Raw genomic sequence first — 178,865 nt, 5'->3', positions numbered from 1 at the left:
AAAATTTACGAGACTTATCAAAGGGCTCCGAGGAAACTCGGGGCCCTTTTTGCATTGGAACAAGAAGCAAATGCCAAGGCGGTTTTTATTGCCGACATTTCCGGGATGAAAGCCTCGCCAGCGGCGCGACGAGACGCAGCACCCACTGGCGCTCGGCGCCGATGTTCCAGCTGGTGATGGCGCCGTTTCCAGCGACAGCATCGCATCCTCCGAAGACACGACAATCGCAGCCATTTGTTGGGCGGCACGTTCCTCCGCTACATTGCTGCCTGACGTGTTTTTGGCGTCCGACATGGCCTCGGTCCGGGACAGATGACGCTCAGGCAACGTAAACGCACGGTTTCGGTGATGCTTCAGCAGAGCCAGGCCGCAAAATGCCACGCGGTTGGGGAGCCGGCGGGCGGGCTGCACCAAAGCGCGGCCGCCCGTTGGGTGGGCGGCCGGCGCAAAGCTGACTAGTCAGCTAATCGTTCAGCGTCGCGTCATCTTGCGAACCCGCCGGTCTCGTTGCCAGCCAGAAGAGCAGGGTCGCAAGGCTGAGCGCTGCGCCCATCAGGCAGACGCCGTGCCATCCCGCATAGGCGTAAGTGATGGTGGAGAAGGACGACCCGATCGCGCTCCCGAGCGAATAGAAGAACATGTAGGCGGCGGTCAGCCGGTTCTGCGCTTCTGGTCGAACGCGATAGATCAGCGCCTGGTTGGTCACGTGCACGGCCTGGAGCCCGAAGTCGAGCACGAGGACGCCGGCGACGAGCCACAGAAGCGAATGGTCCAGCAGCGAGATCGGCAACCATGCGGCGAGCATAAGCGCCAGAGATATCCCCGTCGTTCTCTGGCCAAATCCGAGATCGGCCCAGTGTCCGGCTCGTGACGCCGCCAGCGCCCCGGCGACGCCGGCCAGCCCAAAGAGGCCGACCTGCGTATGCGACAGGGAAAAGGGTGGCACGCTCAGCGGCAGGACGAGCGGGGTGAGCAGCGTCGTCACGTTGGCGAAGATCAGCATGGCGATGACGCCGCGGGTACGCAGAACTGGCTCTTGCCTGATCAGCAAGAAGGTGGAGGAGACGAGGCGGAAATAGGTGAGCTTGCTTGCCTTTCGCTGTTGATCCGGCAGCAGCTTGTAAAGCAACAGCGCGATCAGGAGCGTAAGCGCAGCCGACACCAGATAGACCGAGCGCCAGCCGGCCAAGTCCGTCAGAAGCCCGGCAACGGCGCGGGCGGAGAGAATGCCTATGACGATGCCGCTGGTGACAAACCCCACGACGCGGCCCCGTTCCGCCGGGCGAGCCAGGCTGGCCGCATAGGCGACCAGCGCCTGTGTGAGGACTGCCAGCATGCCGACCGCCGCGATTGAAGCCATCAGCATTTCCGCGTTGGCTGAAAGGGCGACGAAGCCAAGGGCCGCAACTGACAACAGCGACTGGACGATGATGATCCTGCGGCGATCGAAAAGGTCGCCGAGAGGAACAAGCAGGATCAGGCCGAGCGCGTAGCCAAACTGGGTCGCGCCGACGATCAGGCCGGCGCGTGTTTCCGATAGGTCGAGATCGGCGGCCATGACGTCGAGCAGGGGATGGGCGAAGTAGGCGTTGGCGACTGCAAGGCCAGCCGCGAAGGCAAAGAGCGTCATCATCGGGCGCGTCAGCGGCGAGGCCGGGTGGGCGCCGTCGACCGGGCACGCGGCATCGTTTGCAGCGCCTGCCGGCGCCGCAGCAATTCTACCATCCATTGGACTTGCTCCTTAGTTTGGTTTAATAATGAAACCAAATAACGGATACCATTTTGGTTTCATAATGCAACTAAAATTCCGTGAGGCGCGTGAGGAGAATAGGCATGGTGGCCCGCAGACGACTGAAGGGAGATTATTGCCCCAGTGCGCGATCACTGGATGCCATCGGGGACTGGTGGTCGCTGCTGATCGTGCGCGACGCGTTCGATGACATCCGCCGCTTCAGCGATTTCCAGAAGAGCCTTGGCATTGCCAAGAACATTCTGACGGATCGCCTTAGAGCGCTCGTCGAGCGCGGCATTTTCGAAACGGTTCCGGTCGGGGAGGCAAAGGCGCGGGTCGAGTACCAGTTGACGCCGATGGGGCGAGACCTGTTTCCGGTGATGGTCGCCTTGCGACAGTTCGGCGAAAGACATTTGTTCCAGCCCGGCGAGGAGCATTCATTGCTGGTTGAGAAGGAAACGGGCCTGCCGGTGAAGCTCGATATCCGCACGCAGGATGGCAGGCCGATCGATGCTGCAGGGACGGTGCTGGTCAAAGTTCCCGAGGAGTGACTTGCCTTCCGCCTGACCTGCACGGCGCAAGGCCGGAACCGCTCTAACTTTAGACGAATATTCAGTTTTCTCTGGTACTCTGCGTCGAGTCTTTCCGCAGCTCGGGAAATTGGCGATGGGCGTTGTGACGCTAGACCAGGTAGAAGGCCAGATCGCGCGCGGCTTTCGCTATCTGCGTTTTTCGCCGGACATCGAAGAACTCTTCTGCAGGGATTATGCGGCGGAGCGTGTGCGACTTGCCGCCATCTGGGGCGTGATCGGCATCTTCATTACGACCTCGTCTATTTCGGCGATCACACCATGTTGCCGGATGTCTTCACCGCGCTGTTCACCGTTCGCTTCCTGGTGTTCACGCCCTTCGTCATCGCCTGTATCCTGGCGGTCCGCCGTTGGCCGTACGCCCGCCTCTATGACGTTCTGGCGGTGGCGATCGCGGTGCTCGGCGTAACCCTGCCGATGGCGGTGGCCACGCAAAGCACCAGTCCCTACCTCTTCGTCTACCAGAACGGCAATTCCGCTGCCTTCCTGTTCTTCGTCATCGCGCTCAGGCCCCGGTTCCTTGCCGTCCTTGCGGGGCTTGCGCTGATGTGCGCGTCGCATTTCACCACGACGCATCTGAGCGTTGCCTTCGACGACCTATTCCGGCATCATCACTTTCTATCTGACGCTGTCGATTTTCCTGGCGGTCAGCGCCTATTTTCTGGAGCAGAAGGACCGGCAGAATTTTCTCAATCAGCTGAGGGGCAGCCTCCTTTGCCAGCAGCTCGAATGCAACGCCGAGCGGGATGAGTTGACGGGTCTATTGAACCGCCGCTCGCTGGTGCGGATCGGCGGCATGCTGTGGAACGGTGCGCCCGGGCCGTCCGCGATTTCGGCGATCCTGCTCGATATCGATCACTTCAAGCGGTTCAACGACGTTCACGGCCATATTGAAGGCGATGCCTGTATCCGCGCTGTCTCGCAGTGCATCCGTGCCACGGTCGACGATGCCGCCTTCGTCTTCCGTTTCGGCGGGGAGGAGATCCTGGTGCACCGAACGGGAGAAAGTTCGAGTCGATGTGGATGGACGTCCTAAAACACACGAGCCTACGCTAGGATTATTTGCGGCTCAGGCACTGCGCCCGGCTTCGCCGATAAGGCCGGAGCGCGATGCATCCTGAAATCTCGCTACACTTCAACCGCGCTGAATTGTGTTTGGAGATTTCCATCTAACTCCCACGCCGAAATACTTGTCGGTGACCGGATCACCCCATCCCATGAAATCGACACCAGCGCGCTCGTAGAAGCTCAGAAGCGTTTGGTGCGACTCCTCCCAGTCCTTGCCGGATTCCAGGCTTTTTACGGTGGCCCGGCTGAGACCGGCTAGCGCCGCGATCTCATCCTGCCGCTTGTTCAACAAAGCTCTAGCAGCCCGGAAAGAAACCCGTGCGTCTTCGGCGTGAAAGCTGGCTTTCACTGCGTTGCTGATTTCGGGGGAGCTGGGAGGTATCCACCTAGCTCCAGCACGGGTGATCTCATTTCCGATGGATGCCTCGCCAAGCAGCTCGATTCCCTCAGAAACGTAAAAATCAACCAATTCGAGGTTCGTATTGATGCGCGCGTCCGACGTTTCGACAATTGTCAGGTATCGATGTGGCACGGCAGCGCGCTCCGCAGCTTCGCGCTGCGAGAGGTTCATCAGCGCGCGAGCGACCCGCAGAGCATCTACGGTGATTCGGTTTCTCGAACTTTGTTTGGTATGTCCCCATCCGCCCTTGCCGAGTGCCTCCGGCGTCTCTCCGATGATTTGCAGAACATTGATCTATGTGCCGATGCACAATCGCCATCGGTTGCCATCAACACGTGGGCGTTGGCCCAACGCACGGTCCCGTGTTTGATCGGACGGCCCATCGGACATCCCAGCGTCGTCGACGGCAGAGCTGCCAGCTCCAGCGAATTCTTTTATTTGGACCCTGATCGCGGCATCGCGCGAACTATGTCGCGTTGGTATCGGTTGGGCACGCGGGTCGACCCCGAATACTGGAGAGATCGCATTTCCAGCAATCTGTGGCGGTTGTGCTTTACTCCGCTCAGCACGGATCACTCTGAGCCTTTTGGAACCTTGAAATTCTAGGAGCGAGCAATGCCTTCAACACGTTCGGCCAAACGTACACGCGTGCCTTGGAAGCTGGAGACGCATGTCCGCAACTCAATCGTCACGTTGCCTGTTTTCATGGCGTCCTGCTCGGTCGCGGCGTCACTCCGGGCCAGGAACAGACCGCATTCGAACTTCATCGTGACCCTTCGAGCCAGAGACGATTTCTATCACCCGGTCTATGCCGAAGCGGCCGAGGCCTTTGCTGCCGGCATCTGGAAGCCCCGGGAGTTTACCTCCTATGCCTATGAGTGGAAGGACCGGTCATTTCGCGATGAGATGGAAGCTCATAAAAACAAAAGAGCGATCTTCATCGCCCCGCCGGACTACAATCTCGACGACGACAAGGGGCTGTTTTCCGACGCAGTCCTGGACTTGGAGCCGCGGACGAGGCGGCATGCAGAGACCGCGCTTCGACGTGCCGGTCTGCCGCTATCAGACCGGGACGTCGACCTACTTTTGTCGGAGCCCTGGCCGCGATTGGTCAAGGCTTTTCAGGATCGCCGTCATCCCATGCTTGCCCTGGAGAGATTGCGAACTCATTCGCGCGTGCCGGCGAAACCCGCGCGCGAGGTCGCAAAACCGTTGGGACCGACACTTGCCGACATGCACGGATACGGACCTGCGCTGGAATGGGGAACCAATCTTGCGAAAGACCTCGCCGACTACAAGGCAGGTGTTCTCCCATGGAGCGATGTCGACAATGGGGTCTTGCTTTCCGGACCTCCAGGTGTTGGAAAGACGATGTTTGTAAGCGCGCTCGCCAATTCCTGCCAGGTGCCGATCATTTACGGTTCGGTTTCTGAATGGCAGGAAGCAGGCGCGCTCGACAGTCACTTGAAAGCTATGCGGGCTTCCTTTGCCGAGGCGAAGGAGAAAGCGCCGTCAATATTGTTCGTCGACGAGGTCGATACGTTCGGCGATCGGACAGAGACAGATCGAAACCGCGGCTATTTGCGAGCCGCGATGGCGGGGTTCCTGCAGCTTCTGGACGGTTTCGAACGTCGCGAGGGCGTCGTAGTGATTGGAGCCTGCAATTATCCCGACCAACTCGATCTCGCGATCCGGCGGCCAGGCCGACTGGATCGGCAACTCGAAATTGCGTTTCCTGATACGAAGTCACGGCTATCGATCCTGGCATTCCACAGCGGCCTCGATCTGGATCAGTCCCAGGCCGAGAAGTTCGGCATGGCGACCGATGGCCTGTCGGGTGCCGACGTCGAGCAACTCGTCCGGGATGCCAAGCGGCTGGCGCGGCGGCGTCGGGAAGTCCTTTCGGGGGACCACATCGTAGAGCAATTGCCGACGGCAACGGAGCTGCCGGAAGAGTTTCTACGCTCGCTTGCCGTTCACGAGGCAGGTCACGCTGTCGTGGCATTCGACATCGGCTACGGGCGCGTGAGCGAGGTCAGGATTTCGCGCTACAGGATCGACGGGAAACGCAGTGGACTGGGCTACGTCCATACGATCAAACCGGCGCTCGGCCAATGACAAGTACCGACTGACAAATCAATAGGGCTTCTAATTGATCGAATTGCAAACTCCACGAATCCGCAGTTGGGTCGAAGCCTATGAGGCACGCCTTGTTGATCTCCAGAGGGAGAAGGCCGCGCTTGTTGAGAAGATCGAAAACTCCGAGAAGACGATGCCGGATTTCGACAAAACCTTACGAACCGCCATAGCGTTTCTCGCAAGCCCTTGGAAACTATGGGAAACAGGGAAGCTCGAAGATCAACGAGCCGTGCGAAAGCTGGTTTTCTCCGAGCATCTTCAATATGCCCCGGAACTAGGCTTTCGAACCGCCGAAACCACGTTGCCGTTCAAGGTGTTAGCAGACATAGCGGCGCAGAATGTTCAAGTGGTGCGGGCGGCCGGACGTGAACCGCTGCAGGCTTTGGCGATGGCCGAGCGGATACGGACTGCCATCGAGGGGCTGCGGATCACGCATCGGGGTCTTGCTGACGGTTGCGTGACCGCCAGCCTCGGGGCCGCGTCGGCGGTCGCCGCCGAGACCCGCTCGAGCGGCTGCTGCAGAAGGCGGACGACGCGCTTTATGAAGCCAAGCGCATGGGCAGAAACGCCGTTGTGCTGGCCAAGGACTTGGGACCTGACGTGCAGGTCGCCTAGCCGGGAGCGGAGCCAAGCCGGGTAGAACGCCGCCCTCCGGCCGCCAAAATCGGTCGTGGACCTTCCGCTCGTCTTCCCTCAACTCGGAACGGCGATGACGCGCTCGGCCGAGGGGTGGGGGAAGACATCCATCTGCACCCCGTAGATGCGTTCGAGCGTCGTCTTTTCCATGATCCTCTCCGGCCGGCCGCTGGCGATGAGACGGCCGGAATGGAGCGCAACGATCTGGTCGCAGAAACGGCTGGCCATGTTGATGTCATGCAGCACGAGAATGACGGTCAATTCGCTGGCACGTGACAGGGTTCGAACGAGCGAAAGCACCTCGATCTGGTGCGCAACGTCGAGCGCGGCCGTGGGCTCGTCGAGAAGCAGGCATGCCGCATTCTGCGCCAGCAGCATGGCGAGCCAGGCGCGCTGGCGTTCGCCGCCGGAAAGCGTGTCCACCAGCCGATCGGCAAGCGGCAGCATATGTGTACGATCCAAAGCGCGCTCAACGCTCTCCCGGTCGTCGCGCCCGAACCGGCCGAGCGCGCCATGCCAGGGGTAGCGCCCCATGGCCGCCAGTTCCCGGACGGTCATGGCCGGAGCCGAGGGGATTTGCTGCGGCAGATAGGCGAGCCGTCGGGCAAAGTCACGGCTGGCCCAGGCCTCGAGAGGCTTGCCGTCGAAAGCAATCGTGCCGGATGACGGCGCCTGCTGCCGGGCCGGCATCTTCAGGAGGGTCGACTTGCCTGAGCCGTTGTGGCTGACGAGCGCCAGCATCTCGCCCCTGGCGATCTCCAGGGTCGTCGGTTGCACGAGCACGCGGCCGCCGACGGAAAAACTGGCGTCACGCAGCGCAAAGAGAGGTCTGGCGTCTGTCATCGGGGTTCCTGCAATGTCTGCCGACGGGTCGTGATCGGGCCGCGTTTCGATTTGATCGGGTAAGCTGTTCGCAGCCGGCTTCATTGCGTGCGACCCCGCCAGATGAGCCAGAGGAAGATCGGCCCGCCGAAGAGCGCGAAGATCAGACCCGGCGCCATCGGCCACGGCCAGGCAAGGTTGCGTCCGATCCAGTCCGCGCCAACCAGGAAGGCAGCGCCGGTGAGGGCGCAGGCGAGCACCAGATCGCGTTCGCGCCGAAACCCGGCCTGGGCGCCGAGGTGGGGGGACCATGAGGCCGACAAAGCTGACCGGGCCGACGATCATCGTTGCGGCGGCAGCAGCAATGGCGGCAACGAAGAACAAGGTGGCTCGAGCTGCACGACCCGGTATCCCGATCGCCGTGACGGTCGTATCGCCAAGCGGCAGTGCGGCGAGCCAACGGCCAAGAATGAGCGCCGCCGCAGTCGCGGCGAGATCAAAGCCAGCTTGTCGTCACGGCTTTTCATCGGATTGAAGTCGCCCCCGCCATCCCCGCACCGTTGGCCGGCGCGGGGAATGGGATAGCGGGCCGCAGAGCCAAGTGCAATAGTGGAGTTTAAATCTCATGTTATTGACTTGCCGCTAGTCAGGGATTGCGGCGCGCGGCTATCTGACGTAAATGTTGCCCGTCGCGAAAAGCGACCGCTTCCCTTGATCCGCTCAGTGGCGGAGTAAACAGGTGGACGAATTGGCGTCCAGGCGGTCGAGTACATGCCATCCCCGCCTATTTCGGCGCGGATCGGCCAGCGTCTCCCAGAAACCAGATATCTGACATTTCGTCAGCCCCCTGCTCGCGAGCCATTGGCGCCTGGCGGTGCCGCACGCTCGCGTCTACCGGAGCGTGCCATGACCACACCCTTTACCATGAACAGACCACTTATCGTCATTTTTGCTGCCATTATCCTCGATGCCGTCGGCATCGGGCTGATCTTTCCCATTCTGCCGTCGCTGCTAAAGGAGGTCACGCAGACGGAAGATATCGCGCCGCTCATCGGCACGATGACTGCCCTTTATGCCGTAATGCAGTTCCTGTTTGCACCGGTGCTCGGTGCGCTCAGCGACCGCCTCGGCCGACGGCCCGTCCTGCTGCTCTCTCTCGGCGGAGCCGCCGCCAACTACCTGTTTCTGGTCTTTGCCTCCAATCTCTGGATGCTTCTTGTGGGGCGCGCAATCGCCGGCCTGACGAGCGCCAATCTGGCTGTCGCGACCGCCTATATCACCGATATCTCGCCCGAGCATAAGCGTGCCCGCCGCTTCGGCCTGTTCAACGCCATGTTCGGCATCGGCTTCATCGTCGGCCCGGTCCTCGGGGGCATCCTCGGCGACCATGGCTTGCGGTTGCCCTTCATTGCCGCTGCGGTCCTGAACGCCTGCAATCTGTTGCTGGCGCTCTTCGTCCTGCCGGAATCACGCGTTCCCGGCCGGGAGAAGATCGACCTGGCGGCGCTCAATCCGCTTCGCCCGCTCAGTTGGGCTTTCTCCTCCAAGGGCTTGATGCCGATCGTCGTTCTGTTCATCACCTTCAGCGCAACCGGCGAGGCCTACAGCACCTGCTGGGCGCTGTGGGGTGGCGACGCCTTTCACTGGAACGGGTTCTGGATCGGTCTTTCTCTCGGCGCCTTTGGCGTTTGTCAGGCCCTCGCCCAGGCTTTCCTTCCGGGCCCGGCGGTGAAATGGCTCGGCGAACGCACGACGATCCTCATCGGCGTCGCCGGCGCGTGCATCGGATTGGTCGTCATGGCATTCGCCACCGAGGGCTGGATGATCTTCGCCATCATGCCGGTTTTCGTTCTTGGCGGCATCGGCGTGCCGGCCTTGCAGTCGCTCGCGACCCGGCAGGTCGATGAGACCCGGCAAGGCCAGTTTCAGGGCGTGCTGGCCTCGGCCGTGAGCCTGGCATCGATCGTCAGCCCGCTCGCATTCTCGAGCTTTTACTTCGTCGTCAGGCAGGAATGGCCAGGGGCTATCTGGCTGTCGGTCGTCGCCGTCTATCTGGTGGCCGTGCCGCTCGTTCTCGGCCTGCGATTTGAGCGATCTGTCGCGGACTAGGGCATGTCGCGCAAAAGTGCGCAGCGGTTTTGCGACAACGACATGCACCAAACCGATAACTTAAAGCGCACGGAGCGAATCCGAAGGAGCGCGACGCGCTTTAGGGCAGCATCAGGCCGCTGGTCGCGCGCTACCGGCGGCCGCCTGCAGCCAACCCGAAAGGTCCTGCTTCAAAAGCGCGCCTAGCCTTTCGGTTTCCGGCGCGTAGAACTCGACCAGCCGGTTGCGCAGGTCCGTCGGCAGCGGCACATAGTCGAGTTCGCGGGCGACCATCGAGCGCAGGCCCTTCACGATGGCATTGCCACGGAAGGGGGCTGCGATCGGCTTTAACGGCTGAAGAAGTCGGCGAAGCTTCGGCGGCACGACGGGCACGGTCTTGTCCTTGACCTTGTTGAACACCGGATGCAGCGGCGAGGGCAGTTGCAGGAAGTCTCTGACCGCATCGAGATGGGCCTGCGGGCTCTGGCGCATGTGCTCATAGAGCAGAACCTGCAGGTTCTCGGCCGGATACAGGTCGAGATAGGCTTCCAGCTGGCGGCAGTAGAGCCCGCCGACCAGGAAACGGCCACCTTTCGCCTGGCGCGGATCGAGATAGCTGGTGATGTCGGTGCCGACTTCTCCACGGCGATAGAGCATGCAGTAGTCGGAATAGGCGCGGTCGACCGGATTTCGAAGCTGCGCGATCAGCCGCGCGTGCGGCAGCGCTTTCTTGATGCGGGCAGCCGCTTCCGGTGCGTCGAGGTAGGAATTGGATTTCTCGCCGACGATGGCCTGTTCGGACTTCGGTGCGAACTGCTCCAGATACCAGCCGTCGCCCTTTTCGAAGTTGCGGCTGAAGAAGTGAAGTTCGGGATCCGGCATATAGACGGAAGGGTTCTGCTGCAGCGATTGCTGCAGCCATGTGGTCGCGCTCTTGGCGGCGCCGATGATCAGGAAATCGATATCCGAGAGCTGCATGTCGTTCTCTTTCTTTCCGCTGTCGGGGAGCGCATCCGTCAGTGCGCGGGATGAACCGAAATGTCGGCCGGTGGCTTTCCGAGAATTCGCTGATAAATGCTGACGATGCCGTCGACATGGGGTTTGATGCCATAGGCGGCGAGCGTCGAGACGCGTGCCTGTTCGCTGATGCGCTGCCATTCGCCGCGATCCTTAAGCAGGCGCTCCATCGGGGCGACGAAAGCCTGCGGGTTTTCCGGCTCGACGAGAAACCCGGTAACGTTGTTTTCGATCGCCTCCGGGTTCCCGCCGTGATTGGTCGCGATGACCGGGGTGCCGTACATCATGGCCTCGATGAGGGTTCTTCCGAACGGCTCGCTCATGGCCGGCACGAGCAGGATGTCAACTCCGCACATAAAGGGCGCGACGGGATGGCGGAATCCCATGAGGTGGATCTTGTCGGCAATCCCGAGCGCGCGTGCGCGCTCTGCGGTCTCGATGTCGAGCCGTGGTCCCGCCTGCTCCGGCGTGCCGAAAAGCAGGCCGGCAATCGGGAAGTCCGGATTGCTGCGGTGGAACGCGTGAACCGCCTCGACGAAGCGAAGGGGGCGCTTGCGTTCGTTGAGAAGCCCGAAGTAGCCGACGAACCGCGTGTCTTCCGGCAAACCGAGTTCGTGGACCAGCGCCAGCCTGCATTGCTCCCGATCGGGGATCTGGTCCGGATGCCTGAACGGGCTGTGCAGCACCGAGATACGGCCTTCAAGCGGCAGCAACGGCTTTGCCGGCTGGGCAAACCGGGAGACGGTGACCACGTGCTTGGCGAGAAGGGGCGCAAGCATGTTGACGGCCCGGGCACGGGGGTCGCCGCGGTGGTGCCACAGGAGCTTTGCGCCGGCCAGGTAGGTTGGAAGCGCCCAGGTCGTGTGGATCGCGCCATCGTTGGTGTGCACGATGTCGATGTGGTGCCGTCTCAGGAGCTTGATGATCTTCACCATCGAGATCGGATACCGTAGCGCCGAGAAGGATCGCTTTGCGAGGGGGCGATCCCGTTGCGGTGAAAGGACGTCAATGTCCTCGATCGTGACGTACTCGATCTTGTTCTCGTCCAAATATCTGGAGAGCGCCTTGCGCGGATGATGCACGAAGACGATGGGGTTTATCCGGCTCCGGTCGAACGACGATATGAGGTTGAGCGCCGATATGTGGCTCCCCCCGATGTCATCTCCCGAAAATGGAAATCCGACGGTAATTGCTTTTTGAGACACGAAACGAGGTCCCGAAAGTAAACTAAATATGGAAAAACTATAGCATCGTCTCAATGCTACTTCGAGAGCCCAAAAGCGAGAGTTGTATACCTATTTTGGGTGATATAAATAAATCGAATTGACGAACTATAACAAAAGTGGAAAGCTTCGCTCCGAATTGCGCGAAAAATATTCTTTTGATTGATGAATAGGGCGGATTGAAATGCCCTGCACGAGCGTTTTCAAGCTTCTGGAGCGGGGCCTCGCCAAAAGGCTTTGGGAGTAAATTATGCCAATTGAGACTTCCATGCTGCGCACATGGCCATGTGCGCCGCGGCCGGGCGGCCGTTCTGGTCTTCGGCTTGTCCAGCAAGACGCATGGCGCGCGAGGACTTTCCTGTATGGCGCGCGAACGCTCGCCCTGCTTTCCGCTTTCTGGGGCATCGCGGCTTCTGCTGGCGAGCCGCAGATGGTTGCCTTTCCGGGTGCCGAAGGGCACGGCAAGATGGCACAGGGCGGCCGCGGCGGCCGTATCATCCAGGTGACGAGCCTCGACGACGCCGGCCCCGGCACGCTGCGCGAATGCATAAATGCGACCGGGCCGCGAAACTGCGTGTTCCGTGTTTCCGGGGTCATCCGGCTCAAGTCCTCACTCACGATCGGCGAAGACAATCACTCGGTCTCGATCCTCGGGCAGACAGCGCCGGGCGGCGGCATTTTGCTGACAATCGACCAGACGAACGAAGAATTGCGGCACACGCCTCTCGTTGCCAAGCAGACGCACGACGTGATCGTCCGGCATCTGCGCATTCGGCCGCGTTTGCCGAACTCCGTCGAGAACGTGCATGCGGCGGTGATAGAAAACAGCCAGCGCGTCTATTTCGATCATACGTCCATGTCCTGGGCGACCGACGAGAATGTCAGCACCTATGCGAATACGACGGACATCACCATCGCGAACTCGATCTTTGCCGAGGGGCTGAACAAGCACAGCAAATGCACCTTGCTCGGTGCCGATCCCAGAGTTCCGCAGAACATCACCTTCTGGCGAAATGCCTGTATTTCCAACAATGACAGGAACCCGGACAACAACCACTACGGAAAATCCTGCATCGAGATCATAAACAACGTGTTCTTCAATGCGCGTTCCGAATGGGGCGAGGTGTTCTCGCAGTATCCGGGCGGGACGCCGATTTCCTATGTCGGCAACTACTTCAAGGCCGGGCCGAGCACGGTCGAGAAAACCTACGCCATCAAGTGGCAGAATGTCGAAAGCGCCGGCAAGCCGCAGATCTACGAGAGCGGCAACGAGGTGTGGGCGCCGCCGTCCAAGTCGCTTCAGATGCTGTCGCCGGGAACAGACCAGTTCGTCGTGTCCCGCCCGCCTTGCCCGTTGGCGGTCGACACGCTTCTGGCGGCCGGAGAAGCCTACGATCACGTTCGCAGCCAGTCCGGCGCGTTTCCCCGCGACGAGCTCGACAACCGCTGGATCAGCGACATGGGGGCACAAGGTAAGGGCGGAACCGGGCGAATGGTGGTCGCACCGGGTGAGATCCCGGCGATCGAAGAGGCGCGTGCCTATGTCGACGAGGACGGCGATGGCATGGCCGACAGCGTGGAGGAAAAGTTCGGCGGCGTCGTCGGTGTGAATGATGCCTGGGAGCCCGCCTCGGCGGGCGGAGGCACGCGTTTCGATCAGTTCATGGAATGGTTGTCGCAGGAGCGGGTTGCCGGTCGCTATCCGAACTAGAGGCGGCCGCTGGCTCCGTTTCTGCGATGATCTGCAATTGTCGGAAGTGCGCGATAATGTCTGCCGCAACCATGGAGGTCAAACCGTTCCGTGGTTCGGCGGCAAGCAACTATTGCTCTTCCGGATGTGGTATAATATAGTTTTCTAAATTTGAATGTTATTTCTACGTCAGTATTTTGTCCGGCAGTGTTGCCTACCGCTGCGAGGAGTCTGTGCGTGTATGCCTTTAGTTCTTTGAGACCAGGTATTTCTATCCCAGGTATTTCTATCAAATATATATGTTAGGGCTCTCATGCTGACCATCGATCGCAAAGTAGAAGCGCCTCCTGGGCGGGGCCAAATGCCTGCGGTTCAGTATCGGGAGGCGCGCGTTGCGCCGCGCGGATATGGCATCCGCGACCTGCTCGAGCTTTTCCGACGGTATAAGGTGACCTTCCTCTCGCTGCTGGGATTGGCGTTGCTTGCGACACTGCTCACGGCAGCGTTGCTGCCGCGCTCCTACACGGCGGTGTCCGCCATCGTCTTCGACCGCAATGACGTTCGCCCCTACGAGGCGCAGGTCGAGTTGCGCAAGCTCGAGCGCGACCGCTCGGTCATGGAAACGGAGCTGGACATGATCCGCTCGCGCGTCTTCGTCGGCGTCGTCGTCGATGCGCTCAATCTCGTCAACGATCCCGATTTCAACACCTATCTGCCCAAGACCCGCAGCGAGCACGAGACGTTCCTGCAGTCGTTCCTCGCCGATATCTACGAATTCGTTTTCGGCGCGCCGGACCAGGGCGTCCAGAAGGAACGGCTCATCTCGGAAAACGTGCAGCGCAACCGGGCCATGTCGACATTGCTGAACTCCTATGTCGTTACCCGTACCGGGGAAAGCCTGGCACTGACGATCCGCGTGGTGCAGCCTAACCCCTTGAAGGCGGCCACGATCGCCGACGCTATCGCGGAGCAATATCTTTCCTGGACTGCGCAGAAGACCGAAGAGGCGACGAGCAATACCGTTGCCTATCTGCGCGGCGAGATGGCCAACAGTGCCACCAGGATCGCCGGCATGGAGCGGGATATCGCCGCCTTTGCCCGCGACAGCGACCTGACCTTCGATCCGCAAGACGATGTTCTGAGAGCCCGCATGCTGCAGCTCAACGAGCAATATGTGGCCTTGCGCGTCGAGGAGGCGGGCGCGGTTGCGAAATACAACGAAGCCAAGCAGCTGGTGTCGGCCGATGGCAAGGAGCTTGCCGGCGGCTCCCTGACCTCGACGCAGCTTGACCAGTTGCGGGGTGAAGAGGCGCGGCTCGAGCGCACGCGAGCGCAGCTCGGCGCCAAGTTCGGCAAGAACCATCCGCTGGTCCTCGATGCCACGAACGAACTGGAGTCCGTGCGCAGCATGATCGGAACCGAGGCGCAACGCCTCGTCGGGGAACTGGCCAACAACGCCAAGGTCGCAACGGTGCGCGCCGAAAAATTCCAGGCCGAACTGAGCGCGCTGCAGAACAAGGTCCAGGGGCGGAACCTCGCCGAGATCCGCCGGCGCGAACTTGCCCGCGACCTCCAGTCGGAACAGGCGGTTTACGATCAGATCGTGCAGCGGCTCGGCGCGCTCAATCCCGAAAGGGGCGAGTACAAGCCGACGGCACGAATTGCCTCCTATGCGGAAGTGCCGACGAAGCCGACATTCCCGAACAACACGCTGGTAATCGTTGCCGGCAGCATCGGGGCCGTCCTGCTCGCGGTCGTCGGGGTCATCATCTCCGACGCGCTCGAAAGCAGGCTGTACCTGCCGCGCGATGCCGAACACCTGCTCAATCGCCCGAACCTCGCCAGTGTTCCCGACATGCGCAAGCGCCTGCGGAGCTCGTCGGCCTTCTACCACTACATGATGAACAATCCGGAGTCGGCGGCCGCCACCGCCATGCGCACGCTGTGCATGGCCTGGCTCACGATCGACCACGAGGCGGGCGGCAAGGTGGTGATGTTGTGCTCGCCGGCGCTAGGCGACGGCAAGACCACGGTCGCGCTCGGCATGGCCACGATGGCGAAGATCGACGGGCTGCGCCCCATCGTCATCGATCTCGACATGTCGGCGCAAAGCGCGCCGAACATTGCCGGTGCCAACACCAAGGAGACCGCGATCACGGCGCCGCTCGAAGGCAAGGTGGATATCAAGAGCCGGATCGCGGCGTCCCCTGCCTATCCCTATCTCGAATTCATCTCGGTGCGGCCGGGCCTGATGAACCTCGATGTCCTTTGCGCCGAACTGCGCGACAGCTACGATCTCATCATCGTTGACGCGCCGGCGGTCGAAGAGAACGAGGGTGTGATCTGGCTGGCGTCGCACGTGGATTCCGTCATTCTGGTCTGCCGCTCGGGCGGCACGACGGATCGCCAGCTCGCCAATGTTCAGCAACGGCTGTCGCTGAACCATGCGGTTATTCTCGGCAGCGTCATGAATTACTGTGACCGGTCGGAGTAGGCACCGCCGTCCCGACGAGCGGCAGCCGGAAGAGGCGCTCGCATCAGGCGGGCGCCTGTAACTGGAGCATGTCGCGCAAAAGTGCGCAGCGGTTTTGCGACGACGACATGCGACAAATCAATCACTTAAAGCGCACGGAGCGAATCTGAAAGGTCGCGACGCGCTTTTGGGTCCGCTAGCTGCCCTTCGTCAAATCCCAAGATCGTTGATGTCAACAGCTTCTTCAGACGCAGGCCGCTCGAAGCGCGATCGGCCGCCGCGCTGGAACAGCCTCCCGTGTCTGTGGTCGGCTCTATCGTTTGCGCGGGTACGATCGCCGCAGCCGCTTTGGTATAACGTGCAATCCCGAAGCCGGCGCGAAATCACCGAAAGCGGGCCATACGCCAGCAGCCGACGTCGATCGGGCCGAAGCCGCGGCGGAGAGCGAGGGGCGGTTGCCGGGTTCAGCGTTTGCTGTCCAGTTTGCGGTGATAGGCGAACGCCATCTGCACGAACCAGACGCCGGACATCACGATATGAGCAACGTTCGCACCCACCGCGCCGACACGCGGGATGAGAACGATTGCCGTGAAGAAGAAGAGAAGGCCGCCGAGGAGCGCGCTCTGCAGCAGGATCTTTTCGTGCCCCATGGCGAGCAATGCCGAATAAAGGGTCCTGCCGCAGAGAAAGAGGATGACGGCGACGAATTGGACCATGACGAGCGGCGCTGCCGCTTCGAAGCCCTGGCCTGCCGTTACGCGCAGCACCCATTCGATCGTCAGATGCGCGCCAATGAGGGCGCAGATGCCGAAGCCGAACAGCAGCCATCCGGTCTGGCTGACGGTCTTTCTGAATTCGGCGATCCCCTCGGTCGCCCATACGCGCGAAAGATCCGGGTAGAGCACCGCCTGGACCTGCTCGCCGGCCTGCTGTGCGATCTTGGCCACCCGCTTGGCGATATGGTAGAGGCCGGCCGACCCCGGGTCGGCGAGATAACCGACGAGAAGCGTGTCGAATTCGAAGGCGCAGGCTTGAATGATGAGCGCCATGTTGGTCGACAGCGAGAAACTCCAGAAGCCGGGGAAACGGGTCTGGATATCGCCGAGCGGCGCCCACATCACGCCACTCAGTCCCTGCTTGCGCAACTCCCGGAAGGCCCAGGCGGTTCTGTTCAGGCTGCTGCAGATTTGGGAAGCCATCCACAGCAGCATGAACTCGAACAGTCCCCAGCCGAGATAGACGCCGGCCAGACACAGGAGCGCTCTGAGGATGCTGGCGGCGACCTGGCCATAGGCGACAATCTTGAAGCGGCCATACAAGCGCATCACGGCGGTCGGCATTCCGGTCACCTGGAAGGGCAGAACCGCGCAGTAGATCAGCACGAAACGGCTCATTTCTTCGGAGATGCCGAAAAGCGGTCCGGCAAACAGGACGATCAGCACCGCCAGACCCCATCCCGCAAGTGCGGTGGCAAGATCGATCAGCAGTCCGAACTTGAACAATGCCTTGAGGTCGTCGGTCTCCCCGGCCTGCAGCGCTTTCGCCCCATATTTGATGAGCGGCTGCCAGGAGCGGAAGCTCACGAAGCGCTCTATGCCGCGCGTATAGGCGAAGGACAGGGCGAGGAGGCCATAGTCGGCGGGACCGAGTGCACGCGCCGTCAATGCGAAGCCGGCCAGCCCGATGAAGGCGCTCGCGAAGTTGCCGGTCAGAAGGTGCGTTATGTTCTTGAGCCGTCCGTGGAGGTCCGCTTCGGCTTGCCAGGCTAAACGATACTTTCTTGTCTTTTTTAGTAGTGATTCCAATAATGTCACAAAATTACATCCTGCTTCGAGGTTGCAATCACGCCTGTTTCATGGAAGAATGCTAATATGTTTTTAGTGTTCTCGCCGTGCGAGGAATGTTTGTTTCCCTGTTTCTAGGGAAATTTAATTACTTATCCATATGCAATTAAAGATTGTGCATTGGAACCTCTTTTTGAAGCATATCATAGTAACTGAAAGAAATTACATAGGCCTCGTAAAATAAATTCATCCATTGTTGGAGTTTAAATTCCGCTTCTTTTGGTGCGGTTGGACCATCGTGAAGCTCGAATTTTATTCGTTAGAGGGAAGCATGAAGTTTCCGGCTCAAACAATCTATCGCATCCTCGCCCATATCGCTTTTGTCGCGACCGCGACGTTGTCGCTGACGGCTCCCCTCCATGCTGCCGGCGCGTCGAACGCCGCCACGCCCGGCGCCGCCACAACGGGTGCTGCGACAACGAGCGTGCCGACACCGACACAGGTGGCGCCGGCGGCTTACCGGATTTCGGTCGGAGACGTGTTGTCCTTCGACATTCTGGATGATGTCGACCTGCCGGTCTCCCTGACGATCGGCACCGATGGGGCGGCGGCCTTTCCTCTGATCGGCGCGTTCAAGGTCGAAGGACAAACCATTCCCGAAGCGGTCGACGCCCTGCGCAGCGAATTTCTGTCCCGCCAGTTGCTGACCGCCCCGAAGCTGTCGCTCTCGATCGTAACGGTCCGCCCTGTGCTGATCCTCGGCGAAGTGAGGACGCCTGGTTCCTTCGCCTATTATCCGGGATTGACGGTCGAGCAGGCGGTCGGTCTGGCGGGCGGACCGCAGACGGCGATGAGCAATCCGGCCGACCGCATCATTGCCCGGGCGAAGCTGCGCGGCACGATCGAGGAAACGGATGTCGAGATCGTACGGGAGGCGGTGTACGCCGCCCGCCTTAATGCGCAGTTGCGCGGATCCGATAAGGTCGACCTCAAGGATGTTCCGGAAAGCGTCAAGAAGTATGTCGATGAAGCTTCGGTCGGTCCCGTCGTTGCCATTGAGGAGAAGATCCTGAAGACGGACCTGCTGTCGACAAAGAACCAACTGGAGATCCTCAAGCAGAGCATCATGCAGACGGAGGCCAGCCTAATGATCCTCGACAAGCTCAAGGCGCAGCAGCAGGAGGTGGTCGGGCTCAACGAACAGATTGAGGCGAGGACGCTCGCGCTCAGGAAAAGGGAGCTGAATACGGAATCCGAGCTTTCACGGGTGAAGATGGCAACCTCGGGCGAAAGATCGCGATTGTGGGAACTCGTTTCCGAGATCGGGCGCTCCAAGCGCGAGTTTGCCAGCCTCAAGCTGCAGCTCGAAACCTTGACGGCAAACCGCGAGAAGGAGATCCTGACCTTGCTCCAGGAGCGCGAGGCCACGCTCAAAAAGCTCGAAACGCAGCGCCGGACGACCGAGGAGCAGATGCTCCTGATGGCTGCCGCCGACAACGATGCGAGCAAGCAGCAACAGGTCTCGTTTCTCTACAAGATCGACCGGGAGACCGGTCGCGGCGAGGCCAAGACCCGACAGAGCATCGAGGCCACGAAAGTTACCGCGGTGCTGCCTGGGGATGTCATCTTCGTATCGATCGCCGGCCTGTAACGTCGGGATAGTAGGGGGGCTTCGGCCGTGCATAGATGGAGAGTTGCGTGAGGGGTCCGTTCGCATATGGACCGATGCCGGCGTTGAACGGCAAAGATGACCGTCCTTGCGGGGCAGAGGTGTTGAAATCGTCGGCGACCGGCGCGTTGATGAGGGCCGCAGGATGAGCCTTATGGAAACGCTTGGACGAACGCTTGTTATCGCGCCACATCCCGACGACGAAGTTCTGGGCGCCGGCGGCACGATGGCACGGCTGGCCGCGCAAGGAAACGACGTCTTCGTGGCTGTTGTCACGGAAGGAAAACCGCCGGCCTATGATCGCGCGACGGTGACGGCCGTTCAGGCCGAAGCGCATGAAGCGCATCGCATACTCGGCGTCAAGGAAACACGCTGGCTCGGCTTTCCCGCTGCGGCGCTCTCCGAAACTTCCCATGCGGCGCTCAACGCCGCCCTGTTCGAACTGGTGCGTTCCATTGCGCCGCAAACCCTGCTCATCCCCTTCGTCGGCGACATGCATGTCGATCATCAGCTGATCTTCCTGTCGTCGCTGGTCGCCGCAAGGCCGCACCAACCCGGTTATCCCAAGGTGATCCTGGCCTATGAGACGCTCTCGGAGACCAACTGGAACGCCCCCTATGTGACGCCGGGCTTCGCACCGAACGTGTTTGTCGACATCACCGACCATATCGATCGAAAGCTTGCGGCGATGAAGGCGTTCAAATCCCAGGTTCGGGCTGCACCCCATGAGCGCAGCCTTGAGACCTTGAACGCGCTCGCCACCTTGCGCGGCGCAACCGTGCTCAAATCGGCCGCCGAGGCCTTCGTGATGGTGCGGCAGGTCATCTGATATTTCCGGAGTTTTCAGTCGAGCGAGGGAGCAAGCTGTGGCGACGTGGCCGGTATATGACGAGGAGCAGATTGCGGATGTCGCGGCGGTCTTGAGGTCGGGAAAGGTGAATGCCTGGACCGGGCCGCACGTCGCGGCCTTCGAAGAAGCCTATGCCCGTGCGCTCGGGCGCAAGCACGCCATCGCGCTTGCCAACGGGACGCTGGCGCTGGAGTTGGCGCTTTTCGCGCTCGGTCTGGAAGCCGGCGACGAGGTGATCGTCACGCCGCGCAGTTTCGTCGCCTCGGCGTCCTGCGTTTCTTTTTGCGGCGGCATTCCCGTCTTCGCCGATGTCGACGAGAACAGCCAGAACATCAGCGCCGCAACGATCGCACCGAAGATTACCAGCCGGACAAAAGGCATTATCGCCGTGCACCTTGCCGGCTTTCCCTGTGACATGCCGGATATCATGGCCCTCGCCAAACAGGCAGGGCTGTGGGTGATCGAGGATTGCGCACAGGCCCACGGTGCGGAGATCGATGGCCGGCCGGTCGGAAGTTTCGGCGATATTGCCGCATTCTCCTTCTGCCAGGACAAGATCATCACGACCGGTGGCGAGGGCGGCCTGATCGCTCTTGACGACGAGGCGCTATGGAAGACGGCCTGGAGCCGAAAGGACCACGGTAAATCCTATGATGCGGCATTCCTGAGGGAGCATCCGCCAGGTTTCCGCTGGCTGCATGAAACGATCGGCACGAACTGGCGCATGACATCACCTTCGGCCGTTCTCGGGTCGAGGCAACTGGAACGCCTTCCGGCATGGCACGCGACAAGGACCCGCAATGCTGCGATCCTCGATGACGTGGCCCGTGAGCTTGCGGCGTTGCGCGTGCCGAACCTGCCGAAGGGCTATCGGCACGCCTATTATCGTTACTATGTGTTCGTTCGGCCGGAAGCATTGAAGCCCGGATACGACCGGGACTCGATCGTTGCCGCCATGAATGCAGCGGGCGTACCGTGCTTTACCGGGAGTTGCTCCGAGGTCTACCTCGAAAAGTGCTTCGCCGACCTTGGTCTTTCTCCGACCGAGCGGCTTCCCGTCGCGCGCCGGCTGGGTGAAACCAGTATCGCGCTGCTCGTCGATCCGGCGCAGAGCGAAGAGGCGATGAACAGGGCTGCCCGCCATCTGCATACGATCGTCACCGAGGCGTCTCTTCCCGGCCTCGGGCAGCGCGCGCCGGTGCTTGAAATGGAAGCGCGGGTATAGAGCCGCTCTTTCGGAGACGATTATGCAGCGTGGCGCGATTGCCCGACGCGCTGCGACCGATGCATGGAGTTGGAGATGAAGCGGTGCTTTGACATCGTCTTTGCGTTGCTTGCAGGCATCGTGAGCCTGCCGATCATGCTGATGGTCGGCATTGCCGTCGCCATCTGGCTTGGGCGGCCGGTGCTGTTTTACCAGACCCGGGCAGGGCTCGACCGGCGCCCATTCCGCATGATGAAATTTCGATCGATGTCGGATGCGCGAGACGCCGAAGGGCGCCTTCTCGGCGATGCCGAACGGACGGGGCGGTTCGGGCTTCTGCTCCGCCGGACGCGCCTGGACGAGTTGCCCGAGTTCTGGAACATCCTGATCGGCGACATGAGCCTGATCGGCCCGCGGCCGATCCTTCCGGAGACGATCGAAGCGCTCGGCGAACGCGGTATCCGGCGCTGCAGCGTGCGGCCCGGCCTTACCGGCTGGGCTCAGATCAGCGGCAACGCCATTCTGTCGAACGACGACAAGCTCGATCTCGATCTCTGGTACATTGCCAACCGGTCAGCCTGGCTCGATCTCAAGATCATCGCCGAAACCGTTCTGGTGATGCTTCTCGGCGACCGCATCAGCGAGCGGCGGCTCAGCGCCGCACGCCAGGGCGTGCCCGAGCCATAGGCGCCTGTGGCCGCAGATCCGGTTGGGCAACTGGTTCGGGCTGGGCAACGCTATCCGGTGCCGCTTTCGCTGAACGCGCGAGGGCGACGTAGGCGCAGGCGAGGGCCACGGGCAGCACGAACGGGAAGGGCCAGAACCGGCTATAGGCATGCGGGACGGCATTGGCGACCAGCAGCAGCATAGAGACGCTTGCAACGATGCAGCCCGTAAACGGCCGACCGCCAGGAACCCGCGCCACCACCAGCGCCGGGCCGAAGGCGGAGAGCAGCATCACCAGAAGGCCGATTGCCGAAATCAGGCCGCCCTCCGTCCATAGGAGCAGATAGAGGTTGTGAACCGGCTGGTGAATGGCACTTGCGAGCCGGTACTGGTCCGCGCCGACGCCGAGCAGCAATGTGCTATCGGTCATGTTCATCGCTTCATAGATCAATTCAACCCGATGGTCGAATGTGCCGGCCTGGCCGATGTCGCCGCTTTCGAGCGCCCCGAGCACCCGTTTCTGGAATGCGGTCGGCAGATAGTCGCGGGCGGAGGTGCCGACGGCGAGGATCAAGCCGGCAATCAGGGCGACGTGGACGACCAGCCGCTTCCAGTTGACGCCGATGACGGTGAATACGGTCATGCCAAAGACCAGGGCGATGAGACCGGTATTGGAACCGGTCAGCAGGATCCCGTAGATTAGGATCAGCAAGGCGAAAGTGGCGAAGACGCGGTTGATGCGCTTGGTCGTGATCAGCAGAAGCAGGATAGGGACCGCGAGCGCGATCACTGCCGCGCACTCGTTTTCACGTTCCATCAAGCCGCTGAAGCGTCCGTTGCCGCTGACGAAGTTCGTGTTCGTGCGGCCGTCTATATGGATGAGGTAGATGCCCTGGAAGCACAGGACGAGGATAGAGAACACATAGGTCTTTGCGAGCAGGACGAGCTGGTCAAGCGTCCGGCCGCTGAACAACAGCACCACGAAGAGATAGGCGTAGAGATATTGCGTGACGATGACGACGCCGCGCATGGGGTCCGGACCCGCGATGCTGCTCGCGAGCAGACCAAAGACCAACATCGTCAGCCCCAGCCACCACAATCCGCTGCTGAGGCGCCCGAAGAGCTGAAAATCGATGTTGCGGTTGAGCAGTGCGAAGCAGAAGCAGAGCAGGGCGAGGACGTCGGCGACGGTGAAGTTCGTGTCGCCGTAGCGAAAATAGTTCATCGAGCAGAAGAATACGGCACCAAGCAGCAGCAGGAATTCGATCTTCCTGGTGAGCACGATGCCCGGCGTATCGCGGCGCGCGGCTTTCCAACTGGGGCCCAGTCCGGCCGAAAGGGTATGGTTGAACATGTTCATGGCATGCGGTCACCTTCACCCGACATTGCAGCGCCGCGCGCCTGGTCAGACACGCAACGGTCGCTGTAGCACTTTGAATCCTGCCTACCTCGTCCTCGGGCACTCTACCCGTTTTCCCTTCAATCCGCTTCCTTTTCGCGACCCTCCGGTCCGCAATCCCGCCCCCAACCGATGAAGCCGGGATTGGCGAAATCGCAGTCGTTTGCCTGGCGGCGTTTTCCGTAGCGGAACGGCTGCCCGTCAAGCGTGGTCACGCGGCCGCCGGCCGCACGCAACACGGCATCGCCGGCGGCCGTATCCCACTCCATCGTGCGCCCGAAGCGCGGATAGACATCGGCGAGCCCCTCGGCAAGCAGGCAGAACTTGAGCGACGAACCAATCGACGTGCAGTCGCGGATCGCGTTCTTCTCCAGAAAATCCGCCGTTTCCGCATCGCTGTGCGAACGGCTGGCCACTGCCGTCAGGCTCGCAGGTCGCGTCCGGCAGCGTATTTCCGTCGTTTCGATCACGGCAAAGTCGGCGGCCACCTGAAACTTCGTGGCCCGCCCCCCTTCGGCAACATAGCCCACCTGCCGGGCGGGCGCGAAGACGACGCCGGCCACCGGCACGCCGTCGCTGATCAGCGCGATATTGACGGTGAAATCGCTGCGCCGGTTGATGAATTCCTTGGTGCCGTCGAGTGGATCGACAAGAAAGAAGCGCTGGCCTTCGATTTCCGGCACGGCGCCTGCCGCGACCGCTTCCTCGGCCACCACCGGAATATCGGGGAAGGTTCGCGCCAGAATGGCAAGGATGATCTCTTCGGCGCAGCGATCGGCTTCGGTGACCGGCGAACAATCGGCCTTTTCATCGACCGCGATGTCACGCGCATAGACGTCGAGAATAGCCTTGCCGGCTTCTATCGCTGCTGCCGTGAGCGTATCGATCATCGTCTCTCTCCGTAGTGCCGCTGACGGCATCGTCCTTGCCCGCCGAGGTGGCGTCATTGATTGTCCAGGTAAGCCTCGATCTCGCTCGCAAGCGTCGTGACTTCGCGGCCGACGGTATGGAGGTGGATTTCCGGCGTCTCCGGACGCTCGTAGGGTGAGCTGATGCCGGTGAAATTGCTGATCTCGCCGGCGAGCGCCTTCTTGTAGAGGCCCTTGGGATCGCGGCGCGCGCATTCCTCGATCGGCGTATCAACGAAGATCTCGATGAACTCGCCGGGACCGAACAGCTCGCGGGCCATGCGGCGCTCCGAGCGGAAGGGCGAGATGAACGACACCAGCACGATCAGACCCGCCTCGGTCATGAGTTTCGCGACTTCGGCCACGCGTCTGATGTTCTCGACGCGGTCTTCTTCGGTGAAGCCGAGATCCCGATTGAGGCCGTGACGGACATTGTCCCCGTCAAGCAGGAACGTGTGCTTGCCCTGGGCGTGCAACATTTTCTCGACGGTGTTGGCGATCGTCGATTTTCCCGACCCGGAGAAACCCGTGAACCACAGCACGCGCGGCGTCTGATGATTGAGCGCGGAACGAGCCTTCTTGTTGATGTCGAGCGCCTGCCAATGCACGTTGAGCGCGCGACGCAGCGGAAAGTCGATCATGCCGGCGCCGACCGTGGCGTTGGTAAAGCGGTCGATCAGCACGAAGTTGCCGGTGGTTCGGTTGTCCTTGTAGCTGTCGAAGACGATTGGCGCCTGGGTGGAAAGATTGCAGACGCCGATCTCGTTCATGCGCAGCGATTTTGCCGCTTCCTCGGCAAAGGTGTTCACGTCGATCTGGTGTTTAAGGCTGGTAATGGTCGCGCTGACGCTGTCGACCTCCGTGCGCAGGATGTAGCTGCGACCGGGAAGCATCGCATCCGGGTGAAGCCAGATCACGTGGGCCATGAACTGATCGGCGACATGCGGTCGGTCTTCCGGCGGCACGAGCATGTTGCCGCGCGAGATGTCAAGTTCGTCCTCCAGCACGAGCGTGACAGACTGGCCCTCGACCGCGCGCGCAAGCTTGCCGTCGTAGGTGACGATTTCCTTGATCCGGGAGAGTTGGCCGGATTTTGCCACCGCGACCGGATCGCCGACTGCGATACTGCCGGATGCCACCTGACCGGCAAAGCCGCGGAAGTCGAGATTTGGGCGAAGGACAAGCTGGACCGGGAACCGGAATTCCGCTTCGGCCGCCTCTTCCTCGATCGGCACCGTCTCGAGATGCTCCAGCAATGTTGGACCGCCATACCAGGGCATGTTCGGCGAACGGCTCGTCATGTTGTCGCCAAAGCGCGCCGAGATCGGAATCGGCGTGATCGTCGAGAAACCGACGTTCTCGGCGAATGCCCGGTAGTCGGCCACGATCGTGTCGAACACGCGGCGGTCAAAACCGACGAGGTCGATCTTGTTGACGGCGAGAACGACATGGCGCACCCCGAGGAGGGACGCGATGAAGGAATGGCGCCGCGTCTGCCGAAGGATGCCCTTGCGGCTGTCGACAAGTACGACCGCGAGGGCGGCCGTGGACGCCGCGGTGACCATGTTGCGGGTGTATTCCTCGTGACCTGGCGCATCGGCCACGATGAACTTGCGCCGCGACGTGGCGAAGAAGCGATAGGCGACGTCGATGGTGATGCCCTGTTCTCTTTCGGCTTCCAGGCCGTCGATAAGGAGCGCAAAATCGATGTCGCCGTGGTTGGTGCTGTTCCGTTTGGTCTCGCGCTTCAGTGCCGCGAGTTGGTCGTCGAACAGCAGCTTGCTGTCGTAGAGCAGGCGGCCGATCAGCGTTGACTTGCCGTCGTCGACCGAGCCACAGGTCATGAAGCGCAGAAGCGACTTCTTCTCCTGTTTGGCCAGATATTCGAGCACGCTGCCCGACGTTGCGGGGATGCTGGCGGTCATCAGAAGTACCCCTCCCGCTTCTTCTTCTCCATCGATGCCGTCTCGTCCGCGTCGATCAACCGGCCGTGCCTTTCCGACGTGCGGGCAGTCAGCATTTCACGGACGATGTCCTGGAGTGTCGTGGCGTTGGATTCGATCGCGGCTGTGAGCGGGTAGCAGCCAAGCGTGCGAAACCGCACCAGACGCTGCTCGACCTTCTCGTCCGCATGGAGCGGCATGCGCTCGTCATCCACCATGATCAGCATGCCGTCCCGTTCAACGACCGGGCGCCGTGCGGCGAAGTAGAGCGGTACGATCGGGATGTTTTCCTTGAGGATGTATTGCCAGATGTCGAGTTCGGTCCAGTTGGACAGGGGAAAGACTCGAATGGATTCGGACGGGCCGACACGCGTGTTGTAGCTCTTCCAGAGCTCGGGCCGCTGGTTCTTCGGATCCCAGGCATGCTGGCCGTTGCGGAAGGAGAAGATGCGCTCCTTTGCCCGGCTCTTTTCCTCGTCCCGCCGGGCCCCCCCGAAAGCCGCATCGAAGCCGTATTTGTCGAGCGCCTGGCGCAGGGCGACCGTCTTCATGACATGCGTATGCACGTTGGAGCCATGGGTGAAGGGATTGATCTTCTGTTCGAGGCCGTCGCGGTTGATATGAACGAGGAGATCGATGCCGAGCTCGGCCGCAGTGCGGTCGCGAAACTCGATCATTTCGCGGAATTTCCAAGTGGTGTCGACGTGAAGGAACGGGAAAGGCGGCTTGCCGGGATAAAATGCCTTCATCGCCAGATGCAGCATGACGGAGGAATCCTTGCCCACCGAATAGAGCATGACCGGCTTCGCGAAGGTCGCGGCGACCTCCCTGAATATGTGGATCGCCTCGGCTTCCAGGCGCTGCAAATGAGTTAAGGACATCGGTGCGAATACTCCAAAACTGCAAAATAAATAAACTAATATCTCGAAATTGTATCTTCGTTTCAGTGGATAAACATGGTTTATGGAACTTTTATCCTAAATAATACTTATTGATCTAGGCGCTATTTCTTGCTTCTGTACTTGGCGCTTCTGCCTCGCGAAAAACCCAAAGGCGCGACGCCAGATAATTCCAGACGAACACGATCGGGACGCTGATCACCTTGGCGACCGGTGCCGGGATCAGCAAAGAAAGGCCCGCGACGATCGCGGTCGATATCAGCAGCCCCGTCAGAGTGGCGGCGATGAACTTCAGCGCCTGCACATGGCTGCGGGCGGCCCGGAAGGTCCAGGCGCGATTGAGCATGTAGCTGACCGCGATGCCGCAGGAATAGGAAACGAGGTTGGACGGCGTTGGCGGAGCCCCCGCGAAATAGAACGTGTTGAACAACGCCATGTCGAGCAGGGTCGTCACGGCGCCGACGGCCGCGAACCGGGCAAGCGTTTCGCCGGCACGCTGCCGGGAGCTAGCGTCTTTTGTTGTCGGCAGCGACATCGCCGCGCCTCCAATCCGGCATCGCCGGCGTCGGTCGCCGGTGTTCGTCGTTGTTGATTGAAGCTTCGATGATCGGGGCCGGACGGTGCTTCGACTGCATGAAGATGCGGCCCACATACTCGCCCATGATACCGAGGAAGATCGCGTTCAAGGTAATGGAGAGCAAAAGCAGCATTGTGGTCGTCGCGAAGCCGGCGGGCCAGTCCTGCCCGAACAGAAGCTTGCCGACGAGGTAGCCGAACAGAAGCAGCAGCGTCGCAGTGCCCATCACCAGGCTCGCCATCGAGGCGAGCCGCAGGGGTGTCAGCGAATGGTTGAGAATGCCATCGACGGCAAGCGATAGCATCGCCTTGAACGGGAACTTGCTTTCGCCGGCTACACGGGCCTGGCGGTCATATTCGAAGCCGACCTGGGAAAACCCCATGGCGCTGATGAGGCCACGCAGATAGGGAGACGTGTCGTCAACCTTGCGCAGTTCGTCGAGGATGCACCGGTCGACGAGCCTGAATTCGCCGGCGTTGAGCGGCAGATCGTCCTCGCTGAGTGCATTGATGCACCAGTAGAAGGCCCGGCGGATATGGGTTGTCAGCCATCCGTCGGTGAGCGTCCGGCGAATGCCGTAGACCACCTGGTGCCCCTTTAGCCAGAGATCGATCATGCCGGGTATGAGGTGCGGCGGATCCTGCAGGTCGCAGTCGATCTGCACCGAGCAATCGCCGGTCGCCGCCTTGTAGGCGACCAGCAGGGAGCGCTGGTAACCGATGTTGCGGCTGAAGCGGATTACCCGGACGCTCGGGTCCTCTCGGGCAATCTCCGTCAGAATGCCGAAGGTTCCGTCGGTGGAGTGGTTGTCGGTGAAGATGATTTCGCGGTCGTACTCGGGCAAGCTGCGGAACATGTCGACGATCGCCTCGTGGGCGCGCCGGACATTGGCCTCCTCGTTATAGGCCGGTACCAGGATCGAGATTTTGGGTCTTTTCTTCATCTCCAACCACCCTCAAACGGTCTTGCGCGTGGCGTGGCCGTCGGTCGAGGCCGGCGGCACGACGGCCCGGTGCCATGCGATGGTGCGGGCCAGCCCCTCCACCAGCGGCACGCGCGCGCTCCAGCCAAAAAGATCCTTGGCGCGCGCAGGCGCTGCTCGGAAATCCCGGATGCCCCCTGTCGAGGTTGTTGAACCGTAGTCGATGAGGGCGGGGTCGGCACCGGTCTGTTCGACAATGAGCCTTGCAACCTCCCGCATCGTCGGCGCGATGCCCGCTGCAACATTGACGAGCCGGGTGCTGACCGGTGCATCGGCAATCCGCAGCAACGCTTCGATGACATCGTCGACATAGAGCAGGTCGCGTCGGTCGGTGGGGTGGTGGACGACGCAGTGCTGACCGGCAAGGCATCGCTCGATGAGCATCGGAATCATGAACTCCGTCGATTGCATCGGCCCAAAGACGAGCGCCAGCCGCGCTGTGATCACCGGAAAGGGCAGACGCGCATGCAGGCCACCGATGAAATGGGTTGCTGCGGCAAGCTCCGCGCCGTAGGCGTTGACCGGTGCCTCTCGACTGTCCTCCTCGTAGGGCGCGGGCGCAGCGCCGTATTCAGCAAGCGAACCGGTCCTGACGATCTTTCTCGGGGGATGCCGGAGGCCACTCGCTGCGCCAAGCAGGCCGAGCAACGCGTCGAGATGCTCGCGGATCCCGGCTTTTGCGTCGCTGAGTTCGGCCTCCTCGCGCCGTCTTGGTCGGGCGGCGAGATGAAAGATGATCTCTGGCGACGTGTCCGAGAGGCAGTGCTTGATGGCCTCCTCCGACTGGAGGTCGAAGTTGTGCCGGACGAACGAGCCATCGACGGCATCGAGTCGGCTGTCATCGGTGTCGGGCCGCACGACGACATGGACGTCATGGCCGGCATCGACGCAGGCACGCGTCATGTGTGAGCCAATGAAGCCAGCCGCGCCGGTAATCAATACTCTCGACATAGGCCTTTTCCTGTTGCGCGGACCGTGAGCACAGCCTTGCCCCGGCGGTCAATTGACCATGGTCGGATAGGGCAGCGGCACGAGAAAGCGGCCGCCGCGCGCGGCGAAATCGTTTTGTTGGGTTCGTATCTCGTCGAAGAAGTTCCAGGCCAGCACGAGCAGCACGCCGGGCGCATCCTCCGTCAAGACGTCCGGTGAGCGGATCGGAATCTTCATACCCGGCGAGTAGAGCCCCTGCTTGAGGGCGTTGCGATCGACGAGATAGTCAAGCCTGTCCGGTCCAATGTGGAAAAAGTTGAGCAGCGTGTTGCCCTTGGCCGGTGCGCCGTAGCCGGCGACGGTGATGCCATCCTTCTTCAGTTGATCGAGCATGGCGATCAGATCGACACCAATTTTGCGCACCCGTTCGGCAAAGTCGATATAGGTTTGCGCATCGAGCATTCCGGTGTCGAGTTCCTCAGCAAGCATCTCGCTGACCGTCGCAGGCGCGGAAGTAGCCGCGGCAGCGCGTTTGAGGAAAACGCGCATCGACCCGCCGTGAATGCCCAAGCGATGGACGTCGACGACCTTGAAGTCGAAATAGGCGCCGAGCTTAACCAGCGACAGCAGGCTGAACTCGGACACGTGTTCATGATAAATTGTGTCGAACTCATTGTTTTCCAGGAGCTTTTTCGCCCACGGGACTTCGATGACGAAGACGCCGTCATCCGCCAGCCAGTCCTTGACGCCGGCCATGAAGTCGTGGAGGTCTCCGATGTGGTTGAATGTGTTCGTCGTGACGATCGTTTTTGCCGGGCCGTATTCTTGCACCAGCCGTGCCGAGCCTTGGTGGGTGAAGTAGCCGACGTCCACGCTCACCCCGCGGGAACGGGCGATCTCCGCCAGGTTTGCCGCAGGGTCGACACCGAGCGTCTTCGCGCCGATCTTGTTGCAGGCCGAGAGCAGGAGACCGTCGTTGCAGCCGATGTCGACGATGAGGCCATTGCCGGCCGCTTTCTTGAGGACGCCGGCCAATCCCGCGAAATGGTCGTGCATCGATGCGGCGCTCGATGGCACGTAGAGATAGTGTTCAAAGAAGCCGTCGGGAACCTGATCGGAGACTTGAATAAGGCCGCAAGTCAGGCAGGCCTGCGAGTCCAACGGAAACATGGGTTGATTTTTCGGGACATCTTCTGGGCGCACGAAGCTGTTGGCCGGCGGATGATCGCCCATGCAGAGAAACGTGAGTGGCTCGGCTGCAAGACAAGCGCGGCATCTCGTAAGGCGTGTCATCTTCAGGCTCCAAATGTCTCGTCCAAGATCACTCAAATAAACGAGGCCGGTTGGTGTTCCCGGCGCTTTTTGGCGCCGGTGGTTGCGAACCGCTGGGCAAAGTCGCGGAACGACTGGTGGATATGGTCCAGGTGCGCCTGTGTCAGGCCGTGGTGGCAGGCGAGCAGGATACCGCCGCGCATCACGTCGTCCGCAACCGGATAGCCGCGTGGCTCGACCTTGCTATGAACGCCGTTCATCGCGGGCTGGCGCAGGATGTTTCCGGTAAACACCGGACGGGTCTGGATATCGCGCTGTTCCAGGAAGATCTGCATCTCCCGCCGGGTGAACGGCGCATCGGCGCGCACGGTCATCGGGAAGGCCAGCCACCCCGTTCGCGAAAGGGGCAATTGCTCCGGCAGCACGAACCAGTCCTCGTAGGTCTCGAAGAAGGCGCGCTGCCTGGCGAAGTTGCGCTCGCGCGCGTCGATGTTCTGCTGCAGCCGATCCAGTTGCACGAGCCCAAACGCCGCGCCCATTTCGGACGGTTCGATGTTGAAGCCCAGCACTTCGAACACGAACTTGGCGTCATAGTCGAAGCCGTCGAGGTCGATGTTGAACCGGTTCTCGATGGTCTCGGATTCGACAAAGAGCGAGGATGTGCGGCCCCAGGAGCGATAGAGCATCGCCTTGCGCGCCAGTTCGTCGTCGTTGACGCAGACCATGCCGCCGTTGCCCGCCGCGGTGATGACATGCGAGCCGTAGAAGCTGGTCGTGCTGATATCGGAACGCGCGCCGGTGCTGGTGTCCTTGATCGTCGCGCCCAGCGTGTCGGCGCTGTCTTCGATAACCAGCAGCTTGTGCGCGTCGGCGATGGCGCGAATGCGATCCCAATCGGGCAGATTGCCGATCAGAGACGGGATCATCACCGCCTTCGTCTTCCTGGTAATCATCCGCGCGATCGCATCGACGTCGATATTGTAGGTGCCTTCGACGACGTCGACGAAAGCCGGGACAAGACCAGCGCGCACGATCGGAGCGACGGTCGTCGCAAAGGTCAATGCGGGCGTGATGACCTCGGATCCCTTCGGAAGGTCGGCGATTTCGATGGCAAGATGGTTCGCGGACGAACCGGAGTTCACCATGATGCCATGCCGCTTCGCAAAGAGCGTTGCGACACGTTCCTGCATCGTCCTGACGGCCTTGCCCATCTGTGTCGATGAGCGCAGGACCGCCACAACGGCGTCGATCTCTTCCTGACCGTAAACGGACTGTCCGTAATTAACTCGCATCTTTCCAATCTCCGATGTCGCGCAATGGCAATGGTCTTGCTTCGTGTTCGACTTCCTGTTTCCAGGCGGTGGCGTATTGCTCGATTTGATGCTCCGAGAACAACCGGATGTTTCTCGGATCCTCCCGGTACTTCCGGTACCAGGCGACGGTCATGGCCACGGTGTCGCGCAGGCGCAGCACCGGCTTCCAGCCGAGTTCCGTGCGCGCCTTGGTGCTGTCGAGGCGCAGGATGGTGGATTCCACCGGCGCGTTCGCCTGCGGCTCGACGATGTATCTCGGCGGTGCGTCGCCCCATTGGCCGACGACCATGTCTGCGAGCGTTCCGACATTGACGGTCGCTTCCTGGTCGGGGCCGAAATTCCAGCCGCCGGCAAAGCGCGTTCTGCCGTGAACGAGGTGCGCCGCCAGCATCATGTAGCCGCGAAGCGGCTCGAAGACGTGCTGCCAAGGTCGGATGCTCGATGGGTTGCGCAGCCGTGCGGGGCTGCCGCCTTCCACTGACCGGACGAGGTCGGGCACGAGCCTGTCCGCGCCCCAGTCGCCGCCGCCGATGACGTTGCCGGCGCGCACGCTGACGAGTTGCGGCCCGTTGGGATCGTTGAAGAACGAGGATCGATAGGCCGCGGCGACGAGTTCGGCGCAGCCTTTCGACGAACTGTAGGGGTCGCGTCCGCCCATCGGGTCGTTTTCCCGATAGCCCCAGACCCATTCGCGGTTTTCGTAGCACTTGTCGCTGGTGACGACGATGACGCCCTTCAGGGACTTCATGCACCTGGCCGCGTCGAGCACGATGGCGGTGCCGACGACATTGGTCGCGTAGGTGTCGACCGGGCTCTCGAACGAGGCGCGCACCACCGCTTGGGCAGCCATGTGAATGACGAGATCGAATTCCTGTCCGTCGATCACCCGCGCTACGTCGGCGGCGGACCGGATGTCGCCCTCATGGCCGTTGACGAGTTCGCCGAGACCGGTCGCCGCGAAGAAGGACGGGCTGGACGCTGGCAGCGAAAGGCCGACCACCGAAGCACCCAGCCGTCTCAGCCAGAGCGAGAGCCAGCCTCCTTTGAAACCGGTGTGTCCCGTGACCAGTATTTTCCGACCACGGAACGCTTCGGCAAGGTCGGCCTCGCTGGTGATCAAAGCCATGTCCTACATCCGTACGTGATGGGTGGACGGTGCGGCTGTCGCGGCGGCCAGGTGATCGCGTTCAAAGTGCAGCCATGGCGGATCGTCGCTTTCGCACAGGCCGTTCAGGTAGTCGCGATCGCGGATCGTATCCATCGGATGCCAGAAGCCGTGATGCTTGTAGGCGAACAGTTGGCCGTCTCTCGCAAGGTTGGTCAGCGGCGACATCTCAAGCGGTTCGGAAAGGCTCGGGATGTAGTCGAGGACGCCGGGTTCAAAGACGAAGAAGCCGCCGTTGATCCAGGTTTCCTTCTTTTGCACCTTCTCGGTGAACTCGACGACCTGATCGCCCTCGATCTCGAGGTTGCCGAAGCGGGCCGGCGGCTGCACGGCGGTGACCGTCGCAAGACGGCCGTGCGAGCGGTGGAAGGCCAGCAGCGCCTCGATGTCGATGTTGCCGACACCGTCGGAATAGGTGACCATGAAGGGCTCGTTGTCGAGCCATTCGCGCAGTCGCAGCAGCCGGCCCCCGGTCATCGTCGACAGGCCGGTGTCCACCACCGAGACGTTCCAATCGAGCGGATGGTTGGGATGCAGCACCATCGAGCCGCTTCCGAGTGCGACGGTAAAGTCCGCCGTCGACAGGTGGAAGTTATGGAAGAAGCTCTTGATCGACATGCATTTGTAGCCGCCGGCGACGACGAAGTCGCGGTGTCCCCAGTGGCTGTAGATGTCCATGACGTGAAGAATGATGGGCTTGCCACCAATCTCGACCATCGGCTTGGGTATACGCGTGGTTTCCTCGGCCAGGCGCGAGCCAAGGCCTCCCGCAAAGAGAACGACTTTCATAGCGGTCTCCAAGAAGATATGTTTGGGATACTGTTGACGTCTCAGGTTTTATTCATGAGCAATCGCGATCCAATGCGCGACTTGGGCGTTTTCAATAACTGATAAAAATGCACGTCAATAAAAGCAGGCGGTTACCTGCGCGCTACGGAATATGTCTGGATAAGTCCCAGGGTTTCCGTTATGTTAATTAACTAATATACAAGAAATACCTTATATTCTGCTTGGCCGCAAGCCTTTTTACGTGTCAGGTTTATCCCCGCACGCTTGTCGGGATTATCCCGCTGGGCCATGCGCCGCTGCGTATTACGATCCTTTTGTGATCCATTTGAAGCCGTGTGCGACCGCATCGTTCCCCGTCGCCTGAGCGTATTTTTACTTCGTCTATTTTTGTTCGGAGTTTTCATATGGCCTATCCAGCAAGTGTTTCGTCGGAAAGACACGACTCCGTTCAAGGGAAATCATCCGGGATACTCTACCAGATTGCGGCTACCTTGTTCTCTCTGTTCTTTTTATATTTCTTGTTTCTGAGGATTATGAACTTTGATATGCGGCGAGACGAGCAATTGTATGTCCCGCCGATCAGGTTGCTGAACGACCAGGCGCTCTATGGCGATTTCTTCTACAATCATCCGCCAGCCTCTGCCTGGTACTTCTACGGCATCGGCAAGCTGACAGGATCGAGCGACCTGCTTCTGAGCGGCCGCCTCGGTGTTTTCCTGGCCTGGATCCTTTTCGCCGTCGCGGTTGGCGGCGTGGTGTATGCGCTGACGCGTTCGGGTTGGGCAACCCTCTGTGTCGCCATCCTGTCGCTGCTAAACGAGTTGTTCCTGACCCAGACAGGTGTCGGCGCTACCAACAATTTCCTGCCGTGGCCGTTCGCCTTCCTCGGTCTCAGCCTTTTCCTTCTCGCCTTGCGCAACGAACGGCGCCGTTCGTTGCTGGTGGCGCTGGCCGGATTTCTGCTGGCGATTGCCGTGTGCTTCAAGCTGAGCGCGGTCGCCTTCATCCCGGCCGTGGCCGTTGCCGCATTCCTCTTGCCGCGATCGCTTGCGCTGAAGGATCGCATCGCTCAGGTCGCGGGGCCGCTTTTGGTCGGCGGCCTTGTCGGTGGCGCGCCGATCCTTTTCTACCTCGTCAGGGATCCGCAGCTCTTCCTTGCTCACGTGGTGCGCTACCATACCGGTCCGCACCCGCAATATTGGCGGCTGATGAGTGGCGACGGGGAGGGCGGCGCGATGTCGCTCGCCCAGAAGGTGGCGCTTGCGCAGGAAATATGGCTCGCGCCGGCCGTTGCCGTAGCGCTCGCGGCCCTGCTTGCGGCCGCGCTCACCCTGCTTGCCCGCCGCGCCGACGATACGGAAGCCGCGCCCCGGATGCGAATGGGCGAGCTGCTGGTTGTTGCAGGCGTATTGCTCTGCAGTTTCGCCTTGAGCTTCGTGCCGACGCCCGGGTTCCCGCAATATTTTGCGCCGCCGCTCGTCTGCCTTCCGCTGGCTTTCGGCCTGTTGCTCGAGGCGCTCGGACCGCGCACGCTTCCCTTGGTGCGGCCGATCCTTCTGTCGGCGACGCTTGTGGTGCTTGCGATCAACGCGCCGCGTCTTGGTCAATATCTGGGCAAAGCGGCCCATCCGCAACAATGGACGACGATGCGCGTGCATGAGGAGGGCGTGGCGATCGCGGAAAGAATGCAGGCTGCCGGCGTCAGCGGCAAGGTGGCGACACTTGCGCCCATCTATCCGCTGGAGGGCGGTCTCGATGTCTATGCCGAACTGGCGACGGGACCATTTGCCTACCGTACCGCCGACATGACCAACCCCGAACTGGCGAAGTACTACAAGATGACATCGCCATCGACGATCGAGGCGCTGTTCGAGAAAGACCCGCCGGCGGCATTCCTGCTTGGCTTCGAAGAGGAGCTGGAAAAGCCGATGCGCGCTTTTGCGGAAAGCCATGGCTACGTGCAGTCCGCGTCACTCGGCTTCCGGGACAGGTACGGGGTCCCCATCCTTTACCTGAAGCCGGCGACGCCTTCCGGATCCTGACTACTGCATGGTTCCTTTGATCGTAGCCGATTAACGGACCAAAACATGCAGAAAATCAGAAGTCTACAGCGACCTCTGCCCGTCTGATAAGACGCCCGGCGCTGGAGGTCGATGCGGCCGGCTTTCCGCGTGACGGCCCGGTCGCATCAGGTCGATAGGCGCGCTGCCGGATAAAGGGCCTCGGCCTGCTCAGGCGTCGCGATGACGTCGTCCCATTGCTGGAGCACGGACTGGATTGCGTAGCGCGCGGCGACGGCGCGCGCGCCCGCGGCGCCGATCTGCTGCTGGAGCGTTGTATCGCTTGCCAGGCGTCCGATCGCGTCTGCGAGCTGGCGGACGTCTTCCTTCGGCACGAGCATGCCGACCGCGGGCGTATCGATGATTTCCGAGGGGCCCCAGGGACAATCGAATGCGATACTGGCCAGGCCCGCAGACATCGCCTCCAGCAGCACGTTCGGAAAGCCCTCGAAGCGGGAGCTGAGGACGAAGATATCGCCGGCATTGACCCATTCGACCGGTGACTTCGTCGTGCCGGGAAGGCGAACGCGGTCTGCAAGGCCGAGGCGCCGAACCTGTTCCTCGAGGGCTCGGCGCTCAGGACCTTCGCCGAAAATGGTCAGCGTCATGTTCGGGGTGTGCCGAGCAGTATCCGCAAAGGCGTCGATCAGAAGATCGAAGCCTTTCTGCCTGTCCAGGCGGCCCACGGCAAGCACGCGGGTGCCTGCGCCGGTCGCCCCGTCGCGGACGTGCTGGAGCGTGATCGGATTGGGAATGATCACGGCCCTGGCTTTCAGGGCTGGCGGCAACGAACTGGCGGCCTCCGCCGTCTGCATGACCAGCCGTTCCGCGAGGCGCGCCGCCAGCGGGCGGGCCAGCCGCCACAGCGGGCTCATGTCTTGCGTGTTGAAGTTGTTTCGCTCGGAAAGCACAAGCCGCAGGCCGAGACCGCGGCTGGCAAGGACGACCATGATGTTGACCTTCGTCAGAAAGGAGATGACGAGGTCCGGCGACAGGGCACGCAGCCGGCCGCGCAATCGGGCGATACGCGCGGCAGTCCGGAAAACAGGGACTGACGAACCACCGCCGAGCGCTTCCACGCGGACGGACCTGCCGTAGGCAAAGTAGCTTTCCGGGGTTTCCGCATTGAGCGCGAGGACGTGAACGTCGTCACCGCGGGCCGAGCGATGGCGCGCGAGGATGTTGACGACCTTTTCTGCGCCGCCGGCACCAAGCCCGGAAAGCACAAAGATAATTCGCAATGGCGGCTCCTGTCTCAATTGGGGCAGGCGGATATCCCGCCTGCGCTCGACCAGACCACGGCCTAGACGGCGCTCATCCAGCCGTGGGTCAGGGCGAAATGCACGATCTGCGCCCGCGTGTGGAGCTGCAGCTTCTCCGTCGCGCGGGCCTTGTAGGTTTCGATCGACTTGACGCTGACATTGGCGCGCGCGCCGATTTCCTTGTTGGAATATCCAAGCGCGACGAGACGCAGGACGTCCTGCTCCCGGCGCGTCAGTCCCGGCACGCCGGCCATCTTCAACGCGCGCGATCCGGCGCTCGGCGCCGCGCGCGTCAGTTCCTGGGCGGTCGGCGGATCGAGGTACAGCCCGCCGAGCGTGACGGAGCGAACCGCGAGCAGCAGGTGCTCGGGCGCGGAGCACTTCTGGATGAACCCTTTGACGCCGATCTGCAGCGCTTGCTGCGCATAGGATCTTTCAGGGTAAACCGTCATCACCACCACATAGGCCGAAAGCTGCTGCTTGATGATCTGCTCAGCGAGCGAAAGGCCGCTCATATCGGGAAGGGCGATATCGACGACCGAGACGTCCGGCCCGGTTTCCTTGATCAGCGCCAGCGCGTCCGCACCTGTTCCGGCGGAGCCGACGCAGACGATATCGTTTGTCGTCTCGATCGTCGTGCGGGCACCGACGATGACGAGTGGATGATCGTCGATGATGACTGTGCGTATTGGCGCCGTCATGATGCCCGCCTGTCTGCCGGTACCAAGCCCGCCGGCGTCCGTGTAGATCGAGCCCCCTTGTTGTCGTTCATGTGTCGGTCCCCCTCCGAATTCTCTTGTCGCAGCTTGAGCCGTGCGATGGCCTGCTAGAAGTTCCTCAAGAAATTGGAATATCGCCTTTCGATATTGTGCAGCGTGTACTCGCTTTCGATACGATCCCGGGCGAGGTGCGCGTAGCGGGCATACTCCTCCGGCGAAAGGTCGAGCACCTTACGCATGGCGTCAGCAAAGGCCTCGGGATCGCGGGCCGGCACGACGATCCCGGCATTGCCGGCGACCTCCGCCGCATCGCCCACATCGGTTGCCACCACCATCTTTGCATAGCTCATCGCCTCGGCAACGACGTTCGGGAAACCCTCGGTCCTGGAGGACAGGGCGAGAATGTCGATGCTGCGGTAGAAATCCTCCATGTCGGCGACTTCGCCCCTCAGGTCGATGGCTTCGCATGGCAATCCGGCATCGGCAATCAGCCGGACGACTTCCGGATTGTCCCAGGCCAAACCCCGGCCGGCGGCGAGAAAGCGGGTGTCGGGATGCGTGCGCAGCACCGAGGCGGCGGCGCGAAAGAAGGTGGCGTGATCCTTCTGGGGATGGAAGCGCGCGACGATGCCGATCCGTCTGGGCGGCGCCTGGTGGCCGCCGGCAACAGCCGGAATTTCGAAGCCGTTCGGGATGACGACCGAGTTCTGGTTGCGATAGCCATAGGCGCGGTGCATTTCGCGGGCGCGCGACGAGTTGTAGATGATGCCGGAGGCGGAGCCGGAGAGCACCCGGGCAGCGGCGATCGCCATGTGCGAACTGCGCGACAGCGAGGCGACATCATCCAGCGACTGTCGAACGTTCCAAATGACCGGCGTCGCACGGCGCGCGAGCTTTGCGGCGACCGTTCCGACGACCATCGCATGGTACATCCAGCAAAGCATGACGCTCGGCTTTTCCTGGCGGATGATGCTGGCAAGCCGCATCGTGCCCTGAAGAACGGCCGGGAGCGAGTGGGCGCCAAGGGCCACATACTCGACGCGCGGATTGTCCGCGAGGTCACGATTTCGCGCCGAGACATCGAGCAGCGAGACGACCATGACGCGTTCGTCAGATGAAGCCTTGAGCAGGCGCGCGAGCATCGTCTCAGCTCCGGCGCTTGCGCTGAAATTGGTGATCAAATGCAATATCATACCGTGGATCCGAAGTTGCGCCGCGGTTTGGGCATTCCTCCGCATTCCCTGAACAGGACGATAGGTCACGCGCGTGCGTGTCCCGGCGCCTGTCACAAGCATTAAATTCCTGGGCGCGCTTGGCACGTCAGGACATCAACTTCCTATTGCCTCGATTTCGGAGGGCACATCGGACGCGATCATTTCTGAAATAGTTTCGTACTCTAAATTAACCGTCCAGGGCGGACCCTAGAAAGGCAGTGATTTCAAGATACAACGGCGGAGACTGGCATGCAATTATTCTCTTGCAGTATAGGCCGCCTCTGAAATAGCATCCTCTCATATCATACTTGAAATACATTAATATCGCCCGGATGGGTTATTTCTTCCCTTGGTTGTGGTTCGAGTTGTACCTTGCGCTCTGACACTTTGTGCATTTGAGAACAAAAATGCGGTTTGCTCTGGTTGGTGCCGTCGAAGGATCCCGGATAGCGCTCGATGCCCTATTGTCGAAGGGAATGCTGCCGTCCCTGGTGGTCACGCTGCCGCCGGAAGCCGCGGATCGTCATTCGGACTTCGCGGACTTGACAACGCCGGCGCGGGCGACGGGCAGCGCGGTCTGCCATACGACCAATGTGAATGGCGAGGATACGCTTGCAGCCATTCGCGCCAGTGACCCGGACCTCGTCCTGGTCCTCGGCTGGTCGCAGATCTGCCGCCAGCCGTTTCGTGCCATCCCGCGGCTGGGCGTGATCGGCTTTCACCCGTCGGCGCTGCCACGCCTGCGGGGTAGAGGGGTCATCCCCTGGACCATTCTGCTCGACGAAAAGACAACGGGCTCGTCGCTCTTCTGGATCGACGAGGGAACGGATTCCGGCCCTGTCATCCTGCAGCGTCTGTTCCCCGTCGCCCCGGATGAGACGGCACGCAGCCTTTACGGCAAACACGTGCGCAATCTGGCGGAAATGGTGCCCGAGGCCGTCGAACTGGCGGCTGTGGGGAAGGCGCCGAGGATCGAGCAGGATCACGGCCTGGCGAGCTATTGCGCAAAACGCGTCGCCGAGGACGGCCTGATCGATTGGCAGCGCCCGGCGGCGGAGATCCTGCGACTGATCAGGGCGGTCGGTGAGCCCTATCCAGGCGCCTTTTCGCGCCAGGACGGAAAGGTCGTCCACATCGATCAGGCGCGGAGCTTTGCCGATTCCTTTCGCTATGTCGGTCTGCCGGCGCAGATCCAGACGCATACGCCTGACGGGTTTACCGTCATGTGCGGCGACGGTCAGTGCATTGAAGTGATCGCCTGGCGCACGGCGGATGAGCGGCGCCCCTCCGTCCACAGCAGGTTGGGGGCGTAAAGACGGGGCAAGTCGATATTGCTGGGTTCGATCAGACGAGACCAGGAACGATCCCGTTCCCTCGTCACATCAAGGAGAAGGCGTGTATGGCGTACCGGTCGTTCAAGATCCTGGTCTCTTCCGCGGGAAGACGCGTCGGCCTGATCGAGTGCTTTCGTCGCGCCGCTCGGGCGTTGGACATCGACCTCCAGGTCTTGGCTTGCGACCTCGATCCGGACTTGAGTGCGGCCTGTGCCGTGGCCGACCGGGCCTTTGCGGTGCCGGCCTACAACGACCCGGAGTTCACGGCCCGCCTGGCCGAGATTGCACGGACGCATGGTGCGCGCCTGCTCGTCCCGACGATCGATCCGGAACTGGTGCCGCTGGCGGCAGCAGCGGATGATTTCGTGCGCTTTGATTGCCGGGTGCATGTCAGTCCGCCGCCTGTCATCGACGTCGTGCGCGACAAGCTCGAAACCATGCGCGTGCTCGATGCGGTGGGGGTCCCGGTCCCACGCACCGGACGGCTGGAGGAGGTTCGCGGCGAGCTCTCCCGTTGGGACTGGCCGCTGTTTCTCAAGCCCAACGCCGGAAGCGCGAGCCGCTTGATCAGCATGGTGCGCTCAACCGCCGATCTGCCCGAGACGACATCGGAGCCGATGATCCTGCAGCAATACCTCGATGGCCCGGAACATACGGTCAACGCTTTCGTCGATGACCGTGGCGAACTGCTCTCGGTCATTTCGCATCGGCGTTTGCGCATTCGGGCAGGGGAGGTCGAAAAAGGTATAACCGAGCGCCATCCGGCCCACCGTGCCATGGCCGAGGGCATCTTGCGGGCGTTGCCGGCCCTGCGCGGCGCGTTCTGTTTTCAGGTCATGGACGATCGGCTGACCGGCCCGCGGGTGATCGAAATCAACGCCCGCTTCGGCGGAGGTTATCCGCTTGCAGACCATGCCGGCGCCACGTTTGCGCAATGGCTCCTGGAGGAAGTGGCGGAGTTGCCGAGAACGGCGCACGACAACTGGCGTGAAGGCGTGCTGATGCTGCGATACGATGCGGCGATCTTCAGAGGATAGGCGGATGGGCGAGCAGGTGCTTGTCTTCGATCTCGACGACACGCTCTATCTGGAGCGAGATTTTGCGGCAAGCGGCTTCAGGGCCGTCGACGCCTGGCTGTCCAGGCATGCTGGAGTTAAGGCGTTCGCCGCTCATTGCGAGGCGGCGTTCGCCGCCGGGCACCGCGGGCGGGTCTTCGACGAGGCGCTGGCTGCAATGGGCTTCGGGTACGATCCGAAGCTGGTCGCAAAACTGGTCGCCGTCTATCGCGGCCACGCGCCGACAATTGCGCTCGCGGCCGATGCCCGGTCTTATCTGGAGCGGCCCCGGACCAGTCGACGAGCGATCATCACCGACGGGCCGGCGGCAACGCAACGAGCCAAGGTTCAAGCGCTAGGGCTCGAAGCTTTGGTCGATCTCGTGATCTTCACCGATAGCTGGGGACGAGAATTTTGGAAGCCGCATGCCAGGGCCTTCGAAACGATCGAGGCCTGGGCTGAGGTCGGTCCGGAAAACCTGGTCTATATCGCCGATAATCCGGTGAAGGATTTCGTGACGCCACGCCGGCGCGGGTGGCACACCGTGATGGTGGCGCGCGAGGCGCGGGTCCACGATATGCCGGCACCGGATACGGCCCACCAGGCCGCGGCACGGATCACCGATTTCGGAGAGTTGGATGATGCGCTGCGATCGTTCCACGCCGGCAGGGCATTTTCCGGATAAGGTTCCGGCGGGTTGCCTGCATATGGAAGCAAAACCAAACGGTGTAGTGGCCGCGGAGCGCCTGAACGCGTCCGCGGCCAAGGTTCTTATGCGAAGACGAAGTCTGTTGCGCTGAAGTTGGCGGCAGACAGCGTCCCGTTCGGATCGTCGACGACGATCGAGAAGGCGTGGCCGGCCGAATCCTGTGCCTTCAGGATCACGTCGCCGTTCGGGTCGTCATAGGCAAACACCGTGCCGGGGCCTCCGGTGTTGGCGTAGCGGGTGACGCCGAGTTTCTCCAGAACGATGCGATCGAGACCATCCTGGTAGTCCATGATCGTGTCCTGGCCGTCGAGTGCGCCTGCGCCCTTGAGCACGAAGCGGTCGGCGTCGGCGCCGCCCCATAGGAGGTCCGAGCCCGCGTCACCGATGAGCGTGTCTCTGCCGGCATCGCCGCGGATCGTGTCGTTGCCCGAGCCGCCATAGAACTGGTCATCGCCATCGCCTCCATTCAGCGTATCGACACCGTCTTCGCCGCTGATGTAGTCGTTGCCGCCGTCGCCATAGACGAGGTCGTTGCCCGCGCCGACGCTGATCCTGTCGGCGCCGGCACCGCCGTGGGCCTCGTCGATGCCATTTTCGGAATCGAGGATGTCGTTGCCGTCGCCGCCGTCGAGATAATTGTCGCCGTCGCCGCCGTCGACCCGGTCATCGCCGATGCCGCCATAGACGTGGTCGTTGCCGGACTGGCCCTTGAGCGCGTCGTTGCCGCCCTCGCCGTAGATGTAGTCGTCGCCGGCACCACCGCCGACGGCCTGCTGCGTCACCTTGCCGGTCGCCGGATTGATACGGTTGACGAAGCCGTCATTGCCGTCGCCGGCATAGATGATGTCGTTACCCGCGCCGGCGTCGATATATTCCTCGCCGGCGCCGCCGTAGAAGGTATCGTTGCCGGTACCGCCGAGCATGGTGTCGTGACCATCGCCGCCGTCGAGGGTGTCGTCACCGTCTTCGCCGTCGAATATGTCGTTGCCGAGGCCACCTACGAAGTGGTCGTTGCCGATGCCACCGTCGAAGGAGTCGTTGCCGACCCCGCCTTCAGCATAATCGTCGCCTGGACCGGCCTTGAAGAAGTCGTTGCCGTCGCCACCGTACATCCGGTCGTTTCCATCTCCACCGTCGAGATAGTCGTCACCGGCATAGCCCCAAAGGCTATCGTCGCCGCCATATCCATAAATGTTGTCAGCTACGTTCGTGCCATAAAGCGTGTCAGCTACGGGTCTTCCCTTAACGATCATGTTTCCATCCTTTATTAGTGGGGCAGAATACGCGCCGTTGCTTTTACCGACCGCCGCGCAAGAACGGCAAGCGACCGGAGCGTGTGAAAACTGTGATCTATCGCGTTGTATGGTGGGGGTCTAAAATAGCATCTATAAGCAACCGCTACAACAGGTATATAGTATCCACTCAACCCTCGGCAGGTTGACAGCGGGGAACAATTCCATCGATACGGCCCCACTCAAGTTCCTGGAACCGGTGTCGTTGCAGTATGGCAGACAAGAGAATCAGAAGCGGCAGTCTACGCTCTGCGTTCCGGCGCAGCGTAATCGATCTCGGCTTGTTCTCGACGGTCGTCAACGTCCTGGCGCTGACCTCGCCCCTGTTCCTGATCCAGGTTTATGACCGCGTTTTGCCCTCTTCGAGCATCGAAACGCTCGTCTATCTCACGATTATCGCGTTCCTTGCCTTCGCATTCCTCGGCCTGGTCGATGTGATCAGGGCGATCTATGCGGTCCGGATGGCGGCCAAGCTCGACTGCGAACTTGGGGCGACGGCCTTCGCAAAGGTGGTCGCGGCAACCGGACGAGAGCCGGGGGACACCCAGCCGCTGCGTGATCTTGCGACCGTCAGGGGCTTCGTCGCTTCACGCGGCACGCCGACCCTCTTCGACCTGCCGTTCTCGCCGGTGTTCGCAGCGCTACTCTATCTCCTGCATCCGCTGCTGTTTCTGATGACCACGATCGGCGCCATCGTGATCCTGTCGCTGGTTTTCCTCAATCAGTCCATGAACAAGAAGTCGTCGCAGTTCGCGCAGGAGCGGATCACCAGCGCCAATCTCACGGCCCAGATGTTCAGTCGCAATGCCGAGACGGTGCGCGCCATGGGCATGACCGGCAATGTCGGTGAGGTCTGGGGCCGCCAGTTTGCCGCCGCGACCGCGGCCGCAGACGGAAGCCTCGTCGTCAACGCCATCTTCGGCGGCATATCGCGGTCGGTCAGAATGATCCTGCAGATGGCGATCCTCGCCGTTGGTGCGGCCCTTGTCCTGAAGGGGCAGATGACCGCCGGCATGATCTTCGCGTCGTCGATCCTGTCGGGCCGGGCTCTGCAACCGCTCGATCAACTGGTCGGGATCTGGAAGCAGGCGATGGAGGCGCGCAGCGCCTGGGAGCGGCTCGAAAAGGCGACCGAGACTAGCAATGCCGATGGCCGCAAGCTCCTCCTTCCTGACCCCGCCGGCGATATTGCCGTGCGTGACCTCCTTTACGTCTCGCCGGACGCCGGGGCCGATCCCGAGCCGATCCTGAAGCGGCTGAATTTCACCATCGCCGCGGGTGAGAGCATCGCGGTGGTCGGGCCGAGCCGGGCGGGCAAGTCGACGCTTGCAAGGCTTCTCACCGGAGCGGTTGCGCCGACCGCAGGCACGATCAGCATCGACGGCGCCGATCTGAGAACCTGGGACACGGCGCAGCTCGGCAGCCTCATCGGCTACCTGGCGCAGGACGTGCAGCTGCTGCCGGGCACGATCGCCGCCAATATTTCCCGCTTCGAGCCGGACGCGGCCGACGCGGCGGTGGTCGCAGCGGCGCGCGCGGCTCATGCCAATGATCTGATCTTGTCGCAGCCGAAGGGCTATCAGACCCTGATCGGGCCTGGTTCCAACAACCTCTCGGGCGGCGAGCGGCAGCGCATCGGGCTTGCACGTGCCTTCTACGGTGCCCCGCGCCTTCTTGTTCTCGACGAGCCGAACGCCAACCTCGACAGCGAGGGGGAGGCGGCACTCGGGCGGGCGCTGCAAGATGCAAAGGCACGCGGCGTTACGGTCGTCATCATCACGCACCGCATTTCGATCGCAACAACCTGCGACCGGATCCTGGTGATGAAGAATGGCAGGATCGAGGATTTCGGCCCGACGGAGGAGGTGGCGCGCCGCGCGCAGTCCGATCGGGCGAACCGGGCGACGAAGGCCGCTGCCCCCAAGCGGCCGTCGAACTTGCCGCCCGCGAGCATCTCCACGTTCCTGCCCGGCAGAACCGGTGAGCGGCCATGAGGACGTCGGACGCGCGGCGATCATGGCGGGAGTCGATTGCGACCGATACCGGGTTCATTGCCCGGCTCGGCTATGGGACGCTTGCCTTGATCCTGGCTGGTTTCGGCTATTGGGCGGCAACGGCGCCGCTTTCCGGGGCCTCGGTCGCTGCCGGCACCATTACCGCCTCGGGCCGAAACGTCCTGGTGCAGCATCTCGAAGGCGGGATCGTCAGCGAGATTGCGGTTCGCGAGGGTGATGCCGTCGCAAGAGGCCAGACGCTCGTCGTTCTCGACGACACCGTGGCGCGCACCCAGCTCAACCGTCTCGCCAAGCAATGGGTTGCGCTCAAGGCGCGGGAGGCGCGCCTTGCCGCCGAACGGGACGGACGGCGGGATCTGACGATCGCGATCGGCAATGCGCCGGCGACGATGTCGGCGGCCAGCCGCGACCTGACCGAAGAGCAGGTCAAGGAGTTTCAAAGCCGGCTTGCCCGCTTCACCTCCGAGACCGTCATCCTGCAACAGCGGGTCGAAAGCCTGAACGATGCGCTCGACGGTTTGGCGGCCCAGAAGGCGGCGGTCGAAAAGCAGACGCAGATCGTGCGCAGCGAAGCGGAACGGAAGTTCGCCCTGCTCGAAAAGGGGCTGACGAACCGCACGGAATATACCCAGCTCCTGCGGGTCGAAGCGGACCTGCTCGGCCAGGTCGGCATGCTGCAGGCGGAATCCTCGTCGAGCCGTACGCAAGTCGCAGAGGCGCGTGAACAGATCGAACGGCTGAAGACCCAGCGCGTCGAGCAGGCTGTGACCGCGATGAACGAGGTGAAGACGGGGCTTGCGGACGTGGAAGAACAGGTAGAGGCGGCACGCCGGGTACTCGAGCGCACCGTCGTCAAGGCACCGGTCGATGGGGTTGTCGTCGCCTCGGTCTACAACGCCGTCGGCAGCGTCGTCGGCCCCGGCGAGAAGATCATGGAGATCCTGCCCACAGGGGATCTGGTCGTCGATGCCCGTCTGAACCCGCGCGACATCGACGTCGTTCATGTCGGGCAGGCGGCCAGGGTTCGCCTCTCGGCGCTCAACGCCAGCCTGACGCCGGAAGTTTCGGCGACGGTTGCGCACGTCTCGGCCGACCGCCTGACCGATCCCGCGACCCGGGAGCCCTACTATCGCGCGGTGTTGCGCCTGGATATGCCCCTGCCGGCGGGCGTGCGCATGGAGCAGTTGCATCCGGGCATGCCGATCGATGCGTTCATCGAACTCGGCGACCGTACTTTCCTTGAGTACCTGGTGCGCCCGATCTCCGATTCCTATCGACGCGCCTTCGCCGGGGAATGATCGGCGGGAAATCTGTCTGCGAAACGTGCAATGGCACAGGGCCGACGGCAAGGTTGAGGGCCGCGGACATCGGCGTACCTGGCAAGGCGGCCAAGATTTTACCGATGTATTCGAGAGAGTATTTATTTCTATTATTCCAAGCGGCATTCACGTTTATTAAAGGTACGCATAGATAAACTGAGGATGTTTCAGTTTATACTATGAGAAATTGTGGTATTCCTAGATTTTCTGAAGATCTCTGCCCATCTACGGAAGCCGTCCGATTCTCGTAATTAATCCTTATGGGCTATAGATAAATAAGCAGTAATACTATTGAGTTCTAAGTTAATTAGGTAAATTGCTCCCGATAAAACGAAAAGATAATTTACACGCGGTTTTTGACATGCGAGAGTTTCGGGGAAATTGGCGTATTTCATTGCAAAGACCAAAGCGTATATCAGTGCATAGATGAAATAAATTTCAGGTAACTTTGTATGATCTGACGGGTATCAGAAGTTTATTCCAAAAAATTTCAACGAGACATGACGTCTCAAAGAGCATCATTCGTCCGTCCGTTTTCGGCGCGGCGGTTGAATGGCGCTCTATGGATCGAAGGGTGTCGCATGCATCGCAACGAGGCCGCTGCCCAGCCCACGCAAGCCGTCGCCCCATCTCCGCCGTCAATGGCGAGATATTGGGCAAGGTTCCTCACCATCTTCACCTGGTTTGCCGCCGTCGGACGCGCGCTTTTGCGCCTCGCGGCCAAAACGGCCGTATCCTCGGTCAAGCAGGTTCGTCGTTCGCGCACGCTCTACGCCATGGACCTGGCGTCGGCTGGCCTGGCGCTCGTGGCCGCCTTTTTCCTGCGCTATGGCTTCGACGGCATGTCGTCGCGGCCGGAGCTCTTCTGGGCGCTGGCCGCCACCGGGCCGCGATACCTTCTGGCCTGTGCGATCGCCTTTCCGATTGCGGGACTGTACGCCCGCGACTGGCGGTATTGTTCCGTCTCGGATCTGCGTTCGATCCTCCAGGCCGTATTGATCAGCTCGGCGGCCCTGGTGTTGATGTCCTTCTTCGCCAATCGCCTTCAGGATATGCCGCGCAGCGTCGTGCCGCTCGAGGCGCTTCTCCTGACCGCGTTTCTTTCCGCCTCGAGGCTGAGCTTCCGGCTCGACGAACTGGTGCTGCGGCCGACACGGCGGCAGCCGGTCGCCGAGGGCAATGTCGACCAGATTCCGACCTTGCTCGTCGGCAGTGGCCATGCGGCCGATCTCTATCTCCGAGCACTCCGTCGCGATCCGCATTGCAACCATAAGCCGGTCGGCTGCTTGGAGGCGACGCCCGAGCATACGGACATGACGCTGCGCGGGATTCCGATCCTCGGTGCGCTCAGCGATTTCGACCGTGTGGTCTGCGAGCTTGCCGAGAGCGGACAGATGCCGCGTCATCTCGTCTTCACCGAAGCGCTTTCGGCGTTCGGCGACGGAGCGGAGGATGTGGTGCGGCGCGCTGAAGCGCGCGGCATGACCGTATCGCGCCTGACGCAGATCACGGAACTCAAGAGCGCCAAGCAGGAAAGCCGTTTCGAGCTGCGCTCGATCGAACTGACGGATCTTCTGGAGCGTCCGCAGGCTGCCCTCGACAACGAGGCGATTCTTCGCCTGATCCGCGGCCGGCGCGTCTTGATCACCGGCGCTGGCGGTTCGATCGGCAGCGAGCTGACCTTGCAGGTGGCCGCGCGCGAACCGGCCGAGCTCATTCTGGTCGAGAATTGCGAATACAATCTCTACGCGATCGACATGGAGCTCGGCGAACGCTATCCGGGCGTCAAGCGGACCGCGAACTTGTGCAATGTGCGCCGGGCCAATCGGGTCAACGACGTCTTTGCGCGCTATCGGCCGGAACTTGTCTTCCATGCCGCCGCGCTCAAGCATGTGCCGATGGTGGAGCTCAACCCATGCGAGGGCGTGCTTACCAACGTGATCGGCACGATGAACGTCGCCAACGCAGCGCGTCGGTACAAGGTGCAGGCAATGGTGCAGGTCTCGACCGACAAGGTCGTCAATCCGACCAGCGTGATGGGCGGGACCAAGCGGCTGGCCGAGCTCTATTGCCAGGCGCTCGACCTTCATTGCCTCAAGAAGGGCGCCGGCCCGCGGTTCATGACCGTTCGGTTCGGCAACGTGCTCGGGTCCAGCGGCTCGCTGATCCCGCTCTTCAAGCGGCAAATTGCCAAGGGCGGGCCGCTCACCGTTACCGATCCCCGCATGACGCGCTTCTTCATGACCATTCGCGAAGCTGTCGAACTGACGCTGCAGGCGTCGGCCTACGGCTTGGAAGGCGAAATCGGCAAAGGCGAGATTTTCGTTCTGGACATGAATGAGCCGATCAAGATCATCGATATCGCCAAGCGCATGATCCGGCTTGCCGGACTTACCCCGGGCAAGGACATCGATATCGAAATCATCGGTCTCAGACCCGGCGAGAAGCTCTACGAGGAGCTGTTCGACAGCGGTGAGCAACGCATAAGCTCACCCATTCCGGGCGTGCTCGGTGCGATCCCGAACGCCGTGCCCCTGGCGACGCTCAAGGAGATGTTCGCGCGGCTGAAGCTTTTTGCCGAGCTCGGCGACCAGGCGATGGTCTTTGCGATCATGAACAGCCTCATTCCCGGCTTCGACAAGCACCCGGCCGAAGGTGCGGCCGGCGGACTGTCGTCGGACGACGGGGAGGATGGTGCCACCGACGCCGATGTCGCGCATCTCTCCGACGATATCCTGCAGGCAGCGCTGACGGGTCACAGGCGCGGGCCGCCCTCGACGCCGATGCCGATGTGATCAGCGCGATCGTTCGAACGCGCGTATGGAGTTCCCCGCATGTTGATTGACGCGAGCGACTATTCTCCGGTCAGGCTGCCGCCACAGCGGGCGGCCGCCGCCGCGGGGGCGGCGGTTGCAGGCACGGTGGCGAAGCAGCGCATCGCCGTGCTTTCAAGTTACAGCCGCTCGCTGACCAATTTCCGCCTGGAGCTGTTGCGGCGCCTGGTGGAGGCCGGGCATTCGGTCGTGGCCGTTGGGCCGGAGCAGGACGACGACGTCGTCCGCCAGCTCGGCGCGATCGGCGTCGAGTTCGTTCGCTTGCCCATGGCGCGCACCGGCCTCAATCCCCTGACCGACCTGGCGACTCTGTGGTCCTACTGGCGGCTGTTTCGTTCGCGGCAGGTCGATGTCGTGATCCCCTATACGATGAAGCCGATTGTCTATGGCGGCATTGCCGCCCGCCTTGCCGGCGTCAAGCGGCGATATTTTCTCGTGACCGGGCTTGGCCACGTCTATTCGGATGCGGCGAACAAGCGATGGGTCGGGCGCCGCATCAAACAACTCAGCGTGCTGCTCTACCGGCTGGCGCTCAAGGGGGCAGGCGGGGTCTTTGCCTATAACCGGGCGGATCAGGCCGACATCGCCGATTGCAGGCTGATGTCCGATCAACGGGACCTGACGCTGGTGCCGGGCTCCGGCGTCGACCTCGATCACTATGACTTTTCGCGCCCGCCCGCCGGGCGCCCGATCTTCCTGCTTGTTGCCCGTCTGTTGAAGGACAAGGGGATCGGCGAATATGTCGAGGCCGCTCGCCTGGTTCGCCAGCAGTTCCCTGAGGCCGAGTTTCGCCTTTTAGGGCAGTTCGATCCAAGCCCGGCTGCGATCTCCGCCGAGACCATCGAGGGATGGGTCAGCGACGGCAGCCTGATCTATCTCGGAGAAACCACGGACGTGCGCCCGCATCTTAGAGACTGCAGCGTCTTCGTCCTGCCGTCCTACTATCGCGAGGGCATTCCGCGCAGCATTCTCGAGGCGATGTCGACAGGCCGCGCGATCGTCACAACCGACCTGCCGGGCTGCGACGAGACGGTGGTCGACGGGCTCAACGGCTACCTCGTCGAACCGCGCAATGCCAAGCAACTGGCAGAAGTGATGTGCCGCTTCCTGAGAGCGCCTTCGCTCGTTACGGACATGGGGCTGAGGTCCCGTGAACTGGCCCAGTCGAAATTCGATGTGCATGTCGTGAACAATTTGCTTCTTGAGCGCATGGCATTGATCTGAAAAGCACATATCTCCGGTACCGAAACACTCGCGAGCATGCGTAGGCCAAAGAACAACCGCGGCTATGCTTTGTCGGTGAGCTTGACGATCGTGTGTATCCAGTTTCCCCAACGGGAAACTTAAATTTTAAGTGTGTGCATTACTAATCGTTGTTGAATTGATCGTTGCTATGCATAATCGATTTCGAAGAATATTCGAGGCGGTTGTCTTAGGATGGCAGGCAGCGTCGTTCACATCATCAACGACCTCAACGGAAACGGCGGCGCCGAGCGCATGGTCGTGGAAATGGCGCAGCGGCAGACCCGGTTTTCCGCAACCGTGATCGTGTGGAAGGGAGCCAACAACCAGCTTCTGGAAGACGCGGCGTTTGCCGCCGTGACGATCATTGCGGTCAAGCCGTCGAGTCCCCGCTCGATCGCCAGGGCTTGGCGCGCGATGCGCGCGGCGGACCTGGTGCACGTCCATCTGTTTCCCTCACTCTATTTTTGCGCGCTTTTGCCGTTCCGCAAAATTTACACCGAGCACAACACCTGGAACCGCAGAAGGGCAAGGCGATGGCTACGCGGCATCGAACGGTGGGTCTACGGCCGTTACGATTGCGTCGCAGCGATCAGCGCGCCTGTCCGTGACCACCTTTCCGAATGGCTGGCGCCCATGGTCGCAAAGATCCACATTGTCGAAAACGGCGTTTGCCTGGACCGTTTTGCGCCGGCCCGCGATCGCAGGCCAAGAGAGGATGGCCGCTTCTATATAGGCATGGTCGGAAGCTTCACGGAGAAGAAGGACCAGGAAACCATCGTGCGGGCCCTGCAAGGGCTCCCGGACAACGTCCATGCGGTCTTTGCCGGCATCGGTGATCGCCGACCGCTCGTTGAAGACCTGGCCGTGGCACTGGGTGTGCGCGAGCGCGCGCATTTTTCGGGGCTGGTTCGCGATATCCCGGGCTTCCTGAGCCGCCTAGATCTCTATGTACAATCCTCCCATTGGGAGGGTTTCGGCGTGGCTGTGGTCGAGGCCATGGCGGCGGACCTGCCGGTCTTGGTCAGCGATGTCGGGGGACTGGCCGTCGTTGTCGACAACGACGACTATCGGTTTCCGCCAAAGAACCACGGGCGGCTTGCCGACCGCGTTCGCGAACTTGCGGGCGACGACGAGAAGTACCGCAATGCAACGGCCTATGCGCGACGTCGTGCGCAGGGCTTCTCGATCGACCGGACCGTTTCGTCCTATGAGGACCTTTATGACCTCATCAAGCCGGGTCCGCCGGCGTTGACGCCGGCCGGCGCAGACCCCAGCGCGTCTCGCTTCCGTAGTCCCTCGCATCCTTCATAGGCCGCAAGCGGCCATTTTCCTGGCCTGTGGCCGATGGGAGGGAGCGAGGTTCAGGTCCGGCTGCCGCCGGGCGAGGAGGCATGGCACGACGTTTCGGCTCATTCGACAGAAACTGCTGAAATGAACTTGGAATCTTCGAGGGAGTTGGTATTATTCCTGCATTATTTTCGAATATATTGAAATTAACTGTTGTCGTTTTCAGATTTTGGGAGCCGATGGCGGCCAGTTTTACCTCGGGATTACTGTAGCGGGCACTGAACCCCTGTCTGGAAAGATAGGCGGAAGGCTGTATGACCGTTGCCGCACGAACCTTGGTACGCGGGCCGCAGGCAAAATTTTACAGGTTGTCAGACCATGGTGATGAGCGCCCGGCAGTTTTATTCAGGAAGTGACGGCTCGACGGATTGCGTCCGGGAGTCGGAGTTCTTTGCAAAGCTGAAGATGCGAAACGGCACCTTCAAACTCACGCAGCCGTCGCGCTTTCGCGAACTGGAAACCGCATTCCGGCCCGTGCTTTCGCAGCGGGCTACACAGTTGCGGGAGGTGCTCGATGTCGGTGTTTCGACCGGCGTCACCACGGTGGAGCTTCTCCGGTACCTGGAAACCTGCGGGTCGAAGCCGAAGATCACGGCCACCGACCTCTTCATCGACGCGCATATCGTCGACATGGCGCCGGGCGTTCGCGTTCTTGCGGATCCGGAAGGCTGGCCGTTGCAGTACGACGTTGCCGGTCTTGCGATCCGGCCCTGGATCCGGCGGCTGGACTATGTGTCGCTTGCCTTCATCCCGCGAAAATTCGCGAAAGCCATGCTGCAGCCGTGCCTGCGCGCGCGGATACGCAGCGGAAGAAGCGAGCCGGTGCAGATGATCACCCGGTCGTTGTCGAGTGGTGATTCCATCGCGTTTGTGGAGGATGACATCATGCGGCGTGCGCCAGGCTTCGCCGGTCGTTTCGATCTCGTCCGAGCCGCGAACATTCTCAACAAGAGCTATTTTTCCAACGCGCAAATCCGGGTGGCCGTGTCCAATATTCGCGCCTACCTCAACGGCCCCGGCAGTCTTCTGATTGTCACCCGGACGAACGAGAAGGGCGAAAATGGGGGCACCCTTTTCGAGGTGGGCGCCGACGGGACGTTCACGGTGCTGATGCGCGTCGGATCCGGATCCGAAGTCGAAGACCTGATCCTTGCTTGTCCGGCGCCTTGAGGCGAGCGGCGGCTCGATCGGTCTTGCCTGTCTCAGCCTTCTTCTTCCAAACGGCAAGGCCTTTGCGAAACGGTAAACCCGGTCGCCGGAGCCTTGACGCCGTCCGGGCGACAGGGAAGATTGCGACCCAGACGGATGGCCCGGTCACGGATGCGCTTGGCTGATGCCGGCTGCGCTCCACGGCCGGCGGCTCGGGAATCCATTCCACATAGATCCAGGCGCCTCCGCTCGCGATGAGGTGTTGCGAGGGAAAACGGCTTGAAACGGATACTGGTTACCGGCGGAGCCGGATTCATTGGCGCGCACCTGGCCCGCCGGCTGGTGCAGGCCGGCCATGAAGTGACCATCCTCGATGACCTGAGTTCCGGGACACGCGAAAACGTGCCGGAGACTGCGACCTTCATCGAGGGGTCGGTGCTCGACCGCGATGCCGTACGTCGCGCGCTCGCCGATGTCGACGCGTGCATACATCTGGCGGCGGTCTCCTCGGTGGAGCGGTGCAAGCGGCAACTGACGTCGTCGCACGCAGTCAACATAACGGGGTTCCTCACGATCATCGAGGAGCTTGCCCATTCCCGAGCGGACCTTCCGCTTGTCTACGCCTCGTCGGCGGCGGTCTACGGGGCGAGCCAGGAGTTGCCGCTCTCGGAGGCCGGCCGCTGTACTCCGCTCTCGCCTTACGGTGCGGACAAGCTTTCCTGCGAACTCCACGCGCGCACAGCCTACGAAGTCTACGGCATATCGAGCCTGGGCCTGCGTTTTTTCAACGTGTACGGGCCGGGACAGGATCCATCATCTCCCTATTCCGGCGTGATCGCGAAGTTTGCCGAACGCCTGGAGCGCGGCGAAAACATCACGATCCATGGAGATGGTGGCCAGACCCGCGATTTCGTGCATGTTGACGACGTTGTGGAAGCACTGCTCCACGCGATCGGCCGCTGGGATACCGGCGCGCGCATCGTCAACGTTTGCAGCGGGGTCGAAACATCGATCAGCGATCTCGCCCGGATCATGATCGAGGAAACCGGCAGCCGCTCGGATATCACCCATGTGGCCGGCCTGCTTGGTGAAGTCAGGCGCTCGCGGGGTTGCGTGCAGGCACTCCATGCAAAACTCGACTATCGCTGCGCAACCGACCTTCGAGCCGGGCTTGCGCGACTGTTGCGGTAAGCTCGACGGCGAAGCGGCCTCCGGGTGACGACGTTTGCCGGCTGCCGAGAGGGGGCGATGACGCCGCTGGCAACCGATTGCCGGCGGACCAGCGCGGCCACTTTCGTTTGCGAAGGCCTTTGCGCTCAACTTCCACGAAGGGACGCCGGCCCAGGCGGGAATTGTCAACGGATGCGCCCATCGGGGCCGCCTCCCGCCGGAGCACTCAGCGGCTCGACGACATAGCGCGCTGAGCCGACGGGTGGAGGAAGGAAGCGGCCCCGCCATGTCTTCGAACGCTCCCCGATCGCGCCGAGGGCAAGCGGCGTGACGTGGCGCCCGAAGGTTTCAGGTGCCGGATTTGAGCTTGCTGCTGATGTAGCGGAACTCCTGCGTCTTGCCGCCATAACCATAGGCAGCGGCCGAAACCTCGTGGACGAGGACATAGCTCTCGTGGTGCAACTTTCCGAGCAACTGTTCAAAGCGGCCGAAGATGGCTTCGAGATAGGCGGCCATTTCCTGCTTGGTGTTGGTCCCGTCGACGACCTTGATGTCGAGCCAGAAGCTGTTGGCATTCTGTTCGGCAAGTGACGTTCCACCGGCGAACCAATGCTCGGGATCCGCGTAGGTGACGACGATCGCCGTGATCGTCGGGTCCTTGCGCAGATGAGCTGCCGTCAGTTCGCTGACCGCGGCGGCGATCCGCGACGAGAGGGCTGGGTCCGGCTTGCCGCTGACGGTGACGTTGATGATGGGCATTGGTGGTTCCTTTCGGGTTTCCTGTTTGTTGTGTGAGCCCAATCTGCCACCCGTTAAGATTAGATAAAAACGAATTGTTTTGCATTTATAATTCGATTAAAATGAAGTTATGCAATCCTTCGACCCCGACCTGCTTCGTACTTTTCTCGCCTTTGCCGAGAGTGGCTCTCTTGCGAACGCGGCCGCGACCGTGGGGCGGACCCCTTCGGCGGTCACCGCCCAGATGCAGCGCCTGGAGACGATGATCGGTGAACCGCTTCTCGCGCCTTCGGGCAGGGGGCGAATTCTGACGCCGGCCGGCGAGGAGCTGGTCATTCACGCGCGGCGAATTCTCGAGGTCCACAGGGATGCGTGGCTGAGCCTCAAGGGCGCCAGCACCGACGGCCGCCTGGCACTTGGCTGCACCCAGGATTTTGCCGACAGCAACCTGCCGGATCTCTTGCGTCACTTCGGCCGTACCCATCCGCGGGTGCGGTTGGATCTCAGGGTCGGCCGGTCCCGCGAACTGACGTCCGCTTACGATCGGGGACTGATCGAGGTGCTGATCGTCATGCGGGAGGGACCGACGCCTGACGAGCTCGCCATTTTGCGCGAACCCATGCTCTGGCTATCGGCAGCGGATGCTTCATCGATGGCGGACGGCGAACTGCCGATTGCGGTACTGGACCCGCCTTGCGGCTTTCGCGCGGCCGCGACGGCAGCACTTGACGAGGCGGGGCGTCGCTATCGCATCGCGGCGACAAGCCCAAGCCTTTCCGGTCTGCGTGCGGCGGTGCGAAGCGGTATTGCCGTCACTGCGCGCACAGCACGTTTCCTTGGAGAGGGGGTGGCGGTCGCGCCGCGGGCGCTGTCGCTGCCGGCATTGCCGAATGCGGAATTCTGCCTGCGGCTGAAGGCAAAAGCCGACAAGCCGGCGTCGAGCCTGGCGACGCTGCTTGCCGAGGGGTTGCCTGCCGGTTCCGAACGGCGGTGATGACGAGACGCCCAAAGACTGCGCCGCGGTCGCGTCGATCTGTTTCGTCGATGTTCCGCCTCCGACCGCACCTCGCGCCGGGGATATTCCGAAAGCGCCCCAAAAGCGCAGAGCGAGTCTGCCGCTAAGGATGCCTACATCTGCGCGGTCATGCCGCCGTCTACCGTCACGGTGATGCCATTGACGAAGCTCGCGGCCGGCGATGCCAGGAACAAGGCGGCGGGTGCGATCTCCTCCGGCCGGCCCCAGCGCTTCAAGGGAATCCGGACATCAACGAAGGCCTGCAGTGCCGGATCGGCGGCGAGTGCCGCATTGGTCTCGGTCGCAAACCAGCCGGGCGCGATCGCATTGACCGTCAGCGTCGCCGATCCAAGCTCTACCGCCAGCGAACGGGTGAGGGCATCAAGCCCACCCTTGGCCGCGGTATAGGCGGGATCGCCGGGCCGCGCGACCGAGGCGGCGATCGAGGTGACGAAGATCAGCCGGCCGGCAGAGGAACGGCGGAGATAGGGCAGTGCCGCCCGTGCCATGGCATAGGCGGCCGTCAGGTCCGTGTTGACGAGGGCAGCAAAGGAAGCGGGGTCCATGACGTCGGTGCCGCGCCGGTCCCGCTCGCCGACCGCGTGAAGAAGGATGTCGAGCCGGCCAGTCCTGCCTGCAGCGGCAGCGACGATCTTTTCCGCTTCGGTTGAAACATCGCCGGGCACGATGTCGAGTGCGACGCCGTCGGAGGCGGCCTGATGCCGCGCTGTTTCCAGTGCCGCCGGATTGCGCCCATTGATCGCGACGGCAGCCCCGGCCCGTGCGAGCGCCTTTGCCATCTCAAGGCCAAGCCCGCGGCCGCCGCCCGTCACCAACGCCGTCATTCCGCTAAGGTCGAACATATCGGTCTCCGATGCTTTCCGCCGATTCCGGGCTGACGCTACACCAAATCCTAGCAGGAGAGCTTTAGCGCCTGTCGTTGCAGCCGCCAATGGCGCAAGCGTACCGGACCGCGGGCCATCCTGATGCAGTTACCGTAAAGCGCTTGTGCTGCACGGCCCGGCTGTCTAGTCCGTCGAGTGCAATCGCGCCAGATCCGGGGTGCATGGGAAGAGAGAGGTAGCAAGATGACAGTGTCCAACACCGCGCGCCGGTCGGTTGAAGCCGGTCTGAAACGGGACGACCTGCTCGTCTCTTCTCTTTCTTCTGGCGGCAGGGATGGGATATCCCGCCGCAACAGGATTGCATTTTCATGTTTCTACTCGAACAGGCGGCCTATCCGGCTGCTCAAGCCCTCCTAAAGGACCTTTCCTCCACGCATGTGGCCATCGCCGCCGTGCTCGACGGCACGATCGACGGCGAAGTCTGGATCGACCGTCCGGTGGATACACGCGTCGCGCTGCTGGCAAATGGCGATGCCTATTATCTGGCGGGGTTGCCCGACCAGGCTACCGATAGCTTTGCCGACTTGAAGGAACTGATCCCTGCCTGGGCGTATCTCTTCGTCGAGGACCGTTGGTCCGATCGCCTCGGCGACATCTGGTCCAATGCCTTTGCGCTCCCGCATCCGCGCGTGCGGCTGGGCTTGTCAGGCGCAAGTCATCGCCCTGCGGCGACGGCATTGCCTGAAGGCTTTCGTCTCGCGCCCATTGATCAACGCCTGCTCGATCTCGATCCCGGCAATATCGAGACGGTGACGGACCTCATGGAAGGGTGGGCTTCGGCCGAGCTCTTCCTGGAAAACGCCATCGGCTTTTGTGTGCTTTACGACGGGTCCATCGTCAGCCATTGCGCAACCGACAGCGTCAGCGGCTCGCGTTGCGAACTGGGCGTCGGAACGGAACACGGCTATCGGCGCCTCGGGCTTGCCAAGGTAGCAGCCATGGCGACGATTGCGGAATGCACCAAGCGCGGACGGCCGGATATCGAATGGCATACGCACGCCTCGAACAAGGGTTCGATCGCGATCGCCAAGAGCTGCGGCCTCACCGAACTCGACAGACATGTCGCCTTTAGCGGCAACCTGCCGGCGGAGAACATCGGCGATCTCGATCCTGCCACCTGCCGCGAATGGGGGCTGCATCTGGAGCGGGCGAGCGATCACATCAGCTGGTATCGCTTTCATGCGACCGGGGCCTGGACCCTGGCCGGCGACCGCACGCGGGCGCTCGTCAATCTCCGCCAGCTCGTTGACGGCGGCTGGGAAGGCGAGGCCGAGTGGCTCGAAGGCTACTGGGCCGTTCAATCGCTCGTCGACGATCCCGAATTCAAGGCGATCGTGGCGCAGCAGCGCGCCATGAAGGAAGCCTAGCCCAAAACAAGCCGGCCGCGCCCATGGGGCGCGGCCGGTCTTCCGAAGGGGCCGTGTCGCCCGGCCATCCAGGCGTCACTTCATCGTATAGACGTCGATGGTGAAGTACTTGTCGTTGATCTTCTTGTAGGTGCCGTCGGCGCGGATTTCATCGAGCGCCTTGTTCAGCCGCTCGCGCAGGTCGTTGTCCTCCTGGCGCACCGCAATGCCGACGCCTTCGCCGACGAACTTCTTGTCGGTGATCGGTTCGCCGATCAGTTCGCAGCAGCTCTTGCCGTCGGCATTTTTCGTCACCCAGTCAAGCAGCGGCAGCATATCGCCCACCTGAAGGTCGAGGCGTCCGTTGACCATGTCGAGGTTTGCCTCGTCCTGGGTCGGGTAAAGCTTGATTTCCGCGTCGGGATAGCTGGCGGTGATGTAGTCGGCCTGGGTGGTGCCAGATTGGGCGCCGATCACCTTGCCCTTAAGCGCCTCATTGGTGAACGCGGTAAAGCCGGCTCCCTTCGGGGCGGCATGGGTCATGGCTGCAAGATAGTAGGGATTGGTGAAGGCGACCTGCTTCTTGCGTTCCTCCGTGATGAACATGGAGGCGATGATCAGGTCGTATTTCTTGGCGATCAGGCCTGGAATGATGCCGTCCCAGTCCTGGGCGACCACTTCGCATTCGACCTTCATGCGCTCGCAAAGCGCAAGTCCGATATCCACGTCGAAGCCGCCGATCTTGCCGGCGGGATCGATAAAATTGAAGGGCGGGTAGGCGCCTTCCGTGCCGATCTTGATCTTTTCGGCGGCCTGGGCCGACACGGCGGCTGTCGCCATCATGGCGAACACTGCTGCTGCGATATGTTTCTTCATTCGCGTTCCCCTTGTTGTGCATCATTCTTGATGCTTCCAGGGAAGACTAAGTCGCGCTTGCCTATAAGCGAAATAGATAGACGCGATAATCGGTATTGTTTTGGTTGATTGGCCTGGTCAGCGCAGTGTCACTTGTAGCGACCATGGCGCTGCAGCACCTCGACCTTGTAGCCGTCGGGATCGACTAGAAAGAAGAAGCGTGCAAGCAGAGCACCATCGCGATTGAACGCGACGATCTTTCCCGGATTAAGGCCAGCGTCCGTGAGCCGCTGGTGCTCGGCGTCGAGGTCGTCGACCGACAGCGCCAGATGCCCATAGCCATCACCGAGCGCATAGGGCTCGCTGCGGTCCTTGTTGACCGTCAGCTCGAGCTCGAATTCGCTTTCCGCGTTGCTGAGGTAGATGAGCACGAAGGTTTCGAAGTCCAGCCGCTCCGCGATCTCGAGCCCAAAGGCTGCACGATAGAAATCGACCGATCGTTTCTCGTCGAGAACGCGGATCATCGAATGAATCGCCTTGGCCACCTCAATCTCCTTCAACCTTGGACGTCGGCGGCGTAGCAGAGTGTCGCCGATGATGGAACCCCCGCCCGGCGACCGAGGAGGATTAGGCTCTTGCGCTCCGGTTCTTCAACTGCTGTTCGCGGAAGAAGATGAAAAGGCCGGAGGCGACGATCAACGCCGCGCCGATGAGCACGGTTGGACGGGGCGTATCCCCGAAGAAGAACCAGCCGAAGACGACGGCCCAGAAGAGCAGCGTGTATTGCAGCGGAACGACGGTGGCCGCATCGGCGAGCTTGAGCGAGCGGTTGACGAGGATATGCGCGAGCATCGCGACGATGCCGAGCATGCCTAGCTGCAACAGCGCCTCGCCATCGACCGGCGCCCAGCCGGAGGGATTGGCGGCAACGCCGACGAGCGAGAAGATCAGCGCGCCGACGATCTGCCAGAAAACCAGCGTCGTGTCGGGTGTGGAGCGAAGCGTGCGGCCGAGCATGAGGGCAAAGGCAAAGGCCGTGCTGCCGGCAAGCGCGATCAGCGCCGGTAGGCCGAGGCTCTCCTTGGACGGTTCGAGCGCGATCAATACGCCGGCAAAGCCGATGAGGATCGCCGTCCAGCGCCGCCAGCCGACCTTCTCGCCAAGCAAGAACGGCGAGGCTGCAGCGACGTAGATCGGCGCGGCCAGCCAGTAGGTCATGGTATCGGCAAGCGGCATGTAGGCGACCGCGAAATAGAAAGCGGAGGCGTCGATGGCAAAGAGCAGCGAGCGCAAGGCCTGAAGGCCGGGACGTTCGACCCGGAACATCGAACGCAGGCCGCGCCTGAGAATGAAGGGCGACAGGAACAACAGCGCCGCAACGCTCCGGATCACCATCAGCTGGCTGACGGAGTAGGTCGCCACCAGCCATTTGCCCATGACGTCGTTCAGCGAAAACATCAGCATGCCCAAGAGCATGATGAGAACGCCTGTCCGGGCGGCATTCGGGGCGGTTACGGGGGCGGTGATCACGGTCATATCAGGGCCTTCGATGAGTTGCGCAGGCCATGCCACATTCGGTGCCGCCGATCCATTGCTGTCTGCAAATGGAACCATAAGTTTTGCGAATGAATCGACGCCGGCGCGCGCGACGGAGCCGTAGCAAGACAGAACGCCGTAACAACCGCTTGGTGATCATCGGACAAAGCGAAGAGTGGCCCTCTTGACGTTCCGCCCGGCGCTGCTAATTAGACAGTCGTCCCGCCCTCCAGACATCGGATCGCGGGGAACACTGGTGCCGGGCCCCTCTGGCGAGAGTTTTTACGGCGCTCTCGTGATGTCGGTACCGCCAGCAAATTAGCCGGCGGATTAGCTCCCATGAAAACTGATCTCATGCCTTACGCATGTGCCCCTTCGGCCGTGCGCATTTCCGTTTTGAAACCCCATTTCTTCACCGAATCCGGTGTCGTCAGAGCGAAAGAGGCCCGTCGATGAACCAGCCTCAATCGCATTCGAGCGCGCTCGGCTATTTCACCTGGGCCTTCATTGTCACTGCGGTCGGCCTTGTGCTCGGCGCCTGGCTCGGCTGGCAGTCGACCGGCACGATCGGTGGCATGGCCTCGGTCTTCTTCATCTGCACCGTGCTTGCGGTGCTGGAAATCTCGCTGTCCTTCGACAACGCCATCGTCAATGCCAACAAGCTCAAGGACATGACGCCCGAGTGGCAGCATCGCTTCCTGACCTGGGGCATCATCATCGCCGTTTTCGGCATGCGTATCGTCTTCCCGCTTCTGATCGTCGTTATCGCAGCGAAGATCGGCCCGATCGAAGCGATCGTTCTGGCGGCAAGCAAGCCCGAAGAATATGCGCGCATCATGAACGACGCGCACCTACCGATCGCGGCCTTCGGCGGCACCTTCTTGATGATGGTCGGTCTCACCTACTTCTTCGACCATGAGAAGGATGTGCACTGGATCAAGTGGGTCGAGACCAAGATGGCGCGCTTTGCGACCATCAAGGGCATCGAGATCGCCTTCGTGCTGGCTCTCATCCTCGGCTTCTCCACCCTGCTCGATCCGGCTGACGTGCACACCTTCGTCTATTCGGGGATCTATGGTCTGCTGACGTTCCTCGTGGTTGAGGTGGTCGGTGGCCTGCTCGATGCGCAGCAGGAAACCATGAGTGCGGCGGCAAAGGGCGGCTTCGGCGCCTTCCTTTATCTCGAAGTGCTCGACGCCAGCTTCTCGTTCGACGGCGTCATCGGCGCCTTCGCGCTGACGCAGAACCTCTTCATCATCGCGATCGGCCTCGGCATCGGCGCCATGTATGTGCGCTCGATGACGATCATGCTGGTGGAAAAGGGAACGCTCAACGAATACCGCTACCTGGAACACGGCGCGTTCTACGCGATCCTGATCCTCTCGGTCGTCATGTACTTCCAGACCCTGGTCCACATTCCGGAAGTCATCACCGGCCTTGGTGGCGCGGCCCTCATCGGCATCTCGCTCTGGTCGTCGATCCGCTACAACAAGCGGGAACGCGAAGAAGAGCTTGCCGGCGCGCACCAGGAAGAGCAGGCCCGGGTCGAAGCCTAAGCGGCGGCGTATACCCCATCAAATCGGAAACGGCCCGGCGGAAACGCCGGGCCGTTTTTCGTTGGGCCGGCATTAACCGCCTCGAATTGCCAAACGGCTTGACGCACGGGATAAAGTCCGAAGGCTGGTGGGCGATCTGAAGAACCTGCTCGATGAGCTTTAAAGGACGCGTGCCCATCGTCTGCTGACCGCGGAAATCAATTGGTCGCCGGGCCTGCTACGGTGGTCTTCAGCGCCCTCAAGTGCATGTCGTGCAGGAAGGAACAGTGCTGCCGCGTCGTCTTCTTGCTGACGCGTGGAGGCTACGCGGCCATCGATGCCGAGGTATCCTGGTCCCGCGTCCCTGCAACGCGGTCTCGAGATTTTCCTTCGGCAAGGGGCGCTAGCGCCGAATGCGCAAACGGCCCGGTGATCTCTGGGATCCCGAGCCGTTTTCATCCTTGGGAGGATAAGGCGCCCCTTGGGGCGCTAGAATTCGTTAGCCGCGGCGCGTATCCGGGAAGTTTGCCGGGTCGATCCCTAGCGTACGCAGGTCGCTTGCCTTCGGGCGGCGGTGACCTTCGACAGCGGCGGCGGCAGCGCTGGCAGCGCCGAGAACTGCGAAGGCGCGGCCGATGAAACCCTTGTGGTAAGTTGTGATAGCCATCGTCTTGCTCGCTTTCATTTTCTATTCGATGAGCAAAAGATGGGGGTTCGCCGGTCATATTGCAATGCACAATCAAGCACGTCAGCCATGCAAACCGAGCAAGCCCTGCAGACTTTGATGCGGGCAAGCGCCGGGCCTCCACTCTTTTGGTTCGGGCTGCTAACAGGACGGGCGCGGTGCCCGGATATTGCCGGGTACCAGAAAAAAAAAGCGCGGCTCGGCGGTCTTTCGACCCCGAGCCGTTTTTCATCCTTGGGAGGATAAGGCGCCCCTGGGGCGCTGGAATTCGTTAGCCGCGGCGCGTGTCCGGGAAGTTCGCCGGGTCAATGCCCAGCGTACGCAGATCGCTTGCCTTCGGACGGCGGTGACCTTCGACAGCGGCGGCGGCAGCGCTAGCAGCGCCGAGAACTGCGAAGGCGCGGCCGATGAAACCCTTGTGGTAAGTTGTGGTAGCCATCGTCTTGCTCGCTTTCGTTTTCTATTCGATGAGCAAAAGATGGGGGTTCGTCGGTCATATTGCAATGCACAATTGGACACCCCAGCCATGCAACGGAAGCAGGCCCGGCCGGTGATCAAACCGGCCGGGCCTGCGGATAGGCCTTGGGAGGAGGCGCTATTAGTCTTCGTTCGCTGCGAGCTGCGAAAGAACCTCGCCACGACCGCGCGCCCGCAGGATCAGCGGCACGATCAGCGCAGCGGCGGCGATGAGCAACAGCACGGCTGCGATCGGCGAGGTGAACAGGACCGAGTAGTCCCCCTGGCTGATCGCGAGCGCACGGCGCAGCTGCTGTTCGGCGAGCGGACCGAGGATCAGGCCGACGACCACAGGGGCGATCGGATATCCGAAGATGCGCATGGCGTAGCCGAGCAGGCCGAAGGCGAGCAGCATGCCGAGTTCGTAGACCGACGGGTTGGCGCCGATGGTGCCGAGGGTGGCGAACAGCAGGATGCCAGCATAGAGCCACGGCTTCGGAACGGTCAGCAGCTTCACCCAAAGACCGATCAGCGGCAGGTTCAGGACCAGCAGCATGAAGTTAGCGATCAGCAGGCTGGCGATCAGGCCCCAGACGAGCTGCGGATTGGTCGCAAAAAGCAGCGGGCCGGGTTGGAGACCGTATTGCTGGAAGCCGGCAAGCATGATTGCCGCTGTCGCCGTGGTCGGCAGGCCAAGCGTCAGCAAGGGGACGAGCGTACCGGCGGCCGAGGCGTTGTTGGCCGCTTCCGGACCAGCAACACCTTCGATCGCGCCATTGCCGAACTCTTCCGGATGCTTGGTCAGGCGCTTTTCCGCGGCGTAGGACAGGAAGGTGCCGATCTCGGCGCCGCCGGCCGGCATTGCGCCGATCGGGAAGCCGATGAAGGTGCCGCGCAGCCACGCCTTCCAGGAGCGCGCCCAGTCCGCCGCACTCATCCAGACCGAACCACGCACTGCCTCGACCTTGTCGGGGCCTTTGTCGCCCTGAGCGGCGATGTAGAGCGTCTCGCCGATGGCGAACATGGCAACGGCCAGTGTCGTTACCTCGATGCCGTCAAGCAGTTCCGGAACGCCGAAGGAAAGGCGCGCCTGGCCGGTCAACTGGTCGATGCCGACGACCGAAAGCGCCAGGCCGATGAACAGCGACGTCAGGCCGCGAAGGGTGGAATCGCCGAAAGCGGAGGAAACGGTGACAAAAGCGAGAACCATCAGCGCGAAGTATTCGCGCGGGCCGAAGACCAGGGCCAGCTTGACGATATAGGGCGCGATGAAGGCGAGACCGAGCGTGGCAATCAGGCCGGCGACGAAGGAACCGATCGCAGCCGTCGCCAAGGCGGGGCCGCCGCGGCCGGCACGCGCCATCTTGTTGCCCTCGAGTGCGGTCACGATCGAGGCGCTTTCGCCAGGCGTATTCAGGAGGATCGAGGTGGTCGAACCGCCGTACATTCCACCGTAATAGATACCGGCGAACATGATCAGCGAACCACCGGGATCGAGGCGATAGGTGACCGGCAGCAGGAGCGCCACGGTCAGCGCCGGGCCGATGCCGGGCAGCACGCCGACGGCTGTGCCCAGCGTCACGCCGATCAGCGCGTAGAGCAGGTTCATCGGTTGCGCAGCAACCAGCAATCCCTGCATCAGGAATTCAAAAGTAGCCATGGTCGTCGGCCCTCTTAGAAGAACAGGCGTTCAAGCGGCCCGGCGGGCAGCGACAGTTGCAAGAGCTTGGCGAAGATCACCCACACGGCGAAACAGAGAACGATGCCGAGAGGGAGAGAGAACCAGAGCTTACGCTTGCCGAAACCACGTGCGGTCAACGCGAACAGAATGCCGGTGGCGATCGAGAAGCCTGCGATGTTGAGCAGCAGCATCTGGGCGGCAAGGCCACCGACGATCCAGATGACCGGCGCGACTTCCTGGCGCTCGCGCTCGGGAAAATCGCCGCGAAACGCTTCGATCGCGGTCCAGACCGCAAGGCCCAAAAGACAGCAGGCGATCGCATAGGGGACCGTCGTCGGTCCGACCTGGGAGTAGCCGGCAGCGCCGGTCAGGCGCGACACATCCCAGAAAATGAGTCCAGCGATAGCGGCGAGAACCGCCGCGATGAAGAGCGCCGCCCGATCCGGGCGACGCGTTGCACTTGAAGGGTGATGCCCCTTGGTCATTTCACCAGTCCAATGTCCTTGAGAACGCCTTCGGTTGCCGCAACATCCTTGTCGAGCTGGGTGTTGAAGGCGTCACCGGCGAGATAGCTGTCCTGCCAACCCTTGGTCTTCAGCACTTCCTGCCAGCCAGCGGACTTGGCGAGTTTCTCGATGTCGGCCGAAACGGCGGCCTTCTGCTCGTCCGAGAGACCAGGAGCAGCTGCAACCATGCGCCAGTTTTCAACGACCACGTCGAGACCGGATTCCTTCAGCGTCGGAGCATCGACGCCGGCGATGCGCTCGGCGCTGGAGACGGCGATCAGGCGAAGCGTGCCGGCCTTGACCTGCGATTCGAATTCGCCGTAGCCCGAGACGCCTGCGGTAACCTGGCTGCCGAGGATAGCGGCAAGCGCTTCACCGCCGCCGGAATAGGCGATGTAGTTGATCTTGGTCGGGTCGACACCGGCAGCCTTGGCGATCAGGCCAACGGCAATGTGGTCGGTACCGCCGGCCGAGCCGCCTGCCCAGGACACGGCGCCCGGATCCTTCTTCAGGGCTTCGACGAGGTCGCCCATGGTCTTGATCTCGGACGAGGCCGGAACGACGACGGCTTCGTATTCGCCGGTCAGGCGAGCGATCGGCGTGACGTCCTTGAGGGTGACCGGGGACTTGTTGGTGAGGATCGCACCGACCATGACGTAGCCGCCGACGATCAGGGCGTTCGGGTTGCCCTTCTGCTGGCTTGCGAACTGGGCGAGACCGATGGTGCCGCCGGCGCCCGGTACGTTCTGAACCTGAACGTTGCCGGAGATGCCTTCCTGCTGCATGACCGTCTGCAGCGAACGGGCCGTCTGGTCCCAGCCGCCGCCCGGGTTTGCCGGAGCGATGATTGTGTAGTCAGCGGCAACCGCCGGGAGCGACATGGCGCCGGCGAGAATCGTTGCGAGGAAAATATGTTTCAAGGTCAGTCCTCCGTGAGGCGCGTTTTCACCGCGCACGTTGTTGCTGTGTGCGAACGGGAAGACGGCGACGGGCTCTTTCGACCCTTATCGCTTGACCGGATTGGTGGCTTCCTCCCAGTACGCAACCGGCGTCCCGCCTCCACGGGTGCCAGTGACCTTAAGCCACCATAGAAAGCTGACATTTAGCTGACATCAAGCCCCGAATGCGAAAAACCTGCCGCACCGTTTACGGAATCTTAGGTTCTCGCATGCGGTGACCGGCAATGTTGCCTGTCCGCTGCGCCCAAAGTGAGCGAGCCCGGCAACCGGATTTCACGGCGGAACCACGAATCGCGATTCCGATATTGCCGCCAGCCGGGTCGGGCCTAGGTAGATGAAGTGGCGCCGACACGGCGAAGACAGGTTTGCGCCGGCTCGACCTGAAGGCGAGCTCGGAGAAGGATGACGGGAGAGTGAAGACGATGGCGAAAGCGACGACCAAGGCTAAGAACAACGATGCGGCGAAGGACGCCTCTTCCGCCTCCGGGCAGATCGATGCGAGGATCGCGGAACTCGGAGACTGGCGCGGAGAGACGCTCGCGCGGATCCGCAAGCTGATCAGGGAAGCCGATCCTGACGTCGTCGAGGAGTGGAAATGGCGGGGCGTTCCAGTCTGGGAACATGCCGGCATCATCTGTACCGGCGAAACCTACAAGGCGGTTGTAAAGATGACCTTTGCCAAAGGAGCCGCGCTGGAAGATCCGGCCGGTCTTTTCAATTCCAGTCTCGAAGGCAATGTCCGGCGCGCCATCGATATTCGTGAAGGCGAGGCGATCGATGAAGAGGCGCTGAAGGCGCTGGTTCTTGCCGCTGTGGAGCTGAACCTTTCCGCGCAGGCCTCACGTTCCGGGCGCTCCCGGAAGAAGGCCTGACGCCGCGCCCTCTGCCCCACCGTCGTCAATGGAGCCGCAGCACCTCGTTCCATTTCGCGATGAGCCGTGAGCGCTTGACCTGATCGAGATAGACCATCAGGCCCGGGCTCACCGGGACTGGGCGCAATTGGCCGCCAAGCATCTCCTGCATGGTGTTGGCGGTGTTCTCGCCGGCGACCTCGGGGCTGACGGCCGGGATCTGCAACTCCCGCGCCATGATCGTCTGGCCTTCCTTGGACATGAAGAATTCGAGGTAGCGTCGGCCGAGGTCGGGCGAGGCAGCGGCCTGCGGAACCAGACCGATGCGGGACATCACCACGGTGTAGTCCTTCGGCAGAACGATGCCCACATCCGGATGACGTGCCGCCCAGTCGGCCGCATAGGATCCGAGGATGTTATAGCCGAGCACGAAGCGTCCGTCGGCGACGCGCTCGAGGATTGCTTCGCTCGTCGAGTAGAGTTTGACGCCGGCCGCGCCCATGGCCTGAATGACGTCCCAGATATCGCCGAACTGTTCCTGGTCGCGCGACATGAAGAGGAAGCCGACGCCGGACCGCTCGATGTCGTAGGTGCCGATCCTGCCGAAGACGGCCGCCCCCTGGCGCTTCAGATAATCGACAAATTCGGCGCGCGTCGATGGCGGCTTTTCCTTGGCGAAGCTTGGCTTGTGGTAGACAAAGACCGCGGGCTCGAAGGTGAGCGCATAAGCCGTGTTGCGCCAGTTGGCCCAGGCCGGCCAACGGTCGCTCATCGGCAGATCGCTGCGCTGGGCGTATCCGTCGTTGCTGAGCTTGACTTGCAGGTCCATGGCGGAAGAAAAGGCAAAGTCTGCCGTCTTCATTCCGGCGTCGGTCTCCTTGATGATGCGATCGTAGATTTCTCCGGTCAGCATGTCCTCATAACGCACGGCGACATCCGGATTGGCCCGCTGGAAACCGATGATCATCGGTTTTGCCAGGGGCTCGTCGAGCGAGGAATAGACGACCAGGGTGCGCGCATCCGGTTTGCCAGAAAGAGACGGGAATATGATTGGGGCCGCCAGGAGCAACTGGGGACAAAGGGCGAAAAAAAGAAAAGAAATCAAGAACTGCATGAATCCACAATGCCTCAGTGGCGCACCGTTCACAAGCAAGGCATCGGCGGATAAGGTGGTCGGGGGAGTGATGATAATTGCGTATCTTGCTTGTTGAGGACAACCAGGACCTAGCTGAGGGCCTGTCGGCCATCTTGCGTGGCGCGGGCTACGCCGTCGATGTCGTCAGCGACGGCGCGTCTGCGCATGCGGTGGCGGCAACCGAGACGTTCGACCTCGTCATTCTCGATCTTAACCTGCCGGAGATGGATGGCCTCGATGTGCTGAGGGCGATGCGCGCGCGGCAGAACCGCGCAGCGGTGCTGATCCTGACGGCAAGGGGTGCGCCTGAAGAGCGCATCAAGGGGCTCGATCTCGGCGCCGACGACTACATGATCAAGCCTTTTGACGTCGGCGAACTCGAAGCCCGCGTGCGCGTGCTTTTGCGCCGACAGGCGGGCCTCAGGGCCTCGACGGTCAGCTATGGCAGCGTTTCTCTCGATCTCAATACCCGCAGCTTCTCGTCCGGCGGTGCGCCGATCGAGATCCCGGCGCGCGAGCTCGGTCTTCTTGAACTCCTGTTCATGCGCGCCGGCAAGGTGGTCGCCAAGGATGCGATCATGCAGTCGCTGACCGGTTTCGACGACGACCTGAGCCCGAATGCGATCGAGCAATATGTCAGCCGGCTGCGCAAGCGGCTCGCGCCGCACGGACTGACCGTGCGCACCGCCCGCGGCATCGGCTACTATCTCGACAAGGCGGCCGGGCCGGAATGAGGGCGACGGTCTACTCCCTCCGCCGGCGCCTGCTCGGCTGGCTGCTGATCTCAACGGTGGTCATCGGGGTCATCGCGCTGACGGATACCTACCGCGAGGCGGTGACGACCGCCAACGTCGTCTCCGACCGCGTGCTTGCCGGCTCGGCGCTGGCGATCGCCGAGCGCGTGGTCGTGGCGGAGGACGGATCGCTCGAAGTCGATATCCCCTATGTCGCCCTGGAAATGCTGACCTCGGCCGCGCAGGACCGGGTGTTCTATCGCGTCGACGGGCCGCCCGGCCAGTTCATCACCGGCTACCAGACGCTGCCGTCACTGGCGGAGGAACCGGGAGCATCGACCACCTTTGCGGATTCGGTCTTCCGCGGCGAGCCGATCCGCATCGCCGCCCTTCGCCGCTCTGCCTCGACCGGCATCAATTCGGTGCCCTTCGTGGTCACGGTTGCCGAAACGACGATCGCGCGCCGGCACCTGGCGCAGACCATTCTCGTGCGCTCGGCGCTGCGCCTCGGCATGATGATCGCCGGTGCGGCCGTGATCGTCTGGATCGCTGTCACGTTTTCGTTGCGTCCGCTCTACAGGCTGGGCGACGCGATCTCGGAGCGCAGTCCGGACGACCTGCATCCGATCGGCGAGCGGGTTCCGAACGAGGTCCAGGGCCTCGTCGACACGGTCAATTCCTTCATGGGGCGCCTGCAGTCGGCGCTCGATGCGCTTCGCAACTTCACCGGCAATGCCAGCCACCAGTTGCGCACGCCGCTCGCCATCATCCGCACGCAACTCGCCCTGGCGCAACGCGCCGGCTCGATCGAGGAGACGCGAAGCGCGGTAAAGAAGGCCGACGAGGCGGTTGCCAATGCCGAGCGTATCCTGGGACAACTGCTGCTGATGGCGAAGATCGACGCGGCCGGCAAGGACGAGACCCGTTCGCTGGAGCGCGTCGATCTGGTCGAACTCGTGCGGGAGATTACGGCCGAACACGTGCCCGCGGCCGGGGACGCGGATATCGATCTCGGCTTTGACGGCGAGGGCGAGGCCTTCATCCGCGCAGAGCCGCTGCTTGTCGGTGAGATGCTCAAGAACCTGATCGGCAATGCGCTGATTTATGCCGGCCGAGGCGCGGAGGTGACGAGCCGCGTCTTTGCGCGGGACGGTTCGGTGTCGCTGGAAGTGGAGGACAACGGGCCGGGCATCCGGCCAGAATTGCGCGAGACGGTGCTCAGGCGTTTCGAGCGTGGCGGCAGCGAAGCGCCGGGCTCAGGGCTCGGCCTGCCGATCGTCGAGGAGATTGCCGAGCTTTACGGCGCGACGACCAGCCTCAGCGAGGGTGCAGATGGCTGTGGCCTCAAGGTAACCATCCTGTTCCCGGCGGCATAACGAGCCGTGGACGTTTTTCCTCAACGGCCCAACAGCCCGCGCATTTGGCAATCGGGCTGTCGTTTCCAAGGATTGGCGCCAGTCCGCAGGTCAAGACTTGGTTAGCGGGGACCGCAGTCGATGCGCGAGGCTGTCTGGATACGACAGCGCCGCGCATCAGGTCCGCCTTTAGGCGAGCAAGTCGTACTGGTTAGCCGTCGTAGTGGCCTGAGGACGCAGCCGCCGCGGACTTCACGACCACCGCCACGTTCACCCCTTTCGTCACGATCGCGCCGCTTGCGCGAAGATCCGTCACGGTCTTGAGCGCTCCCGTTTGAGGCGGGTCGAGAGGAACAACGCTGCGGGCATCCAAGTCGGCGACCCAGAGCCCTTCTTCACCTGCTATGCTGATAACCACAACTGTAGCCATTGGTTTACTTCCCCCTTTACGATTGCAGACGAGAATATTCCGGTTCCGTGCGAGGCCACGTGAAACAGAAAGATGTCATTGATTCAAAGCCTTAGGCGGTCTTTAGGAGTTCGGTCCAAGGCGTACTAAAAGCCTGCTTTCTTCAATCCCTCTCGGTAGAGATCTTTGTGCCACTGCTCCTTTGATGGAACCGCGGCCAACCATTGATCGACATCGAAAGCCGGGTTCGATTCGCGAACCCTGCGCACAAAAAACTGCGCCCGGTCGAGCTGGTCGAGCATGGCCCAGTTCGCAGCCGAAAGTCTGTCGGCCAGGCTCGGGTCCGCCATCTTGCTGATGTAATCCAGCGAGTCCTCGAACTTGCTGAGTGCATAGTTGGCCCCAGCTGCGGTCCAAAGATAGGCGTCCGGACTTATGGGATTAAGCTCGATTGCGCGCTCGATCTTCTCCAGGGCCACGGCAGGGCGAGAACAATGAACCATCGTATCGGCGTGGTCTGCTATGACGTCGGCATAGTGCGGCCCCAGGATTTCCGCCAGTTCCATGGCGCCGGCACTCTCGTCAAAAGCGCCCTGCAGCAGTTTGGCGACGCCGAACTCGCGATAGCCGTCCGCCAGATCCCCGCTTGCCTTCATGGCATGGGCCGCAGACGCCTCGGCCGCCTTCAGGAGATCGATGTTGCCACGCGCGGTCAACAGCCACTCTTTCGAATAGGTGCGGGCAACTGCGCTCAGCGCCGGCGCGAAATCGGGACTTGATTCCAGGACGGCTTTCATTTGTTCGCGCGCCAGGCGCAAATTCGGCAGCGTCAGCCGGCTGAGGTGTTGTTTGCCGACAAGATATCGGTGGTATGCAACCGGGTTCAGCTCAAGAAAAGCCCGCGTCGTTTCATGTCGTTCAATTTCGTTTGAGACGGATAGGGCGATGCGACGTGAAAGTGTGCGCCTATCGCGAACCAGATCAATCTGGCCAAGTCCAAATCTCGCGGCCCAGGTGATCTCATTGTCGGGAACGAAGACGAGTTGTGCGAACAACGTTACCTCGCCGCCAATGGTACTGATGCGGGTATCAAGCACATAGGTGACGGAATTGTTTTCGAAGAAGGAGACCTTGTCTTCCTGGTAGCGCCCAATTCGAATGGCTGAATGCGGCGCGATGACCTGCAGGCTGTTGAAGGCGCAAAAGCCGATCGTAATGTCCTCTATCAGGGAGGCGGCCATTACACCCGCTTCCGGACTGCTGGATTGATTTCGCGGAGGAAGCAGCACCAGCTTGGGGAACCTCGTCTTCGGCGCGACAGCAGGCTCGACGGCAAGATGGGCATCGTCAACGCCCTGAACGGTTGTGCCTGCCGCTACGCGCGCGGTGGCGTCTTCATGACGCTTGTCTACCGCCAGGTTCAGCGCGTCGATACCACGCGAGATCGCGGCGCGCCTTTGCTCGATAAGCTGCCTGAAATCCTCCACTTCCCTTTCCGCATTGAAGACCTTCAGGAGCAGCTGAAGGGTGTCAGGGTCGTAAGGCTCCGCGCGGAAGAGCAGCAAAGCTGCATCCTTCACGATCTCGTATTCGCTGGCCGTGCGAGCGATCCGAAACGCTGTCTCCATGGCATCCCTGAGAAGGGCCGTGTGCAAACCTTGCCGATTTGCAAGCCATTCGTAGTAGCGTCGGCTCTCGCAGGTCACCGCTCCCAGGAATGGCCTGCTCAGCAGTTCGCAGAGGTGTATCAGTCTCAAGAATGGCTCTGTCGGTTCGTCCTTCTCGAACGATAGGTCATCAAGCGACAGAGACGCCGGATCCACGTAGATCAGGTGCTTCGAGAAGGAAAGGAACTGGGCGCCAAGTTCTTCCTGACGCTGCCGAATTCGGGACACGGTCTTCCGCAAGGTCGAGAGCGAAACCGCATCGTCATCGTCGCCCCACAAGAACCTGGCCAGCGTCTGGCGATCGGCGCCATAGTTTTGGCAGGTCAGCAAGTAGGCAAGGATCAACATGCCCTTCTCGGGAAACGCAACCTGGCTCCCGCTCGGGTCGAGAAGTTTCAATCCGCCGAATGTGTGCAAACTGAAACCCATGCCGCCCCTTATGTCGCAAACGCAAACGGAAGGCACTCCGGTGAAGAGAACGCAACCGTATCAAGGTCCTGTCAGTTTGTGCCAGATTTGGTTGAAACTCAACTAGAAGGTCATATCAAATTCGGGTTGGGATTTCATGGCCTGGCTCGAACACCCCAGTTTTCATGGCCTTGATTGAAGTAGATTGGTTGCAAATTGATCGCGATGCGCCGTAGGATATGCAGGCCCAGTGCGAATATGCATCTTGTGGTTAGTGTCGTGGTGAGCCCAATGAACGCAGTGACCGTGTGCAGCCGGCTGTGCGTTGGGCAGGTGTTGGAAGGGGTTTGAGTGCAGTCAATTCCGATCGTGCCCCTGGGTGAGGCAAATCTCGAGGCGGCCGCGAATATTCTCTCTCGAGCCTACTCCGCGCCCCCGTGGAACGAAGACTGGTCAGTCGAGGCAGCCACGGAACGTGTTTCGCAGCTTTTGGCAGCCCCACGGCGTATTGCGGCCGCTGCGTGGGATGCGGCGCAACCTGTCGGATTTGCGATCGGCACATGGCGCCGCCACCATAAGGGCCGGTTGCTCTACGTCGAGGAGATTGCGGTCTTGCCGGAAGCTCAAGGGGCAGGGGTCGGGACCGCCCTGCTCGCCGCAATCACGGACGTCGCAAGAAAAGCAGGCTGTGAAAGGATTTGGTTGGTCTCACAGCGGGTTGGCAAGGTTTCCGAGTTCTACCGTCGCAACGGATTCGTCTCCAGCGACCATCTCGACGTGTATACCAAAATGTCTTGAGTACGATCGCAGAGGAGGCGACAAGAGCCGCTGCAAACCTCGTCCGGCAAGGTGTTGCCTTGCCTCTGTGGACGGGGTGAGCAGGCGTGTCTTTAGCGGCCGCGCTGGCCGAAGAGGGAAGCTGTCTCGCGGGTCTGTACCCGCAGCATCGCGTTCCAAAGCTGAAGAACGAAACGCGGCTGAAACTGGCTCGCAAGCTTGCGCTGCGACAACATGGGAAGTCTCCAATAGTTTTGAACGCCTGCCATATAGTGCATCGCCAAGGATTTTGCCAGAGCGCGTGCGCTGGGGCAGCCCTGCGCGCCAAGCATATGTGGAAAAACGCCTTGGGCGCATAAGAATAGCCTTCGCAGCAAAATAAAATGCCGGGATGACTTTCGTCATCCCGGCCAGTTGGCTTCACTGGGAGGAGAGTATTTCTTGTTAAGGATCAGGCCTTCTTGCGGTTCTTCTGTCGATAGACGTCGATGACGACGGCAGCGACGATGATCAGGCCCTTGACGATTTCCTGGTAGTAGGCGTCGACCCGAAGGAAGGTGAAGCCCGAGGTCATCACGCCGAGGATAATGGTGCCGATGACCGTGCCGGTGACCCGGCCGACGCCACCCGTCAGCGAGGTTCCGCCGATGACGGTCGCGGCGATCGCGTCCAGTTCGTACATCACGCCCATGCCAGCCTGTGCGGTCTGGGCGCGGGCGGCCGTGACGACGCCGGCAAGGCCAGCGAGCATGCCGGCGATCGCGTAGACCTTGATCAGGTGCGCTTCGACGTTGATACCTGAGACGCGGGCGGCCTGGACGTTGGCGCCGATCGCATAGGTGAACTTGCCATAGCGGGTGTAGCGCAGCGCGATGTGGAATATCAGCGCGACCACCAGGAAGACGACCACGGGCCAGATGCCGGTACCGATGAAGTTGAATTGGTCGGTAAGACCGGAAACCGGCTGCCCCTTGGTGTACCACTTGGAGATGCCGCGCGCCGACACCATCATGCCGAGCGTGGCGATGAAGGGCGGGATCTTCGTGCGGGCGATCAATTGGCCGTTGATGAAGCCGGCGAGCAGGCCGATGCCGATACCAAGCCCGATCGGGACGATCGCCGGCATGTCGGTGAGTGACGGATAGAGTGCGCGCGGCCAGGTGGAGGCCTGGGCGACGCTCGCCGAGATCATCGCCGTCATGCCGACGACGGAGCCCGAGGAGAGGTCGATGCCGCCGGTGATGATGACCTGGGTGACGCCGACGGCGATGATGCCGATCACCGAAACCTGCAGGATCATGATCGTCAGGCGCTGCGGGTTCATCAAAAAGCTCTGGCCGACGAAGATCCAGCCCAGCACCTCATAGACAAGCGCGATGCCGATCAGCACCAGGAAGATGTTGAATTCGGGGGGCAGGCGGCGCTTGGCGCCGGAAAGCTGCGTGCCCGCTCCCTGTGCAGCGATATTGGTGTCCATTTTCATTCCTCCCTTTCGTCGGGTGGCTCTTCGCTCAGCTCGCGGCGAGCTCCATGACCTTGATCTGGGTTGCTTCCGCCCTGTCGAGGAAGCCGGTGACGCGGCCCTCGTGCATGACCATGATGCGGTCGCTCATGCCGAGCACCTCTGGCATTTCCGAAGAAATCATGATGACGGCGACGCCGTTGCGGGCAAGTTCGGTGACGAGGCGGTGGATTTCCGCCTTGGCGCCGACATCGATGCCGCGTGTGGGTTCGTCGAGGATCAGGATGCGCGGATTGGTGAGCAGCCAGCGGCCGATGAGCACCTTCTGCTGGTTGCCGCCCGAGAGGTTTTCGATCCGCTCCTGCAGGTTGGGCGTCTTCACCCGCAGCTTGCGGCTCATCTCTTCGCAGGCGGCCGTGATCTGTTTTTCCGTGACAAACCCACCCTTGACGAAACGATCCTGGAGAACGGCGATCTGCATGTTTTCCAGAATGTCGAGGATCAGCAGACAGCCGGTATCTTTTCTGTCCTCGGTCAGGAACGCCATGCGGTTCCTGATCGCCGTGTTCGGGCTGTCGATCGAGAGCGTCTTGCCGTCGATCGAAATCGTGCCTGAGCTTGCCGGCGTCACGCCGAAGAGCGTTTCGGCGACGTTCGAGCGACCGGAGCCGACGAGGCCGGCGATGCCGAGGATTTCGCCGGCGCGCACATCGAAGGAGACGTCGCGGAAGACGCCGTTAAGCGCAAGGTTCTTCACCGACAGCACGACGTCGCCGATCGGGACTTCCTCCTTCGGGAACATCTGGGTGATTTCGCGGCCGACCATCATGCGGATGATGTCGTCGCGGGTGACCTCGCTCGACGCATGCGTGCCGATGAACTTGCCGTCGCGGAATACCGAGAACTCGTCGGCGATCTCGAACAGCTCGTTCATCTTGTGGGTGATGTAGACGATGCCGATGCCCTGTTCGCGCAGGTCACGAATGATCTCGAAGAGGTGAGCGACCTCGCGTTCGGTCAGCGCGGACGTCGGTTCGTCCATGATCAACACGTCGGATTCATAGGAAACCGCCTTGGCGATCTCGACCATCTGCCGGTTGGCAACCGAGAGATGACGCACCTCGATCTCAGGATCGATCTTGATCTTCAGGCGATCGAACAGCCGGGCGGTGATGCGGTTCATCTCGCCGTGATCGACGAAGCCGAAGCGGTTCTTCGGTTCGCGACGGATCCAGATGTTTTCCGCCACCGTCATGAACGGCATCAGGTTCAGTTCCTGATGGATCATGGCGATGCCGTTTTCGAGCGCATCGAGCGGCGACTTCAGCCGGATCTCGACACCCTTCAGCTTCACGTCGCCCTTGTCGGGCGTGTAGATGCCGGCGAGGATCTTCATCAGCGTCGACTTGCCGGCGCCGTTTTCGCCCATCAGCGCATGGACCGTGCCGCGCTTCAGCTTGAACTCGACATCGTCGAGCGCGACGACGCCGGGGAATTCCTTGCGAATGCCTTCCGCAGAAAGAAGATATTCGGCCTTGGGTACGGCGCCGCTGGCGCGCACGGCTGCCATCGTTGTCGGACTGAGCGTCATGTTCCTTGCCTCCCCGTCGTTTCCGGCTGTCGCGGAAAGTCCTCATCGCTGGCGGGTGACCAGCCTATTCTACCGCCTGCGGCATCCATTGGACGCAGACATTTGCGGTCGGACCTGCAGTTTTGAGCGGGAGCGCGGGTCTTCCCGCGCTCCCGACTGAGGCGATCAGTTCTTCGCCTGGTACTTGTCGAGGTTGTCTTTGGTCACCAGTTCGAAGGGAATATAGACCTTCTTGTCGACCGGTTCGCCCTTGGCGAGCTTGAGTGCTGCATCGACCGAGCCCTTGCCCTGGCCGGCGGCGTTCTGGAACACGGTCACGTCGAGGTCGCCCGCAGCCATGGCCGCAAGCGCGTCCTGCGTCGCGTCGATACCGCCGATGACGACGGAGTCCATCGAACGGCCCGCGGCCTTCAGCGCCTGGATGGCGCCGATCGCCATTTCGTCGTTGTTGGAGATGACGGCATCGAACTCAAGACCGGCCGATAGCCAGTTCGTCAGCAGGTCCGAGCCTTGCGTGCGCGACCAATTGGCGGTCTGCTCCTCGACGATCTCGATGCCTTTGCACTGGTCGGTCGCAAGCACGTCGTGGATATCCTTGGTGCGCATGCGGGCGGCCTGGTTGGAGAGTTCGCCCATCATGACGACGGCCTTGCCCTTGCCACCGAGCATCTTGCAGATTTCCTGCGTCTGCAGCGTGCCGGATTCCTGCTCGTTCGACGCGACGAAAGCCTGCTTTTCCGGCAGCGTGTCGACGTTGACCGGCTCGCGGTTGACGTAGACAAGCGGTATGCCGGCGTCTGCGGCGATCTTCGACATGGCTGCCGTCGCATCGGTATCGACCGGGTTGACGATAATGGCGGTTACACCGGCGGCGATGAAGTTCTGGATCTGGCTCTGCTGCTTCGAAACGTCGTTCTGCGCGTCTTCGATCTGCAGTTCGACGCCGTCGAGCGTCTTGGCGTAGTCGGACATGCCGTTGCGCAAGACCGTCAGGAAGTTGTCGTCGAAAAGGGCCATGGATACGCCGATGGTCTCGGCATGGGCCGCCGTCGACATCATCATCGCCAGCGCTGTGCTGAGCACGAATTTCTTCATTGTCTTTCTCCTCCACAATGGTGCCCGGCGACACCTTCTCCTGCCGGGGACGCAATGCCGGATTGCGCTCACTCATCTCGAAAGCGGCACTCCCGCTGCGCCCTCGAATAAAACGGAATAAACGAACCAGTAAATTGCGATTACGGAATATGTATTCCATTTTATGCGGGCGCCGTCAAGACCTGATACGGCGCCCGTTGTTGATTTGCCGGGCTCACGCCGGAGATGTTCAGATGTGGATTTGAATGTAGTCCACGCTCTGCCTGACGGCGGTGGCGGGATCCGCCAATTCGTGAACTTCGGCGGCGAATGGCTCGAAGGAAAGCGGGCCTGCATAGCCCGCTGCACGCAGGCGCCGGATCTGTCCGACGTTGTCGAGCAGATCGGCCTGATCGACAAGCACGCGGTGCGAATCGCGCAGGTCCGTCACGGCAACGCGTTCATCGGTGACGCCGGAAATGTGGATGAGGCCGGTCATCTCAGGATAGATTTCGAGTTCGCCGGCGAGGTGGTGGTGGAACGTGTCGTGCACCAGGCGGAAGGTCTTTTCGCCGTCGACTGCCTTGATTGCGTCAACGGCTTCCGTCTTCGAGCGCAGCGAGCAGATCTCGAAGCCGAGCGGTTCGACGAGGCCGATGATTCCGGCCTTTTCGAGCATCGGTTTCAGTGCCGTCAGAGCCTTGCGAAGATTTGCCTGGCGTTCGCCATCGGCCTGGCCCGAGCTGTCATTGACGGGAACGAGGACAAGGGCCATGGCGCCGCAGTCGCGTGCATAGGCGATCAGTTCTTCGGCTTCGGCCTGCCGGCGCTCGTTCCATTCGTTGAAACGTTGCAAGGCATTGATCGAGATGATCGTGATGTCGTAACGGCCGGCGAGCGCGGCGACATCCATTGCCGGCGTGCCATCGAGAATCGCGTTGTTATCAAGATCGTTGCGAATTTCGACGGAGGACATGCCGAGCGATCTGGCGAGTTCGAAAAAAGCGCCAAGCGGCAGGCTTGGCGTCGTCATGTGGTTGAGAGCGAAGGGCAGGGCGGTCACGGGAATGTCTCCTCCAGTGGGATGGGTCAAACGTTATAAATGGAACGTTCATTCCATTTATAACGTCGCGGCCAAATCGCCAACTGCTTGAGGATAGTCAAAGAGCGCGGTGCTCAAACGCCTTGCATTTCTGCAAGATCGCCTTTCGTCAATGATGGAATTCCATCATGCTCCGCTAGATATTTTCCGGCGTGAAGAGGTCGAACGGAAGGAAGGTTTGCCCCGGGGCGCCGGTCGGACCCTTGTCGATCGCCTGGATCATCAGGTTGATCGTTTCGCGCGCGAGCGCGGCGGTCGGCGTCGATATCGCCAGGGTCACGACGTCGTCGCCAAGGGCCGCCCGGGAATCCGCCGTCAACTCGTTGACGACGGCGATGAGCTTGCCTTCGAGCTTTTCTTCCCGGATTGCCGAGATCGCACCTTCCATGCCGCCGCCGCAGACGTAGAAGCCGATCAGATCCGGATGGCGCTGCAGCAGGTTGAGTGTCGCTTCATGGGTAATCTCGGCCGTGTCGAGGTTGACCATGGTGTCCAGCACTTCGAAATCGGGCGCATGCTCGCGAAAATAGGAACGGAAGCCGATCTCTCGAAGCTCGTGGCCGAGAAAGCGATGGCTGCCGACGAAGGCCGCGACCTTGCCGGGGCGCTTGGCCGCTTTCGTGATCATCCACGCCGCCGTGCGGCCGACCTTGTGGTTGTTGAGGCCGACATAGCCTTCGCGGACCCCCGCAGCAAAGTCCGAAAGCAGCGAGAAGACGGGGATGCCGCGTTCCTTGAGTTCTTCGATCGCGGTGGTCACTGCCGGATAATCGGGAGCGACGAGCGCGATGGCCTGGTTGCGTGCTGCGGCGGCTCGAAGCTTTTCCGTGATCGCCGATGGAGTGGAGTTTGCGACGAAGTCGACCTGGGCGAAGACGCGGGCATGCGACAGCGACAGCGCGGCGTTGTCGATTTCCTTCGCGACCGTTTGATAGAAGGCCTGCTCCGGCTTCTGCAGCACGAACCCAAGCCTGTATTGCGGCAGGTCCTCGAAGACGCGCTGCCGGATCAGGCCGACGGCGTGATAGCCGATCGCCTTGGCCGCCTCATAGACCCGGCGCGCGGTTTCCTCCCGCACGGGATGGCGGCCGTTCAGCACGCGATCGACGGTCGCGACGCTGACGCCGGCGGTGCGCGCAAGGTCGGCAATGGTCGGGCGGTTGCTCATCGCGTCTCCTGATAGGTTTGCATCACAGATGAAATGCGCTGGATGATATCATTTGAGAGAATATATCATTGCTGCATTGAGACCTGGCAAAAGTCAACCTATCGTCATTGCACGAGATGAGACGTCGCCGGCCAGATCGGGTCGGACCGTGGGGAGGAGCGCAAATGACGATGACGCCGACGAAGCGAGACTACAGCCTGCTTGGCCGAGATGCGCAGGCGGCCGTCGCCAACGGCCTCTCGGCTGCGGAGTGGTATCACACCGACATTCCGCGCAAGCAGATGAAGGAACTGATGAAGCGCGAGGATGGACCGGCTATCCGCGACACCGCGATCTGGCTCGGCTGTCTCGTTCTGTTCGGCGCACTCGGCATCACGTTCTGGGGCACCTGGTGGGCGGTTCCGTTCTTCCTCGCCTATGGCGTTCTCTACGGTTCGGCCTCCGACAGCCGCTGGCACGAATGCGGCCACGGCACGGCGTTCAAGACGATGTGGATGAACGACGCCGTCTACCAGATCGCCTGCTTCATGATCATGCGCAATCCCGTCACCTGGCGCTGGAGCCACACCCGCCACCATACGGATACGGTGATCGTCGGTCGGGATCCCGAGATCGCCGTCATGCGGCCGCCGGATCTTCTGCGCCTCGTTCTCAATTTCTTCGGCGTGCTCGATGTCTGGCACGCGATGATCGACATGGTGCGCAATACGTTCGGCATCATCAGCGCCGAGGAGGCGACCTTCATCCCCGAAATGGAGCAGCCGAAGGCGATCCTCGTCGCCCGCATCTGGTTTGCGATCTATGCGGCGACCATTGCCGCCTGCTTCTATCTCGGCTCGATCCTGCCATTGATGCTGATCGGCCTGCCCCGGCTCTATGGTGCCTGGCATCATGTACTGACCGGGCTGCTGCAGCATGGCGGTCTTGCCGACAACGTGACGGACCATCGGCTGAACAGCCGCACGGTCTACATGAACCCGGTCAGCCGCTTCGTCTACTGGAACATGAACTACCATGTGGAGCATCACATGTTCCCGATGGTGCCCTACCACGCGCTGCCGAAGCTGCACGCCATGATCAAACACGACCTGCCGGCGCCGAACCCGTCGATGCTGCACGGCTATCGCGAAATGATCCCGGCCTTTCTGCGGCAGCTGCGCAACGAAGACTATTTCCTGAGACGCGAGCTGCCGGCGACGGCAAAGCCCTACCGGGAAGAATTTCACAGCGATGCGATCGTGCACGCGGCCGAGTAACCGACAAACGCAACGAATGGGAGGAAGTCATGAGCGGAAACTGGATCGAAGTCTGCGCCGCGGACGAAATCGATGAGGAAGACGTCATCCGTTTTGATCATGGCGGACGCACTTTCGCGGTCTACCGCAGCCCCGACGACGAATATTTCGCGACCGACGGGCTCTGCACGCACGAGCACATTCATCTCGCCGATGGCCTCGTGATGGACGACATCATCGAATGTCCGAAGCACAACGGCCGCTTCAACTACAAGACTGGCCAGGCCAAGGGCGCTCCCGTCTGCGTCAACCTGAAGACCTATCCGGTGAAGGTCGAGGCCGGAAGCGTGTTCATCGCCCTTGGCTGAAGCCGTTTTCGATAGGATTGGGCTCGCCGCGGCGGGCAAGGAGGTTGAGATGGGGTGCATCGTCATCGTGGGCGCTGGCGAATGTGGTGCAAGGGCCGCATTTGCTCTCAGGGAAAAGGGATATGACGGCAGGATCAAGCTGATTGGCGCGGAACCGCATCTGCCATACGAGCGGCCGCCCCTTTCGAAGGATGGCCTCAAGGCGCAGCTTCCGCCGAAACACGTCGCCGATGCCGAGCGCTATGCGGCCGCTGGGATCGAGGTGCTGACGGATGCGCCGGTCACGTCTATCGATCGCGCCGAAAAGCGCGTGACGCTCGCAGACGGAAGCGCCATCGCCTATGACCGGCTGTTGCTGACGACCGGCGCCCGGGCCCGAACGATCGCGGGGACCGGCGACGCGCCGCGGCGCATTCGCACGCTCAGAACACATGCCGACGCTGAAGAGATTCGCCGCGAACTCGCACCGGAGCGCAAGCTGGCAATCATCGGTGGGGGATTCATCGGTCTCGAGCTCGCCGCAACGGCGCGCCGGCTCGGTGCGACCGTTATCCTGATCGAGGGGCTCACACGCATCCTTTCGCGCGGTGTGCCTGAGGACATTGCCGCAGTCGTTGCCGAGCGGCACCGTGCGGAAGGCGTCGACATCCGTTGCAGCGCGAAGATCGACCGCATCGACGCAGACGACCGAAGCGCACGTATCGCCCTTGCCGGCGATGAGACCGTAGAAGCCGACCTCGTCGTCGTTGGCATCGGCGCGGTCCCGAACACCGAACTGGCGGCAGCCGCCGGCCTTTCGATCGAGAACGGCATCGCCGTCGACGCCACGCTGCAAACGAGCGACCCGGATATCTATGCCGCCGGCGATTGCTGCTCATTCCCGCTCTGTCACTATGGCGATCGCCGGATACGGCTGGAGGCGTGGCGCAACGCGCAGGATCAGGGAACGCTCGTCGCCGGCAATCTGCTCGGCGCTGGCGAAGCGATCACGAGCGTGCCGTGGTTCTGGTCCGATCAGTATGACCTGACGCTGCAGATCGCCGGGCTCGCCGACGGTGCTTCGACGACGGTGCGGCGCGATCTTTCCGACGGCGCGTTCATCCTCTTCCATCTCGACGATAGCGGCCGCCTGCTGTCTGCGTCAGGCATCGGCCCGGGCAACGCCGTGGCGCGCGACATTCGCCTCGCCGAAATGTTGATTGCCGCCGGCAAGCGACCGGATCCGCAGGCGCTTGTCTCGCCCGAAACCAAGCTCAAGGCGCTTCTCGCGGCCTAGCGCGAGAGGCAATCTCCATCCTGTTTCCATGATCTTCGGAGCCTTCTCATGAAAAGCCACCGCCCGACCGTTGCCGACCTCTTGTCGATGAAGGGCAAGCGCCAGCTCACCATGCTGCGGGTCGAGACGCTCGATGAAGCCGAAGCGGCGGAAACAGCCGGCATCGATCTCGTTTCCGTTCCGCCGGCGCTCCTGGGGCCTGAGTTTCGCGAGGTGGCGCCGACCTGCTTTGCCTTTCCTGGTCTCGAATATGGCGACTACGTCACCGCCGAGGAGTATATGCGCGCGGCCTTCAAGGCGCTGAAGGCCGGCGGCGACGCGGTCTATTGCGCCGCCGGGCTTTCCACCGTCCGGCGGATGCGGGAGGAGGGCATTCCCGTCTGCGGTCATGTCGGCCTCATCCCCTCAAAGGCCACCTGGACCGGCGGTTTTCGCGCGGTCGGCAAGACCGCGCAAAGTGCGTTCGAGATCTGGCGGCAGGTCAAGGCGCTGGAGGAGGCCGGCGCCTTTGCGGCCGAGATCGAGGTCGTGCCCGGCGACGTCGCAGCGGCGATCAGCGCCAGAACATCAATGCTGATGCTCTCGATGGGGGCGGGGGCAGGCTGCGACGCCCAATATCTGTTCGCAGCTGACGTGCTCGGCAGCAATCGCGGTCACGTGCCGCGCCATGCCAAGATCTATCGAAACTTTGCCGCCGAACATGACAGGCTTCAGCGCGAGCGGACCGCCGCGTTTTCGGAGTTTGCAGCGGATGTCCGGTCTGGCGCCTATCCTCAGCAGCGGCATCTTGTCGGTATCGATGAAACGGAACTGAGCGCATTTCTGACCGAGCTTGAGCGCGCCTAGGGCGGGACGACTTGCGTGGGAGAGGGCGGTTGGTATAGTCCACGCGGCAATTCAACTTTTCTCTCCGCGACGGATCACGATTTGAGCGCCCTTCTTCAGGACAGTCTCACCTTTGTCGGCTTGCTGGCCGCGATTTATGCGTCGACGGTGGCGCTGTACTTCATCCTGGGCTACGGCATCACCTGGCTCAACGACCGCAATCCCGAGCGCCGCATTCAGAAGGGCCGGCGCGGCGAGAAGCGCAAGGCCATCGAGATCCGCCAGAGCATGGCCTCGATCCTCGTCACCTGCACCGCGGTCGCAATCGGTCTCTTTGTTCAGTACAAGGGGTGGACCCTGTTCTCGCCCTGGAACTTCAGCTGGTGGACGGCCGTGCCGCTCTTCTTACTCTGCATGGTGCTGTTCGACGCCTGGTTCTACTTCGCCCATCGGCTGCTGCACACCAAGTTCTTCTACAAATACCATCTGCTGCACCACCGCAGCGTCGCGCCGACAGTCTGGAGCAACGATTCGATCGGCCTGGTGGATACGGCCATGTGCCAGGGCTACTACGCCGTCATCACTTTTCTCGTGCCGTTCCCGCCGATCATCCTCCTGGCGCACCGGCTGTTCGACCAGATCAACGGCACCTTCGGCCACGCCGGCTTCGAATATTTCGCCTCGCGCACCGCGCGCTATCCGTCGCCGCTCCTCTGCACCACCTATCACGACCAGCACCACGCCGAGTTCAAATACAACTACGCGAACTATTTCTCGTTCTGGGATCGCGTGATGGGCACGGTCGCGCCGAACTATGATCGGCGCGTGGAGACGTTTGAGGGGGAGGTGAAGGGGGTGAAGCTGCGAAAGGTGGGCGGAGTCGCGGGTGTGGCGGAGCAGTCGGCGGCTGATTGAAGAGATGCGTGCGAGGTAGGTACTGGTGCCGCGTCGACTGGTTGCCAATTTTCTGCGCGTTACTTCTGCGCTTACTATAGAGCTGCGAAAGGCGAGCCGGGTCTGGCTGGCGGAGGATTATGCGCGATGGCTGGACGTTCGCACGAACAGTTCAAGTACCCCTAGGGACGTGTGTTTGCGGGCCGCCGCGTCCTAATCCGTCTCCTAGATCGTCGGCCGCGCAGCCCAAGGCAGCGCATACTTTTGCGCATTGTACTCGTGGATGAGTTCGATACACGAGCCCACCAAAATCTGGAGTTCGTTTGGTACGACCGAAATGGCTTGAAATTAGTCGCTGGACGGCTTTTTTGCCGCTGGGGAAATGGCGCGCAACATCATTTCGAGACTTTATCTTGCGTGGCGGATGCAAGGATGACACGCGACGACCACGCAGGATAGATGCTTGCAGCGCCATTCTCTCGACGAAATTCCAGCTTTGAACGCTTGACGGCGCTCAGGAATTTGACAACTAAAGGCCGTTGTCTCTTTTCATCTGGTGAGGCTTGCGTGCCGTGCCTAGCGAAGTTGCGAGCAACTCCCGGCTGTTGAGTGCAGTTTGTGATCAGATTTCCCGGTGGGTTCAGGATGCATGTAAAAATCTCGACCTGGTTGGCCGACCACTCTATTCCGCGCATGCTTGCCGACGGAACTGACTGGTCGAATGGCGGATTTACAGAGAGGCTGGATTGGGAAGGGCGCCCATTGGATCCGGGCTTTAAGCGCCTGCGGGTCACAGCGCGGCAAATCTACGCTTTCTCCCATCTTGGTCTTGGTGGTTCGAAAGAAGCTGTTCGAGCTGCCGAACACGGTATGGAGTTCCTCCTGACGAAGGCTAGATTGGGGTCCGGCGAATTTGCTTCTCGGTTAACGACTCGAGGAGATCCGCTGGACACGACAACTGATCTTTACGATCTTGCATTCGTGCTCTTCGCGCTGGCTTGGTGGTATAAGTTGACCGGCGAAGAGAGTGCCCTCTCCGTTGCTGAGGACACGCTGCGTTCCGTTCGCCGTCAACTTGGCCATCCATCGGGACGAGGTTTTCTCCATCGCGAACACGCTCGCGCCCCATATCAACAAAATCCCCATATGCATCTATTGGAAGCGGCAATCTTTCTGGCCGCATTCAGCGGGCGGGAGCTATTTTATGCGCTTGCGAGAGAGATCTTTGAACTCGCGGTGAGTGACTTTTTTGATCCACAAACGGAAACCCTCGCTGAGTATTATGGGGACGACTGGAGCCGTGCCGCTGGCTCCGATCCGATCGTTGTGGAACCTGGTCATCATTTCGAATGGTGCTGGCTCCTCACACGTTACTCGGCACTGATGGGGGAAAAATCCGCGTTGCATGTCGCGGAGAGGCTATTCTGGTTCGGAAGAGAACACGGCTTCGATACGTCGAGCGGCTTGATCTACGATGCCGTCGATCCATCCGGGCGTTGCCTTAAAGCAGACTTTCGCTCATGGCCCAACCTCGAGTATGTAAAGGCTATGATTGCTATGAGTGAAACGTACCCAAGCGACAGTCGCTTCGCCGCTGATAAACTTGACGAGGCTATAGAACGTATTTTTTCGTTCTTCCTCGGCCCGGACAACGTTAGGGGCGTGTCTGTCCCACCAGGGCTTTGGTTGGATCACATCTGCGCGGCTGATTTCTCGGCAAAGGTCGACCACATTCCAGCATCCACCTTCTATCACCTGGCGTTTGCGTTTACAGAGGTGACGCGGCATCGCGCTGGGCGTCACATTTTCTCTGGCGCTCCATGGTGAGATCTCGCAGGCCCGAAGCTGAAGATTTGGGCCTTAACGCTGACAAGTAGGATTTACTTATGTTCGCACGCAACATGCGTCATACCGATTTCCGCGGTGCCGCAGTTCTGGTCGTTGGCGATTTGATGCTTGATCGCTTTCACTACGGATCTGTTTCTCGCATCTCACCCGAGGCGCCGGTTCCTGTTCTGCTAGCAAAACGCGAGTTATCGATGCTCGGTGGCGCAGGTAATGTGGTTGCGAATATTGCGGCACTTGGTGGCGTGAGCTGCCTTATCAGTGTCGTCGGTGACGATACCGCTGGGGGTGAGTGCAAGGCGCTGCTTACAGCGACTCCGCGTTGCAAGGGCGAATTGATAATTGATCCAACCCGACGAACGACTACGAAAACTCGTTTTGTTAGTGGCAGCCAGCAATTATTGCGATGCGACGAGGAAGACTCGCATCCGTTTGACGAGTCTACTACGAGGCAGATCGTCGACGCGTTCGACCGGGTCGTGGGTGATTACCAGGTTGTCGCGTTGTCGGACTATGCAAAGGGTGCTGTCCATGATGTTGTCCTGCGGCACATCATCGACCGATGCCGAGAACTCTCTATCCCTGTTATTGTCGATCCGAAGCGGAGGGATTTTTCGGCTTACGAAGGCGTGACCGTCATCAAGCCCAATCGCTCGGAGCTTGCAGCGGCAACCAGTACGCAGTGTGCGACGATGGAGGAATGGGAGAACGCAGCTCGGCATGTTTCGTCAATCACCGGTGCAGAAATCTTGCTGACGATGTCGGAACTCGGGATGGTTCTCTATGAGAAAGGGAAGCCTGCCGTTCACTCCCATGCAACGACGACGGAGGTGTTTGACGTGTCGGGTGCAGGAGACACGGCGCTTGCGGTCTTTTGTTCTGCGCTAGCGGTCCGCTATACGATGGAGCAGGCAATGTTCTTGGCCAATGCCGCAGCTGGCGCTGTCGTCCGCAAGCTGGGAACGGCTGTCTTGTCGCCGGAGGAACTCAACAGAGAGCTTAACAGAATCAATGAGCCGCTCATCGAAGCTGTGTGCGATGTCACAACGGCCAAAGGGCAAGTGGCGAGTTGGAAGCAGGAAGGCCTATCTGTAGGCTTCACGAATGGTTGCTTCGACATCGTCCATGCGGGGCACATAGAATTGCTGCGACGAGCGGCGGAGAAATGCGACCGGCTGGTCGTAGGGTTGAACAGCGATGCTTCCGTTTCGCGCCTTAAAGGGCCGCAGCGGCCGATTCAACCCGCAGAATCGCGCGCCGCGGTCCTGGCTGCAATGCAGGATGTTGACATGGTCGTGATTTTTGAGGAGGACACGCCCCTGAGCCTGATCCAAGCGCTACGACCCACGGACCTCTTCAAGGGGGCCGACTATACGGAAGACCGGGTTGTCGGCGGTGATGTTGTGAAAGCCGACGGCGGTCGGGTACATCTAATTGAGTTGGTGCCGGGCCTCTCAACGACCCGCGCAGTCGAGCGAATCAAATTTGGTGTGTCCGACCGCGTAGCCTGAACCCTTGAAGAACTAAGGTTGTACTAAATGATACTAGTTACCGGCGGGGCAGGTTTCATCGGCTCCAATGTAGTTGAGGCTCTCAGCGGACGCAGCGCGGTTGCGATCTGCGACTGGTTTGGAGCTGATGACAAATGGAAAAACATCCGGCACGCTTCTGTTGAAGACTTCGTGTTTCCCGAAGATTTGCCCGAATGGTTGAGACGGCGGGGCGATTCGATAACGGCAATTGTTCACATGGGAGCAATTAGCGCTACCACGGAACGAGACGTAGACCGGATCGTCTTGAACAATCTCAAACTCAGCCGATTCTTGTGGGATTTAGCAACTCTGAAGGCCATTCCGTTCATATACGCGTCTTCGGCCGCGACCTATGGCGATGGAGCACTCGGTTTTCTGGATCGTAGCGATTGGGACTACCAGGCGAGCCTGCGCCCACTGAACCCATACGGATGGAGCAAATTAGCCTTTGACCGGCAAGTGTTAGGCATCGTTGCTCGAAATGAGCCTACTCCTCCAAAATGGGCTGGCTTGAAGTTCTTTAATGTTTATGGGCCCCGAGAGGGGCACAAAGGGAGCATGCGGTCCGTTCCATTCAGCAACTATGAAAAACTCTTGGGGGGTGCGCCCTTACGGTTATTCAAGTCGAAGCGGCCTGATTTCAAGGATGGAGAGCAAAAGCGCGACTTCGTTTACGTTGGCGATTGTGTTCGCATGATTCTCTGGATGTTGGAGAACGACTTCAAAAGCGACATCTACAATGTTGGAACCGGCGTTGCGGCAACGTGGTTGGACGTGGCGCACGCAATGTTTGCTGCGATTGGCCGAGAGCCAAGCATAGAGTTTGTCGATATGCCTGAGACCCTAAAGGGACGCTATCAATATCTTACCGAAGCGTCGATGACGAAAGCCGCAGCGGCAGGATGCCCGGTACCGGCTACCTCTGTCAGAGATGGTGTCGCCGCAACGTATCGCTTCCTGGAACGCGAAAGCTCAGACTGTTGAGCTCGGTCCTTCCCAGTACGATCGCAATGGCAAAATAAGGAAGGCACTTCGATCGTGCGCGAGCAGGCTTACATCACCTATAAAGATAACTCGCCCTGGTGGAAGACGTTGCTTCGCGGTGGTTGGCGGCGTCTGCTGTCAGAGCATTACGCCGCCACGCTTTTCTTTTTCATCTTCGCGGTCCCTACTGCGTGGTCCTTGGCGTATTACGGGCTTATCGCCTCTGACCGTTACGTATCCGAAGCGAAATTCATTGTCCGTGGACTGAACGGAAACCAAGTTGGTGGACTTTCCGCGCTGCTGCGAACGTTCGGGATATCGCGAGCCAGCGAAGATGCATTTGCCATCCAGGCGTACATCGTTTCCCGCGATGCTCTAAAAGGCTTGCAGGAAAAAATTGATGTGATTGGGGCGTATGTGAGGCCCGAGGCCGATTTCCTCACAAGGTACAGTTCCTTTTTTGACGGCGATAGCTTTGAGGGGTTCTACAAGTATTATCAAGATCAGGTAGTCCTCGAAGAGGATATTGAGACTGGGATAACGACCTTATACGTATCGGCGTATCGCCCTGAAGACGCTAAGACTATCGCGGACGAACTCCTGAAACTAAGTGAGGAGAAGGTCAATGCGATGAATAGGCGCGCGCGACAGGATGCTTTGCAGTCGGCGAAGGAAACGATTGGCCTGGCCGAAGCGCAATTGTTGTCAGCGCAGCGTGAATTGACCGCATTCAGGAACTCGGAAGTTATTCTCAACCCGACTTTGGATGCCACGGGCAGCTTTGAAGTAATAACGGGTTTGTCTGCTGAATTGGCCGAGAAGGAAGTCGCATTGCGGCTCGCTAAGGACGCGGCTAAGGACAGCCCAAGCATTATTGAGCTTGAAAGTAGGGTCAAGTCGCTGCGGAAGCAACTTGAGCTGGAGCAAGGTAAGGTCGCTGGCTCCGATGGGGCTCTGGCGAACAAGGTGGGGCGATACGAAGAGCTGTCGTTGCGGCGCTCGCTTGCAGAAAAAGAATATGAAGCTGCCGTCAATTCGACAGAGCAAGCGCGTCAAGAGGCTAACCGAAAGCAAGTATATCTTGAGGCTGTCGTTCGCCCGAACATGCCCGATAAGTCTGAAGAGCCGAAGAGAATACGCTATATATTCACCGTTGCACTTCTCTCTTTCTCATGTTTCGTCATGGTCTATCTGCTGGTTTCCGGGAGCCGCGAGCATTTGAATATTCACTGAGGGCGTTTGCACATGGCTCAACTTGATATGGCGATTGCCAAGATCCGCTGGAAGCGGCGCACGATAAACGCTCTACTCATCCGCGAACTCATGCAGCGATTTGGCCATGGCAATATCGGCTTTATGTGGCTTGTCGGCGAGCCTCTTATATTGACCTTAGGCGTGATGATAGCGTGGTCCTTTATCTACGGAGAAGAGAACCACGGTGTTAAGGTTATACCACTGGTATTGACCGGGTACAGCATGCTCACCGTGTGGCGACACATGGTTGCCAGATTCACCCATTGCTTCCGCCACAACTCGGGTCTTCTGTTTCATAGGACGGTGCGGCCGATCGATATTTTGATCGCGCGTGGCTTGTTGGAGTGTATTGGCACCCTGATTGCGTTCTTTGTCGCCTATGTTCCTCTGCGGCTGCTGGAGTATATTACCCCCATCGATGATTACCTCGTCCTGCTGACGGCATGGTTCCTTATGTGCGCTCTGACTTTCGGCGTGGCGCTGACGATCTCGTGCCTGACAGAACTGTCGGACACGCTCGAGCGGTTCGTACAGCCAATCATGTATTTGTTGCTGCCGCTCACAGGTGCGTTCTACATGGTTAGCTGGCTGCCAGAAACAGCGCGGCATATCGTGTTATTGTCGCCAATGGTGCATGCAAACGAGATGTTCAGAGGTGGTTTTTTTGGTGCTGAGGTTCCAACATATTGGGATGTAAGTTATTTGGCTCTGTGGGCTCTGGCGACGAATGCCGTCGGATGGTCACTGGTGCGGAAGGCGCAGGACCACATAGAAATAGAGTGACCTGGTCTTCAGGCCAAACTCCCAAGGATTTGCAATGACGACCGATACGAAGCAGGAAACCAATGAGCTCTCGTTGACCCTAATGCCAGTAGTGGCTGAGGGCACGCTTGCACCATTGCTGCCACGAGAGGAGAATAAAGCCGGACTAATTGGCGCGCAGAGAAGCCGACTGGGATTGTTTTTCTTTTTGGGCCTTGTCGTTGTCCCCTTTTTTCTGGCGGTTATTTATAATTTTGCTATCGCCTCGCCGCGATTTTCTTCAGTAGCAGCTTTTATGGTCAGAGAAAATCAAAGATCTGGCGGCGTTCTTTCACTTGTTTCTGGAAATACGATCGGCAGATCGGATGATAACAGCTTTGCTATCCTGGAGTATTTGCAGTCGCGCGACGCGGTTACCTGGCTGAATTCTGATGGTACGCTTGAGCGTGTCTTCGGCGCAGACAATGTCGATCTCTTCTCTCGTTTCCCGACCTACATCTCGGGGCGAACCAAAGACGATCTGTTTCACCATTTCCAGAACTACATCGACGTTGATTTCAAGCAGTCGACCGGAGTGAGCACACTCGAGGTGCAGGCCTTTACGCCGGAGGATGCAGTCGCCTTGACCGAGCGGTTGTTGCAGGCGGCTGAGGCATTGGTAAACACATTGAACCAGAGAGCACGAGCTGACTCGATTCGCGAAGCAGAAGCTACCGTGAACGAAGCAACTGCGGAACTGCAAGCTATCCAGGTGCGGCTGACAGCGTTCCGCAATAGCGAGGGGCTTCTCGATCCTGACGCAGAAGTCTCCATGGCAAACAAGGTCATCACTGGAACCATGGAGCAGGTCGCTAAAGTGGACGCCCAGCTCTCGCTGCAGATGTCAACGACGCCGAATAATCCAGCGATTCGGCAATTGCAGAACAAAAGAGACGCGTTAGAGGCCCAACTGGCTCAGCAAAGGGAAGCGCTGGTGGGCGGTGGAGACTCGCTCGCTAAAAAGATGGAGGGCTATGAGCAGGTGTCTCTGCAGCGCAAGCTTGCAGAGCGGACGCTGCTAAGCGCTGTGGCGTCGTTGGCGTCGGCGAAACAAAATTTCCAAGGAAAGAAGATATACTTGGCCAGGGTCGTTGAGCCAAATTTATCCGATCGTCCGTCACAACCCACACGTTTCCTAAATGTCATCGCGGTCCTGGCGATCGGACTTGCCATCTTTTGGATCACACACTCGATGACGAAGCTGGTGATGGAGGAAGTCTGAATTGGCCGCCCCCTTGCCGATAGCGACGCAGCCGGTGCGGGAGCACCAGAGCATTGCACTCCAGAACATTGTAAAGAGGTATCACACGCCGGCCGGTCCGAAGACTGTCCTCGACGGGATATCCTTCGAAATCACCAAAGGAGAGAAGATAGCTGTCCTCGGGCGAAATGGCGCGGGTAAGTCTACATTGGTAAAGCTGATCGGTGGCGTGGAGAAACCGACGCAGGGTCACATTCACCGCGGCATGTCGATGTCCTGGCCGCTGGCTTTTGGTGGTGGTTTTGAGCCATCTATGACCGGCCTCGACAACATCAGGTTCCTAGCCCGCCTTTACGGCCGCCCCATCGAAGAAACGATCGAGGCCGTGGACGATTTCGCCGAACTAGGCCGAAACTTGATCATGCCAGTAAAGTCTTATTCATCAGGGATGAGAGCGCGATTGGCATTTGCCTTGACGCTCGCGATTGAGTTCGACTGCTTGCTAATCGACGAGGTGATATCCGTAGGGGACCAGAGATTTCACCGAAAGTGCCATGACGCGTTGTTCGTGCAACGGAAACACTGTTCAATGATCTTGATCAGTCACGACATTGGTATAATAAAATCCTATTGTGACAAGGCACTTATATTGAAGGCGGGTAGAGGGAGAGTATTTGACGATATCGATTTCGCGGTCGATATATACTCTTCTCTGTAGATCTGTGGGGCGATAGACGATTTACGTCTTTGTGGGCGCCGCATGCGATTTTCATATCTCGCCTCGGGATAGATATTCCAAGAGAGCGTTTGGTGAGATTTTTTATATTACAGCGAACTATGTTGTCGCACGATAGGCCGAAGCTTCTTACATCGCGTCTCGAAATCTCCTGCTTACGGTTGGTAACTCACTGGTTTTGTTTCGCTGTCCCTACAACCTTGGAGAGCGTGTCACTGGCGAAATCTGCCCATGACGTTCGACGCAAGTTGTAGGTTGCTGCTACAGCGTCTCGCCGAAATGTATCGTCGGTTGCGAGCCTCATGATAACATTACGCCATCCCGGACCGTCTGTTGGATCCAGGAAAATAGCGGCCCCTCCGAGGATTTCCCGGTGAACAGGGATGTCGGATGCAACAACGGGGATGTGGCGTGCGGCCCCCTCGATCGGAGGAAGGCTGTAGCCTTCGACCAGGGAAGGAGACAGAAGGCCGGCCGAGCCGGTCATTAGCGCGGCGAGTTCGACATCACTGAGATCCGATACTTCGATAAGGAAGGGAGCCAGTTCTCTGGTTCGATCAAGTACGTCGATGACGTTTTCACTCTTCCATCCCCTCCGGCCCACAATTATCAGACGTGGGATGGATCTTAAGTCATTCCTTTGTATTATTTGTCGCCAAACATTCAGTATATGCTGAATGTTCTTTCGCCCCTCGATAGTGCTTAAGCAAATAAAGTAGGGCACGGCTGCGCTCGGCGACTTCAGATTCTCCTCTTTGTATTCTTGAATTACATTCCCTAAATAGGAAACTTCGATTCTCTTTGCGGCAAGCCCTTCCTCCTCAAAGTATGATGAGAGTCTGTCTTTCGTATACTTTGAGTTTGCGACAATCGAGGAGCCGTACTCAGAAACAGTCTTCATTCTAAGTTTGTGCAAAAATTCGGATCTGTTGCCGCAAAATTCCGGAAAATCGATCGGAATGATATCGTGTACAAAAAAGGATGTATGTATGTTTGCCTTTTTCGTCCATTTGAAGAGTTGTGGTTTCTCCAACTGCGTATGTGAGGAGTGCAGATAAAGGGTGTGAGCCTGCTCCGCATCACGCAGAATCCGATGAAACTTGCGAGCGTGTAGCAGGCAGAGGCGGGCAATCTCAGTATATGCGCGGGAGGTCGTTCGCTTCGCGCTTTCGCCTGAAAGGCGTAGCGATCCTCGGGAAGCGGATGGTGCTCCTATGGGACTCTCAAGGGATCGCCGCAGCTCCTCGTAGAGTTTCGTTGGCCCGTTAATGTGGTTCGCCGCTGCCCAGCGCCCCTCAATTTCGGTCAGGATGGGCCTAAAATCTTCCCGTGTCAGCGCCGCTCTCAGGTACGGAGCGGTGATAACAAAGTGTGCATCGGGGTAAAGCGCCGAGCCTTCATAAACGAGCCAGCGTGCGAGAGCGTGCTCAACGCGATCGATGCCCGTTGGTGTGGAGTTGTAACGCCGCGCAAGCGTGCGGGTGATATCGAGGAGAATATGCATATCAGCTTGTCTGGAGGGCGGGCAAAACGTCGGCAATCGAATTCACGCAAGATATCTGCGTTGCTGAGGGGCCAGATGCGTCGAGAAACTCAGAAAGTTGCTCGACCCTGGGGCGATGGGCGCGTCCATGCCCCGTGAGCACGTGAACGGCGCGAGCTATGCCCGCGGCTACTCCAGCTTGAATATCGGAAAGGCTGTCGCCGACCATCTGTGATTTTTCCAAGTCGATACCAAGTGCCGCGGAAGAGGCCCTTAGCATGCCGTCATTCGGCTTTCGCCATGGATGGTCGACGTTGTAAGGAGGCAGGCCGTCCTTGTGGAACGGGCAGGCATAAACGGCATCCGGTTCATCCGACGCCAGAAGCTGGCGGATACGGCACTCAACGCGTAAATACGCAGCCCGATCAAAGTAGCCGCGCGCGATGCCAGATTGATTGGTGACGACCACGACGGTGAAGCCAGCGGAGCGGAAATGCCGAATCGTTTCACCGACGCCTGGTATCAGCCGTACGTCATCCGGGTTGCTAATGTAGTTGACATCTTCGATAATCACGCCATCCCGATCAAGGAAAAGAGCAGGCTGGCGGCCCGTACCCTTGGCTGATGGACGATAGATTAAGCTCCAGTTCGGCAAGAGCGAATCTGGCTCCGTTTGATCTGCGGCGGCTTGCAATCGTTCCATCGCAGCCTATCTCCCGACCCCGTTGGAGCGCAGCACTTCGCCAACGGCGCTCGTTACCTCGTCGACAGCAATACTGTTGATGCACGGGCTCATCACCTGCAATTGCCCGATCTCAAATTGTGTTCCGGGCGCTTGCTGGGTGAGAGGACAGGGAATGTCCTCGTTCCGCCAGCAGGGTATGCATGCGAACTCCTGTTGCTTCCAGAGGATCTTGGCCTTGCTGTGGTGTTTTGTAAAAGCTGTTCCGTCTGTCGGTCCGAAGATTGCTACGACAGGAACGTCGAAAGCTGCTGCCGCATGTAGAAAGGCTGAGTCGACGCAAACCATAGCATCCAGCAGAGAGACCAACGCGAGCGAATTTCCCAGTGGCATCCCGGCCGTCGAGAGGATCCCGCCGCCAGACGGCAGTCCATCTCTGACGTGATGAAAGATGATCACATCGTAGGTCCGACTTAGTGATTCGATGACGTTGCTTATTCTGGAGTAGTCTTTGTAGCTGTCGCGCGAAAAGGGTTGCACACCAATGACGGGTCTGGCGCCGAGGCCCTTCTCAGCCTTAAAACGTTGACGAAATTCTATTTCGTCCTGGCTCAAGAAGTAATCAATCTTCGATCCGTGCTGCCTAAGTTCGTGTGGCAGTACACCCATACCCAAAGAGAAGAGTTCCACACGCCCCTTCTTGACCCTGGGCCGATGCTTGCTTTCGTAACGGCCTGCCGGACAGAATGATAGGTTCTTCCACGTCTGGTACTTGCTTACATCCAGAGGCGGCCCGTCGATATCCAGGAGGTTAACGTGCGGGTTGTTCTGAAAAAGAGCGTGGAATTTTCTCGGTATCGCGAAGTCAATGGGCAGGCCTGTTCGTGACGCGAGAGCCCGCAAGCCCGGGCTCATCATGAGTAGATCGCCGATGCCACCCATCGCGCGCGTGACGAGTACGCGACGGCTGGATAGATCCATGGCCGAGTTGTGTGGGCCGCGGTTGCGCTGAGTTGCACCGAGCAGCGCAAAGAGGAAGGCGAGATGCGCAATGGCCGCAGTTGTTATTGCCTTGCTGACGCTGTTCGTGGCCCACGAGCCGCTACCGCGCCTAAACTTCGCGTATGCGCTAGAGACGCGGCGCATTAACGCAGGAATAATGCCAAGCTCGCTCCGGTCAGCTGTGCTGCTGCCGATAAACGGAGCGAAGGTTTCCGCGACGCGCCAACTATTGCGGCGGCTAATACCTGCTAGCCAGCGGCCCCAACTAATGAATGAGATCTTGGACCTGCCAAGTGTTCCCTTCTGCAAATGGCACTGCCCGTAAAGGAGTGCAATCATGAGCGCGTGTTCAAAGCTCCCTTCAATTAGGTATGGGCGTTCGGCGTAATGTTCCACGATTTCTAGGGCGCCATCGGGATTGTTTGCAAACAATCTTACGCGAGCGTGTAAAATGTGCGCGCCCAATGCCTCAGAGGGATATGTCTTCTGACAGTATGCAGCCAAATCCGCAATCAACTGTTCGAACCTGGCGACATATCGCAGATCCCCAGTTCTGAAATGAAATTTGTTGCTGTCAAGTATGGATGAAAGTGCTGAGACGGCCCTTCCGCAATCCGAAGGCCTGACGCGAGGTGATCCGGAAATCGTATTTCCTTGTTTCTTTAGATTCGATACCACACGTTCAGCGAAGCGATACTCCTTGAATTCAGCTTCATCCATAAATGTGTGGAAGAAGTCTTCAAGAGTTACACCCTTTTGGATTTCGACGTGTTCCATACAATTCATACTCAATTGGTTCGGGCTATTGCCTGGGCGACCTGATTTTTGGAGGAACCTAGCGAATGGCGTCGCGGAAGCCAATGGGCACAGGGAAAAATGCAGTTATGTTGGCGCCGGGGCACTACTGCCAGATTAACATGGTTGCACAACCCCGTGACTGGAAGGCCTATTCAAGGCAACAGGCGCGCCCGTCACTTTCCGTAAGCCTGCCAAGTGGTCGCCGCAGCGGGTTCCCCATACGAGCGCCTCATACGTAGTTCAACACGCTCGCGAGGTAGCGGCCATAGGCACTATTTCCATACAGCTCTGCAAGCGCTTCAAGTCGTTGTTCGTCTATGAAACCCAGGCGATAAGCAACCTCCTCCGGGCATGCCACCTTGAAACCCTGCCGCCGCTCGAGGGTTGCGACAAACTCTGAAGCTTCCAGCAGGCTGTCGGGCGTACCCGTGTCGAGCCAGGCATAGCCTCGCCCCATTCTTTCGACGTGGAGCTTGCCGCGCTCGAGATAGGCCCGGTTCACATCCGTAATCTCATATTCGCCTCGCGCGGACGGTGCCAGGTTGGCAGCGATGTTTACGACCTCTTCGTCGTAGAAATAGAGGCCCGTGACGGCCCAGTTGGAGCGGGGTTTGGCAGGCTTTTCCTCGATTGCGACAGCCTTCAGCTCGCTGTCGAATTCGACGACGCCGTATCGGTCCGGATTGCTGACATGGTAGGCGAAGACAGTTGCGCCTTCTTTGCGTTCCATGGCGCGCATGAAGAGCTCGGTGATGCCGTGTCCGAAAAACACGTTGTCGCCGAGGATGAGGCATGAGGGATGGCCGGCAACGAAGTCGGCTCCAATGACATAGGCCTGGGCCAGGCCATCGGGAGATGGTTGCTCGGCGTAGCTCAGGTTGATTCCCCATTTCGACCCGTCGCCAAGCAAGAGTTGAAAGCTGGGAAGGTCCCGCGGTGTGGTGATGATCAAGATGTCGCGAATCCCCGCGAGCATCAGGGTCGAGAGGGGATAGTAGATCATCGGCTTGTCGTAGATCGGAAGCAGTTGTTTTGAGGTTGCCAAGGTCATCGGATGCAAACGGGTGCCGCTTCCGCCAGCGAGAATAATGCCCCTCATTTCGGCACCTCCAGTTCCGTTGGGTTCCGGATTACGCGGCGCACTGTGGCTTCGATGGAGTTCTTCCAGTGAGGCAGGTTGACGCCGTGGAGTCGCGCGATTTTGCTGCAGTCCAGGCGAGAGTTTGAGGGGCGCGCTGCAGCAGTCGGGTAGTCTGTGGTCAAGATGCGGTTAACCTTGGCGGACGGCCCCCCCAGCCCTTGGGACAGCGCAAGGATTTCTTCCGCCACATCGGCCCAGCTTGCGTCACCAGTTCCGGCCAGATGGAAGGTGCCGCGCAGAGCCTGCGCATCTGACGCCAACAGGTCTTTCGCGACGGCGATCATCGCGGTCGCCAGGTCCAGCGCGGATGTCGGGTTCCCTGTCTGGTCCATGACGACCGGCAGCTCGGTTCGGCTCTGGGCGTTACGAATGATGGTCCGGACGAAATTTCTGCCGAATGGGCTGTAGATCCAAGCGGTTCTCAGAATGACATGATTATCGGTGGCGGCGGCGACCGTTCGCTCGCCCTCCCACTTGCTTTTGCCGTAGACGTTTATCGGGCACACCGTATCGCCTTCGGTGTAAGGTGTGGATTTTGTCCCGTCGAAGACATAGTCCGTCGACAGATGAATGATCGGGATTTTCAGGGCTTTCGCGACACGCGCCAATTCTTGGGGCGCAACTGCGTTCACTGCATAGGCCCTGGCCGCGTCGGCCTCGGCATGGTCAACTGCGGTGTAAGCGGCAGCCGAAATGATCACGTCAGGAGCCGCTGCTCTTACGGCCCCTTCTATGCAACTCGGATCCTCCAGATCGAGTTGCGGACGACCAAGCGGGATCACTTGCGAGTCGCTGCGGCTCTTCCCCTGCTCGACGAGCGACTGAACGACCTGGCCGGTCAGTCCTGTGACAACGATACGCGGCATCTGGTTCATTGCCCGACACCAGTATGCAGCGCACCCAGGCGAATCCCGTCATATCCCTTGCGAAGAGGGGCCCACCACCATTCGTTGTCCAGATACCAGCGGATCGTCTTCTCTATCCCGCTTTCGAAGCTGTCTTCCGCCGCCCAGCCGAGTTCCTCCTCCAGTTTCGTCGCGTCAATCGCGTAGCGCAAATCGTGCCCCGGCCTGTCTTCGACAAACTGGATCAGTTCTTCCCGAGGGCGGAATGCGGGGACAAGCTCATCGAGTGTGGCGCAGATGCGCCGAGCAACATCGACGTTCCGCCGCTCGTTGCGTCCACCGACATTGTAGGTCTCGCCAATTCTACCGCGCTCCGCGATCAGGTCGAGCGCACGGGCATGGTCCTCAACGAAGAGCCAGTCGCGAATGTTCGTGCCGTCGCCATAGATCGAGAGTGGCCTTCCTTCGAGCGCGTTCAGGATCGTCAGCGGGATCAGCTTTTCGGGGAAGTGATAGGGACCATAATTGTTGGAGCAGTTGGAAACCAGGATGGGCATGCCATAGGTGCGTGCCCATGCTTTGGCGAGATGATCGGAAGCGGCCTTCGACGCCGAGTAGGGAGAACTCGGATCATACCGCGTCACCTCGGAAAACAGTTGGTCATCCGCGAGCGAGCCGTACACTTCATCCGTTGAAACGTGAAGAAAGCGAAACCTGCGTTTGGCCTCATCCTTCATGGACTGCCAATATGCCCTTGCGCATTCCAGCAGGTTGAACGTTCCAAGAACGTTCGTTTCGATGAAGTCCCTTGCGCCGGTGATGGACCGATCGACGTGACTCTCGGCCGCGAGATGCATGACGCGATCGGGCCTGAACGTGGAAAAGGCTTCCGAGATCGCCCGTCCATCACAGATGTCAGCTCTGAGGAAGCGATAGGAGGGGTTGTTTGCGACGGGCAGAAGGGAGCTAAGCGTTCCCGCGTAGGTCAATTTATCAACGTTCAACACCTCATATCCCTTGTCGATAATAAGGTGTCGAATAACCGCTGAACCAATAAAGCCAGCCCCGCCGGTAACAAGTACGCGCATATCTCAGCGAAGTCCTTTTATTATAAACATCGAGACTAAGCTTCTTGCTCGAGTGTAGTGTGTAGATCGGAAAGTTTTGGCTGATCCCTGTCCTTGTCCGACAGGATGGCGTTACTCGGGGGCACCGGCCAGTTTATCCCGAGCTCCGGGTCGTTCCAGAGCAGGCCACGATCATGCTCAGGACTGTAGTAGTCGGTCACTTTGTAGCTGACCAAGGTTGCGGGTTTCAGGGTACAAAAGCCGTGGGCGAAACCCGGCGGAATCCAGAGCTGGTGACCGTTCTCTTCAGAAAGCTCTGCGGCTACGAATTTTCCGTAGGTCGGCGACCCGCGTCGAAGGTCCACCGCCACATCCCAAAGGGCGCCGGCGATACAGGAAACCAGCTTTCCCTGTGCTCGCGGCGCCAGTTGGAAGTGCAGCCCGCGCACCGTGCCAGCTTCAAGGGACAGCGATTGATTGTCCTGAACAAAAGGGTGGGGCCCCCCCACGATTTCGGCGAACCGATCAGCCCGAAATGTCTCAGCGAAGTAGCCACGCGCATCGATCAATCGGTTGGGTTTAATCAAGAAAACCGAGGGAATAGCCGTTTCTTCGATTTTCATAGTCTATTCCTTGATCGCTGCGGTCCGCTTGCGAGATAATACGTCTCGCATGGATGTCTAACGATATGTTGCGTCGGGATTATTGCCGATCCCGGGAAAATGGGACCGTGAAGCGGAAGTATTACTCCCGAGCCTCTCCTGTGATGTCTTGGTCCGTGGGGGCTGTGTCGAAACGCGCGGCCTCGATCCACGGCATCCGCCAATTGACATCCCCGCCCACGCTCCCCTAGCATCAGTCCTGCCGAGGGGCGCGCAGTGACTGCGCTGAGATGGCGGTGAGCCAGACCCTTGAACCTGATCCGGATCATACCGGCGTAGGAACGGCAAGGGCCCTTCTGCTCATCAGCCGTCTTTGCGCTTTTCGACCGGATCTCCGTCCATTTCCGGGAGGTCGCTTTGCTCGTGTCTGTTTTTACCTCAAACCGAAAGGGCTCAAGCCTCGTGCAGGTGGGCCGATGACCGCGATTGCCGTTACCATCGCAGGCTCGGATTCCGGTGGCGGGGCGGGCATTCAGGCGGATCTGAAGACGTTCTCTGCGCTCGGCGTCTATGGCGCAAGCGTGATCACCGCAGTCACGGCGCAGAATACCCGTGGGGTTTCTGCGGTGGAAGACATCTCCCGGACTGTCGTTACGGCTCAGATCGATGCTGTGTTTTCCGATCTCGCCGTCGGTGCGGTGAAGATCGGAATGGTGTCTCGCCGCGAGACGATTGGGGTGATTGCGGCCGGTCTGAAGCGCTATGGCCGGCAGGCTGTCATCGATCCGGTGATGGTGGCGACCTCGGGCGATCATCTGATGCAGCCGGACGCGATCGCGACGCTCAAGGAGGAGTTGTTGCCGCTCGCGCTCATTCTGACGCCGAACCTGCCCGAGGCGGCGCTGTTGACAGGACGCGCGATCGCCGAAACCGAAACCGAGATCGCGCGTCAGGCGGAGATGCTTCTGAAACTCGGCGCGCGTTCGGTGCTGATGAAGGGCGGGCACGCCAAGGGCGAGGACGCGACCGACATTTTCCATAGCGGGGAAACGGTCCTGCACCTGTCGCGGCCGCGGATAAAGACCAGGAACGATCACGGCACCGGGTGCACGCTCTCGGCCGCAATCGCCGCGGGTCTTGCGCAGGGCAAGCCGATCGCGGATGCGGTTGTCGCGGCCAAGGCCTATTTGCATGCCGCGCTGGTGGCCGCCGATGAGCTGGCCGTTGGCCATGGACGCGGGCCGGTGCATCATTTTCATCATTGGTGGGGCGGTAACGCTAGCCGGAGCACAGCGCCTTCGAACGTCGTCGAAGCCACGGAAGGTCTTGGCCTGTTGTCGCGATCTGGCTGAGCAGTTTGGCATGGCTTAGGCTCTACCTCAGGCCACTGCCGCACTCGGCAGGGCCTCCTGCGCGCCCTTGAGCATCTTGCGGTAGAGCGCCACATGCTCCCGCGCGCAATCGACATGGCTCGTCGGCCGCCGGAGCGTCGCGCGCAGATTGTCCCATGCGCGCGGGGCGGCCAAGACGTCGATCAGGCGGTCGGCCAGATCCTGGGCGCTGCCGGCGCGGAAGTGATAGCCATCCAGCCGGTCGCGAACCTTCTCGGCCATGCCGCCGATATCCGAGCACAGGATCGGCCGGCCGTGATGCAATGCCTCCTGGATGACGACGGGGGAATTTTCCCACCAGACCGAGGGCATCACCACCCAGTCGACCGAGCGCATCAGCCGCGGCATGTCCAGGTTCTGGTAGGCGCCGTAGAAGCGGACGCGGCGACCGGCGTCCTCGATCAGTTTCGCCACCTTCTCCTGATAGTCTTTCGGCTGCCGCTCGAGGTTGCCGCCGAAGATCATCAGCGAGGAATCGTCCCCCCAGATGTCGTCGGGCACGCGCGATACCGCGTCGATCAGCACGTGAACGCCCTTGAACGGCGTCATCTGTCCGAAATAGGCGAAGCGATTGCGCCGGGACGTCGGCGACGGCAATTCGCGGGCCGGCGCCTTGTCGCCCATGACGATGCCGTTCTCGATGACGAAGATCCTTTCGGCCTCCAGCCCCCACTCGACATAGCGGTTGGCGAGAAAGGCGCTCGGCGCGATGAAGGCGTCGGCGAGATTGAGCATGCCGCGCACGAACTGCTCGCGGCGAACGAACCGCGACACCGGGATTTCCGGGAAACACGTGTGGCAGCTGATCGGCGAGGCGCCGTTGCAAAGCTGGCCCGAAGGGCGTTTCACCATCTGGCCGTGGTTGTGGCAGATCGACAGATACTCATGGAACGTCACGACGATACGCGCCTTGGGCAGGGCGTCGCGAACTGCATAGAGCGCCTCCAGGCCGAAGCCGAGGATATGATGGAAGTGAACGATGTCCGGCTTGATGTCGCCTACGAAGCGCAGGAGGTCGCGGCGGATCGCTTCCGTATCGCCGTTCGACAGGAAGAAATGGTCGAAGTCTTCGGCGTGGTAAAGCACTTCATCCATGGCAAGCCGCAGGCTCATCAGCGCGGAGGCGCCGTGGCGTGGGACAGGATTGCCGACGCGCGCGAGGTAGATCGATTCCACGCCCGACAGGCCGTTCAGCGCCTTGTGAAGACCGTGCGAGGCAATTTCCGCCCCGCCAAGGGAGTGGGTCGGGTGGCCATGGGAGACCACAAGTACGCGGAGTTTTTCGCTCATACGCCAGCCTCTTCGAAGAATGTCTTGGCGGTTTCGGAGGCGGGCATCCATCGGGCACGAAACAGCGTCCGATCGACACGTTCGACGAAGCGCGCGGTGGCGGCAGAGCCCGCTTCGGGCACCTCGTCCGATCCGACCATCTGCAGCGAAGGAAGCCAGTAGGCTTCGTAGCCCTTGCCGCTCAGGCGAAGGGCGAGATCGAGGCCCTTCAGCGATGCGCCGAGATAGATCGGCGACGAGCCCGCGTCCTCCATCAGCGCTTCGCGCGGCATGATGCAGCAATCGAGCGATGCGGCTGCGACCCGTGTCAGCTTCAGGCGGTTGACGGCGCCGACCGGATAGCCGGCGTATCGGCTCGATTGCAGATGATCGGGACGGTCGAGCGACGTGCTGCCGGCCCAGCGGATCGAATGATCCTCGTAGGCAAGGGTCGGCGAAATGATGCTTCCCTCTTTTGCCTCGTAAGCGGTAACGAGCGCCTGGTACCACCCGGTATTGGCCGGCGTCAGGGACGCGGAAAGCAGGATGACGGCGCTGCCGTTCACGCTCTCAGCAGCCGCTTGCGCCATGTCGCACGCATCGCCGGCCCCCTCGACAGACACGAGCCGCAGCGGCAACCGGTAGAATTCCGAGAGTTGACGGATATGGACCGCGTGCCTTCGGAACCGTTCGGCCTGCAGCACAAGCGCGATCGGCGCCCGGCGCGTCTGCGGGTCGAGCGCCAACAGCCCCAGGAGCGCCGCGAAATCCGCTTCCGCCTCTCCGGCGACAAGCAGGATGGCAGTGCCCTCGGCCTGGTCGAATGGGCCCATGTCGACGACGGTCTCGATCGTTGGCGCGCTGCTGCCTGCAGTCGTCAGGAACGGGACGATCTGACGGTCGAGGATATCGGGCAGGGCCCAGCTTGTCGGGTCGACCGAGGCAAGCAGCCGCAGGGCGGCAGTGCGCGCCGGCAATCGCACCGGGAAGAGTGGCATATAGGCGCGCCGGGAGTCGCGAAGGGTGAGTTCGAGATGAACGGGCCCTTCCGGCTCCCCACCCAGCGTCTCGACAAGACCGACAAAACCATGGGAGCGGCGATGACCGGAAATTGCGCTCTTGAATTCCGGGCGATCGACGAAGGCCTCCTCCACGTCGGACCGTTCGGTCCGGGTCCAGCCTCCGTCCAGCCGTGCCCGGCCGCCCTGTCGGCAAAGCCGCACGCTTTCAACATGTCCATCCGCATCCAAGAGCCAGCCCGAGATCAGAAAGGCGCCATCGTCGCCCTGGTAGAGGGCATCCACGCCGAGGCGAACGGGAACCGGAAGGCTCGAGATCGTCTCGGTGCCGTCATAGCCGTTGGCCGCCTCGCGCAAGCGAAGCATGACCTGCGGCGAGCCCTGGCTCTGAAGCAGCATCGCGCGGATATGACCGGGTGTGTCGAGCGGACCGGTAACGACCCTGCGTTCGTGGAGCCCGGCATAGCGCCAGGCGCCGCGGCCGCGATAGAAAATACCCTTGATGTCGCGGGCCCGCGGCAGATCGGTTGCCGACAAGAGGCCGACAAAGCCGGCCGAACCTTCAGGCGCGTCGTTTCGCGGGAAAACGGCGACATTGCAGTCAGCGAGGAAGGTCTCGTCACTGCGGATGATGGCGCGGCAGATGCCGGCCGGCAGGTCGTGCGCCCATCCCTTGAGCGCGATGTTACCGTCATGGCCCTCGCCAAGGAGCTCGATGTATCCGTCGCTCGCAGCGCCTGCCTTGAGCAGGGTCGTGATAGCCGGGAGCCGCTGCTCGCCATGCGGTGGCTTGATCAGCACGTCCACCAGGCGGCCGAGGACATGCACGAGTTGCGGACCGGCGAAATCCTTGAGCATCGCCGTGACTTCAGCGATCGAGGCGGCGCGTGGTGCAACGATGTAGCGCTTGCCGTTGCCATCCCTGCCGAAGCGCAGGGTCGTCGGCAGGCGTTCGGAGCTTTCGACCGGCAACAGCGCGGCAAAACCATGGGTGGCGGAAGACTGGGGTGCCGGCAGCCGCCAGCCGGCGACCGACGCTGTCACCTGGCTCGACGGATCTTCATCGATCTCGACCGGCAACTGATCTGTCATTGGTCCACCGGTGCCGATCAAAAGCAGCAGTGTTTCGTCGATCACGCAGGCGATGATCCGTCCACTGCGCGCGATGCGGCCAAGCGGTGCCGGGCTTGAAGAAAGGCTGAGTTCCGAACTGGGCATGAGTTACGCCTCAGGCCCGGAGGAAGACGGAAAGAATCGCGCCCGCGGCAAAGCCCGCAAGGACGAAGAGAAGCAGAAACGCCGGCTTCAGATCGCCGTTCGAACGTTGCTTGAGCGCGTTGAGGCTCTTTTCCATGCCGGCGACCACGCCATCGAGCCGCATCAGGTGGACGTCGAGATCGGTCAGTCGCTGGGTGATTTCTCCTCGCAGGCTCGCGACGTCTTCGCTGATTGCAGCAAGTCCGGGAATGTCGTCGTCCTCGGCGCCATCCACCTTCGACCGCAAGGCGGAGCGTTGAGAAACCTGCAACTGCCGCTGCGCCGCCATCAGCACGTCGAGCTTGTCGAGCACTTTTGCAAGCGGCGCGGCGATCAGGGCTTCGGCGGCCTGTTCGTCGGGCTTTGGGACACGAAGCGGCAGTTCGCCGCCCTTGTCGGTCGCCGCAAGCACGACGAGTTCGCCGGCGCGCGCATTGGCCATTTCAGGCAATGCGATCTCGAAGGCGTGGTTGCCGTCGCCGATGCCGTTGCGTTTCAGATCTGGCCGGTTGCGGTCGGCGAGCGCCTCGGCGATCACCTTGCCGTCGAGAAGCACGCGGATGGCCAGCCTCTTTTCGGGGGTCTCCGGATCGAACGCCCAGCCGAAGACGCGGCCCTGGTCGATCGCGTCCACGCGTCCCTTCAGCGGCTTTGCATTGTTTTGTTCCGGTGCGACGTCTGGTTTGTCGGCTGCTACAGACATGGTCATTCCTCTAGGCCGCGGCGGTTTCTCTGGGCTCGATCGCGTCGATGAGCGCAAGATAGCGCCGGGCCGTGGTGTCGATATCATTGGGCTTGCGGGCATTTGCCGAAAGACGGCGGCGAAGATCCGGGTTTTCCGCGATGCGCCGCATGGCGGCGGCAAGCGCACGCGGATCGTTGGGCGAAACGGTGATGCCGTTGACGCCATCCTGGACCATTTCGGCCATCCCGCCGATATTGCTGGCGATAACGGGCTTTCGCTGCGACTGCGCCTCGCCGATGACCAGCGGCGCGTTCTCCCACCAGATCGAAGGCACGATGGTGCAATCGACCGCGGCGATGAGTTCGGCGATATCTTCCCGCCTGTAGGCGCCGCGTTGCTGGACGGAAGGCGCCGTCTTCTTGAAAAGCCGGGCGATTTCGTCCTTGAAACTGTCGGCCTGGAAGGGAGCGCCCCCGTGGACCCGAAGCTCAAAGCGCAGGCCCTCGTCGATCAGTTGCCGCGCAGCTTCCAGCAGGACGGAAGTGCCCTTCCAGGGATTGAGGTTGCCGAAATAGCCGAAGACCGGCCGATCGTTTTCCGGCTGGCCCTTGCGCGATGGCGCGTCTCGCGGTGGTAGCCCGTTGGCAATCACGTCGATCTGGTCGCCGTCAAGACCCCAGTCGATGAAGCGCTGCCTCAAGAACTGGCTCGGCGAGATGAAACGATCGACGGTTCTGAGCAACGCCTTCAGATGCTCTTCGCGCAGCACGAAACGATCGAGCGGAATGTCCTTGAAGCAGCTGTGGCAACGGTCGGGGCTCGATTTGTGACAAAGTTCCTTGCCGCTGGTGCGCACCATCAACCCGTCGTGATGGCAAAGCGGGTAGTAGTCGTGCAGCGTCATCACGATCCGGCAGTCGGGCAAGGTGCGGCGGACGATGTGCGGAAACTCGGCGCCGAGCAGCAGCAGATGGTGGATATGAACCACATCCGGCCGGAAATCGCGCAGGAGCTCGGTGAGGTCTGGCACGACGCCATAAAGGTCGATCTGGCTCATGAAGAAGCGATCGAAATGGCCGGACCACAACAGCACCTCGTCGCCCTCAGGACCGATCGCCTGAAAGCTGGTGCCCGGCCGCACCTGGCGGTGGGTCTGGTTGGTGGCGCCAAGAAACAGAACTTCGTGACCGGCCCGCTGATAGGCGCGGAAGAGGTCGTGCGCGAAGATTTCGGTGCCCCCTGGATGGAGTGCGGGATGATTGTGCGCGGCAACCAGGATGCGCTTCTTCATCCGCCCACACTCCGGCGCTCGGCGACGAAGACATCCTGATAGTGACCGGCGCTCTGTCCCCGCCAGTGACCGAGCGATTTCAGAACCGTCGTAAAGCCTGCCCGCTCCAATGCCCTGTCGAGGAAACCGTCGTCGAAGCCGACGGCCGCCAGCGGCGGCAGGCCGGGCACGAACCAGCAGGGGCCGTCGCCGCTGCGGTTGAAGGCAAGGCGCTGATCCCGTCGGCCGTGTTCGTCCTTGGCGGCGATGGCGTCGACCACGAAAGCCGTGACGAAGAGCCGTCCGCCAGGCTTCAGCATCCGGTTGATCTCGCTGAAATAGACGAGCACTTCGTCCGGCGGCAGATGGGTAACGATCGACGTCATGATGGCGAAGTCGAACTGGCGGTCCGGATAGGGCAGCTTCAGCGCCTTGCCGTTGATCCTGCCTGCGGGATTGTAGAGTTCGTTGGCGATGTCCACGTGCTGGAAGGTGAAGTTTGGATAGACAGGCGTGACCGATTGACGGCACCAGGTGACGCCGCCTTCCACCGGGTCGATGCCGACATAGCGCCCGTGGTCGCTATCGAGATACTGGGTGAGCGGAACCGCCATGCGGCCGATGCCGCTGCCGATATCGAGCACGCTGCTTGCCGGCTGCAGTCCACCCATGCGGATGAAGTGGCCGAGGAATTCCGCGCCGACGGCCCGGTAATTGCCATCTCCGACGAAGACGCTGTCCTTGTCCGGCTGCGGCAGGAAACGATTGGCGAGCACCGTCTGAAGCATGCCTTCGATACGGTCGTCGTTCTGTTGCCAGGCCATCTGCAGGTTGTCTGCGTGACGAAGTGCGGGCTGGTTCATGCGGCGCTCCTGGCGGCAGGCTTGCGGGTGCTCGGCGCTGCCGCCTCTTCGGCGCCGAGGTAGGATGGCATCAGTTCAGTGATGTCCTGGTTCCAGCGTTCGGTGTGCAGCCATGCATTGTACTGGCTGGCGACGCCGCGCGTGTAATCCTGGCTGCGGCTGATCGACCGCCGCTCGAGATGATAAAGACAGGCGGCCGGCTCATAGATGATGTCGAAACCGGCTCGGCGGATCTTGAGGCAGAGATCGCTGTCCTCGTAGTCGCCGATCACGAAGTCCTCGGCATAACCGCCGACGAGGTCCCACACCTCCCGGCGCATCACCTGGCAGGCGCCGGTCACGCCGGGCACGCTGCGCATTTCCTGCGCCGGCGCATAGGCGCCCGGCATGCCCTTGTAGAAATGGTGATTGAGCCAGATGTCCTGCTTGTTGCGGCCGAAATAAAGGCCTGCATGCTGCAGCGAGCCGTCCTCGAACAGGAGCTTCGGCCCGATGGCGCCGATCGACTTTTCCTTCAGCACCGGCCGCGCGAGCTTTTCCAGCCAGCCGGGCCCGCAAGGGACGACGTCCGAGTTGAGCATGACGATGACGGAACCGCGGGCAAAGCGTGCGCCGGCGTTGCAGGCGCGGGCATAGCCGCCATTGCGGTTCATCACCACGAGCTTCATCGAAAGACCGTGAAGCAGATGGAAGCCGCCGAGCAGATGCTCCGTCTCATCATGGATCTCGGGGGAATCGAGCACGTAGATGATCTCGGCATTGGCCGCGACGAAGGGATCGGTCGCAAGACCGGACAGCTGGAACCGCAGGAAATCGAGCACGCGGTAGAGCGGAACGACGATCGAGACGAGAGGCGCGGCCATTATCGGGCCGAAGTCCTTGGTCTGCTCGACCCGGATCGTCTTGCCCAGTCTCTGCTCCACATCCTTGAGCGCCGGCGCGAGGATCGTGCGGAACGCCTGATCGTTGGCGTGCTGCGGCGGGACGGCGCGCAGGATGCGATTGCGCTGCGTTGCAGGGTCGAAGGGTTGCGGCTTCGGTACCAGCGGCTTGACCGCCCCCGACGCAAGCCGCATCTGGAAGCGCGGCTGGAGGAGGGCCCCAAGCGGTTCGCGCATCGGCAGCCAGCTGACAAAGCCGGTCACGTCGGTCTTCGAGCCTTCTTCTGCGCCGCGGGCCCAGCCCGGAAACTCATACCAGTTGCCGTCGAGCGGCAAGGCCGTGCCGTCTTCCTGCAGATAGTCGATCCCGGCAAGGACGCCGGTTGCGTCCCGCGTCCAGCCGCCGACGAGCAGGCCATCCGACATCGCAAGCGCAAGATCGATCTCGGCGCCCGGATGGAGCGGGGACTTGCCCGCCTGTTTTGCCGGCAGGGCGGAGCGAAGCTGCAGGTCGATCGCAAGGGCCGTACCGCTTTCGGGAAGCTCGCTCAGGGAGCGCACGACGAATTCGCGCAGACCCGGTGCTGCACCATGCTCGGGCCACCATTGCTGAAGGCTTGGATACCGGGAGCCGCGAGGCGAAAGCTCACGCACGGCAATCCCGCGCTTTCCCATGATGATGAGCGAGAGGGCCTGAGGCGCGCGGGGCGTCTCAAGAATGAAATTGCAGCGACGTTGGCCGCGCTCCGCACGGCCCGTCACGGCAAATTGCTGCGGCAACGGCAGAACCGCCTCGGCGCTGAGGGCGTAGATCGCGCTGATTTCGCCAAGTTCGGCATTGACGGTCGTCTCTGCCAGATAGCGCCCATGCGCGAGCCGACAGGCAATGGTCGCGGGGCGTTGCCCAAGGTTCAGGGCGTGGATCACGTCATCGACAAGGCCGATGAAGAACTCGTCGCGAGACAGGCGAAACGCGCTTCGCCAAACCGTCAGCAGGTTGTTGAGAAACTTGAGGCGACCTTCGGGCTGAAGATCGGAAAGTTGGGCCGCGAGATCGAGGAAGGGGAGCCTGGGTGTCGGTTCCAGAACCACCGTCTGCAGGACCTCTCCGTCCGCGGCGATTTCGGCGAGCTCGCGCTCATTTCCGGGGCGCATCGCCCAGAAGATCCTTTGGCCGCCGCCTTGGCTGCGGGGAAGCGCCATGCTGACGAGCGGTACGAGCGACCGCGACGCGGCAAGCGCGTATTTGGTTTTTGGCGAGAGTTCGGACGGGGCGTCCCAGATCAGCACAGCAACGTCGAAGCCGAGCCTGAATGCCGCGGCGCTTGTGAAGTCGAGGCCGAAGCTCCTGATACGGTCGTCTGCCGTCACGCGCTACTCCTGGAAGACAGAAGGGAGGGCGCCCCACGGGAGGAAGTGGGGCGCGCCGGTCAATCTCAATGGATCGTGAAGTAGTGGTTCGGGTTGGCCTGGATATCGTCGGCGTCCGCATTGACGAGCGTCAGCGTATCGCCATGGCCGAAGTCGATCACGACATTGCCACCAACCTGGGTGACGCGCGATGCCAGATCTTCCGGAGAAGAAATGTCGAGACCGTTGATGTCCTTCGAGATCTGCAGCAGGTCTTCGCCGGGCGTGAAGTCGAGGATGACGTCGTTGCCGCCACCACCGTCGAACACGAACACGTCGCTGCCTTCGCCGCCGGTCATCAGGTCATCGCCCTGACCGCCGTTGATGATGTCGTTGCCGGCACCACCGAACAGGATGTCGCTGCCCTTGCCGCCCATCAGCAGATCGCTGCCGTCGCCGCCCATGAGGATGTCATTCCCCTTGTCGCCGTAGAGCAGGTCGTCGCCATGGCCGCCGAACAGGATATCATTCCCGTTGTCGCCATGGATTACATCGCTGCCCCAGCCGCCGAACAGGGTATCGTTCCCGTTTCCGCCGAACAGCATGTCATCACCTTCGTCACCGAAAATGGTGTCGTCGCCATTGCCTCCGTTCACGAAGTCATCGCCACCGCGGGCATGGATGAAGTCGTCGAAGCGCGAGCCAAAAAGGGCGTCATCATACGCGCCGCCTTCCAACGTGGCCATATGCTACTCCTCTTAGTTGTTGCTTACGTCATCTTGGTTGTTGCTTGCGCTCATCCCCGGTCTCAAACCGGTGGCGAGCGCGGCGACATTGCACTGCAAAAAAACATATGGCAACAGCAAAAAAGAAATAAAATCAGATGCACTGTATTATTATCTTCTACCTACGATGTATATCTTGTATCAGTTTGATGATTATCCCCGAGATCTAAGGGGGTATTGATTTTGGTATTACTTAGAAATAAATTCAAAATTAGAAACAAATTGCCGGCGAAATTGAATTTCGCCGGCGTTTGTGGCTTCAGGCTCTTCTTGATCAGTCTTCCCGGAACGACCGATTCAGACTCTCGGCGATCGGCGAGACCATGTAGTCGATCGCCGAGCGCGGCTTGTGCACGATCAGCACCTCCGCCGGCATGCCGGGATAGAGGCGAATATCCGGGTTGGCGGTGAGCGACGCCGGTGCAATGCGGGCGCGCGCCACGTAATAGGAGACGTTCGACTTGTCATCGACCGATTGATCGGCTGCGACGTAGCTGATCTCGCCGTCGAGCGGCAGGTGCGAGCGCTGGTTGTAGGCTGTCAGCCGGATCTGCGTCTTGGAACCGATGCCGATGCTGTCGATGTCTCGGGTGCCGACATGCATCTCGACGAGAAGAGGCTCGTCCTCCGGCACGATGTCGAGCAATGGCTGGCCGGCCGAGACGGCGCTGCCCGGCGTTCGCAGCTGAATATTGGTGACGATCCCGCTTTGCGGCGAGCGGATTTCGAGGCGGCTCAAGACGTCCTTGGCCGCGACGAGCTTCTGCCGCACATCGGCAAGCTCGAGGCGTGACGTGGTGATTTCGCCGGCGATCTCCGACTGGAAGTCGTTCTCGATACCGGTCAGACCGAGTTCCGCTCCGGCTTCCGCCTTTTCGGCCTGGGCCTTGTTGCCCGCAAGCTCGCCGCGTGATGCGGCAAGCTCGCTGAGCTTGGCATCGATTTCGATCAGCTTCGAGCGCTGGGCAAACTCCTTGGCCACCAGCGTTGCGATTGCGGTGCGCTGCTCGGTGATCAGTTCGATCTGGCGATCGGTCGCCCTTATCTGTTCGGTGAGCGACTTTGCTTTTTCCGAAAACTCCTCGATGGTCTTGCCCTGAACCTCGAGGCGGCCGGCTTTCGCCTCGCGCCGCCGCTCGAAGAAGTTTGTCTCCGCCTTCACTGCGTCGTCGGCGGCCGCTTCCGACGTACCCTTGAGCTCGTCGGGAAAATCTATCTGCGCGGATTCCGTCTGCTCCGCCTTGAGGCGGGCGAGCTTTGCGATCAGGCCGAGGCGCCGGCTTTCCAGCGCCTGGAGATCGGATCGGGCGCGGGTGTCGGCAAGCTTGATCAGCGGCTGGCCGAGTGTGACGCGGTCGCCTTCCTGGACCAGGAGGCGGTCGAGGATGCCGCCTTCGAAGTGGCTCACAGTCTTGCGTTTCGAATCGACCACGATTGTGCCGGTCGCGACCGAGGCACTGCTGAGCTCGGTCGAAAAGGCCCAGCCGAAAAAGCCGCCGAAGGCGACGAGGATCGTCGTCATGCCCGCAAGGACCACGCCGCGCAGCGGCGCCGAGGCGCTGCTCTCGGCATCCGTATCCAGCCCATGCAGCGGGTGCGGTCGTTCAGGGATTGCGGGCAAGGTCGAGCGGTCGTCCTTTGCCACCAGTGAGTGTGCCTCACGCGAGGCCGGCAAATTCTCTTTCTTCGTCATGCGGATACGCCTTCCCGCCTCGGCTCGCCGGGTGTCATGGATGCAACCACATCGGTGCGTGGGCCAAACTGGGTGATGCGCCCGTTCTCGAGAACGAGCAGCTTGTCGGCGGCCTGCATGATCGTTGGCCGGTGTGCGATCATGACGACGATCGCGCCGTCATTGCGCGCCCGCTCGATCGCGCGGATCAATGCGCGCTCGCCGATCGCATCGAGGTTGGCGTTCGGCTCGTCGAGAACGATCAGGCGAGGGTGATCGTAGAGGCAACGGGCGAGTGCTATGCGCTGGCGCTGGCCGCCCGAAAGCGTCAGGTGTCCGTCGCCGACCGGGGTGTCGTAGCCGAGCGGCAGGCGCCCGATCATGTCGTGCACGTCGGCAAGGCGGGCGGCCTCGAGCACCTTGTGGGGCTCGCCTTCCTCCATGCGCGAGATGTTGTCACGGATGGTTCCTTCGAGCAGCGAGACGGACTGCGGCAGGTAGCCGGTCATCTGGCCGAAGGACGAACGTTCCCAAAGATAGACATTGTTGCCGTCGAGGAAGACGCCGCCGGTGGTCGGTTTCTGAATCCCGACGAGGAGCCGGGCAAGGGTCGATTTGCCCGCCGCCGAGGGGCCGACAATGCCGAGCACTTCGCCGGGAGAGAGCGAGAAGGAGATGCCCTTGATGATCGGCACGTCGAGGCCAGGGGCGGCGTAGACCAGCTTATCCACAACAAGATCGCCCTGCGTGCGCGGCTGCGGCATGGTCTGGCGCACGGCCAGATCCTGGTTGAGGGCGGTCTCGATGCGGCGCCAGCTGGCGATGGCGAGCACCCACTGGCGCCAGTTCTCGATCATCGAATCAAACGGGGCGAGCAGGCGTCCGACGAGAATGGTCGTCGCCATCATCGCGCCGGGCGAAATCTCCTGCTTCATCACGAGGATAGAGCCTGTTGCCAGCGCCGCCGCCTGGATCATGAAACGCAGCGAGCGGGTGATGGAGGCCATGGCCTTGCTGCGGCTGCCACTGGTTTCCAAAGCGTCCAGTGCATGCAGTTGTGCTGCGCGCCAGCGGCGGGCGAGTGCCGGCAGCATGCCCATCGCTTCGATCGCCTCGGCATGGCGCAAGCTCGCACCAATTTTCGAAACGGCCTCGATATTGGCTTGATTGGCCTCTTTCATCAGCCGGCGAGTCAGCAAGTCAGTCAACAATCCACAGCATACGAGCAGGGCAATGGAAATGGCGCCAAGAAGGCCGAACATCGGGTGCAGCGCAAAAAGCACCCCGAGAAAGATCGGCGACCAGGCGGCGTCAAGCGGGGCGCTCACGGCGGAAGTCGTAAGGAAGCTGCGCAATTCAGCCAGGTCCCGCAGCGACTGGGTCGCCCGGGTCAGTCCTTGATCGGCGGCCGCCTGCACGGCGGCGGTCAGCACCGGCAGGTTCAGCCAGCGCACGACCGCACTACCCATCGCCTGGAACGTCAAAGCCCTGATGTATTCGAGCACGCCGTAGATCACGAGCGCGCCGATGACGAGAATCGTCAGCATGGTCAGCGTGTCCATGCTTTGGCTGTTCAACACGCGGTCATGAACTTGCATCATGTAGAGGGGTGTCGAGAGCTGCAAGATGCCGATGCAAGCACTCAGCAGGGCTGCATAAATAAGTGCCAAAACGAACACGCGGCGTGCTTTCAAAATAAGCAGTCGTGGATCGTTTGCTCCATTTTGCGCCGTCTTTGGCCCAATTTGGTTCTTGCTAATCATATTGCCTCGTTTGCTGTCACGCGTGGCGATTTTCTGGATAAGTTCGTTGGGGTCTTGAGGAAGCTATTTTGTTTGTTATCACTTAAATCACAGTGTTGCCGTGATAAGTGTGACACAATAATGGTGGAATGCTCAAGATAGTCGTATTCGGGGGGAGTAAAGGGGGCGAAAAATTGCTTCAAAATTTGAAGTAATTTTTGAATATAGTAGTAATGCTCAGTTGGAGAGAGGGATGAATCAAAGGATTCTCTATCCGTTCGCAGATTTTGGCGGCGCTGTTGCCATCCGCCCCGGGGATGACGCAGTTGGAAGTGCCCCTGAACATGACAATATTGACCAGGAGAGCGAAGCGTCCGTGGTCAGCTACTTCGAGCTGGCACGGATGATGGAGCGGGCCAGCAGGCGCTTTACCGGCCTGTTGCGTGCCGAGCTGACCAAGCTCGGCGTCGACGATATCGGTCCGGCGCAGGCCATGGTCCTTCTGGCGATCGGCGATGCCGAAGTGTCGGTGGCGGAGCTTTTGGACCGCGGCCACTATGTCGGCTCCAACGTTTCCTACTACCTGAAGCAGTTGGGCGACGGGGAGTACATCGACAGGGCCGCGTCGCAGCGCGACCGGCGTTCGGCCCGCATCAAGCTTTCGGAGAAGGGCAAGCAGCTCTGCGATGCCTTGCGCAAGGCGGCCGGCGCCTATGAACGTGTCCTCAGCCACGGCGAGCAGGACCGGCGCAATCTCGAAACCGCATTTCAAACGCTGCACCGGCTTGAGCTGGTTTGGGGGAATGCAACGCGCTACGGCATCTGAGATGCCCGCGCACAGGCTGTCCTTTCAACGGCTATAGGCTAGAAACATGCACGTAGCATTTGTACACCGGCGCGGCTTCTGCCAGTTCGCCGCTCTCGCGTCTCATTTGGCGCAGACGGGAAACGAAGTGACACTCGTGACGGAAACCGTGGATCAGCGGATTCCGTCCACGCGGGTCATTCGCCACAGAGCAGAACCGGGCCCGCAGGCCAATTCGCAGATGGCAAGGCACCTCGGTGTGCCGGACCATCACGTTCGGATCGGCCACCGCGTCGCCGAAACCTTCGATGCCATGGCCCGCCAGGGGCAGGTGCCCGACGTTATCGTCGGGCACATCGGCTGGGGCGGCATGACCTTCGTCAAGGATGTGCTGCCGAATGTCCCGGCGCTCGGCTATTGCGAGTTCTTCTATCGTGCGGAAGGAGCCGATATCGGCTTTGCACCGGACGACAACCCCGATTCGGACACGCGCAAGCGGCTGCGGCTGCGCAACATGGCGCAACTCCTGACGCTTGAGGCGATGGATGGCGGCATCAGCCCGACCCATTGGCAAAGAAGCCTTTATCCGGCAGAGCATCGCGCGCGCATTGCCGTCTGCCACGAGGGCATCGACACGCGCGTTTTCCGTCCCGACGCGTCGGCATCGCTGAAGCTTCCGGACGGGCGGGTGCTCAAGGCGGGAGATCCGCCGATCGTGACCTTCGTCGCGCGCGATCTCGAACCCTATCGCGGCTTTCCGCAGGCGCTGGAGGCGGCGGCCAAGGTGGCGCGGCGCCATCCCGACGCCCTCTTCGTTTTCGTCGGTGGCGACGGCGTCAGCTATGGCGCTCCGCCGCCCGGCGGCGGTTCCTGGAAAGACCATCTGCTTCAGTCGCTCGATGTTCCGGCCGACCGGTTCCTGTTTCCCGGAGTGGTGCCGCACGGCGTCCTCAGGCAGTTGTTCCAGATCTCGGCCGCGCATATCTACCTGACCTACCCCTTCGTGCTTTCCTGGTCGGTCCTTGAGGCCATGGCCTGTGGCGCGCTCGTCATCGGATCGGACACCGCGCCGATGCAGGAGGTCTTAAGCTCCGGCCGCAATGGCCTGCTCGTGCCGTTCTTCGATACGGACGCGCTCGCGGAGGCGATCTCCGGTGCCTTGCAGCAACCGGAGAAGTATACCGAGCTGCGCGCGGCAGCCCGCCGCACCGTCGAGCAGAGGTTCCGTCTGGGTGATTGCGTGGCAAGGCAGATGACATTGCTTGATAAGGCGATGGGAAATGCCGGATCCACTCAAATATTACGGGTCTCATCTGCATAATACTTCAAAACCCGAAGTATTATTTCACGAAAAACGCAAATATAACTTATTGTGCAGCGCAAACATCCTTGATATGCTTTCTCTAGATCATTGAATTCGCCGATTTATTTCGAGTTGGCGAATTCAACTACAGAGAGAATTCGGTCGTATCGAGGGTGGCGCGTGCAAGGGTTGGTGTCTTCTGGCGTGAGGTATTCGCAGGCGAAGAGAAAGCTGGTGTTGGCCTCGGATCACGATAGGGAAAGTGTCCAGGGCAGTGGCATCGAGCACCTGGTTCATTTTCTTCCGGCAGGCGATCGGCCTGATGCGACCCTCGAAAACGTATTTCCGTTGATCGGGCTCGCCTTCTCAAAGGAGGGCGAGGCGGATCTGGCCGACGGGCTCGTATCGCTGCGCGCCCTTGGCACCGTCCCTGAAATTCCGATCAAGCGCCTGAGCGCCGAGGCCGTCAGCGAGAGCGCCGGGCTCATTCAGGCGCTGGTCGATGGCGGCGTGGGTCGGCTCGCGCGTTTCTCTTCGGCGATCACCTCGGAGCTTGCGTTGCTGCGCCGCGAGCGGGAAACGCTGCTCGAAAACTATCGCGCGCTCGAAGATGCGTTCCAGGCGCGCAACTGGGAGCCGGTCACCGAAGTCTTTGCCCACGACCCCTATGTCGATCCGAAGGACGAGGGCATCGGCCATCTGATTGCCAACGCTTTCGTCGAGCAGCTTCTGCCGGTTTCAAGCCACGGCGTCGCCGGTATCGCGCTCCACTTCAATTCGGTCCCGAGAGACGGTGGCGAACTGGTCGTCGTCCTGAGCTATGTCGAGAGCGGTGAGGGGGTTGCCGAATGGGCCGTGCCGTTCTCGCAGCTCGTACCAAGCTGGAACTTCTTTGCCCTGCCGCGCACATGCGGCGGCGGCGCGAAGACGCTGCGGCTGCGGGTTTCGACGGCCGGCGCCGAAGTAATCGGGCTTTCGCTCGGCTATCCGATCGCCAGCGAACACTACACCGCCCGCTCCGAGACCCGCCACGCCGACTTGGATCTGCGCCCGCTGGCATTCCGCGTCTATACCGGCCTGCCCGGCGTGAAGCCGACGCGCATGCCGAACATGATCGCGCCGACGGCCTTGCTCGATGGCCACTTCATCGAGGATTACCGCCTGTCGGTTGATCTGCTCAGCCAGATCGCCGACGTATCGGTGACGCCCGTCGTGCCGGAGTTTCAGACGGTACGCTACCTCGAGCACGAACACGCCGTCGTTTGCCATCCGCTGCCAAACGGCGTATCGGCCGGTGCGATCGGCCGCGCCATCGAGCCCGGAACCATATCGCTCTCCGCCAGTGCGATCGTCGATCATCCGAAGGGTGCGCCGGCCGCGGTCAGCTTCCTGCTCGCGCCAGCTAACTCGAACGCACGTTCGGAAGTGGCCGAACTCGCTCGCAAGGGATCGGTCAAGCCGTCGGTCTTCTTCAGCGGCTGGCGCGAGGTTACCAACGAGCAGCCGATCAACATCAATTTCCAGCTGGACGAGCCGGTGCGCCAACCCATGGACCTGATGATTCTCAGCCGCGCCGTGACGGATTCCGTCGATTTCTCCTGGCTCAAGGTGTCGGGCTTCCGGATGGTCAAGCAGTCGGGCGGTGCGTCTCATGTCCAGCAATAGCGATCCAAGGGACCTCATTGCGATTGCCATGCCGCTCTACGGCCACGCGGCGCTGGCGCTCGAGGCGCTCGAATCCGCGCTCGCCTCGGATCTCAAGGGCTGCCGTCTCGCCATCGTCGTCTCGGTAGACGGCGACCCGCGGCAGGAGACCTTCGACCAGTTGCTGCTTTACTCTGCGGCCCATCCCGATATCCATGTGGTTTTCGGGCGCAACGCTGGCCCGGGCGGGGCGCGCAACCGCGCGATCGACTATGTGCTCGACACTCTGCCTGAGGCGAAGGCTGTCTACTTCCTCGATGCGGACAACCGCGTTCTGCCGGGCACGATCGAGACCCTCTATCGACGCCTGGAGGAAAGCGGCGCGGGCTGGGTCTACACCAACATCGACACGTTCTCGGTGAGCTGGCGGGCGCATTACGGCAACCACTATTCGCGGCTGGTCCACTGCATCACGGACAACATCTGCGACACCGGTTCGATGATCTCCATCGATGTTTTCCGTGAAGGCGTGCGCTTCAACGACGACCGGCAGAACGGTTTTGAGGATTGGGAATTCTGGCTTTCCTGCGTCGAGCACGGCTTCGTCGGAACGCCATGTCACGACACGACCTTCGAATACCGGCTGCGCGCCGAGAGCCGCTTCAAGGAAGCCAACCGCGATCGCGCCACATCCGTGAGCTTCCTCAGAAAGCGCCACAAGGCTCTGTTCCAGCGGCCGATGCTCGTCGATTTCGAGCATGAGGAATGCCCGCGCTATCTGTTCGCAAGGACCGAGGACGCGGCGATCTCCTTCTTCACGGACCCGACGAAGCAACCGAAGCGGCTGCGTCTCGATGATATCATTCCGGCCTTCTGGGCAAGCACGGGCGAGCCGGACAACGTGCACTTTCCGCCCTTCGTCATGGCTGGCAGCGGCGCGACCATCGATCTGCTTCTGCGCTCGCGCATGCTGCCCAACGTGCTCTGCCACCTGGAACGGCTGAGCGAGAAGGCCAATGTCGTGTTCGTCCACCTGGGCAACGACGCGACGCAGCGCAAGATCGAGCCGACCTTCCTCGACGCCGGCGCCCAGCACCTCGGCCAGCCGGATCTCATCTTCATTTCGACGACGCTCCTGCGCGACGTCATCCGCAACAACGCGCTCGACTGGTTTGCCTCGATCGGCAGCCAGCAGGTCTGGCCGACCTCGGCGGTTCTCAATGTGCGTTTCCCGTTCCCGCGTGCACTTCCGCGCCGGACGCTGATCACGCCGCAACAGGTCATGATCAACTGCGTCAATGCGATTGCGACAAGCCCGCTTCGCCGCACGGCGGGCCGCCGCTGGACCTGGCGTCCGGCGCGCCTCATGCCTTACTCGGACCTGCACAAGGCCCTGCGCACGGAAATCGGCGGCTCGCCGGTACTGCCGCTCGGACATAGCGAGGCGGGCAAGAAGACCGCAGCCCTTCTGGTGCCGAATGCCTCCTTCGGTGGCGCCGAGAAGGTGATCTACGCTGCCTCGCGCGAACTCAAGGCCGCAGGCTACGAGACCCATCTGTTCGTGCTCGGCACCAGCAGAATGGACGTCATCGACGAGTTCGATTCGAGCTTCGACTATGTCCACTTCTGGGACCAGGGCATTCCGGCCTGGGGCGGCTCCGGCTCGTTCCTCGGCCAGGATTTCATCGCCGACCATCATGAGGTCGACTGGGGCGCACTGAAGGGCCAGCTCTCGGGTTTCGATCTCGTCATCAACAACCATGTGATGGCGATGCATCCGCTGATCGCGCGGCTGCGTTCGGAAGGCACGCGCACGGCCTGCTATCTGCATGTCGTCGACAACACACCGTTCAAGCGGCCGGCCGGCCAGCCCTTTGCGGCCATCGCCCATGAGCATTGCTACGACGCGTTTCTCACCTGCTCGGAGCAGCTGAAGTTCTACCTGCACAGCTTCGGCGTGCCGCTGGAAAAGATCTTCGCCGTGGCGAACGGCGCGAGTTTCTCCGTCCCGCCGAAGGTGCTTGCAGATGTGCTGCAGGTGCGGCGGATCGAGCGCAAGGACGACCGGCTGCGGCTGCTCTACATGGGCCGTCTCGACCAGCAGAAGGGCATCGACCGCCTGGCCGCGACGATCGCCGAACTGCGGGCCGCACACGTGTCGTTCGACGCGCGGGCGATCGGTGGCGAAATCCTGGCGGATGCCTCGTTCTCCTGGACGGACCGGTTGAAGGAACTGGGCGTCGACGTGCGCCCACCGGTCTTTGCCAGCCGCGACCTGATCAAGGCGCTCGGCTGGGCCGATGTTCTGATCATGCCTTCGCGCTGGGAAGGGGCGCCTCTGATGATCGCCGAAGCCCAACAGCTCGGCTGCGTGCCGATCGCAACCGCGGTTGGCGCCGTCGACGAACTGATCGTCGATCGCGAGGACGGCATCCTGATCGATGCATCCTCCGACCCCCAGGTGGTGCGCGACATGGTCAAGGCCATCGCCGAGGTTTCCCGCGACCGCAACCTGCTAGCGCCGATCATGGAAGGCTGCCTGAGAACGGCGGCGCGCCGCGGCTGGTCCAACTCCTTTGCGGAGTTCCTCGGCTGGTGTGATGGCTCCGTGAACAATTCCTCGCTTTCGCGCGCCAAGGTCATCCGGGCGCGTGAGACATCCAATACCGGCGTCGCAGCCGCAGGCTGAACGACCCGGACGACTTTTCAAAGAGAAGGGACTTACGCATGCGTCCAAGAATCCTCCTGACGGGCATTCCTGGTCATTACACGCGCCTCGCAAACGGCGCGAATGGCCTGTCGGTTTCCTATTCGGAACGGCAGAAACAGCCCGAAACCAAGGACGAGTTTCTTCAGGAGCTTCGCAACATCAGCAACACCGGCAACTATCTGATCGGTGAGGGGGCCCTGCGCGCCATTGCCCCGCATGCCAAGCAGATCCCGTTCTGGCACCTCTACAACGCCCATAAGAACGGCACGGGTTTCGACGAGTTCAACAACAACTTCGACATCTGCGTCTTCACCTGCGCGAATCTTCTGCGCAAGGGGCTTTCTGCGGACGCCGAAGCCGATGTGCTCAGCAAGCTCAATATGCCGATCGTCATGCTCGGCATCGGCCACCAGAACCGCAAGGATCTGGAAACCGGCCTGCCCGAGGGAACGAAGCGTCTGCTCGATGTTCTCAAGGACCGCGAGCACTATTTCCTCACCCGCGGCTATGAGACGGCTGGCTACCTCAAGGACCAGGGCTTCAAGTACGTCCGGCCAACCGGTTGCCCCTCAGTCTATTTCGCGCCGAACAACATGCGCGCCTCGATGAAGAAGCTGCCTGATGTCAAGATCGGTCAGGCCAAGACGATCTTCTCGGGCTACCTCGGCGCCAATCACGATTGCATCGTTGATGCCATCGCGCTGAACCCCGAGGGAGCGAAGCCGCAATATGTCATCCAGGACGAATTCCTGCACTTCGACATGAAGGTCGAGCCCGATGCCGACGGCAGGGTTTTCGATTCCTGCTCGGGCAAGATGCTCGGCGATCTCGCCTTTCCGGGCGCTGAGCGCCAGAAGGTGCCGTTCGACGTGCGCACCTTCTTCGATACCAACCAGTGGCGCGCCTGGGCCTCGCACATGGACTTCAACTTCGGCCGTCGTTTCCACGGCTCCATCATCGCCATGCAGGCGGGGGTGCCGAGCCTGATGGTGGCTGTCGACGACCGCATGCGCGAAATGCTGGGCTTTACCGGCCTGCCGTCGGTCGACGTCCAGGAGCTCGAAAAGGCGGAAAACCGCGCGGAATTCGTCGCCAGCCATCTGGCCGGGTTGAACGCGTCGGAACTGGTGGATCGTTATTCCGACCGCGAGCGCAATTTCCGCACGGTGCTGCGCGAAATCGGCATCGGCCTCTAATCGCTTACGCCTCGGGCGCGTTGCCCGAGGCGCTCAATTCATGATGTTCGGGCGGCGTGGCGAGGGTTGCAAACCCGCTTCCAGCTGCCGCCCCCGTTCTCGTCAACTCTGTCGGCCAGTCCACAAACCAGGTGTATCGATGCGTATCCTGCTCACCGGAATCCCCTCTTATCTCCAGCGTACCGTCTCGCGTGTTTCCGGTGCGACGGTTCATCACAAGCCGTACTTCGATGAAATCAGAAGCAAGAAGGATCTGGTCGATCAGGTCAAGAAGATCGCCAACACCGGCAACTACCTGATCGGTGAAGGGGCAGCCTACGCCTTGCGCGGACATGACGTGACCTACGTGCCCTTCTGGCACCTGGTCAACAGCCGCGGCGCCAACGACGTCTACGAGGTCCTGAACAAGGAGTTCGACATGTGCGTGTTCGCCTCGGCAAACCTGTTGCGTCCGGGCTATTCGGCGGATCTGGAAGCCGATGTGTTCGAGAAGCTGAAGATGCCGGTGCTGGTGATGGGCATCGGTATCCAGAAGCGTGAAGGGCTGAAGGACAACCTGCCGGCTGGCACGCTGCGCTTCCTCGAGGTGCTGAAGCAGAAGGAAAGCTTCTTCCTGACCCGCGGCTACTTCACCGCCGAGTTCCTGCGCGCGGAGGGCATGAAGTTTGTCAAGCCGACCGGCTGCCCCTCGCTCTTCTTCGCGCCGAACGAGATGCGGCGGTCGCTCACGTCGCTTGCCAATGCCGATCTGGCGTCGGCCCAGAAACTCGCGCTCGGCGGCTATCTGGGCAGCGTTGCCGATACCATCGTCGATGCCCACGCGCTTCTGAAGCCGGAGAGCGTGGCCAGCTACGTGATCCAGGACGAGATCGTTCATTATAACCTGACGCTGCCGGTGGATGACAACGAGACGGTCTATGATCGCTCCAGCGGCCGCATTACCGGCAAGACCGAATACAAGCACCAGGAGAAGTGGCAGCGCCAGAACGAACTGGTGGTATTCTTCGACACGAACCAGTGGCGCGCCTGGTCATCGGCGCGAGACCTGTGCATCGGCAGGCGGTTCCATGGCTGCGTCATCGGCATGCAGGCGGGAACGCCCTCGCTGATGATCGCTGTCGACGACCGCATGCGCGAGATGCTCGAATTTATCGGCTTCCCCTATATCGAAGCGGGTGTGTGGAACCGCGAGGCAAACAAGAAGGCGCATCTTGCCAACTTCCTGTCGAAGATCGACGCCCAGGCGGTTGTCGACCGGTATTCGGCTTGCGAGGCGAACTTCCAAAGTGCGCTTAAACAGGTTGGCATTTAATCCCTGCGCGAGACGAGCAGCGCCCTGGGCGCTGCTCCTTGCCGCCCTGGTCTCCTGGGCGACGTTTTCGCATGGTGCTTCTGCCCTCGCGAGCGAGGCTGCGGTTGCGCGTTTCGGCGTCAACCGGCTCAATCTGGCCTGGCTGAAGCCTGCCGAACAGGAGCGCATCCTTCAGGAAATTGCCGACAGCGGCGCCACGCATGTGCGGCTCTCGCTGTCGCGTCCCGTCGACAAGAGCATCGACGCGCTGGAGATCGCCAACCGGCTCGGGCTGCGGATCCTGCTCGAAATCCAACTGTCGAACAAAAGCTATTATGCCGACACGGTGCGGCCCCGCACCGGCTACGGCCGCATCTGGGATATCCATCGGCTGTCGGACCTCGACCTCGACCGCTATCGCGCCGGGCTCAAGGCGGCGCTGGAGCGCATGGACGCGCTTGGCATCCGTCTGGATGCGGTGGAACCCGGGAACGAGATCAACCTCGCAGGCTATAACGGCGACCTCGCCGTCTACGAGAAACCCGGCGAGCCGACGCCACGCAGCGTCACCGATCTCAAGAACCCCGCCGCGTTCGACAAGGGCCTGGATAAGTATGTCGATGCGCTCCGGATCACGCGCGAAGAAGTGCAGCAAAGCGCGAGCCGTGATGCGGTCATCATCTCCGCCGGGCTCGCCGACATGGGCGCCAAGCAAGCGGACCGGGAGGGCATGGAGCGTCTGGACCCGGCCGAGGTGATTGCGCTTCTGAAGACAAAGGGCATGGACAAATACGTCGATGCCTATGGCATCCACATCTATCCCGCCCGCAAGGATCCAAAGGCGATCCGGTCGGTGGCCACCAAGCTTCTCGAATTCTGCGAGCCCGCCGATCAGGGGCGGCCCTGCTGGGTGACGGAGTGGGGGATCGGTAACAGGGCGCAGAGCTGCCCCGTCGACGATCGTGAACGCGAAGACGCGATGACGGCCATGCGGGCCGTCTTCGAGCAGTTTTCAAAAGAGAAGCGACTGGACGCGGCCTACTATTACGACTGGGACACCGAGAAAAATTACCGGCTGTGGCGCTGCGGCAAGCTCAGCCCGGCCGGCGCGCTCGCAATAGAACCGGCCAGCGACGATTGACGCCACGCCGGGCGCGGCGTCGCAACGCCCGTGCGTTCCGTGCCGGATCAGCGCCGGGTCGCGCGGCTTGTCGCGGGTTCCAAACCCTTGCCGCGGTAGGTGACGGGAATGCCAAGTTCCTCGTGGGTCCGGGCCAGCGTTTCGAGCCAGGTCGCCAGCTCGTCTGGAACCTTTTCTTCACCCGTCTCCATCGCCTCGATCCACGCCAGGTTGCAGTGGAGCGCGCTTGCCAGATTGATCGGCGTCCAACGGAGAACGAGAAGGCATTGGGTGAAACGGGCGGGGGTCATCGGTGGTGCTCAAGGTTGCATGTGGAACGGATGAAACAGGCTTTACACGCGCAAATAAGTCAAGGTGATGAATTGCCGCGCCCAAAAGCTGTGATCTTTTCGTGCGTTAGATTTGAAAGGGCAAAATGCCGCGGTGCAGCAAGCGATTGACGCGTCTCACCCGGTATTTACCGGAGGCGCCTGTAGTCTCTTTGGGTTGTCCGGTGGACAAATCGGCGAAAATACGAGGACCGATCGTCGCCTGCCGAACGGTTCTCACCCCCAAGCCGGTGCAAATCGCCCGCCTTTGAGGTTGAATGGCGCAAATCCCGATGACCGATTCGGTCCTGGACAAAGCGCTGAGGCGATCGACCGTTGCATGCACCCCTCTACCAGACCGCGATCAATATCGCCGCGAAGGCCGCGTTCTATCTGTCGCTGGCGATGCTGCTCCCGGCAGCCGTCGATCTGTTCTATGGCCATCCCAACTGGAGAGTGTTCGCCGGTTCGGCCTTCGTGACCGGAGGGCTGTCGCTTCTGGCAATCGCTGCCACGCAGGGCGGCGCGCCGCTGTTCAACCGCAAGATGGGCTTCCTCGTCGTAAACCTTCTCTGGATCGTCGTCTCTCTCGTCGGCGCCATGCCCTTCTGGCTGTCGTCGCTGAAGCTCGATTTCGCCAAGGCCTTCTTCGAATCGGTTTCCGGCATCACGACGACCGGGTCGACCGTCATCAGCGGCCTCGACCACGCGCCCCCGGGCATTCTTCTCTGGCGTTCGGTTCTGCACTGGCTCGGCGGTATCGGGATCGTCGCGCTCGGGCTCTTCGTCATGCCCTATCTCAGGGTCGGCGGCATGTCTTTCTTCAAGATGGAGTCCTCGGACACCACCGAGAAGCCCTTCGCCCGCATCGTCACCTTCACCCGCGCCTTCATCCTCATCTACGTCGTGATGACGGTGACGTGCACGATCATCTATTCCTATCTCGGCATGAGCCGCTTCGACGCCATCAACCATGCGATGTCAACGGTCGCGACCGGTGGCTTCTCCACCCATGACGCCTCGCTCGGCTACTTCAAGAGCCTGCCGATCCTCTGGGTCGCAACCTTCTTCATGACGCTGAGCAGTCTGCCGTTTTCGGTGCTCATCCTCTTCATCGTTCGCGGGCGGCTCGACACGCTGAAGGATCCGCAGATCATCGTCTTTCTGTCCTATCTGACGGCACTTGCGCTCGCCGCAAGCCTCTATCAGCGGATCGTCAACGGGGTCACTGCCAACGAGGCGTTGGCGCATGGCTTCTTCACCGTCTCCTCCATCCTGTCGACGACCGGCTTTGCCAGCGACGATTACATGCTCTGGGGTGAGTTCATCGTCGCACTTGCCTTTGCCGCCACCTTCATGGGCGGCTGTTCCGGCTCCACGGCAGGCGGCATGAAGGCCTATCGCTTCATCATCATCTTCAATTCGATCCGGGCCGGGCTCTTCAAGTTGATCTACCCCAACGCGGTCCACACCGTGCGTTATGGCAAGACCCTCGTCGATATCGACGTGCAACGCACCGTGTTCATGTTTTTCACGGCCTACATGTTCATTTGGGCTTTCGGCAGCCTGGCGATGGGGGCCATGGGCTATGATCTCGTCACGGCGGTATCGGCAGTCGCAACGGCGCTTTCCAACGTCGGCGCCGGGCTCGGCCCGATCATCGGGCCGGCCGGCAACTTCTCGACGCTGACCGACCCGGCGCTCTATCTCCTGTCACTCATGATGCTGCTCGGCCGTTTGGAAATCCTGACCGTCCTGGTCATCCTGACACCGCTGTTCTGGAGGGACTGAGCGACAAGTCGAAACGAGGCGCGCCCTGTCAGGCGGCCTCGGTCTTGCGGCGTGTGCCGGCACTTTCGATGTAGTACTTCTCATAACGGTGGCGATAATGCTCGGTACCGCCAAAGTCGCTGTATTTCGCCAGCTCCTGCATGTCGGTCTTGTTGAGGATCACGCCGAGGATCTTGGAATTGATCTGCGGTTCCGCATGCAACAGCTCCCGCACCAGCCGCGACGGCGTCCGTCCCCATTCCGCGACAAAGAGGAAGCCGTCCGCCAGCGGCGCAAAGGCCTTGCCGTCGACCACCGGGGCCAATGCTGCGAGATCGACGACGACATAGTCGAAAGACTTGCGGGCATTGTCGATGAGCTCGGCCATGGCGGGGGAGGCGAGCAGTTCATGGCTGTCATAAGGGCCGTTTCCGCCCACCGCTTCTCCGCCGACCGGCAGGATCGCAAGTTTCGTCTGCTGGTCGATCTTGATGCCCGCCGGCCAGGATGCCTGCCCGGTCAGCGCTTCCACCAGACCCGCCTTCGGCGGCGGATTGATCATCTTGCTGAGGCCCGGCTTGCGGATGTCGGCATCGATCAGCAGGGTCTTCTTGCCGCTTGCGGCGAGAAGGGCCGCGAAGTTTGCCGCAATGATCGACTTGCCTTCATCAGGTACCGCCGACGCGATGCCGATGACGCGCGAGCCGTTGCCGGTCAGCATCCGGTCGCAGGCGAGCTTGGCGTTGCGGAAGGTCTCCGTGAAGGACGAGCGGGGTGCGTCGAGCACGATGCGGCTGAGGCGTTCGAACGATGGAGCCCCTTGCGTTACCGGTGGCGGCATCTTGTTCTTCATCAGCTTGGCTCGAACGAGGTCCGTCGTTCCCGGTTGACGCGGGCCGACCAATGGAATGTAGCCGAACGACCGGTGGCCGAGGATGGCACGCACGTCGCCCTCCAGCCGGAAGGTCCGCTCACGAAATTCCTGGAATGCGGCAAACGCGCCGCCCGCCATGAGGCCGAGCACCGCCGAAAGCGCGAGCACCATCGTCTTCTTCGGGCTCGAGGGCGAGGCCGGGACGCCGGCGCTGGAAATCACCCGCGCCTTGGCGATCGGGAAGGAGCGCTGCTGCGAGGCCTGTTCGTAGCGGTTCAGATAGGTTTCATAGAGCGTCTTCAGCGCGGCCGCCCGTTGCTCCAGTTCGCGCAGGTGCACGAGCGAGAGATTTGCGTTCGCGTTGCGGCCGGTGGTGCCTTCGATGTTTTCACGCAGCGACGCCTCGCGTGAGCGTGCCACCTCGTACTCGTTGCGGTAGCTTGCCGTCAGCTGCTGCAGTTCCTGGAAGATCTGGCGGCCGACATCGGTTTTCTCCTTGCGCAGCGACACGGCCTGCGGATGGTCGGCGCCAAAGCTCTGCGAAACTTCCTGTTCACGCTTGCTGACCGCGAGATAGCGGGTGCGCAGTTCGCGGATGACCGAATTGTCGCCTTCCTTGGCGGAAATCGTCGCGTTCTTGACGGCCGTCTCCGGTCCCTGCTCGACGATCGCCTGGAACTGCTTGTAGCGCGCCGAGGCGCTCGCGGTATCGGCCTGGGCAATGATGAGCTGGCTGTTGAGATCGGCCAGTTGCTGCTCCGACATGAGCTCGCCGCGGGCGAGCGTCAGGCCGTTTTCGCTGCGGTACTTCTCCACTTCGAGCGACGCGGTCTGCGTGCGCTGCCTAAGGTCCGCGAGACGCTCCTGCAGCCAGACCGAAGCGCGTTCCGTCGCCTCGAAATTGGCGTTGAGCTGGTCGTTGAGATAGGCGTCGGCGTAGGTGCGGACGATCCCGGCGGCCAGCTGCGGATCGCTGGAGCGATAGGCAAGCGAAACGACGGAGCTTCGTGTCACGCGCTCGACGGCAAGCCCCTGCTGCAAAAGCGCGGCCGCCTTCTGCCTCCGTCCGTTGCGCGCCATATCCTCTGAAATCTCCGGCCCGCTCGAGAAGATGCTCGTGACGGACTTCAGCCCGTCCTTGACGACGTCGAACGGCGAGCGCGGCGGATTGAGAACCGTGTCGTTATCGGCGAGGTTCATCTTGTCGACGACGCGCAGGGCGAGCTCGCCGGACTTCAGGATTTCCACGGCGCTCGCAATCTGGGTGTCGAGCAGGGCGCTGTTTTGCGGCGGCGCCTGTTCTTCGGCGAATTTCGACAGGTTCTCGTCGAGCAGGATCTGCGTCATCGACGTATAGAACGGCGTCGCGAACATCAGGTAGGCGACACCGAGCGCGATGAAGAGCGCCACGAACAGGCCGACCATTCTGGCGCGGCGGACGACGACCGAAAAAAGACGGTCAAGGTCGATGAAGCCGTCGGGCTCCTCCACGTTGCGCGGTACGACACTGTTGAAGGGGAGACTTCTTTGGTTCATTGGGTCGCTCTGTCCGTTTCCCTTTAGTCCGAAGGCTGGCGCCTCTTCTTTTCAAAAGAGGCGCCGAAGCCAGTTATGCGGCGCGGATGCGGCCTTCGTGAGACAGGACCATGTCCTTGACCGAGGCATAGACCGCGTCGCCGAGATCGGAACGCGCCAGCGCGAAGGCGACGTTGGCCGCGATGAAGCCTTCCTTGGAGCCGCAGTCGAACGTGCGCCCATCATAGGGATGGGCGTGAAACGCTTGATTTTGCGAGAGTTTCAGCATGCCGTCGGTCAGCTGGATCTCGTTTCCGGCACCGCGCGGCTGATGCGCGAGTATCTCGAAGATCTGCGGCTGCAGGATGTAACGGCCATTGAGATAAAAATTGGAAGGAGCTTCACCCATGCCCGGTTTTTCGACCATTTGGGTGACTTCGAAGCCATAGGGGACGGCGGCACCCTTGCCCACGATGCCATATTTCGAGGCATCTTCCGGTGCGCACTGCTCGACGCCGACAACGTTGCCGCCGGTCTGGCGGTAGAGGTCGACAAGGCCGGCCATGCAGCCGCGCCCGCCGTGGCAGAGCATGTCCGGCAACAGCAGCGCGAAGGGTTCGTCGCCGATAAGATCGCGGGCGCACCAGACGGCATGGCCGAGGCCGAGCGGCGCCTGCTGCCGGGTAAAGCTGACGGAACCGGCGCGGGGCAGCATCTCCTCCAGTTCGGAAATCTGGGCGTTCTTGCCGGAGCGGGTCAGCGACGAGATGAGTTCAGGCGTGTCGTCGAAGTGGTCTTCGATCGCCTGCTTGTTGCGGCTGGTCACAAAAACGATGTGCTCGATGCCCGCTTCGCGGGCTTCATCAACCGCATACTGCACGACCGGACGATCGACGATCGTCAACATCTCCTTCGGAATCGCCTTCGTCGCGGGAAGAAACCGCGTCCCATTGCCGGCGACCGGGATCACAGCTTTCCTGACGGTCCTGATACGGTCCATGGTCTTATCCTTTACTTACGTGCGGGCTTTCGCCTGAGGTGGGTCGTTCAGCCGCCACCGTCGAAGTGGCAGGCTTCGTGCGTGCGATCGGTACAAGAAGCCGTCGCAAGCGCACGGCGATCGGCATTCTGAGGTGCCGAAGCGCTCTGGGGTTGGTAACAGCCACCCGGGTGGCTCCGACCAACGATCTGGATTTCAGGTGCTCGACGAGGCGAAGGAAGGCATGAGCCTCGACGAGGCTTTTTTCGCGCCGGCGCTGCATCGCCAGCGCCTCGGCATCGAGCGTGTGGCTGGCCAGGAATTCCCGGTCGGCCGTCATCATCGCTTCGATGTGGCGTAGTTCGAGCACGCGCGAGATCGAGCCCTCGCGGATGTGGTAACAATAGCCCGCCGAGGGTTCGATGACGCAGCGGCCGCCATGGGCAAGCGCCGAGGCGAGCAGGATGTAGTCCTCGCCGATCCGGATCGTTTCCTCGAAGCGCAAGCGATGTTCGTTCAGAAAACGACGCTCGAAGATCGGCTTCATGTAGCCGAAATTGTAGGTGGAGCGGAAAAGCACGTTGGAACCGATGAAGGTCGCAAGCGTCAGCGTCCGACGGCGTGCGAGTTCGGCTTCGGGAAACATGCGCTCCAGCCGCCCGTCGAGGTTCAGGACGTCGATGTTGTCGACCACGATCTGGGCATTGGTCGCGGATGCGAGGCTGATCATCCGGGGCAACCGCTCGGGGCTGACGGTGTCGTCCGCGTCGAGAATGGCGATCCAGTCGCCACGCGCCGCCTCGAGACCGGCATTGCGCGCGCCGCCCGGCCCGCGGTTCTCAGCAAGCCGCAGCAGCCGCACGCGCGGATCGGCGAGTTCTTCGACGACCGCACAGGTCTCGTCCTTCGAGCAGTCGTCAACGACGATCACTTCGATGTCGAGGCTTGCCTGCGCCAGCGCGCTGTCGATGGCGCGCCGGATCGTGTCGGCAGCGTTGAAGGCCGCAATGACGAAGCTGACGTCGGGGGTGTGTTGCGTCATCAGGCGGTCGCCGCACCGTATTGCTGAAGTTCACGCACGCCGATGAGCCCGCTGACGACGCCCGCATGCATGATTGCGCGAAGCGCGTAGCGCGAGCGGGCGACCGGCGATCCGAACAGCAGCAGGCTTGCGATGGCGCAATAGCCGGATTTCGCCGCCGCGCGGGCGATTTCGACCACTCGGCTGCCGGCTTGGCCCGGTTCACTCAAGAGCCGGCCATGGGTCTGGCCGGAGCGGAAGCGGCGCTTTGCAAGCCACGCCAGCCGCGCGCGTTTCTCCGGTACCGGTTCGAAGACCAGCGCATCGGGCGCATAGGCGAGGCGGCCGCCATCCGCATGCATGTGGCGGAAGAACTCCGTATCCTCGCCGCCCGTCTGTCCGAGTGCCAGATTGAATCGCCGGTTGAGGAGGACAGGGCGGGTGAGATCGATGAGGACATTGCAGGTGTAGCCCGTGCGGATCTCGCCATCGACCCAGACCGGCCGGGTTGAATGAAAATCGCCGCGGCGCATCCAGTTCGGGGCGGACAGCGTGTATTCGGCGCGAACCGGGCCAAGCACGACATCGGCGCCGGTCGTTAGCGCGGTATCGAGCAATTGCGCGAGCCAGGTTCTCGACACTGTCTCGTCATCGTCGACGAAGGCGAGATAGTGACCGGTGCTGTTGTCGAGACAGGCATTGCGGGCGATCGAAATGTTCGACGCCGGGCAATGCACGTAGAGGATCTCGCAAGGCATGGTCGGGCGCATCTGGTTGACGAGCGCCTCCGCACTCGGCGTCACGTCGTTGTCGGCGACGATAATGCGGATCGCCACATCGGTGGGCACGGTGATGAGTGCGAGGGAATGCAGCGTTTCTGCAAGCTCCGGCCGGCGAAACGTGCACACCGCTATGTCGATCTGCGTCCGGGCGACGGTGCTGGTCATGGTGCCATCCTCCGGTTACGCGTGGTGAGCAATTCCCGCCAGAAGCCGGCCGACCAGGCAAAATGCATGATCATTGCCGAAACGGCAGCGAGCGGGCCGTAAGCGTTCTTCTGGCCGAGCGCCATCCATATGCCGTAGCCGATGCAGGCCGCAGCCCAGAGCACGACCGGAACGACGGCGAGCCAGCTGACGACCGCGAGCAGCGCGCCGACTGCGACCGGAGCGACGGCCAGCGGCAGCAACTGCCTGAGATTCGGCCAGGCGCGATGCTTCAGCACATTGCGCGCGCGTCCGCGGCCATAGGCGAAATACTGGCGGAAGAGCGGCCCCACCTTGGCGCGGGGGTAATAGACCATGCTGGTGCGATCCGTCATCCAGATGCGGTAGCCCGCCTGGCGGAAGCGATAGTCGAACTCCGCATCTTCGTTGTGGCTGAAGATCTCGTCGTAGCCGCCGATCGCCTGGAAGGCTGAAATGCGCATCAGCGCATGGTGCCCGTGATCGGCCCAGTGGCTCGTCGCGCCGAGCCGATGTTTGGCGCCGCCATTGCCGAGCTTGGAATTCTGGGCGTAGGCCGTGGCCTTCTGGAACGGCGTGAAACCGACCGTCTGCATGGCGACGACGACCGAGTCCGCGCCGGTCAGGAGAGCCTCCTCGACAAGACGCTCGCAATAATCGTCCGGATAGGTGCCGTGCGCGTCGATGCGGATCATATAGTCGAACGCGGCGCCATGGCGTGCGACGGCGAGATTGATCGCAGCACTCTGGATGCGTTTCGGATTGTCGATCACCAGAACGGTCGGGTCGGCTTCGGCGAGGCGCGCGGCGATTTCGCGGGTGCCGTCGGTACTGCCGCCGTCGGCGATCAGGATGGCACCGTTAAGACGCCCTGCCGCGGGCAGCAAGGCTTCGACGAGGCCTTGCAGATGTTCAGCCTCGTTGAGGCAGGGAATGACGATGAGGACACGTATGCTCATGACAATCCACCTTCGTTCTGGGGCGTTGAGGCGTTTTGATGTGCTTGCGGGAAGTCCAGGGCGATGCGCGGCGGGGCGGCGGATGTGACGGCCGAGAGGCGGCGCACGAGGCCTTCGCAATCGCTGCGATTGAAGATCCACGTTTCCGGCGCGCAAGCGGCGATCCGCCGCGATGCGTCGTGGTAGATCTCGGAGGTCATCGACCCCATAAGCGCCGAGAGAGCACCGGGGTCAGCCTCCTCGAGCAGTACGCCAAGGCCGCGTATGGCCAGAAACCGCGCGGTCTCGGTGCCGCGCAGCGCGATCGGCACCCGCCCGAAGCGGCAGCCTTCATAGAGCCGGTTCGGCAGCAGCCATTTGGAGTTCTGACCTTCCTCGAAGAAGTCGATCGCCCAGGTGAAGTGCACGTCGGAGTAGATCGCGCCAAGCTCTTCCGGGCTGCGATAGGGGCCTTGGAACGTCATGAAAGGTTCGTTGCGGATGAAGCCGTCGAAGTCGTCGAACTCGCGATAGGCCGGCCGGCCGCGCAGCACGATTTCGAAGCGGCCCTCCATGCGGCGCGAGAAGGCTGCCAGCAGGGCCAGCGATTTGCGGCAGCGCAGAGCACCGAACCAGCCAATCCGCCACGGGCCATCTGTCGGTGCGGCGGCAGCGGTCACCGATGGTCGCGCATCGGTCCCGTCCAGCTCGAGCACTTTGTTTTCAAGCATCATGGTCGGTGCCGAGATGCCGGAAAGCGGACGAAAATAGTTCTCGACGAAGGCGGGGGAACTGGTGATCAAAAGGCGTGCGTCACGGCCGAGCAGGCGCTCGCTTGCCCGCAATGTCTTGCCAGCGATGCCGGGGGAAAGGAGCAGGCGGTGAATGTCGAGGCATTCGTAGACGATTGGGACCTCGCCGCCGAAGAGGCTGAGGGCCTTCCTGGCGATGGCCAGCATGTCGAGGTTGCGGGCAATGATCAGGTCTGGACGTTCGACGCCGCGCAGCGCCTGCTTCAGCGAGAGACAGCTCTTGGCGATCGCACCGACCCGTTGGACGAACCGGCCGTCATGGGTGGTGCCGAGCTCGACAGGCACGATGCCCTCGATCGCCGCCAGCGGGTTTGCATCGCGTCTGAACCCCACAAGCGTCACCTTTGCGCCGCCGGCAAGCAACATCAGCACACGCCGGCGAACGGCGGGGTCGGCAAGATCCTGGGCGAAGTAAAGTATCTGCAGCATGTACATCCAGTTTTCTGTCCGGTCGCGCCGGACATGGGTCAAATTTTGCGCCTTGCAGCGGCGAGAGCCACGCCCACTGGCGCGGCTCCCGATCGTCGGCTAGTTCGTTTTGCAGGCAATCGACTCGGGGAACTGGCACTCGTCTCCCGGCGCGGTGAAAGCGACCCGGTCGACCTGCATCATCGAGGGGCCCTTGTAGGCAAAGGCGCCCATCCAATCCGACAGGGTATCGGTTCCCCAAAGGCTGAAGAAAATCTTCTGCGGATTAGGCGGGATCTTCGCTGGGTCGGTGACCTCGTGGACCAGCTCGCCATTTACGTAATAGCGAATGCGCTCCTTCTCCCAGACGAAAGCGTAGTCGTTGAAGCCCTGGTTGGCGCCTCCCGGCACGTCGACCAGCTTCTCGTTGCCGCCCTTGGCGGAGACGTATTGGTTGATCTGAACCTTTGCCGGGTTCTTGCCGAGCACTTCGAAATCGATCTCGTCATGCGGCTTTTTGTCGGCCGGCCCGATATAGGTGAAGAAGGCGGAGTTGAGCCCCGAGCCGTCGGCCGTCTTGATCCGCGCCTCGTAGGTGCCATAGCTGAAGCGCTTGCGCGTCTGGATTTCGCCGCAGGCGTAATTGCGCTCGCCGAGTTTTCCTTCGGTAAACGTCAGTTCGGCGATGCCGTTGGCGACCTTGGCCTGTTTCTTCGACCAGGTGCAATTCTGATGCGCGCCATTGTTCCAGCCGTCCGAGACGTACCAGACGGCGGTGTCGAGTGTATCGAAGTTGTCGATGAAAGACGCACCCGTCGTGGTCTCTTCGGCCAGGGCCGGACCGGCAAGGCCGACGGCGACAAGGGTGAGCAGGGCGAGGCGGTGAGGTCGTTTCGATCTCATGGTCAGGTCCTTTGCTGGGGGGAGGGACCGGCGCGAACAGCCCCTGTCCGCGCACGCATGTCGCGGGCGGAGCCGGTCCGGCTGCCGGTGAGAATGGCGGTGAGGGCTGGCAGCCAGCGCGCGGAAAGAGCGTAGGCGCCCGCGAGCAAGGCGATCGTGATGAGCGGAACCGCGCAGTAGAACGCCGGATAGTAGCCAATGTCCGAGCGGTTCCAGATCATCCAGAAGAGCACGAGCAGCGGAAAGTGCGTGCAAAAGATCCAGAAGCTGAGACCGCTGCCGCGCGAAAGTTGAGCGCCGATGTTGGTTCGGACGAGAAGTGCCGAAACCGCCCAGGAACCGACGATGCCGGAAATCGCAATCAGGCTGCGCAGCATTTCGAGCCACACCGGAAAGTTCGGGCCAAACTGATAGAGCAGGATGGACAGGAGCACGGCTGCGCTCAAGAACGCGATGGTAATCGGCCAGGAAAAGCGATCGAAGCTGCGGACATCGATGCGATGCAGGCTCATGTAGATGCCGGCGCTAAACCCGAAGAGGATCGACTTCTTCAAAAAGATGCCGTTCGGAACGGGCAGCACCGCATAGGCGAAGAGGACGGCGAGCGTCTGGGCCGGATAGCGCTTGATCAGCCAGGCGAGCGCTGGCGAAAGAACGATGCAGAGCAGGAGATCGCGCAGAAAATAGAGCGGCAGATTGATCGGCAGATCCTCGAGCGCGAAGGCAACGCTCAGCCACTCTCTGGGGCTGGCTCCGACGATCTCGGGCAGATAGCCGGAACTGATGTCCTTGCTCTGCGCGACGAAAACCAGCGCGAGAAACGCCAGGTTCCACAACAGGAATGGCAAAAGCACTGTCCGAGCCTTGGTCTTCAGTGTCTTGCCATAGTCGAAGTCGTCGAAGCCGCGACGGAACAACAGATAACCGGAGATCGCGCTGAGGCAGGGGACGCCGACACGGAAGAGGCTGTCGCCCAGGAAAATGCGCAACCAGTCGATGCCGCCATAGGTGCCGACATACGGACTGGTGGCCGGATCATAAGGCACATGCACGAAGACAATGCCTGAGATCAGCACGATGCGCATCAGATTGATCCGCGAGGAGATATTCGCGTTCACATCAACGATATCCGTCACCCCCATCTGGCAGCGCGTTTAGAAGCGGCCGTTTCAACAGAGCAGACCAGAGCCCGCACCCAGAAGATTAGGCTCGGGCACGGATCAAAATATGGCGCCGCAGCAAACGAATCGGCCTTGGTTTGCTGCGGTGCAATATTAGAAATTGCGGCAATACTAGGAAAATAGGCCTATCCGCTCGCGCGGGCGGGAAAAAAACCATGACCTGGGCGTCAGTTGCGGAATATTAACGGCCGCTGATTTTCTGATGCTTCTGCTTGTCGGAGCGCATATGAATCGCCGAAAAGTTGTGCGTTTTTTCTTCTGTTTTTCAGTTGAGACAATGCCGCGGATCTCATTCCTCGCCGAAATGCGGCAAGGGTGGGGCAGTCTTTAGCGCTATTCCAGCCGTTACTCGGCGGCGGCCGGCATCGAGCTCGAAGCACCGCGGGAACGAACCATATCGGTGAGCTTTGCCAACAGCGACCGTTCGGTAACGAGTACCAGCACCAGATAGATCAGGGCACCGATCGCGGCGCCAACAAGAACCTGGAGCACCGCGCTTGGAAGAAGCGCGCCGTAGTGGTCCAGCAGCAGCCTTACGACGACAGCCATGATGAAAGCCGAGACCAGCGGCCTCACCGAAATCAGGAACCCGCGCAGGAAGGGCAGCTGGTCGGCGCGAAATACAACCCAGGAATAGCCGACAAGCGTTGCTAGGTTCACGAGGCAGAGCGCGATCATCGCTTCGACGAGCGATCCCCCGATCGCGGCATAGGCGACGGCGGCGGTGGTGGCGATTGCCCGGATCACCGCCCACCAGAAGAGGGTCGTGCCCTGGCCGATACCCTTGAGATAGGGAATGTAGGTGCTGCAGGGTGTCAGCAGGCCCTTCGACAGGGCGAGCAAGCCGAGCACCGGCCAGGCTGAGGCCCATTGCTGGCCGAAGAGCACGAGCATCGCCGGTTCGGCAAGCGCCCAGAGGCCGAACATCATTGGCGCGAGCAGCACGGTGGTGACCTGCGTGCTGAGCATCAGCGCTTGCGATCGCCGCTCCCGATCCTCGCCCATATGGCTGAAGGCGGGAAAAAGAACGCCCATGACTGCTGAAAGGACGATCTGGTTCGGAATGCTGGAAAAGCGGTTCGCCGCCGAATAGGCGCCGGCATCCGAAAGGCCGAGATAACGGCTGATGACGACCATCGGCGACTGGAAGGTGACGAAGTTGGCGATCTCGGAGCCCATCATGCCGAAGCTGAAGTGGCAGAGCGAAAGGACGCGCCGCGCCGAAAACACGAAACGTGGAACGTATCCGGATACGGCGTAGAGGCCAGCCAAGCGGATGAACGCGGAAACGAAAAGCTGCGCAAGCAGCGACCATACCCCGAAGCCGAGAAGTGCTGCGCCGACGGCGACGAGCGCACCGAGGATTTCGGAGAGCATGGTCCAGACCGCGTCCTTGCTGAAATTCATCCGCCGGGCAAGCAGTGAATAGGCAACATCGCCGGCAAGCTGCAACGGGATGAGCAGGCTCATGATCTGGAGCAGATGGCTTGCCTCCGGTGCGCCGAGCAGGCTCGCCAGCGGTCCGGCAAAGACGAAAAGCCCAAGCGCCATCATCAGCGAAACCACCAGGTTGGCCCAGAAAGCGGAGTGGATGAGTTCCATGTCCTCGTCGCGCTGGATGATCAGAGCGGAGGCAAGACCGGCGCCACCGATCATCGCCAGAAACTGCACGACGGTGAGCGCGACGGCGACCGTTCCGAACTCCTCGGGCGTCAGGATACGGGCAAGAATCGGCACGGTGACAAACTTCAGCCCGAATGTGCCTGTCTTTGAAAGGACGCTCCAGCCGACGTTCCGAGTCACAGACTTGGCGTTTACGTTTGAAGGCATGTGAGCATCCCGTGATGCCTTTGAAGGATTTCCGACAAAGGGCAAGCGCTAGATTTGAGGTCGCGACCCGGTGGGAGGAGACCACGAAATACTCTTTTAGAGAAACCGCAGGGGCGAAAAGATGGCGAAGCTGACTGTTATTATTCCCTACTACCAGAAGGAGCCGGGTATTCTTCGGCGCGCGCTCGCGTCCGTCTTTGCCCAGAGCTATCAAGACTTCCATGTCCTGGTGATAGACGATCAATCTCCCTACTCGATCGACGAGGAGTTGAGGCCGCTTGCCGATGGCGAGCGGGCGCGTGTGACGGTGATCCGGCAGGACAACAAAGGTCCAGGCGGCGCGCGCAACACCGGGCTCGACAACGTTCCGGCCGATTCGGCATTCGCCGCGTTCCTCGATTCCGACGACATCTGGACCACCGATCATCTCCAGAATGCCGTCGACAGCATGAGCCGCTTTGGTGCCGACTGCTACTGGGCGTCGATAACAGGCGGCGAGGCGTTCTACTACCATTTCGGCGTCGCCGATCTCGAAGCAAGCGATACGGTCGTGCGCCTGCAGGAAAGCCCGCTGGTCGTCGAAATTCCCGATCTTTCCAACGTCATGCTGCGGAACTGGAGCTTCCTGCATCTCTCCTGCATGGTAATAGGTCGCAGGCTTTTCGAGACGGTGCGCTTTGACGCCGAACTGCGTCTCGCGGCCGAGGACGTGCTGTTCTTCTGCGACTGCATTCTCGCCGCAAATCGTGTCGTGCTTTGCGATGCGGCCGGTGCCGTGCGCGGGGAGGGCATCAACATCTTCCACTCGATCGACAACGATTCGCCGCAGTTCCTTCAGCAGCAGTTCAACACCTTCGTTGCCCTCGAAACGCTGGAACATCGGCTCTCTCGCAAGCCGTCGGCCGTCGCGTCGATCCAGTCTTACCAGCATACGGCCCGACGCCAGGCGCTCTGGAGCCAGGCGCGCCGGCTGAAGCGGCGCAAGTCGCCGCAGTTTCGACTGCTGGCGCGTTGGGTCCTGCGCGATCCCAAGCTGTTGCAAAGCGCATTCGAACTTGCCGTCGGCAAGTTTTCCCGTTCACGCTGATCCGGACAGAAACTCCATTTTGGAGGAAGAACAAGCCCGCCAGGCGCGGCATCGAACTTATCTCGCATTCTGAAAGAAGGGACCGCCCATGCAGCCCTATTACTGGGAATCTCAACACGGCAATTTCGGCGACGACCTCAACCTCTGGCTTTGGGACTTCCTGCTGCCGGATTTTCGCGATGTCCATGACGACATCCTCCTCGTCGGCGTCGGCACCGTGCTCAACCGCGCGCTTTTGCCCGATGGCGTCCGCAAGCTCGTCATCGGCAGCGGGTTCGGTTACGGCACCTTGCCGGACATGCGGGATGCCGCCGAATGGGACCTTCGCTGCGTGCGCGGCCCGTTGACCGCCGAAAAGATCGGCCTTGCGCCGGAGCGCGGGATCGTCGATCCCGCGGTCATGGTCGCCGACATGCCCGAGTTCCAGAACCTGCCCAAGCTATACAAGCGCAGTTTCATTCCCCACTGGGAAAGTGCGATCGCCGGCATGTGGCCCGTCACCTGCGGCACCGTCGGCCTGCACTACATCGACCCGCGCAGCGAGGCCAAGAGCGTGATCCGCGAGATCGCGCAATCGGAGTTTATCGTCGCCGAATCGATGCACGGAGCGATTCTCGCCGATGCATTCCGTATTCCTTGGGTGGCGGTGACGACGTCGGACAGCATCAACAGCTTCAAGTGGAACGACTGGGCAAAAACGGTCGGCGTCGAATACCGTCCCCGCCATGTGCCGGTCTCCAGTCGCACCGAAGCCATGATCAAGGGCGCGCGTTTCTGGGGCATGGGCTTCGAGGCGCAGACCGTGCCGGAGGCTGTGAACCTGCGGTCCGCTGACGACGAGGTGATCGTCGCAGCCAGAGAGCCGCGTCAGACGTTCCTGCGCAGCGCGGCCAAGCAGGTTCTTGCGGCGCCATCGACGCTTGCGCTTTGGCAGGCCACCCGGGCAGAGCCGCAATTGAGCAGCGACAGCCGGCTCGCCGAACGCAAGGAACGCTTCCAGCATGCGCTGGCCGCCGTGCGGCGCGCCTACTTCTAGGAAGTGACAAACGACGCTCCGGACAAGATGCCGGAGCGTTTCCGCTCGCGATGGTTCGACGTGGCGGCGACGCCGCCACGCTTGCTGCTAGCGCGCGCGCTCCGCGCTGACGGGCAGAAGGTAGCGCACGGCCGCCGCCCCACCGGTCGGCGCCGCATCCGTGCGCGGCCTGAAGCGCTCCGTCTTGTCGGCAAGGATACCGGCGGTGACGGCCGGCGCGGCGCCGGGGCGCCGCATGAGGTAACCGATCGCAGCCATTGCGCCGCGCTCCTTCTTCAGGTCGAGAAAGTGGCGGTGCTGGTAGCGGCCACGCACATGGCGTTCATGCCGCCGCACGGCAGCTGCTGCTTCACCTTCGAGGTCGTTTGCCGCCAGGATCACGCGGTCGGCCTCGTAGAGACGCTTGAGATCCTCGGTCCGGTGGCTGCCGCTCAGCGAATTGCCGCGCACGATCGCCGCATAGCCGCAGCTTTGAATGACCTTGTAGCGTGCGCCTTTTGCCAGGGCGCGCAGATAGAGGTCGTAGTCTTCCCCCAGCCGAAGCGTCTCCTGATAGCGGATGCCGTGCTCGTCCAGGAAGCGGCGCCGCATCAGCGGCTTTAGAAAGCCGATCTCGCCGCGTTTCACGCCCTGCCGCGAAATATTGCCCTCGACGAAATCAATGAGGCCGAGAAGGCGCGGCCGTGGTGGGAAGTCATCGATCCTTGGTGCCACACCCGTCGCTGCGGCCTCGCCCATGAAGGCGATGTTGTCGGCGATGAAATCCCAGTCTTTTTCGGAAAGCAGCCGTCCGAGCCTGCCCGGCAGGAAGAAATCGTCCGCGTCGAGGATCGCGAGGACCGGGGAGCGGCTGATGGCAATCGCGTGATTGCGGGCCGCTGCCGGACCGCGATTGGTGTCAAAGCGTGCGATCGTCAGCCGTCCGCTGTGATCGTCGGCAGACCGCACTGCAGCGGCCGTCTGATCGGTGGAGCCGTCATCCACGACGATAACTTCGGCGGTTTCGGGTTCGGTCAGCGCCGACGCGACTGCGCGGGCGATGGTCGCCTCGGCATTCTTTGCAGCAATGATGACGCAGACGTCTGTCCGGGCGACTGTGGTCATGAGGGCCTCCAGTATCGTATCTCGCGGGCAGTTCGGCGCTTACGGCCGAGTGGACTGCACCAGTTCTCGATCGCTGCATGACGACGCCGGGTCATCGACAATCCGGGTAATCATGCAGTGCCGGCATGGAATCCTGCCGTAACGGGCGCACCATGCAGGGCGATCGTGTCGCAACCGCGTCAAACAAGATTTTTTTGGAGGACGGGGAGGCAGGTTCGCCCCCGATGTGCGGTCAACGATTGAAGTGGCCGGGGCGGTCCAGGCGGTGGGTGTTGCTGCCCGGCTTGTCGTCATTGGCCGATTGCAGCACTTCGGCCGTCTTTTTTCCACGCTCGCGCGCCTTCCGCCAGATCAGGAAGACGACGGCCAGGAAGTAGCCGATCTGGATCAGGATTGCGCAGATCGCCGTCTGGATCAGCGTGGATGTGAGCGAGCCATTGAGGAAATAGGTGACGACAGCAAAAACCGTTAGGGCGCCGATCATACTCACGAAGACGCGTGGTGCATACATGGCACTAACTCGCAATCGGTTCTATCGTCGCGGACGTCATCACAAACTGGCCTTTCCTCTGCAGATCTTAATATATTGGCGACGGACATCGCCTGCAACCGGCAATGGCCGCCGCTTCGGTCCATCCAAGCAGGCAAATCTTTATGTCGCGTTTCGAGCAGTGACGAACGAATCAAATTCAGTTGATTGAGTTCAAGGGCGCCTGTGAACCGTGCGTGCGCCTGGAAGCCAATTTTCCACTTCCCCGTCGGGACGCGGTCTGTGCGTCGCCCGATGGTTGCCGCCGCACCAGCGTGCCGATCAACTTTTATTACAAGTTTGAACGATGAAGGCGGGCTTTGTGTGCGCCGCAAAGACTTGGTGCATTGCAGCATAATTTGCAGAATACGGGCCACCGATAACTTTGGTGCCCGGAAAATCTCGTTGCGGAAGCTCAAGGAAAACATCGGCCTGTGAAGATATCGTCACCTGTCCCTAAATGTAATTCCGATCTCCAAGAACAATACAAGGATGCGAGCGACGTGATACTTTTTCTCGCAATAATAGAACGGCTTTCGTCACGAGAAATATTTCATATTCGAAAGTGGTGATATACGCATTTTGGCCCCTGCCGGGATACTCGCCTTTATTTCGCCTTCAAAAAGCAAATCCTTACCGGACGTTCATTACTCACGATGAGCGCGCCCCTGTGTGGGCTGTGGGCCCCTTCTGGGGAGACCGACCAATCGCCAAACGTAAATGGAGTCACCTCTATGAAGTCTGCGACCAGATCGGCCAATTCGCCGTTTTTCAGTGCCGCAGAGTCTGCGGCCGTTCCGCCTGTGGGCGGTGTTTCGAAGCGTGGCTTCGATATGCTTGCCGCTTCCCTGGCTCTCGTCTTCCTGAGCCCGCTGTTCCTGATGCTCATGGCGCTCGTCAAGTTTTCCGACGGCGGCAGCATCTTCTATGGCCACCGCCGCGTCGGCCATAACGGCAAATCGTTCCGGTGCCTCAAGTTCCGCACGATGCGCCCTGATGGAGACCGGATTTTGCACGACCATCTCAAGGCGAATCCGGCCGCCTACGAGGAATGGCGCGCGACGCGCAAACTGCAGGATGACCCGCGTGTCACGGTCGTCGGTAGCGTCCTGCGCAAACTGAGCCTTGACGAGCTGCCACAGCTCGTCAACATCCTGCGCGGGGAAATGAGCATCGTTGGTCCGCGCCCGGTGGTGGAGGACGAACTGGAGATCTACGACAGCGCCGCCGTCTACTATCTGCAATCTCGTCCCGGCCTTACCGGCCTTTGGCAGATCAGCGGACGCAACGACGTTTCCTACGCAACCCGTATCGCGTTCGATACCCAATACGTTCAGAACTGGTCGCTGCTGAGCGACTTCTCCATCGTCGTCAGAACCATTCCCGCCGTTTGCCTTTCGCGCGGCAGCTACTGACGAACCAGCGCCTGAAGGCCCGCACGACCAGTTGCGGGACGGCGCGCCTTCATTCGGGAAGCCCAAATGAAAAAACACCATCTGTCGGGAATGTCGCGCGGACAGCGCAGGCTACCCCGTTTCCTGCGCCGGGCGGTTCTCATCGCCGCGGCGCTCACTTGTGCTTTTCCGGCTTGGGCCGATGAGTATCAGCTCGGCACTATGGATAGGCTGAGAATTCGCGTGGCCGAATGGCAGACCGCAGAAGGGGCCGTCCGCGACTGGTCGGTTGTGAGCGGCGAGTACACCGTCGGTCCATCGGGCGCTCTATCTTTGCCCTTCATCGGCGACCTGCCGGCGGCGGGCAAGTCGACGACCGAAGTTGGTGAAGCGATCGGTGAGAAGATGCAGACGCTCTTCGGTCTGCGCGATCGGCCGTCCGCCTCCGTCGAGCTTGCGCAATACCGCCCGGTTTATCTTGCGGGTGAGGTCCAGAAGCCCGGCGAATATCCTTTCGCCCCCAATCTGACGGTGCTGAAGGCCGTGAGCCTTGGCGGCGGATTGCGCCGTTCGGAAAGCGGCCAGCGCTTTGCGCGCGACTACATCAATGCGCATGGCGATTCGAGCGTCCAGACGTCAGAGCGCAACCGGTTGCTGATCCGTCGCGCCCGCCTTCAGGCCGAGATTGCCGAAAAGGACGGGATCGAACTGCCGAAGGATCTTCAGGGCGTCCCCGGTATCGACAAGCTTCTCGCAAACGAGACGGCGCTGATGGCCTCGCGCGACCGGAAGCAGAAGCTGCAGCTGGAGTCGCTCGCCGATCTGAAGTCCTTGCTCGAAAGCGAAATCCAGTCGCTGGCAAAGAAGACCGAAACCCAGAATCGCCAGCTCGAACTCGTCGTCGAGGACCGCGAGAAGGTCGAGAGCCTCGCCGAAAAGGGCCTTGCTCTCAGCCAGCGCAAGCTGTCGTTGGAGCAGCGCGTGGCTGAACTGCAGGCTGCTCTTCTCGATATCGACACGGCTTCGCTGAAGGCGAAACAGGATGTCAGCAAGGCGGGCCAGGACGAAACCAATCTTCGCAACGATTGGGACGCGCAACTGGCGCAGGACCTGCAGAACACCGAAGCTGAACTCGACACGCTTTCGATCAAGCTCGGCACCAGCCGCGACCTGATGGCCGAAGCGCTGCTGCAATCGGCGGAAGCCGCGCAATCGAAGGACAATACCGCGGAGGCGACGATCGCCTATTCGATCATGCGCGAGCGCGACGGCAAGCCGACGGAGATTGCCGCCGACGAAAACACGCCCGTCCTGCCCGGTGATGTGATCAAGGTCGAAGCCAACCTGGCAACACAGTAGGACCGACTGTGAAAATTTCGAAGGCGAGCCTGATTTCTTCCGATCGCAATGGTATCTATGGCACCGTTGCGATCGCGCTGTCGCTCTTCGTCTTCGCCTATTCCTCGCGCTTCGGGCAGGCGTCGATCCTGCTTTACTACGGCCTGTGGCTGCCGCTGGTGCTGATCGATTACCGCCGTGTGCTCGGCAACTATGGCGTCCGGCTCTGGATCCTTGGCTTTGCGATCTTCGCCTGCCTGTCGGTCTTCTGGTCGGCAGCACCCGGAATGACGGCACGAACCGGGTTGCAGTATCTGTCCCACGTGGTCTGCGCCCTGATTGCCATGCGGGTCGTCAGCGTCAGGACGCTGGTGCGCGGCGCGATCGCCGGGACCGGCGTCGTTCTCGTCTATTCGCTGCTCTTCGGCGTCTATCACCTCGATCCGCTCGACGGCACCTATAGTTTCGTCGGCGCCTTCGCCTCGAAGAACCAGCTTGGCTTCTACGCTTCGCTCGGCATCTATTTTGCCTTCATCGCGCCGATCGCGCTTGGCGAGCGCGGCCTGTGGTTCGCAGCATCCGCCCTGGTCGGACTGCTGGCAGCCTATTCCCTCTTTGCTTCGCAATCGGCAACGTCGGTGTTGACGACGGTGGTCATCCTCGGGCTCTGGCTCGGCATGCGGGTCGTCGGGCTGTTGTCGCCGGCGCATCGCAAGGGTCTCTTCCTTGCCGCCGCCGTCTGCGGTGTCATGATCGCCGTTGCGGCCATCTATGGCGGTGGCGTCGATCTTGTCCTCGGGCTTTTCGGCAAAGATTCCACCCTGACCGGACGGACCTATCTGTGGCAGCAGGGTATCGAAGCCGCCATGTCGTCACCGCTCGTCGGTGTCGGCTACCAGGCCTATTGGGTCCAGGGCTTCTCCGAGCCTGAACGCTTGTGGGAAGAGTTCTATATCGCCACACGCTCCGGCTTTCATTTCCACAACACCTTTATCGAGGCGATGGTGGAGACCGGCGCGATCGGGCTCGTCCTCCTCTCCGGCATCCTGCTGATAACCGTGCTCGGCCATACGAAGCGGCTGTTGACGCAGGACCATGACACCCAATCCTCCGTACTCTTCGGCATCGCACTGTTGTTGCTGGTGCGTTCCTTCGTCGAGATCGACATCATGAACCCCTATCACATCGGGTCGTTCCTGCTCTATTTCGCCGCCGGAAAACTAACTCTGCCGGAAGGACGCACGCAGTTGGACGTCGAAGATCGTCGCCCCCCTCCGTCCGTGTCGGAGATCCCGCTGCGCCTGAGGTATCAATGACCGGCGCCCCGACGACGATCTACGGCATTCAGTATCTGCGGGCCTTAGCCGCGCTCGGCGTCGTCATCTTTCACGCCGCCGAGCGGACGGGGTACCACTTCGCGATCGGTGCTGCCGGCGTCGATGTCTTCTTCGTGATCAGCGGCTTCATCATGTGGGTGATCAGCGAGCGGCGGCCGATGTCACCGCTCAGTTTCCTGCGCGATCGCATCCAAAGGATTACGCCTGTCTATTGGCTCGCAACCGCGGTGATGGTCATGGGCGGCCTTGCCGGCCTCTTTCCCAATCTCGTCTTGAGCAATGCGCATGTGCTTGCCTCGCTCTTGTTCATTCCCATGCGCTCGCCAAGCAGTGGCGAAATCTGGCCGGTTCTGGTGCAGGGCTGGACGCTGAACTACGAGATGTTCTTCTATGCCGTCTTCGCCCTCGCACTGCTGTTGCCGCGTTCGAGGCGGTTGCTCGCGGTCGCCGGCTGCTTCTCGGCGCTGGTCGCCATCGGCTTTGCTGTCGACAGCGACAACGCGCTCTTCGTCACCTATACGCGGCCGATCATTCTCGAATTCGTGGCGGGCATGATCGTCGCCGAGTTCTGGCTGCGAGGCAGGGTGTCGGGCGCATTCTCCGGCCTTACGCTTGTCGTCATCGCGTTTTCAGGATTCGCGGCGCTCGCCGTGCTTCGCCTGCCTTTCGACGAATTCATCCTCGGACCTTTGGCCGTTATGCTCGTGTTGGGAACGCTGGCGCTCGAAGCGCAGGGCTGGTTCCGCCCCCGCAGGCTGCCAATGATGCTTGGCGATGCATCCTACTCGATCTACCTCTGGCACACCTTTGCGATTTCGGTCGTGGTCAAGGCTTGTGGAATGATGGGTATCGGGCCGCTCACATCGGCGCTGCTGGCGGTGGTTGCGGGGACCGCGCTCGGCGTTTTCGCCTATATTCTGATCGAGAAGCCGCTGGCCAAGAGGCTGCGGTCGGGCTTTTTCTCAAGGCCGGTGCAGCACACGGGCTGACAAATCGGAGCCATCTGGCGCGGCGGTCACCGCCGCACCAGATCTGGTCAGGATCTCAAGCGCCCTGATTGCGACGGGAATGCCAGTTCCAGGCTGTGCGCGTGATATCGGTGAGACCGTATTTCGGAACCCAGCCGAGTATGTCGCGTGCCTTGTCGTTGTTGGCGACGAGGGTGGTCGAGTCACCTTCGCGTCGGTCGACGAGGTCGACCTGGAATTCGCGTCCCGAAACCTCGGAAATCGCCGTCAGCAGTTCCTTGACGGTTGTGCCGGTGCCCGTGCCAAGGTTGAGCTCGACGCTGTCGCCGCCTGAAAGAAGGTGTTCGACCGCGCGCACATGGGCGTCGGCAAGATCGAGCACGTGGATGTAGTCACGCACGCAGGTGCCGTCGCGCGTATCGTAGTCGGTGCCGAAGATCTTGAAGCTCTGCCGCCGGCCAAGGGCCGCGTCGATCGCGAGCGGGATGGCATGCGTCTCGGGCTCGTGCCACTCGCCGATGCGACCTTCCGGATCGGCGCCGGCGGCGTTGAAGTAGCGCAGGATCACGGACCGAAGACCTTTATACTGTCCATAGTCCTTCAGTGCCTGTTCGCACACCCATTTCGTCCGACCGTAAGGGTTGATCGGCGCCTGGCGGTGCTGTTCGTCGATCGGCACGCTCTCCGGCAGACCATAGGTGGCGCAGGTCGAGGAGAAGACGAAGGCTTCGACGCCGGCGGCAAGGGCAGCCGAAAGCAATGTCAGCGTTCCGATGACATTGTTGTCGTAGAAGGAAACCGGATCCTTCACCGATTCACCGACCTCGATCATCGCAGCAAAATGCAGGATGGCGCGCGGCTTGTGGCGTGCGAGCACCTCGTCGAGCCGCTTGCGGTCGCGAATATCGCCCTTTTCCAGAACGCCCCATTTGACGAACTCCTCGTGGCCGTTCGAAAGGTTGTCGTAAACGACAGGCTCGAAACCCTTGTTGGCCAGTTCGAGGCACGTATGCGAGCCGATGTAGCCGGCACCGCCGACGACGAGGACTTTGTTGCTTTCCATGATGCTTACGATCCTTGGGAGGTTCAGAGAAATTGCCAAGATTTTTCAACGGATGACGACATAGTTGTCAATGCCGCGCGCAATCAAGCACGCGTCCATGTCGCGTATGTGGCGGTGGTTATCAGCGCGTTTCTTTCCACACTTCCATCGGCCCCGCTCCCACCGAATTTGATGGGAAAGATACGGGAAGGGACAATTATCTCCCTCGCGGCGAGGCGCTAGATGCTTCTTTCCGTTCAGTCGAAACATATAGCATATTAATTTACTAGATTTAATTGATTATGCCGGCCGCCGCCGTACCATAGCCTCCTGATTTCTGAAGGAAGGCTCTCATGACCACGAAATTGAAACGGTTGGCGCTGACCCTGGCGACGCTTGCCACCTCCAGCCTGGCTCTCAGCAGCGCTCAGGCGCAAGCAGCGGACCCGGTCAAAGGCGGAACGCTGATCTATCTGGAACAGCAGGCCCATACCAACCTCTACCCGCCGGCGGGTGGTTTCTATCCGAACGGCGGCATTCTCAACCAGATCACCGACAAGCTGACCTATCAGAACCCGAAGACGCTCGAGATCGAGCCCTGGATCGCCGAATCCTGGACGGTCAACGCGGATGCGACGGAGTACACGTTCAGGATCCGCCCGGGCGTGACGTTCTCCGACGGCTCGCCGCTTGACGCGGCTGCCGTTGCCAGGAACTACGACGTCTTCGGCCTTGGCAACAAAGCCCTGAAGCAACCGGTCTCCGAAGTCATCAACAACTACGAGCGCAGCGAAGTCGTCGATCCGCTGACGGTCAAATTCTACTTCAAGAAGCCGTCGCCGGGGTTCCTGCAGGGGACGTCCGTGATCGGCTCCGGTCTGGTCGCGGCCAGCACGCTGGCTCTGCCCTTCGAAGAACTCGGCGACGCGACGAAGATCATCGGTTCCGGCCCGTTCGTCGTCGAGAGCGAGACGATCGGCAAGGAACTGAGCCTGAAGGCCCGCGAGGAATACAACTGGGGACCGGCCAAGCTCGAACACCAGGGTCGCGCCTATCTCGACGGCATCAAATACATCATCACCGGGGAGGACAGCGTGCGCATCGGTGCGCTGCTTGCGGGGCAGGCAGACTTCATCCGGCAGGTGCAGGCCTATGACGAGAAGCAGGTCGAAGCCCAGGACTACCAGATCTACGCGCCATCGACGCGCGGCGTGAACAACAGCGTCGTCTTCCGACCGGATAATCCGCTGGTGGCTGACGTCAGGGTGCGCCAGGCGCTGCTGCACGCGACCGACACCAAAGAAATCGTCACCACGCTCTTTTCAGCCAACTACCCGCAGGCGACCTCGATCATCGCGTCGTCGGCGCTCGGCTACAAGGATATCTCGGCCAAGCTCGCCTTCGATCCGGAGAAGGCCAAGGCCCTGCTCGACGAGGCCGGCTGGTCGGTCGGCGCCAACGGCTTGCGCCAGAAGGACGGCAAGGAACTCGTGCTAACGGCTTACGAATCCCTGCCACAGCCGCAGAACAAGGAAACGCTGCAGCTGGTCGCCCAGCAATGGGGCAAGGTGGGCGTCAAGCTGAGCGTTCTTGCCGGCGACAGCGGGAGCAAGACGGTGGATGATCTCGATCCGCTGAAGACGCCGGTATCGCCCGCCATGGTCGGCCGCGCCGATCCGGACGTGATCAAGAGCCAGTATTATCCGAAGAACCGCGACGTGCTGCGCCAGAAGGGCGGGCTCAGCGACAAGGTCCAGAGCTTCGTCGACACGAAGCTGAACGGTCTGCTCGACGCGCTCGCTTCCGAGCCGGATCGCCAGAAGCGTCTCGCGATCGCCGGCGAAATCCAGGACTACGTCGTCGACCAGGCCTATGCGATCCCGATCTTCGAAGAGCCGCAAGCCTATGCCGGTGCGCCCTACGTCCAGGGCGTGGCCTTCGAGGCCGTCGGGCGGCCGAGCTTCTACAGCACCTGGCTTGCCGAACACTGATGGGCTCGATGGCCACCGCAACCGCGGCGGCCGTCGTTTCTGAAATCCGCGTGCGCGAGGGACGGATCATGTCTGCCTATTTGTTCAACCGCGTTGCTCAGGCGTTCTTTGTGCTTTGGGCCGCTTTCACGATCTCTTTCGTGCTGCTGCAGGCGATGCCCGGTGACGCGATCCTCATAAAGTTCCAGAACCCGGATCTCGGCTTGACCGCCCAGCAGGTCGCAGAAATACGCGCCTCCTACGCGGTCGATAGTCCCGTGCCGGTGCAATACGCACGCACCATCGGCAACTTCCTCGCCGGCGACTTTGGCTATTCGGTTCAAGCCGGCGTTCCCGTTGCAAGCCTGCTTGCCGCGCATCTGCCGGCAACACTGAAGCTCGCATCCCTCGGCTTCCTGCTTGCCGCGGTCTTGGCGGGGGTCATCGCCTTCCTCTCCAGTCTCGCGCCATTCGCCTGGTTGCGTGGCGCTCTACAGTCGGTTCCGTCGCTTTTCATTTCGATCCCGACCTTCTGGCTCGGCATCATGCTGATTCAGGTCTTCTCCTTCCGTCTGAAGCTCGTGCCCGTCATCAACCCTGGTCCCTGGCAGGAACTGATCCTGCCCGTGGTGACCCTCGCCGTGCCGATTTCCGCGCCGCTGGCGCAGGTGCTAGTTCGCAATATCGATGAGGTGATGACGCGCCCCTTCGTCGCCGTGGCGCGGGCCAAGGGCGCCACCCGCCTTTGGGTTCTCTGGCGGCACGTCGCGAAGAACGCGCTGCTTCCGACGCTGACGATCGCCGGCGTGCTCTTCGGCGAACTGATTGCCGGAGCCGTGGTGACGGAGACCGTCTTCGGGCTGAACGGCATCGGCGGGCTGACCGAGCGGGCGGTCGGCAGCCAGGACGCAGCGGTGCTTCAGGCGATCGTCGTGCTGTCGGCGCTCGCTTTCGTGATCATCAATCTCGCCGTGGACCTGCTCTATCCGGTGCTCGATCCACGGCTCAGGACAAAAACGGGAGCCGTTGCATGACGACCTTCGAAACGCTTCATGAGGACGCCGTTGCGGATGCAAGGCGCGAAAGCAATCGGCGCTCCAGCGCGGCTTCGCGGCTGCGCCGCCTGCCGGTAGGTTTAGCCCTTTCCTGGCTTATCCTGGGCACGGTCGTCCTCTGGGCCATCGCTCCCTCGCTTTTTAGTGCATTCAACCCGCTTCAAGGTGTCGGCGGGGAGCAACTGCAGCGGCCAAGCGCCGAGCATCTCCTGGGAACCGACGCGCTCGGGCGTGATCTCTACGCTCGCATCGTTCATGGCGCCGTTCATTCGCTGACAGGTGCTTTTGTGGCCGTGGGTCTAGGGCTCGTCCTCGGCACGGCTCTTGGCGTGATCGCCGGCTCGGTGCAGCGTCGCCTCGACGACGCGATCATGCGCCTCGTCGACGTGCTCCTGTCGATCCCTCCGCTGCTTCTCTCGCTCAGCATCATCATCCTGCTTGGCTTTGGAACCGTGAATGCGGCAATTGCCGTCGGCGTCACCTCGGTCGCAGGTTTTGCGCGGCTGGCAAGGGCTGAAGTGGTGCGCGTGCGTCGCAGCGATTATGTCGAGGCCGCCTTCGGCAGCGGCGGAACCTTTGCGTCGGTTCTGTGGCGTCACGTTCTGCCGAACTCCCTGACCTCGGTCGTCGCCTTTGCTGCTCTACAGTTCGGATCGGCCGTGCTGCAGATTTCGACGCTCGGATTTCTCGGCTATGGCGCGCCGCCGCCGACCCCGGAATGGGGACTGCTGATCGCCGAGGGGCGCAACTACATCTCGACCGCCTGGTGGCTCACAACCGCGCCCGGCATCGTGGTCGTCCTCGTCGTGCTGGCTGCCAATCGCGTCAGCCAATCCTTCGGAAAGGTCGCAGCATGACCGTCATACCTGGACCGTTTCCCCCCGTTCTCGAGGTCGAGAATCTTTGCATTGCCTACGCTGACAGCAGCGGCGAGCGCCGTGCCGTTCACGACGTTTCGTTTCGCATCAATCCGGGCGAGGTTGTGGCCTTAGTCGGCGAATCCGGCTCCGGCAAGACGACGACGGCGCAGTCGATCATCGGTCTGCTCGCTGCGAATGGCCGGGTGGAGCGGGGCAGCATCAGGCTCAACGGGACCGACATTGCCCGCTGGACGGATCGTCAACTGGACACAGTGCGCGGCGCCAGGATCAGCCTCGTGCCCCAGGATCCGGGAAGTTCGCTCAACCCGGTCAAAACGATCGGCTCGCAGCTCGGCGAGATCTTCCGCATCCACGGGGCGCTGCGGTCGGATGAGATTGAGGCCCGGGTGATCTCTCTTCTTGCTCGCGTCGGATTGAGCGAGCCGGCGCTTCGGGCGCGGCAATATCCGCATGAATTGTCAGGTGGCATGCGCCAAAGGGTGTTGATCGCGATCGCGATCGCGCTGAAGCCGCAGTTGATCATCGCCGACGAACCGACGAGTGCACTCGATGTCACGGTGCAGAAGCGCATTCTCGATCTCATCGACGAGTTGCGAGCCGAATACGGCGCGGCCGTACTTCTGGTGACCCATGATCTCGGTGTCGCCGCCGACCGGGCCGATCGGATCGTTGTCCTCAAGGGTGGCCGGATCCAGGAGCAGGGCGCAACAGGCGCCGTTCTTGCCGCACCGCGCAGCCCCTACACGAGGCAACTGCTCGCAGACGCACCATCCTTTACCGCGCCTCTGCGGCTGGCGGCGGTTCGGCCATCCATTGCGAGCGCGCCGGACGATATCGTCGTCGTCGAAGGTCTTGTTCGCGAATTCGTTCGCGAGGGTGGTGGGTCCGCGTTGCGCGCCGTCGACGACCTGAGCTTCCGTGTCCGTCGTGGAACGACCCATGCGGTCGTCGGGGAATCGGGATCCGGGAAGACGACGACGATCCGTAGCATTGTCGGTTTCGACAGGCCGACGGCCGGCCGGATCGCGATCGACGGCATCGACGTCTCGGGTCTGACCGGAGAGGGGCTTCGGCAATTCCGTCGCAAGGTCCAGCTCGTTTACCAGAACCCCTACGGCTCCCTGGACCCGCGTCAAAACGTGCTGCAGATCGTGACCGAGCCATTGACGAACTTCTTAGGACTCCGGCGCTCCGATCGCGAGGAAAAGGCAAGGACGATTCTTGCCCGGGTCGGCTTGCCCGAGGAAGCCTTGGGGCGGCGACCCCTTGCACTTTCCGGTGGTCAGCGCCAGCGCGTTGCCATCGCTCGGGCACTGGTGCTCGATCCGCAACTGGTTGTGCTCGACGAAGCGGTTTCGGCGCTCGATGTCAGCGTGCAGGCGCGCATTCTCGACCTTTTGGACGAACTGCAGAGCGACCTCGGGCTCACCTATCTCTTCGTCTCCCACGACCTCGCGGTGGTACGCCAGATCTCGGACACCGTTTCGGTTCTGAAGGACGGGCGGCTGGTCGACGGCGGAACCGTTTCCGACGTCTTCGAAAACCCTCGCAGCGATTACACCCGCGAACTGATCAATGCCATTCCCGGACGCAAGCGCCGGGCCGCGGCGTGAGGCAACGGACGACAGACAGGACCGACCATGATTGAGACCACACCACGCAAGCGCCTTGGCTTTTTCACTCGGCTGCTCGACGACGTTCCGGCCGGTACCCGCTACTACTACGCAAAGGAGCAGATCGTCACGGCCGAGCGCTTCGGCTTCGACACGGCCTGGGTGGCGCAGCACCATTTCCACGCGGACGAAGGCGGTCTTCCGGCGCCGCTGGTGTTCCTCGCCCATGTTGCGGCCGAGACTACGCGCATACGCCTTGGTACCGGCGTCATCACCTTGCCGCTCGAAAACCCGATCCGAGTGGCAGAGGACGCCGCCGTTTTCGATCTGCTTTCCGGCGGGCGGCTGGAAGTGGGCTTGGGTACGGGGGGAACGCCGTCCTCGTTCACGGCCTTTGGCCTGGAGAGCGCCGAGCGCGGCGCGATCTTCGGCCGGCATCTGCAAACGCTGCTCGACGCCTGGGCGGGCCGTGGTCTGGCCGGCGGCGATCGACTTTACCCGGCCGCACCGCAATTGCTCGACCGCGTCTGGCAGGCAACCTTTTCGGTCGCGGGTGGCGAGCGTGCGGGTCGCGCCGGTGACGGTCTGATGTTGTCGCGCACCCAACCGCGGTCAGAGGACAATCCGCGTGCCTCGCTGGCTGAGCTGCAAAATCCGATCATCGACGCGTATCTGCACGCGCTTCCCTCCGGCCGCGCACCGCGCATCCTCGGCTCTCGCAGCCTGTTTGTTGCCGACAGCCGTGCCGAAGCATTGCGCTTTGCCGAGATCGGCTTGAGACGGAGCGCGGAGCGGTTGATCGCTAGCGGCCACAAGGTTTCCGGCAATTCGCTTGGCGATCTGATTACCGCGCTCGACGTGCATGTCGGTTCCGTCGACGATGTCATCGCCAGCCTCAGCGCTGACGAGACGCTGGCGCGTGTCACCGACCTGGTGTTCCAGGTTCATTCCGTCGACCCGCCGCACCCATTGGTCCTGCGTTCGATCGAACTGATCGCGACCAAGGTCGCGCCGGCGCTCGGCTGGTCGCCGCAGGAAAGATTCCACGCCCGACGCTTCGGCGCCGTCGGTTGAAGCGCGCCGGTCCGCCGGTCCATTTTGCAAAGGAGACGAAGTCATGACCATCGCGTCACCGGATATCATCGATCTATTGGCCGGCATCACCGCCGGATCGGCGCTCGACCGCATTCGCGCCCAGCGGCCAGAAGCCCGCGAACAGGCGCAGAAAAGTTTTCTCGCGCTCTTTCAGCCGACGGACTTCGGCGATGTGTCCGCGGCAGAACGGCATGCGGTCGCAAGTTTCGTCGCTGGCCTGCATCGCCAGCCCGACATCTTCGAATTCTACATCAGCCCGTTTGAGGAACGCGGCACCGATCGCTGGTTGATCGAAGTCATCAAGGCAGAGATCGGGGCAGGGCGGGCGAAGGGGCCTTATGGTCACTATCCTGATGGGCCCTTAAGGGGCGAGAACGAAGCCGGGCCGCTCTATCAGGTCTCGCCGGCAAGCCGAGAGGCGCTCGGTCCTAAGTTGTCCGCCGCGCTGGAGCATGCACACCTGCTCGTCTTCCACCTGCGTGATGCCAGTCCGCAGGCACTACAGGTGTTGCTGGATGCCGGGTGGACGACCACTGGCGTCGTGACCCTGTCGCAGCTGGTTTCCTTCGTGGCGTTTCAGATCCGGGTGATCGCCGGCCTTGCAGTGCTGTCGACTGCTGCCAAGCGCGCTGCCGCGTGAAGATTCAAGAGGATTTACGAATGACCGAACATGCCATCACCCCAACCGTCGATAACCCGCCTGTTACCTTCACGCAGGCTGAGATCGGCTGGACCCCGTGGCTCCAGCCTCTGGCGGAAGAAGACCTGACGGAGCGCCACATCAAAGGCCTGGTCGAAGCCGCGCGGGCAAAATCGCCCTATTTTCGCCTGCTCGTGCGCGATCCGGAGGTGCTTGAAGCGCGCACGAAAACCGACAAGGACATCTTTTACAATACCCGTTTAGGTCTGCCGCGCGCCGAGCGCGAGCTGGCTGCTACGGCGGCTTCCAGATACAACGGCTGTATTTTCTGCGCTTCGGTTCATTCGCGCTTCGCTTCGCATCACTCCAAGCGCGGCGGGGACGTTCAGAAGCTTCTCGACGAGGGCGTCGAAGCTGATCTTGGCGAACGCTGGAATGCGATCGTCGCAGCATCGGTCGCTTTGACCGCGACCCCGCCCATCTTCGGCGAGGAGCACGTCTCCCGCCTTTCGGCCGCGGGCCTTGATGAACTGGAGATTGCCGACGTCATCCACGGCGCCGCCTTCTTCAACTGGGCGAACCGGCTGATGCTGTCGCTTGGAGAGCCGACACCGGCCAATTGAAATCCAACCCGTGTATCGGTCAGCGATTTTACTTTGTCTCAATAAGGAAAGCCCGCAACTTCTTGCGAAGTTGCGGGCTTCCTTCATCCGAGTTTAATCGGATTAGAAGTTACGCTGCAGACGGACGAAGCCCGAGACGTAGTCGCGGTCTGTCGTAGCCGTCAGGTCTTCCTTGTTGTACTGAACCGATACGCGGGTCGCGAGACCTTCGGTGATCGCGTAGTCGAGCGTCACGCCAGCGCGCCAACGGTCGAGGTCGCTGTTGAACTTGTAGTCGCCCCAGTACTGAGCGCCGGGGGTGATCTTCAGCTTGTCGGTTGCCTTGAAGGCGTACGAAGCGGCAACGGTCCACTCCGAAGCATTCCAGTAGGCGTTCGGGTCGGAAGCCCAGATACCAGCAACCTGGAACGTGCCCGGGCCGAGGTCAGCCGAAAGCAGAGCGCGGATCGCGCCTTCTTCAGCTTCGGTGTCGTAGCCGCCGAGCAGGTCGAAGGAAACGCCGCCGAGGGTCGCCGAAACGATGGCTTCAACGCCAACGCCGTTGCTCTTCGTCGTCTGGCCTTCGAGCTCGTCGATTGCGATACCGGCCTGGAACGAACCGCCGTCGTAGAGGTAGGCGATCGAGTTGAACTCGGTGACGTTGCCGATCGAGTCGGATTCGCCGTTCAGACCCTTATCCCACCAGCTGTAGAAGAAGCCGGCCTTGAGGCCACCGAGCTGGATGTAGGCTTCATCGACGTCGATCAGGCTGTCGCCACCGTCGGTGTCGTTGTCGGCGTTGAATTCAGCGGCGAAGAAGCCGGTGAGCGTGCCGAACTCGGTGTCGCTCTTGGCGTCGAACGAGATGTAAGCGCGCGAGAACGAATCCCAGTCAGACGTGCCGTTCTTGCCCCAACCCTGGCGCTTGTTGACTTCGTCCGGACCGAAGGAGGTCTGGAAGCGGATGAAGCCGCCGATCTTGAGGCAGGTTTCGGTGCCCGGGATGTAGAAGTAGCCAGTGCCGAAAGCGTCGCAAACGCGAACGTATTCCATGGGCTCCGGCTCGGCTGCGACGATTGCGTCGGCTGCCTGGGCGCCGGAAACTGCTGCGAGAGCAGCAGCGGAGCCGAGAAGAAGGCTTTTGATAGTCATTCGATCGATCTCTCTAATGGTTATCAAGGTCAACAAGGCCCGGCCCTGGTGTCCCCCAGAGATTTATCGGTTACCTCGCTCGCGCTGCTACGAAAATGAACCACTGCGATGACTCGCAGCGGGCAGCGGCGACACCGCTATCACAAAAAACAAGACAGTTTTGCAACAAACGCGGTTTGGGAGTTTGTTAAAGGCTATTACTATAAACTGTTGCATACAAGCAACTATCATATATTTCTAAAATAAGTTTATCTTAAAAATGATAGTAATGACTCCGAATTATATTAAAACCGAACTCATTATATGACGAAATGCTCTCATAAAAACTTCACAGGTCGCACATTGACGTCTGAATTTTGTTATTTTACGTAGAGCCAGCCTTTGAGAAGAGAGGCTTCCGGTGAAAGCGCCGTCAACTATCAACAGTTGGCGGCGCAATTATTTTTTAGGGGTATTCTTGCGGCTTTTAAGTGCCGCCGGTGTGCGAAGGCGGCTCCTGAAGAGCTACTGCGTCGTCGCTACGGGCGGCTCGATGTTGCGCCTTACGACTTTGCCTTCCTCCGCCTTGTAGAAAAACTGACTTGAGACGAGCCAGCCCTTCAGAGGTCGAAGAGGCGGGATGCAGGTCAGCAGCATGAAGGGCCCGGTGACCAGCAGGTGGACCCACAGTGGCGCGCTGTATTGGACTTCCAGCCAGACCCCAAGAAAAACGCTCGGTACGCAGGCGAAGCAGATGACGAAGAAGGCGGGGCCGTCAGCGGGATCCGCGAAGGAGTAGTCCAGGCCGCAGACTTCGCATTCCTTGCGCATTTTCAGGAAGCCATTGAAGAGGTGGCCTTGGCCGCAGCGCGGGCAGCGACCGCGCAAGCCGGTCTGCATGGGCGGGATTGGCGGCCAATCACTATCGGAAGACATGTTCGTTCCTTTCAGGCGTTCTGGTTGGCGCTTGGGTTCAGCGCCGAGATTGCCTGGATATGCGGCCAGCCTAATCTTGCGGCCGCCTCAGGCTCATCAGGATTAGGCGCCGAAAAGCATACATTGTCAAATTATTGTATGCATACATACATGCGACAATTTCGCCCGGTGGCCCCTATACCACGAGGCTGGAGGCGGCCGGAGACAGGCCGATGAGGTCTGTGATGACCAGAAGGCTGCGTCGCAACTCCGCGTGGTTCGCGGCCGCCCCGAGGCCGAGGCGCACGGCTTCAGGTGGCGCGCCGAGCGCAAAGGCGTCGCTTGCGACGACGCTGATGCCAGCCGCCTGCAATCGCGCGCTCAATTCGCCGCGCGTCCAGGGGCTCGGCAGGCGCAGCCAGGCATGAAAGGCGTGCGGATTCGTTTGCGCGACGCCGGCTGGAAGAAGTTCCGCGACGATGCGCTGCCTTGCCGCCGTCTCGCCGCGTATCGCGGCTAGCACGGCGTCGGCTGTTCCGTCCTCGATCCAGCGCGCGGCGATGGCGGCCGCAAGAGGGGACGCCATGCCGACCGTTGCCCGGATTGCGCCTTCGATGCGGACCGAGCTGCGGCTGTCCGGTACGACGAGATAGGCGATGCGCAAGGCGGGCGACAGGCATTTTGCGAGGCCGCCGACATAGTAGACGAGATCAGGTGCCAGTGCCGCCAGTGGACGCGGCGCGGCCGCGGGAAGGGCGCCATAGGCATCGTCTTCGATGATCGCCACGCCGTGCCGCCTCGCAATGGCGACGATCGCCTGGCGCCGTTCGAGCGAGAGTGTCGCTGTCGTAGGGTTGTGAAGCGTCGGATTGCAATAGAGCGCCTTTGGCGTTTCTTTCGAGCAGAGGTCTTCAAAAGCTGCGGGCAAGAGGCCTTCTCGGTCCATGGCGAGGCCTTGAAGCCTGATGCCGAGATGCGCGGCGAGCGCGCGGAGGCCGGGGTAGGTGATTGTCTCGGCGCAAATCATCTCTCCGGCTTTCGCCAGGTTGCCAATCGCCGCAAGCAGAGCCCCCTGGGCGCCGGCGCAAACCAGCACGCGCTCCGGCGGAATGTCGCCCAGCCTGGGTTTCAGCCAGGCGGCGCCTGCCGCGCGGTTGTGCGGGGCTCCGCCGGGAGGCTGATATCGCATCAGGAGCTCAAGCCCGTGATCGGCCTGTAGTGCCGCCATGTCGGCCCAAAGGCGTGCGGCCAGGATCGGATCGTCGAACAACGGTGGCAGGTTCATGCTCATGTCGACGAGGCCGCCGGTCGGCGGGCGGCTGGTTCGCAGGCGCCGCGTCTTCACATAAGTGCCCTGGCCCACCCGGCCCTCGACCAGGCCGCGATGTCTCGCCTCGTTATAGGCGCGGCTGACGGTGGTAAAATCGATGCCGAGCGTCTCGGCAAGGACGCGTTGCGGCGGAAGCCGCATGCCTTCCGAAAGGCGCCCCTCGCTGATATCGGCGGCAATGGCATCTGCTATGGCGAGATAGAGAGGCCCATCCGATTTGCGGATTGCCGGTTGCCACGTAATCTCAAAGCGTTCGTCCGCCATCGCAATACCTCTTTCCGAATTGTATGGATATTGCATGGTTTCTGGAATTCGAGCAAGTGTCTACAGCAGAGAATGAAAGCGTCGATCTGCGACCAAGCGTCGCCTAACGCGTCACGCTTGCCGTTGCCAGCAAGGCGCCGAAGCCGACGAGCAGGGCGCCGAATGCCCGATCGATCCAGTGGCGAAGCGCGAGAAGGCGAAGTCTGACGGTGGCCGATGAAAAGAACAGGGCAACAATCGCGAACCAGATCAGATGTGCGGCGGAGATGAAGGCGCCGTACGCCATCTGGGCGGGCAGGGCCGTGGTCGGCTGAACGACTTGCATGAACAGACTGACGACAAAGATCGTCGTCTTTGGATTGAGCGCGTTGGTCAGAAAGCCCATGCGCAGCGCGCCGAGGTCGGAAAGCGCGGGACGCTCCGTCAAGGCGGCCGCTTGGGCTGGCTTCGCGCGCAGCATTCTGATGCCAAGCCAGATCAGATAGGCGGCACCGACGAGCTTCAGCATGGTGAAAAGAAGCAGAGACTGGCGGATCAACAAACCCACGCCCAGCAAAGTATAGGTGACATGGACCCAGACGCCGGCGGCGATGCCAAGTGCTGTCAAGACGCCGGCCCGCCGCGATAGGAGCATGCTGTTGCGCGTCACCATCGCAAAATCCGGCCCCGGACTGACCACGGCGAGGATCGTAATGGTCATTACAGCTAACAGTTCGGTCATTGTCTTTCCCGTTTCTCTCTCTCATTCTGGCTGAATAGGCCAATCCATGAGAAACGACTAACGATGAGTTCTGACGATTTCGGTGAGTTCTACTCACAGATCAGGGCGGCGCGACTTCCGCCACTTGCGGCACTCCGCTGTTTCGAGGCGGCGGCCAGGCTGGAGAGCTTCAGCCGCGCCGCAGACGCGCTCCATCTGACACATGGTGCCATCAGCCGTGCGGTCCGGCTTATCGAAGACGATCTGGGTGTGGCGCTGTTCGAGCGCCGTAGCCGCCGCGTCTTCCTGACGGAAGCCGGGCGAAAGCTGGCGGCGGCCGTGCGCGAAGGCTTTGGCCTGATGGAGAATGCCGTCCGGGAGATCAGAGAGGTGTCGCAAACGCCTGCTCTGGTGGTTTCCTGCGAGCCGACCCTGCTGATGCGCTGGCTGATACCGCGCCTTCCGGATTTTCAGGCGCGGCGCCCGGACGTGGCGGTTCACCTCGTTGCCGGAGGCGGGCCGGTGTCCCTGGGGCGGGGCATCGATCTGGCGATCCGTCGTGATGATTTCCCCCGGCCGGATGGCACCTGTGCCGTGCCGTTGTTTCCGGAGCGAATAGGTCCGGTCTGCCGCGTGGACAAAGTCCTTGCGTTCTTCGATGAAGCCGAGGTCGGCGGTTCGCTCCGATTGCGCAACGACGCGGTGCCCTTGCATACGAAAACGCGGCCGAATGCATGGGAAACCTGGGCGAAGACGGCCAATTGCCCAGCACCGGAGCAGCGCGGCCAAAGCTTCGAACATTTCTACATCAGCCTTCAGGCGGCGATCGCCGGGATCGGAGTGGCGATCGGGCCATGGCAACTCGTTCGTGACGATATCGATAATGGCATCCTGAGCGCGCCACTCGGTTTTGTCGAAGATGGTTCGCGCTATCATCTGCTGTCGCCGTCGGCGATCGGCGAGCAGGAACCGAGTGCGGCGCTGCGCGACTGGCTGCTCGCCGCATCGATTTGAAACGGATCGTTTTCATTTCTGTTATTTGCATAAAGGCCAGCAACGTCATACGTTTAACGAAGACCCGTGGCTTTCCGGCGATGCCAGTCGCCGGAAAGCCACGCGGAGCACGTGATATGCAATCGATTCGACCCTCGGGTCCTGGAGCGGCGCCATGAACATCCTCAAAATCAATCTCGACCAGGAGTGCGGCACGTCACGCCAACCCCTTTCGTTGCGCGCGATGGCATCGAGGATGACGGTTGACGCGTTGAAGGGACTGGTCGTTCCGGCGGCGGCCGCATGCCTTGTCGCGCTCGCAGCGCCGTCGTTGGCCCAAGCCGCCAGTTGCAAGGATTCGGCAGCCCCGGGAGCTGATTGGACCGACTGCAACAAGAAAGCCCTGATGCTCGGCGGCAGCGATCTTCAGGGCGCCAATCTCGTCAACACCGACTTCACCTTGACGGACCTGCGCGGCGCGAATCTGACTGAAGCCAATCTGGAAAAGGCAACTCTGGTTCGGTCGTCCGTCGCGGGGGCCGCGGCGAACGGTGCGAACTTCTCCAAAATCGAAGCCTATCGCTGCAATTTCGCCGGCATCTCGGCCGAGAAGGCGTCGTTCGTCAATTCCGAGTTGCAGCGCGCCAATTTCAGTGGTGCCCGATTGACGGGCACGAGCTTCGAGAAGGCGGAGCTCGGTCGCGCGAACTTCGACAAGGCGGAACTCACCGGAACCCGGTTCTCGCACGCCAATCTTTCGCGCGCCGATCTGACCAATACGAGTTTCTCCGGCCCGATCGATTTCCAAGGGGCGTTCATGTTTCTGACGCGCATCGAGGGCGTGGACCTGTCCGAGGCGACCGGGCTTGAGCAGGAGCAGGTCGACATGACTTGCGGCGACAGCTCGACCAAGCTTCCCGCTGGCATGAGCACGCCGGGGGGGTGGCCCTGTGCCAGCGACTGATCGCCGTCGCGAGACGGCGTTCTCAGCCTGTTGTCATGCCCGATGCCGTTTCGCTGCGATCGCCAGGCATTCCTTGAAGGCTTCGAGGTCGGTCAGGCGATCGGCTTCCGGCACTTCGCGCTGAACGAGCTTGCCTTCCCGTCGAAGAATGCCTCCATCCAGCATCAGGTTGTCCGCCATGTCGAAGTCTTCGATGCTGAGCCCGTCTGGACCTGCGATGCGCCCGTCGGGACGCAAGGCGGCGTTGCCACGGTAGTGGTCGTGCAGGATACGCTCGTAGTAGCTACGGGAAGTGTTGGTATAGGCATAGACGTGCTTGCCGCGGCCGCACATGAAGCCGAGCTCGAACACCGTGCCGACATCGGCGCTGATGCCGCGAAAGGGCGTCAGGTTGGCGATGATCATGTCGGCGGCGAGCATCATGCCTTCGTCCACGGCGTAGATCGCAAGGCCGCGCTGGTGCTTGGTCGGAGCCGGAGGAATTTCGAGGTCGCCTGGCACGAGCGGCGTGAATCCGGCCGCGCGCGCCAGCGCCGCCTTTTCCTTCTGGATCTCGACCGAATTGGGCAGAAACACTTCCGGGCCAGCGAGATAGACTTTCACGCGCATTCCTCCTCACATTTTCGAGCGGCCAATCTATGAGAGCTGTTGCGGTGAGCCTAGCCATGGACCGCGGCTTGCCCACGGATTTTTCTCACCGTTGATCCGAATGAAGCGGGCGCAAGTGCCGGGCGTTTGTTCATGGCCGGAGATGATCTGCGACCGTCCATGCCGCGCAGACGTCCGCCGGCGAGAGGATCGAAGGGTGACGATCGGGCGAAGCGGGGGGCCGGGAAGGCACAAAATATGCGGCCGATCCTGGCGCGGCTCTGAGATGGCAATCGCTGCCACCGCGGCGCGCACCGCCACACAGGGTCTCACAAGACCGCTGGTGGACAGGCTCCTCAGCTGTCTGCGCGCTCCAATTTTCTAAACATCGGTGTTTTTTGACGAATCCTGTTTGCACGTGGTCTCGAGAGATACTGCGTCAGCGATTTGGCTGCAGCACTTCTTCGGTTTCGATTCGTCTCACGGTTGTCGCTTACCGCTCGATTCTCCACTCGCTTTTTTCTGTCGCGAGCCGGCGCTTTCCCGGCCGTATGCGACTTTAAACATTTATGCATACAAAATTGTCGACAAAATAGTTGACATTGTCGCCGACAGCTTCAAATCTAGGGTGGCTTGCTCACGAGTGGGCGAGGGCGCCTGATTATGGCGACTTATGAGAAAACAAAGGGAACGACATGAAACTGAGAAAGCATCTCCTCGCGGGGTTGGCATTTGCCTTTCTCGCATCCTCCGCATCCGCCGAGACGCTGCGCTGGGGTAGCCCGCGGGACATCTTCTCGCTCGACCCCTATTCCTATGGCAGCACCTCGAACCTGGCCTTCCTCAATCACGTCTATGAGGGCCTGACGCGCTATACGCCCGAGTTCAAGGTCGAGCCGGCGCTCGCCACCAGCTGGGAGATGGTTTCCGAGAAGGTCTGGCGCTTCCACCTGCGCAAGGGCGTGAAGTTCCAGAATGGAGCCGATTTCACCGCCGATGACGTTGTTGCCTCCATGGCCCGCGTCAGCCATCCGACCTCGCCGCTGCGCGGCAACATTCCGGCCTATGTCTCGACCACCAAGGTCGACGACTACACGGTCGACATCGAAGTGAACTCGCCGAACCCGCTGTTCCTCAACGACATGACCAACATCTTCATGTTCGACAAGGATTGGCTGGTGGACAACAAGTCGGAACTCCCGACCGACGTCGGCGCCAAGGTCGAGGGCTTTGCCACCTACAACACCAACGGCACTGGTCCGTTCAAGGTCGAGTCGCGCGTTCCCGACAGCAAGACGGTTCTCATCAAGAACGACGACTGGTGGGATGCGCCGAAGCACAATCTCGACCGCATCGAATTCATGCCGATCACCTCGGCAGCGACCCGCGTCGCAGCCCTGCTTTCGGGCGAAATCGACCTCACCGATGGCGCTCCCGTACAGGATCTTGAGCGCCTGAAAAGTTCCCCGGACATCAACGTCATCGAGCGCACGGACCTGCGCACGGTGCACATGGTCTTCAACCGTCACGAGACCTTCGCCGACGGTCGCGAGAACTTCTTCAACAACATCAAGGTGCGCCAGGCGATCGACCACGCCATCGACCGTCAGCTGATCTTCAAGCGCGTCATGCGCGGCAAGTCGCATGTCGCCGGCACCATGGTCGCCCCTGAGATCCCCGGCTACAGCGCCGAGCTCGACGTGCCGACCGCTTATGATCCGGAACTCTCCAAGAAGCTCCTTGAAGAGGCCGGCGCCGTCGGCAAGGAGTTCACGCTCGTCTGCATGAACGACGAGAGCGTCAACGAGGAAGACGTCTGCAGTGCGCTCGTCTCGATGCTGTCGCGCGTCGGTCTCAAGCCGACCCTCGACATCGGCCCGCGCGCCGTCCAGGCACCGAAGCGCGCCGGCGGCAAGTCCGACGCCTATATGATCGGCTGGGCCAACGAGCCGACGCTCGATGCCTATTCGATCCTGGTTCAGGTTCTCTCGACGCGTGAAGGTGCAGCCGGCGTCGCCAACTACGGTGGCTGGTCCTATCCGGAACTTGACGCGATGGTGAAGAAGGCCGCGCTCGAAATGGATCACGACAAGCGTCTGGCGATCGAAACCGAAGCGCTGAAGTTTGCCAAGGACGAGGTCATTATGATCCCGCTGCACCAGCAGCCGATGGCCTGGGCGATGTCGAAGAATGTCACGGACGTGACCATCCGGGCCGACAACAAGCCGCGTCACTGGCTGACCCGTATCGGCGATTGAGTTTCCTTGTCCCGGCAGAGTTCTCTCTGCCGGGCCTTCTCATTCAGCGAGAAACCCTATGATTGTCTTTCTCATCAAGCGGCTGGCCAACGCCGTGCTGGTCATGCTCGCCGTCGCGCTGCTCGCCTTCCTGATCTTCCGCTTTGCCGGCGATCCGGTTGAGTTGATGGCCAACGAGCAGATGTCGCAGGCCGATCGTATCGAACTGCGCGAAAAGCTCGGGCTCAACGATTCCTTCCTGACCCAGTTCGGCCGCTTCGTCGGCAACGCCGCCCAGGGCGATTTCGGCATCAGCTACCGCAACGGCCAGGACGTGATGAAGCTGATTGCCGAGCGCTTCCCGGCGACAATGGAGCTGGCGCTGGTCGCAACCGTCCTGTCGCTCCTGATCGGTATTCCGCTTGGCGTCATCACCGCCATCCATCGCGGGCGATGGTATTCCGAGGGGCTGCAATTCATCAGCATCATCGGCGTTTCGCTCCCGAGCTTCGTCGTCGGCATCCTGCTGATCCTCGTCTTTGCCGTCACGCTCGGCCTCGTGCCCGCTTTCGGTCGCGGCGATGTCGTGCAGCTCGGCTGGTGGAGCACGGGCCTGTTGACCGCTTCCGGCCGCGCCTCGCTGCTTCTGCCGTCTCTGGCGCTCGCGCTCTACCAGATCACGCTGGTCATGCGTCTCGTCCGCGCCGAGATGATGGAAGTGCTGCGCTCAGACTTCGTCAAGTTCGCACGCGCTCGCGGCGTGCCACGGTGGCGAATCTATTTCCGGCATGCGCTCAGAAACTGTCTGATGCCTGTCGTCACCATGACGGCGATGAATTTCGGTTCGCTGATTGCCTTCGCGCTGATCACCGAAACCGTATTCCAGTGGCCGGGCATGGGCATGCTCTTCATCCAGGCGGTGACCTTCCTCGATATGCCTGTCATGGCGGGTTATCTCTGCATCGTCTCCTTCATTTTCGTCACGCTCAACACGCTCGTCGATATCGCCTATGCGGTCATCGATCCGCGGTTGCGCGATGCAACCCGCTGAGGTCGTTGCCATGACAGATCACGTCCAGCAGACCACACCGGCACGCAAGCCTTCGCGGCTTGCGCGCTTCCGCCAGAGCGATCTCTGGTGGTCCTTCACCCACAAGCCTTCGGCGATCATCGGCGCGGTCATCCTCACCTTCCTGATCGTGACCGCCTTTGCCGCGCCGCTGATTGCGCCGCAGAATCCCTTCGATCCGGCCCAGCTCGAGCTCTGGAATTCCGAGCTTCCGCCGATCTGGGAAGCCGATGGCCAATGGCCCTACGTGCTCGGCACGGACACGCAGGGCCGCGACATGCTCTCGGCCATCCTCTACGGCTCGCGCATCTCGATCCTGATCGGCGTCGCCTCGGTCGTGCTTTCGCTCGCCGTGGGCCTTAGCCTCGGGCTCGTTGCCGGCTATTTCGGCCGCTTCATCGACAACTTCCTGATGCGCATCGGTGATGTGCTTCTGTCGATCCCGACCATCCTGATCGCCATCCTCGTCAGTGCCGTCGCACGCCAGATGCTGCCGCCGGAACTTCGGGACGTCGGCTCGGCCGCCGTTCTGGTGCTGGCGATCACGCTCAGCGCCTGGGTGCAGTATGCCCGTACCGTGCGCGCCCAGACGATTGTCGAGCGCGGCAAGGAATATGTGCAGGCGGCGCGCCTGCTGAAGACGCCGGCACGGCGCATCATGCTGAAGCATATCCTACCGAACACGCTGACGCCGATCATGGTTGCCGCGACCCTGAACTTCGGCATGGCGATCCTGACGGAAGCAACGCTCTCCTTCCTCGGCATCGGCATGCCGCCGAGCCAGCCGAGCCTTGGAACGCTGATCCGTCTCGGCAACCAGTTCCTGTTCTCGGGCGTATGGTGGGTCGTGCTCTTCCCCGTCGTCCAGCTTTGCCTTCTCGTGGTCTCGGTCAACCTGCTTGGTGACTGGCTGCGCGATGCGCTCAATCCGAAATTGAGGTGAATGATGTCCAATCTCCTGATCCGTAACGTCAGGCCCAACGCCGGCGAAGCGACCGACATTCTCGTGCGCGACGGCAAGATCGCCGTCTTCGGCAAGGGCCTCGCCGCCGAAGGCGTGGCAGTCGAAGACGGCAGCGGCCATATCGTGATCTCCGGCCTCGTCGAAGCCCATACCCATCTCGACAAGTCCGTCTGGGGCATGCCCTGGCATGTGAACGCCAAGACCGCGACACTGCGCGAGCGCATCGATTTCGAACGCGAGAAGCGGCTTGAGATCGGCATCGATCCGCACCGACAGTCCATGCGCCAGGCGATCATGCTGGCCGCCAACGGCGCAAGCCATATCCGCAGCCATGTCGACATCGACACCACCCATGGCCTGAGGCTGATGGAAGGCATCATCGAGACCCGAAAGGCGCTCAAGGACGTCATCGATATCGAGATCGTCGCCTTCCCGCAGTCCGGCCTCGTCACCCGTCCGGGCACGGTCGAGCTGCTCGACAAGGCTCTGAGCAATGGCGCGGAAGTGCTTGGTGGCATTGACCCCTGTGGCATCGACCGGGATCCGAAGGGCCATCTCGACGCGATCTTCGGCCTTGCTGACAAGCACTCCAAGCCGATCGACATTCACCTGCACGAGCAGGGCGAACTTGGCGCCTTCAGCATGGAAATGATGTTCGAGCGCATCCGCGCGCTTGGCATGCAGGGCAAGGTCGCGATCAGCCACGCCTTTGCGCTCGGCGCTCCCGACTATCTGCGCGTTGGCGGCCTGATCGAACAGATCGCCGAACTCGATATCCGCATCGTCACTACCGGTTCGCCGTCCTCGACCGTGCCGTCGATCCTGCGCCTGAAGGATGCCGGCGTGAAGGTCGCTGCCGGCTGCGACGGCATCCGCGACACCTGGGGTCCTTGGGGTCAGCCCGACATGATGGATCGTGCCCGCATCCTCGGCATGAAAAATGGCCTGCGCCGCGACGTCGATCTCGAGCATGCGCTTTACGTCTGCTCCAAGGGCGGCGCCGACGTCATGGATATCAAGGGGTATGGCCTCGAGGTTGGCTGTGATGCCGATTTCACCCTGCTCACTGGCGAGACGCTGGCACATGCCGTCGTCGACGTCGCGCCGCGGCCGCTGGTCGTCAAGCGCGGCCGTGTCGTCGCCCGCAATGGCGTTGCGGAGGTAGCCATCCCATGAGCAGCATCAAGGATTTGACGCTCGGCCAGCGGGCCGAAGGACGCACGCTTCTGACGGCGCAATGGGTGCTCGGGCACCGCGACGGTTCGCACCGGCTTGTCCCGAATGGCGAGGTCGTCATCGAGGGCGGCACGCTCATCTATGTCGGCCCACGTTTCGAGGGTGAGGTGGCACGCCGCATCGAACTCGGCGCGGCGATGATCAGCCCGGGCCTGATCGATCTCGACGCGCTCTCCGATCTCGACACGACGATCCTTGCGATCGACCACCAGCCAGGTTGGGCCAAGGGTCGCGTCTGGCCACGCACCTACATCGAGCGTGGACCCTACGAGATGTACACGCAGGAGGAACTGGCGTTCCAGAAACGCTTCGCCTTCGCGCAGCTTCTCTTGAACGGCATCACAACGGCAGCCCCCATCGCCTCGCTCTTCTATCGCGAATGGGGCGAGACCGTCGCGGAATTCGCAGCCGCATCGGATGCGGCGGGCGACCTCGGCCTGCGCGTCTATCTGAGCCCGGCCTACCGCGCCGGCGGCATGATGGTCACCGCGCCGGGACAGCTCGAAGCGATCTTCGACGAGGCGAGGGGCCTCAAGGGCCTCGACGATGCCATCGGCTTCATCCGCGAGCATGAAGGCCGCCACGGTGGCCTGGTGAAGGGGCTTTTGGCGCCGGACCGGGTGGAGACCTGCACCGAGAAATTGCTGGTGCGCACCGCCGACGCGGCGCGCGAGCTCAACTGCCCGATCCGGCTTCACGCCGCACAGGGTACGATGGAGGTCGAAACCGTACGCCGCCTGCACGGCAAGACGGCGCCGGAATGGCTGGCGAGCTTCGGTTTTCTCTCGGACCGCCTGATCGCGCCGCATGCGACGCAGGCGACCGATAACGATCTGCGGCTCTATGCCGAAAATGGCGTGAGCATCGTGCACTGCCCGCTGGTTTCGGCCCGCGGCGGCAGCACGCTCAACTCGTTCCGTTCGGTTAAGGCGCGGGGCGTCAACATTGCCATGGGCACCGACACCACGCCGCCGGACATGCTGATGAACCTGCTGGTCGGCTTGATTGCGGCCCGTGTGGTCGAGGGCGATCCGGCGGCGGTCAGCTGCGCCGATCTCTTCGATGCCGCCACCCTCGGCGGTGCCAAGGCGCTCGGCCGATCCGACCTCGGTCGCCTGGAGGCGGGCGCCCGCGCCGATATCGCCGTCTTCGACCTCATGGACCACCACATGGCGCCGGCTATCGATCCGATCACGACACTCGTCGTCGGCGGATCGGGACGCGTCACCAAGGCGGTCTTCGTCGACGGCCGCCTGTCGATGCGGGACGGTGAAGTTGCCGGCTTCGATATGAACGAGGCACGCGCAAAAGCGCAGGTCCAGTTCGATGGCCTGATCGCGAAGTATCCGGAACGAAGCTTCGGCCACCCACCGGTCAGCGAGATCTTCCCGCCAAGCTACCCATTGGAGGTGCAGCGATGACAGAACATCTATCATCGGCCGTGCTGGATGTGCGCGGCCTCTGTGTCGAGTTCCCCGGTCGTCACGGAACGGTGCAGGCGCTTTCCGACGTTTCGCTCAGTATTCGCCCCGGCGAAATCCTCGGCGTCGTCGGCGAATCCGGCGCCGGCAAGTCGATGACCGGCCTTGCGGTGCAGGGACTGCTCGAGCCGCCTGGCCGCATTTCCGGCGGCGAGGTCTGGGTCGGCGGCCGCCGCATCGACCAGCTCGACGACAAGCAGATGCAGCAGGTACGCGGCCGGCAGATTGGCGCGATCTTCCAGGACCCGTTGACCTCACTGAACCCGCTCTTCACCGTCGGGGCGCAGCTTGTTGAAACCATCCGCCTTCACCTGAAGCTTTCCAAGGCCGACGCCAAGGCGCGCGCCATCCAGCTCTTGAAGGAAGTCGGCATCCCGGCGCCCGAAGCGCGCTACGACCACTATCCGCATCAGTTCTCCGGCGGCATGCGCCAGCGTGTCGTGATCGCCTTGGCGCTCGCCGCAGAGCCGAAGCTGATCATTGCCGACGAACCGACGACGGCGCTCGACGTCTCGATCCAGGCACAGATCACTTCGCTGCTGCGCCGGCTCTGCGACGATCATGGCACCGCCGTCATGCTCGTTACCCACGACATGGGCGTCATTGCCGAGACGGCCGATCGCGTCGCGGTCATGTATGCCGGTCGTCTCGTCGAGATCGGTCCGGTCGCCGAGGTTCTGAAAAATGCGCGTCACCCCTATACGCGTGGCCTCATGGGCTCGATCCCGGCGCTTGGCCGCCGTGTCGAGCGGCTGAACCAGATCGACGGCTCCATGCCACGGCTGAATGCGATCCCGGCCGGATGCGCCTTCAACCCGCGCTGCCCGGATGCGGGACCGCGCTGCCGCAAGGATAGGCCCGAACCGGCGCAGGTCGGGACCGGCGTCGCCGCATGCTGGCTCAATGCAGGAGGAGTGCTATGAGTGATGCCCTGACGGTCAACGACCTGACCTGCAATTTCGATGTTTCCGCCCCCTGGCTTAACCGCGTGATCGAGCGCAAGCCGCGGCAGTTCGTCCGCGCCGTGGACGATATCAGCTTCAGCGTGCCGATGGGCGGCTGTCTGAGCCTTGTCGGCGAATCCGGCTGCGGCAAGTCGACGGTGGCGCGGCTCGTCACCGGCCTTTATCGTGCGAGTGAAGGCGAGGTGCGGTTTGCGCCGGGCAAAAGCGGCGAGCCGCTTTCAGCGCAGATGATCTTCCAGGATCCCTATGCCAGCCTCAATCCGCGCTGGCGGGTGCGCAACATCATCGCCGAGCCGCTGCGCGAGCTGAAGCTGCGCAATTCGGAAGCCGAAATCATGGAACGCGTCGGCGAACTGCTGAAGATCGTCGGCCTCGCGCCTTCCGACGGCGCCAAGTTCCCGCATGAGTTTTCGGGTGGCCAGCGCCAGCGCATCTCGATCGCCCGCGCGCTTGCCGGCGAGCCGGAGTTTCTCGTCTGCGACGAACCGACCTCGGCGCTCGACGTGTCGGTGCAGGCGCAAATCCTCAACCTCATGCGCAAGCTGCAGGACGAGATGGGGCTGACCTATCTCTTCATCAGCCACGACATGAGCGTGGTTCGCCACATGTCGGACCGGATCGCGGTGATGTATCTTGGGCGGATCGTCGAGGAGGCGGACACCGAGACGCTTTTTGCCAATCCGCGGCATCCCTATACGCAGCTGCTCTTGGAGACGATCCCGGATATCACCCATCCGAAGCGGGGACGCAGCATTGCGGCGAGCGAGGTGCCGAGCCCGCTCAACCCACCGTCCGGCTGCACCTTCCATCCCCGCTGCCCCTTCGCGGATGCCCGCTGCAAGAGCGAGAGGCCGGAGATGCGCAGCTTTGCCGATGGATCGCGCGCCGCCTGCCATCGCATCGAAGAGACGGTGAAGGCGATCAACGCGGCCTAGCCGCAAAGCTTCTTTCTCCCAGGACTTGGGCCCCGTGTCGTTCCAGTCGCGGGGCCTTTTTTGTTTTGCGGTTCGCGGACTTTGACTGTGGTCACGGACGCCGGCAAGTCGCTCATCGATGGACGGATTTCACAGGGCCTTTCGCAGGTCGAAATCGAGAAGCCATCATGCTGCGCGGAAAGTCTTGGGCCAAGGAGAGACTTTGCGCATTTGTATGTGGTGCCCCAGACTTCGCTGGTCAGCCAATGTAGTCTCCGTGTATCTATAGCTATTTAGGTCTATATCGGAGGATATATTGTGAGTTGTCTTCGGGCCGGATACTCTGGTCAGGACGTTTTTAATGCATTTTCATCAACGGCATATGATCGCAATTTTTTGACGTCGGGGATGGCCGCCGAAAGTTTCTCAAGGCGCAAGCGCGTCTTGCACTGGTAACTCCACCGGTTGTTGCCCGTCTCCTGCCAACACGTCTTCTCCGAATACGCCTGCAAATGCAGGGATGATTGCGGTGGTGGCACTGACCTAAGCGAGGCAAGCGTGCTCAAGTTTCTTCGGGATACAGTGGTCATCGTCGCGATTACCGGCGTGATCTTCGCCGGCATTGAATTCGGCCTTCGCGCCTTCGCTCCGCAGAGGCTGGATACGACCCTGATCGGGGGCGAGCCGCTCGGCCTGCGCGATCCGGTGCTCGGACATGTCAATCGGCCGAACGCGCACATTAAGGTCACGGGTCCGGAATACACGTCGGACTACCAGGTCAATTCCCAGGGGTTTCGTGACCTCACTGTCTATCCCCCTTCTCCGACGCCGGGTGTGACGCGGATCCTGCTGGTAGGCGACTCCTTCGCCTTCGGTGTCGGCAATGCCTATGACGAGGCCTGGGCCGTCATTCTGGAAAAAAGCCTGCGTGATGCCGGCCGCAAGGTCGAGATCATCAAGGCGGGCGTGCCGGCCTACGACACGCGTACAGAGACACTTTACATCGAGAGGCTCGTCGATCAGTTGCATCCCGACGCCGTCGTGATGACCTTTCTTACCAATGACCTGTTCACCAACATGCCGCTCGCAACAGATGGGGCGGCCACGCAGGCGGGGGCCGAACAGACGGAATTCAACGATCCGGCCGTGCGCGCCTCCAGCGACAAGAAGTCAAGTCTCCACAGCGTGGTCCTGGCAACGCGGCTGATGATGATGAACGATGCGATTTACATGCGCCTCTACCAGGTGACCCCGCGTGCCGACTATTTCCGCGCCCATCCGACCGACGTGATGAACCGCCAGATGGCGACCACGCGAGCGTTGCTTACCCGGGCTCGCGAGTTCTGCCGGACCAAGGACATCGAATTCGCCGTGGTCTCGATCCCGCAGCTCTTCCAGGTGATCGCCCGCGCCAAGGGTGAGGAATCCGAGTTGATCGACGCAGGTTATGTCGACCGCGAGTTCACGGCGTTTGCTGCCGAGCAGGGGATGGGGTGGTTTCCGATGCTTGCCCCCCTGGCCGACGCCTATGCGGCCACCGGGGAGGAGCTCTACTATCGCTTCGACGGTCATCTAACACCCGCAGGAAACCGGGTGGTGGCGACATCCTTGACGCCGGCCTTCAACAAATGGCTCGGCGAGATTGCCGGGCTTCCGGTCGCAGCAAAAAGCGTGCCGGCGAATTAGACCTTCGCTCGGCGGCAATCATCGTTCGTCTTGCTCCAGTAGTTCAGTGCCGGGTGCGGCTGGGCTGTTGGCTTGGCGCGTCGATTGCGAGAACCACGCAATATCCGCCATTCCATTTCGCTGTCTGCGGACGTTCTAGCGCAACTGAGAAGCGGCCCGAGCCAGATCCATGCCTGGTTTTCAGTCCGTGCTAACCGGAATTCAACGAAATAGACCGATGACCATTTCCGGGCTTCGACACTCACGCTAGGGTAGGGGCCGAAGGCCCGGACTGCGCCTCGCCTTGGAGGTGCGGCTGGGATCGAAATGCGTTGATTTGAAGAGTTGGCTTATGAATACGACCTCCGACACCGATTTCCCCGTCCTCAATGCCGTTGAAGCCCGCGTTCTCGGATGCCTGATCGAGAAGAAGGAAACGACGCCCGACGTCTATCCGTTGACGCTCAATTCAGCCCATTCGGCTGCCAACCAAAAGACGGCGCGCGATCCCGTCATGGCGCTCGAGCAGGTCGAGATCCACCGCGCGCTCTCGTCGCTGGGGCAAAAGGGATTGGTCCGGCAGGCATTCGCGTCGCGGGTCGAGCGCTACGAGCACATGGTGGCGAACCGCTTCTCGCTGACGTCGCCGCAGATCGTCATGCTTGGCCTGCTTCTTCTTCGCGGCCCGCAGACGGCCTACGAACTTTGGGCGCGCAGCGAGCGCATGGCGCGGTTCTCGTCGATCGAGGATCTGAAGGACAATCTGGATCTGATGATCGGGCGCCGGCCGCCGCTGATTGTGCAACTGAACCGGGGCGCCGGCCAGCGCGAGGACCGGTTTGCGCATCTGCTTTGCGGCGAAATCGAACAGCCGACTTTTGAGCGGGCTGCCACGTCGGCGGTTTCGGCGGGCTCGGGGCTGTCCGCCCTTGAAGAGCGCCTGGAAGCGCTTGAGCAGAAAGTGGCAACGCTGCAGGAGCAGCTGGACGCCTTGACGCGCTGACAAGCGCGAGGGGGCAGAACCACCGGGCGGCATGGCGCCCGGTGACCCTTATCAGTCGCGTTCAGCCGGCGGCGTCAACCAACCGGCAGGCCGGCGCTTCCTTGGTGCGCGGATAGTCGTAGGCGCCCACCTTCGAGGTGGCATAACCGCCGCCGACGAGCGCTTCGGCAAGCTTCACCGCCGCGGTCACGCCATCGATGACGGGCATGCCGGTGCGCGCCTTCAGGCGATCGCAGAGTTCGGACATGCCGGCACAGCCGAGAATGATCGCTTCCGCACCATCCTCCTGGCGTGCTTTCAGGATTTCCTGAACCAGCATCTCCTCGGTGTGCTCAAGATCCTCCTCCAGCGCCAGTACCGGCATGTCGACGGAGCGCACCTTACGGCAGCGGTGACCGGCACCATAGGCCTCGGCCAGGTCCTCGATGATCGGCACCGAACGGGGAAGGGTGGTGATGATGGTAAAGCGGGTCGCGATGTTCATCGCCACCTGCACGGCAGCCTGACAGATGCCGATGACAGGACCGCGCGCGATCTCGCGCGCCGCGCCAAGGCCGGGATCGTCGAAGCAGGCGATGACATAGGCATCGATGCCGCGGGCTTCGCCCTTGCGGATTTCCGCGAGCATCGCCGGCACCGCCATCGCTTCGTCCGCATGGCCTTCGATACTGGCCGGGCTCGACGTCGGGTTGATCGATTCGAGCTGGGTGTCGGTTGCAGCGACGCGCTCGGCGCTGCGATGCGCCTGTTCCGTCATCGAGCGGGTGGAGTTCGGATTGATCAGCAGGATGCGCATGGATCAGCTCGTCTTCCGCATGGCGTTTGCGAGGGGGGCATAGGCGGTAATGTCGGGCGTCGGCATGACGAACTGCCGGTCCGAGGTGATGTAGTTGTTGGCATGCAGCCGGGCGATCGGCTGGTATTGCGACGGGTCGACGTAGCGGCCTTCCTCGTCGAGGCAGTCCTTGCGCACGTGCATATGAACGACCTCGCCGAGAACGATCACACGGCGGTCGTATTCGATCAGCCGCTCGACGCGGCATTCCATCGAGCAGGGCGACTCGACGATGCGGCGGGCACCGACCTTGTGACCGTCGGCCGCCGTCAGCCCGGCGATGGCCACCTCGTCGACATCCGGCTCGAACGACAGGCCGCAGACCAGCATCTGGTCGGCGATCGCCATGTCCACCATGTTGACGACGAACTCGTTGGTGCGCCGGATATTGGCAACCGTGTCCTTTTCCTCCCCGTTGGGGCGGGTCTGGATGCCGAGAATGACGATCGGCGGGTCGTGCGAGAACACGTTGAAGAAGCTCATCGGCGCCGCATTGTCCTGTCCGCTCGGCGAGAGCGTGGAAACCAGCGCGATCGGTCGCGGACCGATGAAATTCGTCAGCAGGCGGTAACGGTCCTGGGCCGGCAGTTCTGTGAAATCGAAGTCCATCGGAGCTCTCAATTGGCGCCGCGGGCCGGTTTTGTGCCGGTCGCACGGTCGTGTTTAAGCGGTTGCCATTGCACATCAAGTTGCGGTACACAATATTGTCTACAATTTTGTAGTCAATATCTAACTGCAGCGGATGGAATTGACTTTGAGCGCCGCACGGCGAGAGTAAGCGAACGGCTAAGGGAGATTTCATGTACAACGCGGACGAAGCCGCCGGTGCTCCGACGGCGATCATTTGCGAGAAGATCTGGCTTGCGATTGCAGAACGTCGGCTACGGCCGGGAACGCGATTGAAGGAAGAACAACTTGCCGAAATATTCTCCGTCAGCAGGGCTCGCATTCGTCAGGCACTGACGGCGCTCGAGCGCGATGGCCTGGTGACGATCATGCCGAACCGGGGCGCGTTCGTTTCCGAGCCTTCGGTCGACGAGGCACGCGATGTCTTCGTTGCCCGCAGGGCGATCGAGCAGCGCGTCGTCGAGCGGCTTTGCGAGCGGGCCAATCCCAAGGATATCGTCCGGTTGCGCGCCCATATCGAAGAGGAGCGCATTGCCGGCCGATCCGGCAATCTCTCTGATATCGTTCGGCTTTCCGGCGGTTTCCACCTCCTGCTTGCGGAACTGTCGGGCTCGGCCTTTCTCTTCGGCATCCTGCGCGACCTTGTCTCCCGCACATCCCTGATCACCGCGATGTACCGGTCGAACCACCTGCACAATTGCGGGCCGGACGAACATCTGGCCGTGGTCGAGCACATCGCCTCGCGCGATGTCGAGAGCGCGATCAAGGAAATGGCCGAGCACCTGAACCACGTGGAAGCGGAACTGGATCTGGACGAGGAGAAAGACCTGCCCCGCGATCTTCGCACCGCATTGCTTTGATGCGGAGCGCGTGACCCATTGCACCGCACTTTAGAGGAGGCGGTGCCTGCCAGCAGACTGAAGGAAGATATGACCAACCGTAGCTATTATGCGCCGCACGGCGGCAACCCGCCACAAACCCAACTGCTTTCGGATCGCGCGGTCTTTACCGAAGCCTATGCGGTGATTCCGAAGGGGACGATGATGGACATCGTCACCAGCTATCTGCCGTTCTGGGACAAGACCCGGCTGTGGATATTGTCGCGCCCGCTCTCCGGTTTTGCTGAAACATTTTCACAATATATCATGGAAATCGCTCCGGGCGGCGGCAGCGACCGGCCGGAACTCGACGAAGGCGCCGAGGGCGCGATCTTCGTCGTCGAGGGCGAATTGACTGTCACGCTCGACGGCAAGGCGCACAAGATGCAACCGGGCGGCTTCGCCTTCATCCCGCCGGCGAGCAACTGGACGGTTCGCAATGGAAGCGAATCGACCGTTCGCTTCCATTGGGTACGCAAGGCGTACGAATATGTCGACGGTCTGCCCGTACCGGAGGCCTTCTTCACCAATGAGGCCGAAATCACCCCGTCGCCGATGCCAGGCACAGACGGCAAATGGGCGACGACCCGCTTCGTCGACCCCACCGATCTGCGCCACGACATGCACATGACGATCGTCACTTTCGAGCCCGGCGCGATCATTCCCTTCGCCGAGACACATGTCATGGAGCACGGCCTCTATGTGCTCGAGGGCAAGGCGGTCTACCGCCTTAACCAGGATTGGGTCGAGGTCGAGGCCGGCGATTACATGTGGCTGCGCGCCTTCTGCCCGCAGGCCTGCTACGCCGGCGGCCCGGGCAAGTTCCGCTACCTGCTCTACAAGGACGTGAACCGCCACATGAAGCTGAAGTCACGCTGAGCAGTTCACCTTAGGTCAGGAAAAACCGCGCATTCCAGGGATTGCGCGGTTTTTCTTTGTTTTCCGCCGGATAAGGCCGTTTCCACATCCCGGCTCTCAGCGCTTCGCAGTTTGCCGACCGTGGGCCGGACTATCAATCCACGAGCTGTGGATCGGCCGGCTGCAGGCTGCGCGGCTGGAGGCGCCTGAGCGTATTGCCCGTCGGGTTCTTGTCGAGGTGCAGCACGCGGGTGAAGAAGTCGCTGCCGCGTTCGGTGCGTCCGATGTTGACGATCGCCACGCCCT

At 61.4% G+C, this 178,865-nt stretch carries 156 protein-coding genes, 1 pseudogene and 1 riboswitch (1 of these 158 cut by a window edge); of the genes and pseudogenes, 77 read left to right on the top strand and 80 right to left on the bottom strand.

What is annotated here, in order from left to right; all coding sequences use genetic code 11:
- Both XB14_RS33475 and XB14_RS24920 read right to left on the bottom strand, forming a co-directional pair.
- A partial coding sequence (locus XB14_RS33475; RefSeq protein ID WP_210190046.1) for a hypothetical protein occupies positions 1 to 294 on the bottom strand: 294 nt, incomplete at its 3' end.
- A 169-nt stretch (positions 295 to 463) separates the two neighbouring features.
- A complete protein-coding gene (locus XB14_RS24920) occupies positions 464 to 1,729 on the bottom strand; it encodes an MFS transporter (protein WP_077965403.1) in 1,266 nt (421 codons plus the stop codon).
- 104 nt (positions 1,730 to 1,833) lie between these two features.
- Here XB14_RS24920 and XB14_RS24915 point away from each other — a divergent pair, with 104 nt between their 5' ends.
- The 3 genes from XB14_RS24915 to XB14_RS33350 all read left to right on the top strand — a co-directional run bounded on the left by XB14_RS24915 (position 1,834) and on the right by XB14_RS33350 (position 3,358).
- Complete coding sequence (locus tag XB14_RS24915; RefSeq protein ID WP_077965401.1) at positions 1,834 to 2,283, top strand: winged helix-turn-helix transcriptional regulator; 450 nt, start codon at positions 1,834 to 1,836, stop codon at positions 2,281 to 2,283.
- A gap of 300 nt (positions 2,284 to 2,583) precedes the next feature.
- On the top strand, positions 2,584 to 3,072 hold the full coding sequence (locus tag XB14_RS33355) for a hypothetical protein (protein WP_179119662.1): 489 nt from the start codon (positions 2,584 to 2,586) through the stop codon (positions 3,070 to 3,072).
- Between the two features lies 1 nt (position 3,073).
- Positions 3,074 to 3,358, top strand: a complete 285-nt coding sequence (locus XB14_RS33350) for a GGDEF domain-containing protein (RefSeq protein WP_179119661.1) — start codon at positions 3,074 to 3,076, stop codon at positions 3,356 to 3,358.
- Positions 3,359 to 3,457: 99 nt separating this feature from the next.
- Here XB14_RS33350 and XB14_RS24900 read toward each other — a convergent pair whose 3' ends face one another.
- Positions 3,458 to 3,961, bottom strand: a complete 504-nt coding sequence (locus XB14_RS24900; RefSeq protein ID WP_077965387.1) for a helix-turn-helix domain-containing protein — start codon at positions 3,959 to 3,961, stop codon at positions 3,458 to 3,460.
- A gap of 444 nt (positions 3,962 to 4,405) precedes the next feature.
- On the opposite strand from XB14_RS24900, the gene XB14_RS24890 reads away from it, so the two are divergent.
- Both XB14_RS24890 and XB14_RS24885 read left to right on the top strand, forming a co-directional pair.
- Entirely contained in the window at positions 4,406 to 5,908 is a 1,503-nt protein-coding gene (locus tag XB14_RS24890; protein WP_234804139.1) for an AAA family ATPase, read from the top strand.
- 34 nt (positions 5,909 to 5,942) lie between these two features.
- A complete protein-coding gene (locus tag XB14_RS24885; RefSeq protein ID WP_077965386.1) occupies positions 5,943 to 6,569 on the top strand; it encodes a hypothetical protein in 627 nt (208 codons plus the stop codon).
- Between the two features lie 53 nt (positions 6,570 to 6,622).
- Here the strand turns inward: XB14_RS24885 and XB14_RS24880 are convergent, their stop codons facing one another.
- The 3 genes and pseudogenes from XB14_RS24880 to XB14_RS33965 form a co-directional block, all read right to left on the bottom strand.
- The gene (locus tag XB14_RS24880) at positions 6,623 to 7,408 is read right to left on the bottom strand and encodes an ATP-binding cassette domain-containing protein (protein WP_143348530.1); all 786 of its coding nucleotides are present in this window, start codon (positions 7,406 to 7,408) and stop codon (positions 6,623 to 6,625) included.
- 80 nt (positions 7,409 to 7,488) lie between these two features.
- Positions 7,489 to 7,710, bottom strand: a complete 222-nt coding sequence (locus XB14_RS32825; protein WP_143348529.1) for an iron chelate uptake ABC transporter family permease subunit — start codon at positions 7,708 to 7,710, stop codon at positions 7,489 to 7,491.
- Between the two features lie 43 nt (positions 7,711 to 7,753).
- A pseudogene (locus XB14_RS33965) lies at positions 7,754 to 7,834 on the bottom strand (hypothetical protein); the annotation flags it as partial.
- A gap of 477 nt (positions 7,835 to 8,311) precedes the next feature.
- On the opposite strand from XB14_RS33965, the gene XB14_RS24875 reads away from it, so the two are divergent.
- Entirely contained in the window at positions 8,312 to 9,496 is a 1,185-nt protein-coding gene (locus XB14_RS24875; protein ID WP_077965457.1) for a TCR/Tet family MFS transporter, read from the top strand.
- A 111-nt stretch (positions 9,497 to 9,607) separates the two neighbouring features.
- Here the strand turns inward: XB14_RS24875 and XB14_RS24870 are convergent, their stop codons facing one another.
- Both XB14_RS24870 and XB14_RS24865 read right to left on the bottom strand, forming a co-directional pair.
- The gene (locus XB14_RS24870) at positions 9,608 to 10,453 is read right to left on the bottom strand and encodes a sulfotransferase family protein (protein WP_077965384.1); all 846 of its coding nucleotides are present in this window, start codon (positions 10,451 to 10,453) and stop codon (positions 9,608 to 9,610) included.
- 38 nt (positions 10,454 to 10,491) lie between these two features.
- Complete coding sequence (locus XB14_RS24865) at positions 10,492 to 11,697, bottom strand: glycosyltransferase family 4 protein (protein WP_179119660.1); 1,206 nt, start codon at positions 11,695 to 11,697, stop codon at positions 10,492 to 10,494.
- Positions 11,698 to 12,145: 448 nt separating this feature from the next.
- Between XB14_RS24865 and XB14_RS24860 the strand changes: the two genes are divergently transcribed.
- Both XB14_RS24860 and XB14_RS24855 read left to right on the top strand, forming a co-directional pair.
- The gene (locus XB14_RS24860) at positions 12,146 to 13,426 is read left to right on the top strand and encodes a pectate lyase family protein (protein WP_143348526.1); all 1,281 of its coding nucleotides are present in this window, start codon (positions 12,146 to 12,148) and stop codon (positions 13,424 to 13,426) included.
- A 340-nt stretch (positions 13,427 to 13,766) separates the two neighbouring features.
- The gene (locus XB14_RS24855) at positions 13,767 to 15,899 is read left to right on the top strand and encodes a GumC family protein (RefSeq protein WP_179119659.1); all 2,133 of its coding nucleotides are present in this window, start codon (positions 13,767 to 13,769) and stop codon (positions 15,897 to 15,899) included.
- Between the two features lie 443 nt (positions 15,900 to 16,342).
- Here the strand turns inward: XB14_RS24855 and XB14_RS24850 are convergent, their stop codons facing one another.
- Positions 16,343 to 17,692: a lipopolysaccharide biosynthesis protein gene (locus tag XB14_RS24850; RefSeq protein ID WP_234804138.1), complete on the bottom strand. Its 1,350-nt coding sequence runs from the start codon at positions 17,690 to 17,692 to the stop codon at positions 16,343 to 16,345.
- Between the two features lie 301 nt (positions 17,693 to 17,993).
- Here XB14_RS24850 and XB14_RS24845 point away from each other — a divergent pair, with 301 nt between their 5' ends.
- The 4 genes from XB14_RS24845 to XB14_RS24830 all read left to right on the top strand — a co-directional run bounded on the left by XB14_RS24845 (position 17,994) and on the right by XB14_RS24830 (position 22,072).
- The gene (locus XB14_RS24845; protein WP_077965353.1) at positions 17,994 to 19,313 is read left to right on the top strand and encodes a polysaccharide biosynthesis/export family protein; all 1,320 of its coding nucleotides are present in this window, start codon (positions 17,994 to 17,996) and stop codon (positions 19,311 to 19,313) included.
- Between the two features lie 163 nt (positions 19,314 to 19,476).
- A complete protein-coding gene (locus tag XB14_RS24840) occupies positions 19,477 to 20,160 on the top strand; it encodes a PIG-L deacetylase family protein (protein WP_077965352.1) in 684 nt (227 codons plus the stop codon).
- A 37-nt stretch (positions 20,161 to 20,197) separates the two neighbouring features.
- Positions 20,198 to 21,406 carry a DegT/DnrJ/EryC1/StrS family aminotransferase gene (locus XB14_RS24835; RefSeq protein ID WP_077965351.1) on the top strand — a complete coding sequence of 403 codons (1,209 nt, stop codon included), beginning with the start codon at positions 20,198 to 20,200 and terminating at the stop codon, positions 21,404 to 21,406.
- Positions 21,407 to 21,481: 75 nt separating this feature from the next.
- Positions 21,482 to 22,072 carry a sugar transferase gene (locus XB14_RS24830; protein ID WP_077965454.1) on the top strand — a complete coding sequence of 197 codons (591 nt, stop codon included), beginning with the start codon at positions 21,482 to 21,484 and terminating at the stop codon, positions 22,070 to 22,072.
- Here the strand turns inward: XB14_RS24830 and XB14_RS24825 are convergent.
- The 11 genes from XB14_RS24825 to rfbF form a co-directional block, all read right to left on the bottom strand.
- Complete coding sequence (locus XB14_RS24825; protein WP_077965350.1) at positions 22,038 to 23,411, bottom strand: O-antigen ligase family protein; 1,374 nt, start codon at positions 23,409 to 23,411, stop codon at positions 22,038 to 22,040. The two genes, XB14_RS24830 and XB14_RS24825, sit on opposite strands and share 35 nt — an antisense overlap.
- Positions 23,412 to 23,530: 119 nt before the next feature.
- Positions 23,531 to 24,340 (bottom strand): 3'(2'),5'-bisphosphate nucleotidase CysQ, encoded by an 810-nt coding sequence (gene cysQ / locus XB14_RS24820; protein WP_077965349.1) that lies wholly within the window; start codon positions 24,338 to 24,340, stop codon positions 23,531 to 23,533.
- 53 nt (positions 24,341 to 24,393) lie between these two features.
- Positions 24,394 to 26,283: a sulfate adenylyltransferase subunit CysN gene (cysN, locus tag XB14_RS24815; RefSeq protein WP_077965348.1), complete on the bottom strand. Its 1,890-nt coding sequence runs from the start codon at positions 26,281 to 26,283 to the stop codon at positions 24,394 to 24,396.
- Positions 26,283 to 27,182: a sulfate adenylyltransferase subunit CysD gene (cysD, locus tag XB14_RS24810; protein ID WP_077965343.1), complete on the bottom strand. Its 900-nt coding sequence runs from the start codon at positions 27,180 to 27,182 to the stop codon at positions 26,283 to 26,285. The genes cysN and cysD overlap by 1 nt, the downstream gene beginning before the upstream one ends.
- Before the next feature lie 115 nt (positions 27,183 to 27,297).
- Positions 27,298 to 27,735, bottom strand: a complete 438-nt coding sequence (locus XB14_RS24805; protein ID WP_077965341.1) for a GtrA family protein — start codon at positions 27,733 to 27,735, stop codon at positions 27,298 to 27,300.
- On the bottom strand, positions 27,707 to 28,720 hold the full coding sequence (locus XB14_RS24800) for a glycosyltransferase family 2 protein (protein WP_077965338.1): 1,014 nt from the start codon (positions 28,718 to 28,720) through the stop codon (positions 27,707 to 27,709). Before XB14_RS24800 ends, XB14_RS24805 begins: the two co-directional genes overlap by 29 nt.
- 12 nt (positions 28,721 to 28,732) lie before the next feature.
- Positions 28,733 to 29,698, bottom strand: a complete 966-nt coding sequence (locus XB14_RS24795; RefSeq protein ID WP_179119658.1) for an NAD-dependent epimerase/dehydratase family protein — start codon at positions 29,696 to 29,698, stop codon at positions 28,733 to 28,735.
- A gap of 60 nt (positions 29,699 to 29,758) precedes the next feature.
- The gene (locus XB14_RS24790) at positions 29,759 to 30,982 is read right to left on the bottom strand and encodes a class I SAM-dependent methyltransferase (protein WP_077965334.1); all 1,224 of its coding nucleotides are present in this window, start codon (positions 30,980 to 30,982) and stop codon (positions 29,759 to 29,761) included.
- 32 nt (positions 30,983 to 31,014) lie between these two features.
- Complete coding sequence (locus XB14_RS24785) at positions 31,015 to 32,253, bottom strand: DegT/DnrJ/EryC1/StrS family aminotransferase (RefSeq protein WP_077965333.1); 1,239 nt, start codon at positions 32,251 to 32,253, stop codon at positions 31,015 to 31,017.
- Positions 32,243 to 33,400, bottom strand: a complete 1,158-nt coding sequence (gene rfbG / locus XB14_RS24780) for a CDP-glucose 4,6-dehydratase (protein ID WP_077965332.1) — start codon at positions 33,398 to 33,400, stop codon at positions 32,243 to 32,245. The genes XB14_RS24785 and rfbG overlap by 11 nt, the downstream gene beginning before the upstream one ends.
- 3 nt (positions 33,401 to 33,403) lie before the next feature.
- Positions 33,404 to 34,228 carry a glucose-1-phosphate cytidylyltransferase gene (rfbF, locus tag XB14_RS24775; protein ID WP_077965331.1) on the bottom strand — a complete coding sequence of 275 codons (825 nt, stop codon included), beginning with the start codon at positions 34,226 to 34,228 and terminating at the stop codon, positions 33,404 to 33,406.
- Positions 34,229 to 34,761: 533 nt separating this feature from the next.
- Between rfbF and XB14_RS24770 the strand changes: the two genes are divergently transcribed.
- Positions 34,762 to 36,270 (top strand): glycosyltransferase family 39 protein, encoded by a 1,509-nt coding sequence (locus XB14_RS24770; RefSeq protein ID WP_179119657.1) that lies wholly within the window; start codon positions 34,762 to 34,764, stop codon positions 36,268 to 36,270.
- A gap of 146 nt (positions 36,271 to 36,416) precedes the next feature.
- On the opposite strand, the gene XB14_RS32810 is transcribed toward XB14_RS24770, so the two are convergent.
- The 3 genes from XB14_RS32810 to XB14_RS24750 form a co-directional block, all read right to left on the bottom strand.
- Entirely contained in the window at positions 36,417 to 37,529 is a 1,113-nt protein-coding gene (locus XB14_RS32810; RefSeq protein ID WP_179119656.1) for a glycosyltransferase family 4 protein, read from the bottom strand.
- A gap of 62 nt (positions 37,530 to 37,591) precedes the next feature.
- Positions 37,592 to 38,251, bottom strand: coding sequence for a response regulator transcription factor (locus XB14_RS24755; RefSeq protein ID WP_077965322.1), 660 nt, complete (start codon positions 38,249 to 38,251; stop codon positions 37,592 to 37,594).
- A 125-nt stretch (positions 38,252 to 38,376) separates the two neighbouring features.
- On the bottom strand, positions 38,377 to 39,462 hold the full coding sequence (locus XB14_RS24750) for a glycosyltransferase (protein WP_077965321.1): 1,086 nt from the start codon (positions 39,460 to 39,462) through the stop codon (positions 38,377 to 38,379).
- A 428-nt stretch (positions 39,463 to 39,890) separates the two neighbouring features.
- Between XB14_RS24750 and XB14_RS24745 the strand changes: the two genes are divergently transcribed.
- From XB14_RS24745 to XB14_RS24735, 3 genes are all read left to right on the top strand, one after another.
- On the top strand, positions 39,891 to 40,796 hold the full coding sequence (locus XB14_RS24745) for a methionyl-tRNA formyltransferase (protein WP_077965320.1): 906 nt from the start codon (positions 39,891 to 39,893) through the stop codon (positions 40,794 to 40,796).
- Positions 40,797 to 40,882: 86 nt separating this feature from the next.
- Positions 40,883 to 41,854, top strand: a complete 972-nt coding sequence (locus tag XB14_RS24740; protein WP_077965318.1) for an ATP-grasp domain-containing protein — start codon at positions 40,883 to 40,885, stop codon at positions 41,852 to 41,854.
- A 4-nt stretch (positions 41,855 to 41,858) separates the two neighbouring features.
- Complete coding sequence (locus XB14_RS24735) at positions 41,859 to 42,557, top strand: HAD family hydrolase (RefSeq protein ID WP_179119655.1); 699 nt, start codon at positions 41,859 to 41,861, stop codon at positions 42,555 to 42,557.
- Positions 42,558 to 42,643: 86 nt separating this feature from the next.
- On the opposite strand, the gene XB14_RS24730 is transcribed toward XB14_RS24735, so the two are convergent.
- Positions 42,644 to 43,834 (bottom strand): calcium-binding protein, encoded by a 1,191-nt coding sequence (locus XB14_RS24730; RefSeq protein ID WP_077965314.1) that lies wholly within the window; start codon positions 43,832 to 43,834, stop codon positions 42,644 to 42,646.
- A gap of 251 nt (positions 43,835 to 44,085) precedes the next feature.
- On the opposite strand from XB14_RS24730, the gene XB14_RS24725 reads away from it, so the two are divergent.
- The 7 genes from XB14_RS24725 to XB14_RS24695 all read left to right on the top strand — a co-directional run bounded on the left by XB14_RS24725 (position 44,086) and on the right by XB14_RS24695 (position 54,973).
- Positions 44,086 to 45,867 carry a type I secretion system permease/ATPase gene (locus tag XB14_RS24725; RefSeq protein WP_077965312.1) on the top strand — a complete coding sequence of 594 codons (1,782 nt, stop codon included), beginning with the start codon at positions 44,086 to 44,088 and terminating at the stop codon, positions 45,865 to 45,867.
- Positions 45,864 to 47,186: an HlyD family type I secretion periplasmic adaptor subunit gene (locus XB14_RS24720; protein WP_077965310.1), complete on the top strand. Its 1,323-nt coding sequence runs from the start codon at positions 45,864 to 45,866 to the stop codon at positions 47,184 to 47,186. Before XB14_RS24725 ends, XB14_RS24720 begins: the two co-directional genes overlap by 4 nt.
- Positions 47,187 to 47,848: 662 nt before the next feature.
- Positions 47,849 to 50,002 carry a nucleoside-diphosphate sugar epimerase/dehydratase gene (locus XB14_RS24715; protein ID WP_077965452.1) on the top strand — a complete coding sequence of 718 codons (2,154 nt, stop codon included), beginning with the start codon at positions 47,849 to 47,851 and terminating at the stop codon, positions 50,000 to 50,002.
- A 39-nt stretch (positions 50,003 to 50,041) separates the two neighbouring features.
- Positions 50,042 to 51,265, top strand: a complete 1,224-nt coding sequence (locus tag XB14_RS24710; protein ID WP_077965308.1) for a glycosyltransferase family 4 protein — start codon at positions 50,042 to 50,044, stop codon at positions 51,263 to 51,265.
- A 213-nt stretch (positions 51,266 to 51,478) separates the two neighbouring features.
- The gene (locus tag XB14_RS24705; RefSeq protein ID WP_077965306.1) at positions 51,479 to 52,597 is read left to right on the top strand and encodes a glycosyltransferase; all 1,119 of its coding nucleotides are present in this window, start codon (positions 51,479 to 51,481) and stop codon (positions 52,595 to 52,597) included.
- Between the two features lie 354 nt (positions 52,598 to 52,951).
- A complete protein-coding gene (locus tag XB14_RS24700) occupies positions 52,952 to 53,803 on the top strand; it encodes an ATP-binding protein (RefSeq protein ID WP_077965304.1) in 852 nt (283 codons plus the stop codon).
- A 258-nt stretch (positions 53,804 to 54,061) separates the two neighbouring features.
- Positions 54,062 to 54,973, top strand: a complete 912-nt coding sequence (locus XB14_RS24695) for an NAD-dependent epimerase/dehydratase family protein (RefSeq protein WP_077965298.1) — start codon at positions 54,062 to 54,064, stop codon at positions 54,971 to 54,973.
- A 327-nt stretch (positions 54,974 to 55,300) separates the two neighbouring features.
- Here the strand turns inward: XB14_RS24695 and XB14_RS24690 are convergent, their stop codons facing one another.
- A complete protein-coding gene (locus XB14_RS24690) occupies positions 55,301 to 55,711 on the bottom strand; it encodes a tautomerase family protein (RefSeq protein WP_077965296.1) in 411 nt (136 codons plus the stop codon).
- A gap of 109 nt (positions 55,712 to 55,820) precedes the next feature.
- On the opposite strand from XB14_RS24690, the gene XB14_RS24685 reads away from it, so the two are divergent.
- Entirely contained in the window at positions 55,821 to 56,684 is an 864-nt protein-coding gene (locus XB14_RS24685; RefSeq protein ID WP_077965294.1) for a LysR substrate-binding domain-containing protein, read from the top strand.
- Positions 56,685 to 56,818: 134 nt separating this feature from the next.
- On the opposite strand, the gene XB14_RS24680 is transcribed toward XB14_RS24685, so the two are convergent.
- On the bottom strand, positions 56,819 to 57,568 hold the full coding sequence (locus tag XB14_RS24680) for an SDR family oxidoreductase (RefSeq protein WP_077965292.1): 750 nt from the start codon (positions 57,566 to 57,568) through the stop codon (positions 56,819 to 56,821).
- Between the two features lie 350 nt (positions 57,569 to 57,918).
- Here XB14_RS24680 and XB14_RS24675 point away from each other — a divergent pair, with 350 nt between their 5' ends.
- Positions 57,919 to 58,977: a GNAT family N-acetyltransferase gene (locus XB14_RS24675; RefSeq protein WP_077965290.1), complete on the top strand. Its 1,059-nt coding sequence runs from the start codon at positions 57,919 to 57,921 to the stop codon at positions 58,975 to 58,977.
- Positions 58,978 to 59,052: 75 nt separating this feature from the next.
- Here the strand turns inward: XB14_RS24675 and XB14_RS24670 are convergent, their stop codons facing one another.
- The 3 genes from XB14_RS24670 to XB14_RS24660 form a co-directional block, all read right to left on the bottom strand.
- Positions 59,053 to 59,832 carry an ABC transporter substrate-binding protein gene (locus tag XB14_RS24670; RefSeq protein ID WP_077965288.1) on the bottom strand — a complete coding sequence of 260 codons (780 nt, stop codon included), beginning with the start codon at positions 59,830 to 59,832 and terminating at the stop codon, positions 59,053 to 59,055.
- 128 nt (positions 59,833 to 59,960) lie between these two features.
- Positions 59,961 to 60,356: a VOC family protein gene (locus XB14_RS24665; protein ID WP_077965279.1), complete on the bottom strand. Its 396-nt coding sequence runs from the start codon at positions 60,354 to 60,356 to the stop codon at positions 59,961 to 59,963.
- An 82-nt stretch (positions 60,357 to 60,438) separates the two neighbouring features.
- Positions 60,439 to 61,347, bottom strand: coding sequence for a DMT family transporter (locus XB14_RS24660; protein WP_077965447.1), 909 nt, complete (start codon positions 61,345 to 61,347; stop codon positions 60,439 to 60,441).
- A 452-nt stretch (positions 61,348 to 61,799) separates the two neighbouring features.
- Here XB14_RS24660 and XB14_RS24655 point away from each other — a divergent pair, with 452 nt between their 5' ends.
- The gene (locus XB14_RS24655) at positions 61,800 to 62,903 is read left to right on the top strand and encodes a DUF475 domain-containing protein (protein WP_077965277.1); all 1,104 of its coding nucleotides are present in this window, start codon (positions 61,800 to 61,802) and stop codon (positions 62,901 to 62,903) included.
- A 478-nt stretch (positions 62,904 to 63,381) separates the two neighbouring features.
- Here XB14_RS24655 and XB14_RS24650 read toward each other — a convergent pair whose 3' ends face one another.
- The 5 genes from XB14_RS24650 to XB14_RS24635 form a co-directional block, all read right to left on the bottom strand.
- On the bottom strand, positions 63,382 to 63,549 hold the full coding sequence (locus tag XB14_RS24650; RefSeq protein WP_179119648.1) for a hypothetical protein: 168 nt from the start codon (positions 63,547 to 63,549) through the stop codon (positions 63,382 to 63,384).
- Positions 63,550 to 63,838: 289 nt separating this feature from the next.
- A complete protein-coding gene (locus tag XB14_RS32805) occupies positions 63,839 to 64,006 on the bottom strand; it encodes a hypothetical protein (RefSeq protein WP_089045897.1) in 168 nt (55 codons plus the stop codon).
- A 159-nt stretch (positions 64,007 to 64,165) separates the two neighbouring features.
- Positions 64,166 to 65,683 (bottom strand): tripartite tricarboxylate transporter permease, encoded by a 1,518-nt coding sequence (locus XB14_RS24645; RefSeq protein ID WP_077965272.1) that lies wholly within the window; start codon positions 65,681 to 65,683, stop codon positions 64,166 to 64,168.
- 14 nt (positions 65,684 to 65,697) lie between these two features.
- On the bottom strand, positions 65,698 to 66,189 hold the full coding sequence (locus XB14_RS24640) for a tripartite tricarboxylate transporter TctB family protein (protein WP_077965270.1): 492 nt from the start codon (positions 66,187 to 66,189) through the stop codon (positions 65,698 to 65,700).
- On the bottom strand, positions 66,186 to 67,130 hold the full coding sequence (locus XB14_RS24635; RefSeq protein ID WP_077965268.1) for a Bug family tripartite tricarboxylate transporter substrate binding protein: 945 nt from the start codon (positions 67,128 to 67,130) through the stop codon (positions 66,186 to 66,188). The genes XB14_RS24640 and XB14_RS24635 overlap by 4 nt, the downstream gene beginning before the upstream one ends.
- A gap of 461 nt (positions 67,131 to 67,591) precedes the next feature.
- Here XB14_RS24635 and XB14_RS24630 point away from each other — a divergent pair, with 461 nt between their 5' ends.
- A complete protein-coding gene (locus XB14_RS24630; protein WP_077965445.1) occupies positions 67,592 to 68,041 on the top strand; it encodes a DUF1801 domain-containing protein in 450 nt (149 codons plus the stop codon).
- 25 nt (positions 68,042 to 68,066) lie between these two features.
- Here XB14_RS24630 and XB14_RS24625 read toward each other — a convergent pair whose 3' ends face one another.
- On the bottom strand, positions 68,067 to 69,134 hold the full coding sequence (locus XB14_RS24625; protein WP_077965266.1) for an ABC transporter substrate-binding protein: 1,068 nt from the start codon (positions 69,132 to 69,134) through the stop codon (positions 68,067 to 68,069).
- 77 nt (positions 69,135 to 69,211) lie between these two features.
- Between XB14_RS24625 and XB14_RS24620 the strand changes: the two genes are divergently transcribed.
- Entirely contained in the window at positions 69,212 to 69,889 is a 678-nt protein-coding gene (locus tag XB14_RS24620; RefSeq protein ID WP_077965264.1) for a response regulator transcription factor, read from the top strand.
- Positions 69,886 to 71,265, top strand: a complete 1,380-nt coding sequence (locus tag XB14_RS24615; RefSeq protein ID WP_077965262.1) for a sensor histidine kinase — start codon at positions 69,886 to 69,888, stop codon at positions 71,263 to 71,265. Before XB14_RS24620 ends, XB14_RS24615 begins: the two co-directional genes overlap by 4 nt.
- A gap of 190 nt (positions 71,266 to 71,455) precedes the next feature.
- Here XB14_RS24615 and XB14_RS24610 read toward each other — a convergent pair whose 3' ends face one another.
- On the bottom strand, positions 71,456 to 71,674 hold the full coding sequence (locus tag XB14_RS24610; protein WP_077965259.1) for a hypothetical protein: 219 nt from the start codon (positions 71,672 to 71,674) through the stop codon (positions 71,456 to 71,458).
- A gap of 125 nt (positions 71,675 to 71,799) precedes the next feature.
- Positions 71,800 to 73,749, bottom strand: coding sequence for a hypothetical protein (locus XB14_RS24605; RefSeq protein WP_077965257.1), 1,950 nt, complete (start codon positions 73,747 to 73,749; stop codon positions 71,800 to 71,802).
- A 330-nt stretch (positions 73,750 to 74,079) separates the two neighbouring features.
- Here XB14_RS24605 and XB14_RS24600 point away from each other — a divergent pair, with 330 nt between their 5' ends.
- Positions 74,080 to 74,526, top strand: a complete 447-nt coding sequence (locus XB14_RS24600; RefSeq protein WP_234804137.1) for a GNAT family N-acetyltransferase — start codon at positions 74,080 to 74,082, stop codon at positions 74,524 to 74,526.
- A gap of 92 nt (positions 74,527 to 74,618) precedes the next feature.
- On the opposite strand, the gene XB14_RS33795 is transcribed toward XB14_RS24600, so the two are convergent.
- The 6 genes from XB14_RS33795 to XB14_RS24575 form a co-directional block, all read right to left on the bottom strand.
- On the bottom strand, positions 74,619 to 74,741 hold the full coding sequence (locus XB14_RS33795; protein WP_268802306.1) for a hypothetical protein: 123 nt from the start codon (positions 74,739 to 74,741) through the stop codon (positions 74,619 to 74,621).
- A gap of 215 nt (positions 74,742 to 74,956) precedes the next feature.
- Positions 74,957 to 75,982, bottom strand: coding sequence for an ABC transporter permease (locus XB14_RS24595; RefSeq protein WP_077965248.1), 1,026 nt, complete (start codon positions 75,980 to 75,982; stop codon positions 74,957 to 74,959).
- Positions 75,983 to 76,016: 34 nt separating this feature from the next.
- Positions 76,017 to 77,558 (bottom strand): sugar ABC transporter ATP-binding protein, encoded by a 1,542-nt coding sequence (locus XB14_RS24590; RefSeq protein ID WP_077965246.1) that lies wholly within the window; start codon positions 77,556 to 77,558, stop codon positions 76,017 to 76,019.
- Positions 77,559 to 77,723: 165 nt separating this feature from the next.
- Positions 77,724 to 78,653: a sugar ABC transporter substrate-binding protein gene (locus tag XB14_RS24585; protein ID WP_060521028.1), complete on the bottom strand. Its 930-nt coding sequence runs from the start codon at positions 78,651 to 78,653 to the stop codon at positions 77,724 to 77,726.
- Between the two features lie 229 nt (positions 78,654 to 78,882).
- Complete coding sequence (locus tag XB14_RS24580; protein ID WP_077965244.1) at positions 78,883 to 79,695, bottom strand: TIM barrel protein; 813 nt, start codon at positions 79,693 to 79,695, stop codon at positions 78,883 to 78,885.
- Positions 79,696 to 79,870: 175 nt separating this feature from the next.
- On the bottom strand, positions 79,871 to 80,902 hold the full coding sequence (locus tag XB14_RS24575; protein WP_077965242.1) for a LacI family DNA-binding transcriptional regulator: 1,032 nt from the start codon (positions 80,900 to 80,902) through the stop codon (positions 79,871 to 79,873).
- Between the two features lie 164 nt (positions 80,903 to 81,066).
- Here XB14_RS24575 and XB14_RS24570 point away from each other — a divergent pair, with 164 nt between their 5' ends.
- The 12 genes from XB14_RS24570 (at position 81,067) to XB14_RS24515 (ending at position 93,835) form a co-directional block, all read left to right on the top strand.
- Positions 81,067 to 82,158: a fatty acid desaturase family protein gene (locus tag XB14_RS24570; RefSeq protein ID WP_077965240.1), complete on the top strand. Its 1,092-nt coding sequence runs from the start codon at positions 81,067 to 81,069 to the stop codon at positions 82,156 to 82,158.
- 29 nt (positions 82,159 to 82,187) lie between these two features.
- On the top strand, positions 82,188 to 82,505 hold the full coding sequence (locus XB14_RS24565; RefSeq protein ID WP_077965238.1) for a MocE family 2Fe-2S type ferredoxin: 318 nt from the start codon (positions 82,188 to 82,190) through the stop codon (positions 82,503 to 82,505).
- 49 nt (positions 82,506 to 82,554) lie between these two features.
- On the top strand, positions 82,555 to 83,781 hold the full coding sequence (locus XB14_RS24560; RefSeq protein ID WP_077965443.1) for an NAD(P)/FAD-dependent oxidoreductase: 1,227 nt from the start codon (positions 82,555 to 82,557) through the stop codon (positions 83,779 to 83,781).
- A gap of 48 nt (positions 83,782 to 83,829) precedes the next feature.
- On the top strand, positions 83,830 to 84,627 hold the full coding sequence (locus XB14_RS24555; RefSeq protein WP_077965236.1) for a 3-methyl-2-oxobutanoate hydroxymethyltransferase: 798 nt from the start codon (positions 83,830 to 83,832) through the stop codon (positions 84,625 to 84,627).
- Positions 84,628 to 84,708: 81 nt separating this feature from the next.
- Positions 84,709 to 85,521 (top strand): sterol desaturase family protein, encoded by an 813-nt coding sequence (locus tag XB14_RS24550; protein ID WP_077965234.1) that lies wholly within the window; start codon positions 84,709 to 84,711, stop codon positions 85,519 to 85,521.
- Between the two features lie 624 nt (positions 85,522 to 86,145).
- Positions 86,146 to 87,327, top strand: coding sequence for an AGE family epimerase/isomerase (locus tag XB14_RS24545; protein ID WP_143348522.1), 1,182 nt, complete (start codon positions 86,146 to 86,148; stop codon positions 87,325 to 87,327).
- Between the two features lie 59 nt (positions 87,328 to 87,386).
- On the top strand, positions 87,387 to 88,856 hold the full coding sequence (rfaE1, locus tag XB14_RS24540) for a D-glycero-beta-D-manno-heptose-7-phosphate kinase (RefSeq protein ID WP_077965230.1): 1,470 nt from the start codon (positions 87,387 to 87,389) through the stop codon (positions 88,854 to 88,856).
- Positions 88,857 to 88,883: 27 nt separating this feature from the next.
- Positions 88,884 to 89,861: an ADP-glyceromanno-heptose 6-epimerase gene (gene rfaD, locus XB14_RS24535; RefSeq protein ID WP_077965228.1), complete on the top strand. Its 978-nt coding sequence runs from the start codon at positions 88,884 to 88,886 to the stop codon at positions 89,859 to 89,861.
- A gap of 54 nt (positions 89,862 to 89,915) precedes the next feature.
- On the top strand, positions 89,916 to 91,094 hold the full coding sequence (locus XB14_RS24530) for a hypothetical protein (RefSeq protein WP_077965226.1): 1,179 nt from the start codon (positions 89,916 to 89,918) through the stop codon (positions 91,092 to 91,094).
- Positions 91,095 to 91,106: 12 nt separating this feature from the next.
- Positions 91,107 to 91,898: an ABC transporter permease gene (locus tag XB14_RS24525; RefSeq protein ID WP_077965224.1), complete on the top strand. Its 792-nt coding sequence runs from the start codon at positions 91,107 to 91,109 to the stop codon at positions 91,896 to 91,898.
- Positions 91,899 to 91,932: 34 nt separating this feature from the next.
- Entirely contained in the window at positions 91,933 to 93,138 is a 1,206-nt protein-coding gene (locus tag XB14_RS24520; RefSeq protein WP_077965222.1) for a hypothetical protein, read from the top strand.
- Position 93,139: 1 nt separating this feature from the next.
- On the top strand, positions 93,140 to 93,835 hold the full coding sequence (locus tag XB14_RS24515; RefSeq protein WP_327327204.1) for an ABC transporter ATP-binding protein: 696 nt from the start codon (positions 93,140 to 93,142) through the stop codon (positions 93,833 to 93,835).
- Positions 93,836 to 94,022: 187 nt separating this feature from the next.
- Here the strand turns inward: XB14_RS24515 and XB14_RS24510 are convergent, their stop codons facing one another.
- The 7 genes from XB14_RS24510 to rfbC all read right to left on the bottom strand — a co-directional run bounded on the left by XB14_RS24510 (position 94,023) and on the right by rfbC (position 101,494).
- A complete protein-coding gene (locus XB14_RS24510; RefSeq protein WP_077965220.1) occupies positions 94,023 to 95,357 on the bottom strand; it encodes a glycosyltransferase family 4 protein in 1,335 nt (444 codons plus the stop codon).
- A 1-nt stretch (position 95,358) separates the two neighbouring features.
- Positions 95,359 to 96,039 (bottom strand): D-glycero-alpha-D-manno-heptose-1,7-bisphosphate 7-phosphatase, encoded by a 681-nt coding sequence (locus XB14_RS24505; RefSeq protein ID WP_077965218.1) that lies wholly within the window; start codon positions 96,037 to 96,039, stop codon positions 95,359 to 95,361.
- A gap of 6 nt (positions 96,040 to 96,045) precedes the next feature.
- Positions 96,046 to 97,797, bottom strand: coding sequence for a glycosyltransferase family 9 protein (locus XB14_RS24500; protein ID WP_179119654.1), 1,752 nt, complete (start codon positions 97,795 to 97,797; stop codon positions 96,046 to 96,048).
- Positions 97,798 to 98,047: 250 nt separating this feature from the next.
- Complete coding sequence (gene rfbA, locus XB14_RS24495) at positions 98,048 to 98,917, bottom strand: glucose-1-phosphate thymidylyltransferase RfbA (protein ID WP_077965214.1); 870 nt, start codon at positions 98,915 to 98,917, stop codon at positions 98,048 to 98,050.
- A complete protein-coding gene (gene rfbD, locus XB14_RS24490; protein WP_077965211.1) occupies positions 98,914 to 99,834 on the bottom strand; it encodes a dTDP-4-dehydrorhamnose reductase in 921 nt (306 codons plus the stop codon). The genes rfbA and rfbD overlap by 4 nt, the downstream gene beginning before the upstream one ends.
- Positions 99,831 to 100,892 (bottom strand): dTDP-glucose 4,6-dehydratase, encoded by a 1,062-nt coding sequence (gene rfbB, locus XB14_RS24485; protein ID WP_077965209.1) that lies wholly within the window; start codon positions 100,890 to 100,892, stop codon positions 99,831 to 99,833. Before rfbB ends, rfbD begins: the two co-directional genes overlap by 4 nt.
- Positions 100,893 to 100,927: 35 nt before the next feature.
- Positions 100,928 to 101,494 (bottom strand): dTDP-4-dehydrorhamnose 3,5-epimerase, encoded by a 567-nt coding sequence (gene rfbC, locus XB14_RS24480; protein WP_077965207.1) that lies wholly within the window; start codon positions 101,492 to 101,494, stop codon positions 100,928 to 100,930.
- A 234-nt stretch (positions 101,495 to 101,728) separates the two neighbouring features.
- Positions 101,729 to 101,832, top strand: a riboswitch (TPP riboswitch).
- Between the two features lie 117 nt (positions 101,833 to 101,949).
- Here rfbC and thiD point away from each other — a divergent pair.
- Positions 101,950 to 102,825, top strand: a complete 876-nt coding sequence (gene thiD / locus XB14_RS24475) for a bifunctional hydroxymethylpyrimidine kinase/phosphomethylpyrimidine kinase (RefSeq protein WP_077965205.1) — start codon at positions 101,950 to 101,952, stop codon at positions 102,823 to 102,825.
- A 27-nt stretch (positions 102,826 to 102,852) separates the two neighbouring features.
- On the opposite strand, the gene XB14_RS24470 is transcribed toward thiD, so the two are convergent.
- The 9 genes from XB14_RS24470 to XB14_RS24430 all read right to left on the bottom strand — a co-directional run bounded on the left by XB14_RS24470 (position 102,853) and on the right by XB14_RS24430 (position 115,678).
- Complete coding sequence (locus XB14_RS24470; protein WP_077965203.1) at positions 102,853 to 104,154, bottom strand: glycosyltransferase family 4 protein; 1,302 nt, start codon at positions 104,152 to 104,154, stop codon at positions 102,853 to 102,855.
- Entirely contained in the window at positions 104,151 to 106,370 is a 2,220-nt protein-coding gene (locus XB14_RS24465; RefSeq protein ID WP_077965201.1) for a hypothetical protein, read from the bottom strand. Before XB14_RS24465 ends, XB14_RS24470 begins: the two co-directional genes overlap by 4 nt.
- A gap of 10 nt (positions 106,371 to 106,380) precedes the next feature.
- Entirely contained in the window at positions 106,381 to 107,112 is a 732-nt protein-coding gene (locus tag XB14_RS24460) for a hypothetical protein (protein ID WP_077965441.1), read from the bottom strand.
- 10 nt (positions 107,113 to 107,122) lie between these two features.
- Positions 107,123 to 108,385, bottom strand: coding sequence for a glycosyltransferase family 4 protein (locus XB14_RS24455; RefSeq protein WP_077965199.1), 1,263 nt, complete (start codon positions 108,383 to 108,385; stop codon positions 107,123 to 107,125).
- Positions 108,382 to 109,227, bottom strand: a complete 846-nt coding sequence (locus XB14_RS24450) for a class I SAM-dependent methyltransferase (protein WP_077965197.1) — start codon at positions 109,225 to 109,227, stop codon at positions 108,382 to 108,384. The genes XB14_RS24455 and XB14_RS24450 overlap by 4 nt, the downstream gene beginning before the upstream one ends.
- A complete protein-coding gene (locus XB14_RS24445) occupies positions 109,224 to 111,479 on the bottom strand; it encodes a glycosyltransferase family 2 protein (protein WP_077965195.1) in 2,256 nt (751 codons plus the stop codon). Before XB14_RS24445 ends, XB14_RS24450 begins: the two co-directional genes overlap by 4 nt.
- Positions 111,480 to 111,544: 65 nt before the next feature.
- Positions 111,545 to 112,204: a calcium-binding protein gene (locus tag XB14_RS24440; protein WP_077965193.1), complete on the bottom strand. Its 660-nt coding sequence runs from the start codon at positions 112,202 to 112,204 to the stop codon at positions 111,545 to 111,547.
- A 313-nt stretch (positions 112,205 to 112,517) separates the two neighbouring features.
- The gene (locus XB14_RS24435; protein ID WP_077965191.1) at positions 112,518 to 113,936 is read right to left on the bottom strand and encodes an HlyD family type I secretion periplasmic adaptor subunit; all 1,419 of its coding nucleotides are present in this window, start codon (positions 113,934 to 113,936) and stop codon (positions 112,518 to 112,520) included.
- The gene (locus XB14_RS24430) at positions 113,933 to 115,678 is read right to left on the bottom strand and encodes a type I secretion system permease/ATPase (protein WP_077965189.1); all 1,746 of its coding nucleotides are present in this window, start codon (positions 115,676 to 115,678) and stop codon (positions 113,933 to 113,935) included. The genes XB14_RS24435 and XB14_RS24430 overlap by 4 nt, the downstream gene beginning before the upstream one ends.
- A gap of 232 nt (positions 115,679 to 115,910) precedes the next feature.
- Between XB14_RS24430 and XB14_RS24425 the strand changes: the two genes are divergently transcribed.
- The 7 genes from XB14_RS24425 to XB14_RS24395 all read left to right on the top strand — a co-directional run bounded on the left by XB14_RS24425 (position 115,911) and on the right by XB14_RS24395 (position 125,747).
- Positions 115,911 to 116,483 carry a MarR family transcriptional regulator gene (locus XB14_RS24425; RefSeq protein ID WP_077965187.1) on the top strand — a complete coding sequence of 191 codons (573 nt, stop codon included), beginning with the start codon at positions 115,911 to 115,913 and terminating at the stop codon, positions 116,481 to 116,483.
- Between the two features lie 46 nt (positions 116,484 to 116,529).
- On the top strand, positions 116,530 to 117,783 hold the full coding sequence (locus XB14_RS24420) for a glycosyltransferase family 4 protein (RefSeq protein WP_077965185.1): 1,254 nt from the start codon (positions 116,530 to 116,532) through the stop codon (positions 117,781 to 117,783).
- Positions 117,784 to 117,957: 174 nt separating this feature from the next.
- Positions 117,958 to 119,430 (top strand): DUF6212 domain-containing protein, encoded by a 1,473-nt coding sequence (locus XB14_RS24415; RefSeq protein WP_179119653.1) that lies wholly within the window; start codon positions 117,958 to 117,960, stop codon positions 119,428 to 119,430.
- Positions 119,417 to 122,098 carry a glycosyltransferase gene (locus tag XB14_RS24410; RefSeq protein WP_077965181.1) on the top strand — a complete coding sequence of 894 codons (2,682 nt, stop codon included), beginning with the start codon at positions 119,417 to 119,419 and terminating at the stop codon, positions 122,096 to 122,098. Before XB14_RS24415 ends, XB14_RS24410 begins: the two co-directional genes overlap by 14 nt.
- Before the next feature lie 38 nt (positions 122,099 to 122,136).
- Positions 122,137 to 123,315, top strand: a complete 1,179-nt coding sequence (locus XB14_RS24405; RefSeq protein WP_077965179.1) for a polysaccharide pyruvyl transferase family protein — start codon at positions 122,137 to 122,139, stop codon at positions 123,313 to 123,315.
- A 139-nt stretch (positions 123,316 to 123,454) separates the two neighbouring features.
- A complete protein-coding gene (locus XB14_RS24400) occupies positions 123,455 to 124,627 on the top strand; it encodes a polysaccharide pyruvyl transferase family protein (protein ID WP_077965177.1) in 1,173 nt (390 codons plus the stop codon).
- A gap of 31 nt (positions 124,628 to 124,658) precedes the next feature.
- On the top strand, positions 124,659 to 125,747 hold the full coding sequence (locus XB14_RS24395) for a glycoside hydrolase (RefSeq protein ID WP_077965440.1): 1,089 nt from the start codon (positions 124,659 to 124,661) through the stop codon (positions 125,745 to 125,747).
- A 47-nt stretch (positions 125,748 to 125,794) separates the two neighbouring features.
- On the opposite strand, the gene XB14_RS24390 is transcribed toward XB14_RS24395, so the two are convergent.
- Positions 125,795 to 126,037: a hypothetical protein gene (locus XB14_RS24390; RefSeq protein ID WP_077965162.1), complete on the bottom strand. Its 243-nt coding sequence runs from the start codon at positions 126,035 to 126,037 to the stop codon at positions 125,795 to 125,797.
- Positions 126,038 to 126,391: 354 nt separating this feature from the next.
- Here XB14_RS24390 and XB14_RS24385 point away from each other — a divergent pair, with 354 nt between their 5' ends.
- Positions 126,392 to 127,846 carry a TrkH family potassium uptake protein gene (locus tag XB14_RS24385; protein WP_077965153.1) on the top strand — a complete coding sequence of 485 codons (1,455 nt, stop codon included), beginning with the start codon at positions 126,392 to 126,394 and terminating at the stop codon, positions 127,844 to 127,846.
- A gap of 28 nt (positions 127,847 to 127,874) precedes the next feature.
- Here the strand turns inward: XB14_RS24385 and XB14_RS24380 are convergent, their stop codons facing one another.
- The 9 genes from XB14_RS24380 to XB14_RS24340 all read right to left on the bottom strand — a co-directional run bounded on the left by XB14_RS24380 (position 127,875) and on the right by XB14_RS24340 (position 139,251).
- Positions 127,875 to 130,235 carry a polysaccharide biosynthesis tyrosine autokinase gene (locus tag XB14_RS24380; protein WP_077965152.1) on the bottom strand — a complete coding sequence of 787 codons (2,361 nt, stop codon included), beginning with the start codon at positions 130,233 to 130,235 and terminating at the stop codon, positions 127,875 to 127,877.
- A gap of 73 nt (positions 130,236 to 130,308) precedes the next feature.
- The gene (locus tag XB14_RS24375) at positions 130,309 to 131,214 is read right to left on the bottom strand and encodes a UTP--glucose-1-phosphate uridylyltransferase (RefSeq protein ID WP_077965151.1); all 906 of its coding nucleotides are present in this window, start codon (positions 131,212 to 131,214) and stop codon (positions 130,309 to 130,311) included.
- 4 nt (positions 131,215 to 131,218) lie between these two features.
- Entirely contained in the window at positions 131,219 to 132,235 is a 1,017-nt protein-coding gene (locus XB14_RS24370; protein ID WP_077965150.1) for a glycosyltransferase family 2 protein, read from the bottom strand.
- Complete coding sequence (locus XB14_RS24365) at positions 132,235 to 133,161, bottom strand: glycosyltransferase (protein WP_077965149.1); 927 nt, start codon at positions 133,159 to 133,161, stop codon at positions 132,235 to 132,237. Before XB14_RS24365 ends, XB14_RS24370 begins: the two co-directional genes overlap by 1 nt.
- Positions 133,158 to 134,138, bottom strand: coding sequence for a glycosyltransferase family 2 protein (locus XB14_RS24360; protein WP_077965148.1), 981 nt, complete (start codon positions 134,136 to 134,138; stop codon positions 133,158 to 133,160). Before XB14_RS24360 ends, XB14_RS24365 begins: the two co-directional genes overlap by 4 nt.
- Positions 134,135 to 135,358 (bottom strand): glycosyl transferase family 1, encoded by a 1,224-nt coding sequence (locus tag XB14_RS24355; RefSeq protein ID WP_077965432.1) that lies wholly within the window; start codon positions 135,356 to 135,358, stop codon positions 134,135 to 134,137. Before XB14_RS24355 ends, XB14_RS24360 begins: the two co-directional genes overlap by 4 nt.
- Positions 135,359 to 135,457: 99 nt before the next feature.
- The gene (locus tag XB14_RS24350; RefSeq protein ID WP_077965145.1) at positions 135,458 to 136,240 is read right to left on the bottom strand and encodes a glycoside hydrolase family 16 protein; all 783 of its coding nucleotides are present in this window, start codon (positions 136,238 to 136,240) and stop codon (positions 135,458 to 135,460) included.
- 2 nt (positions 136,241 to 136,242) lie between these two features.
- Positions 136,243 to 137,358: an acyltransferase family protein gene (locus tag XB14_RS24345; protein WP_143348521.1), complete on the bottom strand. Its 1,116-nt coding sequence runs from the start codon at positions 137,356 to 137,358 to the stop codon at positions 136,243 to 136,245.
- A gap of 408 nt (positions 137,359 to 137,766) precedes the next feature.
- Positions 137,767 to 139,251, bottom strand: a complete 1,485-nt coding sequence (locus XB14_RS24340; protein ID WP_077965141.1) for a lipopolysaccharide biosynthesis protein — start codon at positions 139,249 to 139,251, stop codon at positions 137,767 to 137,769.
- Between the two features lie 121 nt (positions 139,252 to 139,372).
- Between XB14_RS24340 and XB14_RS24335 the strand changes: the two genes are divergently transcribed.
- Together XB14_RS24335 and XB14_RS24330 are read left to right on the top strand one after the other, a co-directional pair.
- Complete coding sequence (locus XB14_RS24335) at positions 139,373 to 140,338, top strand: glycosyltransferase family 2 protein (RefSeq protein ID WP_077965132.1); 966 nt, start codon at positions 139,373 to 139,375, stop codon at positions 140,336 to 140,338.
- Between the two features lie 88 nt (positions 140,339 to 140,426).
- Positions 140,427 to 141,374, top strand: a complete 948-nt coding sequence (locus XB14_RS24330) for a polysaccharide pyruvyl transferase family protein (RefSeq protein ID WP_077965130.1) — start codon at positions 140,427 to 140,429, stop codon at positions 141,372 to 141,374.
- Between the two features lie 87 nt (positions 141,375 to 141,461).
- On the opposite strand, the gene XB14_RS24325 is transcribed toward XB14_RS24330, so the two are convergent.
- Positions 141,462 to 142,478, bottom strand: coding sequence for a glycosyltransferase family 2 protein (locus tag XB14_RS24325; protein ID WP_077965128.1), 1,017 nt, complete (start codon positions 142,476 to 142,478; stop codon positions 141,462 to 141,464).
- Positions 142,479 to 142,710: 232 nt separating this feature from the next.
- The gene (locus tag XB14_RS24320) at positions 142,711 to 142,989 is read right to left on the bottom strand and encodes an exopolysaccharide production repressor protein (protein WP_077965126.1); all 279 of its coding nucleotides are present in this window, start codon (positions 142,987 to 142,989) and stop codon (positions 142,711 to 142,713) included.
- 752 nt (positions 142,990 to 143,741) lie between these two features.
- Here XB14_RS24320 and XB14_RS24315 point away from each other — a divergent pair.
- The 4 genes from XB14_RS24315 to XB14_RS24300 all read left to right on the top strand — a co-directional run bounded on the left by XB14_RS24315 (position 143,742) and on the right by XB14_RS24300 (position 148,065).
- Positions 143,742 to 144,422, top strand: a complete 681-nt coding sequence (locus XB14_RS24315; protein ID WP_077965123.1) for a sugar transferase — start codon at positions 143,742 to 143,744, stop codon at positions 144,420 to 144,422.
- A gap of 66 nt (positions 144,423 to 144,488) precedes the next feature.
- Complete coding sequence (locus XB14_RS24310) at positions 144,489 to 145,760, top strand: polysaccharide biosynthesis/export family protein (protein WP_077965121.1); 1,272 nt, start codon at positions 144,489 to 144,491, stop codon at positions 145,758 to 145,760.
- 8 nt (positions 145,761 to 145,768) lie between these two features.
- Positions 145,769 to 147,055, top strand: a complete 1,287-nt coding sequence (locus XB14_RS24305) for an O-antigen ligase family protein (RefSeq protein WP_077965119.1) — start codon at positions 145,769 to 145,771, stop codon at positions 147,053 to 147,055.
- Positions 147,052 to 148,065 carry an acyltransferase family protein gene (locus XB14_RS24300; RefSeq protein ID WP_077965116.1) on the top strand — a complete coding sequence of 338 codons (1,014 nt, stop codon included), beginning with the start codon at positions 147,052 to 147,054 and terminating at the stop codon, positions 148,063 to 148,065. The genes XB14_RS24305 and XB14_RS24300 overlap by 4 nt, the downstream gene beginning before the upstream one ends.
- 55 nt (positions 148,066 to 148,120) lie before the next feature.
- Here the strand turns inward: XB14_RS24300 and galE are convergent, their stop codons facing one another.
- On the bottom strand, positions 148,121 to 149,107 hold the full coding sequence (gene galE, locus XB14_RS24295; RefSeq protein WP_077965108.1) for a UDP-glucose 4-epimerase GalE: 987 nt from the start codon (positions 149,105 to 149,107) through the stop codon (positions 148,121 to 148,123).
- Between the two features lie 332 nt (positions 149,108 to 149,439).
- Between galE and XB14_RS24290 the strand changes: the two genes are divergently transcribed.
- The 7 genes from XB14_RS24290 to XB14_RS24260 all read left to right on the top strand — a co-directional run bounded on the left by XB14_RS24290 (position 149,440) and on the right by XB14_RS24260 (position 156,963).
- The gene (locus XB14_RS24290) at positions 149,440 to 151,077 is read left to right on the top strand and encodes a TIGR04028 family ABC transporter substrate-binding protein (protein ID WP_077965107.1); all 1,638 of its coding nucleotides are present in this window, start codon (positions 149,440 to 149,442) and stop codon (positions 151,075 to 151,077) included.
- A gap of 68 nt (positions 151,078 to 151,145) precedes the next feature.
- The gene (locus XB14_RS24285; RefSeq protein ID WP_077965431.1) at positions 151,146 to 152,090 is read left to right on the top strand and encodes an ABC transporter permease; all 945 of its coding nucleotides are present in this window, start codon (positions 151,146 to 151,148) and stop codon (positions 152,088 to 152,090) included.
- Complete coding sequence (locus tag XB14_RS24280) at positions 152,087 to 152,968, top strand: ABC transporter permease (RefSeq protein WP_077965106.1); 882 nt, start codon at positions 152,087 to 152,089, stop codon at positions 152,966 to 152,968. The genes XB14_RS24285 and XB14_RS24280 overlap by 4 nt, the downstream gene beginning before the upstream one ends.
- Positions 152,965 to 154,605 carry a dipeptide ABC transporter ATP-binding protein gene (locus tag XB14_RS24275; protein ID WP_077965105.1) on the top strand — a complete coding sequence of 547 codons (1,641 nt, stop codon included), beginning with the start codon at positions 152,965 to 152,967 and terminating at the stop codon, positions 154,603 to 154,605. The genes XB14_RS24280 and XB14_RS24275 overlap by 4 nt, the downstream gene beginning before the upstream one ends.
- A gap of 27 nt (positions 154,606 to 154,632) precedes the next feature.
- Positions 154,633 to 155,679 (top strand): putative FMN-dependent luciferase-like monooxygenase, encoded by a 1,047-nt coding sequence (locus XB14_RS24270; RefSeq protein ID WP_077965103.1) that lies wholly within the window; start codon positions 154,633 to 154,635, stop codon positions 155,677 to 155,679.
- Between the two features lie 43 nt (positions 155,680 to 155,722).
- Positions 155,723 to 156,340 carry a CMD domain protein gene (locus XB14_RS24265; protein ID WP_077965101.1) on the top strand — a complete coding sequence of 206 codons (618 nt, stop codon included), beginning with the start codon at positions 155,723 to 155,725 and terminating at the stop codon, positions 156,338 to 156,340.
- Positions 156,341 to 156,360: 20 nt separating this feature from the next.
- Entirely contained in the window at positions 156,361 to 156,963 is a 603-nt protein-coding gene (locus XB14_RS24260; protein WP_077965099.1) for an alkylhydroperoxidase domain protein, read from the top strand.
- A gap of 102 nt (positions 156,964 to 157,065) precedes the next feature.
- Here XB14_RS24260 and XB14_RS24255 read toward each other — a convergent pair whose 3' ends face one another.
- From XB14_RS24255 to XB14_RS24240, 4 genes are all read right to left on the bottom strand, one after another.
- Positions 157,066 to 158,094, bottom strand: a complete 1,029-nt coding sequence (locus XB14_RS24255; protein ID WP_077965090.1) for a porin — start codon at positions 158,092 to 158,094, stop codon at positions 157,066 to 157,068.
- Between the two features lie 504 nt (positions 158,095 to 158,598).
- Positions 158,599 to 159,009 carry a DUF983 domain-containing protein gene (locus tag XB14_RS24250; protein WP_077965088.1) on the bottom strand — a complete coding sequence of 137 codons (411 nt, stop codon included), beginning with the start codon at positions 159,007 to 159,009 and terminating at the stop codon, positions 158,599 to 158,601.
- Between the two features lie 175 nt (positions 159,010 to 159,184).
- Positions 159,185 to 160,582, bottom strand: coding sequence for a PLP-dependent aminotransferase family protein (locus XB14_RS24245; protein ID WP_077965086.1), 1,398 nt, complete (start codon positions 160,580 to 160,582; stop codon positions 159,185 to 159,187).
- A 103-nt stretch (positions 160,583 to 160,685) separates the two neighbouring features.
- Positions 160,686 to 161,303 (bottom strand): LysE family transporter, encoded by a 618-nt coding sequence (locus tag XB14_RS24240; RefSeq protein ID WP_077965084.1) that lies wholly within the window; start codon positions 161,301 to 161,303, stop codon positions 160,686 to 160,688.
- A 63-nt stretch (positions 161,304 to 161,366) separates the two neighbouring features.
- On the opposite strand from XB14_RS24240, the gene XB14_RS24235 reads away from it, so the two are divergent.
- Both XB14_RS24235 and XB14_RS24230 read left to right on the top strand, forming a co-directional pair.
- The gene (locus XB14_RS24235; protein ID WP_077965082.1) at positions 161,367 to 162,296 is read left to right on the top strand and encodes a LysR substrate-binding domain-containing protein; all 930 of its coding nucleotides are present in this window, start codon (positions 161,367 to 161,369) and stop codon (positions 162,294 to 162,296) included.
- Positions 162,297 to 162,531: 235 nt separating this feature from the next.
- Positions 162,532 to 163,239, top strand: coding sequence for a pentapeptide repeat-containing protein (locus tag XB14_RS24230; RefSeq protein ID WP_077965430.1), 708 nt, complete (start codon positions 162,532 to 162,534; stop codon positions 163,237 to 163,239).
- Positions 163,240 to 163,272: 33 nt separating this feature from the next.
- Here the strand turns inward: XB14_RS24230 and XB14_RS24225 are convergent, their stop codons facing one another.
- The gene (locus XB14_RS24225) at positions 163,273 to 163,848 is read right to left on the bottom strand and encodes a nucleoside 2-deoxyribosyltransferase (RefSeq protein ID WP_077965080.1); all 576 of its coding nucleotides are present in this window, start codon (positions 163,846 to 163,848) and stop codon (positions 163,273 to 163,275) included.
- 674 nt (positions 163,849 to 164,522) lie between these two features.
- Between XB14_RS24225 and XB14_RS24220 the strand changes: the two genes are divergently transcribed.
- From XB14_RS24220 to XB14_RS24180, 9 genes are all read left to right on the top strand, one after another.
- Positions 164,523 to 166,085, top strand: a complete 1,563-nt coding sequence (locus XB14_RS24220; RefSeq protein WP_077965078.1) for an ABC transporter substrate-binding protein — start codon at positions 164,523 to 164,525, stop codon at positions 166,083 to 166,085.
- Positions 166,086 to 166,143: 58 nt separating this feature from the next.
- Positions 166,144 to 167,115: an ABC transporter permease gene (locus XB14_RS24215; protein WP_077965077.1), complete on the top strand. Its 972-nt coding sequence runs from the start codon at positions 166,144 to 166,146 to the stop codon at positions 167,113 to 167,115.
- A gap of 10 nt (positions 167,116 to 167,125) precedes the next feature.
- Positions 167,126 to 168,076 (top strand): ABC transporter permease, encoded by a 951-nt coding sequence (locus XB14_RS24210; protein ID WP_077965076.1) that lies wholly within the window; start codon positions 167,126 to 167,128, stop codon positions 168,074 to 168,076.
- Between the two features lie 3 nt (positions 168,077 to 168,079).
- A complete protein-coding gene (locus tag XB14_RS24205; protein ID WP_077965429.1) occupies positions 168,080 to 169,273 on the top strand; it encodes an amidohydrolase family protein in 1,194 nt (397 codons plus the stop codon).
- Positions 169,270 to 170,754: an amidohydrolase family protein gene (locus tag XB14_RS24200; protein WP_077965075.1), complete on the top strand. Its 1,485-nt coding sequence runs from the start codon at positions 169,270 to 169,272 to the stop codon at positions 170,752 to 170,754. Before XB14_RS24205 ends, XB14_RS24200 begins: the two co-directional genes overlap by 4 nt.
- Positions 170,751 to 171,737, top strand: coding sequence for an ABC transporter ATP-binding protein (locus XB14_RS24195; RefSeq protein WP_077965074.1), 987 nt, complete (start codon positions 170,751 to 170,753; stop codon positions 171,735 to 171,737). Before XB14_RS24200 ends, XB14_RS24195 begins: the two co-directional genes overlap by 4 nt.
- Positions 171,734 to 172,714 (top strand): ABC transporter ATP-binding protein, encoded by a 981-nt coding sequence (locus XB14_RS24190; protein WP_234804136.1) that lies wholly within the window; start codon positions 171,734 to 171,736, stop codon positions 172,712 to 172,714. Before XB14_RS24195 ends, XB14_RS24190 begins: the two co-directional genes overlap by 4 nt.
- Positions 172,715 to 173,251: 537 nt before the next feature.
- Positions 173,252 to 174,379, top strand: coding sequence for a GDSL-type esterase/lipase family protein (locus XB14_RS24185; protein ID WP_179119652.1), 1,128 nt, complete (start codon positions 173,252 to 173,254; stop codon positions 174,377 to 174,379).
- Between the two features lie 331 nt (positions 174,380 to 174,710).
- Positions 174,711 to 175,361: a YceH family protein gene (locus XB14_RS24180; RefSeq protein ID WP_077965069.1), complete on the top strand. Its 651-nt coding sequence runs from the start codon at positions 174,711 to 174,713 to the stop codon at positions 175,359 to 175,361.
- A gap of 61 nt (positions 175,362 to 175,422) precedes the next feature.
- Here XB14_RS24180 and XB14_RS24175 read toward each other — a convergent pair whose 3' ends face one another.
- Positions 175,423 to 176,157, bottom strand: coding sequence for an aspartate/glutamate racemase family protein (locus XB14_RS24175; RefSeq protein WP_077965067.1), 735 nt, complete (start codon positions 176,155 to 176,157; stop codon positions 175,423 to 175,425).
- 3 nt (positions 176,158 to 176,160) lie between these two features.
- Positions 176,161 to 176,805: a flavin reductase family protein gene (locus XB14_RS24170; RefSeq protein ID WP_077965065.1), complete on the bottom strand. Its 645-nt coding sequence runs from the start codon at positions 176,803 to 176,805 to the stop codon at positions 176,161 to 176,163.
- A 191-nt stretch (positions 176,806 to 176,996) separates the two neighbouring features.
- On the opposite strand from XB14_RS24170, the gene XB14_RS24165 reads away from it, so the two are divergent.
- Complete coding sequence (locus XB14_RS24165) at positions 176,997 to 177,683, top strand: GntR family transcriptional regulator (RefSeq protein WP_077965062.1); 687 nt, start codon at positions 176,997 to 176,999, stop codon at positions 177,681 to 177,683.
- 69 nt (positions 177,684 to 177,752) lie between these two features.
- The gene (locus XB14_RS24160; RefSeq protein WP_077965060.1) at positions 177,753 to 178,580 is read left to right on the top strand and encodes a bifunctional allantoicase/(S)-ureidoglycine aminohydrolase; all 828 of its coding nucleotides are present in this window, start codon (positions 177,753 to 177,755) and stop codon (positions 178,578 to 178,580) included.
- Positions 178,581 to 178,713: 133 nt separating this feature from the next.
- On the opposite strand, the gene XB14_RS24155 is transcribed toward XB14_RS24160, so the two are convergent.
- Positions 178,714 to 178,865, bottom strand: the final stretch of a protein-coding gene (locus XB14_RS24155) for an ABC transporter ATP-binding protein/permease (protein ID WP_077965058.1). The gene runs 1,657 nt beyond the window's last position; only the last 152 of its 1,809 coding nucleotides appear in the window; its start codon lies off the right edge, out of view; the stop codon is at positions 178,714 to 178,716.

Origin of the sequence: Ensifer adhaerens, assembly GCF_002007205.1 — a bacterium.
In the GTDB taxonomy this organism is placed as follows: Bacteria; Pseudomonadota; Alphaproteobacteria; order Rhizobiales; family Rhizobiaceae; genus Ensifer; species Ensifer adhaerens_D.
Note: the sequence above shows the minus strand (reverse complement) of the source record. Positions and strands in the feature narration are given on the sequence as shown.

Bases quoted from the DNA above. Each gene is read 5' to 3' on its own strand.
- XB14_RS24920 (WP_077965403.1), bottom strand. From the start codon at position 1,729: ATGGATGGTAGAATTGCTGCGGCGCCGGCAGGCGCTGCAAACGATGCC.
- XB14_RS24915 (WP_077965401.1), top strand. From the start codon at position 1,834: ATGGTGGCCCGCAGACGACTGAAGGGAGATTATTGCCCCAGTGCGCGA.
- XB14_RS33355 (WP_179119662.1), top strand. From the start codon at position 2,584: ATGTTGCCGGATGTCTTCACCGCGCTGTTCACCGTTCGCTTCCTGGTG.
- XB14_RS24900 (WP_077965387.1), bottom strand. From the start codon at position 3,961: ATGAACCTCTCGCAGCGCGAAGCTGCGGAGCGCGCTGCCGTGCCACAT.
- XB14_RS24890 (WP_234804139.1), top strand. From the start codon at position 4,406: ATGCCTTCAACACGTTCGGCCAAACGTACACGCGTGCCTTGGAAGCTG.
- XB14_RS24880 (WP_143348530.1), bottom strand. From the start codon at position 7,408: ATGACAGACGCCAGACCTCTCTTTGCGCTGCGTGACGCCAGTTTTTCC.
- XB14_RS24875 (WP_077965457.1), top strand. From the start codon at position 8,312: ATGAACAGACCACTTATCGTCATTTTTGCTGCCATTATCCTCGATGCC.
- XB14_RS24870 (WP_077965384.1), bottom strand. From the start codon at position 10,453: ATGCAGCTCTCGGATATCGATTTCCTGATCATCGGCGCCGCCAAGAGC.
- XB14_RS24860 (WP_143348526.1), top strand. From the start codon at position 12,146: ATGGTTGCCTTTCCGGGTGCCGAAGGGCACGGCAAGATGGCACAGGGC.
- XB14_RS24855 (WP_179119659.1), top strand. From the start codon at position 13,767: ATGCCTGCGGTTCAGTATCGGGAGGCGCGCGTTGCGCCGCGCGGATAT.
- XB14_RS24845 (WP_077965353.1), top strand. From the start codon at position 17,994: ATGAAGTTTCCGGCTCAAACAATCTATCGCATCCTCGCCCATATCGCT.
- XB14_RS24840 (WP_077965352.1), top strand. From the start codon at position 19,477: ATGAGCCTTATGGAAACGCTTGGACGAACGCTTGTTATCGCGCCACAT.
- XB14_RS24830 (WP_077965454.1), top strand. From the start codon at position 21,482: ATGAAGCGGTGCTTTGACATCGTCTTTGCGTTGCTTGCAGGCATCGTG.
- XB14_RS24825 (WP_077965350.1), bottom strand. From the start codon at position 23,411: ATGAACATGTTCAACCATACCCTTTCGGCCGGACTGGGCCCCAGTTGG.
- cysQ (WP_077965349.1), bottom strand. From the start codon at position 24,340: ATGATCGATACGCTCACGGCAGCAGCGATAGAAGCCGGCAAGGCTATT.
- cysN (WP_077965348.1), bottom strand. From the start codon at position 26,283: ATGACCGCCAGCATCCCCGCAACGTCGGGCAGCGTGCTCGAATATCTG.
- cysD (WP_077965343.1), bottom strand. From the start codon at position 27,182: ATGTCCTTAACTCATTTGCAGCGCCTGGAAGCCGAGGCGATCCACATA.
- XB14_RS24805 (WP_077965341.1), bottom strand. From the start codon at position 27,735: ATGTCGCTGCCGACAACAAAAGACGCTAGCTCCCGGCAGCGTGCCGGC.
- XB14_RS24800 (WP_077965338.1), bottom strand. From the start codon at position 28,720: ATGAAGAAAAGACCCAAAATCTCGATCCTGGTACCGGCCTATAACGAG.
- XB14_RS24790 (WP_077965334.1), bottom strand. From the start codon at position 30,982: ATGACACGCCTTACGAGATGCCGCGCTTGTCTTGCAGCCGAGCCACTC.
- XB14_RS24785 (WP_077965333.1), bottom strand. From the start codon at position 32,253: ATGCGAGTTAATTACGGACAGTCCGTTTACGGTCAGGAAGAGATCGAC.
- rfbG (WP_077965332.1), bottom strand. From the start codon at position 33,400: ATGGCTTTGATCACCAGCGAGGCCGACCTTGCCGAAGCGTTCCGTGGT.
- rfbF (WP_077965331.1), bottom strand. From the start codon at position 34,228: ATGAAAGTCGTTCTCTTTGCGGGAGGCCTTGGCTCGCGCCTGGCCGAG.
- XB14_RS24770 (WP_179119657.1), top strand. From the start codon at position 34,762: ATGAACTTTGATATGCGGCGAGACGAGCAATTGTATGTCCCGCCGATC.
- XB14_RS24755 (WP_077965322.1), bottom strand. From the start codon at position 38,251: ATGACGGCGCCAATACGCACAGTCATCATCGACGATCATCCACTCGTC.
- XB14_RS24750 (WP_077965321.1), bottom strand. From the start codon at position 39,462: ATGATATTGCATTTGATCACCAATTTCAGCGCAAGCGCCGGAGCTGAG.
- XB14_RS24745 (WP_077965320.1), top strand. From the start codon at position 39,891: ATGCGGTTTGCTCTGGTTGGTGCCGTCGAAGGATCCCGGATAGCGCTC.
- XB14_RS24740 (WP_077965318.1), top strand. From the start codon at position 40,883: ATGGCGTACCGGTCGTTCAAGATCCTGGTCTCTTCCGCGGGAAGACGC.
- XB14_RS24735 (WP_179119655.1), top strand. From the start codon at position 41,859: ATGGGCGAGCAGGTGCTTGTCTTCGATCTCGACGACACGCTCTATCTG.
- XB14_RS24730 (WP_077965314.1), bottom strand. From the start codon at position 43,834: ATGATCGTTAAGGGAAGACCCGTAGCTGACACGCTTTATGGCACGAAC.
- XB14_RS24725 (WP_077965312.1), top strand. From the start codon at position 44,086: ATGGCAGACAAGAGAATCAGAAGCGGCAGTCTACGCTCTGCGTTCCGG.
- XB14_RS24720 (WP_077965310.1), top strand. From the start codon at position 45,864: ATGAGGACGTCGGACGCGCGGCGATCATGGCGGGAGTCGATTGCGACC.
- XB14_RS24715 (WP_077965452.1), top strand. From the start codon at position 47,849: ATGGCGAGATATTGGGCAAGGTTCCTCACCATCTTCACCTGGTTTGCC.
- XB14_RS24710 (WP_077965308.1), top strand. From the start codon at position 50,042: ATGTTGATTGACGCGAGCGACTATTCTCCGGTCAGGCTGCCGCCACAG.
- XB14_RS24705 (WP_077965306.1), top strand. From the start codon at position 51,479: ATGGCAGGCAGCGTCGTTCACATCATCAACGACCTCAACGGAAACGGC.
- XB14_RS24700 (WP_077965304.1), top strand. From the start codon at position 52,952: ATGGTGATGAGCGCCCGGCAGTTTTATTCAGGAAGTGACGGCTCGACG.
- XB14_RS24690 (WP_077965296.1), bottom strand. From the start codon at position 55,711: ATGCCCATCATCAACGTCACCGTCAGCGGCAAGCCGGACCCAGCCCTC.
- XB14_RS24685 (WP_077965294.1), top strand. From the start codon at position 55,821: ATGCAATCCTTCGACCCCGACCTGCTTCGTACTTTTCTCGCCTTTGCC.
- XB14_RS24680 (WP_077965292.1), bottom strand. From the start codon at position 57,568: ATGTTCGACCTTAGCGGAATGACGGCGTTGGTGACGGGCGGCGGCCGC.
- XB14_RS24675 (WP_077965290.1), top strand. From the start codon at position 57,919: ATGTTTCTACTCGAACAGGCGGCCTATCCGGCTGCTCAAGCCCTCCTA.
- XB14_RS24670 (WP_077965288.1), bottom strand. From the start codon at position 59,832: ATGAAGAAACATATCGCAGCAGCAGTGTTCGCCATGATGGCGACAGCC.
- XB14_RS24660 (WP_077965447.1), bottom strand. From the start codon at position 61,347: ATGACCGTGATCACCGCCCCCGTAACCGCCCCGAATGCCGCCCGGACA.
- XB14_RS24655 (WP_077965277.1), top strand. From the start codon at position 61,800: ATGAACCAGCCTCAATCGCATTCGAGCGCGCTCGGCTATTTCACCTGG.
- XB14_RS24650 (WP_179119648.1), bottom strand. From the start codon at position 63,549: ATGGCTATCACAACTTACCACAAGGGTTTCATCGGCCGCGCCTTCGCA.
- XB14_RS32805 (WP_089045897.1), bottom strand. From the start codon at position 64,006: ATGGCTACCACAACTTACCACAAGGGTTTCATCGGCCGCGCCTTCGCA.
- XB14_RS24645 (WP_077965272.1), bottom strand. From the start codon at position 65,683: ATGGCTACTTTTGAATTCCTGATGCAGGGATTGCTGGTTGCTGCGCAA.
- XB14_RS24640 (WP_077965270.1), bottom strand. From the start codon at position 66,189: ATGACCAAGGGGCATCACCCTTCAAGTGCAACGCGTCGCCCGGATCGG.
- XB14_RS24630 (WP_077965445.1), top strand. From the start codon at position 67,592: ATGGCGAAAGCGACGACCAAGGCTAAGAACAACGATGCGGCGAAGGAC.
- XB14_RS24625 (WP_077965266.1), bottom strand. From the start codon at position 69,134: ATGCAGTTCTTGATTTCTTTTCTTTTTTTCGCCCTTTGTCCCCAGTTG.
- XB14_RS24615 (WP_077965262.1), top strand. From the start codon at position 69,886: ATGAGGGCGACGGTCTACTCCCTCCGCCGGCGCCTGCTCGGCTGGCTG.
- XB14_RS24610 (WP_077965259.1), bottom strand. From the start codon at position 71,674: ATGGCTACAGTTGTGGTTATCAGCATAGCAGGTGAAGAAGGGCTCTGG.
- XB14_RS24605 (WP_077965257.1), bottom strand. From the start codon at position 73,749: ATGGGTTTCAGTTTGCACACATTCGGCGGATTGAAACTTCTCGACCCG.
- XB14_RS33795 (WP_268802306.1), bottom strand. From the start codon at position 74,741: ATGTTGTCGCAGCGCAAGCTTGCGAGCCAGTTTCAGCCGCGTTTCGTT.
- XB14_RS24595 (WP_077965248.1), bottom strand. From the start codon at position 75,982: ATGGACACCAATATCGCTGCACAGGGAGCGGGCACGCAGCTTTCCGGC.
- XB14_RS24590 (WP_077965246.1), bottom strand. From the start codon at position 77,558: ATGACGCTCAGTCCGACAACGATGGCAGCCGTGCGCGCCAGCGGCGCC.
- XB14_RS24585 (WP_060521028.1), bottom strand. From the start codon at position 78,653: ATGAAGAAATTCGTGCTCAGCACAGCGCTGGCGATGATGATGTCGACG.
- XB14_RS24575 (WP_077965242.1), bottom strand. From the start codon at position 80,902: ATGAGCAACCGCCCGACCATTGCCGACCTTGCGCGCACCGCCGGCGTC.
- XB14_RS24570 (WP_077965240.1), top strand. From the start codon at position 81,067: ATGACGATGACGCCGACGAAGCGAGACTACAGCCTGCTTGGCCGAGAT.
- XB14_RS24565 (WP_077965238.1), top strand. From the start codon at position 82,188: ATGAGCGGAAACTGGATCGAAGTCTGCGCCGCGGACGAAATCGATGAG.
- XB14_RS24560 (WP_077965443.1), top strand. From the start codon at position 82,555: ATGGGGTGCATCGTCATCGTGGGCGCTGGCGAATGTGGTGCAAGGGCC.
- XB14_RS24555 (WP_077965236.1), top strand. From the start codon at position 83,830: ATGAAAAGCCACCGCCCGACCGTTGCCGACCTCTTGTCGATGAAGGGC.
- XB14_RS24545 (WP_143348522.1), top strand. From the start codon at position 86,146: ATGCATGTAAAAATCTCGACCTGGTTGGCCGACCACTCTATTCCGCGC.
- rfaE1 (WP_077965230.1), top strand. From the start codon at position 87,387: ATGTTCGCACGCAACATGCGTCATACCGATTTCCGCGGTGCCGCAGTT.
- rfaD (WP_077965228.1), top strand. From the start codon at position 88,884: ATGATACTAGTTACCGGCGGGGCAGGTTTCATCGGCTCCAATGTAGTT.
- XB14_RS24525 (WP_077965224.1), top strand. From the start codon at position 91,107: ATGGCTCAACTTGATATGGCGATTGCCAAGATCCGCTGGAAGCGGCGC.
- XB14_RS24520 (WP_077965222.1), top strand. From the start codon at position 91,933: ATGACGACCGATACGAAGCAGGAAACCAATGAGCTCTCGTTGACCCTA.
- XB14_RS24510 (WP_077965220.1), bottom strand. From the start codon at position 95,357: ATGCATATTCTCCTCGATATCACCCGCACGCTTGCGCGGCGTTACAAC.
- XB14_RS24505 (WP_077965218.1), bottom strand. From the start codon at position 96,039: ATGGAACGATTGCAAGCCGCCGCAGATCAAACGGAGCCAGATTCGCTC.
- XB14_RS24500 (WP_179119654.1), bottom strand. From the start codon at position 97,797: ATGGAACACGTCGAAATCCAAAAGGGTGTAACTCTTGAAGACTTCTTC.
- rfbA (WP_077965214.1), bottom strand. From the start codon at position 98,917: ATGAGGGGCATTATTCTCGCTGGCGGAAGCGGCACCCGTTTGCATCCG.
- rfbD (WP_077965211.1), bottom strand. From the start codon at position 99,834: ATGAACCAGATGCCGCGTATCGTTGTCACAGGACTGACCGGCCAGGTC.
- rfbB (WP_077965209.1), bottom strand. From the start codon at position 100,892: ATGCGCGTACTTGTTACCGGCGGGGCTGGCTTTATTGGTTCAGCGGTT.
- rfbC (WP_077965207.1), bottom strand. From the start codon at position 101,494: ATGAAAATCGAAGAAACGGCTATTCCCTCGGTTTTCTTGATTAAACCC.
- thiD (WP_077965205.1), top strand. From the start codon at position 101,950: ATGACCGCGATTGCCGTTACCATCGCAGGCTCGGATTCCGGTGGCGGG.
- XB14_RS24470 (WP_077965203.1), bottom strand. From the start codon at position 104,154: ATGAGCGAAAAACTCCGCGTACTTGTGGTCTCCCATGGCCACCCGACC.
- XB14_RS24465 (WP_077965201.1), bottom strand. From the start codon at position 106,370: ATGCCCAGTTCGGAACTCAGCCTTTCTTCAAGCCCGGCACCGCTTGGC.
- XB14_RS24460 (WP_077965441.1), bottom strand. From the start codon at position 107,112: ATGTCTGTAGCAGCCGACAAACCAGACGTCGCACCGGAACAAAACAAT.
- XB14_RS24455 (WP_077965199.1), bottom strand. From the start codon at position 108,385: ATGAAGAAGCGCATCCTGGTTGCCGCGCACAATCATCCCGCACTCCAT.
- XB14_RS24450 (WP_077965197.1), bottom strand. From the start codon at position 109,227: ATGAACCAGCCCGCACTTCGTCACGCAGACAACCTGCAGATGGCCTGG.
- XB14_RS24440 (WP_077965193.1), bottom strand. From the start codon at position 112,204: ATGGCCACGTTGGAAGGCGGCGCGTATGATGACGCCCTTTTTGGCTCG.
- XB14_RS24435 (WP_077965191.1), bottom strand. From the start codon at position 113,936: ATGACGAAGAAAGAGAATTTGCCGGCCTCGCGTGAGGCACACTCACTG.
- XB14_RS24430 (WP_077965189.1), bottom strand. From the start codon at position 115,678: ATGATTAGCAAGAACCAAATTGGGCCAAAGACGGCGCAAAATGGAGCA.
- XB14_RS24425 (WP_077965187.1), top strand. From the start codon at position 115,911: ATGAATCAAAGGATTCTCTATCCGTTCGCAGATTTTGGCGGCGCTGTT.
- XB14_RS24420 (WP_077965185.1), top strand. From the start codon at position 116,530: ATGCACGTAGCATTTGTACACCGGCGCGGCTTCTGCCAGTTCGCCGCT.
- XB14_RS24410 (WP_077965181.1), top strand. From the start codon at position 119,417: ATGTCCAGCAATAGCGATCCAAGGGACCTCATTGCGATTGCCATGCCG.
- XB14_RS24405 (WP_077965179.1), top strand. From the start codon at position 122,137: ATGCGTCCAAGAATCCTCCTGACGGGCATTCCTGGTCATTACACGCGC.
- XB14_RS24400 (WP_077965177.1), top strand. From the start codon at position 123,455: ATGCGTATCCTGCTCACCGGAATCCCCTCTTATCTCCAGCGTACCGTC.
- XB14_RS24390 (WP_077965162.1), bottom strand. From the start codon at position 126,037: ATGACCCCCGCCCGTTTCACCCAATGCCTTCTCGTTCTCCGTTGGACG.
- XB14_RS24380 (WP_077965152.1), bottom strand. From the start codon at position 130,235: ATGAACCAAAGAAGTCTCCCCTTCAACAGTGTCGTACCGCGCAACGTG.
- XB14_RS24375 (WP_077965151.1), bottom strand. From the start codon at position 131,214: ATGGACCGTATCAGGACCGTCAGGAAAGCTGTGATCCCGGTCGCCGGC.
- XB14_RS24370 (WP_077965150.1), bottom strand. From the start codon at position 132,235: ATGACGCAACACACCCCCGACGTCAGCTTCGTCATTGCGGCCTTCAAC.
- XB14_RS24365 (WP_077965149.1), bottom strand. From the start codon at position 133,161: ATGACCAGCACCGTCGCCCGGACGCAGATCGACATAGCGGTGTGCACG.
- XB14_RS24360 (WP_077965148.1), bottom strand. From the start codon at position 134,138: ATGAGCATACGTGTCCTCATCGTCATTCCCTGCCTCAACGAGGCTGAA.
- XB14_RS24355 (WP_077965432.1), bottom strand. From the start codon at position 135,358: ATGCTGCAGATACTTTACTTCGCCCAGGATCTTGCCGACCCCGCCGTT.
- XB14_RS24350 (WP_077965145.1), bottom strand. From the start codon at position 136,240: ATGAGATCGAAACGACCTCACCGCCTCGCCCTGCTCACCCTTGTCGCC.
- XB14_RS24340 (WP_077965141.1), bottom strand. From the start codon at position 139,251: ATGCCTTCAAACGTAAACGCCAAGTCTGTGACTCGGAACGTCGGCTGG.
- XB14_RS24335 (WP_077965132.1), top strand. From the start codon at position 139,373: ATGGCGAAGCTGACTGTTATTATTCCCTACTACCAGAAGGAGCCGGGT.
- XB14_RS24330 (WP_077965130.1), top strand. From the start codon at position 140,427: ATGCAGCCCTATTACTGGGAATCTCAACACGGCAATTTCGGCGACGAC.
- XB14_RS24325 (WP_077965128.1), bottom strand. From the start codon at position 142,478: ATGACCACAGTCGCCCGGACAGACGTCTGCGTCATCATTGCTGCAAAG.
- XB14_RS24320 (WP_077965126.1), bottom strand. From the start codon at position 142,989: ATGTATGCACCACGCGTCTTCGTGAGTATGATCGGCGCCCTAACGGTT.
- XB14_RS24315 (WP_077965123.1), top strand. From the start codon at position 143,742: ATGAAGTCTGCGACCAGATCGGCCAATTCGCCGTTTTTCAGTGCCGCA.
- XB14_RS24310 (WP_077965121.1), top strand. From the start codon at position 144,489: ATGAAAAAACACCATCTGTCGGGAATGTCGCGCGGACAGCGCAGGCTA.
- XB14_RS24300 (WP_077965116.1), top strand. From the start codon at position 147,052: ATGACCGGCGCCCCGACGACGATCTACGGCATTCAGTATCTGCGGGCC.
- galE (WP_077965108.1), bottom strand. From the start codon at position 149,107: ATGGAAAGCAACAAAGTCCTCGTCGTCGGCGGTGCCGGCTACATCGGC.
- XB14_RS24290 (WP_077965107.1), top strand. From the start codon at position 149,440: ATGACCACGAAATTGAAACGGTTGGCGCTGACCCTGGCGACGCTTGCC.
- XB14_RS24285 (WP_077965431.1), top strand. From the start codon at position 151,146: ATGTCTGCCTATTTGTTCAACCGCGTTGCTCAGGCGTTCTTTGTGCTT.
- XB14_RS24280 (WP_077965106.1), top strand. From the start codon at position 152,087: ATGACGACCTTCGAAACGCTTCATGAGGACGCCGTTGCGGATGCAAGG.
- XB14_RS24275 (WP_077965105.1), top strand. From the start codon at position 152,965: ATGACCGTCATACCTGGACCGTTTCCCCCCGTTCTCGAGGTCGAGAAT.
- XB14_RS24270 (WP_077965103.1), top strand. From the start codon at position 154,633: ATGATTGAGACCACACCACGCAAGCGCCTTGGCTTTTTCACTCGGCTG.
- XB14_RS24265 (WP_077965101.1), top strand. From the start codon at position 155,723: ATGACCATCGCGTCACCGGATATCATCGATCTATTGGCCGGCATCACC.
- XB14_RS24260 (WP_077965099.1), top strand. From the start codon at position 156,361: ATGACCGAACATGCCATCACCCCAACCGTCGATAACCCGCCTGTTACC.
- XB14_RS24255 (WP_077965090.1), bottom strand. From the start codon at position 158,094: ATGACTATCAAAAGCCTTCTTCTCGGCTCCGCTGCTGCTCTCGCAGCA.
- XB14_RS24250 (WP_077965088.1), bottom strand. From the start codon at position 159,009: ATGTCTTCCGATAGTGATTGGCCGCCAATCCCGCCCATGCAGACCGGC.
- XB14_RS24245 (WP_077965086.1), bottom strand. From the start codon at position 160,582: ATGGCGGACGAACGCTTTGAGATTACGTGGCAACCGGCAATCCGCAAA.
- XB14_RS24240 (WP_077965084.1), bottom strand. From the start codon at position 161,303: ATGACCGAACTGTTAGCTGTAATGACCATTACGATCCTCGCCGTGGTC.
- XB14_RS24235 (WP_077965082.1), top strand. From the start codon at position 161,367: ATGAGTTCTGACGATTTCGGTGAGTTCTACTCACAGATCAGGGCGGCG.
- XB14_RS24230 (WP_077965430.1), top strand. From the start codon at position 162,532: ATGACGGTTGACGCGTTGAAGGGACTGGTCGTTCCGGCGGCGGCCGCA.
- XB14_RS24225 (WP_077965080.1), bottom strand. From the start codon at position 163,848: ATGCGCGTGAAAGTCTATCTCGCTGGCCCGGAAGTGTTTCTGCCCAAT.
- XB14_RS24220 (WP_077965078.1), top strand. From the start codon at position 164,523: ATGAAACTGAGAAAGCATCTCCTCGCGGGGTTGGCATTTGCCTTTCTC.
- XB14_RS24215 (WP_077965077.1), top strand. From the start codon at position 166,144: ATGATTGTCTTTCTCATCAAGCGGCTGGCCAACGCCGTGCTGGTCATG.
- XB14_RS24210 (WP_077965076.1), top strand. From the start codon at position 167,126: ATGACAGATCACGTCCAGCAGACCACACCGGCACGCAAGCCTTCGCGG.
- XB14_RS24205 (WP_077965429.1), top strand. From the start codon at position 168,080: ATGTCCAATCTCCTGATCCGTAACGTCAGGCCCAACGCCGGCGAAGCG.
- XB14_RS24200 (WP_077965075.1), top strand. From the start codon at position 169,270: ATGAGCAGCATCAAGGATTTGACGCTCGGCCAGCGGGCCGAAGGACGC.
- XB14_RS24195 (WP_077965074.1), top strand. From the start codon at position 170,751: ATGACAGAACATCTATCATCGGCCGTGCTGGATGTGCGCGGCCTCTGT.
- XB14_RS24190 (WP_234804136.1), top strand. From the start codon at position 171,734: ATGAGTGATGCCCTGACGGTCAACGACCTGACCTGCAATTTCGATGTT.
- XB14_RS24180 (WP_077965069.1), top strand. From the start codon at position 174,711: ATGAATACGACCTCCGACACCGATTTCCCCGTCCTCAATGCCGTTGAA.
- XB14_RS24175 (WP_077965067.1), bottom strand. From the start codon at position 176,157: ATGCGCATCCTGCTGATCAATCCGAACTCCACCCGCTCGATGACGGAA.
- XB14_RS24170 (WP_077965065.1), bottom strand. From the start codon at position 176,805: ATGGACTTCGATTTCACAGAACTGCCGGCCCAGGACCGTTACCGCCTG.
- XB14_RS24165 (WP_077965062.1), top strand. From the start codon at position 176,997: ATGTACAACGCGGACGAAGCCGCCGGTGCTCCGACGGCGATCATTTGC.
- XB14_RS24160 (WP_077965060.1), top strand. From the start codon at position 177,753: ATGACCAACCGTAGCTATTATGCGCCGCACGGCGGCAACCCGCCACAA.